The following is a 230,686-nucleotide window of genomic DNA, read 5'->3' as shown; positions in this document are numbered from 1 at the left end:
TGGTGGTGGCGGTCTTGCCGTACTTCAAGCCTGGCTCCAGCAACTGCTGAGCCTCGTAGCCCTTCTTCGCAAGCGTTTCAGAAGCGGCGTGGGTAGAAACTGCAGAGTCAAACAGCGCGGAGAGCCCGCCCTTGATGCTCACGAACACGAGCACCGTCATGATGCCGACGCAGAGAATCAGCAGCACGGCTTTGATCATCTGCACGTAGGTGGTGCCCTTCATACCGCCGACCAAAACGTAGATGATCATGATCACGCCCACGATGGCTACCACGATGGATTGAGCGGTCTTGTCATGCAGGTTCAGCAGCACGGACACCAGCGAACCAGCGCCTGCCATCTGCGCAATGAGGTAGAACAAGGACACGAACAGGGTGCCGAATGCTGCGGCCACGCGCACGGGCTTTTGCTTCAGGCGGAAGGACAACACATCCGCCATGGTGAAGCGTCCGACGTTACGCAGTGGTTCTGCAACCAGCAGCAGCGCGACGAGCCATGCAACGAAGAAGCCGACGGAGTACAGGAAGCCGTCGTAGCCGTTCAAGGCGATGGCACCGACGATGCCGAGGAAGGATGCTGCCGAAAGATAGTCGCCAGCAATTGCGAGGCCATTCTGACGGCCGGAGAAGGAACCGCCGCCGGTGTAGAAGTCCGAGGCCTCCTTAGTGGACTTACCGGCGCGCAGTACCACGGCCATGGTGACCACGATGAAGGCGACGAAGACAGAGATATTGAGAATCGGGTTACCAGTTTGCGGCGCTTCTGCCGCGAGGATTGAGGTATTCATATGCAAACGCTCCTAGCCTTCCATCTGCTCGCGGATTGCGGCCGCTTTGGGCTCGATGTTCTTGTTTGCGTACTTCACGTACACCCAGGTGATCACAAAGGTGGTCAGGAACTGCAGGAGTCCGAAGATCACACCCACGTTCACGTGCCCAAATACGTTCTGCGCCATGAAGCCGGGGGCGTAAATCGCAGAGAGGACGTACACCAGGTACCAGATGAAGAAGGCAATGGACATTGGGAAAGTAAAAGACCTGTAGGTCTTTTTCAGATCAGCAAACTGCGGGCTTGCCTGCATTTCGCGAAACTCTTGCGCGCTTGGCTGCCGCCGCTGGCGCTGGGGTGCTGCACTCATGAGGGAGGAGCTCGCTTTCTTACTATCGGCTGTTCTTGCACTTCGTATTTGTTCAGCTCCGCAGCTCGGCTGTGGACGGCATCACATAAATACGTTCCCGTTGAAAGTTACATGGCTCACCCCTATATAGAAAGTAAATCCTTGGCAATACACCCTTTACAAGCTTCGCATCACCCCCGAAGATGCGTAAGCTGCGGTTTTATTGCTACCGATTCACCCCTACCTCCGCCAGATTTCAGCATTTGCAAATCTTGCTAATGCCCACTTAACAAAAAGACCCCGAGGGGCTTGGCTTATTTTGCACAAAAAAGCACCTCGGGGCTTCACATATACGATCCCCTAGCGCCCTCGGAAGCGAGGTTCCCGGCGCTCCGCCCTCGCCCTGCGAGCCTCATCCGCATCGTCACTCGCCCAGCACCTGGTGAAGAGGTCTTGCGCACGAGGATTGAGCCCATAGCTGGAATCATCGGCATTCAGCGCCGTTTTCAGCTGTTCCATTGCAAGCGGCGCGCGCTTTGTCATTGCCAAGGCAAATTCGTGAGCATCCGCGTCTGTTCCTGCATTCGCAAATCCCAAATCCTGCGCCTGCTGCTTATCCACGCGCTGCGCAGCCAGCAGCATCTGCCGGGCAACAGCACCACCGAGCAAATCTTGGGCGCGGTGGATTGTCCACGCATCAAGCGCAAATCCCAGGTTCGCCGCCGGCACCATGAACCACCCCGACTCCCCCACCACTCTTAAATCGCAGGCCAACGCCAACTGCGTTCCCGCACCCACAGCAGGACCTTGGATATTCGCGATCACCGGGATCGGCAACTGCACGATGCTTTGCAACATCTCATGGAGGCGTTCCAGAAACCCATCTCCGTACACCCCGGCCCCATCGCCGAGGTCAGCGCCAGCGCAAAAGGCCTTCCCCTCACCGCTGATGAGCACCGCCCGCACACTACAGTCCTGGCGATACGCCTTCGCGGCAGATTCCAAGGCGACGGTCATCTCTGCGCACGTCCGAGCGTCCAAAGCATTGCGCTTTTCCGGACGATTCAAACGCAGGTGCAGCAGCATGCCTTCCTGGTGAACGATCACCGAAGCACTCATGAACGCACCTCACCTGGGAATTCCAGCGGAGACTGATACAGCCGTCCACCGGAGGCGTCCAGGTCAGTAATTGCTTGCATGTGCTCGTCGCAAAGCTCAAAGCTGAAAATATCGCCGTTTTCCAGTTGACGCTTCCTGCTGGAAGATTTGGGGATCACCGAGCATCCCAACTGCACAATCCAACGCAGAATCACTTGAGCGGGAGTCTTGCCCACCTCCTCAGCGATGCCTCGGATCAACTCGTGTTCCAGCAAGTCACCGCGCCCCAGTGGCGACCACGCTTCGGTGACAATACCCATTTCGTCGTGGGCTTCTCGCAAATCCGCTTGAGAAAAACCAGGGTGCAGCTCTACCTGGTTGAGCACAGGCGCGATACCGGTGGCCTCAGTGATTTCGCGCAAGAGCTCGGGGTAGAAATTCGCCACCGCGATGCTGCGCACTTGACCCAGACCTTGGATTTTCGCAAGCGCCTCGTACGACTCCAGATACAAGCCCCGCTGCGGCCACGGCCAGTGGATCATCATGCAGTCAATGAACTCCATTTCGAGGCGCTTGAGCGACTTTTGAAATGCCTGCTGCACCTCCTGGTCGCCCTGTTCATTGTTCCAAACCTTGGAGGTAATGAAGAGCTCTTCTCGGGTCACATCCCCCGCGGAGATAGCTTCGCGCACCGCGCGACCAACGGCCTCCTCGTTTTTGTAGATGGCTGCGGTGTCAATGTGTCGATACCCCACCTCGATGGCGCTTCGCACTGCGCGGACGCAGTCTTCGCCTTCAAGGTTCCAGGTGCCGAAGCCAAGTGCTGGCATCTCGGTGCCATCGTTGAGGGTAATTGTTGGGATCTGAAGCTGGGAGTCACTCATGATTCCCATTGTTCACAATCTGCTGGCACCCCGCTAGCAAAACCTCGAAGATTCTCAGCCCTCAATGCCCGGTTTGGGGGCACCTTCACACCAAGCGCTCGGGTGTCCCCATGCATGCAATCGCCCCAAGAAAAGCACCATGAGGCTTCAATCCAATGATTAGCATGAGCGTATGACCCGCACTTCCGCCAAAAAATTGATCGCTGATGTCCTCGATCCCGGATCATTCCAATCGTGGGATCAAACACCCCAATACCGAAACATCTCCGAGGAGTATCGTGCCTCGCTGGCACGCGCACGGGAAAAGTCGGGGGTAGATGAGTCCGTAGTCACTGGCGAGGGAAGCATCGATGGGAAGCGTGTAGCGGTTGTCCTGAGCGAGTTTTCCTTCCTTGGCGGCTCCATCGGTGCCGCCACGGCGCGCCGCATCATCGACGGGATTCACCGCGCCACCGACGAAGGCTTGCCATTGCTCATCTCCCCCTCTTCAGGCGGCACCCGCATGCAGGAGGGCACCCCGGCGTTTGCGCTCATGGTCTCCATCACCACGGCAGTGTATCGCCACAAGGATGCCCACCTGCCGTTCATGGTGTACCTACGCAACCCCACTACGGGTGGGGTGATGGCGTCATGGGGTTCCGCCGGCCACATCACCTACGCGGAACCCGATGCCCTCTTGGGATTCTTAGGGCCTCGGGTGGTGGAGCTAACCACAGGTCGCAGCATTCCTGCCCATATTCAAAGCGGTGAGCATCTCAGCGAAAAGGGCGTCATCGACGGCGTGATTCCACCCGAGCAGCTTCGCGTCTCAGTATCAAAACTGATGCGAATTCTTGCTGCGCCGGGCCCCCATGAGCTCGAGGCGACCGCCGAGGTGCAGACTGTAGGCGGCGAAGCCCCCAATGCTTGGGAGTCCATCGTGCAAACCCGTAAGCACGATCGACCAGGCTTTTCACATGTGCTCGCAGCCATCGGCGAGGATAACGTTATTGAACTTTCAGGCTCCGGTGACGGCAGAACCTCCACCGCTATCCGCATCGCTTTGGCCCGCTTGCACAACAAGCCTGTGGTGCTCATCGGGCAGGATCGCCACCAACAGCCACCAATTGGCGAAGTAGAAATGGGCACCGAGGCGCTTCGGGTTGCGCGAAGGGGAATCCAGCTTGCCCACGAGCTGCAAATTCCGTTGATTTCTGTCGTGGATACTCCCGGCGCGGAACTGAGCGCGGAAGCCGAGGAACACGCGATGGCGGGGTCAATCGCGCGCACACTCAGCGAGCTGGTGTCGGTGGACGTGCCCACTGTGTCGGTCATCCTCGGTCAGGGCTGCGGTGGCGGCGCTTTGGCGATGTTGCCTGCAGATATTGTGCTGTGCGCCGAGCATGGTTGGCTCAGTCCGCTGCCGCCCGAGGGCGCCTCCGCCATCATTTATCGCGATACCGAGCACGCCCCTGCGATGATGGAAAAACAGGGGGTGCAGGCCGCACAGTTGTTGAAAGCTGGAGTGGTGGATCGGATCGTGCCGGAGCAAGATGATTTGGTGGAATCGGTTCTTGCGCATACAGAAAAAGCGCTGTGGGATTTGGAAACGGCTCCCCAGCGCGTGGGCCGCGAACAGCGAATGCGACACTATGAGCTTCTAGCAGATCGCCTGAGCTGAAAACAGTGAAAGGAAAACGCTCGGCGTCGATAAGCTTTTCAACGTCGAGCGTTGCTGTTACTTGGTGTTGAGCAAGTCGATCACGAAGACCAACGTGCGACCGGACAGCGGGTGGCCTCCACCTGCGGGACCATATGCAGCCTCCGGCGGGATGGTGAGCTGGCGACGCCCGCCAACCTTCATGCCGGGGATGCCTTCTTGCCAACCAGCGATGAGGCCGGACAGCGGGAATTCGATGCTCTGGCCACGGTCCCACGACGAGTCGAATTCCTGACCCGTTTCAAAGTCCACACCGACGTAGTGCACCTCGACGAAGCCACCGGGCTGAGCTTCTTCACCGTCACCCTCGATGAGGTCAACGATGACGATGTCTTCCGGTGCTGGGCCTTCCGGTACGTCGATCTGAGGCTTTTCCATGGACATAAGATTCAGTCTCCTAGGTAGGGGTCTGTGTGAATGCCCGAAGAATCTTTGAGTATTTTCCAACGATTTCATCAGGCTTTTCCAATTATCCTACCTACTCACCTGGCAAAACGTCACAATACGCAGGTCAGAGGGGTTAGTCTATGCACGATCGCTTATCAAATCCGCTGCCGCTGTTGCAAAAGAAAACCGCCCGGAAATCCGGGCGGTCACCACTGCTGCGGCTTAGCGCTCCTCGCGAGGAGAGACCTTACGCAGGGACTCGCCGGTGTACACCTGGCGAGGACGGTTGATCTTGGTGGTGGTGGCAAGCTGCTCGCGGTACTGAGCAATCCAGCCTGGGAGGCGACCAATGGCGAACAGCACGGTGAAGAAGTCCGTGGGGAAGCCCATGGCGCGGTAGATCAGGCCGGTGTAGAAGTCGACGTTCGGGTAGAGCTTGCGGGAGACGAAGTAATCGTCGTTCAGCGCGATCTCTTCCAGCTTCATAGCCAGATCCAGCAGATCGTCGCCACCAAGGTGCTCGAGGATCTCGTGAGCGGTTTCCTTGACAATCGCCGCACGCGGATCGTAGTTCTTGTATACGCGGTGGCCGAAGCCCATCAGGCGAACGCCCTTTTCCTTGTTCTTCACGCGATTCATGAAGTCGGTGGCGTCGCCGCCGTTCTGCTTGATCTCTTCAAGCATCTCCAGCACCGCCTGGTTTGCGCCACCGTGCAGCGGGCCGGACAGTGCGTTGATGCCACCGGCGATAGCGACGAACATGTTGGCCTGCGCAGAGCCGATCATGCGGACGGTTGAGGTGGAGCAGTTCTGCTCGTGGTCTGCGTGCAGAATCAGCAGCTTGTCCAGAGCCTTCGCTACAACCGGGTCAACCTCGTAGGGCTCGGTTGGGTAGCCGAACATCATGCGCAGGAAGTTTTCGCGCGCATTCAGGGAGTTGTCCGGGTACATGTAGGGCTGGCCCTTGGATGCGCGGTAGGCATAGGCGGCAAGCATTGGCACCTTTGCCAGCAGGCGCACGGTGGCCTTATCCAATTGCTCCTCGTCCAGCGGGTTGAGCTGATCCTGGTAGTACGTGGACAGAATGTTCAGCGAGGACGCGAGCACCGCCATTGGGTGGGAGTTGCGCGGGAAGATGTTGAACTGCGCCTTGAAATCCTCGTCCAGCAGCGTGTGGTGGCGGATTTCATCGTTGAAGTGGCGGAGTTCCTCCACAGTGGGCAGGTGCCCCTTGATCAGCAGGTAGGACACCTCGTTGAAGGTGGCGTTTTCAGCAAGATCCGCAATGTCATAGCCACGGTGGCGCAAAATGCCCTGGTCACCATCAATGTAGGTGATTTTGGATTCGCAAGAACCGGTGGAGACGTAGCCAGGATCGAAGGTGACCAAGCCGGTCTCGCTCAGCAGCTTGTCCAGGACGATGCCGTTGTTGCCCTCGGTGGCCTCGATGAGGTTCATCTCATACTCGCCACCGGGGTACTGGAGAACGGCCTTGTTGTTGTCAGTAGCCACAGCTTCCCTTTCTATTCGACCCCGCCTCGTGTGTGGACAGGCGGTGAGGTCCTGTTCATTTTTGGCGGCATCCGGCGAAGGACACCGCGCATCGTTGTCCATTTTTCCATTGACATCGCATGTGTGCGTGCAAGTTCTTGCAGCGCCTCGCTGCAATGGATCACCGCATAGTTTAGCAAAGTTTGTGATTCACCCGACATTGCAAGGCTCACAGAGACAAACACCCAGCTCTCAGACATGGATGATTCCGCATTTGCCCCATTTGCACTGCGAGCCTGCAAATATTTGGCGGCACATCTTCGCTTTTCGACGCCCTCGTTCTTCAAATTTTCACCCCTGAATGTGTGGGGGCGCGGTACGATCAGCACATCTGGTAGCGCCCACGCTGCCCGATCTTGCTGAACTGCTGCCCTCACTTGGAAAGAACATGAGCGATTTTCCCAAACTGCCCAAGGAACTGATTCCCTCCGATGCACGCTTTGGTTGTGGGCCTTCAAAGGTTCGCCCAGAGCAGCTGCAAGCTGTGGTCGACCACGGCATTGACATCATCGGCACCTCGCATCGCCAACCAGCGGTAAAAAACTTGGTGGGGTCGATCCGCGAGGGGCTCTCCAACCTTTTCTCCCTGCCCGAGGGATACGAGATTGTGCTCTCCCTCGGTGGCGCAACAGCGTTTTGGGATGCGGCGACTTTTGGCCTCATTGAGCAACGATCCGGGCACCTCGCCTTTGGTGAGTTCTCCACGAAGTTCGCCCAAGCCTCAAAGAAGGCCCCTTGGCTTGAAACCCCCAACGTCGTGACGGCGGAACCCGGGGACGCCCCTGAGCCACAGGCCATGAAAGGCTGCGATGTCATTGCTTGGGCGCACAACGAAACTTCAACCGGAGCAATGGTTCCGGTGCAGCGCCCCGAAGGCAGCGAAGGTTCCCTCGTGGCCATCGACGCCACCTCGGGCGCCGGCGGTCTCCCCGTGGACATGCAGCAGGCTGACGTCTACTACTTCTCACCTCAGAAGTGCTTCGCGTCCGACGGCGGCCTGTGGCTGGCCGCCATGAGCCCAGCCGCCTTGGAGCGGATTGAAAAGATCAACGACTCCGACCGTTTCATTCCCGCGTTCCTGAACCTGCAAACCGCAGTAGAGAATTCGCGGAAGAATCAGACCTACAACACCCCTGCGGTTGGCACCCTGCTGATGTTGGACAATCAGGTGCAGTGGATGAACGCCAATGGCGGCCTGAATGGAATGGTCGAGCGCACCAGCGCGAACGCCAAGACGCTGTATGACTGGGCAGATGCGCACGAGCACGCCAGCGCCTTTGTGCAGGATCCCGCCAAGCGTTCCCTCGTGGTTGGCACGGTCGATTTTGATGAGTCGATCGATGCCGTGGCACTCGCCAAAGCGCTGCGTTCTAATGGCATCTTGGACGTTGAACCCTATCGCAAGCTCGGACGCAATCAGCTCCGCATCGGCATGTTCCCGGCTATCGAGACTTCCGACGTGGAGACCTTGACGAAGGCCATCGACTACACCATCGAGCAGATGGCCTAACTCTCGGTTCAAGCAACCCGCGCGCATCGTGTCTTTTTTCAACGATGCCGCGGGTTGCATACGTTACAGTGGAAGGCATCTATTGCGAGAAGAAATGGAAGTGAGAGATGCGCGAACTTCGCCTCATCCCCGAAGAGTCATCCGCTACATCGTTGGTGCTTGCATCAGACGATGGACAGGAGCAATTCTTTCTCGCGGTCGACGATGCACTACGTGAGGCGCTCGTCGAAAAGCCTGAACCCGCCGAAGAAGCCGAAGTGGTTGAGGAAGTTCAGGAGGAACCCAAGCCAGCTCGGCCTCAGAAAGAAGTGGATCCGCGCCTAGCAAATCCTTTGAAAATGCGGCCGCGGGAAATCCAGGAGCGTCTGCGTCGCGGTGCCACCATCGCCGAGCTTGCCGAGGAAAACGGCGTGACCGAATCACGCATCGAGCCCTTCGCCCATCCCGTTCTCCTGGAGCGCTCCCGGATAGCCAACATGGCAAAGCAGTCCAACCCCGTGCGCGACGACGGCCCAGCGCAACTCACACTGTGGGAAATTCTGGCCACCGCATTCGCCGCTCGCGGAATGGAACTGCAGGATGCCAAGTGGGATGCGTACCGCGACACCGCCAATCAATGGGTGGTGAAGGTGTCCTGGGAATCGGGGCTCAGCGAACAGGTAGCAGAGTGGAACTTCGTGCTTCACGGCGCGGGCGCCAAAACCACCGTTGCACGTAATTCCGTGGCCGCAGACCTTATCGACCCGAATTTTTCCAAGCCCGTGCGCAGCCTCAGCGCAGTCAATGACGAGCCTGAGGAACAAGACTCCGAGCAGGTGGAGCAGGCCGAAGATAACAACACCGTTGAGGGCGATTTCCTGCAGCATCCGGAGCCTGCGCAGAAGCGGCGTAGAAAAGCTGTGACCCCCAGCTGGGAAGATGTGCTGCTCGGCGTTCGCACCAACACCAAGCGTCCGAGGTCATAAGTGGCTGCTCCAAACCATGATGCCGTTGTCACCTGCTGGTATGTCACTACGGCCGATCCCGAGGCAGTTATTTCCGCGCGCCCCAAAGCCGATCGAGGCTTTGGCAGAAAGCTACTCGCTCAGCTCAATCCCTCCTGGCCAATTACGCCAATCGGACAGTTCGCGCTGAATCGCTCCGCCCAAGCCTCAGTGAATGAGTTCTACATTGCGGGTTTTCCAGGAGTCAGCATCATCCAAACCACCCTGGAAATCACCAAACCTTCGGAGCTGCCTGAATACTTGCTCAAGGCGATTCCCGCCGCAGAAGTCTTCGTCTTTCTAAGCAACCAATCCACCGGGTACGGCGGCTTTGCCCACTTCAATGGCGGCAAGGTCAAGCGTTCTTTTGCCGCACGCCGCGCGAGAGTCTACGAGGATCTCGGACTCCCGGAGCCCTTCGAGCAGCCTTTTTGGGCAGGCGAACGCGCCGAGGCGATCGGCGGCATTGCGTTGCCCTTTGAGCCCGTGGATCTGGTCGAGGAGGCGCAGTGCGCCTGGCTCGGCTTCAATCCGGCTGAGGCAAATGACATTAACGTGGTCGCCTACGCCATCGATGGCCGCCCAGAGCCAAAAATGGCGCCGCGGCCTACCACCGTGGGACAGATTGCCCAAAGAGCATCAGCAAAACTTGGGCTTGGAGAACAACGCAGCGACTACGACGACTACGAGGAGCACGAAGAACCAGAGCGTGACCTTGAAGAAATTGTGGCGAAAGGCACCAGGACCGCGAGGGGCTGGGGCCAGAAGCTTTTCCGGAGCGCCAAGCGCATTGGCAGCAACCTCAAGGAAAAGCTGCGCCACAGCGATCGTCCCTAGCGCAAACTGCGCTGCCGCTCGTAGAAAGCAATGGCAGCAGCCGTGGCCAAATTCAGAGAATCGGTGCCTTCGGCCATCGGGATTCGTGCGCGGATATTCGTAGAGCGCATCGTGCGCTCACGCAATCCGGGGCCTTCAGCACCGATGAGCAATGCCACTTTCTCATACGGCTTGCCACTACTATCAACCAGCGCATCCGAGAGATGTTCAGCCTGGTGATCCGGGGTGAGCGACACCAGATGGAAACCGGCTTCTTGCAATAGCGCCAGTTCCTTATGCCACGTTGTACTCTTACCGCCGAAGTGAGCAAATGGGGTTCTGAGCACATGCCCCATCGACACTCGCACCACGCGACGGTACAGCGGATCGGCGCAACCGTTGCCGAACAGGATAGCGTCAACCCCCATGCCCGCAGCGTTGCGGAACATGGAACCGATATTCTCGTGGTCGCCCACTCCCTCGAGGATTGCAACGGTGCGAGCGTTGCCAATGACCTCGTCCATCGGCAGCGCCGCTGGACGGTCGGCAGAAGCCAAGAGCCCGCGATGCATATCAAATCCGGCTACCTCCGCCAGGGTTGGACGATCCAGGGAATAAACCTCGACGCCTCCCATGAGTTGCGCGATACCTGGCTGGGCAAAGAATGACTCCAATTTTGCGGGGAATCCAATAACACGCCGGACGGGAAACCGGGAGGCTAGCAGACGCTCCACCACCAGCGGACCTTCGGCAATGACTAAACCTTTACCTCCTGGGAGATCAGGACGGTTATCAGATTGATTGAGGTTGCGGAAGTCATCAAGGCGGGGATCGTTGGAATTAGCAATATGAGTAACCATTGTGCTTCATGCTAGCGCTTCTACGAACAAGCCCCGATGTCCAACCTCGTGGAGTGGGCATCGGGGCAGTGCTGATTGATATCTAGTGCAAAGCACCCAGCAGCGGATCCATCACGAAGTAGATCACGAACAAACCGGAGATCAACCACATGATCCAGTGAATCTCTTTCGCCTTACCAGCAAACAGCGTCATGAGGGTGAAGGCGATGAAGCCCACACCGATGCCATTTGCGATGGAATAGGTGAAAGGCATGACCACGATGGTCAAGAATGCGGGCAGGGCGATGTGGAATTGGGTGAAGTCAATATCGCGCACCTGGCCGATCATCAGCGCGCCCACTATCACCAGCACGGGGGCCGCTGCCTCAACCGGCACTACCTCATACAAGGGCGTGAGGAACATTGCCAAAAGGAACAGCAGGCCGGTGACCACGTTGGCAAGACCCGTGCGAGCGCCATCGGCAATGCCTGCCGCGGAATCAACGTAGACGGTGTTGGAAGAAGCCGAAGCGCCACCACCAATGATCGCGCCGGTGCCTTCAACGATCAGGGCCTTCTTCATATCGGGCAGGACGCCTTGATCGTCCACGAGCTCAGCCTGCTTGCCCAGGGCGGTCATGGTGCCCATGGCATCGAAGAAGTTCGCCAGCACGAGCGTGAATAGGAGCAGCGTGGCAGCCAGCGCACCAACGCGGGAGAAGGCACCAAAGATAGAGACGTCACCGACGATGGAGAGGTCGGGAAGTCCACCGAAGCCTTCCGGCAAGGTGGGCACAGCGAGGTTCCACCCTCCGGTCGGGTTGTCCACAGACGAGCCTGCGCCGGTGATGGCTTCGGTGATCATGGCGATGATGGTGGTGAGCAAGATGCCAATGAACAGGCCACCTCGGACGTTGCGGATCACCATGAAGCCGCAAATGATCAAACCGATAATGAACACGAATGTAGGCCAGGACGCGATGGATCCACCGCTGCCCAGGGTGACCGGAACCGTGGTGTGCGCCGCGTCCGGGATGCGGCGCACAAAGCCGGCGTCGACAAGCCCGATCAGCGAGATGAACATGCCGATGCCCACGCTCATGGCGGCAATCATTGACGCGGGAATGGCGGCGAATACGGCGGTGCGGAAGCCAGAGATTGCCAGGATTACGATGACGATACCGTCAAGAACCACCAGACCCATGGCTTCTTCCCAGCTCAAGCCTTCGGAAGAGACCATGGTGACGGCGACGAGCGTATTGATACCCAGACCCGCGGCGATACCGAAGGGATAGCGGGCGATCAAGCCAAAAGCGATGGTCATGACACCGGCGGCAAGCGCCGTAGCTGCCGCGACCTGCGGGATACCCAGCGTCTTACCGTTGACGTCTGCGCCTGTGCCCAGAATCAAGGGGTTGAGGATGATGATGTACGCCATCGCGAAGAAGGTCACAACACCCGCACGAATTTCACCGGCGACGGTGGATCCACGTTCGGAGATTTTGAAATATCGATCAAGCGCCGAATTCGGCGTCGAAGAGGCCTGTGCCTGCATGAACTACTCCATTGAAATAAGGGGGAGGCAGTGTGATCTACCGCAGACGATATTCCCACGCCGCCGCCTGCACTTTCAAAAAACCTCCCGGTGCTCCCCCATCGACTTACCCCTTCTTTATGCGACTTGTCATGAGGTGCCGAACATTCTGGAAAAGAGCCCACCGGATTTCTTTGCTTTTCGACGCCCCCGTGAGCACGAATCAGCGCACACGAAAGCTTTCCGGTTTTTCGTCGTCGAAGGCCTGTTGCTCATTACTGTGCATAGGTTGTGCGGGCGGGGTGGCTGAGTGGGCACCGCACCCGAAGTCCCCGGCAACCATGTGACCGTCAGCGGAGAATTCATTGACGCAGACACCCGCTTTCACTTCGAGCGACGAATCCAACGGCAGGTAAAACGCGCAGGTGTCGCAGTGGAACTGTGCCCGCTGGGCAAAGAGTGACTCCGGCCCAAAATCGCTATCGTTAAGCCTCTGCATCGCGGCCTTTTGTCCCTTCGCGCTCAGCTTCTTCTCGCCGTTTATCTCGCGCAGCCGAGGATCATCCTCTCGAGGAGGCAGAATGTCTCCGGGGCCAAGATCCCCGGGGCGCACACGTTCGTGATAGGGCACCCACTCAGGTGCCTTGAGCGCCTCGCCGCCTTGCACCAGTGCCACTTCGTTGATCGTCACCGCCGAGTTGCCCGGCGCCCACGCCACCACCGCGTTCCATTCCCAGCCGCTGTAGCCTTCTACCTCAGCGCGGAAACGGTGCGTGGCTGCGTGTTTGCTGACGCCTTTGACGCCGATGTGCTCACCAACTTCACCTTCATCGAGCAGCTCGAGCGCTTCTCGCGCAGCGGCGACGGCCCGCTGATCAATGAGCGGGCTGACGGTTTTTCTCCGGGATCTACGCTTGCTAGCCACCCCCCTATTATCCATCATCCTTTTACACTCGAACTTATGCCCTCGCCGATTCGTAACTCTTTTCTCATCGCAGTTCTGGCGCTGAGCGCCTGCAGCAGCCAGCCGGAGGAACCGGAGATCCTGCGCCCAACAGTGCTTGAAACTCGCCCCTTTGACGCCACCGCTTTTACCCAGGGGATTGAAGTCACCGATGACGGCTTCCTGGTGAGCACCGGCCAATACGGCGAGAGCAGCATTTTTTATCTGGACAATCTTCAACGCAAGGCGGAGCAACGCCTCGAACCGCAGTTGTTTGGCGAAGGCAGCACGAGGGTTGGCGACACGGTATGGGAACTCACGTGGCGCTCGGGCACGGCCTTCAAACGCGATGCACGCACCCTTGAGGAAATCGGCCGAACCACTTACGAGGGAGAAGGCTGGGGTCTGTGCTCTTTTGAAGACGCCATCGTGATGTCCAACGGAACCGAGGAACTACGCGTTCTCGATCCTCTCACTTTCCAGGAGCGTGAACGTATTCGCGTGGAAGGCCTTGATGGGCGATCCGCAAAGCTCAATGAGCTGGCTTGTGTTGAGCAGCAGGGGCGTCGAAAAGTTTTTGCCAACGTTTTCCTGAGCACCGACATCTATCGGATAAACCTTGATTCCGGGCACCTCGATGGGCTTATCGACGCCCAAGCGATCCCCAACAACGCCGCACCCGACCCGAACAACGTGCTCAACGGGATTGCCAACATCCCAGGCAGCGATGAATTTTGGATCACGGGCAAGCGATGGCCGCAAATGTACCGCGTTCGCTTTGATACAACTGCAGACAACACCCACTAGGATGTGTGCTTATGGTCAGCGCTCAAACCCGTAAGAAAAACCTCAAGCAGATCGGCTTTTTGGCGATCGCGGTGTTGCTGGTGCTCGCCGCAACCCTCGGTTTTCAACATTGGTGGAATCAACGCAACATGCGAGAGCCGCAAGAAGTCACCATCAATGTCAGCGCCCCAGACCAAGAACTCGAAGTTTCCCCTTACACCGTGGTTGAGCCGGGAAAGCCAGCCGAAGATCATGAGATTCCCACGATCAGACTTGGCAAGGACGACAGCCTGAAGATTGTGGTTCCCGAAGATGTCGCAGACCATGACTGGACGTTGCTCAAGATCTACGACGATCCCCAAGCCAACGATGAGCAAGCCTTTGGCCCCCACGAATCAAGCGAGGCAAGCGTTCCCGCCCAGGTGAAATCAGAGAAACTGAACGCCAATTTGGTGGTTGTGGAGGTTACCTCAGTGATGATTGGCCACGATGAACAGGGTGAGGAAACCCCCTACCGGGTGACGTGGTCGGTGCACCCTGAGGTGAAATAGTTAAGCGTCCAGATCCTTCGCCAAAGCGCGAAGGATCTTTGCAATTTGGCGTCCTTCAGCACGGTCCGGATAGCGACCCGCCGCCAGAGGCGGCATGACGCGCTGTTCCAGGGTCGTGACCAAATCAGCCACCAAGGAATTCAATTCCTCCGGCTTCCGCTTGGTACGTGGACGGTGCTCACGTACGCGCTTCGGCTCTTCTAGGACGCGGACACGCAGCGCCTGTGGGCCTCGCCTTCCAGCCGCGAAGTCGAAGTCAATGCGCTGCCCTTTGTGGAGTGCTTCTACCCCTTCGGGCAACACAGCCTTGCCCACGAACACATCGTCACTGCCGGGGTTGCTTAAGAACCCGAAACCTCGTTCCGAGTCATACCAACGAACTGTTCCAGTAGGCATAGTGCTCCTTTTTGTTCACGATCTTTTTGTTTCCGCATGGGGCTGCGGGGCGCATTCGTTCATATATAACACTGCGCACTGCTTCATTCCTTCCCCAATCGTAGCCACCCGAGAAAAATCACACCGCACCAATCAAGTGGGGAAGTTGGCGCACCAAGGAACCGCCACAGAACATTATTTTTGAAACCAGCGTCACATCCGCAACAAAATAGTGCTTAAAACGTGACACTTTCGTTATAAAGCGCTAGCATTCGAGTGGTCAGTCATCCGGAGGCGTATTGAGGTTGCAAATCTTCTGCAGCACTTGGCAGTATGGATGACTTGCAATACGCAAGAGTACAAACGATCGAGCCAATTCAAATGCTGACAACCGTGCTCGCCAATTTTTTATAACTTCCAGCCACTGCGCCCACAAGGCTCTGGGCTGGGAGATAGAACGACGAGAGGAATCCAACTCACATGGCACGACATGCCCGCAAGAGCAATCGCTCCTTCGCTAAGCTCGCTACTTCCACGGTTGCCGTCGGTGCAGCAGCCGTCATGCTCGCACCCAACGCTTCCGCAGCGTCTGACGCTGACTGGGATCGCCTGGCTCAGTGCGAATCCGGCGGCAACTGGCACATCAACACCGGCAACGGCTACTACGGTGGCCTGCAGTTCTCCCAGGGCACCTGGGAAGGCCACGGCGGCCGCGAGTTCGCCCCCCGCGCTGACCTTGCCAGCCGCGAGGAGCAGATCGTTGTAGCTGAGCGCGTGCTCGCCAGCCAGGGTTGGGGCGCATGGCCTGCCTGCTCCGCTGGCCTTGGCCTGAACTCCCCCGCTACCCCGCGCACCGCACCCAGCGCACCTGCGCGCCCCGCAGCGGCACCTTCCGCAGCGCTAGCCCCACTGGCAACCGCTGACCAAATCTTCAACCAGGTGAAGTCGCAGTTGGAGGCACTCGGTGTGCCGGTTCCCGCTCAGTTCGTGGCTTCTTACCACGCTCTTCGCGGCAATGTTGAGGCTTTCTATAACGCCAATGCCGCGCTCATCAACTCTGTGTTGGGCTTCCGCCTCTAAGCAGCACAACGCAAAAATGCCATCGCGATGCGATGGCATTTTCTTTTTGCCCTCAAGCAGGCAGAGGCATCACCATGAATGGCACGGCGATGCGAGGTGGAATTTAGCGATTAATTCGCGTGTAAGGATGAACGTAACCAACCTGCTCTGGCGGTACCGGAAGTTCGATATCGCCGAAGGGGCTATCTGCCCCCGCTACCTTTGCCACCATTTCGGTAACAGCGTGTCCATCACCGGGGACGTGCTTCGGCCAGCCCGGATCAACGTATCCCTTTTTCTCCATGTTTGCCATGTGTTCCATTCTTGCAAAAGCACACGGAAAAAGTCACCTTTCTCGCGCAGTAGAATAGGGCACATCATGCCCGAATCCACTTCCCCCCATGGCCTAGAACAGTGGCTGCGGACGCTGAACCGCGACACCATGGCAACGCTTCTTTCACACAGGCCCGATGCAATTGCCCCACCTCCACCGGGCATTTCGCCCCTCGCGGAACGTCTACGACTTCCCGCTTCGATGCGCCGAGCAACACAAAAACTCACCGCACTGGACATCGCCGTGCTGCATATAGCATCACAACTGGGGGCAGAATTCAGCCCAATTGTTGCCCCCGATCTAGTGCAAGCGATCCTACCTACGCTGCAAGGAGAGCGGCCCGACATCTCTGTCGATGATGCGCGCACTCTGGCTCAGGGCGCTTTCGAACATCTCCGCGCAATGGGAATGCTGCTTGATTTTCCTCAGGGCTACGTGATTCCCGCGGGTGTGCTCAACGTCATTCCTCCGGGTTTGGAGCCCAGCACCTACGCCCTGACACCTGCTGAACTGACCGACGCAGTCAAGCAGCTCGGCGAGAAAGAAGTTGCGATCCTTCGTACACTCGCAGAAGGTGGTGGCACCGGCACCACTAGGGACGCCGCGCCCGACGCCGATCCCACCCGACCCATTCCACGATTGATCCAATCGGGAATGCTCATTCGCGTCAACGCGCATACAGTCCGGCTACCAGCGGTACTCAAAGCCGTATTGCGAGGGACTACCCCACCGCCGCAGCGCCTACTGCCACCGGAACGCGGATCCAATATTCACAGCAGCAACGCGAGCATAGGCTCCGGGCTGGAAGCGACTCGTATGCTGCGTGTACTCGTCGAGGAGCTCGGCACTACACCCGGCGTCCTAGTGAAATCGGGCGCGCTAGCGCAAAGAACCAACCAGCATCTGCAAAAAGTATTGCAATGCGACGAGGCCACGCTCGCCATGCTCATCGGAGCAGGCATCGCAAGCGGAGTGCTGGGTACGGGCGAACCTCAGCCACTGCCCGACAACGACAATGGTGGCGATTATCTCTGCCCCTCGACGGACGCTGATCGTTGGCTGCAGTTGTCCCTTGCTGATCAATGGGCGGATGTACTTGAAGGGTGGATGTTCCACGATCAACAAGCCTTTTGGAAGGTAACCGCCGAGGCCCGGAAGATTCTCGATCCAGAAAATCACCGCTCAGAACTTCCCCAACGCCGACGAGCACTACTGAATCAGGCCCTGCGCTACGCACCCTCTGACCTCAAGGCGGGGCTTTCGTATCACCACCCGCTGCTGGCTCTACACATGTCTGAAGTGGAAATCGACGCACACATTGAAGCCGGCGTTTTCTTTGGCGTGCTCAATCAAGACGGTAGCGCCACCGAGGTGCTGCAAGGACTCAAGGATGGGACGCTACGCACAGTGTGCGAGAAGCTCACGCCAGCACCAGTGACTCATTTCATTCCCCAAGGTGATATGACGGTACTGGCGCCCGGCCCCGTTGATGCATCGGTAGCTCAGACATTGCAGCTCATAGCCGATGCGGAATCTCAAGGGCTTGCCAGCACCTATCGAATTAGCGATAGCAGCGTGCGGCGCGCTTTAGATTCCGGCCTGAGCGGTGCAGAGATACAGCAATTCCTCGAACAACACACGATCGGCGAGGTCCCCCAGGCCATCACCTTCTGCATTGACGATGCTGCCCGTCAGCACGGCACGATCAGAGGTGGCGCAGCACTGAGCTACATTCGCAGTGAAGATAAGGCACTACTCCAGGAGGCACTTCGCGCTGATACCCGACACAGCCTTGGCCTGCGTCGAATCGCCCCAACCGTCGCTGTGGCTCAAGTCCCTCTTGCGCAAGTGCTCAAGGTATTGCAGGCTGCCGGCCTCATGCCCGTCGCCGAAGATGAACAGGGATTAAGCCTTGATTTGCGTCCGGCTCCGGCACGTGTCGGCGTCGAAAAGCCAGCCCCACGCCCCTCGGAGCAACGAGAAGCCAACATTGAGGCGGCACTGGGGGCAATTTTCGCTGGTGACGCCGCAGACCAGGTGGCGCATCACGCTCAGCGCACCGCGAATCCTCAACAGGCTCTGGTGCATCTTCGTGCGGCCGTGCGGGCGGGAAAGAAGGTGGTGCTTGGATTCGTGGACAACACCGGGCGCGTCAAGCGACAAATCGTGATGCCCGTGGATGTTTCTGGTGGCAAGCTCACGGCACTTGCAGAAGATGAACTGCAGTATTTCCCGGTGCATCGGATCGCTGAGGTCGGCACGATTGATCAGTGATTAGACTTGGATCTTTAGGCTCATAATCCCTAAGGAGAACTTCAGTGGCGTTTGGCGACGGCCCCTTGATCGTGCAGTCTGACAAGACTGTGCTGCTAGAAATAGACCACAATGACGCCCAGCAAGCGCGCGCGGCGCTCGCCCCCTTTGCTGAACTCGAACGCGCACCCGAGCACGTGCACACCTACCGCATCACAGAACTTGCGCTGTGGAATGCACGTGCAGCCGGACACGACGCCGAACAACTAGTCGATGTTCTGGAGCGTTACTCGCGGTTCCCCGTGCCACAATCCCTGCTCATCGACCTCGCAGAGACAATGTCTCGCTACGGTCGCGTCCGCCTACTCCAACACCCCGCCCACGGTTTGGTGCTTGAAAGCCAAGAGCCAGCGATCCTCGCGGAGCTGCAGCGGCACAAGAAGATCAAGCCAATGCTCGGCGCGCAGATCGACGCCGAGACGATCGTGGTGCATCCTTCTGAACGTGGACGTTTGAAACAAGAACTGGTGAAGGTGCACTGGCCGGCGGAGGATCTCGCGGGCTACGTCGATGGCGAGGCGCACCCGATCGCACTGTCTCAAGCCGAGGAACAGTGGGAGCTTCGCGACTATCAGCAGATGGCCGCTGAAAGCTTCTGGGAAGGTGGCTCGGGCGTGGTCGTGCTGCCTTGTGGCGCCGGCAAGACTATGGTTGGTGCCGCCGCGATGGCCAAAGCCCAAGCAACCACGCTGATCCTTGTCACCAATACCGTGGCTGGGCGCCAGTGGCGTGATGAACTCCTGCGCCGCACCACCCTCACCGAAGACGAGATCGGCGAGTACTCGGGTGAGAAGAAGGAGATTAGGCCCGTCACCATCGCCACGTACCAAGTGGTCACCCGCAAGACAAAGGGTGAATACCGCGCCCTGGAGTTGTTCGACTCCCGCGACTGGGGATTAATCGTTTACGACGAGGTCCATCTACTACCGGCGCCGGTATTCCGCATGACTTCCGACTTGCAATCGCGCCGCCGACTCGGGCTGACCGCCACGCTGGTGCGTGAAGACGGGCACGAGTCGGATGTGTTCTCACTCATCGGCCCCAAGCGCTACGACGCGCCGTGGAAGGACCTGGAGGCTCAGGGCTACATTGCTACTGCCGAGTGCGTGGAAGTGCGCACCACCATGACCGAATCTGAGCGAATGCTCTATGCCACCGCAGAGTCGAAAGACCGCTACCGCATCGCCGCCTGCGCGGATACAAAAATGCGCTCAATAGCGACACTGCTCAAGCGCCATGAGGGCGAGCAGGTGCTCATCATCGGCGCATACATTGATCAGCTTGAAGAAATCGCCGGACGCCTTGGCGTGCCCGTCATTGAGGGCAAAACCAGCAATAAGCAGCGCGAGGAACTGTTCCAGCAGTTCAGGGAAGGCAGCTTGCGCACCTTGGTGGTGAGTAAGGTGGCAAACTTCTCCATTGATTTGCCCGAAGCTTCGGTGGCCATTCAGGTGTCGGGTACCTTCGGTTCGCGGCAGGAAGAAGCTCAGCGATTGGGGCGTTTGCTGCGCCCAAAGGCGAAGGCGAACCAGGCGCATTTCTATTCCATCGTCAGCCGCGACAGCATTGATGCCGAGTACGCGGCACATCGCCAGCGCTTCCTTGCTGAGCAAGGTTATGCATACCGGATCGTGGACGCAGACGACTTGAATTCAAATCTCCCAAGATAGGCTCAACACTATGAATTTCTCTTTCCAGGTTGATAATGAATACGCGCGGCAAAACAATGAATTGCTCAAAGACACCAGGCGACTCCAACTTTCGGCACTCATTTTTGGCATTTTGCAGTTTGCGATTGGCGCTGGATTCTACTTTTGGCTCCAAGGCGGAATGGGACTGATTATCCTATTTGTATTCGGAATTTTGGGTCTCATTAGCTTTGCCATGATCCCGATTATCCCGAAGCAGGTGGGCAAACCTCAGCAGCTTTACGACGCCTACGAGCTCGCCCCAGCCGTAATCGCCAAGGTGAATCCGCGCGACATCGTGCTGCTGGCTTTGGTGAACATGAACCAGGATGGATCCCTTCCTCCGCGCTGGGGGCTGGCCGCCCGCACCGTGACGAACTTGGAGCAACATGAGCGCACCGTTGGCGAAAAAGTGCCTTCTGTGGCGGTAACGGGTCAGCGTTCTGCACGAAACACCTCCACTTGGGATCAGATCACCCCCATGCCTATTGCTTGGGGCACGCCAGATCCCGCCGTGGTCAAGCGAGCTCAAAAGGCCATCCCGCACGATCAATGGCAGAAGTTGGAAAAGAACATGGACAAATTGGAAGCTGTGCGCAAGACGAAGTTCGATCTGATGGAGCTTCGCTAATGGTGCAGCGCCTCGAAGAATTCCAACAAACGATTTTTGCCACCATGAGTGCCAAAGCCGCACAATGCGATGCGGTGAACCTGGGGCAGGGATTTCCCGATGAAGACGGGCCCGCTTCCATGCTGCAGATTGCGCAGCGTGAGATCGCTGAGGGGAACAATCAGTACGCTCCAGGTCCTGGGATGCCTGTGCTGCGCCAAGCCATCGCCTCCCATCAACGACGTTACGACCTCGACGTCGCTGAGTCCGAGGTGCTCGTCACCGTTGGGGCTACCGAAGCTATCACTGCGACAATTATGGGTCTTGTGGAGCCCGGCCAGGAAGTAATCCTTATCGAGCCCTATTACGACGCTTATGCGGCAGCAGTTGCGCTAGCGGGCGCCACAAGAGTTGCAGTGTCGTTGCAAGCAAAGGGCGATACCTGGGAACTTGATCCCGCTGCAATTGAAGCTGCTATTACACCTAAGACAGCGATGATTGTGATTAACAATCCCCATAACCCCACCGGCAGCGTCTTCAGTTCTGAGACAATGTGCGAAATTAGCAGGATCGCCTGCGTGCATGATTTATTGGTGCTCTCAGACGAGGTGTACGAGCATTTGCTTTTCGACGCCACACGTCACCGCCCCACCTGTACCTATCCGGGAATGGCGCAAAGAACCGTTACGGTGTCTTCAGCCGCCAAGACCTTCAACGCCACCGGATGGAAGACTGGCTGGGCGATCGCTCCGCCACCGCTGCTCGAAGCTATCGCGCAGGCTAAACAATTCTTGACCTTCGTGGGTGCCACTCCGTTTCAACCGGCTGTGGCACACGCCTTGAACCACGAGCAGAGTTGGGCAGATGATTTGTCGCGATCCTTAGAAAAGAAGCGCGACAAGCTAAGTGCGGCGTTGAGGAAAGCAGGCTTCCGGGTGCATTACAGCCCCGGGACGTACTACCTGGTGGCCGACTTTGCGGCGTTGAGTAATACCACGGGTATGGATTTCTGCATGGAGCTTGTAAAAGACCGCGGTGTGGCCGCTATTCCTTTGGAGGTTTTCTGTGACCATCCGGAGCCATGGCGAAGCAAGATACGCTTCGCGTTTTGCAAGCAGGATCATGTGATTGATGAAGCCATACGGCGCCTATCCTAGAAATGCTTAAAGCCCCCTTGCGGGGGCTTTAAGCATCTTGAAGTTGTTGGTCGGCGGTGTCTTACTCTCCCACACCCTCCCGGGTGCAGTACCATCAGCGCTGTCGGGCTTAGCTTCCGGGTTCGGAATGGGTCCGGGCGTTGCCCCGATGCTATAACCACCGACACGTTCTTGTGTGTGTTGGGTGTGCATGCACAGGCGGTGTTGTGTCAGTGACTGCATAGTGGACGCGGGTGATTGTGTGTTGTTTTGCGGGGTGTGTTGTTTTTTGGGGTTTGGTTGTTTTGCGGGTTGTGTTTGGTGTGTTGTTCGGTGGATTAGTACCAGTCACCTGCATGACCTTGCGGTATGTCCAGTTCTGGCCTATCAACCCGGTGGTCTACCGGGCACCTGATATTGAAACCTCATCTTAAAACAGGCTTCCCGCTTAGATGCTTTCAGCGGTTATCCCTTCCGTACGTAGCCAACCAGCCGTGCCACTGGCGTGACAACTGGCGCACTAGAGGTACGTCCGTCCCGGTCCTCTCGTACTAGGGACAGCCTTCTGCAAGTTTCTACGCGCGCGGCGGATAGAGACCGAACTGTCTCACGACGTTCTAAACCCAGCTCGCGTGCCGCTTTAATGGGCGAACAGCCCAACCCTTGGGACCTACTCCAGCCCCAGGATGCGACGAGCCGACATCGAGGTGCCAAACCATCCCGTCGATATGGACTCTTGGGGAAGATCAGCCTGTTATCCCCGGGGTACCTTTTATCCGTTGAGCGACACCACTTCCACTCGTCGATGCCGGATCACTAGTCCCGACTTTCGTCCCTGCTTGAGTTGTCACTCTCACAGTCAAGCTCCCTTGTGCACTTACACTCACCACCTGATTGCCAACCAGGCTGAGGGAACCTTTGGGCGCCTCCGTTACTGTTTAGGAGGCAACCGCCCCAGTTAAACTACCCACCAGGCACTGTCCCTGACCCAGATCATGGGCCGAGGTTGATAGATACCCAATTCGATCAGAGTGGTATTTCACCTGTGACTGACACTCCCACTGGCGTGGTGTGCTGATAACGTCTCCCACCTATGCTACACAAACCGAACCGAATATCAATACCAAGCTATAGTGAAGGTCCCGGGGTCTTTTCGTCCTGCCGCGCGTAACGAGCATCTTTACTCGTACTGCAATTTCACCGGGCCTGTGGTTGAGACAGCAGGGAAGTCGTTACGCCATTCGTGCAGGTCGGAACTTACCCGACAAGGAATTTCGCTACCTTAGGATGGTTATAGTTACCACCGCCGTTTACTGGGGCTTAAATTCTCCGCTTCGAACCCCACAGGGGTTCTAACAGGTCCTCTTAACCTTCCAGCACCGGGCAGGCGTCAGTCCGTATACATCAACTTCCACGTTTTCGCACGGACCTGTGTTTTTAATAAACAGTCGCTTCCCTCTATTCTCTGCGACCACCAAACACCAACCAACCGCATGGGCTGGTGATCTTCGGTGGCCCCCCTTCTCCCGAAGTTACGGGGGCATTTTGCCGAGTTCCTTAACCACAGTTCACCCGTTCGCCTGAGTATACTCTACTTGACGACCTGTGTCGGTTTGGGGTACGGGCTCACAACATCCTCGCTAGAGGCTTTTCTCGACAGTCCAGGATCACCACCTTCCCCACCCATAGTGGGATTCGTATCACGCCTGACCCATGATGCCTACCGGATTTGCCTAGTAGGCGGGCTGCACGCTTACACCACGAAAACCAACCTCGTGGCGTGGCTACCAACCTGTGTCACCCCATCGCTTGACTACTACCAATGAAGGTCCCACGCACACCCAACACCACACAACCACAAGTGGTTGTTGCGGGTTGGGGTGGGTGGTTAGTACCACTGCTTCGTCATGGACGGCTGTTGTGAGGTACCAGAATATCAACTGGTTGTCCATCGACTACGCCTGTCGGCCTCGCCTTAGGTCCCGACTCACCCTGGGAAGATTAGCTTGACCCAGGAACCCTTCGTCATTCGGCGGAGCAGGTTTTCACTGCTCATTCGTTACTCATGCCTGCATTCTCACTCGCGCACACTCCACACCACGATCACTCGGATGCTTCCACGCAGTGCACGACGCTCCCTACCCAACACACCACAACAGGTGTGTTGCCGCGGTTTCGGCGGTGTACTTGAGCCCCACTACATTGTCGGCGCAGAACCACTCGACCAGTGAGCTATTACGCACTCTTTCAAGGATGGCTGCTTCTAAGCCAACCTCCTGGCTGTCTTCGCGATCCCACATCCTTTTCCACTTAGTACACCCTTAGGGGCCTTAACCGGCGATCTGGGCTGTTTCCCTTTCGACCAACGGAGCTTATCCCCCGCAGTCTCACTGCTGTACTAGCATTCACTGGCATTCGGAGTTTGGCTGACATTGCTAAGATGGTAGTCCCGCTCAACCAACCAGTCGCTCTACCTCCAGGAAGCACCATACAACGCTGCACCTAAATGCATTTCGGGGAGAACCAGCTATCACGGAGTTTGATTGGCCTTTCACCCCTACCCACAGCTCATCCCCTCAGTTTTCAACCTAAGTGGGTTCGCGCCTCCACAACCTCTTACAGCTGCTTCACACTGGCCATGGGTAGATCACTCCGCTTCGGGTCCAGGACATGCCACTAACACTCACCCTAGTTAGGATTCGCTTTCGCTACGGCTACCCACACTCATGGTTAACCTCGCGACATGCCGCTGACTCGCAGGCTCATTCTTCAAAAGGCACGCCATCACCACCCACACACCCCACAACAGGGCACGCAAGCACGGCTCTGACGGTTTGTAAGCACACGGTTTCAGGTACTCTTTCACTCCTCCCGGGTACTTTTCACCATTCCTCACGGTACTACATCCGCTATCGGTCATTTCGAGTATTTAGGCTTACCGGGTGGTCCCGGCAGATTCACAGCAGATTCCACGAGCCCGCTGCTACTCGGGGTATAACACATGGCCCAACACCACCAACACTGCATTCACGTACAGGACTCTCACCTTCTCCGGCAGGCGATTCCACACCACTTCCGCTTACAGCATCAATCATGCTCTCGTGTCATGCCACCACGAACAGCCACGCCCACAACACCACACACGCAACCCTGGCACAGGTATCACACGCATACGGTTTAGCCTCATCCACGTTCGTTCGCCACTACTAGCAGAATCACAATTGTTTTCTCTTCCTGTAGGTACTGAGATGTTTCACTTCCCTACGTCTACCCCCACTAGCGCTATGCATTCACACTAGGGTCACCACCAATCACAGTGGCCAGGTTTCCCCATTCGGACACCCTCGGATCAACGCTTGATTGACAACTCCCCGAGGCCTATCGCGGCCTTCCACGTCCTTCATCGGCTCGAAATGCCAGGCATCCACCGTGTGCCCTTCCAACACACACCAACCACCACAACGGCAGCCAGTCATGCACCGGACACAACGAATCAACCACACCTGCCACAGCAAGCGCGGTCACACACAAACAAACAAACCTTCACACACCACAACCACCACACACAGTGATGGTCATAGCACAACAAACAATACTTAATTCACAGAATAAAGAATTACTCGCGTCCACTATACAGTTCTCACACAACACCACCACACACCAACCAACCACCACACAGGCAGCCAGCACAGTGTGCCATGATCCAACAAGGACAATCGTGTTGCCCCAGACACCCAACAGCGCACCAATACCCACACACCCCAACCACACCGGCGGGACGACAAAACTTTTTGTTGCTCTACTCATACTGCTTGCCCATTGCGCACACGCTGATCCATCACCACCACATCCGTGCACATCCGGCGCACACGCGGTGATCATGCCCATGTGTGATCTCCACCCGGGGTAGCACCCACACCACCACACACCAACTACTGGCGCGCGGGGCATCAACCTGTGAGCACCACATTCAACAAAAAAGAGAAAAATAAAATACTGCTCCTTAGAAAGGAGGTGATCCAGCCGCACCTTCCGGTACGGCTACCTTGTTACGACTTCGTCCCAATCGCCGATCCCACCTTCGACCACTCCCCCCACACACGGTGGTTGGGCCATGGGCTTCGGGTGTTACCAACTTTCATGACGTGACGGGCGGTGTGTACAAGGCCCGGGAACGTATTCACCGCAGCGTTGCTGATCTGCGATTACTAGCGACTCCGACTTCATGGGGTCGAGTTGCAGACCCCAATCCGAACTGAGTCCGGCTTTCAGCGATTCGCTCACCCTCACAGGTTCGCTGCGCGTTGTACCGACCATTGTAGCATGTGTGAAGCCCTGGACATAAGGGGCATGATGATTTGACGTCATCCCCACCTTCCTCCGAGTTCACCCCGGCAGTCTCTCATGAGTCCCCACCATCACGTGCTGGCAACATAAGACAAGGGTTGCGCTCGTTGCGGGACTTAACCCAACATCTCACGACACGAGCTGACGACAACCATGCACCACCTGTACACCAACCACAAGGGAAACTACATCTCTGCAGCGATCTGGTGTATGTCAAGCCCAGGTAAGGTTCTTCGCGTTGCATCGAATTAATCCACATGCTCCGCCGCTTGTGCGGGCCCCCGTCAATTCCTTTGAGTTTTAGCCTTGCGGCCGTACTCCCCAGGCGGGGCGCTTAATGCGTTAGCTACGGCACAGAAGTCGTGGAAGACCCCTACACCTAGCGCCCACCGTTTACGGCATGGACTACCAGGGTATCTAATCCTGTTCGCTCCCCATGCTTTCGCTCCTCAGCGTCAGTTACTGCCCAGAGACCTGCCTTCGCCATCGGTGTTCCTCCTGATATCTGCGCATTCCACCGCTACACCAGGAATTCCAGTCTCCCCTACAGCACTCAAGTTATGCCCGTATCGCCTGCACGCCCGGAGTTAAGCCCCGGAATTTCACAGACGACGCGACAAACCACCTACGAGCTCTTTACGCCCAGTAATTCCGGACAACGCTCGCACCCTACGTATTACCGCGGCTGCTGGCACGTAGTTAGCCGGTGCTTCTTCTCAAGGTACCGTCACAAAACGCTTCGTCCCTTGCGAAAGAGGTTTACAACCCGAAGGCCGTCATCCCCCACGCGGCGTCGCTGCATCAGGCTTGCGCCCATTGTGCAATATTCCCCACTGCTGCCTCCCGTAGGAGTCTGGGCCGTATCTCAGTCCCAATGTGGCCGTCCACCCTCTCAGGCCGGCTACCCGTCGCCGCCTTGGTAGGCCATTACCCCACCAACAAGCTGATAGGCCGCGGGCCCATCCCACACCGAAAAAACTTTCCACCACAATCACTACATCATGGTCCTATCTGGTATTAGACCCAGTTTCCCAGGCTTATCCCAAAGTGCAGGGCAGGTCACCCACGTGTTACTCACCCGTTCGCCACTCGAGTACCTTGCAAGCAAGGCCTTTCCGTTCGACTTGCATGTGTTAAGCACGCCGCCAGCGTTCGTCCTGAGCCAGGATCAAACTCTCCACAAAAAAACAAGCACAAAACACTCGTTCCAAAGGCTCGTGAAAAGCCCAAACCTAACCAAACAAACGATGACACAACATCATCATTCAAAAAAAACAACAGGGCAATCAGTGCATCAAACGCGCAGCGGGTCTTGACGAGACAACCAACCACACACACCAACCACCCCAGCACTACCATCACGCACCACCAACAAGCAGCACCATGACACCAGCACACAACCGGCACCACACACCACCAACGATGCGCAACAAGCAGCACAACAACAAAAATAAAAGTATTGGCACACTATTGAGTTCTCACACAACACAACACCACCACCAACCAAGGCGACAGCATCACATCAAAAAAATTTCGCCAACCGCTCGTTTTCCTGACCGCCATCTCCACAACCACTGTGGGGGCGCTGTCGGTCGCGGCGACCCACATAAAGTTACACACCCCCCACCAACAACACAAACCCCCAGCTCACAACACCAAAACAACCACCACACAACACGTCGAAAAGCTAGAGGTAAGCCGCCAGGGGCCCGTGGGGTCCATCGATGACGGTGATCGGAGTTCCAAAGATGTTGCTCAAGATCTCATCGCGAACAATTTCCTGCGGTGAGCCAAATGCGAATATCTTCCCGTCCCGCATGGCGCAGATTCGATCCGCGTAGCAAGCTGCAAAGTTGATGTCATGGAGCACCACGATGATGGTCTTACCCAAATCGATGGCAGCCTGTCGGAGGTGGCGCATCATTTCAACTGAGTGTGCAATGTCGAGATTGTTGAGGGGTTCGTCAAGCAGCACATAGTCCGTGTCCTGTGCCAACACCATGGCCACGTAAGCGCGTTGACGCTGACCTCCCGAAAGCTGGTCCAGATAACGATGCTGAAGCTGCTCTAGGTTAAGAAATTCCAAGGTGTTGCTGATCGCCGCTTCATCTTCGGCGGTCAAGCGACCGCGAGAATGGGGAAATCGACCAAATGCAACTAGTTGGCGCACGGTGAGGCGGGTTACAAAGTGGTTTTCCTGGCGCAAAATAGACAAAACTTTCGCCAATTCTTTGCTATCCGCGCTCGCGACGTCGAGTCCGGCCACCTCAATTGCACCCTGATCCATGCCGAGCAGCCTCCCGATCATCGTGAGCAACGTAGACTTCCCAGCACCGTTTGGTCCAACCAGCGCGGTAATGCCACCGCGGGGAATGCTGAGATCAATTGGGCCAACCACGGTTTCCCCATAGGTTTTGGCCGCGCTTGCAATCTTGATCATAGAGATCCCTTTCTCATGAGCACCACCAAAAAGAGCAGGCCGCCGACAAGTTCGATGATGATGCCAACAACTCCTTGTGCATAGAAAACATGGTGAAGAACGAAGTAGGCACCACAGAGCACAGCGAACGCGATTCCGCCAGCAAGAGGCAGGAGAAAACGGTGATCTTCAGTGCCGGCGAGCTGGTACGTGATGGTGACGACCAAAAAGCCCAGGAAAGTCATCGGCCCCACTAGGGCGGTCGACGTGGCCATCAAAATCGATACCACGCTGAGCAGCACCAAAGCCTCGCGGCGGTAACGTAGCCCCAAATTCAACGCCGACTCTTTACCCAACGCCATGACGTTGAGCACCTGAGACTTACTCATCAAATACGCCGCGCCGAAGATCACCAACGGGATCGCAATGGGAAAATATTGGGATTGGGCGTTCGCAACGGATCCGAATAGACGCGCGCTCAGGACATCGAATTCGCTCGGGGTGAGCAAACGCTGCATAAAGGTTGCCAAACTGCCTAGGCCTCCCCCGATCACGATGCCCACCAACAGCATCGCGTGCATGTCCCTACCTATCAGCCACGTGTATAGCAGCAATGTAAAAGCCACCATCAGTACCAGTTGGAACAGGAACATCCCGAAACTGTGGCTGAGCGTGGTCACCCCAAAAGCGAACACCGTTGCGGTGTGAATGGTTCGGTATAACGCTTCGAAACCCATGATGGATGGAGTCACGATTCTGTTATTCACCACGGTTTGAAACGCCAAGGTCGCCCACGCCTGCGCCACTGCCACCACCGCAATGGCAATCAAGGCATTGAAGCGTCGCTGCGCGATAAGCCAAAAGGCCTCGCTTCCAAAGGGCATTGGATTGCCATACGCCAGTAATCCGATTGCGCTGGAAGCAGCAATCAGATACACCACTATCAGGATTAGCCAATAGCGACGCCTGCCGGCGTTGTGCCCAAACATCGAGGTGCGCGTAGGTATGCGCGTATTAGCGTTCATTGCTGCTCCTCACGATGAGGATGACAAAAAACACGGCCCCGATGATTCCGAGCACTACCGACACTGGAATTTCGAATGGAGAAATGATCGTGCGGGCAAGCAAGTCAGAGGCTGTGACGATGCCGATACCTAGAAGGCATACCCAGCTGAGATTGCTTTGAAGGTTATCGCCTCGAAAACGGGAGACAATATTTGGAACGATGAGGCCCAGAAATGGGAGATTGCCCGCTACCACCGTGACCACGCCAGTTGCCAACGCGATCAGCGCGGTGCCGAAGAACACGAGACGTTGATAGGGCACGCCAAGATTTGTTGCGATGTCTTGCCCCAATCCGACGGCAGTGAAGTAGTCAGCACCCCAAAACACTGCGATCACTACCAAGAGCACCAACCACAGCACCTCGTATTGTCCCTGATACACGGAGGTGAAACTGCCCTGAAACCACACTGCCAGACTTTGCAATGCGTCGAATTCGAGGGCCAGAAACGTGCTCAGCGCACCAACCACTGCCCCGAGCATGATGCCCATGATGGGAACCACCAGCGATTGCTTCAGGCTGACCTTTCTCAGAAAGGCGAAGAACACCATGGTTCCAATGAACGAGCACAGCACCGCCATGACCATTCTTTGCAAGACTCCAGCTTCGGGAAAGAAAATCAGGCTGATCAACAGCCCGAGCCCCGCCCATTCCGTAGTGCCGGTTGTTGTGGGCTCAACGAATCGGTTCTGCGTGAGCAACTGCATGAGCAACCCGCTCATGGCGAGTGCTGCACCGGAGAGCACCAGGGCAATGGTGCGGGGGATGCGAGTGATCATCATCATCTCCCAACCACCGGGCGAGAAAATGTTGTACTCGCCCACCATGAGAGAGGCAAAGAGCAACCCCGCCACCACCATCGTTGCCATGGCGAAGCGGGGGTTCAGGGAACGAATCACGAAAAGTTTTCCTCGTTACTTGGACTGCTCGAATGCATCGGCGATGTCGTTGAGCATTTCCGTGTAGGTAATGATGGATTCGTTAATGTAGGTATCCTGCGGTGCGTACACCAAATGCTGATCCTTGATTGCGCTGACGTTCTTGAGTGCTGGAGAGTCAGCGATGACCTTGGAAGCTTTTTGATAATCGGGCTTGTCAGCATTGATTGCTCCGTCACGGTCGAGTACGAAAATCCAGTTCGGATTGGACTCAGCGATTGCTTCGACCGAAATGTCGTCACCTTCGTGGTTGCTGCTCGCGCCTTCTACCTCCAGCGCTGGCTTGAGGTTGAGCAATTCGAAGATTTGGCCGTAGGTGCGGCCAACTTTGGGGGCGATGTAGCCGATTTCGCCGCCGGAGACGTTCACTGCCATGACGGTATCGCTGCCGTTGTAGGCCTTTTTTGCTCGCTCGGCAGCCTTGTCAAAGTCCGCGACGAGCTCTTTCGCTTCGGATTCTTTGTCAAAGATCTTGCCCATTGCCATCACTTCGCGCTTCATGTCTTCAAAGAAGTCATGATCTTTGCGAGGTTCGAAGTCCACGATCGGCACTTCCGGATTGAGCTTCTTCATGTCTTCATAGTGTTGAGAGAAACGCTGGCCAGAGATGATGAGATCCGGCTGGGCTTCAACCAGCGCTTCCAGGTTGGGTTCGCGATGCGATCCCATATCTGCAACGTCGTCGCCTTCGTAGGCGTCGATGGTATCGGGAATCAACGTCTTCGGCGCGGCAACCAGCGGGATATCCCAGTCGGCGAGAATTTCGAAGGTTCGATTGTCGGTCGAGGCTGCCCGCTCTACCGGGACGGGAATTGCGACCTGCCCGTAGTTGTCTTCCACGGTAATTTCATTGCTTTTCGACGCAGACTGCTGTTCCTCCGCGCCACAAGCGGCCAGGCCGAGGCTCATCGCGAGCATGGCTGCTGTCAAAGACTTGAGTTTCATCATTGCCTTTCTTCGATGGGGATCCCGGCTACCTAAACAAAAATTACTAGCATAGGCAAACCTTAGTTAGCGCACCCTAAATCCAAAGCTTGTGCGCAGGGGGTTCTCTACAGACCCACCCCCATCCATACCCCCTAATGTGACCCGAACTACACTACTGATATGCAGGATTGGAAAAGGGTCTCTCTGGCGATGTTCGCAATAGGTTTCGGCGCGAATCACTTTGCTCCACTCCTACCCGTTTATCGGGCAGAACTTTCACTCACCCAGTCCAAAGTGACCCTTCTTTTAGCCATCTACATTCTCGGCCTCGTACCCGCACTCGTCCTCGGCGGCACTCGTTCCGACTACCTTGGCCGCAGAGCCGTCATGCGCCCCGCAGCGGTGATTTCCCTTTTTGGCACCCTGTTGTTGATGTTCTTTCCCGAACGTTTTGAGATCGTCGTGGCTGCGGGACGTCTAGTCACCGGAATCGCAGTGGGGCTCATGCTGGCAGCCGGAGCAGCGTGGTTGAAAGAGCTCACTGCAGCTAATGGCGGATCCATAGCGTTGGGCGCAAAGCGCGCAACCGTGGCAACATCCGCTGGCTTCGGGTTAGGCCCCGCCGTCAGTGGCGCCATGGCCCAATGGTTACCCGCACCGCTATACACCCCATTAGCGGCCCACCTGCTGCTTATTATCGTCTCTGGCATGGCAGTGTGGAACGTCCCCGAGACCGCCCCTCCATGCGAAGTTTCTCCGCGAGGATGGAGCCTACCTTCCTTCAGGATTCTATTGTGGGCACCCTGGGTGTTCGGGGCAGCCACCACTGCTTTTGCAACTCTCCCCACATTCCTCAGCACCGAGGCAGACATTGCCTTTGCCGGCTTGATCGCCTCGATGACGATGCTCAGCGGGGTGGCCGTGCAACAGGCTGTGAATCGCAGGATCCTCAACACTGGGCGCGCTCCGGTAGGCGTCGGGCTTTTCTTGGCTGCCGTGGGGATGGTGCTCGGCGCCTGGATCGCACATAGCCACTCAGTTTTCGCAATGCTTCTTACCGCGCCCGTTCTGGGAGCAGCTTACGGCACCCTCATGGTGTCGGGGCTATTCCTAGTGCAGAATGCAGCGCATAAAGATGACCTGGGACAACATACGGCCATCTACTATTCCGCCACGTACCTCGGGTTTTTTGCCCCGTGGATACTATCGCTGCTGTCCCAGGTCATTGACCAGGAATGGTCATTACTGTTCGGAGCTTTCGTGGCCGTTGCTACGGCCACCGTGGCGCGTCGTTAAGCTGCAACGCCCACGCCCGTTCCAATGCATTCATACAGCTCAGGATTGCTGCGTCGCAGCATTTCGCCACGAATATAGCCAGCAACGCCGGTAAGAAGAATCACCGAGGGCATACCTACGACCAGCGGATGGAAACCCTCTTGCCCCACCATCACATCAAAGTGAATCAAGATTTCGATGAAGATCACGGCCAGGCCAATCATCGCCAGCACAGGCGCGATCACCCGCACGAAGACATTGTGCTCGCGGTCTCCCCTGAAGAACATCACAACCGCGATTGAGGTGATCAGCAGCAGGAACACAATGCCGAACGCACCAGCGTTGGTCAGCCAGGAGAACATGGTGAGAACCGGGAATTCCGGTCCCGCATTGGTGGCCTCACCGTAGGCGGCGAAACCTACAATGAACAGCAGTGCGAGTGCCGACTGCGCGAGGGAAGCATAGATCGGGGCGTGGGTTTTCGGATGAGTGCGTCCGAGCTTTTCCGGCAGAACGCCTTCACGGCCGAGCACAAGTGCGTAACGCGCCACAGCGTTATGGAATGCAAACAGCGCCGCGAGCAGCGAGGTTACAAAGATGATGCGGCCAACAGTTGCTAACCCACCGTGGCCACCTTCTTCGAGAAAAACGAAAATGAGCTCAGGACCAAGCTCACGTGCGCGGTCGACGATTTGAGAGTCGCCAACTCCTTGGCCAATAGCCCAAGCCGAGAAGGCGTAAAAGCCAGCGATCAACATCAATGCACCATACGTTGCCCGTGGCACGGAACGCTTGGGGTCTTTTGCTTCCTCTGCGTAGATCGTGGCGGATTCAAAACCCATGAATGCTGCCATGCCGAATGCCAATGCCGCACCAACGCCAGGCCCAGCAAATCCAGCGGGATCGAAAGCTTGCGCGCTCAAACCTTCCGCCGGGTTGGCCAGGCCGATGAAATCCACGAATGCAACGACCGCGAATTCCAGCAACACCAAGACTCCGATGACTTTTGCAGAAGCATCAATGTTCATCGCACCAAGAAGTGCCGTCACCAACCAACACACCAACGCCGCGATCCACCAGCTCACTTCTATTCCAAGTAGCGCCGAGAGCGTTCCAGAAATCGTCACCCCCACAATGCCGTAGAGGCCGATCTGCATGGCGTTATAACTCACCAACGCCAGCCAAGCAGCGGCGAGTCCGTGTCGCTTACCCAAGCCAGTGGCGATATAGGCATACAGGGCACCGGCATTGGTGATGTTGCTGCTCATGGCCGCGTAGCCAACAGCGAAGATCAGAAGCACGACGCCGAGCACGAGGTACCCCATCGGCACTTCCACCATGCCTGTGACTGCATAACTGGTTGGCGCACCACCGGCGACGGCGGTCAGTGGCGCTGAAGCTGCGATGATCAACATCATCAGCGATCCGGCACCCAAATGCCCCTGGAGGGCGTGTTCCTTGTCTGTTGTTGCCATGATCTCCCTAACGTCTAAGGTGTTCCAAACCACACTTCGTGGTGACTCAGACGACTCTAAGGAGAATTCTGTGTTGATCACAGACTCCAGTGATGGCTATGCGCCCGATCACAAAAGCACTGCACCTCTCGCCAAGATTTGTGATGCGGATCATGGTGAAGTGGGACACATCACCGCAACTCAAGAAGGAGCATCCCATGGCACATTCCAAAGGTTCCATCGGCATCATCGGCGCGGGTTTCGCCGGACTCATCTCTGCGCGCGAACTCGAGCGCCTCGGCTATGACGTGGAAATTTTTGAAGCACGTGACCGCATCGGCGGTCGCACCTGGACCGAAGAGCGGATGGGCTACACGCTAGAAATCGGCGGCACCTGGGTCCACTGGATGCAGCCATTCATCTGGGCAGAGATCACCCGTTACGGCTCTGAAATTGTGGCGTCCCCCGTGTGTGACGAGGCATTCTGGATCGTTGGCGACAAGGTACACCGCGGTAAGGAAGCCGATGTGGACGAAAAGCTCGCCGCTGTCCAAGCAAAGATTTTCGAGCGTTCCCGTGAGCTTTTCCCGCTACCCCACGCACCCTGGACCAACCGCGATGCCGTGGAGGCCGCAGACACCGGCACTGTGCTCGACTGCGTCCGTAATGGCGAATTCAGCGACGAGGAAGTTGCACTCGCTAACGCATACTGGAATGCCGGATACAACGGCGAATCCCGCACCGCTTCGCCAATCATGGCGGCGCACTGGGCTTCGCTTTCAGACCATCGCCTTTCGCTGCTGGATGATCAAACGCTTCGCTACAAGCTCGTCGGCGGCATGAAGCGCATCTACACCAAGATCCGCGAAGACATCCGCGGCGAGGTGCACCTGAACTCGCGCGTGACCAAGGTCGACGATCTTGACGCAGGCAAGGGCGTCGACATCACACTGGAAGACGGCACCACCCGCCACTTTGACCAGCTCGTGGTCACCCTCCCCATCGGCGCACTACGAACCATCGACTTCACCGGCGATCTGCCCAAGCACGCCAAGGAGGCCATGGTCGAAGGATGGAACTGCACCGGCCATAAAGTCTGGGTGAAGATCAAGGGACACCGCAAAGTGCTGGCCTACGCCCCCGACGGCCACCCGCTCGCCCTGCTTCGCTCCGAGTACTTCTTGGACGACGACACCACCATCTGCGTCGGCTTTGGCCCCGACCACGCTGCCATCGATCTCAACAGCGTCGAGGAAGTCCAGAAGGCACTCGATGCGTGGGAGGCTGACCTAGAAGTGGTTGACACCTTCAGCCACGATTGGGTCGAGGATGAATTCACCGGCCAGACCTGGGCCACACCTCGCACCGGCCAATTCCTCCACGGCCACCCCGAGAAGCTGCGCCACGGCAACTTGATTTTCGCCGGTTCCGACTGGGCAGCCGGTTGGAACTCCTTCGTGGATGGCGCGATTGAGACTGGCTTCCGAGCCGCTCGAGAAATCGACGAGTTACACTCCTAACCCCCAAGCCCCGCTACGGCGGGGCAATTTTTTTGCCCTTCTTTTAGGCAAGGGCGCAGCGATCGTGACTCAAGCACACATTCCAGCTATTGCCGATAACCAGCAGCAAGCTTTTCGACGCCCCACCAGACCAAACCCCTCTGCACTCTTTCTCACAATCGAGCGGCCCTGATTCACGTTTACAGCGTGGCTGCGAGACCTCAAGCATGATCAAGCGGTCACAGCATATCTTCCGAAATATGAAACGGCGGCGACTTTCCTCAAGGCGCTAGACCACTGTTGCGCACGCCGAGCTATTCAACGCATTTTCTCGGGGCTGGGCTATCCAAACCCAAGGGATCTGAAACGCATAACGACGGCACCGGGAGGTGAATCTTCCCGGTGCCGTCGTAGGGCGAGTCAGCGAATGCTTCTAGCTACCGTAGTGGAGCCAAACTGCCTTGGTTTCGGTGTAGCACTCGATGGCCTGCGGGCCCATCTCGCGGCCCCAGCCGGACTGCTTGTAGCCGCCCCAGGGTGCAGCCATGTCTGGGATCGGCAGCATGTTGACGAACACCGCGCCGGAGCGAAGGCCGTTGGCAATCTTCTGGCTTTCGGCAATGTCCTTGGTCCACACAGCAGCGGCGAGGCCATATTCGGTGTCGTTAGCGCGAGCGATGACTTCATCGAGTCCGTCTTGGCCTTCGTATTGCATGACTGAAAGCACGGGGCCGAAGATTTCTTCCTTGGCGATCGTGTTTTCGTCAGAAACACCGGTGAAGACGGTGGGCTCAACAAAGAAACCGTCGCGGTCGATGCGCTTGCCGCCCGTGACTAGCTCGGCGCCTTCCGAGCGACCCGCCTCAATGAGGTTGGTGACGTGGCCGAGGTGCTTTTCAGAAACGACCGGGGTGAGCTGCGAGTTTTCATCGGCGCCGGGGCCTACGTTCATGGAGGAGGCGGCACCAGCAAGCTTTTCGACGAACTCGTCGTGCACCTTGCTGTCCACGTAGAAACGGGTGTACGCGGCACACACCTGGCCGGAGTTCAACAGCGCGCCACCCACATTGCCCGCCACGGCAGCATCAATGTCTGCAGAAGAGGTGATGATGGAAGGAGCTTTGCCACCCAGTTCCAAGGTCAGACGCTTGAGGTTGGAATCTGCTGCTGCGTGGGTAATGGCTTTGCCTGTGGGCGTGGAGCCTGTGTAGGAGAGGTGATCCACATCCATGTGGGAACTCAACAGAGCACCGACGTTGCCGGCACCAGTGACGATATTCACGACGCCAGCGGGCACACCGGCCTGCTCGCAGATCTCCACCAACTTGATGGAGGTCAGCGGGGTAACTTCCGAAGGCTTAATCACGACGGTGTTGCCGGTGGCAAGTGCGGGAGCGAGCTTCCAGGCCAGGATCATGAGCGGGAAGTTCCACGGGGTGATCAGCGCATTGACGCCCACTGGTTCACGCTTGGTGTAGTGCAAGGTGTCGGGGAAACTGACGGGGTTTGTGGTGCCCTGAATCTTGGTCACGAACCCGGCGAAGTAGCGGAAGTGATTTGCTGCACCGGCGACGGAAACCTGGCGTGCCACACCAATTGGCTGGCCCTGATCCAGGGTCTCAAGTTGAGCGAATTCCTCAGCGTTCGCCTCAATGAGATCGGCGATCTTGAACAAGACCTCGGCGCGTTGGACTGGGAGCAGGTTTGCCCACTCCCCTGCCAGCGCAGAGCGAGCTGCGGCTACTGCCTCATTCACCTGGGCTTCATTTGCACTGGCGACGTTAGCAATCACTTCGCCGGTGGCGGGGTTGTAGGACTCGATGGCATCCGCTGCGCCATCGACCCATTGACCATTGATGTACTGCTGAGTTTGCATGCTGCATCCCTTCGTTTCGGTGATCTAGACCATGAGTGTAGGTGAGCCAGCTCACCCAATCTTGTGTTTTGGTGCGCCGAAATTAGCCAATAGTGCTCAGCGTCTCCGCGCGGCACTGGGACTCTCACCAAAGCGCTCCTTGAACGCCCGAGAAAAATACGCGGCATCCGGCATCCCACATTCGGCGGCAATCGAACTAATGGGCATGGATGCGCAGGATTGATCAACTAACATCGAATGAGCCTGATCCAACCTCCGCGCCTTAATCGTCGCGGCCACCGTGGTGGCGTGATCACTGTAGAGCGAGTGAAGGTAGCGCACAGAGATGAAGTGTGCCTGCGCAATAGTTTTCGGATTCAGATCAGGGTCACTCAGATGCGTATCGATGTATTGCTCGATATCTCGCAGCAGGCGACCCTTAGAATCCAGGCCAAAGCCGGAGTCCTCAGCCGCGGCCATCAGGACGGGCCGAATCATCGCCACCACCATTTCTGCAAGCTGCGCCCCAGCACGGGTACCCAACTCACTGAAATTATGAGCAAGTTCGCTTAGAAACGCGCTCACTGCGGAGCTCACGGCGAAACCCTTGGTCAGGGAGATGGCGGTGAGATTCGCCAGCACCTTTTCTGAGAGCCCGAAATCTTTCTTCGGCACCATCACCACCAGCAGGGTGCAATCAGAGCAAAAATCCAAAGAATAAGGACGCGTTGTGTCATAAATGACGATGTCGCCTTGGCTAAAACGCACCGAACGCCCATCTTGGCGAAGCACACCCTGGCCATCGATAATCTGACTCAACTTGATATAAGCCTCGGAAGGCCCCGCGATCAGCTCCGCGGTGCGTCGCACAGAATGGGCACTCGCCGCAATATGCACGAACGTGGTTCTCCCCACGTCGTGCCGCTGCACGGTCCCCTGGAAGGATTCCGGCGATGGGGCGTCGATAAGCAAAGGCACCACCGTGCTGTTGACCGCATTGCGAAACTCAGCGATTCCAATACTCATAGCAACCTCCTGGTGACCATTATGCGCTTCAAGGCGCCGACGGAGTCCGCCGACGCCTTGAAATGACTGGTTTAGCGCTCGATGAGCACGTCTTCAAAGACTTCGCTCAGCAGCTCGGGAGCGTCCAATGGCAGCACCGCAGCCACGTACTGATCCGGGCGCACCACCACGACCGCACCTTCGGTCGCAATTTCGCGTTCTTCAAAGATGTTGTGATCAGGCAGCAGCGAGTACACCTTCTCGTAGTTGCTCACCTTGAAAGGACCACACTTCGGGAAGAACACCTTCGGCACCTCGTTGAGATCCACCTCGGTGTGCAACGCCGGGTACACGATCTTGGTGTCGAACATTGCGTCCTCATCGCCGGGCAGCGTGTAGCGATTCTGCGGTGAAGCGGGATCATTGGCGAACCACTGCGCCCACTGTTGCGCCTTGGTGTCTTGCCCGACGCCATCAGCAAACACGTAGATGCGATAACGGCCATCGGCCTTTGCATGGTGACCCAAGTGGATGGGGTTGGCGTCCGCAACGCGGCAAACCTGGGCGGACTTGAATCGCTTGCCCACGGGGAAGCCCTTGGCCAGATCCTGATGATCTTTATTGCCAGTGAGGCTAGATTCGCGGTACTCCGTCATGAAACCTGCTGGGAATTCAGCGGTCCGAACGTAGTAGTCCTCCAGGTAGCTGGGGTTCTCCAGCTCTTCGGTTGGGGTAGCCATCAACGTGGACCACTCACGGTCAAAGTCGATGAGGTTCTTGGCAATTTCCTTGCGCTCCTCACCGTAGGTGCGCAGCAGGGTTTCGGGGCTACGTCCGTCAAGCACATAGCCCAGCTTCCAGCCGATATTGAAGCCATCTTGCATGGACACGTTCATGCCTTGACCCGCCTTAGCAGAGTGCGTGTGGCAGGCATCGCCGGTGATGAACACGCGCGGTTCGGGGCACGCATCGGAGAGGTTATCGAACTTGTTGGCCAAGCGGTGTCCCACCTCGTACACCGAGTGCCAGCACACTTCCTTCACGTCCAAGGTATAGGGGCTCAGGATGTTATTGGCCTGCTCGATGATCTCTTCAATGGTGGTGTTACGCACTTGGCCATTGTCGTTTTCATCCACCTCACCCAAGTCCACATACATGCGGAAGAGGTAGCCACCTTCGCGGGGGATATGCAGGATAGAGCCGTGCTTGGAGTTAATCGCGCACTTGAGACGGATGTCCGGGAAGTCAGTCTCTGCGATGACGTCCATGACGCCCCAGGCGTGGTTTGCCGCCTTGCCTTCGAGTCGACCGCCTATGGCCTTGCGAACGCCAGAACGAGCGCCGTCACAGCCCACCACATACTTGGTGTGCACGGTGCGCTCTTCACCCGAGTCCACGTCACGAAGCTGTACCTTCACTGGGTACTCGCCCTCGCCAACCTCCAGGCCAAGGAACTCGAAGCCGAAGTTTGGCTTCATCCGCGAAGGCGAACGATCCATGAATTCTGCGAAGTAATCCAGCACGCGAGCCTGGTTGACGATCAAGTGTGGGAATTCGGACACGCCGTGCTCATCGTCAAGAGTGCGAGCGGTGCGGTGAATTTCTTCAGGAGCGTCTGCCTTGGGCTTCCAGAAAGCCATCTCTGTGATGCGATACGCCTCGTCGGTGATTTCTTTGGCAAAGCCGAATGCCTGGAAGGTTTCTACCGAACGTGCCTGGATACCGTCCGCCTGGCCGATTTCCAGACGATGGGGGCGGCGATCGATGATGCGGGTGTGCACATTCGGGAACATCGATAGTTGCGCTGCCGTGATCATGCCTGCAGGACCTGCGCCAACGATGAGCACGTCCATTTCGTCCGGCAGCTCATCGCTACGGTCGAGTCCGAGACCCGCCGCAGGCAGAACCCGGGGATTGGTAGAAACATAGCCGTGGTGGTGGAATTGCATGACGTCTCCTAGAAGTGTCGTGTGCGTTGTAGCGAACTACACCGCAAGGGTTTGGTTATGCGGTACTCCAAACGAAGGGGCGCTCGCGCTGCTCTTCTTCGTGTAGAGGCCCAAGTGGGACGTTTGTTTTGTCGCGGAGTGCGATCGTTGCCAGCAAGCCAACGACGGTCATAAACACCAAGTAGTAGGTCACTGCTTGGGTGCCACCCGTGGCGTCGACAAGCGATTCTGCAATCGTGGGGGCGAAAGCGCCGCCCAAGATCGCGCCGATGGCATAAGAGATGGATACGCCGGAGAAGCGCACCGAAGCCGGGAAGATCTCTGCATACATGGCAGCCTGCGGGCCATAAGTGAAGCCGGTGCCGATGGTCAGCAGCGCCAGGCCAAAGAACAGCGAGATGCCACTGCCCTGGTTCACCAGCGGGAAAAGCGTGAACACGCCGCCGAGCTGCAGCAAGAAACCCAAGATGTACGTCTTCTTGCGGCCGATAAGGTCAGAAACCTTGCCCGAAAGCAGAGTGAACACCAGCCAAGATGCGGCCGAGCCGGTGACTGCCAGCAGCACAGTGTCACGAGTCAGGCCAACGGGGCCTTCGGGATTCGAAGCGTACTTCTGGATCCAGCCGCCGGTGGTCATGTACCCCACCGCATTGTTACCTGCAAAGACGAGGGCTGCAAGGAACACCAGCATGCCGTTCTTCTTCAGCAGGGAGCCGATGGGATTGCTGTTTTGTTCTTTACGCTCGGCGATTTCTTTGAACACTGGGGACTCATCCACCCCACGGCGGATGAAGTAGCCCAGGCCAATGAGCACCACGCTCACCAGGAACGGGATGCGCCAACCCCAGTCGAGGAAGGCATCGCCGGGGGCAATCAGGCTCATCAGCGCCAGCATTCCGGAAGCAAGAAGGAGTCCGAGCGGCACGCCGATCTGGGGCGAGCAGCCATACCAGCCACGCTTGTGATCTGGCGCGTGCTCCACTGCCATGAGGACCGCGCCGCCCCATTCGCCACCTGCAGAAATACCCTGCAGGACGCGAAGCAAAATGAGCAGAATCGGCGCGGCAACACCGATGGAGGCGTAGGTGGGCAGCAGACCAATGACTGCGGTAGCTGTACCCATGCCCATGAGCGTCACCATCAGTACGACGCGACGACCAAACTTATCGCCGAAGTAGCCGGCGAGGAACGCGCCGAAAGGACGGAACAGGAAGCTCAGTCCAACGGTAAGGAAGCTAACGACGGTAGCGGCCTGCGCACCGAGCCCAGCGAAGAACAGCTTGTTAAACACCAAGCCTGCTGCGCTGGCGTACAGGAAGAAGTCGTACCACTCGATGGCGGTACCCACCGTTGTAGCCAGAGCTACTCGACGCTGCTCGTTGGTGCTACGCACCTCATCGCCGGGCAGCACACCGTTTGTGTTCGAACTCATCGAACCTCCTTGAAAATATTTGATCTCATCCACGACCCCGCATTTCGACGTTGTGGTTTGAAACACTTTACGCGGTGAAGCACGTGGATTTTGCCAGTATTGCAGGTGCCTAGCGTCACAGTTTCCTGTGACCCACCAGCATACTTTTCAAATTTTGTGATCCACACTACTTGCGGGGTTAGAAGCCATCATATATGATTTGCCACAAACGTCAAGAACTCACAGAAAGGAGGCTTCATGGAGATCCTGAGCAAGTTGCCTGCTACACCGGGGAAAATCATCGCCGTGCACGTGGCGTTCGAATCACGCGCCGCGCAGCGAGGACGTCGCCCGAAGCAGCCGTCATATTTCATGAAGGCCACCAGTTCCCTTGCAGACTCCGGACAGGTCGTTCGCCCGGCCGGATGTGAGCTTTTAGCTTTTGAGGGTGAAATTGCCCTCATCATTGGACGCGAAGGCAAAAATATCCCCCTCGATCAGGCCTGGGATTACGTTACAGCCGTCACCGCCTCCAATGACCTGGGCATATACGACTACCGCGCACAGGACAAGGGCTCGAATACCCGCTCCAAGTCCCGCGATGGTTACACCCCCGTAGGCCCGGAGCTTATCGACGCCCGCGAGGTCGCCCCCGACCAACTCCGCATTCGCACCTGGGTCAATGGAGAGCTTGCTCAAGAGGGCACCACCAGCGAGGAAGACCTCATCTTCCCGCTGCCACAGTTTGTTGCCGACCTTTCTCAACACATGACGCTCTACCCCGGCGACATCATCTTGACCGGCACCCCTGCCGGCTCCACGGTGGTGCAACCCGGCGACGTCATGGAGATTGAAGTTGACGGCAATGGCCAATCCTCCGGCAAGTTGCGCACCGAGGTAGTTGAAGGCCCCGGCGATTTCGACGAGTCCGTGGGCATGCTGCCGAAGGTCGATGACAAGCAGCGTGAAGATGCATACGGTTCACGCGAAGCCGCAGGGCTCAGCGATGGTCTCTCCGAGTCCCTGAAAGCCAAGCTCGAAGCAACCCCCACTGCCGGGCTCTCCGCACAGCTTCGCAGCCGCGGACTCAACCAAGTAGTCATCGAGGGCGTTTATCCTCAAACCCCCGGTACCAAGATGGTGGGCGTGGCCAAAACACTGCGCTTTGTGCCCGGCCGCGAGGATCTATTCAAGTCCCACGGCGGTGGCTACAACACCCAAAAGCGTGCATTCGATGCGCTCAAGCCCGGCGAAGTGCTCGTGATTGAGGCACGTCAAGAACCTGGATCCGGCACCCTAGGCGACGTGCTCGCCATCCGCGCGAAGGATCTTGGCGCTGCAGGCATCGTCACCGATGGTGGGGTGCGCGACTACGCCGCAGTGCAGGAAGTTGGCCTCCCAGTGTTCACTCAAGGCGCACACCCTGCGGTGCTCGGCCGCAAGCATGTGCCTTGGGACATGGATCTGCCGATCGCTTGCGGCAACGCCACCGTGGTGCCCGGCGATGTGATCGTTGGCGATGACGACGGCGTAATCGTGATTCCTCGCGACATCGTCGAGGAAGTCGTCGACGCGGCCATTAAGAAGGAACATCAGGACGAATGGGTTGCCGAACGCGTGGCGGAAGGCAACCCCGTCGGCGGACTTTTCCCACCCACAGGCGAGTGGAAACAGCAGTGGGAGGAGTACCTCAAGCAGAACCCGGTACCGGATTATGGCAGTAGTCGAGCAGAGTAAAACTGAGCGGGCTTATGAGTGGATTAAGGAGCGGATTCACTCGCACGAATTCGCCCCGGGCCACCGGCTGGTGCTGAGCAGTATTGCCGATGAGTTATCGGTAAGCCCCGTGCCTATCCGAGAAGCCATCCGCCAGCTTGAGGCCGAGGGATTGGTAACATTCGCCCGCAACGTCGGCGCGAGGGTCACCATGATTGAACCCGAACGCTACTCAAACCTGATGGAGTCCGTGGCAGTGCTCGAAGGCGTTGCCACTGCTCTATCGGCTCCGCACCTGAGCGCCGATGCCATCACAGAAGCCCGCGAGTTAAACGCGAAGCTCGAATACTCCACCACCAATCTCGATCCGGTGGAATTCACAGAACTGAATAAACAGTTCCACCAAGTGCTGTTTAGCCAATGCCCAAATGAGCATCTCTTGAATTTGGTGTACAGCGAATGGGAACGCTTGGACTACGTCCGGGAATCCACATTCGCCTTCGTACCGATGCGCGCACTGGCCTCGGTAAGGGAACACGAACAAATCGTCGCCCTGATCGAGGCGGGCGCCGAAGGCTCATACGTAGAGAAGGTGGCCCGACAACACAGGCTCAACACTATCGAAGCGTACAAGGCCAGCGGCGGCTCGAAGCCCAACACCTAACAACAAACACCGAAAGGACCGATTCCATGGCACCGAAGAACCTGCCAGAGAAGATCCAGCATTACATCAACGGCGAATGGGTCGATTCCATCGACGGCGACACCTTCGACGTCATCAACCCAGTCACCAACGAGCCCTACATCAAAGCAGCCTCCGGCAAGGTCGAAGACATCGACCGCGCAGTCAAGGCCGCCAAGGAGGCCTTCGATAACGGCCCTTGGCCCAAGATGCTGCCCCGCGAGCGCTCCCGCATCCTGCACAAGATCGCCGACATCGTCGAATCCCGCGAGGACATCCTCGCTGAAATGGAATCCTACGACTCCGGCCTGCCCATCACCCAGGCGCTCGGCCAAGCACGTCGCGCGGCTGAAAACTTCCGATTCTTCGCTGACCTCATCGTTGCTCAGCACGATGATGCCTTTAAGGTCCCCGGCCGCCAGGCAAACTACGTGAATCGCAAGCCCATCGGCGTCGCAGGCCTAATCACCCCATGGAATACTCCCTTCATGCTGGAGTCCTGGAAGCTCGGCCCGGCGCTGGCCACCGGCAACACTGTGGTGCTCAAGCCTGCAGAATTCACCCCACTCTCAGCCTCCCTGTGGCCTGGCATCTTCGAGGAGGCCGGCCTTCCTAAGGGCGTATTCAACCTCGTCAATGGCTATGGCGAAGAAGGCTACGCGGGCGACTCCTTGGTCAAGCACCCCGACGTGCCACTCATTTCCTTCACCGGCGAGTCCCGCACCGGCCAGATCATCTTCGGCAACGCCGCGCCCTATCTCAAGGGCCTGTCCATGGAGCTCGGCGGCAAGTCTCCGGCCGTGGTCTTCGCAGATGCAGACCTGGACACCGCCATCGACGCCACCATCTTCGGTGTGTTCTCCCTCAACGGTGAGCGCTGCACCGCCGGTTCCCGCATCCTGGTTCAGCGCGAGATCTACGACGAGTTCGTGGAACGCTACGCAGCACAGGCAAAGCGCGTGAAGGTTGGCCTGCCCGAGGACCCCAAGACCGAGGTGGGCGCCCTGGTACACCCTGAGCACTTTGAAAAGGTCATGAGCTACGTGGAAATCGGCAAGGAGGAGGCTCGCCTTGTTGCTGGCGGCGGCCGCCCGGAGGGCTTCGAGGAAGGCAACTTCGTCCAGCCCACTGTCTTTGCAGACGTTTCCCCTGATGCCCGGATTTTCCAGGAGGAAATCTTCGGCCCCGTCGTTGCCATCACCCCCTTCGACACCGAAGAAGAAGCACTCGAGCTGGCCAACAACACCAAGTACGGTCTCGCTGCCTACATTTGGACCAATGATCTCAAGCGCGCCCACAACTTCGCGCAGAACGTGGAGGCCGGCATGGTCTGGCTCAACTCCAACAACGTCCGTGACCTGCGCACCCCATTCGGCGGTGTGAAGGCATCCGGCCTTGGCCATGAGGGCGGCTACCGCTCCATCGATTTCTACACCGATCAGCAGGCCGTGCACATCAACCTCGGCGAAGTGCACAACCCCGTCTTCGGCAAGCAAGAAGACTAATCCACCACCTAAGGAGCACATCATGAGCACTCAAGCACCAGACATTTTGCGTTGCGCCTACATGGAGATCGTCGTCACCGACCTCAAGGCATCCCGCGACTTCTACGTCGACGTCCTTGGCCTGGTTGTCACCGAAGAAGAGGACAACGCCATCTACCTGCGCACCTACGAGGAATTCATCCACCACAACCTTGTGCTGCGCCAGGGCCCAGAGGCGGCAGTGGCAGCCTTTTCCTTCCGCGTCCGTTCGCCGGAGGATCTGGACAAGGCAGAGGCCTTCTACAAGGAGCGCGGCTGCCGCGTGGAGCGCAAGGCAGACGGATTCGTCAAGGGCATTGGCGATTCGGTCCGCGTTGAAGACCCGCTCGGATTCCCCTATGAGTTCTTCTACGAGGTCAAGCACGAGCGTCGAATGGCTTGGGACTACCAGGCACACATCCCCGGCGCGCTGGTCCGCCTGGATCATTTCAACCAGATCACTCCGGACGTCCCGAAGGCCGTGGAGTACATGGAGGACCTGGGCTTCCGTGTCACCGAGGACATTCAGGATGACAAGGGAACGGTGTACGCGGCCTGGATGCGTCGTAAGCCTACGGTTCACGACACTGCAATGACTGGTGGCGATGGCCCACGCATGCACCACATTGCCTTCGCTACGCACGAGAAGCACAACATCATCGCGATCTGCGACAAGCTCGGTGCACTGCGCCGCTCAGACGCTATTGAGCGAGGCCCCGGTCGCCACGGCGTGTCCAATGCTTACTACCTCTACCTGCGCGATCCGGATGGTCACCGCGTGGAGATCTATACCCAGGATTACTACACGGGCGATCCAGACAACCCGCGCGTGACTTGGGATGTGCACGATAATCAGCGTCGCGATTGGTGGGGCACCCCCGTCGTTCCTTCCTGGTACACCGACGGTTCCCGAGTGCTCGACCTCGACGGCAACCTGGTTGAGCTGACCGAACGCACCGATGCCTCTGAGCTGGAAGAGACGATCGGCGCCGACGGCTTCTCTTACACCCGCCCGGGCGAGGAGATGCCGGATTACAAGAAGGGCGAGTACAAGCTGGGCCACCAGCTCTAAGCTTTTCGACGCCCCCGCGTCACATTTCCATGGCGGCGGCTTCGGCCGCCGCTTTCTTTGTTTGAAGGAGCACAACGTGCTGGATAAAGACACAATTATTCAAATCGCGGATGACCTTGCCAAGGCTGAGGCCGATCGCACCATGATCCCACTGCTAACGAAGCGCTACGAGGACATGACCGTGGAGGATTCCTACGCGGTACAAAACGAGTGGCGTCGTCGCGGTATCGAGGCGGGTCGCCGTCCGGTTGGCCGCAAGATTGGTCTGACTTCAAAGGTGATGCAGCAGGCCACCGGCATTACTGAGCCTGATTATGGCGCGATCTTCTCGGACATGGTGTTTGAGAATGGCTCGGTGATTGAGCACGCCCAGTTTTCCAACGTCCGCATTGAAACCGAGCTGGCCTTCGTGCTCAAGGAGCCACTGCAGGGCCCCAATGTCACCATCTTTGACGTGATGAAGGCTACGGACTACGTCATCCCTGCCCTGGAGATCTTGAGCTCGCGCATCGAGATGGAAGGCCGCACGATCGTGGACACCATCTCAGACAATGCGGCCATGGGCGGCATGGTGTACGGCGGCAATCCGGTCAAGCCACATGACGTTGATCTGCGCTGGGTGGCGGCGCTGCTGTATCGCAACGAGGTGATTGAGGAATCGGGTGTCGCTGCCGCGATCCTGAATCACCCGGCCACCGGTGTAGCTTGGCTTGCCAATAAGCTCGCGGCCCACGGCGATTCACTGGAGGCTGGCGAGATCATCCTCGCGGGATCCTTCACCCGCCCAATGTGGGTATATGAGGGCGACACGGTGCACGCAGACTTCGGACCACTTGGAGCGATCACATGCAAATTCGAGTAAACCTCCCCCAAACGTTTAGCGAGCACGTCCGCGATACCAGCGGTGTGGCCACCGGTTTGTGGGTGTGCTCCGGCAGCCCAGCCGCAGCGGAAATTCTTTCCCTTTCCGGCGCTGAGTGGCTGCTCATCGACGGCGAGCACTCCCCTATCGGTCTGGAGTCCATTTCCTCCCTGCTGCGCGCAGTGGCTGCGGGGCCGGCTACCCCCGTGGTGCGCGTACCAGTACTGGACACCGCTCTGATCAAGCAGTATTTGGATCTAGGTGCCCAGAACATCATGGTGCCGATGGTCCATACCGGCGAAGACGCCGCTAACGCCGTCGCAGCGATGCACTACCCACCAAAGGGTGTCCGCGGTGTGGGCAGTGCTTTGGCTCGATCCTCACGTTGGAACCGTGTGCCCGGCTACCTGGATCAGGCATCGGAGACGGTGAGCTTGACGGTGCAAATCGAATCGGAGCAGGCGGTGCACAATTGCGAGGCGATCGCCGCGACTGAGGGTGTGGATGCCGTATTTATTGGGCCTTCGGACCTTGCGGCGTCGATGGGCTTGCTTGGCCAACAGTCTCACCCTGATGTGCTCAAAAACGTGTATCACTGTATTGAGGTGGTCAAACAAGCCGGGAAACTGGTTGGTGTGAACGCCTTCAACCTAGAACAGGCTCAAGAATACGTTGACGCCGGCGTGGATTTCATCGCCATCGGTGCCGACGTGCAGATCTTGGCCTCGCAATCCCAGGTGCTCGCGGGCACCTTTGAAAAGGAGTAGCACATGAATGTCGAGCAATTACTAGCCAAGGTGCCCACCGGTGTGTATATCGGCGGACAGTGGCGCGAGACCGGCGAGACTTTCGACGTTGAAAACCCTGCAACCGGCGAGGTCATTGCCACGTTGGCGTCGGCAAGCTCCGACGATGCGCGGGCGGCTCTGGATGCGGCCTGCGATGTGCAAGAGGAATGGGCGCGCACCTCCCCGCGCGAGCGTTCCAATATTTTGCGCAAGGCCTTCGAGCTGGTCACCGAGCGCGCAGAAGAATTTGCCACGCTCATGACCCTGGAGATGGGCAAGCCGCTGAGCGAGGCTCGCGGTGAAGTGACCTACGGTGCTGAGTATCTGCGCTGGTTCTCCGAGGAAGCGGTGCGTGATTATGGCCGTTATGCCCCAAGCCCCGAGGGCAATCTGCGCATGCTCACGGTGAAAAAGCCCGTAGGCCCCTGCCTGTTGATTACCCCTTGGAACTTCCCGCTGGCGATGGCTACGCGCAAGGTTGCTCCGGCGATTGCCGCTGGCTGCACGATGGTGCTGAAGCCCGCGCGCCTTACGCCGCTGACCGCGCAGTATTTTGTGCAAACCATGATCGATGCGGGCCTGCCCGAAGGTGTGCTCAACGTGGTGGCATCGAAGTCCGCATCGGCAATTTCCGAGCCACTCATGGCGGATCGCCGCCTGCGCAAGGTGAGCTTCACCGGTTCTACCCCAGTGGGCGTGACGTTGCTCAAGGCCGCTGCCGACAATGTTCTGCGCACCTCCATGGAGTTGGGTGGCAACGCGCCATTCATCGTGTTCGCTGACGCCAACTTGGACAAGGCTGTGGAAGGCGCCATGGCTGCGAAGATGCGCAATATTGGCGAGGCTTGCACCGCGGCGAATCGCTTTATCGTGCATAAAGACGTGGCTGAGGAATTTGCGCACCGCTTCGCTGAGAAGATCGAGGCACTCAACCTTGGCAATGGCCTTGAAGAAGGCGTGACCTGCGGGCCCCTGGTGGAAAAGAAGGCGCAGGATTCCGTCGCTGAGCTGGTAGACGATGCCGTGGAAAAGGGCGCGAAGGTGCTCTGCGGGGGCAAGAAGCTAGAAGGCAATGGCTATTTCTACGCGCCTACAGTGCTTGTCGACGTCCCACGCGAAGCACGAGTGGCGCAAGAAGAAATCTTCGGCCCCGTGGCTCCCGTGATTACGTTCAGCACGGAGGACGAGGCAGTAGCCATCGCAAACGATACCGAATATGGCCTGGCATCCTACGTGTTCACGGAATCGCAGCGCCGCATGATGCGCATGAGCCACCGTCTGGAGTTCGGTCTCATGGGCGCGAACTTGGGCGTGATCTCCAATGCGGCGGCACCGTTCGGTGGAGTGAAGCAGTCCGGCATGGGCCGCGAGGGTGGTGCCGAAGGTATTGAGGAATACACCTCTATCCAGTACATCGGACTGGAAGATCCCTTCGCATCTGAGTAACCCGCTCATACGAAAGCGCGGCGCACGGGTAGCCTGAAAAAGAAAAGGAGGTTCCCGTGCGCTTTTCGCGTCTCGTCTTAGCCCTACCGCTGGCACTGTGCGCATGTTCCAGCGGCTATCAAGCACATTTGAGCGCCGCCGAGGATGTTCTGCGCATCGAGGTACAAGGAGCATCCTTCGTGGAAGAAGGCAGCCTGTTCCTCAAAGTTGGCTCCGAACAAGAAGCCCTTCCCACTGAAGCCCCGGCGAATGGTTTTGGCGGCGTGACGCACTTTGAGTACGAGCTGGAAAATGAGCACGTTGTGAAGGTGCAATCCCACAAGTCCGGCCCAACGGACCGCATGTGGCGCGGACCTTTTGGTGAATGCGTGATGCGCGAGAACCAAGCGGATTACTCGTTTGAGCACGCGGCCGAGTTGGTAGCGGTTCTCGAAGAAGCCGCGAAGCGCTGCTAGAGCTTGCCCACGCGCAGCAGCAGCGGGAAGTGCACTGTCCGGATTTCGGCCTCACCCCAGGCGGCTTCGAGCTCCGAGCGCAGGGCATCCAAGGGGTTAACGCCATGGGCATCGGTGTAATGTCGCACTGCGCTCCAGGTGCCCAGGTAGCCCATGAGGCGCTCAAAGCTCCAGGTGAGCGTGCTAGCGAACTCCGGCGTGGGCACTTCCTCAAAGGGGAATGGGATGGTGGCGTAGTGCTCATCCACATAGCGGCGCTGCGGAACCCAATAGGGGCCAATCACCTCGGTATAAAAGCGGCGGATCACGGCGTCCACGCTGGGGGTGATGCTCAACAGGGCGTAGCCCACCACCACAAGATAAGGCTCCCGGGCGAGCCACGCGGCACGCCTCGGCGTAGAAGGCATCGAAATCGAAGCAATGAATGGCTTGCGCCACCGTGATGGCGTCGAAAAGCTTGCCAGCAAAGCTGGTGTGCTCGGCTGCTTGCACGGAGTAGGCGATCTTGGGCCGCGGCGTGGCGTGCTCGATTTGCGAGCGGTTGAGGTTCGTGACGTGGACGTGTTCCGCCCAGCTACCAAGTAGGACGGCGAGCTGCCCCGTGCCGGAGCCGCAGTCCCACACTTGGGTGGGGCGTTGGTGGAGGGTCCGTAGGAAGTCAATGAATTCTGGGAGGTACGTGGGCCGGAACTGTGCGTATTGATGAGATCCGGTGCTGAACGTTTGTGCAGGCATCGCGTGGGGAATGAAGGTAGAGTGGGCAAAATGAATGACGCGACAACAAAAAGCATCGGCATCTATGTAGGTTCTATCCGCGAAGGACGCAACGCAATCGACGTTGCTCGCTGGGCAAAGGGATTAAGTGAAGGCTTGGACGCCGAGTTTGAACTCATCGACCTGGCCGATCACATCCTCCCCCACATCGCCACCCCGAAGCCGCCGGCAGCCTACGAAGGTAAGTATCCAGAAGCACAAGTGCGCGAATGGGCCGAACTCATCGATAGCTTCGATGGCTTCATCTTCGCCACCCCCGAATACAACGCGAGCGTGCCCGGCACCATGAAGAACAATTTTGACTCCATCTATGGTGAATGGGCCGATAAGCCCGTGGGTTTCGTCGCCTGGGGTGGTAATGGCGGCGAGTCCGCGGTGCGCCATTGGCACGATATTGTCCAGCGCGTAGGCATGAAGCCCGTGGGCGAGGACGTGCTCCTGCCTTTCCGCGAGGCATTCAAAGACCACAAGCTCGCCGCCACCGAGGAACAAGAAGCCGCGATGAAAGCACTGCTTGAAGCCGTGGTGAAGGAAGCCTAAGACATGATGCGCAAGTTGCTTGCCGACAGTGCGATCCTAGTGCTGGCCGGATGCAGTGCCTCTTCGGATGATTCGAGTGCGAAACCCGAGCAGTGGCAGAAAACTGCAAAGATTTTTAATCATGTGCTCGACCACGCCGATGAGTACGACTTCGACATCGAAGATGCCTCATCCACTTACGATTATTCGCTTGTCGACGCCAACGGCGACGGCCAAAAAGAATTGCTCCTGCGCAAAAGCCCCAACGCGGCGATAGGTTCTGTGCTCGTATTTTGCCGCCGACCCTGAACACAACCAGGCGATACTTGCAGATACAGCATTAAAAGACGGCGTCGCATCGGCTGGCGGTAGCCGTTATCGCATCGCGGGAACCAAAAGCGAACACGGCATTATCGCCAGCAGCGGCGAGGCCGCCAGCGGGGCGACAACCGCGGTGCTCTACACCATCGATGGAGCATCCTTGGTAGACCAAGGCCAATGGGAATACACCGCTGGCCCATCCGGCACGCCGGAAAGCCTGGAAGCAGCAGAGGCAGAACTGGACTGGGAAAATATCGCTCAGCGTCCCTTTAACGAGCAACCAGATCTGTTGCGCAGCAACCCCGGCGATCTACCAAACATTGAAGGTGAAACAGGTGGCCAGGACGCTGCAAGCGCGAAGTCAGAAGAAAAAACGAGCAATCGCAGCATCGAAGACGTAGTTGATGGTCGATCCAAAGCGGACTTCCCCACCTTCAGCGGCGATGCCAGCAGCGCCAACCCCAACTATGTTCCCAAGACCTCACCGCAGTTCGCACGCGCGGTGTATAACGCCTTTATTTTGGAGTGGATCTACAACGCCAACACCACACCCGTATTGGAAGTGGCCTCGCCGGTAACTGGGCAAACATACACGATGACCTGCGTGCAGAATACTTCGGTGACGTGCCGCGGCGGCAACGACGCGGTGGTGTATATCTACCCGCCAAGCCCCTATGCTCCACCAGACGGGGTGCAGTGGGGATAGCAATCGGCACCGGTGGCCAGGTGCCACTCCGAAGCCGGGTAAAACGCTCGGAGATTGCTTGAATCCCTATGCGATCCTCCGGGCTACCGGCGCGGGAGGCGGTGCTCGGGAAGGCCGGGGGTCGAATCCCACATGCTGGTGCTAGCCGGTTGCTAGCTGGGCCTTCCCATGAGAAAACCCGGCGCGACCGCCATGGTCGAACCGGGTTGATCTTGGGTACTACATATTGATTGAAGGATTGGGTAAATCGAGTTCTGGGAATTCATCCAGCCTGTCGGTAGCAACGTAAAATCCCAATCCACACAAAATCTCCGTGTACCTCGGCGCTTCTTCTGGGGACATGCCTTCGTCAATGAACCGTTGGACGTGCTCATCAAACGTCATCCGAATAGGGCCATCATGCACTATCATGACCTCGATCTTAGCCATTTGTTGAAGTACTCGTCATAACTGGATCTTCATATGTGAAAACCGGCGCGACCGCCAAGACCCAACCGGGTTCGCTGCAAACTAATTAGAAGTTGAATCGATCTTCTGGCACTGGCTCCCGAATGCCTGTTGGGCGCTCAAGATACTGCAGCTTGAAGTCTGTTACTTCTGGGGCAACGTCATCCCAATTGAGTCGCATTGAAAGCTCAGAGTTTTCACACATGTAGCGGAAAAGGCTATCGAGTTCGGAAAAGTGTTCATCTTCCAAGATGTAAGACCTGATGAGAAAAAGGTCTTCATCATCGAAGAACTCATAGAACAGGCGGATAGTGGCGTCTGTAGACTTACGCCACTGCTCGATGAGGCTTTCGGTAATGTCTGTGTCCGTGGTGTCTAGCACTTCGATGTACGGGTGGATCCTAATCATTGATCTGCCCTCCACACCATTGGTCGAACCTCTGTAACCACAGGAACCATTTTTCCACCATCAGCATCATCACGCACCGCTTTGCTTGATCCAGACTCAGAACTCTAGCCACTTGATCCAGACTCAGAACTCTAGCCACTTGATCCCAAACGGCCAGACCAAGGCTAGAAACGAGAAAACCCCTGCTCCTTGCTAGGAACAGGGGTCTTGATTTGTGGAGCTGCCGGGCGTTGAACCCCCTGATCGTTTTTCTAGCCCGCTGCTAGCTGGATCTTCCCATGAGAAAACCCGGCGCGACCGTCAAAGTCGAACCGGGTCCGCTGCAAACTACTTAAAAGTTGTATCGATCTTCAAGTACCGGGTGTGGCGCTCCCGATGGTCGATCAAGATAACGCATCTTGAAGTCTGTAGTTGTTTCTGGAGTATCGTCCCAGTCCAGATGTAGGGACAGATCCGAATGTTCACACATGTAGTGGAAAAGGCTATCTACTTCGGGGAAGTGATCCATGTTGACGATGGTTGCTCGAACTAAAAACAAATCTTCATCATCGAAGAACTCAAACCACAATGGCACCGTTGCGCCGGTTTCCTTTCTCCATTCCTCGATGAGCTTTTCCGTGAGCTTGGTATCCGTGGTTTCGAGCACCTCGACGTATGGGTGAATCTTCATCATCATGTGTCTGCCCTCCACACCATTGGTCGAACCTCTGTAACCGCAGGAACCATTTTTCCACCATCAGCATCATCACGCACCGCTTTGCTTGATCCAGACTCAGAACTCTAGCCATTTGATCCCAATCGGCCAGGCCAAGGCTAGAAAGAAAACCCCTGCTCCTTGCTAGGAACAGGGGTCTTGATTTGTGGAGCTGCCGGGAATTGAACCCGGGTCCTACGTCACCTTGCCAGGGCTTCTCCGTGCGCAGTTCGCGCTTGGATCTTTACTCGACTCTCCGGCTAGGACGAACACTTCCGGATGATGAGCCCAGTTAGCGGTAAGAGTCCCGTTGCACCCCGCTAACGCGATGCAACGGCAAGTCCCTTAGTCGATGCCAGACACCAGAGCAGGGACAACCCTGGGCTGACAGACACGCGGTCGCTACAAATTAGGCAGCGAGGGCGTAGTCGCGCTGAGTGTTCTCGGCGCTTATAAATTTGCTACGACGCTTACGGTGGTCTCTAGCCTGCACCGGCACGCTTCCCCTGGCGTAATGAACGCAGTCGAAACCATGTCAGCCCCTCGTGCGTTACCGGGTGCGGGAGTTGTGCTGCACTCACCCGGCAGGAAGCACAACACTACTCCTTGTGCGCCATAGGCTGCAAGGCCTTTAGGGTTCTAGTTCAAATTCCCTGGCAAACGGCTCGGCTTTTGGCGGTCGTTGATCCGTGGGGAATACGAGGTTATCTGCACTTACCAGCATGGTCTTGTGTTGGCCGTCCATGGACTCATAGGAGGCCACCTTGCCGCCGTCAATCGGATAGTCCTGAGCCATGAGAATCATAGAGATCTTTTCCTTACGGATCTTTTGCTCTTGGGGATAGAGCACATCTGCTTGCGTAGGCGTATCCAGTACGAGAACCACCACATGCTCATCATCCATGCCGGCTAAGAACTCTGGGTCTTCTTGGTGCATGGCAGCTAGTTCATCAATGTTGAGCACACGAACGGTGCCTTCAAAGCGTTGTAGCTGTGCTGCACGCTCTGCGTCGGTGCCCTGTGCTGTAGCCGACTGTTCTTCTTTGGATGCGGAAGTGCTTGCAGGGGTACTTTCGCTGCGTATCGCTGTGGATTGCTCACTCGATGTATCTGTCTGCTCGTTTCCACCGCTTCCGCAGGCTGCCAGGGGCCAAATTAAGGCCAACGCTATGAGTGTTACCTTCCGGGATTGTCGGGGCATGATCCCTCCTCATAAATCACGGTGCTCGACCATTTTTAATGGAAAATTACCACGCCTTTTGCAACAACACCACTGTTTGGTTTCACCCACTACCTGCGGGTTTTAAGTACGTGGCTCGTCTAGATGCATCGAGGCATCCGAAAATGCGCGGGTCTGTGGTGGGCCCAGTGGCTCCGTCACGTGATGCCCTCGAAAACGCGACTGCGGCCCGGGATTATCCGAGCTGAGCAAGGTGGCGTTCACAGTCTTAGAACCGAAGCCATCAGCGTTTAGCACCCACAAGCTAGTGGGCCGATCCAGCTTCAACATGGCATAGCCCTCATCACCCGTTCCAGAGGTCGCGTTGGAGATCCCCGGAAGCGAGAGCAGCTCGTCTTGGTCTTAGCAGCTTTTATGCCTTGGGTGCTGTTGCTCTGGGTGCGTCTGCGTTTTTGCGCTAGGAAAGAAAGCCGCCAGGCCACCGTTGCCATTCGCATTGATCCGCGAATATTTCAGATCCTTGCCGCTGCCGCAGGTGTCAGCGGCAAGTTCATCCGGTACTCGCACCTCAGCTCCGCGAGCCTGATCGAATACGTGATGGGCGGGGATAGTTCTGCTCGCCTGCACCTTATGAGGGCGATGAAAAGCGCAGAGCCAAAGCAACGTGTGTTTGGTTCGCAATCTAATTCAAGCAGTGCTTAAGGCCTGGATTCAGGTCTTTTGAGATTGCGCCTCCGCGCACCACTGAGCCAGTACCAGCGCGTGGTTGTGTTCTGCGTCTTTGGCCGCGTAGAGCAAGGTGGCCTCATCCAGGCTCAGCAGCCGTTCCAGATCTTCAGATTCGTTTGCGTTTAATTCTTCGCGGTAGCGCTTGCTAAATTCTTCAAACTTTTTGGGGTCGTGATCGAACCACTTGCGCAATTCGGGGGAAGGCGCGACGTTTTTCAGCCACAAAAACTCGCTGGTTTCTGCTTTCGATACCCCGCGTGGCCATAAGCGATCCACCATCACGCCGGTGCCGTCCACCGTTGCTTCGCCGTGTACAACGCTGTAGATCCTTTCGCATCTCATGCGTTGATGCCTTTAATTTTGCGGCCCACCTCGCGCACAATTTCGCGTTCGGTGGTGCGGCGTTTGATGTCTTCGCGCTTGTCGTAGTCTTGCTTGCCTTGGGCCAGCGCTAGTTCGAGCTTGACGCGGCCATCCTTGAGGTACAGCGAGAGCGGCACCAAGGTCTTATTGCCATCGCGTACTTTGCCCATAAGCGAGTCGATCTCGCGTCGGTGCAGCAGGAGTTTGCGGGTGCGATAAGGCGAGTGATTGGTCCAGGATCCGCGCGAATACACCGGAATATTCAGGTGGCGCAGCCAGACTTCGCCCTCATCAATGGTGGCGAAGGCATCGACCAACGAGACGCGACCTTCGCGCAAGGACTTAATTTCGGTGCCAAGCAGCACCACGCCACACTCGAAGGTATCGAGGATCTTGTAATCGTGGCGCGCCTTGCGGTTGGTTGCGAGCACCGGGTTTGAGTTCGCTGCCTTCTTCTTTTTCGCCATTGCTCCAAGATAGCGCTTCTACTTGCGCACGTACCAACGCAAGGTCACCTGGGCTGTAAGCGCTGCAAAAATGACGCCCACGATGGCAACAACGGGCAGCACTGTCCAAATATCGGCGCTGCTGACTCGGGCGATCAATTGAGATTCATAGAGACCATTGAGTGCTTTATCAATCACCCATGCCTTGCCGCCGAATAGCGCTGCGCCGGAAAGCACGGCACCGATGAGGGTGGCAATCACAGCCTCAAGCACGAATGGTGCTTGGGTGTACCAGCGCGAGGCACCCACCATGCGCATGATGGAGATTTCTTCGCGGCGGTTAAATGCTGCGATCTGCACCATGTTCACAATGAGGAAGATCGCGGCAATGGCCTGGATGGCGGCGAAGAGGAAAGTGGCGTTGCGGATGGAGTCGAGGTTATCGGTGGCACCTCGGAGATCATCCACCTGATCCACGATGGTATCGACCTGCTTCATGTCGCGAACGGCATCCAGGGGTTCGGTATCGAGTGGATCTTTCAAGCGCACGTGCAAGGCTGCCGGGAGCGCGTCGCGGGAGGTTTCTTCTACCAGCAGCGGGTCAGTGTCTTGGAATACCTCTACAAAGCGTTCATAGCTTTGTTCGCGGGATCGGAAGGTCACGCTTTCTACGCCATCGGAGGCTTGGAGCTTATCGCGTACTTCCTGGCAGTCTTTGGTGGAGCAGTCTTTGTCGTTGGCTGAGATCTCCTCATTGAACTGCACCATGACTTCTACGCGGTCGAGGTAGATCTCTTTGGTTCGCTCGGTCATGTTGGTAACCAAGAAACCGGTGGCCAGCAGCGCTAGGGAGATCGCGGTGGTGATCACGAGCGCGATGGTCATGGTGATGTTGCGTCCGAGGCCGCGGAATGCTTCGCGGAAGACAAATCCTTGTTTCATCGTGTTTTCGCCTTCCCTGTGTTATTTCGCTTCGCCGTACACGCCGTGGGCATCGTCGCGCACCAGCTTGCCCAGGTTGAGTTCGATCACGCGTCGGCGCATGTCGTTCACGGCCCGTGCATTGTGGGTAGACATGATGACGGTGGTGCCGGTGCGGTTGATTTGGTTGAGCAACAGCATGATCCCGTCAGAGGTTTCGGGGTCGAGGTTGCCGGTGGGCTCATCGGCAAGCAGCACCAGCGGGCGGTTGACGAAGGCGCGAGCAATTGCCACGCGCTGCTGCTCGCCGCCGGAGAGTTCTTGGGGCATGCGGTGTTCTTTGCCCGCGAGCCCCACCATTTCCAGGGTTTCTGGCACGAGGTGACGGATCTTGTCCTTGGGTGTGCCGATCACCTCGAGTGCGAAGGCCACGTTGTCGTAGACGTTCTTTTGCTGCAGTAGCCGGAAGTCTTGGAACACGTAGCCGATGCGCTGTCGCAACTGATTGATCTGCTTGCCGCGCAGTTTGTTCACATGAAAATCGCCCAGATGCAAATCACCGGAGCTCAGGTTCGTCTCACGGATCATGAGCTGCAGGAATGTGGACTTGCCGGATCCCGATGGCCCGATCAGGAAGACGAATTCCCCTTTTTCAATGTGCAGCGAAATGTCGTCCAGCGCGGGGCGCGTGGAGGTTTTATAGGACTTAGTCACATGCGAGAAGGTGATCACGCCTCCCCACCTTAGCCAAACCATTGTGACGAATGAAGCTGGAGTGACATTTGGGGTTAGAGCTTTTCGACGCTCCTGCACTTCAATTTCAGGTGAGACTCACCTCACCAACTGCTAGCCTTAGGCACCAATGTCCCCTACCTGAAAGCCCTCATGACTCAAACCAAGGAACACAAACCCACCGAGCGAGCCAGCGGCTTCCTCGGCGTGGTGGAAAGAATCGGCAATAAATTGCCTGATCCCTTCTGGCTCTTCGTCATCCTCGCCGGCGTGGTAGCCCTCACCAGCTGGATCGGCTCCACCATCGGCATGAGCGCCACTGATCCTCAAAGTGGCGAGAAGATCGAGGTGACCAACCTGCTCACTTCCGAGGGCATCACCCGCATGGTCACCGATGCCATCAAGAACTTCACCGACTTCCCACCCCTCGGCGTGATCCTCACCGTCATGCTGGGCGTGGCAGTTGCCGAACACACCGGCCTGATCAGCGCCCTCGTGCGCGCGATGGTGGCGAAAGTTGGCCCCACCACCCTGACCTTCGCAGTGGCGCTCGCGGGCGTGACGGGCTCCATCGCCTCCGATGCCGTGTACGTCATTTTGATTCCGCTTGGCGCAATGAGCTTCCGCGCCCTCGGCCGATCCCCCATCGTGGGCGCCATGGTGGCCTTCGCCGTGTCTTCCGCCGGGTTTAATGCCTCGCTCATTTTGAACATCACCGACGTCCTGCTCGGCGGCATCAGTACTTCTGCTGCCCAGCTTGTCGACGAAAACTACGAGGTCTCACCGCTGGCGAACTACTTCTTCGTGGTGGCGTCTTCCATTGTGTTGGCCTTGATCATCACCGCGGTGACTGAGCTGTTTATTAAGAACAAGGCCCGAGAACTCGTCGATCACGACGATCTGGACTACTCCGAACTCACCTTCAAAGAAAGCGCCACCGCACCCGCTGAGCAATCAGAAGAAGAGCTCAAAGAGGAAATCAAGCTCGAACCCCAAGAGGTTCGCGCCTTGTGGTTCACCCTCCTTGCAGCCGTGCTGAGTACCGCCGCCTACTTCATCTTGATGTTCTGGCCCGCCTCTCCCTTGTATTCACCAGAAGGCGCATTGGAAGGCCCGCTCATCCGATCCGTGGCCATCCCGATCGCCGGCATCTTCTTCATCCTCGGCATCGTCTATGGCGTGGTCGCGGGAACCATCACCAAAGCCGCCGACATTCCGGAGTTCATGGCCAAAGGCTTAAAAACCCTGCTGCCGATGATCGTGCTCTTTTTCGCCGTGGCGCAGTTCCTGGCGTGGTTCCAATGGTCCAACCTGGGCATCTGGACTGCTATTAAGGGCTCGGAGTTGCTCCAGCAATGGGATCTGCCCGTCTATGTCCTCTTCGCAGCATTGGTGCTGATGGTCGCACTGCTCAATATCTTCATCACCTCCGGTTCGGCCCAGTGGGCACTCATGGCCCCAGTGATCGTGCCAATGATGATGTACGTGCACGTCTCACCGGAGGTATCGCAGATGCTCTTCCGTATTGGTGATAGCCCCAGCAACATCATCACCCCGATGAGCCCCTACTTCGCCCTCGCGCTGACATTCTTGCAGCGCTACTACAAGCGAGCAGGCGTGGGCACGCTTATGTCACTGGCACTGCCCTACTCCATTGCCATGCTGGTGGGCTGGTTCCTCTTCTTCGTCATCTGGTATGCCCTCGGCATCCCGATCGGCCCAGGAACTCCCACCACCTACCCTGCCTAATGGCGACGGTGGGGCGTCGACAAGCTAAGGGCTAGGAATCCTGCGCCATGCGCCAGCGGATGCCGGCCTCGAGGAACTTGTCGATGTCCCCATCAAGGACCTTTTGAGGATCATTGACCTCATAATTTGTGCGCAGGTCCTTGACCATCTGGTAGGGATGCAGCACATAAGAACGCATCTGATTACCCCAAGAAGCATTACCACCTGCGCCGAGAGCATCCAGCTCGGCGCGTTCTTCTTGGCGCTTACGCTCTAACAGCTTCGCCTGCAGCACCCGCATGGCCGCAGCCTTATTCTGAATCTGAGACTTCTCGTTCTGGCAGGTCACCACGATGCCAGTGGGAATATGGGTCAGACGAACCGCAGAGTCGGTGGTATTGACCGACTGCCCACCAGGACCGGAAGAACGATAGACATCCACGCGGATCTCATTATCGGGAACCTCAATATGGTCGGTCTGCTCCACCACCGGCAGCACCTCTACCTCGGCAAAGGAAGTCTGGCGGCGGCCTTGATTATCAAAGGGGCTAATACGCACCAAGCGGTGCGCGCCCTGCTCAACCGAAAGCTGGCCGTACATGTATTCGCCATGCACCACGAAGGTGGCCGACTTAATGCCGGCTTCTTCTGCATAGGAAATGTCGTACACCTCAACCTTGAGGCCGTTTTTCTCAGCCCAACGGGTGTACATGCGCATGAGCATCTCTGCCCAATCGGCGGCATCCACACCACCGGCGCCTGAGCGAATATTCACCACGGCTTCGCGGGCATCGTATTCGCCGGACAGCATGGTCTTGACCTCAAGCGTTTGGATTTCTTGCTCAAGATCTTGCAGTTCTTCATCGGCCAAGGCGGTATCTTCGCCTTCTTCCTCGGCCAACTCATACATCACCGGCACATCATCGAGGCGCTGGCGCAAAGCAGTGAGCTTTTTCAGCTTGGCCTGTTGCATGGAAAGCTCTTGGGTTACCTGCTGCGCGTGCTCGGGATCATCCCACAATTGGGGGTCTGCCGCCTGTTGCTCCAACTCACGCACGCGAGTAGCAATCTCTTCAGGATCCATCACCTTCTCAATAGTGGTGAGGGTGGCATCTAAATCGCTGAGCGTTTGCTGAATATCAGGTCGCATGAGCACAAAGTCTAGCGCTTAACTCGAAGCGCTTTCGCTTGTGTTGCACAATGGTAGCCATGTCGAGCCAGAACGAAGCCCCAACCTCCGTGGCGGAAATGATCCCCGCCCTTGCCAAGACTTTCGCCGTCTCGCACGAGGGGCGCAGCGATGCACAGATCGCCCAGGCACTGGTGTTTAATGCCGGCCGCCTGGCCTGGCGCATGCGCGACCAGGGCGTGCAGGTGGAGGAAAAGACCTCCATCTCCGACGTGGTAACAGAGGCCGACCGTGCTGCCGAAACCTTCATTCACACCGCCCTCGCGCTCTTGCGCCCCGAAGACGGCGTGATCGGTGAAGAAGGCACCAACCAACAAGGCACCTCGGGCCGAACCTGGGTAGTAGACCCAGTAGACGGCACCTTCAACTTCACCACCGGTGGCGATTATTGGTGCTCGGCCCTAGCCCTAGTAAGTGGTGATCCTTCCGACCCAGAAGTACTCCACCTAGGTGCAGTCCACCGCGCAGATCTTGGCTACACCTGGCTAGGTGGCAAAGATCTACCCACCACCCGCGATGGCAAAGAACTACCAAAGCTTGACAGTGCCCCACTGGCCGATATCTCGCTGGGCACCTATATCCACCCCACCTTCCTTGCCAAAGACGAGGTGCGCGAAGCCTGGCTTAAGGTCGCAACCGCATGCGCTACCTTGCGTATGTTTGGCGCCGCCTCAGTTGATCTTGCCGGTGTTGCCGAAGGCCGCATTGGCGTATGGATGCAACACAGCGTGCATGACTGGGATTGGCTGCCGGGCCGCGCACTCGTAGAAGGTGCCGGTGGCGCCTGTGAAAAAGTCGAGGCGGGCGGAGTCACGTGGTGCATTGCCGGTAATGCGCAAGCTGTGGACGAAATGCAGGCATTACTTGCGCGCTAAAGCCAGCCATGATCGCGAGCCAGGCGTGCTGCTTCAAAGCGGTTGCTGGCCTGCGTTTTTGCGATGATGCTGGACACATGATTACGCACCGTGCCAGGGCGCATGTGCAGCGCTGCTGCAATTGCGCGCGTATCGGCACCGCTGAGCGCCTCGCGTGCGACGTCCACCTCGCGGGGTGTAAGCGGTGAATCAGCACTGAGCAGCACCTGATCGCGCATCTCGGGATCGATCACTCGCATACCAGCACGGATTTGGCGCACGGCCTCGGCCAGTTGTTCCGGTGGAGCATCTTTAAGCAAGAAGCCTTGGGCACCATTGTGCAGGGCTGTTTTTACATATCCGGCACGCCCGAAAGTCGTCACAATGAGGCAGCGGCAGGGTGACTTCGCCTCGCGAATAGCGGCGGCAACTTCCAAACCATTCAGCCCTGGCATCTCGATATCCACCAGCGCAACGTCCACCTGATGTTCTTGGATCAGTGGCAGCACCTCATTGCCGTTGCCGCATTGGGCTACCACGGTGATGTCAGGCTCAAGGTCCAACAGCGCCGCCAGCGCACCGCGCACAAGGGATTGGTCGTCGGCGATCAGTACTCGGATCATGCTTGCACCTCCACGAGGGTGCCGCCCTTCGGTCGTGCTTCAATGCTCAGACGAGCACCTGCCTCTGTGGCGCGGCGTCGTATGCCCTCGATGCCGTGGCCTTCAGGGCCGTGAACGCCTTGACCATCGTCGCTGATGCGCAGGCTCCTGGGCGTGACCTCGATCGTGCACCGCTCGGCTTGAGCATGGCGGATCACATTGGTCGCGGCCTCGCGCACAATCCACGCGAATGCTTGGGCAAGTTTTTTTTCCTCCGGCGCATGCACCGCAACGTCGCAACGCACACCGGCGCTGGCCAGCGCGTCGCGGGCGAGATCAATCTCCGTGGGCAAGTCCAAGCCCAATTGCTGCGCCACGCTCACGCGAACTTCCGCCAGGCCACGCTTGGCAATCTCCGCCACTGCCTGCATCTCTTTGCGCGCCACATCAGGGTCGCGGTCCAAGTAGCGCGCCGCTACCTCTGCTTTGAGCTTCATTACGGTAAGCGAGTGGCCGAGTAGGTCGTGGACATCAGAGGCGATTTTCTCACGCTGATTGGCAAGGTCCAGTGCGGCCTGCAGATCATTGCGCTTCCGTTCTGCCTGCGTAACCCAACTAACCACCACAACGAGCACCGGAGAAAACACGGTGAGGGAAAGAAACTCCCAAGCGCCCCCATAAAGCAACAGCACCCCGCAGCCCAAAGCGCAGATGACCGGTATCAGCCAGAGCAGGCGCGGACCGGGGTGCACAAAGGCCACCACTGCTACCAGGAAGGTAACAAAGGACACTGCGGAGGCACCGAACACGGGAACGGCACCGACCGCCAGGCCCGAGAGCAGACCGAAGAAAACCCAGAAGCGATGCCTGGCTGTCCAACCCCGTGGGAAGTATCCGATGGCACCAAAGCCGAAGCTGTAGATCAGCGCGAAGGCCAAGGTGATGGAAGCCCCTGCGGTTTTCGTGGCTGCGGGAGCATCTGAAGCGAGCAGGTACCAGAGCGGGAAGACGAGGAATCCAAGCCAAATGCTGCCGTACGCACATTCAATGAACGCAAAGCCTTTGAACGGCCGCGCAAACGCCTCGGCGTTGAACATCTTTTCGGATCACGCCCTTGCTTTGTCTCGTCGGTGCAGCAATACCACTACCAGCACGAACAGCAACGTCCACGCTAGTGCGTTGATCACAGCATAGGACAGGGGATCTGTCACCGAGTAGGGTTCAGCAGCAATTGCTTGCATCCCCTCCCCAAGTGGATAGCGGGCAAGCGCGGCAGCACCATAGGCCGGGGTGAATCGAGCAAAACTCAGGAATGATTCTGGAAGGGGCGAGAACGCATTGCCAGCAAAGGCCAAGACCACCAAGGAACTGGCTGCAATGGACACAGAACTAGGTGTGCGCAGCAACTTCGCCCAGCCAATGCCATAAATACCGAATGGCACTGACGTCAGTACGCACAACGCACCAGAAGCTATCCAATCCCCCGGCGTCATTGTTGCCCCACCGATGGCGCCGGCAATGTAGACCGCTAATACTGGCAGAGCTGCATGCACCAGCAAGGCGATGAACCGAGCTAGGGCAAGCCGGGATTGGCGTAATGGCGTCAAGGCGAGCTGCCGATTCCAACCACTATTGAGCTCCACAACGGTTGCGCCGGCGCTGCCCACCGCTCCCACTGCGCCTGCGTACCAGGCCATGCCGATCATGACGAAGGCGTTGACGTTGCCGTCGAAAAGCTGCTTGTCGCCATAGCTTTGGGTGGCGCCAAAGATGATGTAGAAGAACACCGGCAAGGCAATGGAGAAAAAGAGGAATGCTTTGTCGGACAGTGAGCGGCGCAGGCTCAGGACTAGGAATCTCATGATGGCTCCTTCATCAAGGTGCTGAATGCTTGGTCAAGACTGGAATGTTCGCGCAGGAGGTTTGTAACGGGGGCGTCCGCGACCAGCTCTCCGCAGCGCAAGACCACCGCTCGCTGGGCGAAGTGCTCGGCCTCGCGCAGGTAGTGCGTGGCAAAAAGGATCGTGGCGCCGCGCTCGGCTTCGCGCCGCATCTCCTGCCAGAAGTGCTCACGTGCGGTGGGGTCCATTCCGGCGGTCGGCTCGTCGAGGATCAGCAGTTCTGGGGAGCCCAAGAGCGCAAGGGCGAAGCGGAGGCGCTGTTGCTCACCGCCGGAACACGCCTGCACTTTGCGAGTGCGAATGTCAAGGAGGTTGGCACGGCGCAGGGCATCTTCCACGGGGGTTGGATCAGCGAAGGTGGAGGCGATCAGCTTGATCGTGTCCTGCACGCTGAGGTCTGGCAGCAGCCCGCCGCTTTGCAGCACAGCGCCGACCTTGGTGTCCAGCACCGCCTCGCGCGGGGTTGCCCCGAAGACTTGCACGTGCCCGCTGGTGGGCCTGGTGAGCCCCAGAACGATGTCAATGAGCGTGCTCTTGCCTGCGCCGTTTGAACCCAGCAGCGCCAGGATCTCGCCGCGCTGAACTTTGAGGCTCAGCCCGCGAAGTGCCTGTACCTCCTGGCTTGTGCGCCGGGTGTGAAAGCGCTTGCTGATGCCTTGCAAATCAATTGTTGTTTCCATGCCTTTGATCCAAGCGCCCACAAGCCGCTGTTACTTAGGCCATTCGTCATGAATTGTGCATGCAATTTGTCATGGGTGTTCCTCAGTAGACACACCTCGATCCGGATAGTATGGCCTGCATGAGCACCTATGCCGATGACCTAGCCCTCGCCCTTGAGCTTGCCGACGCCGCCGATAGCATCACCATGGAGCGCTTTGAGGCCACGGATCTGCGCATCGATTCCAAGCCTGACATGACCCCGGTAAGCGATGCGGACCTCGCCGTGGAGGAAAAGCTGCGCGAACTCCTCCAAGCGCAGCGCCCAGCAGATGCGGTGCTCGGGGAGGAATTCGGCGGTGATGTCTCGCTTGAGGGCCGCCAGTGGGTGATCGATCCCATCGACGGCACCAAGAACTTTGTGCGCGGCGTGCCTGTGTGGGCCACGCTGATTGCTTTGCTTGTCAACGGCCAACCGGTAGTCGGTATCGTCTCTGCCCCGGGGCTGGCTCGCCGATGGTGGGCGGCCGAAGGTACGGGTGCTTGGCGCAGCTTCGCTGCTGGCTCGCCGAAGCGGCTCGAAGTGTCCAATGTCAGTGCTTTGGAGGACGCCTCGGTTTCACTTTCCTCGCTGGAGGGGTGGGAGGAACGCGGGCTCCTGGGCAACATTGAGCAGCTTTCCCGCGAAACCTGGCGCCTGCGCGGCTTTGGAGACTTTTTCAGCTACTGCCTGGTGGCAGAAGGTGCCGTGGATATCGCAGCAGAACCGGAAGTATCCCTGTGGGATCTGGCTCCCCTGGCAATCCTTGTAGAAGAAGCCGGTGGCACCTTTAGCTCGCTTGGCGGCAAGCCTGGACCACACGGTGGCGATGCCATTGCCTCAAACGGCCTCTTGCACCAAGCAAGCCTGAAAATTGTGAACCCATAGCGAAAATGCCCTGCTAAAAGGCAGGGCATTGTTCTTTTTTGTAGAGCTTTTAGGCGGGTTGGAAACCTACGCCTGTTCCCCCGGTGTTGAGGTCACGCAGCACCGCTTCCATGTTCACCGTGGCAGTGGGCGAATGCAGCGGGCCTTGCAGCGGAGTGTTGCAGGCAGCAAGTTCGGTGGGGATGATGCCACCGGAGATGATGCCGACTACGCGGTCGCCTTCGATCAGCGGGCCGCCGGAATCACCGGGGCGTGCGCACACATGCGAGATAGCATATTCTGGATCGCTGAGCAGCACAGGGCCGCAGGAGTTGTTGCTGGCAACACCTTGCTTGCAGGCAGTGTCGAGTGCGCGCGGTTCTGCACCCACGGCGTGCACGGCAAAACCTGGATAGTATTCGCTGGTGATCTCGGTGTTGGGGCCAAGCTCAATCACTGCGTAATCAAGGTCTTGGCCCTTGCGCACGATGGTGCCAGAGGGAGCATTATTGCCAAGCTGCACCGCATCAAGGCTCTTGATGGGTTGGCCAACTTCACCGCAGTGCCCGGCGGTAATGGCGAGCTTACGACCCTGGGCATCGGTGCCAGTTACGGCAACGGTGCACATGCTTTCGTCATTGACCAGGATTGGTGTACCTGGGCCATACAAGGTGGTGCCGCGGGCGTGAGCATCGCGAGCGACCTGCGGCACATCCGGGCCGTGGAAGAAGGATCCGGTTACGCGGTGAAGCACGGGGCCAGTCTGCAGTGCCATGACCTTAGAAAAAGGATCGTTGGTCCACTCATAGAAGGGGCCGTTGGGCAAGGGCTCGAGCTCAAAGGGGGTTTCGACCGGGAATTGCTCGGCGAGGGCAGCAATTTGTTCTTCTAAGGTGGCCGAAGATCCAAGCTGGGCTTGATCCAAGGCTGCCTGTACTTGCCCTGCTACCTCGGGGTTGAGTTGAGCCAGCGGTGCCAACACTTGTTGGCTGAGCTGATCGCTGGACTGGGCCATGGCATTTGGAGCTGCCAGGGTTCCGGCCAGTGCCAGGGTGCCGCAGGCGATAGCGACGCGGCGCATCAAGCGTGAAGCCATAAGGGCAATCCTTTTCCTTTGAGCGAGAAAGTAGTCAAGGCCATGCTACGCCACCGATGTGCACTTCGATAGTCGTAGCGGGAGTGGGGCCGCTTAAAAAAGCCGCACCCTTAGGTGCGGCTTGCGTGTGGTACAAGTTGGCTTAGTCGATTTCGACCAGTGCTTGGCCACCTTGGACCGAGTCGCCTACCTCCACATGGATTGCACCCACGGTGCCACCGGAAGGTGCGGTGATCTCTGTTTCCATCTTCATGGCTTCGAGAATCAACAGGACCTGGCCAGCCTCGATGGTGTCGCCCTCATTGACCAGCACCTTGAATACGGAGCCGGCAAGCGGAGCCACCACTGCGTTGGCGGAGACACCCTGCACAGATGCGTTGGAGGGCTCGCTGTGCGTTTGGCTACCGCCGCCAAAGACGATGGCCCCGAGTTGACGCTGCTCCTCTTCGACCTCGACTTCGACAGAGTAGGCAATGCCATTGACTGTCACATTAAGTTTCATGTTCTTCCTTGTGTTGAAGTTTCGCCGATTCCGATTACAGGTTCGGAATGTGGAGCTGAACGTTTTGTCGGCCTTGCGCAGCCCACGTGCGGTGACGCGAGTACTTCACGGCCTTGATCTTGCCGCGATTGCCCAGGAAGGCGCTCACTGCCGCAGAAATTGCCAGCACCACGTCTTCGGGAATCGAGGCGTCGGAGCGCTTGCGCAGCTCGGCAATTTCTCTTTCTGCCGAGTCCAGGCGCTTGCTCAGCCCTTGCACCAGTTCGAGCAGTTGCTCGTTGCTCATTTCTGTCGCCATGGTTTATACCGGTCCCAGTCCGTGCTTCTTCGCCGGGCGAGTTACGCGCTTATTCGTGAGCACCTCGAGGGCGTTCGCGATGTGCATGCGTGTTTCGGCGGGATCGATTATGTCGTCGACAAGCCCGCGCGACGCCGCCATGTACGGGGTGGAGAAGGTCTCCTTGTACAGGCGAATGAGTTCCTCGCGCTTTGCCTCTTTATCTTCGGCGGCTTCGATTTCTTTGCGGAAGACCACATTCACGGCACCTTCGGCACCCATCACTGCGATCTCAGCGGTGGGCCAGGCGTAAACGCGATCCGCGCCGAGATCCTTGGAGCACATTGCCAGGTGAGCGCCGCCATAAGACTTACGCAGCTCAATGGTGATCTTCGGAACGGAAGCCGCAGAGTATGCGTAGAGCATCTTTGCACCGTGGCGGATGATACCGCCGTGCTCTTGGGCAACGCCGGGCATGAAGCCGGGCACGTCAACGAAGGTCACCAGCGGGATGTTGAAGGCGTTGCAGAAACGGATGAACTGGCTGCCCTTGTCGGAGGAGTTGATGTCCAGCACGCCAGACATGACATTGGGCTGATTGGCGATGATGCCAACGGTGCGGCCAACCACGCGGGCGAAGCCGACCACGAGGTTTTGGGCGTAACCTGCCTGCACTTCGAGGAAGTCGCCGCGATCCACGACGCGGGCGATGATCTCGCGAACGTCGTAGCCCCTCTTGCCCTCGACAGGAACGATGTCGCGAAGCTCCTCATCGGGCTCCACGATTGGATCGGGATTGACCACCGGCGGCTCTTCGGTGTTGTTCTGCGGCAGGAAGCTCAGCAACTTCTGGGCAATGAGTACTGCCTGCTCATCGTCCTCGGCCACGAAGTGGATGTTGCCAGCTTTGGTCATGTGTGCGTCCGCGCCTCCGAGCTGCTCGGAGGTGACGTCTTCGCCCGTGACGGACTTGATCACGCCGGGGCCAGTGATGAACATGTTGGCCTTGCGGGTCTGAATGATGAAGTCCGTCAGCGCCGGGGAGTACGCGGCGCCACCGGCGCAGGGGCCAGCGATGATGGAGATCTGAGGCACCAAGCCAGACAACAGCACGTTCTGGTAGAAGACCTTGCCGTAGCCGGAAAGTGAATCGATACCTTCCTGGACGCGGGCTCCGCCGGAATCATTGATGAAGATGAAGGGGGTGCCGGTGGTGGCGGAGGCCTCCATCATGGCGGCCACCTTGTTGGACTGGGTTTCACCTGCGGAACCACCCATGACGGTGAAGTCTTGGGACGCGATGTGCAGGGGGCGGCCGAATACGGCGCCGGAACCTGTGACCACGCCATCGGCAGGCGCATCGGCTTTGTCCATGCCGAAGTGGGTGGTGCGGTGCTTGGCAAACATGCCGGTTTCGTAGAAGGTGCCTTCGTCGACAAGCGTCTCGATGCGCTCACGGGCGGTGAGCTTGCCTTTTTCGTGCTGCTTGTCGATCTTTGCCTGGCCACCGCCGAGCTCAACCTTGTGGCGAGCCTCGGCCAGTTGCTCAAGGCGATCGGACATTGTGGGTTCGTTACTCATGTCGTGTCATATTCCTTATTCGGCTGGCTCGACCTTGACGGTCTGGCTGCGGCCACCAACGGTGACCTTGTAGGTGATGGGCTCAAGCACGGCTTCGTTCTCGCGCTTCTTTTGCTTGGACGGATCCTTGCCCACGTTCTTGGGGCCTTCGTCGCGGGTCTTGAAGAAGTTCGGTGCAACACCGGGGAACAGGGCGTTGGTGAGCACGTCCTCGTCGGAACCGTTGAAGCCTTCTAGCTTGCCAGCTTCTTCCACCAGGTGATCCCACTCGGGTTCGAGCAGGTCTGCCGGGCGGCATTCGATGGGTTCCTTCTTGGTTTGCTCCTGAGCCTGCTTGATGAGTTCAGGGTCGCGCTCGCCGATGGTCTCGCCGTAGTAGCCGAGCATGAGGTCTGCGAATTCGGCGGTCATCACCTTGTAGCGCCCCATCAGCACGTTGAACACAGCTTGGGTGCCGACGATCTGGGAGGAAGGCGTGACCAGCGGCGGGTAGCCAGCGTCCTTGCGAACGCGGGGTACTTCTTCCATCACTTCGTCGATACGGTCGCCTGCGCCTTGGGCGTTGAGCTGGCTTTCCATGTTGGAGAGCATGCCGCCGGGGATTTGGGAAAGGAAGATGTTGGTGTCCACCAGGGTCTTGGACTCAAATTCCCTGTACTTGGGGCGAACCTGCTTGAAGTGATCGCGGATGTTGATGAGGCGATCCATGTCCAGGTCAGTGGTGTAGCCGGCGCCTTCGAGCATTTCCACCAGTGATTCGGTGGGATTGTGACCGGGGCCGAGCGACATGGAAGAAATAGCGGTATCAACGACGTCCGCGCCAGCTTCAATGGCTTTCATCAGCGTCACGAGGGTCACGCCGGTGGTTGAGTGGCAGTGGACATTGATTTGAGTGTCCTCGCCGTAGGTTTCCTTGATACCGCGGATGATGTCGTAGGCGGGCTGCGGCTTGAGCAGCGCGGCCATGTCCTTCAGCGCGATGGATGATGCACCCATATCCAGCAGGCGTCCCGCTTGCTTCACGTACCCCTCAACAGTGTGCAGGGGCGAGACGGTGTAGCAGATGGTGCCTTGGGCGTGTCCGTCGACCTTGGTGACGGCGTTCATTGCGCGCTCGAGGTTGCGAGGATCGTTCAACGCGTCAAAAACGCGGAAGACGTCCATGCCGTTTTCTTTGGACTTTTCGGCGAACTTGTCCACCACCATGTCCTCATAGTGGCGGTAGCCGAGCAGGTTTTGTCCGCGAAGCAGCATCTGAAGCTTGGAATTCGGCATCAGCTTGCGGAAGGTGCGCAGACGCTCCCAGGGATCTTCGTTGAGGAAGCGAATGCAGGCGTCGAATGTGGCGCCGCCCCAGCACTCCACGGACCAGAATCCAGCGTTATCAATGTCCTCGCAAGCGTCGACCATGTCTTCCATAGCCAATCGAGTTGCGAACAGGCTCTGGTGCGCGTCGCGCAGAGCGACTTCGGTCACTCCAATATTTCTTGGGCTCATACTTTTTCAATCTAGGCTCCTGTGACGCCTCCTGCATCCCCGAGAACATGCAACTCAAATCACATTCGGTATTTCTGTGGGATTTGAATGGTGTTCAAGAATGTTGATTTATGCCCGTGAGCGCGCAAAATGCCTTTTGAACGTGACCGATTGCCAAGAATTTCGGACAGGTATGAGTTTTCTCACGCCCGTTCAAACATTCAGACGTTGAGCTTTTCGACGCACTAAGGCCACCCAAGAGCAATGCCCACGATCGTCGCCGAGGGGCGAAATTTCCCCCGCGACCCTGGTACGGAAGTTACAAAAGTGAATTTCTGTGACCAAATTTGCAATTGTTCGCTCATAACGTCTTCGAAGGATTAGCGAGATGAAGAAAACCCTCATTGCCTTGCTTTCTGCCGCGGCAATCTCCGCCGGCCCTGCGCAACCAGCAAGCGCCGCACCGGCGTTCAACTCGTCTGAAATGCCTGGCGTGAGCGTCGAAAAGCTCAAAGAACTGGCACAAACCCAATCCCCTGAAATCCAGCAGGCGGTGGCCACACTCTTGAAGCAGGCCAAACTGCCCGTTGCGCCCTACACGGAAGAAGCAGACGAATTCGCACCAGCCAAGTGGGGCGACGAATCCACCAAAGAAAAGTTCTGGGCACCCGCACCCGTGGTTGGCTGCGGCGTCGGGAATCTCAAGGTCACAGGCGCCCTCGCGACCGTGCAGCCAGGCCCCAACCACGGCGCAGGCGCACTTCTTGGCAAATCCAACCTGATCAACCCCTACATCCCTCACGGCCACGCGCTGTTTCACATCTTTGTAGGCGAAGATCAACTCGCACCACTAACCAAAGGCTCCGACGTCAAAGTGGCATGGCTGAACCTGACAACCTTCAAGGGTGGCATCGACGCACTCGATGATTCCTTCCTCAGCCTCGGCGTCCACGCCCAAACCTCCAAGGTGGTCAAGACTGGGCAGGGTTCCGTAATCGCCGCTGTTGCCGGTAAGACCGCCTACCAAAACGGCGAAGTTTGCACCGTACTTCCCGCAATTGGTTCAACGACGGTGCAGTAACGCACTCTCCGCAAAAAATCACAACATAGGTCGCCGCCTACGACGATGAAATCGATGCAGGCGGCGTCTCTACACTGATAGCCACAATCGCCCTGAGCCACCCGGACCCTGTACGCGGCGTGCCTCAGTTGGAGCTGACAATACTTTGCAATTCCCCACCATAAATCAACACTTAGGATTAAATTGTAAAGAGTATTGTTTATTTCCATCGGAAGGAACATCCATGAAACTGGGATGGCTCGCTGCACCACCCCCTCAGCAGCGAAAAACAGACTCTGAAATTCGCAGCCTGTACCCGCGGCTGCGCGTGCAAGTCTTTTTGGGCATCTTCATCGGTTACGCCGGCTTCTACCTCATCCGCAACAACATCTCACTGATCGCACCTCTGCTGCTCGACGATACGGGGATCGACAAAGTCGGCGTCGGCATCATTGCCAACGCCGTTCTGTTTGCCTACGGGTTGTCGAAATTCTTCTCGGCCATGATCTCGGACCAGGCCAATGCCCGTTACTTCATGCCGCTGGGACTCGCGCTTTCTGCGGTGATGAACCTTCTGATCGCGAACGTCCCCTACCTTTCAGCATCAGTAGGCATCTTCGCCACCGCCATGTTCCTCAACGGCTGGTTCCAAGGTATGGGCTGGCCGCCATGCGGACGTGTGCTCGTGCACTGGTACTCAACCAATGAACGCGGGTCCGTCACTTCCTTATGGAACACCGCGCACAATGTTGGTGGCGCTGCACTTCCTGCATTGGTGGGTGTTGGCCTGTACTTCTTCCACGATCAATGGCAAGTAGCTTTCTGGTTCCCCGCAGTCGTGGCACTCGTAGTGGCAGCGATCGGCTTCCTGCTCGTGCGGGACACACCCGAATCCCAAGGTCTCCCGCCGATTGAGGAATACCGCAACGACCCAGCAAAGGTTAGCGCCGCCGACGATGGTCTCACTACAGCTCAGCGAGTATACAAGCACGTGTTGACCAACAAGACCATCGTGATGCTCGCCATCGCCAACGTGTTTGTTTATGCACTGCGCTATGGCGTACTCAACTGGGTCACTGTATTCCTCAGCGAAAAGCACGACGCGGAGATCGGCAAGGGGCTCGTGGGCTTTGCAGCCTTCGAGCTCGCCGGCATCGTTGGCACGATCGCATGTGGCTTCATGTCCGACAAAATCTTCCATGGCTTCCGCTCAGGTGCCGGTATCTTGTTCACACTCGGCGCAGGAATCAGCATCGCCACCTATTGGCTGCTCCCCGTTGGTACCCCAATGTGGGTCCTCATCGTGTTTGTTGCTCTCATCGGTGGCTTCATCTACGGCCCTGTAATGTTGATCGGTCTTCAGGCCATCGACCTTTCCCCACACAATGTGGCGGGCACAGCGGCGGGCTTCACCGGTCTTTTCGGCTACCTGCTCGGCGCCACCTTGGCTTCTACCGGTGTTGGCGTAATTGTGCAGAATTTTGGCTGGAATATCACGTTCATGGTGTTCATTGCCTTCGCTTTGCTCACCATGCTGCTCTTTGCTCTCGTTGGTAAGCAGGAGCGCGCGCTGATGAGGAGTGCAAAGTGAAGCGCGCAATAGCGGCGGGACTTGCAGCGCTCGCCCTTATGAGCTGCAGCAATAATCCCGGAGATTTCGATTTGCAAGGTCACCGCGGAGCCCGCGGGGAATTCACGGAGGAATCCCGCCAGGCTTTTGAGCGGGCACTCGAAGTTGGCGTGGACACCTTGGAGCTTGATGTGGTGATGACAGCCGATCACGTCCCAGCCGTGTGGCACGATCCAATCATCGAGGCAGAGAAATGCTCAGGCGAATACGTAGGTAAACCGGTTCGCACGCTCACTTTCGAGCAGCTTCAAACGCTTGACTGCGGTAAACAACTCACTGATTTTCCGGACGCTTCTGTGGTGGAAAATAACAAGATTCTCCAGCTTGATAACGTCTTTAAACTCGCGAAAGATCACGAGGTACGTTTCAATATTGAGACGAAAATCGAAGCTGAAAAACCGGAGCTTTCCGCACCGCCACAAGAGTTCGTGGACGCCATCGTCGCCAGCGCAGACCGCTTCGGACGCCGCGACGACATCATGATCCAGAGCTTCGACTGGTCCTCGCTGGAGTTGGTACCGGAAGGTATCGAGAGGGTGGCACTGTACGATTCAACCACTTTCACCCCAAACTCTGTATGGCTCGGCAGCGCAACCTACGACGACGGCGTAGTGGCAGCAGCACAATCCGTGGGCGCAACCGTGCTGAGCCCCGACTATGAGTTGGTAGATCAGGACCTTGTCAATCAGACGCACGCAGAAGGCATGAAATTGATCCCCTGGACTGTCAATGATGTAGACACAGCGCGTTCGCTCAAAAAACTCGGCTGCGATGGCATTATTACCGACTACCCCGGCAAGATGAGCGAGGCGCTGTAATCCAAACGTCCTCGATACTTCGTAGACCTCCGCTTTATTCAGGAATGCGAAGGTCTACGGCCCATTTTCAAGCACAAGGTGAAATCTCAACACCAAACATTTCGGTGAATCACAAGCCTAGGACTCAAGTGACACTTCAAACAGAGTCTTTGAGGGCGCAGATGATCCGCCTGCAGGCTCTTGGGTGATCATGAAGGCCTTGGCCTGCGCCACACCATCAATATCGGCCTCCATGTCTGGAACTACCTCTTCCGATTCCATCACGCCAGCCGAGCTTGGTCCTGAGTCTTTCAGCAGCCACATCTGGTACGCCTGATCCGGGGGCGGAGCGGGCACGTTATGAAGCTGTACCTTTGCCTGATCAAAGCCTGGGCGATATTCCAACGTGACCGTGCCGCCAGCCACCGGCACCTCAACGGTATTCACGGCCGCCTGCGTCACTTCCGATTCCGGAGACTTCATCACCCGGGGCACTGCAATGACACCGACAATGAGCACCAGAACTGCAGCTACTGACGCCAACCACACCTGGCGTTTGCGTCGAGTAGCAATGGCCGTGACGGATGCGCCTTCAGTGCCGATGTCAGCGCGCAGGCGTTGCCACGCAGTTTCCTCGTTCGGCATCGCTACCTCGGCACTCAGACCGGCCGCAATGTCACGGAACTGGCCTTCATGGTGAGCGAATTCTTCATCGCGAAGCTCGTCCGCGGCGCGCTGCTCATCTTCGGGCAGAGCCCCCAGAGCCGAAAGCGCAGCGAGCATCTCCAGCTCCTCTCGTGATGGTTGCTGTGCATTCACGAGCTCATGCACCTCCTTAACGCTGCCATTGCGTCCCGCAGTCGGGTTTTAATTGCTGAATGAGTCGCCCCTAATTGTTCCGCTACCTGCTTGTAAGTGAATCCTTTGAAGTAAGCTAGAGATACAGCCTCGCGCTGCTTCACACTCAGCGCTTCAAAACACGCTGCAACTTCGGCGTGCTCGTCGAGGCGCAACGCCCATTCATCGGCCCCGCCGATCGCGCGTGCTTCCTGCTGTGCGAAGTCATCGTTTCTCTTGTCTTGCGAAGATCGGCTGCGCAGGAAATCTACGGCTCTTCTGTGCGTCACCGACAGAATCCAACCTTCGGCCGAGCCTTTTGTGGCATCGAAACTCTTTGCGTTGTTCCACACCGATAACCAGGCGTCATGGGCTACGTCTTCCGCGAGCGCCGGATCGACGACGATGCGCACAGCCAAGCCGTAGACACGCCTATTCAGCAGACGAAACAACTGCTCGAAAGCAGCGACGTCCCCCATTGACGTGGCTTCGAGCAGCGTAGCTGGCTGCAATTGAGTGTCTGGCACGTGCCCAACCATACACAAGAAAAAATTTTTTCTTTCGCACCCACCCACCCCACCACACGGCTCCGAACACTGTGTGAAGGCAGCAACACCGCTGCTGAAAACACTCAACGAAATGGAGCAACATGCAGCTCAAGCGACGCCCCATCTCCACGGCAGCAGCCGTGTTGGCCGCAGCCGGACTGATGCTCGGCGCATGCTCAACTGACAGCAATGAAGCAGAGAGCACATCCACCGCAGCAAGCTCTCAGACCACCACCGCCACTTCCGAAGCCGCCTCAACGAGCACCTCTGGCGCCATGGCAGCGGCAGCACCGAAGGGGCCACTGTGCCAGGCATATGCTGACGCGCACCCGGATGGCCCGGCCTCCCTCGAGGTCATCTCCGGCCAGAATGTGGTTGAGGCACTGCCGAACATTCCCGAGCTCTCCACCCTGACCGCAGCGCTCACCGGCGAACTCAACCCAGATGTGAATCTGGTGGCCACCATCAAGGATGGTCAGTGGACCATCTTCGCTCCCACGAATGCAGCGTTTGAAAAGTTGGACGCGGCAACCGTCGAAAAGCTTAAGACTGATTCCGATCTGCTGAGCAAGATCCTGACCTACCACGTGGTCGACGGCAAGGCCGACGTCAATGCAGTCGTTGGTGAACACACCACCGTGCAGGGCTCCAAGCTGAAAGTCACCGATGGCGACCCGATGAAGGTCAATGACGCCACCATCGGCTGCGGCAACGTGCCCACCGAAAACGCACAGGTCTACCTGATCGACTCCGTCCTCCTCCCCGCCGAATAATTCACCACCCCAAGGAGAAAAACCATGAACCGTTCCACCAAGATCGCCTCTACGACCCTACTGGGCGCAGCCTTCCTCGCCCCCGCCGCTGCACAAGCCGCAACTCTGCAAGACTTCATTCAGCCAACCGCACCGGGCCTCAACGTCGCAGGCGCGCTGCCCAACTGGGACATCCAGAACGGTCACGCCACCGCCAAGGCTGAAGATGCCATTGCACTGGGCGTTTCCGCACTCGGCGGTAAGGCGACCGCTCACGCTTCCAACCTCTCCGGCCCCGCAGCAATCGCCGTCGGTGAAGGCGCACACGTGGAAGCTCACGGCGTGAACCCCGGCCTCGCCATCGGCATTGCTGGCCCCGACACCATGGTGAAGATCGACGGCACCACCCCCGTAGTATGCGAAGGTCAGGCAGGCTTCGCCGGTGATTTCCAGACCCTCACCGGCTGCGTCGCCTACACCACCATCGACGGCCAGAACGTCACCGTGCCGCTTTCCCTGCGCTAATTAAGAACCCATCCTTTCAAGAGACTGCTAAAAATCCCCACCTGTTCGACTGTGCAATTAACGTCGGACTCGTGGGGATTTTTGCTTTTCGACGCTCAGGCGGTTTGTACGGGCTATTCAGTCCAGCTTTGCCTTCTAGCGCTTCTTCAATTGCGCTTTAAGCCCTTTTCCCTGGAGGTTTGGATCTGACTTCATGCGTTGCCGCAGGCCCTAGGCATAGCCAAGACACTCTGCCAAAACACCGTAACTCCAATCAAAATTTGTGCCATTAGAAACTCCTCTAACAACGGGTAGATACCCATATCCGGAAAGCGCCTTGACCCAAAGCAGTGAGTAGTGCACTGCCAGAATTAACTGCTGCCATTGCGCGCACCTGCCTCCAAGCAAATGTATGCCCACCGCTATCGAGGCCAACGATATAGGGGCAAACCTGTTCTTTCGAAACACGATCTTGCATGGACACTTGCAGTATGGCGATCTGTTCTGGGGTGGCATCGCTGAGTCGAGCTTGCAGTGATTGAGCGACATCCCCGGCGTTGATCGTTTTTAATGGAGCCATCCGGATATGTACCAGTTATCTCTCCAAAGTCACTATCAATGGTTGCGACAATGTCGCCATAACCATAAATCGACAAAGTGTGTGTAGTGAGTCCCCGAAGCTCGCCACCTAAAAACGCCAGAGCCTCCGGTGGGATGCTACTAACGGGTTACTTACCCGAAAAAATCTCACTTGGTGCGGATTGATTGGCCATCGCCGAAACTGGAACGACCGACATTGAAACAGCAACGTGCATCAGCGCCGCAGGGGTTGACATCTTTCGCATGCAATTCTCTTAACTGAAAGCTCGCGTGTCTGAGAAAACTATTTTCTTCCCCTCATTAAATGAGCGTAACAGTAATCGTTGCAATGTGACGTGAATCTCTCGCCAGAAAGCTGTCTCTTGCAATTTGAATTGGAAAGAGGTTGAGTCGCGGAATTAAGGCTCTGAAGTTCTTGACCCGGTTGAGACAACCAGAATTCTTCCTCAACGTGAAACTTTTCCAAAGACTGCACGCATCCCCTGCCTGAGCTTCTATCCCGCAGCGTGGTGAATGGATCGTGCTGAAAGGTGTAGTGTGCTGCTTCCGCAAAACGCGGGTGAACAACGAGTCAATCGAGGCTCTCCGGGCACCACTCAATCCCGAAGGGAATCAGTGATAGTCGATGAGGCCTTCATCTTCTGTTGCTTTGCGATCGTCGCATCGCTAGAGGAAACGGGATGATCAGGAGCCAGCAGGCGAGATTCTATCGCGAGTGTCGACCATACGGGCATTACTGAGGTGACCACCGCCACCAGAACCGCACACTCGACTAGCCCCCAGGAACCAGCAATGAGGTTGTCGCCCTCCACGCTGAAGAGATTGGGGCAGGCCGATTGTGCGGCATGTCCGATATCGGGCAGCGCCGGGGCGAGCTTCACCAGATGCCGCGTGCCACCTCGCGACTGGTTGAAGTAATTGTCCCACCACGGCCGCGAAAGCGCACAGGACTGCTCGCCTGGATGGAGGCTCAGTCTCACATTCGCCAGATCGAACGTGGAGAATGCGTTCCGCAAGGCAATATCGGTGGCAAGCATGATCGCTGGAAGAAACTCAACTGCGGATGGTTTCGCATGCTCGGCAGAATAAAACTCGAGGACCAGATCTTCGGGCGACCCGTCGAAAAGGAGTCCATCCTCGTTGCTTTCCCCGAGGAACCACGGAAAGAGGGGTTCCCCGGACATTAAGGACCCGACTGCGTTTATCACGCTCCATAGATCTTCTGCCTGTTCAGCTTTCCGGAGAGGCCCGTTGGGATCGATCTGCCATTTCGCACTCAACGTCAAAATCATCACAGCGCCCTTCGTTTACACTTCACCATCTGCTCCGCTTTCCGTGTTTTCCTTCACGGATTGTTCCGCGGCTTTGATGATATCGACACCAACGACGTCTTGACTCAATGCAAGAAACCCCCGGTTCACTTTCGCAAACCGAGGGTTCCGGATTAGTAGCGGGGGCAGGATTCGAACCTACGACCTCTGGGTTATGAGCCCAGCGAGCTACCGAGCTGCTCCACCCCGCGCCGTATTGCTTTGAACTTTACCGTTCTGTGCAACGAGTGATAACACTACACAGAACACCACCCCCCACGCAAACTCCCAGCTCAGACACTGGAAGTGCGTGGGGTTGGCGTCGAAAAGCTGCTTATTGCTGGCCGGCTACCTTTTGGTACTCCTCGACGGCCTTGTCTAGCTCGTCAAGGGCGCGACCATATTCCTCATTGCTGCCGCCGCGGGCTTCCTGCAAGTTCGTCAGGGCATCGTTGATCTTCTGAATTGCTTCACCTTCACTGCCGGACGCGGTCGCGGGCGCGGAAGGCTTCTGCTCAGTCTTGGTTTCTGGCTTACTTTCGCTGGAAGTGTTTTCCAACTTCTTGGCCTCGTCAAGATCCTGCGCCGCCTTAGGGTCGATGCCCACCTGGCTCAGCGCCTCAGAGATCGTCGGCGCATACCCCACCTTGCCTTGGTACGACACCAGCACACGCAACAGTTTGGGGAAGGCCGATTCCTGTCCCTTGCGCTGCGAGTACAACGGCTCCACGTAGAGGATCTCGCCCCCACCCACCGGCAGGGTGAGTAGGTTGCCGTTGTAGAGATCGTTGGTGTCCTTCCACAAGGTGCGATCAGAAGCGATCTGGTCCGAGGACATCATCGTATCCTGCGCCTGCTTCGGTCCTTGGGTGAGCGTGTTGGTGGGCAACACGCGCACGGTGATCTTGCCGTAGTTCTCAGGATCCGAGGTCACCGTCATATGGGCTGCCAAGTACTCGCGCTGCAGACCTCGGAAAGGGGTGATGAGTTGGAAAGCGGGCTTGTTCGTTTCCGGGTCGGAAGCCACCACGTAGTAGGGCGGCTGCGCCTTCTCATTCTTCCCCTCAGTTGCGGAGGGATCGTTTGGCACCGACCAGAAACGGTCATTGGTGAAGAAGTCGCGGGCATCATCCACGTGGTAGCGGGCGAGCATTTCGCGCTGCACCTTGAACATGTCCTCCGGGTAGCGCAGGTGATCCATAAGCTGCTCGGAAATGTCCGACTTCGGCTTCACCGTACCCGGGAAGATGCCCTCCCAAGCCTTGAGCACCGGGTCGTTTTCATCGAACTCGTAAAGCTCCACGGAACCGTCGTAGGAATCCACCACAGCCTTCACCGAGTTGCGGATATAGCCCACCTGATCTGTCACCAGGCGCTGCTGGCCATCGCCCACGGCCTGGGAGGAATCGTTAGTGGATTCGGTCAGCGAAGTGCGCTCTGCATAGGGCAGGCTCGACAGCGTGGTGTAGCCATCTACAACCCACTTGATTCGCCCATCGATCACCGCCGGGTACGTGGTCTTATCGGTGGTGAGCCATGGCGCAACCTTATGTACGCGCTCACGCGGATCACGGTTGTAAATGATCTTAGAGTTTTCATTCACACGATCAGACAGCACCAAGTTCAACTCCTGGTACTGCACTGCATAGGCGGCGCGATTGACAATGTTGCCAATATTCACGCCACCCTTGCCGTCGTAAGTGTAGGTTTCGGCATCGGTGTCGTATTCGACCGAGTTGCCGTCGGCTGAACCCACCACTGCATAATCAGCGCCATCGGGCGAATTGGCAATCACGGGGCCGAAGTAGGTGCGCGGCTGATCCAGCGCCAAACCAATCTTCTTGGCCTCGTCGGTTGTTTTCTGCAAATCAGACACGGTATAGACGGGGTAACCGCCACGGGCGGAACCCACGTCGCGAGCGACCTCATCCACCTGGTTCGCGGGAGCTGCCACAATGCCGTTGCCGTGCGTGTACACGGTGTGGCGGTTGATCCAGTCCTTCTGGTTTTCCTTCAGGGCCTGGGGATCCAGCTCACGGGCGGCCACCACGAAGTCACGCATCTGGCCATCGACGTTGTAACGATCAACCTGTAGCGACTTGGGGAAGCCGTAGAAGTTACGCAGTTGCTGCTGCTGAGTGAAGGTGGGCGAGATGATCTCTGGGTCGAGCAAGCGGATATTCGAAACCGTAGCCACATCCGAAGCAACTGCTTCAGCGGAAGCACCGTCGGCGCCCCAATTATCCTTGTACGTCACTTTGTCATCGGTAATGCCATAGGCGAAGCGCGTGGCCTCGATATTGCGGGAAATGTATTCCGATTCCTTCTCCGCGCGGTTGGGCTGCACCGAGAAGCGCTCCATCATCATGGGCCAAGCCGAGCCAATCACAATGGCACTCAGCACCATCAGCACGGTAGACACCGCGGGAATTCGCAGATCCTTCAGCACGATGACCGAGAAGAAAGCGAACGCCACCACTGCCGCAATCACCATGAGGATGATTTTTGCCGGCAACATCGCGTTGATATCCGTGTAACTGCCACCGGTGAAAGTGTCATGCTGGCGCTGCAGCAGGCCGTAACGATCCAGCCAGTAGTAAGCAACGCGCAGCAGCATCCAGATGCCAGCCGTGACACCTAGTTGCACACGCGCATAATTGCTCACGTGCCCCTTCATGCCTGCAGCCTGATTTCCAATGCGGATGCCACCCAGCAGGTAGTGCCCAACGAGGGCAATAAAGAAAGCTAAGGCAACGAGCACCGAAAGCGTGCCAACGATGATCCACAACATGGGCAAGGTAAAGGCGTAGAAGCCATAGTCCATGTGGAACTGCGGATCCTGCACACCGAAATCCTGGCGGTTGAGGAACAACTGCACGGTCTGCCAGTTGCGCTGCCCAAGAAATCCGGAGAGCACACCGACGATGAGCGGCAGCAGAAGCAAGAAGCGATGCACGCTTTGATCAAGAACCTTGCGGTACTCCCCCACCGGGCCGCCGATGCCGAGAATTTCTAGCTCATCGGGGCGCCCACGGTAGGTCAGCCACCCGGCAAGCCATGTGATGCCCGCACCCACGAGTGCGAAAATGAAGAAGAGTGCGATGCGGGTAATCAGCACCTTGGAAAAAACGTTGCGGAAATCTACCTCACCGAACCACAGCCAGTCGGTATAAAGACCAATGAGCAATGGAACGAGGGCAAAGAGCACCACAACTAACGCAATGATGTTGGCGATCTTTCGCGAAGGCCGCTTTGCTGAGGTTGGTCTGGTTTGCCTTGGGGCCAACTCCAACTCCTTGAGGTTGTTATGGGCGCAAGCATCGGTGCGAGGAACAATCTCGACCCCGCAGCTCATGAAACGCACTCATAATGGAACAATTGGATAGTGGTGCCCCAGTCTACGGGACGAACAGTGCCAGGCAACCTTTTGGTTGAAAACGAATAGCCGATGGCGTCATCCGAGCACAGCCACGTTGTAGCACCGCAGTGCCGAGCCGTTAATGCAAGAACTCACATAAGGAACGATCATGAACGCAGCCGCTTATCCTCAGCAAGCGTTGAATAAGGCCATGCTTGAGGCCGTGGACTTCATTCACGCCGAGGGCTGGGATGCACCCCCGACGCTGTTTGCACTGGTACCGGCGGAATTCTTGGGATCCATCATCGACGATGCTGACGATGCGCCTCTGGCGTTGGTGGTGCAGGAAAATCTGCCAGAGCACATCCAACCTGGTTCCGAGGAGCTGGGCGAATACATCACGCGCATCGAATGGCCAGAAGGGGTCATCGGCGCGGTGTTGGCCCAGGAAATCATGTTCCGCGACGCCTCCGCTCCCGAACAGCCGGCCCGTCCGGCGAGGCTCTTTTCTGGGGTGCTGAGCGAACACCACAACAGCGAAGGTTTCAGCTTGACGCTTCTGCAACTTCGTCCCACGGAGGAAGAGCTGGCAAAACGAGGCGCGTTTGCCGAAGATGAAGTAGAGCTGCGCGGAGGCCCGGGCGTTGCCCCAGGCGTGATAGCTGCCTTGGAGGCATCCTTCGAACAGCACTAAGGTGTGGGGCATAAATTCCCTGGTGAGCACCGAGCTTTTCGACGTTGGGGCGTCGAAAAGCATCCAAGGCCTCGTATAAACTTGATCCCAATTGACCCCAGCGAAGTTTTCCCAAAAGGAGAATCCAACAGTGAAGTCCCTCCCCCGCCCCTTGCTGGCCCTTTGCGTGGCTGCAGCATTGCCGCTGGCCGCTTGTTCTCAGGAAGCTCAGCAAAGCGAAGCAACCATCACCGCCGACGAAGAACAGACCACCACGGCAAGCGCGAGCAATGAGGCAAAAGAAGACGAAGGTGTCAGCGAAGCACGCGAAACCTTTGGCTCGCTCGTCCCAGCAAGCGTCTTCGATGATTTCGATTCCTGCAAGCCCGCTGGCGTGAAGAACTCCATGGATTGCTCCGGGCCGAAGGTTGGCCAATTCCAGTTCTCAAAATCTGAGAGCAAAGCAGCATCGATGACCCAACTGCTCACTGAGCTACGCAGTGCCCGCGTTGTCAAAGACACTGGGCGGGCTGTCGTGGGGTGGAACACCTTGGGCAACACTGCCGTCATCACCGTGGTGGACAACGATGAGGGAACGGTGGCGCAGCAAATGACCTCCATGGATCAAGACGATCCAGAAGATCGCATCAAGGAACTCAACCTGCTTGAGGCTCCAGCGGTACTGGAAAGCGAGAAAGAATCCGAGTCCGCAGCACCCAGCTCCGAGGCATCGGCCTCCGAAGCGTCTGAGGCGAACAGCGAGCCCACTTCCAGCGAAGAGGCCTCCTAACTTCCCTGCCCTGCCGTCACCTAAAGGCAGGGTTTATTCGCAAGTGGCGACCGTTTGACCGCGCTGAAAACCCTCCAGCGCCTCCACTGCTTCTTCCAACGTGCTCACCTTGGCAACCACGATGTGTTCTGGATGCATCGCATTGACCTCGGCGCAATTGCCAGCAGGGGCAAGGAAAATCTCTGCACCGGCCTCCTCGGAGGCGCGAATCTTATGGGTGATGCCCCCGATGGGGCCAACATTGCCCTCGCCGTCGATGGTGCCGGTGCCTGCGACGAACTTCCCGCCACTGATGTCGCGATCATCCAGCTTGTCAACGACAGCTAATGCGAAGATCAGTCCGGCAGAAGGGCCTCCGATGTCCTCCAGGTTGTAGGTCACCTCAATGCCTTCGGCGGAGGTTTCCTGCATCGTGATCCCAAGAAATGCCGTAGGCGTCTTAGCGTGCGGGCGCTCGCCAAGAGTGACCTTTTGAGTGGTTTCCCGTTCCCCACGTTTCACCGTCACATCCACCTCATCGCCGGGAGCGAACTCCTCGATGATCGATTTGACGGCCTCCGGGCTATCGACCTTCTTGCCGTCAACCTTGAGCACCACATCCCCCGCCTCGAGCTTGTTTTGCGCGGGGCCTTCATCCAGCACCTGCGCCACCTGAACCTCCATCGGACGGTCCAAGTAGTGGAGCGCCGCAGTGGTAGCGGAAGCTTCGGAGGCTGCGAAGTCAGCGTCGTTGACCTCTTGCTGTTCTTCCCTAGAAATGTTCTGAGGAAAAATCTGCTCAATGGGGACTAGTGAATTTTCGGACCATAGCCCCTCGGCGATGGCCTGCGGCAGTGTAATACCACTGGTAACGGCCACCGTGGTCATGTTCAAATTGCCGTGAGTTTGATCCGTCGGGACGCCGCTGACTCTCACCACTTCTTTGCCATCAACGCTGCCCAAAGTATTAAACGTGGGACCGGGAGATTCAATGGCATAAGGCACCGTAAATTGCACATCAGTACCCGGGATTTCTGGCATGAGCAGCAAAGAGCTGAGCGCCACCATGGGCAACGCGCCTAGCAGCAATGTTCGCGAACGACGTTTCACGGGTTCACAGCGTACCCGCTCGCCACCCATCGGAGGTTTTCAGGCTTGGCATGTGCCGCGTATGGGCTTGTTCGCTCTCAGCATTGCCACAGCCTGCGCAGAAGCCGGTAGCCTAAAAGCCATGAACAACAATGGCTTTGGTTTCTCCTTCAACATCGGCGACAACGATGATGACCGTAACCAGAACAATCCTTTCGGTGGCCTCGGTGACATGCTCAACCAGTTTGGACAAATGCTCTCGGGCATGGGTTCCACCATGAACTCCCCGGAAGGCCAAGGTGCTGTCAATTACGCGCTGGCTGAAAGAATCGCTCGCCAGCAAATTGGTCACGTTAAGCCCCTTGCTGAGGGCGATTCCAAGGCTGTTGAAGAAGCGGTACGCCTAGCCGAGCTGTGGTTAGACGGCGCTACTATCCTGCCGGCTTCAGGCAACACGGTGGAGGCCTGGGATGCCTTCATGTGGCTCGAGCGCACGCTGCCAATGTGGAAGCGCCTGGTTACACCCGTTGCGGAGCAGATGAATGAGGCACAACTCGCCTCCATGCCCGAAGAGGCGCGCGAGATGGTCGGCCCCATGCTGCAGATGATGAACCAAATGTCCTCAATGAACTTTGGCATGCAACTGGGCAATGCCTTAGGCGACCTTGCCACGCAAACTCTCGCTGGTTCCGATTTCGCCCTGCCTGTGGCGCCTGCAGGCACGAGCGCTATTTTGCCGAAGAACTTGAGCGAGCTCACTGCGTCTTTGAGCCAGAAGCCTCAGGACGTTCTGGTGTTCCTCAGCACGCGCGAAGCCGCACGCCAAAGGCTTTTCCGCCACGTTCCTTGGCTGGTAGAACAGCTCGTCTCCAGCGTGCAAGAATACGCTGCCGGACTCACCATCGATACCTCGCATATTGAAGAAACCGTGCGGGAACTCAACCTTGACTCAGGTGATCCGGAAGCCATCCAGGACGCGATGGCACAGTTGCAGGGCATGGACCTCAGCCCACGAATCACTTCAAGCAACCAGGCGGCTACGGCCCGTTTGGAAACGCTGCTGGCATTGATCGAGGGCTGGGTCGATCACGTTACCCTCGCTGCTTTGGATGAGCGCCTGCCCTCAGCGGCTGCTTTGCAGGAGGCCTGGCGCCGGCGACGTGCCACCGGCGGCTCTGCGGATCACGTGCTGTCCAAGGTGGTCAGCATTGATATCGCTGCACCGAAGGTGTCGCAGGCTGCTGAACTCTGGCGTCGGGTGCAAGTTGCGGTTGGCATTGAGCGCCGCGATCACATCTGGGATCACCCCGACTTGCTGCCCGATGCAGAGGATCTTGAACGCTCTGCTGAGTTCATCGACGGCCTCCTCGGCGATGACTTCGACCCGATTGCTGAGATCAACGAGCTGGAAAAGATGCTCGAAGCCGAAAGTGAATCAGGCGCAACAGACAATGAGGCAGCCGAGGCTCCTGAGGATCCGGAAGATGGAGACAAGGAGTAGCGCTAGCCCTTGAGCTGAGGAAAAGCCCGCACGTATTCCATGGCCTCTAAGAATCCTTTAGCACGTTCTGACTGAGGGGCACGATCCGCTAACTCCCAAAAAGCTGGGCTGTGATTCGGCTCGATGGTATGCGCGAGTTCGTGGAGAATCACCGCGTCCACCACATATTGCGGCAGCCCAACCAGCCGATCAGAAATGCGGATCTCCCCCGAGCGCGGCGAACACGAACCCCATCGGTGCCGCTGATTGCTCACCCACCGAATGCTCTGAACCTTCGCACGCCCCTCCAAGAACGTGGTGTTGAGGTACCGGGCGCGCTGGGCTAGCTCGCCATCATCACTGCGCTGCCTCCTGGTGATCTTCTGCTTCAACTCCTCGATCGCCACGGCTTCAGCTTCCTGCGACATTCCAGCCGGCAGGCGGATTTCGATGCGCCCATCGACAATCCGCGCGGACATTGTCTTTTTCCTGCGTACCGAACGAATGACGTGCACTTCCATATCCACTGCGCAGCTACCTCAAAACAACTAGAGTGTTCATCATGACTTCGGGGGGAGCATCAATGAAGCAACATGCCTTGCAATTTTGCCCAAGCGCACACACCATCACGCGCAATGGTCACCAACTGCAATTCGGCCTCGACGCAAGCACCGCCGGTATTGTGCAGACTTTACCCGGGCGCGCCAGGGAACTCGGGGACGTGATCCGCACCAGCAGCACCCAGGCGAAACTGCACCGGCAATTGCAAAACGTCGGATTCAGCAGCAGTGAGGCTTTCGGGCTGATCGACGACCTCATCGTCCACGGTATCCTGCGCAAACGCGCCGCTTGCCGCGATGTTTTGGTGCTGGGCTCGCTCCAGGGCATCGAAACCACGGTGCTGGAGACGCTCGGTGCGAGGGCGCACCGCGTGAAGGATGGCGAATCCCCCTTGCGTGCCCTTCGTCGCCTGGCTGTTGATGGCGTGGTCGTGGTGTTCTCACCACACGAGCATCCCCACTGCGCACCGCTGTTAGCGAGGCAGCAGTACGTGATTCCGGTGCAGGCGATTGATGGCAAAGCCGTGGTCGGTCCTATTCGCATGGCGGGCGAAGGCCCGTGTCCACTGTGCGCAGACTTGCACCGCTGCGAAGTTGATCCACTCTGGGCCTCGATTCGAGCACAAGAAGGCATGAGCTTTTTGGAAGCACCCGCCCGGCACGCGGCTGCTGGAGCCGTGCTTGGCATGATCCGTGCCCTGGATGTGCCACACCTTGGGCCGGGAGGCAGTACTCACACCGCACGGCCGGGTTTGCGTCTGCGTCTGGATGGCATGAGTGCCACTGCCGATGCGATCAAAGCACACCAGCTCTGCCCCTTGTGTTGGGCGCGCGACGCTTGACCTGCGCCTAGCTTCCAAATTGTTCGATAATGCTGAGCAGCTCCGAACCGAAGCGTTCGAGCTTCACCTCTCCAACCCCCGAGATGCTTGCTAAGGCGGTGGCATCCTGCGGTTCTTTTTCCGCGATTGCGCGTAAGGTTGCATCGGAGAAAATGACGAAAGCAGGCTTTTGAATCTCAGCCGCTACCTCCCGGCGCCAAGTGCGCAAAGCTTCAAAAAGTGCCTCGTTGCCGCCGGGGCAGTCCTCGCACCTGCCAAGGATGATCGCTTGCGCACTCAGGAGCACGCTCCCGCATTCTTTACACGTTTTTCTGCGTTGCGAACGCGGCGGAACACTTGCGGTGGTGGGCGCGGCAATGCCGTCGAGGAAACGGGTACGCTTTCTGCTTGCTTTGCCGCCTTCCTGGCGCGCCAATGTCCACGAGCAGTACAGGCGTTCACGGGCGCGCGTTACGCCCACGTAGAACAGTCGGCGTTCTTCTTCGATAGCTTCTTCACCGGCTGCAATTGCTTGGCGGATGGGCATCATGCCCTCATATAACCCGACGAGGAACACCACGTCCCATTCCAGACCCTTCGCAGAGTGCAGCGAGGTCAAGGTGACTCGGTTACTGGCGGGAGGATGTTGGGCATCGGCGCGCTCTTTGAGTTTGTGCAGCAATCCTTGGAGGTCTAGACCCGGTGTGGCACGCGAGAGTTCTTCGGCGAGCTCAAACAGTGCCTTGAGCGATTGCCAACGCTCGCGGGCTTGGGCACCGGTTGGTTCTTCGTCAACAAGCCCTACACCTCGAAGGAGGTGGCGCAACAATGGTCCGAGTGGTTCGTCACTGACCTCGGGACGTTGGGCAGCCTTCGCCAACACCGAGAGGGCTTCTTTGATTTCTCGGCGGTGGAAGAAGGAGGTGCCGCCGCGCACTTCATAGCTGATGCCGGCGTCGTGGAATGCTTGCTCAAATTGTTCGGAGAGCGCATTGATGCGATACAGTACCGCAATTTCTTTGGCGGGCACCCCCTCGTTAATCAGTTCACGCACCTTGGCAGCCACTGCACGCGCTTCGGCAGGGGCGTCGGGATATTCTTCGAACGTGGGGCGATGCTCAATACTCGGCCTCATGCCACGCAGTTCCAGGCGCGTTCCAGCAGCGCGGCCTTTCGCCCTGGAGATCACATCGTTGGCAAGGTCGGTGATTTCCTTGGTGGAGCGGTAGTCGCGCTGCAGCTTCACCACCACCGCGTCGCGGTATTTGCGGGAGAAATCAAGCAAGTATTCCGGGGTCGCACCGGTAAAGGAGTAAATGGTCTGATTGGCGTCGCCCACTACCGTCAAATCATCACGATCCCCCAGCCAGGCATCGAGCAGGCGCTGCTGCAAGGGGGTGACGTCTTGGTATTCGTCTACTACGAAGGTGCGGTACTGGCTGCGGAACTCTTCGGCAATCGCCGGGGAGTGCTCAATGGCGCCGGTTGCCTGGATGATGAGGTCATCGAAGTCCAGGAGCATTCCTTCCGACGTGGCCTTGCTTTGCTCATAGCGCCGGTACACCTCGGCGATCTTCTCTTTGGCCACGGGCGTTTCGCGCGTTGCAGCGGCCTCAACGTAGCGCTGGGGTGTGACGAGGGCAGACTTCGCCCATTCCACCTCACTGAGCACATCGCGCACCATTTCAGTACTACTGTCCACGCCCACGGTGCGCATGGCACGCGCGACAAGGGGGAACTTATTGTCCAGCAGCTTCCACGGCATACTGCCAGCAACCTGGGGCCAGAAGTAACCCACTTGTTTCATCGCTGCGGAGTGGAAAGTGCGGGTTTGCACTCCCCCAATGCCCATGAGGGCAAGGCGATGCCGCATTTCATTGGCAGCGCGGTTGGTAAACGTTACTGCCATGGTCCTCTGCGGGGTGGTCAGCCCCTGATCGCACATATGGGCAATGCGATAGGTAATCGTTCTGGTTTTACCCGTGCCTGCGCCAGCAAGGATCGCGACGGGTCCACGTGGGGCTTCGGCAGCGGTGCGTTGGTCTGGGTCGAGCTGGGATAAGTCAATCATTGGCACCACTCCTGGATGAGACGCAGGGCAATTGAACCTTTGGCGGGCAATGCGATTTCCCCGGAGCGCAGCGTTTTTTTGCTGCACCAGCGAGTTTCAATCAACTCGCCATCAGTGCTGGCCACTGGGTGTTCGTCGTGGGTGACCGCGTGCATGCCCACCATAATGGAGGAGCTGAATGGCCATGGTTGACTGCAAAGGTACTGCACCTGCTGGATACGCCTGCCGGCTTCCTCCATCACTTCCCTGGTAAACGCGGCTTCAAAGGTTTCCCCAAGATCGACGTATCCGGCGATCAAGGAGAAGTAGCTGCTTCTTTGAGCATTTCTTCCCAACAGAATCTTGTCCGTTCCGGCGAGCTGTACTCGCCCAATAACCGCAGGATCAATGCGGGGGAAGTAGAGCTGACCGTCTGCGCTTCGTGCCACACCTGGTTTATCCGGGTGCGCGCTAAGCCTTTGGCCGCTGCCGGGGTGAAAACGCTGCTGTTCTTGGGCATTAAGGAGCGCCACGATCTTCAGTGACTGCGGATCAAAACACCGCGCGGCACTACCAGTGACTGCCAGTACTTCCTCGCTGCTGGCACGGCGGATCCCGTTGCCTTCATCGAGAGCTACCGGTTGTCCTTTACTATCGATGGGCAGCTCACCCAACGGGCCTACGAGCCAGGTGCTCATGGGTTGGGCACGTCATCGCTGAACACGCGGCGCACGTACAGCAGGCGATCGCCGGGTTCCACCGTTTCGGCTTCCGGCGAATCGATGCGGTACAGCTCGCTTGAGCGGACCACGCCGAGCACAATGTCGGCCAAGTGCCGGGGGTTGGCGCCCACTTCATCTTCTCCCACGGGCCGTTCGGCCACCGAGAAGCCCTCGCCCGGGGAGAGCAAATCTTCCATCATCTCCACCACCGATGGGGTGACCGTGGCGAGTCCAAGCATCCGGCCGGCTGTTTCAGAGGAGATCACCACGGAGTCTGCGCCGGATTGTTCCAGGAGGTGCTGGTTTTCGGATTCGCGCACGCTGGCCACAATCCAGCCATGCGGAGAGAGCTCGCGAACCGTCAGCGTTACCAGCACTGCGGTGTCGTCGGAACTTGGTGCTACCACGACAGCTTTCGCCTTTGGCACGCCCGCGAGTTTTAACACTTCCGACTTCGTGGCGGAACCGTTCACACTCACCAGGCCGGCGTTGCTCGCCATTTCTAGCGCGGTGGGGTCCGTATCAACGACTACGATTTCGTTGGGGGACACGCCGTCGGCAAGCAAGGCTGCGACAGCGGAACGTCCCTTGGTGCCGTAGCCGATGACCACGGTGTGATTGCGCATCTTCTTCCTCCAACGCTGGATCCGCCAAGCTTTGCGGGATTCCTCTGTGAGCACGGAAATTGTGGTGCCCACCAAGAGGATCACGAATGCCAAACGAATTGGGGTGACGATAATGATATTGATGAGTCGAGCAACCTGGGTGACAGGCGTGATGTCGCCATAACCAGTGGTTGAAAGCGAAACTGCCGAATAGTACAGCGCGTCGACGAAGGTGAGATGCTCCGAGTAGCCATCCTTGTCGAAGTACACCACCAACGCCACCATAATGATGAGCCCGAGGGCATAACCGAAACGACGAGCGATCAGTCGCACCGGGCTCATCGGCTCGTTTTCTGGCATGCGAATCACGTTGAGCAGCGTGTGTTCTGGCAGCTCATTGAGTTCGACTTCGGTGCGGAAGCGCTCTGGATCTGACTTGCTCATGATGCTTTTCGACGCTCCCCTGTCCTCATTGCTTCCTGCCTCCGCCAAAGACTACCGTGTTGCATTCTGCCCATCCAAGAGCTTTCTCAATGCCTGTTCATCGGGCAAGTCGGTTGGCTGCACCAGCCTGTGAGCCACGACGTAATAGAACGCCGCCTGGACTTTTTCCACCGGCACGCCGCGCAGTTTCGCCCACGCGAGCCGATACACAGCGAGCTGCATTTCCACCGCTGGCATTTCTGCGGGTGTCGGCGGCTGGCCGGTTTTCCAGTCCACCACCATGAATCCGTCTTCTTGTTCAAACACTGCATCGATGCGGCCGCGAAGCATGTGTTTGCCCAGTGCCAGTTCGAAGCCTTGCTCCACAGCAATTGGTGTGCGCTGGTACCACTCGGAATCCATAAAGTGCTGTTTGAGTTCCTCGAGGTTTTCTTCAGCGAACTCCTCGAAACCTGGGAGTTCATCTGCGTCCAGGAACGCCACAGCTCCGAATTGCTTCTCAATCCATTCGTGGAACGCGGTGCCACGCTTCGCATATGCATTGGGTTTAAAGGGCACCGGACGGCGCTTGCGGCGTGCAAATCGTTCGGGATTCTGGCGCAACGCGACCAGGTCGGTGGCGGTGAGCTCACGCGGCAAGGTGACCTCGATAGCGGGATTGCTCAGCGCCTCGTGTTCCTCGATGATGGCGGTGACGTCTTGTTCCCATGTGTCGAAGAGATCACCGTCGGCTCGCAGCTCAGGCAACTGCTCGATGGCGGCCATGACAAGGTCAGCCCCTCGCGGCTCCTCAATGTGTGGAAAGAACGCCTGTTCTGGTTGCGGATCCTGCTGATCTCTCTTTTCGGGAATGTCCCAGTTGAGCACCGCATCTTCCGGCACAAGCTCTTTGAGTGCAACAAAGCTGGCGAAGGGGGGATGCTTGGAGCTGGAAACGCTCAATGATCGCTCGGCGCGAGTGAGCGCCACGTAGAACAACCGAATGGCCTCGGCAGCATTTTTGGCTTTGAAGGCTTCGCCATGAGCTTTCAGGCTCTTGGCGAACCTGGCTGCTGTTTCGGTGTCGAGTTCCTCGAGCACTGGGGAGCCAAAAGCGCTGTTCCCGCCGGTGTCAGCATCGCCAAGCAAGGCCGATGGGATGCGTTGTACTTGGGTGAGCCAGGCATCCGCCTTGGCTTTGTACGTCTCCTGGTCGCAGTGCATGACAGCGACGTGTTGCCACTCCAATCCCTTGGCTTTGTGCACCGTGAGGATTTGAACGCGATCCGAGTGCACCTCTATGCTGCCCGGCTCGAGCCCCTTATCGTTGGCAATGGCGAGCTGCGTATAGCGGAGGAACGCACCCAGGCTAGCCCCGCGAATACGCGAGAATTCCTCCACGACTTCCGCAAAACGGTCCAAATGGGCGGTACCAACGTTGTGCCCTTCGGCGTCTTTTCTTTGCAGCACCTCTGTGCGGATCTGGAACACGCCTTCAATGGCTGAAAAGAGATCCGGCAGAGATTGTTGCACCGCGTTGCTGCGCAGGTAGCGCAGCTTGCTCGCAAGATCTCGCAGCCGGGCCTCGGCTTCAGCGCTCATTCCGAGGTGCTGGGGTTCTCCGAGATCCGCCACGGCGTCGCAGAGTCCGGCGGTCCGTTCCATATCGGGCTGTTGCACTTGGGAAATCGTGGTGCGGAGCTTCTCCAGAGGATCACTGATTGCCTCGATATCCAGCGGATTTTGGGTAGGTGTGGCCGATAGCTCAGATGCTCGCTGCGCTAGTGCGCGCAGATCTGCGGCTCCCAGCCCGACAGCGGGCCCGCATAGAATCCGCAACGACGCCTCATTGTCTTCTGGGTGGATCAGCATGGTGGCAATGGCCAGCATGTCCGCTACTTCTGCAACCGTAAGCAGCCCTGAAAGCCCCACTACTTCTACCGGCACACCTCGTTCCTGCAAGGCATGCTCCATCGCGGCGAATTGGGACTGTTTTCGCATCAGCACGGCAGCAGTAAAAGGCTCGTTCCCCCTGGACTGATACTTGCGTGCCAGGTTGTCAGCTACTGCTTCAACTTCTTCTTCCGTGGCCTTAAAGGCCCCAATGGTGACCTCGCCGGCTTCCTGATCTGGCAGGGGTTCCAGGGGCTGCACAAGGCGATCGCTCCTGTTTGGCGAACCCAGAATCTCTGTGGCCACCTCGTTGGCAAGGCGCAACACGGCGGGGGGATTACGGAAACTTTGAGTAAGTTCGAATTTCCGTGCTGGCACCATAGCTGTTTCATCGTCGCTTTTGCGAACATTTGGGAAATCATCGGGAAACGCCTCCAGGTTCGAAGCGGTTCCGCCACGCCAGCCGTAGATGGACTGCATCGGATCCCCAACGGCAGTGACGGCGCACTGGGAAAAGAGGCTGCTTAGCAGTACTCGCTGTGCATAGCTGGTGTCCTGATATTCATCGAGGAGCACCACATCGAATCGCGATCGCAACGTCGCTCCTACCTGGGGGTGTTCCTTCGCCAGGGTTGCTGCTGTCGCCATCTGTTGGTTGAAGGTCATGAGGCGTTCCTCGCGTAAGTGGCGTCGAAAAGCTTCAACCACTGGCAGCAGTTGCAGGCGCAACTCTTGTTTAGCCAGGATCTTCTTTGTGTCATTGTTCAACTTCTCGCGTCCGCCTGGCACGGAGTCCGCCTCCAGCAGCAGGGCGTGCGTTTCAGCCTCAATTGCTTGGGCGTCTACGAGGTTGCTTTCCATCTCTGCGCTCAACTCCACCAGGTGGCTGGCGATGGTGGCGGGCTGCAGCGTTGTGTCGATCTGCCCGCGGTAATCCTGCAGGACGCGATCAGCGATCATGAACAACTCGGTGTTTTGGATGATCCTCGCGGAAGGCTCAACCGGCATGAGCAGGCCGAATTCACGCACGATGCTGCCGGCGAATGAATCGTAAGTAGCGCAGGTGGGCGCGATGACTTCCAGCATGCGCCGCAGAGGTTCCGTTTTTGGCACGAGCGCATCAATATCATCGAGCTGCGCAGAAGCTTTGAGCGCCCCCAACCTGGTGGAGATGCGCTGCCCGAGTTGTTGCGCAGCCTTGTTGGTGAACGTCAGCCCAAGCACGCGTTCCGGACGCACCAGCCCGTTGGCCACCAACCACACCACGCGCGCAGCCATAGTCTCCGTTTTGCCTGCACCGGCACCAGCCACCACCAGGGAGGATTCAAGGGGGGCACCGATGACCGCTGCCTGTTGTGCAGTTGGAGGGAATTTCTGTCCGAGGAGTGCCGAGAGTGTTGTGGGATCAATCATTGGTTCGTCATCCTTCCACGCTCTTGAGCTGGGCACACACTGATCAAAGAGCAGTTCTTACACATCTCATTGGCCGTCGCGCGCAGAGATGGGCCGCGAAGTTCCTCAAGCACGAGCGGTAATTGCGCTGCCATGTGGTCGAGGACCTCATCGGTCTTTTTGGACTGTTCTCGGGTGGTAGCGCCCTTGGTTCCCTGCTTCGGAAACACCAGCACCGCGCCCTCAACTTCAATGCCCGCATCACCGGAAGCCGTGCGAATTTCCCCGTCTCGGAATTCTCCGTGGCGCAGCGCGAGCTGGTACGCCACCATCTGTGGTAGTTCCTCCACTTTGGCTTTGGCGTAGGCCTGCTTTGTCAGCTTCAGGTCAACGATATTGATGGCCTCACCTGCTTGTTCGAGCCTGTCGATTTTGCCACGAATGCGCACACCATTGGGCAGAGTCACGTCTACGGGCACCTCCACGCCCAGCAGCGTATCGCCAGCATTGTGAACGCTTAACCACTGCTCCAAGCGGTCCAGCGTTTCCCCGAAATCAGCCATGATCCCCGGTATCGCCCAGCTCGGCGCGTGCTGCATCGCCTCAACAGCCTCGGTGATCAACGTGCGGGCTTCGTTCACCGGCGCGCCCGTTGATATGGCTTCGGCATACGCGTGCACCAGGGTTCCTATGCTCATCGCGGAGGAGTCACCTGCCAAATTCCCAAGCTGTGCATTCAAGGGACAGCGCAACGCCGATTCAACTTTCGAAGGCGAGATCGATTGGACCGGCAGTGCGCTTTTCGACGTCTCCGCGCCAATCCCCCACCACTGCCCAGGATGAGCCCCCGGCACACCGGCGTTGGCAAGCCGCGCAAGCTGCCGCGCTGCCTGTTCTTTTCTGCGCTGCGGGGCAGTTTCGTCACTGAGCACGCGACGAAGCTCAGCTACGAGGGCAGCAACGCTGAGCAATCGAGTGCCATCACCCAGGCTTGCTGCAGTCTCGGGCTCTGCGGCATCGCCTTCTGCGCGGAACAGTGGCGCTTCGTAGCCTTCAAAGAATTGCGATGGCTGACCATGTGGATCTTCCGGATCCTCTACAGCGGTGATGAGGAGTTGCTCGGTGGCTCTGGTGCATGCGAGGTGGAAGAGTCGGTGTTCTTCGTCGAGCTGCTCTTTGAGTCGGGAGGTAGGCAGGTTCGGATCGATGTCACGATCGAGCAAGTCAACGAATGCTGCTTGTCGGAAGGCGGTGTCGCCTGCATCTAGTGCCGGCCAAATACTTTCTTGTACGCCGGCGACGATGACCGTTTTCCATTCTTTCGCCGCGGCGCCGTGCGCAGTGAGCACCTGCACCACATCGGGATCTTCGATGCGCCGGTCGCGCACTCCCGTGGGCAGCATCTGTTCTTCAATATGGCGGATGAAGCCTTGCACACTGCCGTTTGGTCGGCGCTCTACCCAGTCGCCTGCGGCGTCGAACAACGCCAGCATGGCGTCGAGATCGCGGTCTGCTTGTGCACCCGTGGCACCGCCGCGCAGGCTTTGAGCCGCGAGATGTTCGCTCAAACCGGTAGCTTCCCACACACTCCACAAGGTGCCCTCTACCCCCTCGGCCTTGGCCCCGGCGCTCAGCACGCCACGGATGCGCTCGAGGATTCCTTGTTCTCGAGGCCCAAGCAGCTTCGCTAATGCTTCGTCGAATATCTGCTCGGCTTCTTCAGAGGGCCGAATCAGTTTGCCAAGAATTTCCAGCGCCCTGCGCGTTCCGCCCTGCGCCAATTCTGCTCGGCGCAGTGCGCGGAGCAGCCTGCGCATGGTGATAGCGTCAGCACCACCGATGGGCCCCAGGACCAGTGCTTCAACGTCTGGCAACGGCAGTGGACGATCAAGCGCCTTCAGCGCGAGGAGCATCGATGACACGATGTGCTGCTCGGAGAGCACCACATCAGTAGCGTCTACGGCGGCGGGTACCCCTGCTGCCAATAATGCACGGCGCAGAGATGCTACCTGCTGCGAGGATCGCACGATCACCGCAATGTCTTTCCAAGATTGACCATCGATGAGGTGGGCTCTTCTCACGATATTGGCGATGGCAAGGTGTTCCCTCGCCCCGCTAGAGGCCAGCATTTTCTGCGCCTTCGGTTGGCGGTAGACGTGATCCAAGTAGAGATCATGGTCTACCTTGGCATTCTCGAGCCAGGCGACGCTTGCGCCACGAAAACTCAACACATGCTGTTCTGGGTCACCGGCTATAATTGCCGTGTCAGCATGCTGCATGATGGTCTCCACCAATTGCGCAGACTTCGGATCAAAATGTTGGGCATCGTCAACCACCACAATCCGCCAACCTTGATCTTCAATTGGATGCTCCAGAACCCTGGAGACAAGTTCTGAGGCACTGTAATTGTGCGGCGATCCCAGACTCATCACTTGCTCGTATTCTTCCAAGAAGTCTCCCGCCGCGGACCACATGGGAATATGCTCGCGCCTTCCGAGTTCGCGTAGTTCATCGGGACTCGCGCCACGCTCTGCTGCGCGCAATAAGAAGTCACGCAGGGATCGGGCGAAGCCCACAAAGCCAATAGCATCGCGGTACTGTTCTGGCCACATCGCCAACGCAGCGGGTCCAGCATCCAGCTGCCCCTGCAACAAATCGCGAATCACGCCGTCCTGCTCCGCGCCGGTGATCAGACGGATATCAGCGCTTGTGCATTGGCGGAGCAACGCGAATGCTAGCGAATGCACCGATCGAACCATCGTGTTATCGGCAACGAAGTCCGCGTCATCAACTCCGGCTAGGCGGTCTGCAATGCCCGCGCGCAGGCGCGCGGCTGCTTCTTTTGAGGCTGCCACCACCAAGATTTCATTGGCAGGTACCCCTTGGGCGAGTTGGTGCGCCACAAAATCCATCAGTACGGTACTCAGCCCTGCGCCCGCGTGCGCGCGGATGCGCCACCGCCCCTTGGTCTGGGAAAACAATGGAAGATCGTGCTCAATCAGCGGCGCCGAGAAGCCGCTGGGCCGCAGACTGATCTTCGGATTTTCAGGTACTCGAAAAGCTGCCGAGGCCTGACTACGTAAAGATAATGCAGGCGAGGGGTTTGTTTCGCGTTCTAAGGCTTTGGCCATGCGACTATTGTGGCAAAGCACCCCGGAGAGCAGCCTCAGCCGCCTGTTCCAATTTCGAACTGCTGTTCGTTTTGGCCTCCGCCAAGGTACCGTGCAACATCAAGCGATACGTGGCGGCACGCAACACCAATTGATCAAAATTCGGAATGTGCATATACCGCCGCAGAATTCCCTCATCCACGCTTTGCAGCACCAGCGCATCGAATGCAGCGATCGCGGCACTGTACCCGAAGGGCCGCACCACCGGGACAACGTCGCTGAGCGCGGGCACCTGTGTGCCACTGAACAGGGTGGTACCGAAGGCATCTGCGTGACACACCTGGACATCGGCATCTACATGCTCGAGCCGCGGGGCGATGCTGTGGATCATTCGCATAGCCAAAGCCCTACGAGTACGCGCTTGAACTGCCTCAAAGCCATCAAGTCCACTATCACGTTGGAACAAACCCGTGGCCACGGCAACCGGATCTTCGGACCACGCCGCACGATCAGCCACTGAAAAAGCATCACCCGCATCCACCTCGCGCAAAGGCTCAGGCGTTTCAAGCTGCGACAGTGCGGTATCCAAGCGCACCGCTGCGGACACCACTTCGTCTGCGCGCGCGGCAGGTTCACCTTCAATGAAAACGTTAGCGCGCCAGCCAGCATTCATGAATCGACTATCAGTACTCCGCACAGGCTGGGATACACGAAGTTGCTCTACCTGGAGTTTTTCCCTCAGACGTGCAGACCATACTGCACGGTTTGGGCTGAGCACTGTGGAAAACACAACGTTGCCCACTTTCCAGCCATAATCCCACGCAACCCCAAGTCGCTGGCTTTCACCCTCGGAGGCGTGAAACGCCTGGCGAATGTACTCAGGCAACGCAGCACGCGCGTCCATTGTCACTGTTTATGCCTCCTTGCCGATTCCTTAGCCGTTCTTGCGAGCTTAGGCGCGCGGATACGGCCAGGCATTATAAGCACACACGGCACCGTCGTCTTTATACACTTCCGCGCTGTTAATCTTGGACAACTCGGTATTCGACAGGCTCAGCGTTTGTTGCATCATAATTGGCGCCAAATCCCCATTGCCGGTGCAAGGAACGTGATTAGCGAAGCCGATACCGTGACCAACCTCGTGGTTGATGAGGTATTGACGATACGCCCCCAGATCTCCCTGGAATGGTGTGGCACCGCGGATCCATCGTGACTCGTTGATCATCACTCGGTTGCCGTCTGAGTAGAAACAGCTCGTCTCCATAGCGATATCGTGGCCGCATACCTCATGCGTAGTTCCGACGCTGGAGAGCTGAATCCTCAAATCTGGCGTTTGGCCATCATCAGCGTCGATGTGCTCAAAGCCGAATTCCTTGTCGTGCGTCCAACCTTTCGGGTTGGTCAGGGTGGCATCCACCATGGCAGCAAAAGCGTCATCGCCGCCATACACCGATGCGTCGAGGCCTTCTTCCACCTCAACGACATAACGGAAGACCTTCTTGTGATCCGTACCTGCCTTTGCGCCCGGCTTGCCGACGGTGCGATAGGTCCCCTTACCTTGCTCCGTGTACGGCGCCCCGGAAGGCAATTCGGTGTTCGGGATTTCTTTCATATCCGAATCCGCCGGTCGTGGCCCCGTCATCGTCGCCTCAGTCGCCCCCTGTGCCGATATCGACCCTGGTTTGGGCGATTCGGGTTCGGGACGGAAGACGTCGACAAGCACCCAAACGGTGAGCACGATTAACACCGGAATAGCATAGGCGCGCCACCCGTAATTTCGAGCGAAGCGCACCAGCGCACCTTCCTGAGCGCTGCGACGTCCACTCTCACCGCGTGGTGCACGCGGTTTCCGGGATTGATGAGAACCCAAGACTAGGCTCCGATGAAGCCGACGGGACGAGCGCTCGTCGTACCAACCTCGACGTAGGCAATACATGCGTTGCGCACCAGCACCCGGCGCCCATGCTCATCCGTGAGTTCCAACACGCCCAATTCTTGCCCAAGCGCTTCGGAGACACGACGGACAACGGTTTCTTGGTCTTCTTTCGAAGAGACCACGAGTTCACGGGGCGAATCGCCAAAACCAATCTTGATATCCATGCAGTGGTTCCTCTCAAACTGTTCACAATCGCACCCCACCTTGAGGCGCAGGACGTACCCAGTGTAATCCCTAACGCAATAAAGCCCGATAGTATCGGAAGGGTGACTGCCGAAAGCCAACAACCGACGTTTGAAGAACTCGGTGTCGCAGCAGAATTGTGCGATGCCCTAGCAGCGGAAGGCATTACAAGAACTTTCGCCATCCAGGAGCTCACCCTGCCCATCGCGCTTGACGGGCGCGATCTCATCGGCCAAGCACGAACAGGCATGGGCAAAACCTTCGGCTTTGGCATCCCGCTGCTGGATCGAGTGTTTGACGCCGCGGATGTCGCCGAACTCGACGGCACTCCCCGCGCCCTCGTCGTAGCACCCACCAGGGAGCTCGCATCACAGGTATCCGATGATCTCCGACGCGCCGCAGCCTTCACACCTGTTCGTGTATGCACCATCTATGGTGGTCGCCCCTTCGAAGAGCAAATCAAGGCACTCGATAATGGGGTGGACGTGGTGGTCGGCACTCCCGGCAGGTTGCTCGATCTGCACAAACGCGGCAACTTGGATCTCAGCCAAGTAGCGATCCTCGTGTTAGACGAGGCCGACGAAATGCTGGACCTGGGGTTCTTTCCAGACATTGAGAAGCTCCTTGCCGCGCTCACCCACCAGCATCAAACCATGCTCTTTTCCGCCACCATGCCGGGGCCGGTACTTACGCTTGCCCGCACCTTCTTAAATAAGCCGGTACACATCCGAGCTGAAGAAGTCGGAGCCGCACAGACGCACAGCTCCACCAAACAGGTGATTTTGCAGGCACATCGCATGAACAAAGACGACATCACCGCCCGCATCCTGCAGGCCAAGAAGCGCGGCAAGACCATTATTTTCAGCCGAACAAAGCGCTCCGCCGCCCAACTCGCGGACAATTTGTCTCGCCGAGGCTTCCACGTCGCCGGCGTGCACGGTGACTTGGGGCAAGGCGCTCGCGAAAAATCTCTGCGCGCCTTCCGCGAGGGCAAGGTAGACATCTTGGTTGCTACCGACGTTGCCGCCCGCGGCATCGATATCGACGACGTCACCCACGTCATCAACTACCAAACCCCGGACGATCCAATGACCTATGTTCACCGCATCGGGCGCACGGGGCGCGCCGGGAACAGCGGTACTGCTGTCACGCTCGTGGGTTACGACGAGCTGCTGAAATGGCAAGCGATTAACGATGAACTCGGGCTCGACATCCCCGAGCCACCTCAATGGTTCTCCACTTCACCCGAGCTCTTTGAGGCTCTCGACATCCCAGAGTCGGCCCAGGATTCTGTTGGACCGGCTACCTCTCCAGTCGGCGGCGGTGCCGAAGCCATGCGGGGCAACGGGCGTAACGCTGCGGGTGATCGAGGAAAACGGCGCGGAAGTCGCGGCAAGGGCAAAGCGGAGCATGATGAGCGTTCATCCCGCGGGCCACGCAGCGGGCGCGGCGGGCGCGGCAACACAAGCGGCGGGCGCAGGGGCCGCCGCTCATGAAACCGTTGCGCAAGCGCCGCGGTGATCTCATTGCTACCGTCGGGATTGGAGCACTTACAGCGGCTCTTGTTGCTGGCACCTGGGCTTTAGCGCCCATTCGTCACTCAGAGCTGGTTGTAGAGGATTCGCTACAGTCCGACGCGAAACAGGTCAATGCCTTAACCCTGCCGAATGAACTTCATGAACGTTGGACGGCGCAGGCTCCTCCAGGCTGGCAGGTGCCGTTGATTGCCGCTGGCTACCCGGTTGCCTTCGATGCACAACAGCGGCGCCTCAGCTCTCTCGATCCGACGAGTGGAAGCGTGCGGTGGGGCTACGAGCGCGACGTGCCCTTGTGCGCTGTGAGTACAGCTTGGAATGCAGTGGTTGCCGACTATCAAACCGGCCGGGGCTGCGGCGATGTGGTGAGTATCAACGCTGCAGAGGGAAGCTATAAGGCCACCCGTAGCGCCCACGCGAGCCAGCAGGTCGCGCCTATTGCCTCCAATGATCGAGTGGGCATCGTCTCACCGGAGCGCGTCGAATTGTGGCGCTCCGATTTGGTGCGCACAGTGGTGTACGGCGAGGTGGATATCAAGCAAGAGCCTGGTCAACAACCCCATCCCGAGTGCACAATCAGCTCTGCGCTCACACGTGGCACGCTTCTTGCTGTTGCCGAACAGTGCGAAAACAACACATTTGTGCGCCTCCAAACCCCCGATCCTGAGGAGTCTTCTACCCCCGAGGTGCAGGCTTCTATCAAGCTCAAGGCGGGTAGCCAGGTGGTAGCCATCAACGCTTCGCGGGTGGCCATTTATGAGCCTGGGAGCACTGCACATTTGTATGTTTTTGACGCGCAAGGCAAGCAGGTTTCTGCCCGCGCGATCCCAGAATCTGCGGATATTCAGTCTCTGCAGCAAGGGATTTACACGCCTCATAACGCTCAGGCCGGGCGTTTTTTGCAGTGGTTCGACGGAGATCGCCTCTACGTCCTCGACGCCAAAACGCTGGATACAGTCAGGGTGTTCGAGCAGGCAATCGGCACCGGAACCATGGTTGGGCTTGATTTGGTTCTCCCAACTCGCGAAGGCGCCGAGCAGTATCCAACGCGTGGCACTGAGCTTTTCGACGCCGCGAAGTCCATCCCCATCGACCGCAATGGCAGCAGCGAGCGCGTTTCCTTAGCGTTTAGCGCTCAAACGCTCATTGAACAGCGTGGCGAGCAGTTAGTTGGGCTGAATTAGTTGCGGAAGCGCTCAGAGGCCCATGCAACGGCCGGGGCGGAAAAGAGCATCGCCAGCCCCATCAGGGCGGAAATCCCGGTGAGAGCCCCCAACATCCAAGCACCGGCTTTGAACATGTAGATGGTGATGGGAACGAGCAGAAGTTCCAGCATCATCACTGGTCCACGCCCCCAACGATGGCCTTGGCTCATGCGCCAGGCACCAAGGATCACGGCACCGAACACGAGGATGAAGAAAATCGCGGTGCCAAACCCTACCGCCGTATTTGCATCGTCTGACTGATACACAATGGCGGCATCACGGTAGCCAAGCATGCCCCGCACGATGAGCACCACTGCATAGCCGAGCCCGATGAAGGATTGAGCGGCGGCAATTACGGCGGCGCTGCGCACCTGAGCTGGGACAGTGGGCTTGGGATTGTGGGGTGAATTTGCTGCAGTCACAATCGTCCAGTCTAGCGCGACACCTATCTCCCACCGACCACACTTCCCCACCCCAGGATCACCCCTGATTTGACCCCTATAAAACAACGTGCCTCTTATTTCTTCAACAAAAGCACAGTTCATACGGGCGCCCACGGGTGAGGGTCGAGAAAATCCGACAAAGCGTCGCACAACATCCCTGAAAGTTTCTGTGAGGTTACACACTTTTTGGCGCTAGCTCTAGTCAAGCGCCATCTGACATGTCATGCTTTCTGGGTACTTGAGGCGAGCCCACCTACTACTCTCGCCCCGAAACTCTAGGGCAACCTGCGGCTTCGCCGCTTTTTTGTGCCCACAGGCAGGTGCCAGAAGCGCCGCTCCACACCCGGAGCCCACCTAGAGTGCACAACACTGCTATCACCCAAGGAGAAATTCACATGGATTGGCGCCACGAAGCCGTTTGCCGCGACGAAGACCCAGAGCTCTTCTTCCCCGTAGGCAATTCCGGTCCCGCACTCGCACAGGTTGCTGCCGCAAAGGTTGTTTGCAACCGCTGCCCCGTCACCTCACAGTGCCTGGCATGGGCTCTGGAAACGGGCCAAGATGCTGGCGTGTGGGGCGGGATGAGCGAAGATGAGCGCCGCGCACTCAAGCGCCGCAAGAACCGCGGGCGACGCGCTCGTGTGAGCGCTTAGGCTCTCTGCATCACATCCATCCACCGCCTTGCTTCAAGTAGCAGTGGATTTTGCAATTTCTGCACCGACTACAACAAGCGCTAGACTGGGGAGCTGTTACTTTTTACCGCAGGACAACGCAAAGGATGTGCACCATGAGCAAGCGTGGACGCAAGCGCAAGGATCGTCGCAAGAAGGGCGCTAACCACGGAAAGCGCCCAAACGCTTAGGCACCGCCTGACAGCGATAAGCGCGGCATATGCCCCCGGCGAGTCATCACTCGAGATGAACTCTCACCGGGGGCATTGCGCTGTCTCGTACGCTAAAAGTTACGGCGCTCCACTCGAATGGAGTAGGTGATCTTCTGGCGCAGATGCTGAGGTGCCGGCCCACAGCAGCACCGACGCAACAGTGCCCTGAGCTCCGTTTCAGCGGCCACACGCTCGGCGCAGCGCGGGCATCGCTCCAGGTGCATCCGGAGGCGCTGGCAATCCACCTCATCGAGTTCGTTATCTACCAGCGCGAACATTGAGGCGTGAATGTCTGCGCAATTGCAGTCTTTGTGCATGCCGTCCATTTACTTCGCTCCCTTTTCCTGCGCGCCGGTCATTCCAATGCCGTGTTCTGCGGCTACGTCCTTCAACGCTTCACGCAGTTGTTTTCTTCCCCGGTGCAATCGGCTCATGACGGTTCCCAGTGGTGTACCCATGATTTCGGCGATTTCCTTATACGCCAGCCCTTCCACGTCTGCGTAATACACCACCATCCGATATTCCTCCGAAAGGTCATTCATCGCCTCGGCGATTTGCTTATTCGGAAGATTCTTCAACGCCGCGAGCTCTGCTGATTCAAGGCCAGTGGAGTCATGGGAGGACGTGGCGAAGATTTGATGATCGCTCATATCGTCGGTGGAAGATTGCACAGGCTGCCGCTGCTTCTTGCGGTAGGAGTTGATGTAAGTGTTCGTCATGATGCGGTACAGCCACGCCTTGAGGTTGGTGCCAGGCTTGAAACTGTCAAAAGCCTGGAACGCCTTAATGTACGTCTCTTGCACCAAGTCCTCCGCATCGGCCGGATTCCGGGTCATGCGAAGCGCACCACCATAGAGTTGGTCAAGCAGTGGCAGCGCTTCTGCTTCAAAGCGCTGCTGGAGCTCATTGCCGTGTTCCGCCACAGTTCTCCCTTACGTGTTCGCGTTGCCCCAAGTGTAGGTGCTTAGCTAAACCTATGACCAAACAGCAGGCAGCTCCCACACCGGCGATTCAGGCTTTGAAGGACGTCGGGGTCAATTTCCGTGTACATACGTTTGAGCCGGGAGAAGACCACTTCGGAAAACACGCAGCAGAGGCGCTTCAGGTGCCCTCGGAGCAAGTATTCAAAACCCTGGTCATGCAACTTGCCACGCGGCAGGGTTCACAACTTGCCGTGGCTTGTGTTCCGGTTTCTGCGAAGCTCAATCTCAAGGCCGCAGCGAAGGCACTGGGTGCAAAGAAGGCTGAGATGGCCGATCCGCATCACGCGAGCGTGAGTACCGGTTATGTTCCTGGAGGCATTTCCCCTCTAGGGCAGAAGCGTAAGCTCAACACGGTCATTGACGCCAGCGCTTTTGAACATCAGCAGATTTTTGTCTCAGGTGGGCGTCGGGGGCTCGACATCGCGCTTTCTCCCACTGATCTTCAGGCGCTGCTGGACGCCCGCGTTGCTGATATCCAGGCTTAGAACAGCGAGGCTGAGGAAATCAGCTCTGGGTAGTCATTGCGGACATTACCGACGGCCGGATCAGCCGGTGTGATTTGGAATCCTTCCGTGCTTCCCGGTGCGAGCAACTCGGCGGCTTCCTCCGCCGTCCCCATCAGCCACTGAGAGATTTCTTCGCTTTGCAGAAAGCGCGGCATCCGGTGATGGACTTGATCCAGCGGGGCTTGCGCACCGGTGGTGATCATGGTGGCACTGAGCATGTCAAGGCCGGTATCCCACAATCCAGCTACCCAGATCAGCGATCCAGTGCGAATCCACTGCGGTTGCTTCTGATGCCACTCGTAGTACCCATCCATGGGGATAGCGCAGCGCTGCGTCTTGAAGGCGCTGCGGAAACTGGGCTTTTCGGACACGGTTTCCGCACGAGCATTGAACAGTGGCGGACCGGAATCATCGCGCTTCCAGTGTGGAAACAGCCCCCACCGTGCGGGTGCAATGCTGGCTTCGGTGGCGTCGATCGCCCGGAGTATCGGAATGGGGGTGGTGGGCGCAATGTTATATCGGGCGCGCGGCAGCCCCGCCGGAGCCTGCACCTTGGCAAAGTCGGTGGTATCTAGGGTGGCCTCAATCAGGGCGTCCTCGGTGGTGAAGAGTACAAAGCGTCCACACATAGCCTTTATTATGGAACAATGCCGAAGTTTTGGAGCGCACCGAACGTCGAAAAGCCCATACACGCCACAGTAGAAGTGCCAGGATCAAAGTCGATCACCAACCGGGCACTCGTGCTTGCCGCCTTGGCCGATGGGCCGTCGACGATCCGTGGTGCTTTGCGCAGTCGCGATTCTGACCTCATGGCAGCGGCTTTATCTTCGATGGGCACCAGCATCACGCTCGGTGATCACATTCGTGTGGAGCCAGCACCTTTTCGCGCCGCGGCAGTGGATTGTGGCCTGGCTGGGACTGTGATGCGCTTCGTTCCGCCCGTGGCAGCGCTGGCTCAGGGCGAGGTGCTTTTCGACGGCGACGAGCAAGCACATGCCCGCCCGATGAACACCATGCTGGACGCTCTGCGTGCCTTGGGCGTGGACGTCGAAGGCGATCGACTCCCCTTCCGTGTGCGCGGTGCGGGGGCTCCGCGTGGCGGCAAGGTTGAGATTGATGCCTCGGCCTCCTCGCAATTCGTCTCGGGCCTGTTGCTCTCCGCCGCGCGTTTTTCTGAAGGCATCCACATTCGCCACACCGGTGCCACCCTGCCGAGTACGCCACACATCGATATGACCCTAGATATGCTGCGCACCGCCGGTGTGGCGGTCGCTCAGCCATCGGAACATGAGTGGGTAGTGGAGCCCGGCCCAATTCACGCTATAGATTGGGACATCGAACCCGATCTCTCTAATGCCACGCCCTTTATGGCGGCGGCTGCGGTGTGCGGCGGCGAAGTCCGCATCCCCCGCTGGCCAGCCAACACCACCCAGCCCGGAAACCAGATCCTTCCCATCTTAGAATCCATGGGCTGCGAAGTAGGAAGAGACGACGATGCCGTGACGGTGCGTGGCCCCGAAAACGGACAATTGCAAGGCGTGGATTGGGACATGGGTGACATCGGCGAGCTCACCCCCACCGTCGCAGCCCTCGCCGCCTTGGCACACACTCCAAGCCGCCTGCACAACATCGCACACCTTCGAGGCCACGAAACCGACCGCCTCGCTGCCCTTGCCACTGAAATTCAGCGACTCGGAGGCCAGTGCGAAGAGCTTGCCGACGCCCTGCTCATCTCCCCCGCGCCACTTCACGGCGGCACCTGGCACTCATACGCAGACCACCGCATGGCCACCGCTGGTGCCATCATCGGGCTGCGCGTGCCCGACGTTGAGGTGGAAAATATTGAGACGACCTCCAAAACGCTTCCGAATTTTGATGCCATGTGGCAAGACATGATCAGCGGTGGTGAGCGCTAAGTGGCACGCCGATGGGATGAAAGTGACGTCAGGGTACGTCCCGGCAAGGGGTCCAGGCCGCGCACTAAAGATCGTCCGCAACACAAAGACGCAGAGTTCGGCATGGTGGTGACCAAAGATCGCGGCCGTTGGGGCGTAGTACTCGACGGCCAGCATCAGCCGGTGGTGTGTATGAGAGCGCGGGAAATGGGCCGCACCCCCGTTGAAGTGGGTGATCGCGTAGGTATCGTGGGCGATACTTCGGGGCGTCCCGGATCGCTGGCGCGAATTGTAAAACTCGCCGAGCGCACATCCGTACTCAGACGCACCGCCGATGACACGGATCCGTATGAGCGCATCGTGGTGGCCAATGCGCAACAACTGCTCATCATTTCAGCCGTGGCAGACCCAGAGCCGCGCGCGGGCTTCATTGAGCGCGCGCTCGTGGCAGCGTTCGTGGGGAACCTGCAGCCGATTATCGGATTAACGAAATCGGATCTTGCGGATCCTTCTGCCTTCGCTGCGGAATTCGAAGCGCTCAACGTGCCGGTATTGCTCTGCGGCGTCGACGATCCACTCGAACCAGTCCTGGAACGGACCCGCGGCAGCATCACCGCGCTGATCGGACATTCTGGCGTGGGCAAATCCACGCTTGTGAATCGCCTGATCCCCGATGCACAACGCGAAACGGGAGAAGTGTCCGGTGTTGGCAAGGGCCGTCACACCTCCACCCAGGCAGTCGCGCTGGAGTTGGAGCAAGGCGGTTGGATTGTCGATACCCCCGGCATCCGCTCCTTCGGTCTTGCCCATGTTGACGCCGATACTGTCGTAGAGGTTTTCGACGACCTGCGCGAAGCCGTCGAAGGGTGCCCTCGTGGCTGCACCCACATCGGGCCTCCCGCCGATCCGCAATGCGCCCTCGACGCGTTTGAACCCGACTCCCCCACGGGGCGCCGGGTCCAGGCGGTTCGAAAGTTACTAGAAGCACTGCGCTCCAATGACACCTACTAGTGGTGCCTGCGTAGTTCCTTCAGCAGCTTGAGCCCTGTGCGTAAGCCTTTGCGCACACCGTGCTTGGCGCCAATCCACAGTTGATGCTCGATAGGTTCAAATGCGCGATTGGAGCGCACCTCGGGGGCGTTGTCAGGGCTAGAGCGGAGATACTTATTTGGCAGGGTGAGCTTAAGCAAGGTGCGTTGCACTTTCGCCAACTGCCGCGGGAAGCTGTCAACGTTGTAGGGCAAGTCGAACTCAGTACACAACGCCTGCACCTTGCGCCCGACCTCGGCGAGGCGATTCGAGGGCATGTCGGGGAAAAGGTGGTGCTCAATCTGGTAATTGAGATTGCCGGAAAGCACGGTGAGGATCTTGCCGCCAGAGAAGTTTGCAGAGCCCAGCATTTGGCGCAGGTACCACTGGTTATGATCTTCGTTCTTGAATTGCTCTTTGGTGAACGTTTCCGCTTCGTCTGGGAAGTGTCCACAGAAAATTACGGCATAGGCCCAGAGGGAACGCACAAAGTTCGCGGTGGCGTTGGCGCTGAGCGTATGCAGGAAATTGGGGCCCGAAAGCGCGGGGAACAGCAGGTAATCCCTACCAGTTTGACGGCCGGCTTTCTTGGTGGTTTCCCAGAACTTCTCTTGTGTTTCCTCCCAGGACTTCCGGCCGGCAAAGAATTTGCCCAACTCTACGTCATAGTATCCCACTGCCCACTGAAACAGGCTGGCGAGCACCGTGTTCACCGCAGGCTGGAAGGCATGCAAGGGAGTCCAGGTGCGATCGCGAGTCACGCGCAGGATGCCGTATCCCACATCATGATCCATGCCCAGGACGTTGGTGTAGGTGTGGTGAATGTAATTGTGCGAGTGCATCCACTGCGAGGAGGGGCACACCAGATCCCACTCCCAGGTGGTGGAGTGAATCACTGGATCGTTCATCCAATCCCATTGACCATGCAGAACATTGTGGCCGATCTCTAGGTTCTCCAGGATCTTTGACAGTGACAGCAGCGCTGTTCCAGCAAGCCAGGCCGGTTTCTTGCCACTAAAAAGCAGCACGCCTCTGCCCGCAACTTCGAGGGTGCGCTGAAAGCGAATGAGGTTGCGAATGTAGTTTGCGTCTTTTTCGCCCAGATCCTCCATCACTTCGGACTTGATCGCGTCGAGCCTGCGCCCAATTTCCTGAATGTCTTCGTCGCTGAGGTGGGAATATGCTTGAATATTGTCAATTGCCACGGTGGGGCTCCTTGGGGTGAAAATTCGGTGGGTATTTAGGACTCGATGTGGATGTCGCCCTTGGGTACGGACACGCAGGTGCGGATTCTTTCGCCGGATTCATGCGTTTCTCCGGTGGCCAAGTCCACGACCTCCCCGGCGCCGAGCTGGCGCACGCAGGTGTGGCAGATTCCCATTCGGCACCCAAATGGCATGGGTGCACCGGCCTTCTCCCCTGCCTCGAGAATGGTGGTGCCGCCATCAACCTCGATGCTTTGACCGGTGGAAAACTCAATGCGCCCGCCCTCCGCATCGCTGCTGCGGTCGAGCGAAAAAGCTTCAGTGTGCAACTCCACGTTCTCACCGGCCCACTGCTGCCACTGCTCAAGCATGGAGGCAGGGCCGCAGGCGTACACCGCACGCTGGGCAAGATCGGGGACGAGTGCCTCAATATCTTCGGTACTGGCCCTGCCTTCGGTGCCGGTTTGGCGCAGGATAATGCGTAGATCTTCGGAGAACGCGTCGAGCACCTCTGCGAAGACGTGATCGTCGAGCGTGCGTACTGAATGGTGCAGGACAACGTCGCTGCGCTGGAAGTCACCGCGTTCCTTCATGCCGCGCAACATGCCGATTACGGGGGTGATACCAGTTCCGGCGGTGATGAATGCCAAGCGCGGCGGTACCGGATCGCTGAGGTGAAAGTCGCCCGCGGGGGCCGCGATGCGGATTGGGGTGCCAGCAGCCGCATTGCCAACGAGGTGATTGGAGAGCTTGCCTTTCTCCACAGCCTTCACTGCGATGGAAAAGCGTCCGCGCTCGGAGGTTGGGGCGTTGGTGAGTGAGTAGCTTCTCCACACGAATCGCCCGTCAATCTCGACACCGATGCCCAGGTACTGTCCGGGGCGGAAGTCGGTGGGTACTCCCCAGCCCGGTGTGATGTCGATGAGTACCACGTCGCCGTGGCGCCGGACTTCGGAGATGCTGCCCCGCAGCTCGCGTGTGGACCACAGTGGGTTCAGGACTGCCGAATAGTCATCCGGCAGCAAAGGGGTGGTAAAGCGCTTGAGTAGGCCGCGTACCCTTTTGAGTTTGTCTGGGGTGTGTGCTGCAGACACTCGATCAACACCTTTGCTTTGCAAGCGAAATTATTACTTGCCCGTAACTTACGCTCGCGTAACAAAGATGTCAATGACTTTTAGAGCAATTCCACCAAGGCTGAGAGTTCACTGGGGTCATACCAGGCCATGAACTGATCCAGAGCGTCCCCCACGCACAGCTCAGCATCTTCCTGACCCAGATCAGCCTCATCGATCACCTCGATGGCCTTGGCGGTGTATTCCTCGTTCGCCTCGGTATCGACATGAATCGCGGCCACCTGATCGAAACGAATCAGCGCCGGATCGAGTTTCAGCACAGACTCCCCCATCTCCGGCTGCAGATCCACGACAGCGTCATCCACGTCTACGGACACCACCACGCGACGGTGCGGAAATTGCTCCTCGCCAATCGCCAGCAGGCGAATCGAAGCCAGCGCGGCGTCCTCGAAAGCAGAATGAGCAATCTCTTCTTCATCACCCGCTGTATAAAACTCACGCAGAGCAGGAGTAACAGCGAAACCATAGCCAGAACGCACTGGCATCTCGCCATCGACTGCAAGCGCTTTCAACATCGAGAACGTCGCTGGAAGGTAAACCCGCACTAGAACTCTCCCTGGATGCCAAACAGCCCAGCGATTTCCACCACAGCGCGGTCAAACTGCTGGTAATACACGCCCACCAAACCGTTTTCCACGGCTGCTCGGACGTTCAAGATGGAATCATCCACCATCACGCAGTCACGCATCGGCAGCTCGATGGCGGAGGCAGCAAATTCGAATGCGCCCTGCGCCGGCTTTTCCACACCGATCTCACCTGAGAGCACGACGGCGTCGACAAGCCCCTGATCCTTAAACGACCGGATGGGCGCTGCACCGGGTCCGCCGGGGTCATTGGACAAAATAGCGATGCCAATGCCGGCGTCTTTCAACGCACTGAGCAGTTGTTGCCAGCGGCGCTGTGACTCGTCCGAGCCATCGAGCACACCAACATAATCAACGATGAGTCCTCGCATCGAATGTCATCACACCTTGGAATAGATAGTCAGAAGTTTTGTGGTTATTCTTGCACACATCACCAAGATCTAGCGCCCGCCCACGCGCCGGATATCGGATTCGTTGCCGAAGCTCATGTACCCTGCCCAAACGAGGTTTTGATCACATGCTGGTAGCGATCCCTGGAAGAAACATTCTGCAATCCTGGCAACCTGACGCCCCCGAGCCAATTGCGCGCCTGGAAATCACCGTGCCACCCCACGTCCGCCGCGACGCCACAAGGCTCCTCCTTACCGCCATGGCCGTCTCAGCAGGCTTCAAACCGGTGGCCTCACTCAAAGATCGTCACTTCAGCGATCAGGTACGCCGCCACATCAACGCCCGAATCTTGGGCGGTAACAAGTTTTCCGGCCGCCCCCAGCTCGAGTCTCTACATCTTCGCCCGAAAGGCCAGCTTATCGACGCCGTCGGCAGCGTCTCCACCCCAGACAAGAGCTTCGGATATTTGGCACAATTCGAGCCTTCACACAACAGCACCCTCAGCCTTCGGATGCGAAGCCTGAGGGTGCTCTAGGAACTGCTATTCAGCCGAGGTGGGCTGTGCCTGCTGTTCAAACTGCTTCCGCACCATGAACAACTGGCGCACAGTTTCTTCCTTGATGCCGTCCTTCATGGCATTGAACATATCGCCACCCTCCTTCTGGTATTCCACCAGCGGGTCGCGCTGCGCCATAGCGCGCAGGCCGATGCCTTCTTTGAGGTAGTCCATCTCGTAGAGGTGCTCGCGCCATTTCTGGTCGATCACCGGCAGAATCACCATGCGTTCCAGGTTTCGCATCTGCGAGTCTCCACCAACAGAGCTCACCACTGTTTCCAGCTCTTTGTATTGCGCGTGGGCGTCGTCAAGCAAAGCCTCGCGCAAATCTTCAGCGGAAAGCTCCCCTGCTGCCCCGTACTCGCTGCCGTTGACCAGCTCCTCCGGGCGCTTGCTTGGCCCGTAGAGGGAGTCGAGCGCATGCCACAGTGAATCGAGATCCCAGTCCTCCACATAGCCGTTGGCGGTGGCACCGTCCACGTAGGCATTGATCGTGTCGTCGATCATGTGCTGGACGTTATCGGCGATATCGGCGGATTCGAGGATCTCGCGGCGCTCACGGTAGATGACCTTGCGCTGCTCATTCATCACCTCGTCGTACTTGAGCACGTTCTTACGCATCTCAAAGTTCTGGTTCTCCACCTGAGTCTGCGCACCCTTGATGGAGTTGGTAACCATCTTGGCCTCAATCGGCACATTGTCTGGCACGTTGAGGCGGTTCATCATGTTTTCCATGGTCTGACCAACAAATCGAACCATGAGGTCATCGCGCATAGAGAGGTAAAAGCGGGTAGTTCCCGGGTCGCCCTGACGGGCGGCACGACCGCGCAACTGATTATCGATGCGTCGGGATTCGTGACGCTCAGTACCAAGCACGTAGAGGCCACCTGCGGCACGGACTTCGTCGGCAAGTTTCTCACCGCGGGCTTTCACCCTGGCGAGCTCTTCATCCCACGCCGCCTCGTATTCCTCAGGGGTCTCCACAGGATCGAGCCCACGCTCGCGCAAGTTGAGGTCCGCGAGGATATCCGGGTTGCCACCCAACACGATGTCGGTACCACGGCCGGCCATGTTGGTTGCCACCGTGACGGCCCCAGGCAGACCGGCTTGGGCAACAATCTGTGCTTCTTGTTCGTGGAACTTTGCGTTCAGCACATTGTGCTTGATGCCACGCTGCTGCAGCAGCTTGGACAGGTACTCGGAACGCTCCACGGAGGTGGTGCCCACCAGCACCGGCTGGCCTTTGGCCACACGCTCGGCAATATCGTCCACCACGGCCTCAAACTTGGCCTCCTGGGTCTTGTACACCAGGTCAGTCATGTCCTCGCGCTGATTCGGACGGTTGGTGGGAATGGCGATGACATTGAGTTTGTAAATCTGGTGCAGCTCGCTTGCCTCAGTCTCAGCGGTACCGGTCATGCCGGCGAGCTTGTCGTAGAGGCGGAAGTAGTTCTGCAGGGTGATCGTGGCCAGAGTCTGGTTTTCGTTTTTGATCTCCACCGACTCTTTGGCCTCAATCGCCTGGTGCATGCCCTCGTTATAGCGACGCCCAGCCAGCACACGGCCGGTGAAGTCATCCACGATGAGCACCTCGCCCTTGCGCACGATGTAATCCTTATCGCGGGTGAACAACTCCTTGGCCTTCAAAGAGTTATTCAGATAGCTCACCAATTGGGAGTGCTCGGGGGCGTAAAGGTTATCGATGCCAAGCTGGTCTTCTACAAAACCAACGCCTTCTTCTTTAATGCCAATGGTGCGCTTGCGCTCATCCACTTCATAGTGAATGTCCTTCTTCATCAGCGGAGCAAGCTGCGCAAATACCGAGTACCACTGCGAGGAGCCGTCCACCGGGCCGGAGATAATCAGCGGGGTACGTGCCTCGTCGATCAGGATCGAGTCGACCTCATCCACGATGGCGTAGTGGTGACCGCGCTGCACCAGATCGTCCAGCGAGCGGACCATGTTATCGCGCAGGTAGTCGAAGCCCAGCTCGTTGTTGGTGCCGTAGGTGATATCGGCGTTATACGCTTGTCGACGTTCCTCCGGGCGCATCTCAGACAAAATGACACCCACCTCCAGGCCGAGCCAACGGTGCACACGACCCATCCACTCTGCGTCACGCTTGGCGAGGTAATCATTCACCGTCACCACGTGCACGCCCTTGCCCTCTAGGGCATTGAGGTAGGCGGGCAGCACACAGGTCAAGGTCTTGCCCTCACCGGTGCGCATCTCGGCTACGTTGCCAAAGTGCAAGGCGGCACCACCCATCACCTGCACCAAATAGTGCTTCTGGCCAAGCACGCGGTAGGAGGCTTCGCGGGCAGTGGCGAAGGCTTCAAGCAGCAAATCATCCAGGGATTCGCCTTCTTGAATGCGGCGCTGGAACTCAGGAGTTTTGGCCTTGAGTTCCTCATCGCTCAAAGCCGAATACTCTTCGTCGAGCTCGAGCACGCTTTCGGCGATCTTTTTCAGGCGCTTTACCGCACGCCCTTCACCGACGCGAAGCATTTTAGAAAGTCCAAGCACGTGCACAGTTCCTTTAACTATTGGCTATCTTTTGCAAGGTAATTGCGATCAACGTAGGTATTGTACGTTTTGGGTCTGTGAAAAGCACGAACACCCGGATACCTCTGAGCATCTTTTGACTCAGAAAAGTAATCCGGGTGTGGCTTCAAAGCAAGCGTCAGATGACCTTATGCCTTGTCGTCGCTCAAAGAGATCAAGCCATAGTCATAGGCGTGACGACGGTACACCACCGAAGGCTGACCAGTCTCTTCATTCACAAAGAGGTAGAAGTCGTGACCCACGAGCTCCATCTCAGATAGCGCATCATCCACGCTCATCGGGGTGGCGGAGTGTTCCTTGGTGCGCACGATCTGACCGGGCAACACATCTTCGACGGAATCAGCATAGGGATCTTCATCGTATTGATCCTTGGCGCGAGCCTGCTCGGCCTCACGCACCAACTCCGCGGCTGCCTCACCGGTGCTCTTCGGAGCGCGGTGGCCGGAAAGGGAGATGGAGCGACGAGCCTTGACCTTACGCAGCGAACGCTCCATACGAGACAGCGCGGTTTCCAGCGCGGCGTAGAAGCTGTCTTCCTTCGCCTCAGAGCGCGCGATGTGTCCCTTGCCGGTGGCGGTAATCTGGATGCGATCCGAGCTGTCGGAACGACGCGGGTTCGGCTCGTGCTGGAGCTCGACGTGGAAGAACGTCAAGGTTGGATCCAGGCGGGCGATCTTTGCCAGCTTGCTATTGACTCGTTCCGCGAAATGCTCCGGAACCTCGACGTTGCGGCCGGTGATTGACACCTTGACGTCCGGGCTCAACACTTCGTTGGAGCCATCAGGCGTGGTCATAATCACGTACCTCCCTCTCTCGTCCGCCCCGGGAACACTCGTGCAGCCTCCCCGGAGACGGGGTGAACTTTCCCCTCTGAGAATACCCGCGTGATGGTCTGCCTCGCCATAGAATTCTGTTCGCTATGAGCGTTGCCATAACACTGATAACCAATCCCGATCTTGGCTATGCACAACGGCAACCGCACACCCCTTGAGCCTAAGCATGAGAAAAGCCCAGCGCAGCGACCACATTCATTCCTGCGCTCTGCAATACCGCAACCGAGGCGGCAAGTGTAGCTCCTGTGGTGATGACGTCGTCGACAAGCACGATTGGCCCATCGATCATCCCGAGCAATTCGATGGAACCAGAAATATTCATTTTCCGCTCCGCCGCGCTCAAATCCGCCGAATCACGCGCGGCGGCACTCGTTCGAAGAATCTGTGCACTAGGAATTCCGCTGGCCTCGCACGCAAGGTGCACGGGATCACCGCCACGGAGGCGTTCGTTGCGCCTAGTTGTTGGCGCTGGCACCAGCGCGATTGCTTCAGGTACGTGTCCGTGGAACTGCATGTTCACAATCGCCGCCCGCAAGACAGCACCCACGTGCTGAGTAAGATCCAAACGCCCCCGCTCTTTCATGGAGAGGATCGTCTTGGCCCGTGCTCCCCCATACGCCCCCAGGGAATACACCGGGATGTGCTGCTGAATGCGGGTGCTCACTCTTTGCGGCGGTGCCTCCCAGACCTGCCGGCACTTTCGGCACAGGCGTGAGCCGGCCTCTCCGCAACCGCCGCATTCGATGGGAAGTATCAGTTCAATGAAACCTTGGGCAATACTTTGCAGTTTCATCACAAGCTCCCCAGCATTTCCTATGTTCTAGTTGGGCACCACCACGGGTGCGCGAACACCCTCGAGGCCCGGAACCTCACGCCAGAAGGTGGCTTCCTGAAGATCTCTTCGAATTTCCATTGTGGCGCGGGCATCTGTAGCAAAGATGGTGGTGCTATTCGACGTCACCGAAACCACAGGGGCATCTAGGTTCGCGCCCGGTAACGGAGTCGCCGAGGAACCGTCGGGCGCCACTACCCACACCGGAGCTTCAGGATTCGACGTGCCCACCAGCAACGTGCCGTCGGATTGCCAGTCAATGGAAATGACGGCGTCTTCAAGCGAGGGCATCAACTCAATAACGTTGGCCAGTTCTCGCTCGCCAACATTGGGCCGAGAGACCACACCGATGTAGACCTTGCCGTCCATCACCAACGCCGCTCGTGACCCCGCATGCGATAGCTGCAGCATGGAAATGTCTCCATGGTCACCCAGAGACGTGGTATCAACTTCTGTTTGAACGATTTCACCACTGTCATTCGAGCGTGAGATTCGGGCTATCTTTTTTCCGTCCACTACCGTCCACAGCGATGACGCCGTGGGCTCAAAGGTGGGTTTACTTAACGTCTTAGACTTAATTTTGCTTTGCATTTCGGTGTTCATGGAACCGATCAGCAGTTCCGACTCCCGCTGCTCACCTTCACCACTGCTACGCACCGCAGCAACCGCATCAGTTTTAGCGGAGATGCTCAGGGACTCAACATTGACCAACTGGCCGATAGGCCGTGGAACGGGAACCACTTTATTATCGGAGATATTGACGAGCTGCCCGCCAACCAGAGCGTAGGAGGTATCGAAACTATTGCCGGTGGCTTGAGGGTTGTATTCGGCGAAATTGTCCACGGTGAGGTCCATGTCCTCGGTTTCGCGAGCGCGCACCGGGTTGCCGTCAAAACTCAAGTGGTATGGCCCGCCGATGTCTGCCATTCCCAAGGTCCACACGATGCAAGCCGCTAAGCGCTTCATCGCATCGGAATCGAGATTTGTTAAGCCTGTGAAAGCGTAGACACCCTCTTGACGGCCGGCGAAGGTGGCCTGTTGAGGCAGCTCGTCCATGACACCAGGAGCTAACCACTGCGAGGGGCCGTCGATAAGCAAAGAAAGCAGAGCCGAATCTAATGAACCCGCACGGTTATAGATCCAGCGCTGATCGGCCACCAAGCGGCTGCCCGTAGGATCAAAAAAGTACACGTTGCGCATGCTGTAGTGATTGCGGAACTCATTTCGCTCCACCACAATTTGGTCCGGCAAATCGGCGATGCGCCACTGCCCGTCCACCGACACCATGCGCACTTTCGCCTTGTAGGGCTCCTGGCGTGGCTGATACGCCCCAGACTTGCTCACCTCACCGACGAGCGTGCCACTAACCTCATAGCCACGGCCGGGCTCATCTTCACCCAGGGTTGCGGAATTCACGTCGATTCTATCTAGCACCAAAATCTCTGGACGGGGAGACCAGGACTCGGCCTTCTCTTTGGCCAAGTAGTTGCGCGCAGGTTGATACTGCTGATCAGGAAGTGCATTTGCTGTATAAAAATCGCGAAGCAACAGGTCTGGGTCCTGATCCTCCTTCGGTTCCTGCAAGATGCTCGGCTGCTCTCCTTCAAAACTGCGAATGGCCTGAGGATCGCTCTCCCCCGGTACCGAAATGCAGGACGTCAACGTGAGCACGCACAACCCACTAAGCAGAAGTTTTTGCACCTTGGTCATTCCTGACCTCCATCGATCTTGGACTCCGGGGCAGCAAGCGGCAGCGGAATCTCTTCAATTTTGGCACCCGGGGTACGAGGCAGCACCACGCGGAAAGTAGACCCCACGCCCAGATTGCCTTTCGCCTGAATTTCTCCGCCGTGCAGATGCGCATCCTCCTGGGCGATAGCAAGACCCAAACCGGTGCCGCCCGAATGGCGCTCGCGGGAAGGATCTGCACGCCAGAAGCGTTCGAACACCAATTCCTCTTGCTCCGGCTTCAGCCCCACACCGTGGTCCGTCACCGTGACTGCCACCGCATCGGCGCTCATCGCAGCACGGATTTCAACAGGATTGCCTTCCGAGTGATCCACGGCGTTGGCAAAAAGGTTCCGCAATATGCGCTCAATACGACGAGCATCGCCCACCATTGGCAGGGGTTCATCCTCGGGAACGAAAGTCACCTTCACATCCAGTTCCTTCGCCAGCGCTCGCACCTGATCCCAAGCCGCATGGATACTATCGCGAACGTCCATCTGAGTTGCCGAAAGCTCGGTAGCCCCGGCATCGTAACGCGAAATTTCCAGCAAATCGTTCAGCAGATCTTCAAAGAGATCCAACTGCTGGACCAGCAACTGCGAGGCACGCTTAGTGTGCGGAGCGAAGTCTTCATTGTCCGCGTTGATCATATCGGCGGCCAAGCGCACGGTCGTGAGCGGAGTGCGAAGCTCATGAGACACGTCCGAAGTAAATTGCCGTTGGAAATTGCCGTACTCCTCCAACTGCTGGATCTTTTTCGACAGCGAATCGGCCATGGAATTAAAGCTGATGGCCAAGCGCGCAATCTCATCACGGCCCTCAACCACCATGCGCTCACGCAAATGGCCGTCGGCGAAGCGCGCCGCAATGCGACTGGCGGAACGCACCGGAACGATGAGCTGGTTCATCGCCACCCAAACAATGATGACGAATAGCACGATGAGCAAAATTGCAGCACCAGCGAAAGCACCCCGAAGCATGGCCAGCGTCGCCTCATCGCTTTCCATTGACATCACCAGGTACACCTGCAAACCGGGAACTTCTGCGTCGGTGGGTGTCCCGATCATCAGCGCCTTATAGCTCGACCCGTCTGCGCGCTGGATCGTGGCAAATTGCGAAGCCACCTGCCCCTGCGAAACGAAGTCCCTCAAGCGATCCGGAATTCGATAATTCTCGGGTGCCGTAATCACGCTGCCATCGGGTTCTGTTACCAGAATGACCGGCTCGTATACCGCTTGTTCTTGATCCTCTGCAGCTCTACTGACAATCGCGGCCCTGGCTGTTTTCAAACGAACATCAAGCGGGCTGGATGCACCCGTCGCAGCAATCTGTTCTTCAACAGCGACGCGCGCGCGTTCAATCTCTTGGCTAGCAATCTCTTCCTTTGCCGCCATAAAACGACCAACCAGAAAGTTGGTCACAAACATTGCCAGCACCAGCAGCACGATCGCCGATGCAACAATGATGGTTCCAAGCACCCTGTACTGGACACTTGTTTGCCAGCGCTCAATGAGCAAAAACCGCAAACGATGATATTTGCGGCCGAGTCCCAAGCTACGTTTAGCCAATCTTGTAGCCAACTCCACGAATAGTCAGCACGATCTGCGGATTATCCGGATCGCGTTCGATCTTTGAGCGCAGGCGCTGCACGTGCACATTGACCAAGCGGGTATCGGCGGGGTTTCGATAGCCCCACACCTTTTGCAGCAATTCTTCGCGGCTAAACACCTGGCCGGGCTTCGAAGCCAATTCCACCAGGAGTTGGAACTCCAAAGGAGTGAGCTGAATTTCCTCACCGTTGCGGGTAACTTCGTGGCCCGGCACGTCGATGCGCAAGTCCCCGGCCTCCAGCACGTCGTGGTGTTCATCTTCGCTTCGGCGCAGGCGTGCGCGCATGCGAGCAATGAGTTCTTTATGCTTGAAGGGCTTGGAGATATAGTCGTCCGCACCCGATTCCAAACCGAGCACCACATCAACCGTGTCGGTTTTCGCTGTGAGCATGACAATAGGCACGGAAGATTCGCGGCGGATCAGGCGGCAAATGTCAATGCCGTTCATGCCTGGCAGCATCAAATCTAGAAGCACAAGGTCGGGTTGCTCCCGCTGGAATACCGGCACTGCCTCGGCTCCATCGGACACTGTGACGGTTTGATACCCCTCGGCTTCAAGGACCAAGGTGAGCATCTCGGAGATGCCAGGATCGTCGTCTACCACGAGAATTTTGTGCGGCATGGCGATAAAGGCCACCCTTTCTTGACTACTGCGTTGCTCAAATCTTCTTCAGCCTACCGCGAGGGGGCGAAGAAGAAACAGTCTGGGCACAAGATTTTTCTCGCGACGACGATCCCTATGCTCGCGGACCTCACCGCCAAGTTCCAGGTCCAATACCGTCAATTCTGGCACTCGGCGAGCGTGCGTAGGCGGCGCACAATGTCGGCTGCCACGGTACGAACATCTGCATCGGTCGAAACAACTACCCAAGGTGATGCCCACTGTTGTTTCGCGAGCTCCCGGTATGCCGCAGCAGTTCTAGCTTGCAACCCGGCGTCTGACTCGTATTGATCACGGGTGCGGTGTGCTTCCTGCGTCTCCCGGTGTGCAGCGCGCTGGGCCGCTAGTTCCACGTCGGTATCCAGCAACACTTGCAACGTCGGCCGTGGCAGCGCGAATTGCTCAAACTCCAAATCCGCCACCCAACCGGCAAGGGCTTCGTCATGCGCCCTCGCTGAGGAATAGGCGGCATTGGAGGCAACATACCGATCCAATAAGAGCACCTCTTCGCTGACAGAAGCCGCACGCAAGCGTTCCGCTGCCCCGCGTCGATCCAGCGCGAACAGTGTGGCCATGCCGTAAATGGATTCGCTCAGATCCCCCATGCGCCCGTACAAGGCTTCTTGGGCTAGCTTGGCGTGAACTGAATCTTCGTAGCGAGGAAACGCCAGGTAGTCGGCGCGGATTTCCTGTTGCAGGGCGCGGACAAGAGTATTCTTCCCCGCGCCGTCGATGCCTTCAATCGCGACGATCATTAGTAGCGGTAGTGCTCCGGCTTGTAGGGGCCTGCAACATCCACGCCAATGTATTCCGCTTGTTCCTTGCTTAGCTCGGTGATGGTACCGCCGAGCGCTTCAACGTGGATGCGCGCCACCAGCTCATCGAGCACCTTGGGCAGGCGGTACACCTCGTTGGTGTAAGTGCCGTCGTTATTGAAAAGCTCGATTTGGGCCAAGGTCTGGTCAGCGAATGAGGTGGACATGACGAAGCTTGGATGCCCGGTGGCGTTGCCCAAGTTCAGCAGGCGCCCTTCTGACAAGACGATGATGCTTCGTCCATTCGGCAACGTGAATTCGTCTACCTGCGGCTTGATGGTCACACGCTGTACATCATCGCGGTGCATGAGTGAAGCCATGTCGATCTCATTGTCGAAGTGCCCAATGTTGCCCAGGATCGCGTGATCTTTCATCTTCAGCATTTGCTCGAAGGAGATGATGTCACGGTTACCGGTGGCGGTAATGACAATGTCAGCGTCCGCGATGGCGTCATTCACGTGCACCACGGGGAAACCGTCCATCAGTGCCTGCAGCGCGTTAATCGGATCAGCCTCGGTCACTTTCACGCGTGCGCCTTGGCCGTCCATGGCTTCGGCGCAGCCCTTACCGACGTCTCCGTAGCCACAAATGAGCACGCTCTTGCCGCCCATGAGGGCATCAGTGGCGCGGTTGATGCCGTCGAGAAGCGAGTGGCGGGTGCCATACTTGTTGTCGAACTTGGACTTTGTCACCGCGTCATTGACGTTCATCGCGGGGAAAGGCAGTTCGCCAGCTTCAGCGAAGTGGTAGAGGCGGTGCACGCCGGTGGTGGTTTCCTCGGTCACGCCCTTGACGGACTCCGCGATCTTGCCCCACTTGCCGGGCTCAGCTTCAAGCACGCGGCGAAGCATTGCTTTGAACGCTTTTGCCTCATCTGAATCGTGCTCATCATCTGGCGGCACCACGCCTGCCTGCTCAAATTCGCGGCCTTTAATCACGGCCATGGTGGCATCGCCCCCGTCATCGAGGATCATGTTGGGCAGTTGATCACCCCAAGAGAAAATCTCGTTGACACAATCCCAGTACTCCTCCAGGGTTTCTCCCTTCCATGCGAACACCGGCACGCCCTGGGGATTCTCCGGGGTACCTTTGCCCACCACCACGGCAGCAGCGGCTTCGTCTTGGGTAGAAAAGATGTTGCAGGACGTCCAGCGAACCTCAGCACCGAGCGCCACCAGGGTCTCAATGAGCACCGCAGTCTGCACGGTCATGTGAATGGAGCCAGCGATTCGCGCGCCCTTGAGGGGTTGTTCCTGGGCGTACATCTTGCGCAGTTCCATCAACCCTGGCATCTCGTGCTCGGCTAGTCGGATTTGGTGGCGTCCTGCCTCTGCCAGGTTGATATCGCGGATGCGGTAGTCAGTCATGGGCGCGTGAAATTCCTTACTCGTATTCCTGAGGGAGTGTTGCAAACAGCTACTAGCTTAGAGCTTCAATGTAGGGGTCGAGGTCTTCGTCGCTTTCAACGGCTTCAAGCAGCGCAGCGGCAGCCTCGCGAGTGTCTTCATCACCTTTGCCGCGCAGGCTCAGAATAAATGGATAGTCCTGAGCCAGTTCACTGTCGCTAAAAGGAGCACCGGCCCAAATTGCAAGCAAGGTGGCGGCCAGCAGGGCGTTGTCCTGCTCATCACCTTCGGCGCCTTGTTTTGTCGCGATAGTGACCAAATCGCTGACCTCTGCAACGATGCTGCTTGCATCAAGATCTGCCAGCTCGTCGAGCAGATCAATATTGTTATCGATTCCGAAGATTGCGTCTTCCCATCCGCTCACATTCATCACCTTTTCCAACTTTTCGACGCCTCAGCGCGCCACTACCTTCCATTCATACTGCATTGCGCTGCTCGCATGCAGAAATGATCGCTTTGCAGGTACTCCGAACCGTGATAACCTCTGTGATCAAATCGTTATCAAACCTTTATACGAAAAGTGGCACCACCATGAAGCACACCACGCGCACCGTGATTGGCGCGTTCGGCGCGGGTGCCTTGTTGGCGGCGGGGGTTGGCGTTGGGGTGTGGAAACTCGACCCCGCGTGGAGCAGCTCGAAACCCAAGGCCACGGCGGGAATCTCGACCGCTTCGTCGACAAGCAAAACAGTGCCAAGTACATCGAGCACACGAGCTACGCCAACCGTGGTGAGCTCTGCCGACGTGGAACCAGTGATCACGGATCACTCGGCGGGAGTGATGCGTCAGGACGACCCACTTCTGCCTCCGAATGCTTTCATCCCGGAGGAGCCAGTGGCTCCGGAGAGCACCACCACGCCCACAACGACTGAAACAACCACCCCCAGCGCCCCCGTCCCTGAGTCTGAGGTACCGCTGATCTCAGAAGCACCGAGCGTGGAGTTGGATCTGACCGAAAAACCCTCGACACCGCCCGAAGGGATTTTGGACTCCTGGAATTCCTGGGCTCAGGCAATGGGTCTGACGGGCTAAACCGCGCCGACCGAAGCGATGAAGAGCTTGCCCTCACCGTGAACCTCAATCGCCGGGTCATCCGCAGAAATCCACAGCGCTTCGGTCGGGTTCAGCGTTTCTACACCGGCATGTATCGATCCCTCGGTACACAGCACAATCGCTGGTCCCGCATGTTCTACGCGCACTTCGCCCTGCACATCAAGGGTACGGAGAGAGAACTCGCGGGCGGGTACTTGATACACACCGTTCTGTGGCTGCACCACGGGATCCTCGAGCGTTGAAAAGCGCAACACATGAACCAGTTCCGGTATATCCACATACTTCGGGGTGAGACCACCGCGCAGGACATTGTCCGAGTTCGCCATGATTTCCACGCCAAGCCCCGACACGTACGCGTGGAGATTGCCAGCATCGAGGTAAATCGCTTCTCCTGGCTGCAGCGCAATGTGATTCAGCAACAGTGCACCAAGTACTCCAATGTCACCGGGGTGACGATCCTGGAGATCGATCACCTGGCGCAGCACCTGCTGCATCCAAGGCTCCACGCTTTCTTGGACGCGCTTTGCAGCAGCCACTACTGCCTCAATCAAGGTGGTGCGAGCTGTGCTTGGGATTGTGATCCAAGTAGTAAAGAGCGCGCGAAGATCCCCCTCCTCCGCGCCCTTTGTGCCCTCTAGATGCTCCGGAATCAGATTCGCGTAGTGCTCAAGCTCTGGGCAGTCGAGGGCCCGGAATAAGGCGCGGGTGCGCTCAAGAGGGCGAAAACCGGCCATCGCATGAAACTCGGTTATCGCGACCATCAGCTCAGGCTTGTGATTATCATCGCGATAATTACGTTCTCGCGCATCGAGGGCGATTCCCTCGTCGTTCTCGCGCGCGAAGCCTTCCCGCGCTTGCTCCAACGACGGATGCGCTTGCAGTGATAGTGGCTGTTCTGCGGCGAGAAGTTTGAGCAGGAACGGAAGGCGCTCCGAATATTGCTCCACAACGCTTCCCCCGAGTTCACGCACTGGGTTCTTGGCGATCACCTCCGTGAGGGCTTCACCATCGACGCTCGACGGCGCTGCTGGATGCGCCCCATACCAGAGCTCAGCAAGCGGGGTGTTAGATGGTTGCTCACCACGAAGCTGCTGGATGAGCGTCCTTGAGCCCCAAGAATATGCTTGGGCACTCGGAATCAGCTTCTGCATGGACTTGAACAACCTTTCCAAAATCTTTTAAAAAATTTAAGTGCTCGACACTTAAGTCATTGTGTACATCGTAGCCGCGAAGCCTCGCGCGATGAGGGCGCACAAAGCCGTGGCGTAATCACCCTCGGCGTGAGCCAACTCCCCCACACTCCAACGAATCACGGCCGCCGGAATAGGTGCGGGACCTTGCTCAATTGGATCGTAAAAAGGATCAACCGGAGGCTGCCGTTGCTGGAATAGCCCGAGCAACGCTGCATCGAGATGGGCGCTGGCCCTGCCCGCTTGTGTCCAAAGGTAAGCCACCAGCGCTACCAGATCCTTCGATTCCGCATCCGCAGCTACATGCAGCGGGGTGCCTGATCGCTGGGCAATGTCTTTGGCGGGATTGAGTTCCTCGTGATCGGGAGCGCAGCGGATGAGCTCCTCGTCTACCCGATCCGCCAGCGAAAGCAGCCGCTTGGGCACGGATTCGGCAGTCCTGGCACCACGAAACAACACAGCGAGCACGGTAGCTACCGCGCGTAGGGGCGAAGGCCCCTCGTGCATTGGCAGCATCGGAATGATGTGGGTACTCGCCGGCAAGTCACGCACCAGGGGCCCCTCGCCCACTGCAGCGATGCTGAGCACCGATCGAGCGTGGCACACGCTAGCCGCCTGCGCGAGAGCGTCGTGCGATCCGCGTTCGCTCAACAGAATCACAACATCGAGGGGTCCTACGTAGCTCGGCAGCTCGCGGCAAATAGTGACAGGTGCTGACCAAGGGGCGCTGATGTTCACCGCAGCCCGAGCCGCATGCAGGCAGAGCTCATCGCCCGCGAGCACCACAATGCTTCGAGGGCGTTCAATCGGAAGCTGATCCCAGGGCAGCGCATCGGCAACAGCACGAATTTGTGCGCCTTCGTGCGCGATATCAAAATACGCTTGAGCGTGATCGATACTTACTGCCATATTGTCTCGCTTAGGCGCGGATGATCGCGAGGATCTCGCTCACCAGAGCATCCACTTCGTCTTGGGTGGGAGCCTCAACATTGAGGCGCAGGAGCGGCTCGGTGTTCGATGCGCGCACGTTGAACCATGCTGGAGTGCCCTTCAGCTCCACGGTAAAACCGTCGAGCTCATCGACGCTTTCAGCACGATCGGCAAAAGCGTCAAGCACCGCTTGGGCGCGTTCTGCTTGCGCCTCGGCGGAATCGAGCTTGGAGTTAATTTCACCGGAGGCTGCGTAACGGGTGTATTCCGCCATGAGTTCAGACAGAGGCTTGTCCTGGCCGCCCAGCGCGGCAAGCACGTGCATGGCCGCGAGGATGCCGGAATCGGCGTTGAAGAACTCCTGGAAATAGTAGTGAGCTGAGTGCTCACCACCGAATACCGCACCGTGCTCCGCCATTTGAGCCTTGATAAAGGAGTGCCCAACTCGGGTGCGCACCGGGGTGCCACCGTGTTCACGAATGATATCCGGCACGGTTTTGGAGGTGATCAAGTTGTGGATGATCGTAGAGCCAGGCTTGCGCTCAAGATAACGCTGCGCAACGATCGCACAGATAGCTGACGGGCTCACGGGTTGGCCGAGTTCGTCTACCACGAAGCAACGGTCTGCATCACCGTCGAAGGCCAAGCCGATGTCTGCGCCCACCTCTGGGGTGAAGGCTTGGAGATCCACCAGGTTCTTGGGATCGAGAGGGTTGGCCTCGTGGTTGGGGAAGGTGCCATCGAGTTCGAAGTAGAGGTCTTCAATGTCGAGGTTCAGCCCTTTGAACACTTCCGGCACCGTGTAACCTGCCATGCCGTTGGCGGCATCCACGGCAACTTTGAGGTGGCGGATACTGCTCAGATCAACCAGATTGCGCAGGTACTGCCCGTAAGCTTCGAGGGTTGCTCTTTCACTGATGGCGCCCGCTTCCCCTTCGTAGGCAGGTACTCCCTCAACCAACATGTCGATGATGTCTGCGAGCCCGGTTGCTTGGCCCACGGGACGCGCACCTGAGCGGCAGAGCTTGATGCCGTTGTATTCAGCAGGGTTGTGGGAGGCGGTGAACATGGCACCGGGGCAATCCAGCTCGCCGGATGCGAAGTACAGCTGGTCTGTTGAACTCAGGCCGATCATGACGGCGTTGACGCCCTGGCTTGTCACGCCTTCGGCGAATGCCCGTGCCAGCTCGGGTGAGGAGGGGCGCATGTCATGCCCGATCACGACCTGCTCGGCACTTTCATTGCGCATGAGTCGTCCGAAGGCGGCACCGACGTCACGGATGAAATCCGCGTCGATATCCTCACCGACGACGCCACGGACGTCGTATGCCTTAATAACGTTGCTCACTGCTTCTCGAGAACGCATGGGTTTCCTTTCGGACTCTCATCGGCGCGCGCCAGGTGAGCGCTTGCCTGAAGTTACCCGAAATACCCTACTCCCCCGCAGGTGTGAGGCTGTAGCTACAGACGATTATTGCTGCTTATCAGCGTCGTGAACCACCTGGAGGTGTGCGCGTCGCGTCGCCTTTCTCCGTGCTTTATGCACAGGGTGGTTTTGGCCGACGTGTTCGCTTTGCCCCAACGTTGGCTGCTCAATGCTCGACCGCCCCGCTTGACGCACTGCCTCAGCGAGAGCCGTGAGGTCTTCGTCGTCTTCTTCCAGGGCATCAACGCGCAGCAATTCCCAGCCCAGCGGCGCCGTGATCTTGGATGCGTGGTGTTCACAAAGGTCCCAGCTATGCGGGTCACTGCTGGTGGCCAGGGGACCTACCACGGCGGTGGACTGCGCATAGGCGTAGGTCAACGTTGCTACGGCTGGTTTGCCGCATCCGGGGCGAGAGCATCGTCGATAGTGATTCACGTCCACAGAGTCTAGACCTCCACTTGAGGTTTTTGAAGCGCACCACACCCGAGCGGCGAGCCAACACCTCTCAACACCGAACGCAGATTAGGATTTTTCCTCATGACGCGCACCCGTACTGATCGCCACGGCCGAGGGCTGCGTGGCCCGCTTTTCCCCCGGGCGGTTCCCCGATTCCGTTCTCACAGCCAGCTTTTCGACGCCGCCGTCCTCCAAGCCTACGAGCCCCTTCATCGCCGTTTCCGTGACGAATTGAGCCAGCTCGATATAGCGATCGACACAATTCCCCGTATGCGTTTTCATGCTGATCCAGCATTGATGCCGGATGAAATCACAGCGGATGGCGCCGTTCCCCTCGGGCGCGTTATCCCTGCGGGCATTGATCAACGTGGCAATCCCACCCGGGCGAGAATTGTCATATTCCGTATGCCGATCGAGCAACGCTCGGCCGATGCGCAAGAGCGGGCAGAGCTATTAAAGACGGTGCTGGTGTCACTGGTGGCGACGTATCTGAACATGGCGCCGACGGATATTGACCCCGACTTCATAGATTAAATCCCCAGCCCGTGGACGGGGCTGGGGATTTTGTTAAGCAATCTGATTTTTCAAGCGGCGGCGCTCGCGTTCGGAGAGGCCACCCCAGATGCCAAAGCGCTCATCGTGTTCTAGTGCGAACTCAAGGCATTCATCACGCACACTGCAAGCGTTGCAGATGCGCTTTGCCTCGCGGGTAGAGCCACCCTTTTCAGGGAAGAATGCCTCAGGATCAGTTTGCGCGCACAGCGCTTGCTCCTGCCATTCCTGCTCGACTGCGCCGAAGAGTTCGTCGAGCGTGAGATCCACTGCCGTTCGAGAGCGAGGTGCGGCGTTATCAGCCATGGTATCCACGCCACCTTCCTCTGGTTGCTCCAGGCTTTTCTACAACTCACATCGTTTCTACGATGAATTACACACCTGCGATTCAACACGCCGACACAAGATATCGTCAACTTTTCAGCGGAACTTTTTTTGGCCAAAAAGCAATTCCCCTGGCAGTTAACCACAATCGTCACACCAGTCACAGATTGCACTGCCAGGGGGTAATACTCGGGGGCACTATATCTAGTGGCGTCACCGATCAGGACTCACAAGGGCCATTTAAGCGTCGGAAGAAAAACGGATACCCGAGTCCGGAATTTCCACTCCCGGCCATACGCGAGCGCCGTCGAGGAGCTCACAACGAGCGCCAATCACTGCACCTTCACCAATGACAGCCCCACGGATACGAGCGTTTGCGCCGATTCGGGCACCCGCAGCGATGATGGAATCCTCGATTACTGCACCAGGCTCAATGGTCACCCCATCGAACACCACAACATCATCGAGCCTGCAGCCAGCGCCGATTTCGGTGCCACGGCCAATCACAGTGCCTCCCAGCAGAAGCGCCCCATCACGAACCCCGGCGGATTCGTCGACAAGCGCCTCGCCCGTCTTCCCTTCAAGCAGTGGCGAAGGCGCGATGCCGCGAACCAGGTCAGAAGAACCGCGAACGAAATCACCAGGCGTACCCATGTCCCGCCAGTAGGCGTTGTCCACGTGTCCAAACACCCTACGGCCTTCCTCCAAGAGCTTGGGGAAGGTCTCGCGCTCCACACTCACCACGCGGCGCGCTGGAATTTCTTCAATCACAGAACGGCGGAAGACGTAACAGCCCGCGTTGATCTGGTCGGTCGGCGGATCTTCAGTCTTTTCCAAAAACTCCAACACGCGACCATCGGCATCAGTAGGTACGCAACCAAAAGCACGCGCGTCAGGCACGCGCACCAGGTGCAGGGTCGCATCCGCGTCGTTACGATGATGAGCCTCTAGGATCGGCCCTAGCTCTGCGCCGCCGAGCACGTCGCCGTTAAACACCATCACCGTGTCCGCACGCAGCTTGCTAGCAACATTACGGATGCCACCACCAGTGCCAAGTGGCTGATCTTCCACGACGTACTCAATCTCGAGCCCCATGTCCTCACCATTGCCGAAGTATTCCTCGAATACCTCAGCCTTGAAGGAAGTACCAAGCACAACGTGCTGGATACCCGCAGCCTGAATACGCGCCAGCAGGTGCTTGAGAAAAGGCACGCCTGCGGTCGGCAGCATCGGCTTCGGCGTATTCACCGTCAGGGGACGCAAGCGGGTGCCCTTGCCACCCACCAGAATTACGGCGTCAGTAGAGCCTGCGATGTCGCTTCGACTCTGCGTTGTCATGTAAACCTCAATCGTTCTCGTGCCTCATAGTGAGGCAACAAACCGTTCACACAACCGTAACCCGAAGCCACCAGAATCCTGCGCAGGGCGTGCCGAAGAAAAGCGTATTCAGTTTTTCTTACGCTTAGCGCACTGCACCGCAAGAATCCCACGCACACGCAAGCCAGCCTTCAATACCGCACGGACCGGCCACTGCCACCAATGCGGATGCCGGTCAGCCTGGAAGCGATACGCAGATTCGTGGTGAGCGTGCAGCATTGCTTCTGGGCGCTTACCCGCCGCATGGCCAACCGCGTGGGTGATCTGGGCGTTTGGGCAAAACACATTGTCAAAACCCGCACGGCCCAGGCGGTCGCCCAAATCAACGTCCTCCATATACATGAAGTAGCGCTCGTCAAAACCGCCAATGCGCTCAAACGCATCCCACTTCAACAACAGGCAAGAGCCGGAAAGCCAGCCAGCGAGGCGTTCCTCATCCATGCGTTCGCCATCGCGATAGGCACGGCTGTAGGGATTGCTTGGCCAAATCGTGCCAAGCAGCGCATGCCCAATACCGTTGCGAAGATTTGGCACTGTGCGCGCAGATGGATATGCACTGCCGTCATCTTGGCGAATATACGGCCCCACCGCGCCCGCTTCCCTCCACCGTTGAGCGCAAGCGATCATCGCGTCGATGCCGCCCGGATCGAAGACGACGTCGGGATTGGCGATAACAAAAAAGTCGGGATCGATCAGCCCCTGTTCGCGCATTGGTTTGAGAAATTCCACGCCAGCATTCATTCCGGCGCCATATCCCACGTTGCCGCCGGTGGATAAGAAGAAAACACGCACACCGTCGGCCGCTGCTTCCGGCACGCCATCGGTTGAGCCATTATCGGCAAGCACCACCATGGTTGGCTGTGCACTCGCGCTACGCACGGACTCCAAAAAAGGAGCAAGGTGCTCCCCCGGGGAGTACGTAACAGTAATGACTGGGATGGCTGGAGTATTCACAGATCCATAGCCTACAAGCTGTGAGCTTCAGCGCGCTGCCGGGCGAGGGTTATGAAAAACCATGGCGCTCTGCCTTAGACTGCTTGGGAATCCGGCCGAGATCATTCGGCCAAACACTGCAGCGGAATCAAGGATCGGCATGACCAACAAAATGCGCCGCACTCGCAATATCCAGGCGGCACCGCAATTTGAGGCCACCAGCCAACAAAAGGGGCCTCGAGCATTGCGTACTTTTTTAGCAGTGTTGAGCGTGTTGGTACTCGTACTTTCCGGGGCTGGGTACTTCACCGTAGGCAAGCTGGGCAATACCCTGGCTTCTGCCGGAAACTTGTCGCTCGGTGAGGCTAAGGGCGTGAAAGAGGCAGCCGACGGCGCCACGGACATCTTGTTGGTTGGTTCCGATTCCCGTACCGATGCCCAGGGCAATCCGCTCACTTCCGAAGAAATTGAGATGCTCCACGCGGGCGATGAGCAAAATGACAATACCGATACGATCATGCTGATCCGTGTGCCCAACGACGGCAGCTCAGCCACCGCCATTTCCATCCCCCGCGACACCTATATTCATGAAGACGCTTTCGGCGACATGAAGATCAACGGCGTGTACAAAGCCTTCAAAGATCAGAAGCGCCAGGAATTGCTGGATCAAGGCGTCAGTGATCAGAAGACCGTTGAACAGCGCGCTACGGAAGCTGGGCGTCAGGGATTGATCGCCGAGGTCTCTGACCTTTCCGGGGTCACCATCGACCACTACGCTGAGGTTGGTCTGCTGGGCTTTGTTTTGCTTACCGACGCCGTGGGTGGCGTCGAAGTCTGCCTAAACGAGGCCACCAGTGATGAATTCTCCGGCGCGGACTTCCCCGCCGGTGTGCAGACCTTGAACGGCTCGCAGGCGCTCGCTTTTGTTCGCCAACGCCACGGCCTTCCGCGCGGCGACCTCGATCGAATTGTGCGCCAGCAGGCGTTCATGGCGTCGCTGGTGAACAAGGTGCTTTCCACGGGCACGCTCACCAACCCCCAAGCCCTGAATGACATGGCAAATGCGGTGGAGCGTTCTGTGGTGATTGATAAGGACTGGGACATCATGAGTTTTGCCACTCAGTTGCAGAACCTCGCCGGTGGCAACGTCAAATTCAATACTATCCCTGTGACCTCTATTGACGGCACCGGCACCTATGGCGAATCGGTGGTGACCATCGATCAGGAACAGGTTCGCGCGTTCTTCGATTCATTGCTCGGAAATGCCAACTCTTCCGAAGCACAGGCACCGAAGTCCAAGGTGAACGTCTACAACGCCACCACTACCGAGGGGCTCGCCTCCACTGTTGCCACGTTCATTCGCACGCAAGGGCTCAGCATTGGTGAAACGGGCAATGAAAGCGAAAGAACCGAATCGGTGATTTTGGCTCACGATAAAGACAATGAGGCCGCACAACAGCTCGCCAGCGCGCTGAACCTGCCCATCAAGGAAAACAAAGACCTACCGAAGGATGAGGTATCGGTCATCGTCGGCTTTGATTACGCAGGACCTCAGCTAGACGCCCCGAGCGAAACCACGGACCAGGATTCTTCGACTGAGGCGACCACTACCGTGGGCGAACCCGGTGCAGACGCCGGTGAAGCCATCGTTGGGCCCGAAATCGACGCCGGTGGCGAAGGGCCTCGCTGCGTGAACTAGCATCGCGACTATGCGCCTGCTCCAAGACCTCCTACGCCAAGACCCCGCGACACCGCGGGTCACCATCTACGAAGAAGACGCCGGCAACCGCCTGGACTTTTCGGCACAAACCCTAGACAACTGGGCCGCCAAGGTTGCCAACATGCTCCGCGAGGAGCTCGAGCTGGAACCGGGCGATCCCGTCAGCGTGGACCTGCCCGTGAGCTGGCAGTCAATCGCCATCAGTTTGGGATGCGTGGCAGCCGAACTTGATCTTCGATTCGACCACAGCGCCGAGGTTCTTTTCTGCGACTCGAAGCCAGAAAACTATGACGGCGAGGTCGTGCTAGTGAGCTCTGATCCTTTCGGCCGCGGCATCAGCGAACTCGGGAAAGCGCTGCCTGACGATTGCATCGACTTCGGCCCCACCGTGCGATTTTTCGGCGACCACTTCCCCGAGGAAGGCCCGAGTCTTGCCGCTTGGGCGCCACCGCGTGAAGCACGACGCCACCTCAGCACCGGCTGGAATTCGCTTGATCAGATGCGCGAACTGCTGGGGCATCTTTCCGCCGGAGGCTCATTGGTGATCGTTCGTGGCCCAGCCTCGCCGGAGAGGATTGCGGAAATCGCCCGAGCAGAACGGGCAGAATAGGGCGCGCTGGTGCCCGTCGAAAAGCATGAAACCACCCCCAGATAAGGGTGTCTTGTTTCATATTGCCCCCGAAATGGGTTGCGCATCACTACCTTAAACTGAGAACTCAAGGAAAGGTTTGAAGCGACATGAAACACTTCACCCGAACCGGCGCCACCCTCGCCGCACTCGCACTCTTCGGCGGCGCAGCATTGGCCGGATGCTCCTCGGACTCCTCCAGCCCGCAAAGCAGCAGCGAGGCCTCCAGCAGTGGAAACGAGCGCGGCCCCATCACCTTCGCCATGGGCAAGAACGATACCGACAAGCTCACCCCCATCATCGACGCCTGGAACAAGGACCACCCCGACGAGCAAGTAACACTCAAAGAACTCGCGGGTGAAGCCGACCAGCAGCGTGACACCCTCGTGCAATCCCTTCAAGCCGGCAACTCGGACTATGACGTGATGGCGCTCGATCTTCCCTGGACGGCGGAATTCGCCGCACAGCAATGGATCATCCCCCTTGAAGGCGACTACGCCGTGGACACCTCCAAGCTGCTGCAATCAACCGTGGAATCCGCAACCTACAACGGCAAGCTCTACGCACTGCCACAAAACACCAACGGCCAATTGCTTTACCGCAACACCGAGATCATTCCCGAAGCCCCAACAAATTGGACCGAACTCGTCGAGGGCTGCAAGAAGGCTGAAGAAGCCAAGCAGGACTGCCTCACCCTTCAACTAAGCCAATACGAAGGCCTCGCAGTAAATACCATTGACTTCATTCACGGCTGGGGCGGCGAGGTTATCGACGGCAACGAACCCGCCGTGGACTCTCCTGAAGCACGAGAAGGCATGAGCGCGATGGTTGAAGCCTACAAGGATGGCGTGATCTCCAAGAACTCCATCTCTGCCACTGAAGAAGAAACAAACCAGGCCTTCGTCGGCGGCGAAACCGCCATGGCAGTTAACTGGCCCTACATGTACACCACCGCGGACGCCGATAATTCCGCGGTCAAAGGCAAGTACAAGGTATCCCCCTTGGTTGGCAAAGATGGCACTGGCGTATCCACCCTGGGCGGATACAACAACGGCATTAACGTGAACTCCAAGCACAAGGCCACGGCACTGGACTTCATGAAGTTCATCATCAACGAAGACAACCAGAAGTCCTTCGCTGACGCATCCTTCCCGCCCGTGCTCGCCTCTGTTTACGATGATGCAGCCTACGTGGAGAAGTACCCCTACCTCCCGGCGCTGAAGGTGTCGCTTGAAAACGCCAAGCCGCGGCCCGTGAGCCCCTTCTACCCTGCAATTTCCAAGGCCATCCAGGACAACGCCACCGCGGCATTGAAGGGCGATACGTCTGTCGATGACGCCGCCTCTGAGATGAAGGCCGCGATCAGCAACGCCTCCAAGTAACAATCGGTTCCACCTAAGCACCTGCTCTCAGCGAGCAGGTGCTTATGTTTGGCAGCACCGCGCGCCCTGACTCCTCCCTCCCAACATCCAAGGACTTTTCTATGGCAAACACCAAGCGCAACCGCGCCGCAGTGTGGCTGATCGCCCCCGCTCTCGTGGTGTTGGCGGTGGTGATTGGCTACCCCATCATTCGCGCGATCTATTTGTCATTCCAAGCTGACAAGGGCTTGGATCCCACAACTGGGCTCTTTACAGACGGCGGCTTTGCCGGCTTGCAGCACTATCAGTACTGGCTCCTGCAGCAATGTACAGCGGCCACGGGCACCAGCCGATGCCCCGACGGCGTCATCGCCACCGACTTCTGGCCCGCAATCGGCAACACGCTCTTTTTCACCTTGGTGACCGTAAGCCTGGAGATCGTGCTGGGCATGGCCATGGCGTTGGTGATGCACCGAGAGTTCGCGGGGCGTGGCCTACTACGTGCCGCTGTGCTGATCCCCTGGGCTATCCCAACAGCAGTGACGGCGAAATTGTGGCAGTTCATCTTCGCTGATCGTGGCATCATCAACGCGATCCTCAATGAACCGGTGCAGTGGACCACTGATCCTTGGGCCGCTCGCACTGCGGTGATTATCGCCGATGTGTGGAAGACCACCCCATTCATGGCATTGCTGATCTTGGCTGGCCTGCAGATGATTCCCAAGGACGTCTACGAGGCTGCGATGGTGGACGGGGCGAACGCTTGGCAGCGCTTCACGCGCATCACCCTGCCGCTGGTTCGCCCGGCGCTTATGGTGGCGGTGCTCTTCCGCACCCTCGACGCACTGCGTATGTATGACTTGCCGGTGATTATGATTTCGCCTTCCTCCAACTCTCCCGCCGCCACTATTTCCCAATTGGTGGTCGAGGACATGCGCCAGGGGCATTTCAATTCGGCTTCCGCGCTGTCCACCCTGATCTTCCTGTTGATATTCGCGGTGGCTTTCATCATGATCCGCTTCCTCGGCGCGGACATTTCAGGATCCCGTGAGCAGCGCCAATTGCGCAAGACCGACGCCGCAGTAGCTGCACGCCGAAAGGAGCAGGTGGCATGAAGAAATCCTTGATCGGACATTATCTTGGCGTGTTGCTCATCATGCTGTGGGGCATGGCGCCGTTTTATTGGATGGTGGTGACGGCCCTGCGCGATCCCGCATACACCTTCGACACCACGCCTTGGCCCACGCACGTGACGCTGCAAAACTTCCGCGATGCGCTCGCGACGGACAAGGGCAATGATTTCCTCCAGGCGATTTGGAACTCGCTGTTGATTAGCTTGTCGACGACCGCGCTTGCCGTCATCGTTGGCGTGTTCACGGCCTACGCTCTGGCGCGCTTCGAGTTTCGCGCCAAGGGGCTGGTTACCGGGATCATCCTCGCCGCCTCAATGTTTCCCGGCATTGCGCTGGTGACGCCACTGTTCCAGCTCTTTGGCGATTTGGGGTGGATCGGGACGTATCGGGCGCTCATCATCCCGAACATATCCTTCGCGCTGCCGCTGACGATTTACACGCTGGTGAGTTTCTTTCGCCAGCTGCCCTGGGAACTGGAGGAGGCCGCCCGAGTTGATGGTGCCACCCGCGCTCAGGCCTTCCGCTACATTCTGCTGCCCCTGGCGGCACCGGCGCTGTTTACCACGGCAATCCTGGCGTTCATCGCCACGTGGAATGAGTTCATGCTGGCAAAACAGCTCTCCACCAATGCCACTGAGCCCGTGACCGTGGCCATTGCACGTTTCTCGGGCCCCAGCGCCTTCGAATTCCCCTATACCTCCATCATGGCTGCGGGCGCGCTGGTCACCGTCCCGCTCATCATCATGGTGCTGGTGTTCCAACGCCGAATCGTCTCCGGCCTGACTGCCGGTGGAGTGAAAGCGTAAACTCATTGCCCATGAGCAACACCCCAGAAAGCCGTAAAGCACTGCTATATGATGCCTTGCTTGGTTTTCTGGGGTTCTTTTCGTTCTTAGCGTTTATCCAGGCAGTGGTGAATCTCTTTCAGCCAGAGCCGCTGGTGTGGCCCGCTGTTTTGGCACTGGTCTTGGTTGTTAGCACCGTGGTGGTATGGCGAGCACGTGGCCGCTGGCGACAGTAACTATTCACCCATAAGCTTGCGCCGCAAAGCGGCGTCTTTTTCTTCCACCTTCTGGCGCAAACCCTCTTGGTAGTCCGCCATCTTCTGGATTAATTCTTCATCCCCTGCGCCCAGGATTCGTACAGCCAGCAAACCGGCATTCTGGGCACCGCCGATAGAAACGGTAGCGACGGGAACACCCGCAGGCATCTGGACGATGGAGAGCAATGAGTCCATCCCATCAAGATCCTTGAGCGCGCGTGGCACGCCGATCACTGGCAGCGGCGTTGCGGCGGCAACCATGCCGGGCAAGTGAGCTGCACCGCCGGCGCAGGCAATGATCACCTTGATGCCTCGAGTGTGAGCCTGCTTGGCATAAGCCAACATCTTTTCCGGCGTGCGGTGCGCAGACACCACCCCCACCTCGAAAGGAATGCCGAATTCCGCCAGTACCTCAGCGGCTGGTTCAACGGTGGGCCAGTCTGAATCCGAGCCCATGATGAGTCCAACGAGTGCTTGCATGTTCTCTCCTAAGAATTACAGGGATTCCGGCGCAAAACCTTCTGGCCACTGCGCATGGCGCAGAAAGTGCGCCGCTGCTTGTGCCCGTCGGCGAACGCTCTCTAGATCTTCGCCGCACGCATTGACGTGGCCAATCTTCCTGCCCGGGCGGTGCTGCTTGCCATAGAGGTGAATCTTGGCGTCTGGCACGACGTGCATAACTTTGGCTACACGATCGGCCATGGGCATAGATGGATCCCGCTCAGCACCAAGTACATTTGCCATCACAGTGTAGGGCGCCGTGGTGTTCGTGGCCCCCAGCGGGAGATCCAAAACTGCGCGGATATGCTGTTCAAATTGACTGGTTATGCAGCCGTCCTGGGTCCAGTGTCCGGTGTTGTGCGGGCGCATGGCTAACTCATTGATACTGATATCCGCTTGGCCATTTTCGTCCTCACTCAGGAACAGTTCGACTGCGAGCACGCCGGTAACCCCGAGCTCTCGGGCAATATCTATCGAAAGTGTCTCCGCTCGGCGTCTCAGTTCGGCATCGATGCCTGGCGCGGGCGCGGTGGCCTGGGCGCACACTCCGTTTTCTTGGACTGATGCCACTACAGGCCACGGCTGGGTTGCTCCCGAGGGCGTGCGAGCCACCATCGCCGATAGCTCACCGCGCAACGCAACTTTCTTTTCAGCCATCAGCGGGGTGCCGGCTTCGAGCAATGAACTCACCAGCTCCCGCAGCTCCTCGCGCTGGCCGGGGAACCATACCCCCTTGCCGTCATAGCCACCCCGGCGCGCCTTCAAGCAGACCTGGCCTTCGACGGCGTCCCAGAACGCCAGCCCATCATCTACCGATTCGATCGCGGCAAAGGGCGGAACGGGTGCGCCGACCTCGCGCAGCTTCTTGCGCATGAGCAGCTTGTCTTGGGCAAAAATGAGGGCCTCGGGCTGAGGTTGCACATTGAAGCCCTCGGCGATCAGCTCATCCAGGTGTTCGTTTGGCACGTGCTCATGATCGAAGGTGATCGCGTCGCTTCCCGCAGCCGCTTCACGTACACTTGCAAGGTTGCGGAAATCCCCCAGCAGTACGTCTGCACACACCTGAGCCGCACTGGCATCTCGTGAACCAGCGAGCAGACGTAGCGAACATCCCAGTTCGATCGCTGCCGTTTGCATCATTCGTGCGAGCTGCCCATCACCGATCACAGTCACGATGGGAGCACCTGGGGCGTGGGCGGGGTGTTCTACCTCATTCACGCCGCTCACTATACGCAGTGCCTTTCACCCTCCCGAAGACGCTCCCCCAAAATGGCGCTAGAAGACCACCGGTTGCGTGATGCCCTCTTCGATTCTCAAAGCTACCAACTTCGCCTTTGGTACTGATTCCAGCAACACCAGGTGGTCGAGCCCTGCCACAGATAACGTAATGTCCTTTCGCTTACGCCCAACGTGGCGAATGGAGGAAAGATAAATGGCATCGACACGAGAACCAAGCCCAGCATCGCGGGCGATGATGCGCTGATTTGTCACAATGATGCGCCGACGGCGTGCAGCCACCACTGGTAGGACGAAACGAAGCAACACCAGCACGAACCACAGCGCCACGACACCATTGCGCATGAGCGATCCTGGATCAAGGAAGGTTTGGTCACGATCCATCCAGCCGATTGCCATCCAGCACACCCCGGTGATCACGATGAGTTCCAGCACTGGATAGAGCAAAGCTCCGAAGCCGGCTGTGATGTCCGCGCGAATTTCTTCATCTGGCGAAATGCGAATCATCTTGTTCCTCCCTCAGTTGCTGTGTAGCCGCCGGATTGGGCACGAAGGTGAAAGACGTCCCCCGCGCTCAACTCCTGTACCTCATCGCCAGTGTCTACCAACAATTGTCCCCCGTCGCTCACGCCAACTGCAGTGCCAAGCAGCTCGCGATCGCCCGGAAGGATCACCCGGACCTCCGTTCCGATGGTGGCACAGTGGGCGCGATAATCATCCAGCATGGAGGGATCGTTGTCCTGCCATTGGTGCAGGCGATGGTGCAGCGCTTTGAGCACCTTGGCCGCGAGATCATTGCGCTCATATTCGATCCCCTCAAGCTCAAGACTCGTTGCGTGGGGCACTGGGAGTTCCTCACGGCGAAGCGAAGTATTCAGCCCCAAGCCAATGACCACTGCGGGGTCACTGAGGCTGACGGCTTCTGCCAGGATGCCGCACAGCTTCCGGGACTCAATGATGAGATCGTTGGGCCACTTCACGGCAACGCCCGAATCGGCAGGCAGGGCGTCGACAAGCGCTAAACCTGTCGCCAACGGCATGAGTCCCAGGCGTTGCACCGCTTCCTGCGGCGGGCGCAATAATAACGACAAGGTGAGTTGGGCTCCGGTGGGCGCCTCGTAACGACGACCCATGCGGCCACGACCCTGAGTTTGGTGTTCGGCCAGCAGGACCGTCCACGCCGGTGCACCTTGCTGGGCCATTGCTACGAGGTCTGAATTGGTACTACCGGTTGTTTCAACGTGTTCGACTCGCGCATACAAGCCGTCGAGCGCTCTCCTCAGCGCGGTAACGTTCAGCGGTGTGCGTGGATCCTGGCTCATGCCAATTCATCCTAATTGGCTGTAAGCGATTCGGTCTTGCCGATCCTCAACCCATGCCGAAGCACCCAGGGGAAATATTTTCACCCCAGAAAGTGCAGGTCAGGTGATTTAGTGCCGATAATCACATTCCTAAATGTTATTTGGTTATGGAAACGACAGCTCTTGAAGCATAAGATCCTAAAACATGACTATTTCCTCACCTTTTGTTGACGTTGAGGCGCTGAAGGATCTCACCACCACCGCCGGAAAGATCGCCGACTTCAAAAATCGCCGACGCGAAGCAGCCGAGCCCATGGGTGAGGCCGCGCTTGAGCGGGTGCGCAAGGCAAACCGACTCACCGCCCGCGAACGCCTTGACTATCTGCTCGATGAAGGCTCCTTCATCGAAACGGACCAACTCTCCCGCCACCGCACCTTCGCCTTCGGCATGCAAAGCCGACGCCCAGTAACCGACGGCATCGTCACCGGTTGGGGCACCATCGATGGCCGGGAAGTGTGCATCTTCAGCCAGGACGGCACCGTGTTTGGCGGGGCGCTTGGCGAAGTCTACGGCGAGAAGATGATCAAGATCATGGAGTTAGCCGTCACCACCGGCCGCCCGCTGATCGGCCTCTACGAAGGCGCGGGCGCGCGCATCCAAGACGGCGCGGTTTCACTCGACCTCATCGCGCAAACTTTCTACCAAAACATCAAGGCATCTGGCGTGGTGCCCCAAATCTCCGTGATCATGGGCGCCTGCGCGGGCGGCAACGCCTATTCCCCCGCGCTAACGGATTTCGTGGTTATGGTCGACGAGACCTCCAAGATGTTCGTCACCGGGCCCGACGTCATCAAGACCGTGACTGGCGAAATGATCACCCAGGAGGAACTCGGCGGCGCCAGTGTGCATCTGGAACAAGCCGGCAACTCGCATTACACGGCCGCCAGCGATGAAGATGCGCTCGACTTCGTCTCCGATTTGGTGAGCTTTCTCCCCTCCAACAATCGCACCACGGCTCCACGCGAAAATTATGAACATGAAGAGGGCAGCATCGAGGCGAATCTCAACCCCGACGATCTCGCACTCGATCACATTATCCCGGACTCCCCAACCGTTCCCTACGATGTCCGCGACGTGATCAGCTGCCTGACCGACGATGGCGATTATTTGGAAATTCAAGAAGGACGCGCTGACAACGTGGTGACTGCCTTCGGACGCATCGAGGGCGAATCCATCGGCTTTGTGGCAAACCAACCCACCCAATTTGCCGGCTGCCTGGACATCAACGCATCCGAAAAGGCCGCCCGCTTCATCCGGACCTGCGATGCATTCAACATCCCGATTGTCATGCTTGTCGACGTCCCCGGTTTCCTCCCCGGCGCTGGTCAGGAACATGACGGCATCCTGCGCCGTGGTGCCAAGCTGCTCTACGCCTATGGCGAGGCCACCGTTCCCAAAATCACCGTCACCATGCGCAAGGCCTATGGCGGCGCTTATTGCGTGATGGGGTCTAAGGGCTTGGGCGCCGACGTCAACCTGGCCTGGCCAACCGCCCAAATCGCCGTGATGGGCGCCGCAGGGGCAGTGGGCTTCCTGTACCGCAAGGAACTGCTACGAGCAGCGGAAGACGGCGTTGACATTGTTGAGCTCTCCGCCGCATTCGAGCGCGAATATGAAGATCACATGCTCAATCCCTATCTGGCGGCCGAACGCGGCCTCATCGACGCGGTCATCCTCCCCAGCGAAACCCGCGGCCAGATTAGCCGAAACCTTCGTTTACTGCGCAATAAGCACGTGCAGCGCCCTGCCCGCAAGCACGGGAATATCCCGCTATAAGGAACATCACTGCTAAAATGTGACGGAAAAGACTCCGAACACAAAGCAAAGGAACCCATGACGAACCCCTATCAGCCGAATCCCGAAGAACAGCCACAGGGCTATGACGCATACAATACCGGCTACGCTGGTGCGCCCATGACGCAGCCAAAGACGTATCTGGTGTGGAACATTTTGATCACGTTGTTCTGCTGCCTCCCCTTCGGCATTGCGGGTATCGTGTTCTCCTCTAAGTCTGGCAGCGCATGGAACGCCGGTGACTATGCAGGCGCGGAGCAAAACTCCGAGCGGGCAAAGAAGATGATGCTCATTGGCCTCATCGGCGGCCTGATCGTTGGTGGTATCTACATCGCGTTGGCGTATACGGGATACCTGTCCGAGTAAAGCCATCCCCTACCTTCACCCCCAAGTGAGCACTACACTTGGGGGCTATTATTTTGCCCGACAGATCACCCAGATACACAGAGGTCACTGTTCTTGAAAGCATCAAAGCTTGAACGCATCATCCCTGGCTACTTTTTCTTCACCGCATTTGCTGTAGTGGCGTTTAACCTTTTTGGTGAGGCTCAGTGGGTGCAGCGCTTGAGCGCCGTGCTCGATTTCATCTTCCCGATTTCAGGTTCAAGCTTGCTCGGTGCCCTCTTCCTGCTGATCAGTGGCCATGCACTGGTTCGTCACAAGCGCATTGGTTATTGGTTCGCGTTTCTCTTTTTCACCGTTGAGATCATCAGCGCAGCAATCGTGTTGTTCGCAGCCGCGGTGATCTTTGAAGATATCCGGAGCTTCGTCACGGTCGAGGACCTCATCCAAATCAGTGTCCTCACTGCCGTTCTTCTGACGTTGTTTATCGCGTTGATTCGTGCACGCAAGCGCTACCAAGCCCCGCTCGCGGAGCGTTCGTTGCGCCGGGCTCTTCTCACAGCGACACTCGGAATGTTGCTGACGGCCACTATCGCGCTGTGCACCGCGATGGTGATGAACAACGTGGGCCATAACCGCCTGCACTTTGGCAAGCTGATTCGCCAGCTCACTCTCCCCGCCGACGATTTCGTTCCTGAGGTGCAAGCAGTGCTCGCAGGTGGCACGTTGATCACCATCATTGTCACTGCGGTGATGTTGTTGTGGTCAAGGGGTAAGACCGATGTTCAGGATCTCGCTGCCGAGCTCAAGCTTCGCACCCTTCTTCGTGAGCAAAGCGAACAGGAAGCCGATTCCCTGGGATATTTTGCTACCCGCAGGGACAAGGGCGTGATCTTTGCCAAATCCGACAAGGCGGCTGTTGCTTACCGCAACGTCATGGATTCTTGCCTGGCTGCGGGGGATCCGATCGGTCCGAAGGATCACTGGGATGCAGCGATCCGCGCCTTCGTCGAGCACGCAAATCAGAAAGGCCTCGCCCCCGCCGTTGTGGGCACCTGCGCTGAGGCAGCACGCGCGTATGCACGAGCAGGATTTAAGGTTCGCGCGCTTGGCGATGAGTCGGTCATCCATACCAAGAATTTCAACCTCAACGATTCCAAGCTTATCGACGTTCGCCATGCCCATCAGAAGCTGATTGAACAGGGGTATAGCGCGCGGATTCGCCGCCACAAAGACATCAGCAACTCAGAAATGCAGCGCCTGATTTCCTTTGCCGATCGCTGGCGCCAACACGGGGACGAGCGTGGCTTCTCTATGGCGCTGGGCCGTCTGGGGGATCCCCTGGATGGTGACTGCGTATTCGTTGAGGCACTGGACAACGAGGGGGAAACTCGAGGTTTGCTCTCCTTCGTCCCCTGGGGCAACGCTGGGCTATCCCTGGACGTCATGCGCCGCGACCTCGAAAATGCAGGTAGTGGCGTCACCGAATTTATGGTGGCATCGCTACTTTTGCAGGCCAGGGAAGTAGGCGTACAGCGAGTTTCTTTGAATTTCGCCTTCTTACGCGAAACCATCGAGGCTGGTGAGGATGTCGGTGCCACTATGACTCAGCGCATCAACCGCGCGGTGGTGGGCTTCATGTCCCAAAAGTTCCAGATCGAGCAGCTGTACCGCTCCAACATGAAGTATCAACCAACGTGGCAGACCCGCTATCTGTGTTGGCGCGATTCCAGCGACATTGCCACCATTGGCCTGGCCGTTGCCATCGCCGAGGGGCAAATTTCTCTACCCTTTATCCGCGAAGGCGCCTCCCAGCAACCGCGCTATGATGCCGACAATCCCGCGATTCTAGCCTTCCTCGAGGACACAACACCGGCACTGCCTGCGGTGAAGTATCCGCAACAAGTACAGCAGAAGTTACACCAGCGCCAGCGGATGCTCGACAGAGGCGTTGAAGCCTATCCCACTGATTTTCTTCGGCAGTGCGATCTTGGAGCGGCAGCACATGCCAGCGAAGGCACTGCGTTGAGCACCGCTGGCCGTGTTATCACGATTCGTGATCACGGTGGTGTGCAGTTTTATAAGCTGCGGGATTGGAACTCGGAACTGCAAATCCTGATCGAGGCTGATCACGTTGGCAAACAGTCACTACGGGAACTTCGCCGTCAGGTTTCTGTTGGCGACCATGTCGGCGTCGAAGGTGTTATTGGGCGCTCGAGAAATGGCACTCGCAGCGTGGTGGCCAACTCGATCCGTGTCACATCCAAAGCTTTGCGCCCCATTCCGAGAGGCACGCTTGCGGACGAAGAAGTCAAGGTGCGCCGCCGCTACCTTGACCTCATCACAAATCCGGAGGCACGGCACGTGCTGCAGGCTCGAAGCGCGGTGATCCAAGCAATCCGCAACACGCTGTTGGAGCAGCGATTCTTAGAAGTTGAAACGCCAATCCTGCAAACCGTCCACGGTGGTGCGAATGCGCGCCCATTCATCACGCATATCAATGCGTATAACCTCGACCTTTACCTGCGCATCGCACCTGAGCTGTACCTCAAGCGCCTGATGGTCGGCGGAGTGGATCGCGTGTTTGAGATCGGGCGAAACTTCCGTAATGAGGGTGCCGACGCCACCCACAATCCGGAGTTCACCATGCTAGAGGCGTACCAGGCCTACGGCGATTACAACTCGATGCGCGAACTCACCAGGCGAATCATCATCAATGCTGCCCTGGCGGCCAATGGGAGCACCATTATCCGGGGTGAAGACGCACAGGGTGTGCTTCATGAGGTGGATTTAGCCAAGCCGTGGCGAGTGATCAGTGTGCATGAGGGTATTGCGGAGGCAACTGGCCAGCCAGTGACGCCTGATACTCCGATTGAGGAGCTCAAAGAACTGGCACGCGCCCACGGCGTGCACGTTGAGGACAATGTCACCCGAGGTGCGCTCATCATCGAACTCCACGAAGCCCTTGCCGAAAGCCGCGCGGTCGCGCCTACCTTCTTCATTGACTTCCCCACGGAGGTTTCTCCCCTTACCCGTCAACATCGCCACGATCCGCGAGTCGCTGAGAAATGGGATTTGATCTGCTTCGGAGCAGAAGTGGCGACCGCCTATTCCGAGTTGATTGATCCAGTGATTCAGCGAGAACGCTTAGTGGCGCAATCCCTGCTCGCGGCAGGTGGAGACCCTGAGGCGATGGAGGTCGACGAAGATTTCCTCGAGGCACTGGAGTACGCCATGCCACCATCTGGCGGCATGGGCATGGGCGTCGATAGGCTCGTGATGATGCTCTGTGAAAAGAACATTCGACAAACCATCGCTTTCCCTCTGGTGAAACCGAACCGACGCGAGCGGAACACATAATTGTCTAGCAAGATTCAAAGCCTTAGCGGCCCTCTGTTCGTGGGCGCTCTCGGCCTGGCAGTCATAGGATTCGTGCATTTCGCCGATCCAACTACCCCTGGCGGCGTCATGCCCACCTGTCCTTCCAAAACACTCTTTGGCGTTTGTTGCCCAGGATGCGGAACCTCGCGCATGCTGTATTCATTAACGCAAGGCGATCTCCAGGCGGCGCTGCACTTCAATGCACTCGCAGTATTAGCAATTCCGCTATTGCTGTGGAGCTACGTTGCCTGGAGCGCGCGAAGGCTCGGCTATTCATGGCGAAGTTGGGAGCAGTGGACATTGGCGCCATCCGTGGCACTGGGGGCGCTCTGCACATGGTTCGTGATTAGAAATATCCCGGTAGCACCCTTTGCAGCGCTGTGGGTGTAGGCGGAGGTGCCGTCGAAAAGCTACCCCCAACCCTTACCCCCGAAATGCAGAACTTTTGCTTTCGCGGGGTTGATTTTTTTCGAACCTTTCACAATTTGCGGTGGCGCTCCCTAAAATTAGGAACCATGACCGCCGCTATGAAGACTGAAGACTCTGGCCAAGCTCCGGACCTCACCACCACTGCAGGAAAACTCGCCGATCTCCGCGCACGTATCGCTGAGACTGAAGCACCCATGGGCCCCAAGTCCATTGAGCGAGTTCACGACGCAGGCAAGAAAACAGCCCGTGAGCGTATCGAATACCTCCTCGATGAGGGCTCCTTTGTCGAAGTTGACGCCCTAGCCCGCCACCGTTCCAAGAACTTCGGCCTGGATGCAAAACGCCCCGTCACCGACGGTGTGGTTACTGGCTACGGCACCATCGACGGCCGGAAAGTCTGCGTCTTCTCTCAAGACGGCGCGGTGTTTGGTGGCGCGCTCGGCGAAGTGTACGGCGAGAAGATCGTCAAGATCATGGACATGGCCATCAAGACCGGCGTTCCGCTCATCGGCATTAATGAAGGTGCGGGTGCACGCATCCAAGAAGGCGTGGTCTCCCTCGGCCTGTACTCGCAGATCTTCTACCGCAACACCCAAGCATCCGGCGTGATCCCGCAGATCTCGCTGATCATGGGCGCCTGCGCAGGTGGCCACGTCTACTCCCCGGCCCTCACCGACTTCATCATCATGGTGGACAAGACCTCCAAGATGTTCATCACCGGCCCCAACGTAATCAAGACCGTCACCGGCGAGGAAGTGACTCAGGAAGAACTCGGTGGCGCCCACACCCACATGAGCACCTCCGGCACATCCCACTACACCGCCTCCGACGATGCCGACGCCTTGGATTGGGTGCGCGACTTGGTCGGCTTCCTGCCTTCCAACAACCGCGCCGAAGCTCCTCGCGAGCCCGCCGACATTATGGTGGGATCCATCAAGGACAACATCAACGACATTGACCTCGAACTGGACACCTTGATCCCGGACTCCCCGAACCAGCCCTATGACATGAAGGACGTCATCACCCGCGTGCTGGACGACGGCGACTTCTTCGAGATCCAGGAAGGCTACGCCGGCAACATCCTCATCGGCTTCGGCCGCGTGGAAGGCCGCAGCGTGGGTGTGGTTGCAAACCAGCCCACCGAGTACGCGGGCTGCTTGGACATCAAGGCATCCGAGAAGGCCGCCCGCTTCGTGCGCACCTGCGACGCCTTCAACATCCCGATCATCGAGTTCGTGGACGTTCCCGGCTTCCTGCCCGGCACCTCTGAGGAATACGACGGCATCATTCGACGCGGCGCCAAGCTCCTCTACGCCTACTCCGAGGCCACGGTTGGCAAGATCACCGTGATCACCCGCAAGTCTTACGGTGGCGCGTACTGCGTGATGGGCTCCAAGGACATGGGCGCTGACCTGGTGCTGGCATGGCCGACTGCGCAGATCGCCGTAATGGGCGCATCTGGCGCCGTTGGTTTCATCTACCGCAAGGAGCTCAAGGCAGCCGCTGCCGAGGGCAAGGACGTGGCGGCGCTGGCAAAGGAGTACGAGAAGGAATACGAGCAAACGCTGGTGAACCCCTACATGGCCGCGGAGCGCGGCTTCGTCGACGCCGTGATCCCGCCAAGCGAAACCCGTGGCCAAATCATCGAGGGCCTGCGCCTGCTCGACCGCAAGGTCGTGAACGTGCCCGCGAAGAAGCACGGTAATATTCCTCTGTAAAACCATTTCCCGCGCTCTTCGCGGGAAATGCCCACAGAATTCCAGCAAGAAAAAGAAGGTACCGCATGGCTGACAATGCTGACACCAAGGCCGAGAACGCCGAAACCACCGGGGCAGCGGATGCAGAGAAGCCAGCACGCCCTTTCCTGAAGGTCATCAAAGGCAACCCTGATCCGTCACAAGTTGCCACGCTCACCACGCTCTTTGCTGTGATGGCGGATCAGGCCGCTGGCGCTCAGGATCAGCAGCGCGAGCGCAACATGTGGGGCAATATCGACGAGCAGCTTTCTCGCCCGAACACCTTTAACCCCACTGCCTTCCGGAATGTGCATTTCTACTAGACGCATATCCTCAAGCCCGCTCATGCCCCTGTCCAAGCGACGGGGGCATGAGCCATTTCCACGCAAGAAAATTGCAACTCTCGCATGAACGGGGGTGAATCGCCCCAAAAAGGCAGGAGTTTCGATGAAACCCAAGGTTAGACTATTGAGCACACGGTGTTTGTAGAAATCCCCACCCGAAACGAGGCCTCTTATGCAAGCAAATCGAGCCAAGCGTAAAACGCCTGTCACACTCCGGGACATTGCCGCGGAAACTGGGCTTTCCGTGAGCACGATTTCACGCGCCCTGGCAAACAATCCCGCCATCGCCGAAGCCACCCGCGAGCATGTGCAACAAACGGCAAAGGACATGCGTTACCGCCCGAATTGGCAAGCGGCATCCCTGCGAAGCCGAAAAAGCAACATCATCGGCGTTGCGGTACCGGACATTGAGAATCCATTCTTTGCAGCACTCGCAACGGCGATTCAGCGGGCAGCGCACGCCAAAAGATGCTCTGTGATGTTGTGCATCACAGATGATGATCCCGAGATGCTCAGCGAAGCGGTGGAAATGTTCGCCGGTCACCGTGTTGACGGGATGGTCGTGGTGCCACATGAAAGCGCCACGGATCTCTTTGCCACACCTTTGGAGGAAGGCATTCCGGTGGTGGCAGTGGATCGTCGCAGTAATTCCCCCGACGTCCCCAGCGTCGTAAGTGACCCACGCCCCGGTTTAGAAGCGGGAATACGCGCGCTGATGGAAAACGATGACATCACCATCGGTTACTTGTCTGGCTCCTTGGACACCTCCACCGGCCGAGAGCGCCTTCAGGTGATTGAAGAACTGGGGGCCGAATTGAAAGTGGACATCTCGGTGTATCAGGGCACCTTCGATCAGCGTGATGGCTACGAAGGCACTATGTCATTGCTCGCCAAGGACGTGAATGCCATCATCGCTGGAGACTCGACGCTCACAATGGGTGCCATGCAGGCGTTCTGCGAACAACAACTGGAAATTTCTCAGGAAATCGCACTACTCGGTTTCGACGAAATTCCCATATTCCGCTATCACAATCCCCCGCTCAGCACGGTGGATCAACAGGTGCAGCGCTTGGGTGAAGAAGCATTCGAGTTGCTCATCGGTGAAGATAAACTGTCGGGTGCCCACCCCATCGTGATCCCGACGGTGCTGCATGATCGAGAATCTACCTACTTGCGTTAGCAAATAGGTAGCGTATTGGAGGAATACGTCTTTCACTGATCACTCCAAGGAGCACAAGGTGCCAAACATCGCCGTCGTTGGTTCCATCAATGCCGATCTCACCGTGCAGGTGGATCGCCATCCAAAACCAGGTGAAACACTGTTGGGGGCCGGTGGCGGCGTCGCACCCGGAGGTAAGGGGGCGAATCAGGCGGTGGCTGCAGCGCTTCGTGGCGCAGACGTTCACGTTGTGGGCGCTGTGGGCGATGACAGCTATGCTGACCCAGCGCTTGCGCTGCTCAAAGCCGCAGGTGTTCATCTAGAGGAGGTAGAGACAGTGCCGGGCAGCACTGGCCTGGCAGTGATCACCGTTGCCGCCGATGGCGAAAACTCAATCGTGGTAGTTCCCGGCGCCAACGCTTCAGTTGATGCCACCTTTGTTCAACGACACGCCCGAACAATCCGCGAGGCTGATGTGTTGCTTTTGCAGGGCGAGATTCCAGCCTCTGGTATCGAAGCTGCCGTCGCATTGTCACAGGGCCGAGTGATCATCAACCTCGCGCCCGTTGTGAAGGTCGCCCCCGAAACCTTGCTGCACGCTGATCCGATCATGGCGAATGAGCACGAGGCTGGCCTGATTCTGGAGCAACTTGGGCGCACGGGCGACGGTTCGCCTGAAGCACTTGCCCGAGAACTGCTGCGCGCTGGCTTCCCTTCCGCAGTCCTCACCCTAGGCGCCAAGGGCGCTTTGGTGGCTGATCAAAGCGGACTGGAGTTGGTGCAATCGCCACGCGTGAAAGCTGTGGACACCACGGGCGCAGGCGATGCCTTTGCGGGCGCGTTTTGCGCGGCCGTGCTTGGTGGAGCCGGCTTGCGAGAGGCGGCTCAGGAGAGCGTGCGCGTTGCAGCGTTCTCGGTCACCGGTTACGGCGCGCAGACCTCTTATCCGCAGCCTGATCAGGAGCTTCCCCAGTAATGCGATTTGTTTTAGCTTCTAGCTCACCGTCTCGCCTACAGATCCTTCGCTCTGCTGGAGTTGAACCAGTGATCGATCCCGCCGGGGTGGATGAGGACGCCATCATTGCGACATTGGATCGTCGCGGAGCTGCCCCCGGGGACGTAGTTCAGGCACTGGCGCGGGCGAAGGCCGAGGAAGTAGCGCAACGCTGGCCTGCAGACGTGGTTTTGGGTGGAGATTCCATGTTGCTTATCGAAGGCACACTGCAGGGAAAGCCCAAGACGGTGGAGGCAACTATCGAACGTTGGCAGCATCAGCAGGGCAAGGTGGGCGAGTTGCTCAGCGGCCATCACCTTGTCACTCCTTCGGGGACTCAGACCTTCCTGAGCACCACAAAGGTTTGGTTTGCTCAGGCCAACGACGCAGACATTCGCGCCTATGCAACAACTGGCGAGCCGCTGCAGTGTGCTGGTGCGTTCACGTTGGAAGCAATCGGTGGGTGGTTTATTGACAGGATCGAAGGCGACCCCTCCAGCGTCATCGGTCTTTCCCTCCCAGGGCTGCGCAAAGCACTGTATTCCCTGGGCTTTGAAGTCAGCGAGTTTTGGAATCGCTCCCTCGTGTAAGAATGGGGAGCATGACTGAGTTCAACGATATGCTCGCTCCCCCGCCGATGCATCTACCCGAGGATCAGCCTGCTAGCACCGATCCGTCGATGGCTTTGAAACACCCCGCTTCACCGGCGATCTGGGCGTCGCTGGCTGTTGAGGCAATTGACCATGCGAGTACCGACATGGAGCGCGTGCATGCCTATGCTCTTGCTCGAACGGGCTATCACCGCAGCCTGGATCGCTTGCGGGCCGCCGGCTGGAAGGGCTGGGGGCCGATCCCCTTTGAGCACGAGCCGAACCAGGGCGTGCTCAAAAGCATCGCCTGTCTTGCGTTGGCCTCGAAGATGATTGGCGATGACGCCGAATACGAGCGCTGCCGTCAAATGCTCAGCGATGCCGACCCTCAGTGTGTCGCAATCTTGTTGGAGTCCGAATAGTGGCATTCGACCTTTTAGCCATGACATTCGGTGAGCTCTACCCCACCTACCTGCAAAAGATTGAGCGCAAGGGGCGCAAAGAGTCAGAACTGCAAGAGGTGCTGGCCTGGCTCTTTGCCATGCCACGCGACGAGCTTGCCAGCCTCAACGATGCTAGCTTGGGTGAAATTTTTTCTACCCGCGAGCTCAACGAAGCCGCCGACAAGATCACCGGCTCCGTGTGTGGGGTCAAGGTGCACCTCATCGAAGATCCCGTGATGCGTGGGATCCGTTATGCCGACAAGCTTGTCGACGAGCTCGCGAAGGGCAAAGCCGTGGAGAAGATTAAGCGAGATTGAGTTCTTTCATCAGTGGCGCCATTGCCTCCCAGAGCAGTGGCGCTGCTGAACGCACGTAATCGTCAGAGAGGTGGTTGCCATCTCGATAGACGTAGATATTGCCGATGACTGGTGGGCAGAAGCCGTCCTCGCACAACCACTGTGAAGTATCGATGTTGATTTGATTGTCGTTCACCAGATACTCGTCGGCGGGATTGTCCGCAGCATAGAACTCGTTTTCTGGCTTGCCGCATTCAATCATGTCTCCCGTCTTGTCATAGCACTGAGACACTTTCTTACCCTTGCCGCCGGGCAAGATGAACCAAGGGTTGTCCCGCAGACCCACGAATGGGATATCCAACCGCTCTAAGTATTCCCAGAATGTTGGGTAGCTAGCGGGTACTTCGTCGATGAACCTGTTGAGCTCCAGCAGTGGGCGGGTGGAATTGGAGACAACGAAATCAGGCTGATCCTCCGCGATCCTTTCCATAACCACCGAGTTGAATTGCTGGCAACTTTGGCTGAACACACCATCGAGTTCCTCCACAAACGCGGGGCAGGACTGCCGCACGAATGGGATCACCTTGAAGTGGTGTTCCTTACCCAAAGTATCGAGTGCCGCCATCCACTGTTCGGCGTGCGAGCCACCAACCAGATAGGCGGTCACCTCAGCGTCTTTGTCGCCGAAAGTGCAGTCCTTCGGCTTCTTGTCATAGGGCAGCTCATTGGGGTTTTGATTTGCCCAGCTCATACAGCCTTTCGTCCAGGCAAGCCCAACGGTTTCGGCAAGAAGATACGGATCTGGCTTCGGTTCAGCCTGCGGAACGCGGGCACCTTCCAACGCCATGGCACCAGGATATACTCGCGGATCAAGGCGATAGTTCGATAGCGCCTCCACTTCTTTGGCCCATTCCTGCGGAATCAAGAATGCCGTGGAACATAACGTGGCGATGATGATGGCGGCCAGGCCCCGCAAGGATCCCGTGGTGCTGAAGATGGAGCGGAAACCTTGGCGGATACGCTTATCCCCTACCGCGGGTCGCCGCGCGTGCTGTTGGAAAGGCACTTCAATCCAGATGTGGGTGATGTGCGCGAGCGCCAGGGAGGCGATGATGACCACGATGCCAAGCCACACCTCGGGGCGTTCCTGATTGAGGTACGCGGTGAGGACGATCAGCATGGGCCAGTGCCACAGGTAGAGCGGGTAGGCGATTCGACCGAGGTAACGCATTGGTGCCGACCCGAGCCACCCCTTGCCATTGCCGCCGAGGATGATCAAAGCGGCACCGCCGAGCGGATACAGGGCGGCAGGGCCTGGGAACTGCGTGGCGCCGTCGAAAAGCAAGCCGGTGCTCAGCACCATAATGAGCCCGAGAATCACGATGGTATGCCGAAGCCAAGTGGGCAACCGCAAGTTCGAGCAGAACAATAGCAGCACAGCGCCGAGGGTGAGTTCCCACATACGCGACCACGTTGAGTAGTAATTCACGTGTGAGTCGCTGGCAGTGAAGGCATAGAACATTGACGCAGCAGTGGCGATCACGAGCGGAATGCCGGCGACGATGCGGACATTGTGGGTGCGCTTGCGGTTCAACAATGCAATCAACAGCGCAAACACGATCGCCATGATGTAGAACTGTCCTTGCACCGACATGGACCACAAATGCTGCAGTGGGCTAATCGACGCCGAAGCCGCCCCGTAGCTCTGTCCTTGCCAAATCAATTCCCAGTTTTGGAAATAGCCCAGTGAGGCAAGCAATTGATCCCCGATGTCGGATTGTTTCAACTCGGGTGTGAGCAAGGAGATAGCAATGACGGTGCTCAGCAGCACCACGATGAGCGCGGGCACTAATCGACGAATCGTGCGCCACAGTGGCCACCAAGGGTTGAGCAGTGCACCCGGATTGTAGGCGTAGCGAAGTTGCGACCCTAGGAAGAAGTAGCCAGAGAGCAGCAAAAAGACGTCTACGCCGCCGGAAACTTTGCCAACGAACACATGAAATATCACCACAAAGGCGATAGCGATACCACGCAAACCGTCGAGGTCGTGGCGGTATTTCACTGGTTCTGGCATGTGTGGCGCTTTCTTCGCTGTATATGAGCGACTGGGATTCGCTAGCTCTTATGTTTTAGCAGATCGAGGACAATTGTCAGAGTTTATGGCTTTTCTCTGCCATCGTGCAGTGTATCCGTCCCATGAGGCAACAACGGCAACGAGGCCAAGCGGGCCGCTGACGAAGAAAAATCCCTTCCCCGAGAATCTCGGTGGAAGGGATTCGTTTACGCCCTTAGGGCTTTATGCGTTCTTTGCCTCGACACGCTCGATTGCTTCCTTGGCCACCATTTCCTGGATGCCCATGTCCAGTTCGGACGTGAAGCCGACGCAGGAGCAGTTGATCTCGCCGAGCACATAAGTGTCGGAGCCGTCTTCTGCGTCAGCGAGCATGAAGTCGGCGGTCCAGATCAGCGGGATGTTGTCGCCACCGAGCTTCTCAGCGATAACCGGGCGGGCGTCGGCGAACATGTCCACAAGGTCCTGCCAAGCCTCGGGCTTGTCGTAGGTGTACTTTGCACCGGAGAACAGGGTTGCGGAGAAGTTGTCGCCGCCAGCAGCGGGCTTCTTGTGCACCACGAATACCGGGTGGGGACCAACGAGGAGGATACGGATTTCGCCTTCCACGATGCGTGGCATGAAGCGCATATCCACCAACATGCCGTTGTCGCCAACGATGTACTGGTCGCAGAAGTCCATGAACTCGCCGAGCTCACGAACCTCGGTGTGGTTGTCTACAGCCTCAGTGCACTTGAGCTTGGTGTCCAGCGGCAGCTCCGTGCCTGGCTCAACCTTCGCTGCAAGTTCCTTGTCCTCGAGCTGCACACGCCAGATGCCCGAACCGGTGGAGCCGCGGTTTTGCTTCAGCACGCGCTCACCGTAGGAAAGAGAGGAGGGGAAGGTCTTGTGAAATTCCTCCACCTCGTAATATGCGTGAGTGTCTTCGGGAACCAGGTCGGTCTGGTTAAGCTTCACCAGCGCGTCCTTGGCACCGTAGGCCATCATTTCCTCCGGAGTGGACATGCCAACGAGGCCGGCCTCGGAAAGCTTGGTCAGCAGTTCGAAGTAGCCCTTCTCACCACCGGGGATGTTGCCGGGATTCACACGGGAGATATAAGCGTCGAAGTTCTTCGAGACGTACTCGAACAGCGCCTCGGACCATTCGGGGCGGTAATACACAACCTCGGAGTGCCAGCCTTTCTCCTTGATTGCGTCGACAATCGGCATGGTGTCCTTGCGGTGGCCGTCGAAGTACTTGTCGGAGCCGCCTTCAACCTCGAAAACAACAATGCTCTTGTGCATACGTGTGAACCTTTCCTCACAACAATTTGGTGTACATCACGCAGTGAAGACCGACTTGGGATCCAGTCAGCTCCTCGCCTGGGTGCAACTACGCCCGTATCTTTTGGGGGTAACCGGGAGGCGGCAACGCTGCCCGTGGTTTTGCCTGTGTCGCAATGATCACAGGGCTTTGCAACCTCCAACACTCATGGTATTTCAGGCCCAAGTGACATGCCGTGCGCCAAAGCGAAATAGTTAGGAATGACACATCAGCCAGTGGCTGTTAACGGAGATACATGCAGTTCGTGGCGTCGAAAAGCTTCACCTACAGCCCCGTATGGGTGTGCCAGCTCCTCCTACAGGAGGGACCCTGACCGCAGGGGCAGCATCTTGGATATAAGGAAAAACCTCATATTCGCGCTTCACAGATCAGACAAAACCATTACACTTTGGCAAGTAGTAGCAAACATGGCGAAGTTCATGCGCTGTCATCATCACGTGCCATCTTCAAGTCTGAAAGGCCACCCATGCCGCTCCCCCTAGATCCAAACCCGCAATTTGAGCAATACGCACACCCTGAGCGTCTCGTTTCCGCATCGTGGCTTTCCGCTCGCCTTGGCACGCCCGGGCTTCGAGTTGTGGAGTCCGATGAAGATTCCCTGCTCTACGACATCGGACACATTCCGGGGGCCGTCCGCATTGACTGGGCAAAGGATCTCAACGACCCGCAAATCCGCGATTACATCGACGCGGAGGCCTTTTCAGAGCTCATGAGTCGCAAGGGTATTGCCCGCGATGACACGGTGGTGGTCTACGGCGATAAGTCCAATTGGTGGGCGGCTTTTACCTTGTGGATTTTCGAGCTTTTCGGGCACGAGGACGTGCGCATTCTCGACGGTGGCCGCGATGCCTGGATGGCTGAGGAACGCGATACGTCTTTCGCCGTGCCGGAGTACGGCCCAACCGCCTACGAGGTTGCCAAGCGGGAAGACACCCCCTCGCGCATCTTCGTCCAAGAAATCTGCGAGCGCCGCAACGACCTGCAGCTTATCGACGTTCGCAGCGCCGAGGAATACGCGGGGCTTCCCAACCGCGAGTACCCTTCTGCTCCTGTGAGCAGGTTTGGCCACATCCCCGGGGCTCGCAACATTTCCTGGGAGTACTCAACCCATGCCAATGGTCGTTTCCGCTCCATTGAAGAACTGAAGGCCACCTTCGCTGACATCTCTCAAGACGACGACATCGTGGTGTACTGCCAGGTTGGCGAACGCGCTGCCCACTCCTGGTTTGTACTGAAGTACCTTCTGGGTTACCCCACGGTCCGCAGCTACGATGGCGGCTGGGTTGAATGGGGCAATATGGTTCGCATGCCAGTGGCTATCGGGGTAGAGGAATCTTCCTCCTAGCCCTCATTAAGGTATTATTTCCCCTGCAAAAGGGTGGCCATTCTCTTGCCTCACGCTGATCCTCGGAGCTGCGGGTGGGCAATGCAGTATGGTTACCCCCGATATGGCGGTAAGTGCCAAGTTTTCAGGCTCAATTATGCCCGAAGCGACCCCCATGCAAGCTACGCTTGTATGCGTACTACCGCCACCGACGAGCCCATGCTTGGCACGTTGGAGAAAAATTATCTAGGAGAGCTTGAGTGTCTGTGGAGAACCGAAAGATTACAAAGGTCCTCGTCGCTAACCGCGGCGAGATTGCCATCCGCGTGATTCGCGCAGCTCGCGACGCAGGCATTGCAAGCGTCGCTGTTTACGCGGAGCCGGATGCCGATGCACCCTTCGTAGCAATGGCAGATGAGGCTTTCGCACTGGGTGGCCAAACCTCCGCCGAGTCCTACCTCGTGTTTGACAAGATCCTCGACGCCGCAAAGAAGTCCGGCGCGGACGCCATTCACCCCGGCTACGGCTTCCTCTCTGAGAATGGCGATTTCGCCGAGGCCGTCATTGACGCCGGCCTGATCTGGATTGGCCCCTCGCCGCAGTCCATCCGCGACCTAGGCGACAAGGTCACCGCACGTTCCATCGCGCTGCGTGCCGAGGCTCCCATGGCGCCCGGCACCAAGGATCCGGTAAAGGACGCCGACGAGGTTGTGGCCTTTGCCGAGGAGCACGGGCTCCCCATCGCCATTAAGGCAGCCTTCGGCGGCGGCGGCCGTGGCATGAAGGTTGCGTACAAGATGGAAGAGGTGGCCGACCTCTACGAGTCCGCCACGCGCGAGGCCGTTGCCGCTTTCGGCCGCGGCGAGTGTTTCGTGGAACGCTACCTTGACAAGGCTCGCCACGTGGAGTGCCAGGTGGTTGCCGATATGCACGGCAATGTTGTGGTTGCCGGCACCCGCGACTGCTCTTTGCAGCGCCGCTTCCAGAAGCTCGTGGAGGAGGCCCCGGCTCCCTTCCTCACCGACGATCAGCGTAAGGAACTGCACGAGTCAGCAAAGCGCATTTGTAAGGAAGCCGGTTACTACGGTGCTGGCACCGTCGAGTACCTGGTGAGCTCCGACGGTCTTATCTCCTTCCTCGAAGTCAACACACGCCTCCAGGTGGAACACCCCGTCACTGAGGCCACCACCGGCTTGGATCTGGTGCGCGAGCAGTTCCGTATCGCTGAGGGCAAGGAGTTGCACCTTAAGGAGGACCCCAAGCCCCGTGGCCACGCCTTCGAGTTCCGCATTAATGGCGAGGACGCAGGCTCCAACTTCATGCCGGCTCCCGGCAAGATCACCAAGTACATCGAGCCCTCGGGCCCCGGCGTGCGCATGGACTCCGGCATTGTGGAAGGCTCCGTGATCGGCGGCCAGTTCGACTCCATGCTGGCCAAGCTCATCGTCTTCGGCGAGACCCGTGAGGAAGCGCTTGAGCGTTCCCGCCGCGCTCTGTCTGAGTACGTAATCGAAGGCATGCCTACCGTGCTCCCCTTCCACGCACACATCGTGGAGAACCCCGCTTTCGTGGGCGATGGCGAGAAGTTCGACGTTTACACCAAGTGGATCGAGGAAGAATGGGAGAACCCCATCGAGCCTTATGTCGATCCCGAGGACGTGGACGAGGAAGAGTCCGTGCCTTCGCAGAAGGTGGTCGTGGAAATCGACGGCCGCCGCGTCGAGGTGGCACTGCCTGGCGACCTCGCCCTGGGTGGCGGCAACGGCGCAGCGAAGAAGAAGGCCAAGAAGCGTCGTTCCGGTGGCTCGAAGGCTGCGGTGTCCGGCGATGCCGTGGCCGCCCCGATGCAGGGCACCGTGATTAAGGTGAACGTCGAGGAAGGTGCCGAGGTCAACGAGGGCGACACCGTGGTGGTGCTCGAAGCCATGAAGATGGAAAACCCCGTGAAGGCTCATAAGTCCGGCGTAGTAGCTGACCTGGCCGTCGCTTCCGGCGAAGGCGTTACCAAGGGTCAAGTGCTCCTGGAAATCAAGGACGCCTAAACCAACACTTGGCATGGAGAACCCGCTTCTGGCGGGTTCTTTTTTGCTTTTCGACGCTACGCTGTTCACCATGCCCGTTGAAATATTTGAGCACGCCCCTTTTACCTTCGTGGGACCCCGCGAGCGCATCACCTTTGAAGGCATCCGTGACTACTACCATCGCGCCTTCAGCGCCGCGTATGGCGCCATCAACGCCGCGGGAGCTCAGCCCGCAGGTGCGGCCATCGGATTCTACTTCCAACCGCCGGGCACGGAGTTCGATCTGGCAGCGGCGTTCCCAGTAGCAGATGCCCGGAATGTCGACCCGGCCCTCGTGCACCACTTCCCCGGCGCTCGGGTGGCGAAGACCGTACACCAAGGCTCCTATGATGGCTTGCCCCAGGCGTGGGAGCGGTTTGTAGCCGACCTAACTCAACGCGGCGAGACGCCGGGCAATATGTCATGGGAAGAATACGTGACCATGCCCCAGCCCGGCGGTGATCCTGAGGCGTTAATCACGCATCTATTTTGCACGCTGAGCTAGGGGCTTTGCCTGAACAAAATGTCCTGTTGCTCTTAGTGCGGGGTGGCTGTGCGCGCGAGTTCGTCGTCTGCCCGGAGCCGGCGAATCTGGCGTTCCTCACCCAGTGCGACGATCACCATGATGGCGATGCCGATTACCAGAGAGGCGTAGAGCACGGTGAACATTGCGCCCCATCCGTGGAGGAGATGGCCGAAGATTTCGAGCCCGTCACGCTCGGGATCCGCCACCATTGCAAGGCCAACCTTGGCAATCGAATCACCAAAGAGGTAGCCAAAGGTGCCGGTCATGCCGTTGGCTACCGAGATCGCTTTCTTGGGCACGAAGCCCACTAGCGAAATACCGATGAGAAGCTGCGGACCAAAAATCAATGCGCCAAGGATGAATAGTGATGAGTTCACTTGCAGAGTTGATTCGGCGGACTGATAGAACCCGATGGCTAGGAACAGTCCCAGCATCGCGATGACTGCGACGAGTGCACGGCGACCACCAGCTAGATCGGAGATGTATCCCCAGCTCATGGAGGCGAAGAAGGCGCCGATCTCGAAGAAGAAGATGGTATTGACTGCGGCTTCGGTGCTGAAGTTGAGGGTTTCTGTGACGTAGAGAGGCGCCCAGTTATCGATGCCGATTCGGATGATGTAGGTAAAGACATTGGCAACGCACAGCAGCCAGATCCACGGGTTGAGCATGATGTATTTCTTGAAAATGGCGAACTTGCTCATATCCGCCGACGCAACGTTGCGTACCTCGACGGGCTCACCAAAGATTTCCTCTGAAGTGTTCCAACCGAGCTCTTGGGAATCGTTCTTTCCGATGAACATGCCTGCTACGCCGATGGCGATACCGATGAGCGCTGGAAATACGAACATGCCAATAACGTTGCCGCCGAAGAACATGTTCGCACCCCAGAGTGCGATGACGCCTGCGAGCGCTCCGCCGATGTTATGTGAGGCATTCCAGAATCCGAGGTAGCGGCCGCGCTGTTCACGAGGGGTCCAAGAGGTAATCGTGGAGTAGGAACCCGGGCCGCCTGCAGATTGGAATAGACCGTTGAGGCCCCAGAGCGCTACGAATATGCCCACATGCGATCCGAAAACGCTCAGCGTGATGCCCAGGCCAAGAACAGTAAGCGACGCGAGCACCAGCAAAAAGGAGATGATTTTCTTGGTGTTTCTACCGTCGATCAGGTAGCCCAGGAGCGTTTTACCGATGCCGTAGGTGATTGAGAAAGCCAGTCCGATGTAGCCAAGTTCTAGTGTGCTCAGTCCATATTGTTCTTTGAGTAGGGGCTGCGCGGCCTTGAAGTTGTTGCGTACAAGATACATGCACAGATAGACCACGAATACAACAAAGAAGGACTTGAGAAACTGCCCTAGCCATCGGCGCCGTTGTTCATCCAGACTCAAACCCGAGTGTGGGGGTCGCTGAAGGGAAAAGAAGGGGGTCATGGGGTGTTGTTCCTCCCCTCGAGATACAGCCTGGGATTAGAAAGTATTGTGAACTCTTTCCCATTAACTGTGGGGACGAGAAAAGAATACTCCCGGATTTCTCAGTAAGTAGAACGTTTGCATCCCTTTTTTAGTGCTGCATCTCACTGAACAAACACTCCGATTGCACAGTGTTCAATTTCGCATCCACGCAGAGCATTTGCACACCTAAAATTGGGCGATATGACCCCGATGGAAATCAACGGCGGACGCTTCTACGTCCGCCCACTGCACGACGACAACCGCATCGACGACCGCCCCGCCCTCGAGCAGATTGATCTGCCAGAGGCACTTGCTGGGCTCACCCCCGCCAGCGCGCGTAAATCTTGGGAAGCGGACACTCGCTACATCTGGGCGGCGTGCGAGCAAACTTCAGTGCACATGGTGGCACTGGTGGTGTTAAATCTTGAAGCTTCCCCCGCAAGCATCCAAGCATTTTGTGTGGGTGACCCGGATCGTGTGCTGCCGAACGATCCGGTACTGGTGCCCAAGACAGTGGCCGACGGCGCCCATGAGGGTGCCGCCACTGTTGAGCGTTGGGCCAAGGGGTTCCTCGGCCTAGAGGAGCTCGAAAACCAGGCCTAGCCTAAACGGACCGCCGTGCCGGTGGCAGTGACCATCAGCATGTCATTCGCCTGGCCAAGCGAGGAATAATCCAACTCCACGCCCACCACGGCATCGGCACCGAGTTCCATGGCTCGATTGACCAATTCGGCCAGCGCATTTTCTCGCGCCTGGATCAGCTCGCCCTCATAGGAGCCAGCGCGGCCGCCCACGAGGTTGCGTAGACCGGCGCCGATGTCTTTGAACATGTTGATGCCGGCAACGGTCTCACCTGCGATCACGCGTAAATATTCGGTGATCTGTCGGCCTTCAACACTGTGGGTAGTGGTAACAATCATGTCCTGCTTCTTTCTGTTGTTGTGGGTGGCGGGGGCGTCGAAAAGCTCTTAAGCAATCACGATGAGCAAGTCGCCGCCCTCAACCTTGGTGGGCTGGCCGAGCACAACGCGCTCAACCTTGCCGTCCTTGGTGGCGGAGATGGTGGCTTCCATCTTCATCGCTTCGATGATGGCCACCGGGTCGCCAGCCTTGACTTCGTCGCCCTCGTTGACGCTCACCGTCACAACGCCGGCGAATGGTGCGGCCACGTGGCCCGGGTTGGAGGTATCGGCCTTTTCCGCAGAGGCCGTGACGGACTCCACGCTGCGGTCGCGCACGTAGATCGGACGGATCTGGCCATTGACGTTGCACACCACGTTGCGCATGCCCTTTTCATCGGGCTCGCCCACCGCATCCAGGCGCACGATCATTGGCACGCTGGAAGCTGCGGTACGGATGACCGTCTCCTTGCCCTCAGGCAGCCCGTAGAGGAACTCGGCATCGCCGAGCGTGGTGGTGTCGCCGAAGAGGTGGCGGTGCTCCTCATACTCCTGGGCAGGCTTGGGGAAGAGCAAGCGATCCAACGTGCCGCGCACTCGCTCCTTGTCCTGCAGCGCCTCTTCTGTCTCCTCCGGGAGCGCTGCCAGGGTATCGGGTGTTTCCTTGCGCCCGGCCAGTGCCTTTTCGCGCAGCTCCTCAGGCCAGCCACCGGGAGGCGTACCGAGCTCGCCGCGCAGGAAGGCGATCACAGAATCAGGAATGTCATACTTTTGAGGATCGGCGGCGAAGTCCTTTGGATCCACGCCAGCGCCAACCAAGTAGAGGGCAAGATCGCCCACCACCTTCGAAGATGGGGTGACCTTGGTGGGACGCCCCAGCATCTCATTCACCGCGGCGTAGGTGTCCTCGATGAGCTCGAAGCGATCCGCCAAACCCAGCGCGGTGGCCTGCGCGCGCAGATTCGAAAGCTGGCCACCTGGAATTTCGTGGTTGTACACGCGCCCAGTAGGGCCGGGGGTGCCTGATTCGAAGGGCGCGTAGAGTTTGCGCACTGCTTCCCAGTAGGGCTCAAGCGCGCCAACGTTTTCCAAGGACAATCCGGTATCGCGATACGTGTTGGCAAAAGCGGCAACGATCGCGGACAAGGACGGCTGGGACGTGGTGCCGGACAACGGCGCTGCCGCGCCATCCACAGCATCAGCACCAGCGTTGGCAGCAGCCCAGTAGGTGGCTAGCTGCCCACCAGCGGTATCGTGCGTGTGCACGTGAACGGGCAAATCAAAGTTACGGCGCAGCTCCCCGACCAGCTTGGACGCAGCGGCAGGCTTGAGCAACCCGGCCATGTCCTTGATAGCGAGGACGTGGGCGCCCGTTTCGACGATTTCTTCGGCCAGCTTGAGGTAGTAATCCAGGGTGTAGAGCTTCTCATTCGGATCGGTCAGATCACCCGAGTACGCCATTGCCACTTCTGCCACCGTGGTGTTGGTTTCCAGAACGGCGTCGATGGCGGGGCGCATCTGCGAGACGTCGTTGAGGGCGTCAAAAATGCGGAAGATGTCTACGCCAGAGCGCGCGGCCTCCTTCACGAAGGCGCGGCACACTGAATCCGGATATGGGGTGTAGCCAACGGTATTGCGGCCACGCAGCAACATTTGGATGTTGATGTTCGGCATCGCCTCACGCAACTGATCCAGGCGCGCCCACGGATCCTCGTGCAGGAATCGCATGGCAACGTCATAGGTGGCACCGCCCCATGCCTCAACAGAGAGCAGCTCCGGGGTCAAACGCGCAACGTGTTTTGCCACGTCCACCAGGGTGTTAGAACGAACGCGCGTGGCCAGCAGCGACTGGTGAGCGTCACGGAACGTGGTGTCGGTGACCGCGAGGGCGTCTTGGCTTCGTAGCGTGCGTGCGAATTCCTGAGGGCCAAGCTGCAGCAGGCGGTCGCGAGAGCCGCGAGGCAGGGTGCCGTCTTGGCTCTTCGGTAGTTTCTCTACCGGATTGACCACCACTGGGCGCTCACCGTGGGGCTTATTCACCGTGGTGTCGGCGAGGTAGTGCAGGATGCGGCCTTGCTCATCGTCGGCGGGCGGCGCCTGCAGCAGCCATGGGTGATCGGCGATGAAGCCGGTGGCGATGCGCTTGTGCTGGAAGTCTTCTTCGCGCAGCAATGCACGCAGGAAGCCGATGTTGGTGGCAACGCCAGAGACCACGAATTCCGCGAGTGCTCGCTGGGCACGAGCCACAGCCGTGGCAAAATCCGCACCGCGGCAGGTCATCTTTACCAGCATGGAATCGAAGTTCGGGGTGATCTCACCGCCGAGCATCGCAGCGCCATCGAGGCGCACACCAGCGCCACCAGGTGAACGGTACGCATTGATTGTGCCGGTGTCGGGGCGGAATCCGTTGGAGGGATCCTCGGTAGTGATGCGGCACTGCAGGGCCGCGCCCTCGGTGTGAATGTCCTCTTGACGCAGGCCGAGTTCCTCAAGGGAGGCGCCTGCCGCAATTTGGATCTGCGACTTCACCAGGTCCACCTGCGTCACTTCCTCGGTGACGGTGTGTTCCACCTGGATGCGCGGGTTCATCTCAATGAAGACATGGTTGCCTGCTTCATCGACGAGGAACTCCACGGTGCCTGCGCCCTGGTAGCCGATGTGCTGGCAGAACTTCACTGCGTCGGCGCAAATCTGTTCGCGCAATGCAGGATCCAGGTGTTGCGCCGGGGCAATTTCCACGACTTTTTGGTGGCGGCGCTGCAAGGAGCAGTCGCGCTCGTAGAGGTGAATGATGTTGCCGTGGGCATCGCCGAGGATCTGCACCTCAATGTGCTGAGGGTTGATCACCGCACGTTCCACGTACACGCGCCCGTCGCCAAAAGCAGCCTCCGCCTCGCGAGATGCCTCTGCGGCGAGTTTTTGCAGCATTTCAGGCTTTTCGACGAAGCGCATACCACGCCCACCGCCGCCTGCGACAGCCTTGACGAAGACCGGGAAGGTCTGATCCTTCGCAAGCTCAGCGAGTTCCTTGGGGTCCTTCGTGGCCTTTGTTTCCGTCAGGGTGGGCAGGCCAGCCTCACGAGCTGCCGCCACCGCGGCCGCTTTGTCGCCGGTGAGTTCCAAAACCTCCGGGGGCGGGCCGATGAAGGTGAGGCCATTTTCGGCGAGCTCGCGGGCAAATTGCGCGTTCTCGGAGAGGAAACCGTAGCCGGGGTATACGGCGTCGGCACCAGTTTCCTTGGCGGCGCGAATGATCTCGTCAATGTCCAGGTACGCCTTGACAGCAGAACCGCCCTCGCCAATCAGCACCGCTTCAGAGGCGAAGGAGCGGTGGAAAGAGTTGCGGTCTTCCGTGGGATACACCGCCACCGTGGATGCACCCGTTTCAAAGGCGGCGCGGAACGCTCGCACTGCAATCTCGCCGCGGTTCGCTACGAGGATCTTGGAAAATGTGTTGGGAGTTGTTGAGCGACTCACGCTTGCCGTCCTTCGGGGGTTTCACATCTCAATGGCGCCACTGTTGTGATGGCGCTAACTGATCACGCACAGTGTACCCGCCTGCGGCTGAAAGAAACATAGGCGCAAAACACAAGCACCACTGGCTTGTATCTCGCGCCTTGACGTTTCGACTATTGCCGAGTATCACTCCAGGTCATCGTGTGCAACGAGCTGGCGGGCTGCCTCGGTGATGGACCCCGAAAGTGAGGGGTACACGGAGAAGGTACGAGCCAAATCGTTCACGGTGAGCTGATTGCTCACCGCAACGGCGATGGGCAAGATGAGCTCGGAGGCGGTGGGGGCAACGATTACGCCGCCGATAATGATGCCGGAATTCTTGCGGCAGAAGATCTTGACAAAGCCGTGGCGCAGCGAACGCATCTTGGCGCGCGGATTGGTCTTCAGCGGCAAGACGATGGTTCGGGCGGCAACTTCGCCGGATTCGATCTGCGCCTGGGTCACGCCAACGGCCGCGATTTCGGGGCGGGTGAACACGGCGGTCGCCACCGTCTTCAGACGAATCGGCGATACACCTTCACCCAATGCGTGATACATGGCAACGCGGCCTTGCATCGCGGCAACGGACGCCAACGGGAAGAGGTCAGTGCAGTCGCCACCAGCGTAGACGCCGGAGACAGAGGTGCGCGAGACGCGATCGACCTTGATGTGGCCAGAGGGCGTGGTTTCCACACCAATCTTTTCCAAACCAAGATCCTTGGTATTCGGCACGGAACCTACCGTCATGAGGGCGTGAGAGCCGGCGATCTCACGGCCATCGGAGGTGCGAACCACCACACCGTCACCAGTGTTGGTCACCGAATCCACGCGGGCGAACTTCTCCAGGGTCACGCCACGTTCCGCCAGCACGGTTTCCAGCACGTCAGCAGCGTCGGCATCGTCGTGGGGCAGGATGCGGTCGCGCGAGGCCACCATAGTCACCTTCACGCCGAGCTCAGCGAAAGCGGACACGAACTCAGCGCCGGTCACACCGGAACCGACCACCACGAGGTGTTCGGGCAGTTCGTGCAGGTTGTAGACCTGGCGCCAGGTGAGGATGCGCTCGCCGTCAGGCTGTGCGTTGGGCAAGATTCGCGGCGAAGCACCAGTCGCCACCAACACGAGGTCACATTCGATGGTCTCGGTGGTGCCGTCGGCAAGCTCTGCCTTGATGTAGTGGAGGGTTTGCTTGGCGTTGTAATCGTCAAAGCTGCCGCGGCCTTCAAGCACGCGCACGCCCGCCTTCTTCATGTTTTCCAGAATGTCCGCAGACTGCTCGGTGGCGAGCGCCTGCACACGAGCGTTGAGGGCGTCAAGCATGAGGTGGGCCTCACCGATGCCCTTGTTCAGCCCCATGTCGTCGGCACGACGCAGGTCAGTCTTAATGTTCGCGCCAGCGATGAAGGACTTGGAGGGCACGCAGTCATTAATCACCGCTGCGCCACCGAGGCCGCGGTCTTCGATTAACGTAATCTCTGCGCCGTACTTGGCGCCTGCCAGAGCTGCTTCATAGCCAGCGGGACCGCCGCCGATGATGACGATGCGTGTACTCAACATTCCTCCGAGGGGTTTTCGTTTCAGGCGTACTTCAGGCTCTAGTGTAACGCCTAGGTATTTACGTGCTTCATCGCTTCAGGGTCACAGAGCCTATCGACGATCCCCGCAAACAATTGAATGCCCACCGGAATGCAGCGCTCGTCCGGCATCAGACCTGCGCGGTGCAAATCCTGCGGCTCACCCTTGCCATCCCAGCATCCCAAGCGAGCCATGGAACCCGGCACGTGCTCGAGGTACCAGGAGAAATCTTCGCCACCCGATGATTGCGGTGCCTGCACCACGGCCTGTGGGCCAAGGGTACGTGCGGCGTCGGCAAGCACTGCCGTAGCCACATCGTCGTTCATCACCGGCGGAACGCCCACGGTGTAGTTAATTTCGAAATCGCAGCCGGTTGGTGCAAGCACCTGAGCCACCAGCTCACGGAGGAGCTTTTCAATGGAGCGCCACACCACAATGTCGCCGGTGCGGATCGTGCCAGTCACGCTCCCCGATTCCGGGATGGCATTCGCCGCATAACCCGCATTGATAGCGCCGAACACCAACACCGTGCCCGTGCGTGGATCCACCCGGCGCGAAAGAAGCCCGGGCAAGTCAATCACCAGCTTGGATAGTCCATAGACCACATCCGCGCTCAGATGCGGGCGCGAGCTGTGGCCGCCGGGGCCTTTCACCTTGATCTCAATGATGTCGCCGGCAGAAGTGATAGCGCCGGTACGAACTCCAATTTTGCCCACCTTCAATTTGGGTTCGGCGTGCAGCGCAAAAATGGAGCTCACGCCTTCCAGCGCGCCATAGGAAATGACCTCGGGTGCGCCGCCGTCCATCACTTCCTCGGCGGGCTGGAAAATGATGCGCACGCCCGATTGCAACGGTGCGTTCTTGAGCGCGCAAGCAAAACCCAGGGCAATGGCAGTGTGAATGTCGTGGCCACAAGCGTGCATCACGCCGACGTTCTTTGATGCCCCCTCATGCTCATGCTCGGTGATGGGCAGCGCGTCAATGTCTGCACGGAACGCAATGCGTTCAGGTGTGTCCGGGCCGATGTCCACCATGAGCCCGGTATTGGGGAAGCGCTGCGGATTCAGCCCCTTGGCGCGAAGCTGCATGGCAATGAACTCGGTGGTGGCGAACTCCATGTGCGAAAGCTCAGGGTGCTGGTGCAGGTGCCTGCGCCAGTCCAGCACGGTGTACTGGTTTTTTCTCAGCCAATCAACGACGTATGACTCGATCTCCCCGCGCGTTTCAAGCATCCGCTGGCAACCTCTTCCTAATTTCTCTTCCACATCCACTTCCGCAGGGTGACTTCCACCCCGCCCCGCGAGGAATTTCCCGGCAGCGCTCCTTTCGCAAGTACACAACGAAAATGAACACAACGAACATTGAGCAACTGTCTACTACCCTTAGAGATTACTACCCTATCGCGAACGAACATTTGATTGGATCGAGCCGATGAGCTTAACGTTTGGCACTGCTGGCATGCGAGCACCGGTAGGCCCCGCAGACCATCAGATGAATGTTCGTCAGGTAACTCGCATTTCTGCGGCAGTGGCCGCTTGGATCGCTGAAGACGCAAGCCGCAAACCGCACACGCAGCACCAGCGACTTCCCGATGACCAACTGCCTCCCGGCGGAATCGGAGACATTGGCAGGGTGCTCGACCAAGACGATCTTGCACTGCGGATTGTGGTGGGATACGACGCGCGCTACGGCTCCCACGCCTTTGCCACTACCGCCGCCGAGGTGTTCGCTGGCTTCGGTTTTGAGGTGACGCTCTTCCCCACCCCGACCCCCACCCAATTGGTGCCGTGGCTAGTACGCAAGTGGGGCCTCGATGGTGGCGTGCAGATCACCGCCTCGCACAATCCTTCCGGCGACAATGGCTACAAGGTCTACACCGCGAATGGCCGGCAGTTGCGCGACGGCGCGCAAATTATTGAGGAGCAAATCGCCCAGATCGATCCTGAGCAAGTGCCGCGAGTGACGGTGCGCCCATGCAATGACATGGTTCGCCGCTACATCGACGACGTCGTGGATTTCATTCACCCAGGCCAGGCTGATTTGCTGCGTGCTAACTCCGATCGCGCTAATTTGCGCGTTGCCTTTAGCGCGATGCACGGGGTGGGCGGGCGAACCTTGGCATCTTCCTTGCAGGCCGCGGGCTTTGCCCAGGTGTACCCGGTGATGAGCCAACACTATCCCGATCCCACCTTCCCCACCGTCGATTTTCCCAATCCAGAAGAACCGGCGGCAGTGGCGCAACTCCTAGCGCACGGGGAAGAAGTGCAAGCAGACGTGCTCATTGCCCTTGATCCAGATGCTGACCGCTGCGCCGTTGGAGTTCGTGATCGCGGCGAGCTTCGGATGCTTCGCGGGGACGAGACCGGCCCACTGCTCGCCACCCGCTTGCTGCACCGACGCGATGATGCCGTGGTTGCCTCCACGATGGTCAGCTCACGGCTGCTCTCCACCATCGCCGCAGACCGCGGCTGGCGCTACCTGGAAACCCCAACCGGGTTCAAAAATATTTGCGCCGCCGCAGGGGACGCCACGCTGGATTACGCATACGAGGAAGCAGTTGGCATCGCACCGGCTCCGTGGCTCGTAGACGACAAAGACGGCATCGCCACCGCCCTCGCCGTGTGCGCCTGGGCAGCAGAACTCAAAGGCCAGGGCCTTACGCTTATCGACGAGCTCCGCGCGCTGCACAGGAAATACGGCTTCTTCATCGGCCAGCAGGTGGCCGTTCGCACCACGGATCCGGCCGCGCTGGTGGAACTCTGGAACGCCAATCCGCCAAGCTCCATTGCAGGTATCCCAATGCACCACAGCGACCACGGACTCATCGGCGAGCACCAAGGCGGAACCGTGCGAGTGATGATTCGGGCTTCCGGCACCGAACCGAAAGTGAAAGCTTACGTGGAGCTGCAGGGCATCGAGCAAGAGTCCGTGTTGCATCAGGCTCTGAAGGATGTGGAAGAGCAACTACACAGCATGTAGGTCTGCTGAACTCAGGGTTCATCGGAGAGCCGCTTTCCCCTGTGGCCCTCATATGCCGCTAAAAGTGACACCATTGGAAATTTTGCGAGTCAGTGTTAGACACATCAGTAGCGCGGCAACGATGTAGCCGACTACCCGTTGGTCATGATGGCGTTCACGGCCCCTTAAGGGCACCCTACGTCACAATCATCCGCACGGGGACAAGTCACTGCTGGACGATTTCCTCATCGGCCAGCCATTCCCCACATGCCCCTACCCCTCCTGGGCTTCTTCGCCCGGGCCGATAGCGAAGCTGGGCTCGTCGCCTGGCAAGGCAAAGAAGATATGGTCCACCCCAAACGCAAGGGTGTCCGTGGGCGCGCTGGGCCACACCACTTCCACCGCCAGTGATGCATGCTCGGGGCAGATTTCTTGCACCTGCCCACCAGCATTCGGCAACAACACTGCTGGCGGAACGTGCAGAGCACGCGCCAGGCGATACACCGTGGAAAGGCTGGGATCTGCGGGCGATTTGCCGTTGTTATCGTTTCGCTCCAGATTAGAGATCTGGTTACGGCTCACGTGCGCAAGCTCTGCCAAGCGATCTTGGCTCAGCCCGCGCATAGTTCTGAGACGCAGCAAGCGTTGGCCGAACACGTATCCGTAGCTCGACCACTGACTCCGCTCTGCTGCCATGCGCGCGAGTTTGCCCAACACATTGGGCGTGCACCGCCAAATGTATTGGGCAAGCGGAGATCTAGCCTCTCACGTTTTAGAGGTCGATATTGCGTGGCCCGTACAAGCGGTCACCGGCATCGCCAAGACCAGGAACGATATAGGCGTCCTCGTTGAGCTCGGGGTCAATGGTGGCGGTGACCAAACGGACAGGCAGGCCAGAGTCGGCCAAAGCATCCACGCCCGGCTGTGCGGAAACCATGCACACTGCGGTGATGTCGGTGGCGCCACGGTCCGCGAGCAAGCGAATCGCGTGCAGCAGCGAGCCTCCAGTGGCCAGCATCGGATCCACGCAGAACACGGTACGGCCGGTGAGATCCTCAGGAAGTGCCTCAAGATACGGCACGGGCTCGTGTGTTTTTTCATTGCGCGCTAAGCCAATGAAGCCAACTTGGGCGTCGGGGATCATGGAAAGGGCTGGGTCCACCATGCCCAATCCAGCGCGGATCACCGGAACAATGATGGGCGGGTCTTCCAGGCGGGTGCCGGAAGTCTGAGCAACGGGGGTTTTGAGGGGGAATTGTTCCACTGCGAGGTCGCGTGAGGCCTCATAGATCAGCATGGCGCCGAGGTCTGCCAAAGCCGCGCGGAAGGCCGCATTATTGGTGCGCTCATCGCGCATGATGGTCAGGCGCGAGGCAGCAAGCGGATGGTCGACGATTGTGATGTCCATGCCCAACATCCTAAACCTGCGGAACCGATGGCTCATGGATTACGTCAAACATAAGTATGGAACTTCATCTCGCAGAGACCCAGGCCCACATTCATCGGATGGAAGCAGATGCACTCAGCGCTTTGCACCAACACCCCGCCCCTCCCCTGCCGGGCACTGAATGCCCCGGCACAGGGGCTTTCTTAGCGGCACTGAACGCCGCCACCAGCTCCCTGTTTCATCGCATGCACCAACAAGGCGAGCACGCCCAACACATTGCTGAACATCAGCAACGCTTCCTCACTTCCGTCATTGATACCGACGACTCCCTCGCCCACACTTTGTCGGGGAAGGCCAAGCCATGATCCCTTTCAGTGCAGGCATTACGATGCTGAAAGCGCTCACCCCGCAAATGGGTGGAGTCCATCTGCCTTCCCCGGTTGCCTTCAGTTCCGCCCAACCGCTGGCATCAATCGTGGGGCAGGTAGCAACGCTACCCCAGCAGGCGCAGTTGCTTGGGGCAGACATCAGGACGGTAGAGCGCATCGTAGAGCGAGCCAAGCCAGAATTCGAGTCGATTGCCCAAGACATCGCCGGGCTGGCACAGCAGTTTCTGCAAGAGGCTGCCGTGTACCTTCCAAAGGTCTTCAGTCCTAACCCAGCCGTAGCGCTACGCGCCAGTACACACCTCGCTTCCCTTCCGGGCATTTATGTTGAGGCAGCCTACCGGCGCCTCGAAGAGGCACAACACACGCTCGAAAGCGATACCGCCACCTTGCAGGCAATCGCAGCGGGCACAGAACCAGAACACAGTGGCGACTACGCGGCCACCATCATCAGCGGAGAAGGCGAGGCCACCCCCGAGGAACGTGCGAGAGGACAGCGGGCGCTCGCAGCGGCGAAATCGCAGCTCGGCACACCATACGTCTGGGGCGGCACGCAGCCAGGCGGATTCGATTGCTCCGGCTTTACCTCCTATTCCTGGCGCCAAGCTGGCGTGGAGTTGCCGAGGCTTGCGGAACATCAGAACGTCGGCAAGCAAATCAGCCAAGACCAGTTGATCGAAGGTGACCTCTTAGTGTGGGATGGGCACGTGGCAATGTACGCGGGCAACGGGCAGATCATTGAGGCGGGCGACCCGGTACAGATGTCTCCACTGCGAACCACGAACATGGGCATGCCGTTCAAGGGTTACTATCGGCCACAAGCCTAAAACCGCTAGGATCATGTGCCATGGCAAAGAATGGCATTGTTCCTGTGCAACTATCGCTCACTGAGGGCGACTTCTTCACGCTGTGGGCGCCTTCCTGGCGCGAACACGGCACCGAATACCAGGCGTTTTTGGGCAAAGGCGACCGAATCTTCGTGTTCGCTAGCCGCGCGGAACTGCTTGCATTCGTAGAACAAGAGCCACGCCACGATTTGAGCAGCCACCCCCAGTGGGCGACATTCGCTGAACACGCAGCAGCCCGGATTACCCCAAGCGAACGCCACCACTACGACCTCGTAGGGATGCCAGCAGCACTCGCAGATCGCCCTTCGCACCACAATGTTGGGGTCGTCGGCCGCAATCTGCATATGGCACGCAGTCTCGCCAACGTTGCCGGGGCCGAGCCCGTGCAGAAGTTCTTTGCGCACCACATGGTGCTCAGCAACGTGGAGCGGGGCGGGGAGCACTTCCAAAACGATCTTCCGCTCTGGACCACCATCGGGCGAGTGGTCTTGGACAATTGGGATGACGTGATCGACGCCCTCGATTCATCGGTGCAACTTCAACACGTCAACGCCGGGGATGCAGAATCGCGCATCGAATCCGCGATTGCTGCCCGTGAGGCCGCCAAGGCGGAGGAACAAGCCAAGCGCGAACGCATTGAAGAAGAAGCCGACCCCTACGATCTCACCGCCTGGGCGGCGGCGGGTATTGATCCCATCAAGATCGCCATCGACGGCAAGCAGGTGTACACGCTGCGCACCTATGTTGCGGGGCAGCCAGTATTCTTGGGCCGCTTCGGTGAAATCAACACCTTTACATCTTCAAAGGCAATGCTTCGATGGCTGGCCGAGCACAATGAGCATGACCTCGCCAACGTTTCCACCTGGGAAGACCTCATGCTGCGCATCAATGCAGGTGAACTTGAGGTCAAGGTGCATGACGATAACACCTACTCCTTCAACGGCATCGCACGCGACATCGAAACCGGTGTGGACGCCGTAGACACCGAGCAAATGGGGCGCGCCTATGAACTCATGGCAGACGCCGCCGACTGGGCGCAAGACGATTCCCTGAACTCTTTCTTCCTCGCCAACCCCCGCATGCAGGATTATCTCTCTTACATGCTGGGCAAGAATCGCATCTCCGGCTACACGCCCACCCCGCCATTCCAGGAACATGCTCAGGGATGGCAGGAGCTAGAGCAGATGCTCACCCGACGAATGACGAAGTAGCCACCCCCATCAAGGGCAAAGGCGACGGACGCTCAATTTTCACCCCGCGTGGCACGATGCCTCGCGGGGTGAGTTATTGCACCATTAGAACCTATGAAGCGAAGCTGCGCAGCCCTAGTCTTAGCCTTTGGCACGATCACCACCACCGCAACCGCCACCACGGCAACAACGATGCTCGCTTCAATCGCGGCGCCACCTCAAGCGCATGCGGTAGATCCCACACCGCGCAGCGAGGCGCCCAACACCGATGACTGCCCCAATAAAATCCGTCCACCAAAGGCGGAGACCACCTCGGAGGTAGTGGCGCCAGGTTCAACCTCGCCCACTGCCCTGCCCACCGTGGAAAACGAGTACGGCTCCTGTGGTGTGACGAAGGCGAAGGGCTTTTCGGTGCCCGATAACACCGCGGCGGCTTGGATGGTATTCAACCTCGACAATGGCGATGTGATTGCCACCAAGGATCCCCATGGCCGGTATCGCCCGGCGAGCGTGATCAAGGTGATGCTCACGATGGTCGCGCTCAAGGAGCTCAACCTCAAGGACACCTATACCGCCACGGAATCGGACACTGCCATGGAGGGCTCAGCGGTGGGGTTGGTGCCGGGGGTGAAGTACACCAATGAGCAGTTGCTCTACGGCGTGCTCTTGTCTTCCGGCAACGATGCTTCCCACGCCATTGCGCAGCAATTGGGTGGGGACGAAAAGACGTTGAAGAAGGTAAACGAGCTTGCCCAGCAGTGGGGAATGAAAGACACCTACATTGCTGATTACACCGGTTTGGATAAGCCCGGTATGTCCACTTCCGCTAGAGACATTGCAGTGGCCTACTACCAGGCGTGGCAAAACGCTACGTTTGCCAAGATGGTGAATACCGACCACGTTGCCTTCCCCGCCGGCGAAGGCACCACCTTTGAAGTGTGGAGCGATAATGGCTTGCTGCTCAACGATGAAAACGGAATCGGTGGCAAGACTGGCTACACCGATGATGCGCACCACACCTTCGTTGGCGCGAAGAAAGAGGACGGCACCCGCATCGCCGCGGTGCTGCTTGATACCACTATCGATACGGGCCGTGGATGGGAGCAGGCGCAGCAACTCATCGATGCCGGCTACGAGGCGCAAGGCACGGTGGGGTCGCTGGAGCAGGACAACGACGACGAAGCGACGAAGGCCACATCCTCTGCCAACAACGACAGTGAGAATGTGGCCGAGCCTACGTCGAAAAGCTATGGCAGCGCCCCCATTTTTGCTGGTGCCGGGGTGCTCGCCCTGTTCACGCTGGGCGCCATTACCTGGCGTTTGGGCCGCCAGGAAGATTAGGCGCGTTTAGCGCTTGCCCAAAAAGCCGCGAATCGAATCTCGCACACCGAAGATAGCGGCTTTGCCCACGGTGAGCGCACCGGTATCGGGCTTCACCACTTCGCGCACGCGGATCACGGCGGGGCCAGGGGCGTCGAGCTTGGCTATCGCCAGCGCTTCCTCGGTGGTTGCGGCCCAAGCGCAGCAGTACAGCAGGATGCGCCACACGAAGTACAGCAACACCATCACGCCGATGATCGGACCGAAGGTGGCGCCGGCTGGATTGTCTAGGGCCTTGGAGAAGAACAACGAGCCGATCTGCTTGAAAATCTCGAAGGCAACCGCACCAATCACGGCGGCCTTCGCAGCTACCTTCATGGGCACCTCACCGCGGGGCAGGTACTTGAGCAGCCACAGGAACACCAGGTAGTTGGCAATAAGGCCAACCAGGAGGGTTACTGCGAAAGTCAGCCAACCGATGCCTGGGATTTCGTCGAGGTGCAACCACTCCAGGACCGTTGTGGTGAGGCCAGAGGAACCAATCGCGGTAACGCCGAAGGCGACGATGAGGGCGAGCATGAGACCAATCAGCCCCAGGAGATCGCGCAGCTTGTTCATCACGAAGTTGCCACCGGCTACGGGGTACTGCCACATCTTGGACGCGCCGTAGCGCAGGTGATTCATCCAGGAAAGGCCGGACCACAGTGCCGTCAGACCACCGATGCCGAAGATGACGTTGCGCTGTTCAATGGCAGTGTCGATGATTTCATTCACTGTGTCGCCCATCGTGCCACTGAGGGCTTGGGCAATTTGGTTCTGCAGCTTCTCCAGCAGTTCCGGCTGGCTCACCAACACCATGGCGGCTATAGCGAAGCCAAGCATGAGGATGGGGAACATCGACAGCACAGAAAAGTACGTAATACCCGCGGCATACTGGTTGCCGCCGTTTTTGCCGTAGCGTTCCTGCATCCGCATGAGGTGGTCGAACCAGCCCCACTTCTCGCGGTACTTGTCAATGAATCCTGGGTCGTCGGCATGGGCGCGCTCAATACCGAACTCGTCGGTGCGCTGCTCGTTTTGCTTCGTTGAGGTAGCCATCGTTTCTTTCTGTGAGGGGTTTACTCTTGGGCGCGAGGTTGCTTTTCGACGCCCACGCCTTCGCTATGAGGTGCGGGGCAGTTGGGTGCGCGGCAGGAACCCAACGTTCTTGTACACCTGCTCCAAGGTTGGTCCTGCCACTTCACGAGCTTTCTGTGCACCCTTGGCCAACACGCGTTCGAGCTCGGCTTGGTCGCTCATATACATATCAAACTTTTCGCGCAGCGGAGAAACGAATGCCTCGAGCGCTTCGGCGGTATCCACCTTGAGCGCGCCATAGCCTGCGCCCTCGTAGCCTGCGACGATCTCATCGATGCTGCGGCCGGTCAACGCCGACTGGATCACCAGCAGGTTTGAGACGCCGGGCTTATTTTCTTTGTCGTAGCGGATCTCATTGTCCGCATCTGTCACAGCGGAGCGGATTCGCTTGGCGGATATCTTTGGTTCGTCGAGCAGGTTGATGAGCCCCTTGGGGTTCTCGCCGGACTTGCTCATTTTCGACGTCGGATCTTGGAGGTCATAGATCTTCGCTGCACCTTCGGGGATGAAGCCTTCGGGCACGATGAAGGTTTCATCGAAGCGGTTATTGAAGCGCTCCGCCAGGTTACGGGTGAGCTCCAGGTGCTGGCGCTGATCTTCGCCCACCGGCACCAATTGTGGCTTGTACAAAAGGATGTCCGCCGCCATGAGCATGGGATAGGTGAACAACCCGGCGGAGGTACGATCAGCTCCACGCTTTGCGGACTTGTCCTTGAATTGCGTCATGCGGCTAGCCTCGCCGAATCCGGTGAGGCAGGTGAGCACCCAACCCAGCTCGGCGTGCTCTGGCACATGAGACTGCACAAAGAGCGTGGAGCGTTCGGGATCAATGCCGAGGGCAAGAAGTTGCGCTGCACCGGCAATGGTTCGTTGACGCAGCTCAGCGGGATCTTGATCTACGGTGATCGCGTGCAGATCGGGGATGAAATAAAACGCATCGTAGGAGTCCTGCAGGTTAATCCACTGCTTGAGGGCACCCAGGAAGTTGCCCAGGTGATAGGAATCTGCGGTGGGCTGGATACCAGATAAGACGCGTTGCATACTCATAAGCAGTCATCTTAGCGGGCAGGTGCCTAATTCTTCCCGCTGGGTGGTTCTTTTGCGCAGGTAGCAGCACAAAGCCCCTCAAGCCAAGCTGTTCAAGCTCCGCCGAAGGGGCGAGTGTTCTTTGGCGTTTACTACTGCATCTTTGGCTTCTTGCCCAGCAGGAACGACAGCGATGCAACGACAGAGGCCGCGCCAATACCCATCAGTAGTGCGCCCAACATCGCCTCGATGTTGTGAGCGCCTAGCAGCAGGAATGACAGGGCGAAGAGGACGACGCCAAGAACCAGAAGAACGATGCCTTTTGCACGCATGAGAATGCTCCTTAGTAGGGGGTGACTATATCTAACCTAAATCATCATTATTTCATGTCATAGACGACGTTGAGCGGCGAATGGTCCGACCAGCGCAGATCATAGGCCTCTGCTTTGTCCACCCAACAGCGTTGCGCCCGCTCAAGCATGGTTTTTGTTGCCGCTTGGTAGTCGATGCGCCACCCCGCGTCGGTGTCGAAGGCCTTACCCCTGTACGTCCACCAGGTGTAGGCGGTGGTGTTGGGAGCTAGTCGACGCGCCACGTCGAACCACTTGGGATCCGCCGCCGCCTCGCGGGCAGTGCCCTGATACTCCACGGCACCCGCCCAGTTGCCTGCCCCCTCCACCAACGAGGCATCTTCGGGGAAGGTGCCAAAGATTGCGTCCATGAAGGCACGCTCATCGGGCAAGAAGCCGGACTTTTTCTTATTGGCCTTGTCGTTTTTCAGGTCATCGGGGCGATGGCAAATGTTCCAGTCGCCGCCAATGACCATGTGCTTGTTGTCTTCTGCAGCCTGCTCAAGGTAGGGGTGGAAGCTGTCCAGGAAGCGGTACTTCTCATCCTGCTTTTCTGTGTCTGCTGAACCGGAAGGCAGATAGAGCGAAGCCACGGTCACATCACCGAGTTTGCCCTGAATATAGCGGCCCGAATCTTCAAAGCCCTCAATGCCGATGCGCACATCCTCCAAGGGCTGCTTGCTTAAAATGCCCACACCTGCACGCCCCTTGGCTGCTGCCGGCGCACCAACGTAGTGCCAGGTTTCCAGGAGGGGCTCAAGTGCTTTGAGCGTTTCTTTTTCGCTGGCGCGCACTTCCTGCAGCAGCACCACATCACTGCCGGATTGCTCAAGCCAGGGAATAAAACCAAGGTTGGTTTCGCTGCGCTGCTTTACTGCGGCACGGATGCCATTGACGTTCACGGTGGTGATGTGGAGTGTGCTCATGGGGCACCACTTTAGCCGGAGCCTCCGAGGTGCTTGCAGTGTGGATAGCGTTGCTCGCGTTCAGGCCTCACACTGCCCTTTGCACTAGATAAGTCTTGACGGCGGTGGCAAGATGAGCCAAAAGCCACCACGACACCGAAGGACGCCTTGTTATGGAGAAGTTACCACTGGATTCCCCTCCCTATGCCGTGCTGCCCAGCGCCTATGATGCCATCTGGTCTTCACTCTGGATTGTGTGGATGGTACTGCTGGTTGTAGCCACCATCTCCTTGGCTAAGCATTATCGCGAGTACCAACGCTGGTGGATCTTGGCGCTTATCATTTGGTTTCTCCCACTCATTGGCCCGGCCATGTATCTTGGGCACCGCTTGATAGTGCGCAGAAGGCCTAAGTCTTAAACAACAAAACCCGAAACCCCTTGCTCGCATACCCGCGAGCAAGGGGTTTCTTAATAGCTAGGGCGAGGCTTAGGCCATGTTGCGGCCCATATAACGGCGCACACCCCAGAGCATCGAGAGCAGCGTGTACATGGCAGCGTGGTTGATTGCTGCCATGAAGATCGACATAACCAGGCGGCCAGCGGAGTACGCCGAGTCAAACGCAGCTTCAAGGGACTCAGCACCGCTGCTGAACTGCACCACCAGAATATTGAAGCCGACGATGATCCAGCCAAGCAGGATCACACCCCAGCCGATGGTCCACATCAGCGAGTCTTCCTTCTTGCGCTGTGCCGACACAGGGAATTTTGCCGCATTCACCTGAAGGTTATAGGTGCGGTTGAGCGGGTGCGCCTGCTCCGACCAACCCTGCTGGGAAGCATGCGATTGGGTTTGCATTGCGGCGATTTCTCGAAGTCGAGCGATGTCGATGGTGGGCGCGGAGGCGTCGTCAAGCTGGGCATCGTAGACACTGCGACGCTGCGCATCGCCGAGGATCCTCTGGGCGGTTTGGAGCTTGTCGCGCTCAGCGTTCGCACCAGGGGCGAGCTGCTGAATGCGCACCTGCAGCTCATTGGCTAGTTCCGCGGCTGACTTGGAGCGCTCGAGGCTTAAGTCTTGATAAAGGTCATAGTGAGCCATGGGGCTTCCTTTCGGTTTATTCACAAGGGTCGCTGAAATCAGCGGAATTGTTGAGGGTTCTGCCATTGCCGCCGATTTCTGCTTTTCGTTGGCACATCGCCGAGGCATCCCGGCCAAAGTCGTAGTAGACGGGATACACCTTGCCACCTTCTGCTTCAGCGCGCAGCGATGAGCACTGGCCGGGGTTGGTGAACTTAGCCCCGATGTGTCGCCCAAGTGCCTGAGCGATTTCCTTGTCGGCATCGTCGCCTGGGTGAATGATCACGGATTCAACGATCAACACATTTCGGCCATCACAGGAGGGCTGCTCGGGAATGAAAGTACTAGGCAAGGATCGCGGTTTACACTCACTTACCTGCTGCACGATCTCTTCTGGGGCGCCGTCTGCCCGCATCTGGTCGAGGTTGTAGCAGTCGAACCCCGTGAACGTTTCGCCATGCGGCTTGTACCACTGCCACTTTTGGCCGTCCCATTGATAGATGCTCACGGCATCGGTTTGGGGTATGCCGCCGTACATCCAGCCGTCGAGGCATTCACTGGATTGAAAGCGGCCTTCGGAAAGCGCTTGGGCGTTGATCACCCCGGGGCTGCATGGGTCAACGCTTACTTCCTCGGTTTGCGTCACGGTGGTGGTTTGCCGCGTTTCCTGGGTGCTGGATTCCGCGCTGGGCGCTGTGCTTTGCTTGCTTTTCGACGCCTCCGCCTGCGGTTGCTCCGGGGATTGCCTCAACCCGAGCGCGACGACGATCACCACCAACACGACGGCGAGTGCCAGCAATCCCCACAGAAGCGGCCGCTTTGATTTCGGCGCCGGAGCTGAAGGTGCAGGAGTTGGTGGAGGGACACTTCCCCATTCGTTATTGCTCATCGCCGCGTTGCCGCCTTTCCGCCTCGCATCTCACTGCCACTGATTGCGCCCGAATGAGCCAGGCACACCCTTATTATCGCGAGCCGCGCAGGTGTGCTTAAACGAGCACCCCCGGATTTGGGCGTGCGGTGGCTAGGAGGAGAGCTGGCGCTTGCGCAGCCAGTGCGTGGGAATCCACAGCAGCACCGCAGCCAAGCCCAGCCCGGCGCCCGCCAATGCCGGGGTGTTGTAGCCGTAGCCTGCGGCGATCACGGCACCGCCAAGGGAGGCTCCGAGGGCGTTGGCGATGTTGAGGGCCGAGTGATTGAGGGAGGCCGCGAGTGTTTGGGCTCGGCCTGCCACGTCCATGAGCCGGATCTGCAGCGATGGGATGAGCGTGGAGCCGGACATGCCCACCAGCCCGAAGGCGATGATGCCGGTGATGGGCCACGCGCTGAGGAAGTAGAAGCCCACCAGGGCCGTGACGATGGCGATGAGCGCGCACAGGATGCCTTTGTCTACGTTCCAGTCGGAGAGCCTGCCGCCGATCCAGTTACCGCAGACCATGCCAATGCCGTAAAGCATGAGCACCAGCCACATCCATTCTGGATTCAAGCCCGCATGTTTGGTCATCGTCCAAGATATATAGGTATAGACGGCGAACATGCCGCCAAAGCCCACGGCTCCGATGGCCAGCGTGAGCCACACCTGGCCGCGCAGCAACGCGCCAAGTTCCGTGAGCGGGCTCGTGGGTGCCATCTCCGACATGTGGGGCATAACGAACCAGAGCGCCACTAAGGTTGCCACGCCAATGGCTGTGACCAGCACGTACGCCCACTGCCACCCGAACGCGAAGCCTAAAGCCTGGGCAACTGGCACACCGATCACACTGGCAACTGGCAGACCCATACCGACGAATGCCAACGCCCTGCCTCGCTGCCCTTTCGGCGCCATGGATGCCACGGCCAAGCCGGATACCGAGAAATAAGCGCCGTGGGGAATTCCGGCGAGCACGCGGGCGACGATGAGCATGCCTAGGCTCGTTGAGAATGCGGTGAGAAGGTTGCCTGCGGTAAAGGCAGCCATGAGGATAAGCAGGAGCCGGCGGCGCGGCAGCATACCCGTGGATGCAGCGATGACGGGCGCGCCGATCACCACACCCATGGCGTAGGCGCTGATCACTGCGCCCGCGGTGTTTTCGGTGACGTCGAAGGAAGTGGCTATTTCTTTCAGCAACCCCATTGTCACGAATTCTGTGACGCCGATGCCAAAGCCGCCGAGGGCAAGCGCCACCATCGCGATGATGCGTTTGCGGTTCGAGATTTCAGTTTGGCGCGGTATGGTTCGACGTTCTAGCACGAGCGACCACCTTAGTAAGGAACTGCCGGGAAACCATTGCCACGAGAGTCAAACGTGATACGTCAGACAATGGCGGTTACGTTGTGGTGGGGTACGTGGGGCGTCGAAAAGCAAAATGCTTACCCCCGGCGAGGCGCACATCCGGGGGTAGAACCTGTATTCTGAGTGGTTGTAACTCAACGCTTGGAAATCATAGGAGACCCATGGCAACGATCATTTACACCCGCACCGACGAAGCCCCGCTGCTCGCGACCTATTCGCTGAAGCCAGTGGTGGAGGCGTTCGCTGCAACCGCCGGAATCAATGTGGAAACCCGCGATATTTCGCTGGCTGGCCGCATTCTGGCGCAATTCCCCGATTACCTAAGCGATGAGCAGAAGGTAGATGACGCGCTGGCGGAGCTTGGCGAGCTTGCCAAGACCCCCGAGGCGAACATCATCAAGCTGCCGAATATCTCTGCATCTGTGCCGCAGATGAAGGCCGCTATTGCCGAGCTGCAGGCGCAGGGCTTCAAGCTTCCCGATTACCCAGATACCCCTTCCACTGATGAGGAAAAGGACATCCGCAACCGCTACGACGCAGTCAAGGGCTCCGCTGTGAACCCGGTGCTGCGCGAGGGCAACTCGGATCGTCGTGCACCTCAGGCGGTGAAGAACTTTGCCAAGAAGCACCCGCACCGCATGGGCGAGTGGTCCAAGGACTCCAAGACCAACGTAGCCACCATGGCCGATAACGACTTCCGCCACAACGAGAAGTCTGTGATCATGCCCGCCGACGACGTACTCACCATCCGCATCGGCGATACCGTACTCAAAGAGAGCCTGAAGGTGCTCAAGGGCGAGGTCATCGACGGCACCTTCCTCTCCGCGAAGGCGCTCGACGCGTTCCTGACCGAGCAGGTCAAGCGAGCCAAAGAAGAAGGCGTGCTGTTCTCCACCCATCTCAAGGCCACCATGATGAAGGTGTCCGATCCGATCATCTTCGGCCACGTGGTGCGCGCATACTTCGCTGACGTGTACGAGCAGTACGGCGAGGAACTGCTGGCCGCCGGCCTCAACGGCGAAAACGGCCTGGCTGCCATCTACTCCGGTTTGGAAAAGCTGGACAACGGCGCTGAGATCAAGGCCGCCTTTGACAAGGCCCTGGAAGAAGGCCCCGCACTGGCGATGGTGAACTCCCACAAGGGCATCACCAACCTGCACGTTCCTTCCGATGTGATCGTGGATGCTTCCATGCCTGCCATGATCCGCACCTCCGGCCACATGTGGAACGCCGACGACCAGGAGCAGGACACCCTCGCAGTAATTCCCGACTCCTCCTACGCTGGCGTGTACCAGGCCGTGATCGAGGACTGCAAGGAAAACGGCGCCTTCGATCCCACCACCATGGGCACCGTGCCAAACGTTGGCCTGATGGCTCAGAAGGCTGAGGAGTACGGCTCCCACGACAAGACCTTCAAGATCGAGCAGGACGGCACCGTGGAGGTTGTGAACTCCGCAGGTGAGGTGCTGATGTCCCACGAGGTCAAGGCCGGCGATATTTGGCGCGCATGCCAGACCAAGGACGCCCCAATCCAGGACTGGGTCAAGCTGGCCGTGACTCGTTCTCGTCTTTCCGGCATGCCCGCCATCTTCTGGCTGGATCCCGAGCGCGCTCACGACCGTAACCTCATCGAGCTGGTGAAGAAGTACCTGGGCGATCACGACACCGAGGGCCTGGACATCACCATCGCTTCCCCGGTTGAGGCCACCAAGACCTCCATCGAGCGCATCCGTCGTGGTGAGGACACCATCTCTGTGACCGGCAACGTGCTGCGTGACTACAACACCGACCTCTTCCCCATCCTTGAGCTGGGCACTTCTGCAAAGATGCTCTCCGTGGTGCCGCTGATGGCTGGCGGTGGCCTCTTCGAAACCGGCGCTGGCGGTTCCGCACCGAAACACGTGCAGCAGCTCCAGGAAGAAAACCACCTGCGTTGGGATTCTTTGGGCGAGTTCCTGGCTTTGGCTGAGTCCCTGCGCCACATCTCCAACAACGGTGGCACCAAGAAGGCCGCTGTGTTGGCGGACGCGCTGGACAAGGCCACCGAGCGCCTGCTCAACGATGGTAAGTCTCCTTCCCGCAAGGTGGGCGAGATTGATAACCGCGGCTCCCACTTCTACCTGACCAAGTTCTGGGCAGAGGAACTGGCCGCACAGTCTGAGGACGCAGAGCTGGCCGAGACCTTCGCTCCTGTTGCCAAGGCTTTGGATGAGAACGCCGCGGACATTGATGCAGCCCTCGTCGAAGTACAGGGCAAGGAAGTGGATCTGGGCGGCTACTACTACCCCAACGACGCTAAGACCTCCGAGGTCATGCGTCCGGTTGCAACCTTCAACGAGGTTATTGATTCGCTGAAATAGCAGCTAGCTTTTCGACGGCCCCCGCCTCCCAACCACAGCGTTGCCGCGGGGGCTTTCGCGTGCGTTGGGTCGGCGGCATTTGCTTGGGCGTTTGCGGGGATTTGGCGTTGGGGTTGGAGCTCCCTGCGGATGTGCATACCTAAGCCGAAATGTGCAAATGATGCCGGGCTAGCCCAACGGCAAACTGCGTCACGCTGGCTGAAGAACTTGAGCGAGGCAGGCGTCCCGCAGGAGGAGCGGAGTGCCAAAGCACTTGAGTTCAAAAACCACCGCCTCCTGGACACATCGTTCTCCATGGACACCCCCCAGTAAGCCCCACGGGCCCTAAGGGGAACCCCAATCCGAACCCACGTACCCATATTTTTATTCACGTTCTACCTGCGATTTTCATGCTTTTCTAGACCAAGCGGTTTATTTATTCACCTTCCTTGTTCTAGCGTGGGGAATCACAGAAAGGACGTGATTTCACCCATGAAGTACAGCAACGAAAACGCCGGCGAGTGGGGCTTTGATACCCGCGCCATCCACGCAGGCCAGCCCACCTACACCCCGGCGCGCAATCTGCCGATTTACCTCACCTCCTCTTTCGTCTTCGACGATGCCGAGCACGCTCGCCAGCGCTTTAGCTTGGAGGATCCAGGCCCGATTTACTCGCGCCTGACCAACCCCACGGTGGATGCCGTGGAGCAGCGCCTTGCTTCGCTTGAGGGCGGCACCAACGCTGTGCTTTTCGCCTCCGGCATGGCTGCAGAGACTGCGGCGATTTTGAACCTGGCCACTTCCGGTTCGCACATTGTGAGCTCGCCGCGCATCTATGGCGGCACCGAGACGCTATTTAGTGTCACGCTCGGGCGCCTGGGCATCGACGTGACCTATGTGGAAAACCCCGATGATCCCCAAAGCTGGGCAGATGCAGCCAATGAGCGTACGGTGGCGTTTTTCGGTGAAACCTTTGCCAATCCACAGGCGGACGTGCTGGATATCCCAGCCGTGGCCGAGGTGGCACACGCCCATAAGGTGCCACTGATCGTGGATAACACCTTGGCTACCGCAGCGCTGGTTCGCCCGCTTGAGCTCGGCGCCGACGTGGTGGTGGCATCGCTGACGAAGTTCTATACCGGCAACGGCTCCGGCTTAGGTGGCGTGCTGGTAGACGGCGGCAAGTTCGATTGGTCGGTTGAGCGCGACGGCAAGCCGGTGTTCCCGGAATTTGTTAACCCCGATCCCGCCTATCACGGCTTGAAGTATGTGGATTTGGGCGAGGTGGCCTTTGGCATTAAGGCTCGCGCTGGCCTCCTGCGCGATACCGGCGCTGCGCCTTCTCCCTTTAATGCATGGGTGACGGCCCAGGGCCTAGACACGCTTTCTTTGCGCCTTGAGCGCCACAACACCAATGCCAAGGCCGTGGCTGAATTCCTTGAAGGCCACGAGAAGGTAGCGAAGGTCAATTACGCAGGCCTTGAGAGCTCGCCATGGTTTGAGGTGAAGCAGAAGCTGGGTTATAAGCACACCGGCTCGGTGCTGTCCTTCGATATCAAGGGCGGCAAGGACGAGGCATGGCGCTTTATCGACGCCCTCCAACTGCATTCCAACCTGGCCAACGTGGGCGATGTGCGCTCGCTGGTGGTTCACCCTGCCACCACCACGCACTCGCAGTCGGATGAGAAATCTCTGCAGCGGGCGGGCATTAGCCCTGCCACCGTACGCCTCTCAGTTGGCATTGAGGCCATTGATGACATCTTGGCGGACCTGAAGCGAGGCCTTGACGCCGTCTAACGATCATCCCTTCAGGGGGCAGGTTTCACGCCTGCCCCCTTCTTTCATGCCCACTGGACTTCGCGCACGGATCTAGCACCATTCCCGGAACAAAGCGCTAAGCATGAGAAGCATACTTCATTCTTTAGCGCGACTCTCAGGATCTTCTAAAATTGGCGCATCACCCCCAAATGGCCCTTAACTGGACTTTTGGCCGCATTGGAGTGAAAATTGTGCATTAGTGTGACGAAACTTTTTCGATCGGCTAGCAAATCGTGACCAATTCGTTGTAAATTTACTGATCGTCAGTAAAACAAGATAGGAAGCTTGCAATATGAAGAAGCCATTCTCCAAGGCGATCCGCTCTGCGGCCGTTGCTGCCCTCGCAACCCTGAGCCTCGGCATGGGTGCCGGCATGGCCAACGCTCAGCCAGTGCTCCCCGAGATCCCCAACCTCCCCATCCCTTCTCCGGTGCCTCACGGTAGTGGCCCGAAGCAAATGGTTGTTTTCGGTGATTCCTTCACCGCCAACGCAGGCAAGGGCGGTCCCCGCGGTTTGGCACCTGCCGTTGCGCCTTGGCTGCCCAACTGCGCCAACGACATGGAGAACTGGCCCAAGATTGCCGCAGGCGAACTGAACAAGTCCCTCGGCGACTGGTCTTGCAACGGCACCGGTGGCGCACCGGTAGTTCAGTTGCTCGCCTACGTTGAGTCCGCAATCGCTTACGGCGACATCGGACCGGGCACCGAGAAGGTTGTGCTCATGTACGGCGGTATGGATGCTTTCCAGTGGGTTGACGTTGCTGGCGAGATGAGGCTCGTCCCTGGCGAAGCCGCTGATCCTTCCGTTTACAAGGACACCATCCGCCACGTTGCCGACCGCGTCCGCGCAGTTGCTCCCGGTGCTGAGCTCGTGCTTGCTTCCTACCCCGAGTTCGCTACCAACGATCAGCTCTGCTTGGTGAACTTCCCCGGCCAGGTAAACCCCATCCCGACTCCCGGCGCAACCGACGTCCAGCGCGCATTCCGCGACAGCATCAAGAATGCCGCCGACTACAGTGGCGCTAAGTTCGTGGACGTGTACGAGGCAACCCTCGGCCACGGCACCTGCGCTCCTCGCGATGAGGATCGTTACGTAGTTGGCATGGTTGACCCGGTTATGGGCCCCATGCCGAACCACCCCACCGTCCACGGTGAGCACGTAATGGGTCATATCATCGCTGATGCCCTGCGCTAAATAACGCGTTGCTCTCAACGCCACCCGCCGTTTGGCCGGTGGCGTTTTGCTTTTTGGGTAACGATTTTTATTCATCCATCTGGCGTGACTGTGGCGTGCGTGCGCCCGCCAAGTAGCATGTGTGCAAACACGAAAGGACGCGGATGCTGGACACCACCGGAGAATTGCAGCTTATCGACGTAGGCGAGTACACCACCGAAGCCGGCGTGACCCTTCCTATCAGCATCGCCTACCAAGCCTGGGGCGAATTCCGCGGCGATAACGTGATCCTCGTCGAGCATGCACTCACCGGCGACTCCGACGCCGCCACCTGGTGGGAAGGACTCGTCGGCTCCGGCAAGGCGCTTGATACTGATCGCTATTGCGTCATCTGCACCAACGCCTTGGGCGGCTGCATGGGCAGCACCGGGCCGTCGAGCGCTCGCACCAATGGCGTATGGGGCTCGCAATTTCCCGCCCTTTCCATCCGCGACCTCGTCCACGCTGAGGCGAAGGCGCTGAGCATCCTCGGTGTGGATCGTGTGCACGCGGTGGTTGGTGGTTCCATGGGCGGAGCGCGGGCCTTGGAGTGGGCGGCGCTCTACCCGGAGCGCGTGGGGGCGGCTGCGGTGATTGCAGTGTCAGCGCGCGCGAGTGCTTGGCAGATCGGGATTCAAACCGCGCAGATCGCCGCCATCGAACAGGATCCGGCGTGGCGCGGCGGCGATTACTACCGCTTTGCACCGCCCATCGAAGGGCTGAAGACAGCGCGACGCATTGCGCACCTGACATATCGTGGTGAGCTCGAGATCGACGAGCGCTTCGGCACAGACGCCCAAGAGAATGAAAATCCGCTTGGGCCCTACCGTGACCCCGATCAGCGCTTCGCTGTACAAAGCTACTTGGATTACCAGGGCACCAGGCTCACCGAGCGCTTTGATGCAGGTTCCTATGTCACGCTCACTGAGGCGTTGAATCGCCATGACATTGGCCGTGATCGTGGCGGGCTCAACAAAGCGCTGGCGAACATTCAGGTTCCCATCTTTGTCGTCGGCATCGACACGGACATTTTGTACCCCTATCACCAGCAAGAACATATCTCGCGTAACGTCGGCAATCTGCTGGGGATGGCGAAGGTGAGCTCACCCGTGGGGCATGACGCATTCCTGACCGAAACCCGCCAGATGGACAGAATTCTTCGTCGCTTCCTCAGCCTGCTCGATGCCTAGCGCTTGCAGGTGAACGGAGAAGCTCTAGGAGCCTAGGGACTCAACCGTGGCCGACAGGTACAGCATGAGCGCGGAGAGAGCTGCGGTGAAAGTGACGTCGAACTTGCGTGAACGTACCGCGAACACGCCCATCACCGATGAATCGCACACCAGGCGCAGCACCGAAAGCCACGCCAGCGCAACGCCCAGGGTAAATGTGGCCCGGCGCCAGTGGTTACCGTAGGAAAAAACGCCGGAGGCCACCGTCAGCGCAATAAAGAGCGCGATGCCCACCCATTGCAGTAGCACAGGGACTTTTGAGGGCGGCAGGTTGACGTCGTGGGGGTTGCGCAAGCTCGGCCGCTGCACAGGCGTCTGGCTGAAGTTCAAGCCGCGCAAACTAGGAGCGCTCCCCCGCGCCGGTTGCGGTGCCCGCGGCAAGCTCTGCGCGCTCGACCACGTTGCGGATGAGGAAGGCGCGGGTAAGTGGGCCTACTCCCCCAGGGTTGGGAGAAATGGCTCCGGCTACGTCCCAGACGTCGGGGTGGACGTCGCCAAGCAACTTGCCATCAACACGCGATACACCCACATCCAAGATGGCCGCACCAGGCTTGACCATGTCTTTGGTGAGCATGTGGCCCTTGCCGGCGGCGGCGACGATGATGTCGGCCTCGAGGGTTTCCGCAGCCAGGTCCTTGGTGCCGGTGTGGCAAAGGGTGACGGTGGCGTTTTCGCTGCGGCGAGTGAGCATCAGGCCAATGGGGCGACCAACGGTCACGCCACGGCCAATCACCACCACTTTCTTGCCTTCGATCTCTACGCCAAAGCGGCGCAGCAGGTGGATCGCACCATTGGGGGTGCACGGCAGCGGTGCTTCCTCGCCAAGGACGAGCTTGCCCAAGTTCACCGGGTGCAAGCCATCGGCGTCTTTGGAGGGATCGATGCGCTCCAAGATGGCGTTTTCATCCAGGTGCTTAGGCAGGGGCAGTTGCACGATGTAGCCGGTGCACTCGGGATCCGCATTGAGCTCGTCGATCACGCGCTCGAGTTCTTCCTGGGTGGTCTCTTCGGGCAGGTCTTTACGAATCGACTTCACGCCCACCTGCTCGCAGTCGCGGTGCTTCATCTTCACATAGGACTGGCTAGCGGGATCTGCTCCCACCAGCACGGTGGCCAGGCCTGGGGTGATGCCACGCTCCTTGAGGGCTTGAACCCTGGTGTGGAGGTCTTCGAAGATCTCGTCGCGATAGAGCTTGCCGTCAAGTGTTTGAGCCGTCATGTTTCCCAATTATTGCACGTCCTATGATTTGCACATGGCCTTTGCTCACATCATCTTTGACCAGCCCGTGATCCCCGGCAATACCGGCAACGCAATCCGCCTGTGCGCCAACACCGGCGCGCACCTGCACCTGTGCAAGCCTTTGGGATTCAACTTTGAAGATAAACACCTCAAACGCGCTGGCCTGGACTACCACGACCTTGCCGAAGTCAGCATCCACGACTCCCTCGATGCTTGCCTTTCCTCGCTTGTCGACGCCCGCGTATTCGCCTTCACCACCAAAGGGGAACTCACGCACTCAGATGTGCAGTGGCAAGAAGGCGACGCCCTGCTGTTTGGCACCGAGCCCACGGGGTTAAGTGAGCAAGCCCTAGCGCACCCACGCATCACCAGCCAGGTGCGCATCCCCATGCTGCCCAATAGACGCTCCATGAACCTCTCCAACGCCGCTGCCGTGGGTGTGTTCGAGGCGTGGCGACAGTTGGGGTATGTGGGGGCTTAGGGGGCGCTCAGCCCTTGGTTATCCGGGTTGGTACCTCGGCGACCCATCGGCCCCTCCCCTTTTTCTTGAGCCGCTGGTCTTTCACTACTGCCACCCCTCGCTCCCCAAGAATTGTTTTGTAGCAGGTTTCAGGTAGTTCTATGGACTGCCCAATAGCAGCCGATCGGTCGGGCTCAAGATTTGCTTCCATGCTTCTGCGTTGAGCATCGATGTAATCGCTTGTGAAGCCTTGCATACTTAGTCGATCCAGCGCCCGGGACCTTCCTTCCGAAATAAAAGCTTTCTGGTTCTTCCAGACGTGCAAGACAGGGTTGGCTTAGCCCTTGTTCGTCTTGGTTAAGGTTGGAAGAAATCTGAGTGACCCACACCTGCATCAAACTGCCAAGAAGCGGCAACGTTTTGACAGGCTGTCCCTCTTCTAGCAGTTTTGTTAGCGCTCTGCCTTTCGAAAAGTTCATAGGTTTCCATGGCTGGGAATCCAACGAATTCACTGCTTAAGGCCTCGAATTCTGCGGTGGTTTAACCGAGAACGTATCCACCATCACACAGCACTTGGGCAAATAAACGTACGTCTAGCGCTTAAGCTCCCCAGCCATTCATACACCTATTCTAATACGTTGACTTCGCTAATAATTCAGCTTGCTCAATCACGAGCTCTACAGCTGATTCTTGCTTGTCTGGCGGATATCCGTACTTGCGCAAGAGACGTTTGATGCTGGCGCGCATTTTTGCTCGAACGCTTTCTTTGACGTTCCAGTCGATGGTGGCAGATTTGCGAATGGTACTCACCAGTTCATGAGCGATGGTTTTAAGTGTCTCATCTCCTAGTTCCAGAATTGCCGCGTCGTTTTGGATAATCGCGTCGTACAACGCAATCTCGACTTCGCTGAGCCCGAGCTTCTCTGCACGTTCATTGTTAGAGCGCATCTCTTTGGCGAGCCGGACCAACTCAGCGATGATTTCTGCGGTAGTCAGTGTCCGGTTGGAATAGCGGGTCACTGCATCACTAAGCATTTCAGAGAATTTGCGACCTTGCACGATGTTCTTAGCCTTGATTGTTTTAACTTCATCGTTAAGCAGGCGACGTAGCAGACCAATCTGCAAGTTGGGCTGCTGGCTGTGAGCCATAGAGTCAAGAAACTCTTCGGACAACAAGGACAACTCTGGGCTATCCATACCGGCGACCTGATAGACGTCGATCACCTGATCAGCTGTTAGTGCATCATTGACCAGCTGTCCCAGGACTGTGTCCAAGTCCCCACGGCCACGAGTGGAGGTTCCGGAATCAGGGTTCAGAACCTTGAGGATAGCTGCTCGAACATCAGTAAACAGGCGCACATCATCACGGATCGCTTCAGCTTCGGGTCGCGACCCCACAAGAGCATAGGCCTTTGCTAGCGCAAGCACCTGATCATTGAAGCGCTTCGTGATTTCCTCATCGGAAAGCACGAAGTCTATGACTTGTGCGTATTGGCTGAGACGCTGAGGAGAGCTAAGAGCGGATGAAGAGTTGTACTCCACGGGGTGGAGCAGGCCACAGATGATGTCATGTTTCTCTTGCATGACAGCTATCAGCTCATCAATGGGCACACCGGCTTGCTCCCGATCGCTGGGCGAGTAGGTGCCTAGCGCTTTTTGTAGGGAGTCAAACAGGCCGATGTAGTCAACAATAAGTCCGCCGGGCTTGTCCTTGAACCGCCGGTTTACCCGGGCTATAGCCTGCATCAGGCCCGCCCCTTGCATGGGCTTGTCCACATACATGGTGTGCATAGAGGGCGCATCAAAACCGGTGAGCCACATGTCGCGCACGATAACGATCTCGAGCTCATCGTCCGGATTTTTCGCCCTAAGTTTCAGATCCCGGCGCTGATCCTTGCTGTAAATATGGGGTTGGAATTCTTGCGGGTCAGAAGCTGAACCGGTCATAACAACCTTGATCTTGCCCCCGGCGGGATCATCGGAGTGCCATTCGGGGCGTAAAGCCACTATCCGGTTATATAACTCCACTGCGATACGCCGGCTCATTGCCACGATCATGGCTTTGCCACGCATCGCCTCCCGACGCGCTTCCCAGTGGGAAACGAAGTCCTGGGCAATAACGTCTAGGCGCTGATCACTTCCCACCAATGCTTCCAGTCTGGACCATTTACCTTTAGCATCTTCGGGATTCTCTACCCCTGCTTCTGAAGCTGCCTCGGTAATAGCATCGTCCAGAAGGTCGAGCTCCTCTTCGTCCAAAGCGATCTTGGCGAGACGTGATTCGTAGAAAATTTTGACGGTAGCTCCATCTTCGACGGCCCGCGTCAGATCATAGATGTCGACGTAGTCGCCAAAGACGGCACGTGTTGAGCGATCGTTGGATTCAATAGGCGTACCGGTGAATCCTAAGAAAGTGGCGCCCGGTAGGGCGTCTCGCAGATGTTTAGCTAGGCCAGCTTTCAACCGGCCGTGAGAATCTAGGGTTTCACTAAACCCGTACTGGCTACGGTGGGCCTCATCAGCGACAACCACAACATTGCGCCGATCAGTTAGAACCGCGTTATAGTCATCGCCGTCGCCAGGCTTAAACTTCTGCAACGTGGTAAACACGATCCCGCCGGAGGCCCGGGAGAGCAATTGGCGCAAATGTTTGCGGTTCTCAGCTTGCACCGGGTTTTCAGGCAGGATGTGGGCCGGGGCGAAGACCTCACCGAAGAGTTGATCGTCTAGGTCATTACGGTCGGTGATAAACACCAAGGTGGGGTTCTCCATGCGAGGATCACGCATGATCTTTGCCGCATAAAACACCATCTCGAAGCTCTTCCCCGAGCCCTGGGTATGCCACACAACCCCACCACGCTGATCCCCCTCCGGGGAGGCTGCCTGAACTGTAGACGCTACAGCGGCGTTGACCGCCCAATACTGGTGATACTTCGCCACACGTTTAATGAGCGCCTGGCTGCGCTGTCCAGTGCGCTTGTCTGTGACTGATTCGGTGGAAAACACTACAAAGTTAGCCAGCAGGTCTAGGAAGCGCGCCGGTTCAAACACACCTTTGATGAGGACTTCCAGGGCAGGAAGGTTGGTAATGACCTCGCGCCCGTCCATGGTTTTCCAGGGGGCAAAGTGTTCAAACCCGCCGGTGAAGGAACTCATGGCCGCACTGATCCCATCAGAAATTACAGTAACCGCGTTCGGGGTGAACACAGAGGGGATCTGCTTACGGTAGGTCTGTACCTGGTTCCAAGCAGCTTTTAGTGTGGCGTTTTCATCTGCCGGGTTTTTCAGCTCAAACAATGCAACAGGCAAGCCATTGAGGAACACCAGCAAATCGGGGCGGCGCCTATGCCCATTCTCTACGATCGTGTACTGGTTAAGTACGAGCCAGTCATTCACAGCTGGGCGAGCAAAGTCAATCAGCCAAAACAACTCGGTTTTGGTGTGCCCATCTTTGCCTTGCACTTCAACCGGAACCCCCTGGGTCATGAGCATGTGCAAGCGTTGATTTTCTCGCACTGGATCTTGAGATTCAGCTCGCCGTACCCGCGATAAAACGGCGTCAACAGTAGCAGGAGCTATACCTGGATTGCAGCGTTCCACGGCTGTTCGGAGCTGTTTCCAGAGAATCACTTCACTGTAGCTCTCGCGGCCGCGGCCGACTTCGTAATCAGTGGGGGCGTAGCCGGTTCGGTAACCCAGCTCAGCGAACCAGTGTTTAGCGGCCTGTTCAACGGTCGACTCGTTTAAAACTGCGCTGGTCATTGTTCCTCCCGTTGCGCGGCTTGGAGTGCTTCAGTAGCGAATCGGTCAAAATCGCTTACGTAGGCACGATCTTGTTCGATACGGAATTGTTCGAACTGTTCAAGCGCATGGCTTTGGGCTATTTTCTGGCTGATTTTACCGGCATTATGGAGTAGTTCTCGGGAATCCAGTTTGAGTACATCGTCAAGAAAAGCTACCCATTGTTCCATGGTGGTGGGAATACCACGCCGGGCCCGTGATTCGGCTAGATCAAGATAAGCAGAGACGAGCCCCGATAAGTCAGTAAGTTCCTCCTGGTTGAGGTAATTCTTTCCGACGGTGACGTCACTCCGAAGGATTTTTCCGTCAGGGGCATTCTTCCAGGTGGTGAGCCCCATGTGCGGCTGGGTTGCGTCGGCACGTTCCTTGATAAGCTCGACAGCGGTATGCCCGTGGACGGCGTAGTGCATCTTATTTTGTACCGTTGCAAAGAATTGTTTAGTGGTGGGGGCACCCTGGTTGTAGTCGATAGCGGTGGCGTAAATGTCAGTAACTTTTTGGTAGAAGCGCCGCTCTGAGAGGCGAATCTCCCGAACTTCCTGCAAGAGCTCCTCGAAGTAGTCCTCGCCGATGTACTGGCCGGATTCCATTCGCTGACGGTCGATGACATAACCGCGGAGCGTGAAGCTACGCAAGACGTTAATCGCCCATTGTCGGAACTCGGTGGCGCGGGCAGAGTTCACCCGGAAGCCGACGGCGATGATTGCGTCTAGGTTGTAGTGTTTCACCTCCCGCGAGACCTGGCGGGATCCCTCGGTTTGAACTATCCGGAAAATCCGGATAGTTGCCTGAGTCACAAGTTCATCGGTGTCGTAGATGTTTAGGAGGTGCTCGTTGATGGTACGCACGTCGACGTCAAACAGCCCGGCCATCTGCTTTTGGGTAAGCCAGAGTGTGCCCTCCTCGTAGCGAACCTGGATACCATCACTACTGTCAGCGGCGAACTGGAGGAACTGGGCACTGCTAGTCTTTGCGATCTGCCTACTCATTCTGGACCTCCCCCATCTAGCACCTCCATCACCAGCCCTTTCGCTTCTTCCACCCGCATACGTCCAGACATGAGTTCCGGCAGTAGGGTATCGCGTAGACCTTCAAGTGTACGTTTTTCAGCCTGCAAATTCTTAATATTGTTGTCGATTAGGCCGAGTCTGTATTCGAGGGAATCGAGGGCGGTTTCTTCAACCCACGGTACTTGTATAGAAGAAAGATGACTCCGATTTATTGATCCGAAGATAGTTCCCTCGGACTGGAAGCTATCCCAAATTGGTTGTGAAGCTCGCAACGAATAGTAGATAAGGGAAGGGTATTTACTTCGTACGGCGGCGAGACCTCTACCAATGCAACAATCTTCAAATGCTGAGTTCAAAGTTCCCACAGGAGCTCTTACAGACAACAGAGCATCCCCGGAGATAGCTTTCTTCTTGGGACTTGTTGTGTAAACACGCTTTTGGGGATATCTAAAACCAAAGTCGCGAATTCCTTGATAGAAAGTCATTCCGTCGCCATCGTCGTTATAAGAGGTTCCCGGTGGTGATGCCCCCATGGTTATTTCCGCGACTTCCGACAACTTAATCTCCCGACAAGCGAAGGAACCAAAGACTGTATCGCCTAAGTCTTGTAGGATGACCGAAATTTTAGATACTGACTCGATCTTGTCGTCGAGAGCGCCTAGTAGCCCAGCAATTCTACGCTGCTCTGCAATTGGTGGTAGAGCAACAGGTAACTGGAGGATCTGCCGTTTAGTTATAGCCTTACGAGTCCCTCCCGAAGCTTGGGCTAGCATCATTGATTTCATCACCGGAGATGTCAGCCACTTTTGAAGAAAAATAGGAAGAACCGCTTCAGACGGCCTAACTATCGAAACATGTTGATTGACTCTCCCACCAATAAACTTATCTGGGAGCAGACAACACCGCAGGATTGAGTCACCAGTGATATTTAAAAGAATGTCTTTCTCCAGCAACTCAACAGACCTTAACTGCGTAGACGCATCTTCGTCTATGAACGCAAGATTGTCTTCCTTGAATGAATGGTCATGAACATTCTGAGACCTAACAAAAGGTACTCCCTTTTCAACATAGACCGATTTTCCTCCCCGTGGGGTTGCACCACTACCAACTTTTACAGTCACTTCAGCGACTAATTTTTCCTGCCAGTTGAGCGGAGGCGTGATACCAATATCTTTAAGTTTCATTTGATCCCGCCCAGTACACCTTTTATCTGATCTTCCAGCTCACGCCCACGTTCAAACTCAGCTAACAGCTCCGCGGTAAGGCGTTTGATCTTCTCTTCGGCAGGTTCACCGTCATCTTCTTGCTCAGCAATACCTACGTAACGCCCAGGAGTGAGCACATAGTCGTTGGCGGCAATCTCTTCGCGAGTAGCCACTTTGCAAAAGCCGGGGACGTCTTCGTATTCCTCATCGCCATTCCTCCAAGCATTGTAAGCGCCAGAGATCTTCGCGATGTCGTCTTCAGTGAGTTGGCGTAGTGCCCGGGTGACCATCGTGCCCATCGGTCTGGCGTCAATAAACAGCGTCTCATCTGCACGGTTGGGACGCTTGGAGAGGAACCAGAGACTCGCTGGAATACCGGTGTTAAAGAATAGTTTGTCCGGTAGTGTCACGATGCAATCAACCAGGCCCGCATCCACGAGGTTCTGGCGGATTACGCCCTCATTATTTGTCTTAGAAGACAGTGACCCGTTGGCTAAAACGAAGCCAGCCGTACCACCGGGCGCTAAGTGGTAGAGGAAATGTTGAATCCAAGCGTAGTTGGCATTGCCAGACGCAGGGGTACCGAACTGCCACCGCGGATCATCGGCTAGAGCTTCACTCCAGTAATCCGAGATATTGAACGGCGGGTTCGCTATAACAAAATCTGCCCGCAGGTCCGGGTGAAGGTCCTCGGTGAACGAGTCCGCGGAGTGTGAACCCAGGTCCGCGTCGATACCGCGCAGAGCCAGATTCATTTTGGCTAGTTTCCAGGTGGTATTCGTGAACTCCTGCCCATAGATCGACAATTGGTCGCGGCTACCACCATGGGCGGTCACAAACTTGGCACTCTGCACAAACATGCCGCCACTACCACAACAGGGATCGTAGACACGGCCTTTATAGGGTTGAAGCATCTCAACCAGGGTTTGGACCACACAGCGTGGAGTATAGAAGGCACCGCCCTCCTTACCGGTTTCTTTTCCGGCGAACTGCCCCAGGAAGTATTCGTACACTCGCCCGAGTACATCATCTGAGCCGTGATCTTGATCGGCGAAGCCAATAGTGCCAATCAGATCAACCAACTCACCCAAGCGCTTTTTATCGAGGCCTTCACGCCCATAGTTACGGGGAAGAACACCACGAAGCGTCGGGTTTTCGACTTCGATGGAGTGCATGGCACTATCAATGACCTGTCCGATATTGGGCTGTTTTGCGGCCGCCTGCAGGTCCTTCCACCGAGCTCCGTCGGGAACCCAGAACACGTTGTGGCCGGTATATTCGTCACGATCTTCCAAGATCGTGACCATCTGCTGGGGTTTGAAACCCTCAGCTGCGAGTTCAGCGGTAAGTTCCGCTTGTCGTTGTTCAAAATGGTCAGAGACGTATTTCAGGAATATTAACCCCAACACCACGTGCTTATATTCGCTGGGCTCCTGATTACCGCGCAGTTTATCTGCAGCCTCCCACAGGGTTTGCTCCAGGGGTTTCGTTTTCGTCTGTTTCTTTGCCACGTGTTGTGCCTCGATAATGCTCACAGGGTCTGGATGTTGTCGGTCACTTCGCAAAAACCCCGATCCGACGGACAAGGGCATTGCAGATGCTGGTGAGGAGGGCTGTCGTAACGTCCTCGTCTCTAGCGAGTTTGTCGATGGTAGAAGGACTAATTTTAGCTGCCTCTTGGAGACCCTTTTCCAGCCCTTGTCTCTGAGAAGTTTCCATAGCGGCTATATGACAGGCTCGCGTTTTGTTGACCTTTCAAGTCTTGGTCCACGCTCATCCGTACAGGGCTGGATAACTGTTGCCAATCTCGGTGACTTTGTTTCCATTTCATGAGTTCGTGAACTTGATTGCCCTCGTGTGGGTGCCTTCGCCTAAGGTAATGAAGATTTGCTTGCCTAGGTTGTTGAAGTCCATCTAGAACAGCAGGATCCGTTCGCACATGATCTTCCACAATCCCAGACCCATCGCGTTCAATCGTCGCAGATGAAGTTTGTTTGATCTTTTCAGATAAACGGTCAATCGCTTCCACCGAATCAAACTCACCATCAAGAATGTGACTCACCTTTTGGGAATCGAAAGATCTGGTGCCGCTGGTCATCGATAACTGAGTGGACTTGGTGAAGGCGTAATCATCACCAGTCTTCTTCTGGGTATAAGCCAACCGAGAGTTAACGACCACGCCCGGCAAGTTACGCATGCCTTCATATCGGTTTTCCCCTGGACACAAGGGGCTAAAGTGCATGGCATAGAACTCCTCGAACTCCATGTCGCCTTCCTAACTGCCATCGCCGTATCGGCGGCGGATCAGTTCTCGTATCAGCCTGCGTCAATCCGGATTCTAACTTGCATCCCATAGCCAACAGTTGCTTTGGAATACAGAGCAAGCACTCAAAGTCACTTTAGCCGGAGGTTCGCGGATGAATAGGAAACCTACCGAGACTCGCAGGCAATCCTTGCCCAATTATTCACTTCCGGCCCAATTTCCAGCATTTTAGCCCGCGCCCGTACAGCTTGTGGCAAAAGGCCGAGATCATGATCGAGCACTTTCGAGCCAACAGCGCCCACAAAATTGGCGGCAATGCGAACGCCATTCTGATTACTGGCTCCCTCCTCCACGCGGTGTGCTGATATTTTGCCTTCCGCGACTACATCGGGCCTGAGAAATACACCGATCTCGGCGTGCTCGGTACCTTTTCCTGAGTTGTTGAAGATGAGGGCACAGAGTTTACAAAGGAGCAGCTCAACGAATTCCCTGAGTCGGAGCTGCCTGAGCGTTTCGCTACGGGCGAGAACCAATTGCTATTGGTGGCCGATGAGTACCAGACCGAATTTGATCAGCCCTGTTACACACCATGTATGCGGACAAGAAATTGCAAGGGCTCAAGGCAGAGGTCGATCGCATCCTGCTTCCGCTAATCTACGAACGGCTCAATAGACTAGAATGAAATTGAACCAATCTAATCACGTGCTCAGAGGGGATCTGTGCCGATGGGACGCCAGCGTTGCCCCGGTCCTGATTGCGAGCCCCTCTCGATCACCTGATGCTCAACCTTGACAGTGGGCAGCCATTCCAGCACCTACAGTCAGATATAAACCGCCCCGCACGCCGTTAAACTGCAAGGCTGGCCGGGTACTTGCACCTTACATGAAGAACTTCGCTATAACGGTCATGGGAGTAAATACCTCGCTGGCCAGTTTGAGCTTGTCCTGCTTGCTGGCGCCTCGGCATCACTCATCGCTCGCTACTCAGTAACCTTAGGGAGTAACTGCGACACAATGCTCTTTAATCGCTTCCCACCATTGTTTTTTCCAATCAGAAGCGTTCTCATAATCCTTCGGATCGAGAAAACGCCCTTCAGCGTTTAGGTCATACTGCCTGTAGAAGGGCACTGCGCCTTCCGGGGTTTTAGCAGCTTGCGAGTTAGAATCGCCGAGAAATCCCATCAGATACTCAAGTTCGTCTAAGTTTTGCATTCCCTTGAATAACCATTCGCTCCGGTATTCGAGATAGCGTTTTAGCTGTTGCGCGGTACCTAGAATGCTTACAGCCATGATCAGGGAGTGCAAAGGAAACACTGGGAAACTCAGCTGTTGTACATTCCGCTTCAAACTCTCCGACTGCCACGGCAGCCCACCATAGCTAGAAAATGCAACAATAAACCCAAGGACAGCATCGGGGTAGTGAGTTTGTCCTAACCTCGGCCTATAACCACTGCCCCAGTGACTCACTCGAGTCGCCAATTGGTCAGCCGCCTTTTCTTTTACGACAGTTTCAAACGAAGCGCCGACACTTGAATTATTTTCCGAAAGCCTATTGGCCTTACACTCGCCTAAAAACACTGCGTCTTCAGCCACAGCGAAAATATCGACTTCGTCGCGCCCACCTTCTCTCCCGGATTTAAATATCTCTATTGAGGAATTCCAATCCATGCCAGTAGGTCCCCACTTTGAGAGCAACTTTGCGGTGATGTCTTCGAAAACCTTGCCACTGTGATGACTAGGGGATTTTCTCATCACAATCCTGATGATTGAATCATCACAATTTTGAAGCCACTCCGAAAAGCCGAGCACCCAGGTGTCTTCCTGAATCCGAACGAACGGAGTTATAGCAGGCCCGTCACCAAGCAGGGCATTTTTCAGATTTTCCTCATTAAGAACCATCGGCTTAGCAGTTAGTTCAGAGATCAGGCCCTCCGGGAGACCCCTCAAATGAATCTTGCTAATTGGCTCTTCAATCTTCCACGACTTCTGCTCTGCAGCTCGAATCAGTCTTTCACGCACACTACGGCGATTTTCTTTTGCAATCTTCATGATTCCTGCCCCAAGGGAATCTGCACAGTGCGGAAGGTTTTCATCGACCCACTCCCCCGCAGATATAGTGATCTCATCGGCGATCCAAAGCATCCGTGTCTGAATGGCTGTTAACCTGCTGAGTTCGAGTTGACTAATTTCTCGAGAACTAGACCTTTCATCTTCTAGTATCGAAACAACATCGAAAACTTCAACCTTGATCAGACGAGCGGCAGCCCACCTTACGTACTTGTTGAAATACTTTAAAGCTGCGATCTGCCCCAAAGCAGCACCTTTACCAAACACCCCAAGAATCCACGCACCGCGTGAGCAAGAAAAATAACGCATGCCCTTAGGTGGCTTAAATTCCTGTAGCTCCGTATGCCGTTCACCCCAAATCAGATGCGTTGCAGCCGACGGGTGGACCTCTTGCAATGAATGGTGTAATTCCTTGAGGCTTTCGTCTTCTGCGGATTGAGCTTTCTCCGCGGCGGCTCTCGCAAGCGAAAGATCCCGGTCATCGAATGCCTTTTCGCTTAAGCTCAACGCTTGTTTGGCCTTCTTGGAAGCGAAGCTAAAGTGACCTTCATTTGTTACATCCCTTAATTGACTTAGGTAATTAATATCGGGCATTTCCTGAACATCCTAAACTTTGCGACGAGTGGGGAACCTGGTTTTTGACACAGTTTGAGACCTGAGCTTCCGACGGATCGAATGTTTCCAATGTAATAGCAGATACCGTTAGGTTCACATACCTCAGTGAGGGAAAGTAGTCTGAGTTCTTCCCGCCGAGCTATTTACATATGGTTCCATAGCAAGACGAACAGAGGCAGATTTTACGTTTTCATCGCCTCCATATGCCTAATACCGCCTAGTCGAGCTCAGATTCGAAATAGTCTTCGTCCACCTCAAACAAGGTCAAGTGTTGTACCGGTTGCACACCAACCCTGTACTCAAGCATCAACTTGGTTAGCCGGATGCCGTCAATCAGGATGACAGTCTTGTAGTCTTCGGCCGCACGTTTCGCCTCATCGGAATAACGGGAGGTGGTAATGAAAACTCCGCGGTCTGCGCCACGGCTCGAGAGCGAGCCGTAGAACTGCTGGATTGCTGGACGTCCCACATGGTTATCGTCCGCGTACCGCTTTGCTTGGACATACACCTTGTTCAACCCAAGCGCGTCCTGCCGGATAACTCCGTCGATGCCTCCGTCTCCAGACTTACCCAGGTGCTCACGCTCCCCGTGCGGTCCGCCATAACCCATCGCCCAAAGCAGATCAACGACGGCTTTTTCAAAGAATGTAGGTGTTCCCTCTTGCAGCTTGGTGCGCAATTCAGTTTCGGTAGAGGCGTTGTGAATTCGGGCGAGTTCGATTGTCTGCTCGATCGGGTCGTAATCCGCATTTACGGGAACAGTTACTGAATCGAGGTGCTCGCTTGCTTTCCGTTCTGCGATCTCCTGTTGATATTCCTGCCAGCGTGGCCACTCAAGCAGATCCTTCTCGCTATAGGAAGTGAGGTTTCGGGCATCAACGGTACGGCCGTCTTGAGCAATTTGATACAAACCGCGCTCAGGCTTGCTAACCAGGCCAGCTTTGGACAGCGAAGAACATGCCCAATTCGTGCGGTTACGGTAGCGGAGTTGCTCACTGGAAAGGATCTCAGCCATAGCCGATTCGCTCAGCTTTAAGTATTGAGCTGCTTCTGCGCAAATTTGACTCACACTGCAAACTTGACCATCCGCCAGCACTCTGAGCACTGCCGGCCTGAACTGGTCAATCATCAATGCACCTCGACCGCTTCAAGTTTCACACAACAATTTTGTTTGCTAACTAGCTCCAAGAAAACTGCCATCGCTGCAGCACAGACGGGAAAACTCACCCATTTCATTGGCCCCCTCCGAGCGAACCTCGCAGCACCACTCCCCTCCCGCGCGGGCAGAGGGGTAGGGAGCGGTGGACGTCGAAAAGCTATAAAGCAGCACTGAACCCTTTCACCTGGGGTTTTAGATGCTCGGAGTGCTTGGAAAATCGTGCCGAATACTGCGCTGAAATCTTTGGCACGAAAGGGGGCGCAATGGGGGATGAATAAAATTACCCACGAGCTTGTCAGGAATGAATCCCGTTACTAAGGTTGCCCTTGCCTTACAAAGGTTATGCTATCAATACTTAAAGGGGATCTTGTGTTACAACACAACAAGACAGTCAGCCGACGCACCTTCCTGGCAATGCTCGGCATCGGTATGAGCGGCGCCGTACTCGCAGCCTGCTCAGACGACAGCAAGGGCGCTAACACCACCGGCACCCAAGGCTCAGGCAGCGACGCCTCCTCCAACAACGCCTCCGGCACCCGCACCTTCACCGACGATGTGGGACGAGACGTTGAAATTCCGAACCAGCCGCAACGTCTTGTTTCCACCAAGGGCATTACCTCGCTGGTGGCCCTGGGCATTACCCCGGTGGGCATTGCCAATATGGAAATCGACCTCTATCCCTACCCGGATGTGGTGAAAAAGCTCAAGGAAGATGAGGCGACGGATCTTCATGAGCGCGAGCTGAATATCGAAAAGGTTATTTCCCTACAACCGGACGTGATCGTGGCATCTACCCCACGAGACGACGACAATCGTGAAACCCTCGCAGCCATTGCACCTACCGTGGTGATCGAATCCGGCGACGAGCGCAAGCACCGCTGGGACGACACACTTCGCTTCTTTGGCCGAGTGATGAACAAAGAAGACAAGGCCGAAGAACTGCTCAGCGATTATCAAGATCGCGTAGATGAATTCAAGGAAAAGCACGGCGACTACCTCAAAGACAAAACCGTCTCCGTGCTGCGCATCCGCAACGACAACCTGATCATCTACACCAAGAGCTCCTTCGCCGGTGGTGTTCTCGATCAGGTGGGCATCAAGCGCCCCAAGAACCAAGACCTCGATCTTGCCGCCACCAAGGCAGCCACCAATGGCGAATCCATTGAGGCCTTCCCGCTTTCGCCGGAGCGCCTGAACGAAGCCGACGCCGACATCATGTTCGTTGTGGTGCAAGTCCACGACGACCCTTCCGAGCAAGACGATCAAGACAAGGCCACCTTGGCCAACGTGGAGAAGGTCAAGAACCATCCGCTGTGGAACAAGCTCAACGCGGTGAAAAATAACCAGACCTTCTTTGTCAATGCGGTGTGGAACGGTGAATCCGTCATGGAAGCAAACTCCATGCTGGATGATCTGAACAAGCACATCGGCTCGCTGAATTCATGACGGCCCGCGGCACATCCGCGGCAGGAACTGGCAGCACCACGGCTGCGGTAAAGCAGGCTGGACAGGCCGGACAGGCTGAGGTGGCCGGGCAAGCTGGGCAAGCTGGTCCGGCTGGGCAGGCTCAAGACCCAACCCCCGGCGCGGCCGCGCAAGCAAAGACCGGGCGCTTCACCATCAGCCGTGTGGCCGCACTGGTCTTGGTGGCCGCATTGGCCTGCGTGTTGGCGGTAGCTAGCGTGTCTTTGGGTTCGGTATCGGTGCCGCCGCGGCAGATCATTCAAGCGCTCACCAGTGCTGATGCCAATGGCTATAACCACACGGTGATTAGCGATATGCGCATCCCGCGCACCATCATCGCCATGCTGGTGGGAGCCACCCTCGGTGTTGCCGGTGCAGTGATGCAGGCGGTGACCCGTAATCCTTTGGCCGACCCCTTCGTGCTTGGGGTATCTTCTGGCGCCGGATTCGGCATCACTGCTGCGGTGTTCTTCTTCGGTGCCGATAGCCCCGAACAGTTCACCCTCATGGCCATCGCCGGTGCAGTATTGGCGGGTTTGTTGGTGATCTTTATTGGCCAAGGTACTCGCGGGCAATCCTCCCCGGTGCGCTTGGTGCTTGCCGGCATGATCGGCGGCACGGTGATGACGACCTGGACCTCCATCATGGTCTACAGCGATGATCACACCCGTGAAACGGTTCGCTACATCATGATCGGTGGCGTGGGCGGGCGTCGCTTGCAAGACTTCCCTCTGGCCATCGGCCTTGCCATAGCTGGCATGGTGATCTGCATATTGATGTCTCGCAGCATTGGCATGCTCGCCCTTGGAGAAGACATCGCAGCAGCCGCCGGCGTACACACCGCACGCACTAGGCTGATCGCCTCAATCGTGGTGGTGGCCATGGCCGGTGCCAGCGTGGCTATTTGTGGGCCCATAGGTTTTGTGGGCTTTGCAGTTCCCCACCTCGTTCGCCCACTGGTGCGCGGATCGGTGGAATGGGGCATCGTGCTGTCTGCCTTTGTGGGCGCATCCATGCTCACCGCCGCCGATATCCTCGGCCGCTTCGCATTATTTCCCGCCGAATTAGAGGCCAGCATCGTTATGGGGGCGATCGGTGCACCATTTTTCATACTTATTGCTCGCCAATCCTCGAAGGTGGCGTCATGACTCCAACAACCAAGCAACGCCCAAAACCGCAGGCCAAAGCGGGCGCACCGCTGGGCAAAAGCCCGTGGCGCGTGCACAGCACCTCGTGGTGGAGCTTTCGTTTCCATGGCTCGACGGCACTGCTCATCCTCATTGCCCTGGGGCTGAGCGCTGCCGTGGCGGTATTCGCCATGACCATTGGCGATGTGCCCCTAGCGGCCAAAGACGTGCTCACTGCCCTATGGTCACAAGCCGATGCCAAGACCGAGTTCGTGGTGTTTCGGCTTCGCCTGCCGCGCCTGCTGCTGGGATTTTTGGTGGGCATGGCGCTTGCTATGTCAGGCGCAATCTTTCAGGGCGTGACAAGAAATGATCTGGTTGCCCCCGATATCATCGGTGTGACCTCGGGTGCAGGCGCAGCGGGATTCATCTGGATTCTAATCACGCACAATATTGCCTTCTTGCCCGTAGTGGTCTTTATCGGCGCCGTAGCCACCACCATGGCGGTGTACTTCTTGGCAAAGCGCGGCAACTTAGATCCCGCCCGCCTAGTACTCGTAGGCATTGGTATGCAAACGCTCCTAGGCGCAGCAGAGGCCTATATGGTGCGCCGATTCCCCATCCAAGATGTGGTGTGGGCCGATAATTTGCTCATCGGTTCACTATCGCGGGCAAGTTGGTCAGACGTCAGCCTCATCGCCCTAGGCCTGGTGGTGGCACTGCCGATAGCGCTTGCTCGCATCAACGCCTTGCGCCTTATTGCATTGGGTGAAGATGTTGCAGCCACCAGTGGTATTCACGTTGAACGCACCCGCTTAGTGCTGATCTGCGTGGGCTGCTGGCTCGCTGCCATCGCCGTGAGCGTGGCCGGGCTGATCGGCTTCGTGGCACTGGTGGTGCCACATATTGTTCGCTTGATGGTAGGTCAAATTACCGCGCTTTCGTTGCTGCTCACAGGCATCGTAGGTGGGCTTTTAACCATCATCGCCGATGTTGTTGGCGCACATTTCATGCCCGTTCCCGTCCCCGTGAGCGTAGTCATCGCCGCTATCGGCGCGCCCTATTTCTTGATTGTGTTCACTCTTTTCCAAAGAAGGCGCTGATGTTTCCCAACAATCCACACAACACAACAACGCTGCAGGCAGACAAGCCTTCAACCCAGCCACCACAACCAGAACACACAGCGGCTCCTCACGGTGCTGGCACGGCTGGGGTCGGTGGAGCGTCGAAAAGCTCACGCATGATCCAGGCCGAGGGGCTGAGCGTGCGCTATTCCAAAAAGGGCGATCCGATCATCGATGGGATTGATCTGCGTATTGGTGAGGGCGTGACCGCGCTGATCGGGCCGAATGGTTGCGGGAAATCCACGCTGCTGCGCACGATGGCTCGGCTGATGCGGCCCACGCACGGCAGCGTGGTGGTCGATGGCAAGCGGCTATCGCGGATGTCGCCCAAGGCTGTGGCGAGGATGATTGCAGTCCTTGGCCAGCACGGCTCCAACACCAATGGGTTAAGTGTGCGCGATATTGTTGGCAAAGGTCGCTACCCCTACCAGGGGCTTTTCCAGCCGCACTCGAATGAGGATGTTCGAGCCGTCGATGAAGCCATCGAGCAATGCGGCATCGGTGCACTTGCCCACCAGCCGATGGAGGCGCTTTCTGGCGGGCAGCAGCAGCGCGCCTGGATTGCCATGACGCTGGCGCAAACCACACCGATTGTGTTCTTTGATGAGCCAACGAGCTATCTAGATATCGGCGGTGAGCAGCGAGTACTCGATCTGGTAACGGCCATCGCGCAGCGCGGCATCCGGGTGGTGGTTGTGCTGCATGATGTGGATGCCGCCCTTAAGATCGCCGACACGATCGTGGTGATGCGCGACGGTGCGATCGTGGCATCGGGGCCTGCGCGCGAGGTGCTCAGCCGCGAGATCCATCAGGATGTTTTTGGCCTGGACTGTAAGTTTGTTCAACACCCAAAGCGCAAGGTGCTGGTGCCTCACCTTGGTTCTGGGGTGCAGACAACCAAGCAAGACACACGCAGGCAGGAACGCAAGGAGGCGCCAATAAATGCTGTTCCTGCATGCGATCTGGCATCTGATCCCACCCCAGCTATCCGCGCAACCGGGCTTGCCACGGGCTATCAGGGCGTCAGCATATCCTCCGACCTCGATGTGCGCATTGCCAAAGGGGCTATCACCGGCGTGATCGGGCCGAATGGTTGTGGCAAATCTACGCTGGTGCGCACCCTCACCGGCATCATGGCGCCCCTGGCAGGCTCCGTGGCAGTTCACGCTGATGGTGGCGATATGGCCTTGGATGCACTCACGCCGAAGCAGCGCGGCCGGCTGATTTCGGTGCTCTCTCAAAAACCGGAACCCTTAGAGGGCTTTAGCGTCGAAGACGTCATCGTCGCAGGCAGACACCCCCACGGCAAGGGGTTGCACCGTTGGCGCACAAATGATCAGGAGGCTGTGGAAGAAGCCATGAAGCTTTGCGACGTCCACGCATTACGCCACCGACCAATCAGCCAACTTTCCGGCGGGCAACGCCAGCGCGTCTGGCTTGCTCGCGCCCTAGCCCAAGATACCGACGTGTTAGTGCTCGACGAGCCAACAACGTATCTGGATCGAGCACACCAGGTGGCCTTGATGGAGGCAGTGGCGCAAAGAAACGCCGAAGCAGGCACCACGGTGTTAATGGTGCTGCACGATATCAACTTGGCAGCCCGCTACTGCCACCACATGCTGGCCATGTGTGATGGCGAGATTGTGGCCGCAGGCAAGCCGCAGGAAGTGCTCACCCCAGAGTGCATCGGGCAGCTCTTCCAGGCTTCCGTCGACGTGATGGACGTCGACGGCTCCCCCGTCGTGGTGTCGGTATAAGCGCACTGATTCCGGTGATCAGCTCAGCGCTGAGGAGCTGGAACGGCTCTTGGGCGCAGCTGACTCATGCATTTTTTGGATACCGGGCTTAGCAAAAGCCCTCCGTGGCCGTAGCCCTACCGCCCTGCCCGCAACTGGTCCAGTAACGTCTGGGCATCTTCAGTGCGCAGATCCCTGATCTTGGCTCGCACCGGCCCATGCACTACCGCACACTCGAGGTTGCACACGCCGAGCTTATGCTGCACCGGACCGCGGCTTAACACCAGGGCTTGAATATCAGCACGGTTGAGCAACACCCTTTGAGGCGCGATCCTTCCGAAACTCAGCACCACATGCTCTTGTTCTAGCTCGACTTGCTGTTGCTTCCAGTCGATTGGAGAGATCCACTTAGCCTGCTTTGGGCTTGAGAAAGTGGCATGGATATCCATGTCCCTACCGAAGATGCGCTGGAGCACTTCCTCTACCTCCTCACGAGTACCGACGGGCAACACCGTGGTGTTTTCGGTGTAGCCGGATACCGCAAGTGTGACTTCCCACCAGCCAAAGAAGCGCCAGAGCGGATACTGCTTGATCCGCGCGGCGTGCACACGGCGCAAGGGTATGTCACTGTGCGAGCGATTAGCCAAGCCGTAGGTGAGGTTGAGGGTGTTACTAAAGCGAAGTCTCATCTGCCAGGCCTGATCAAGGTGGCGAAACAGCGGTGGCACCACACTAAAGGCAATGGCGATCAGACCAATGCTGGCCAGGTCGAGTGCCCAGAAAACAAGCAGAAGGATGAGCAAGCGCGGGGCTTGTTGCAAGCCGGCACCAAGCAGTGCTCGCGATACAGGGATGCTGACATCGGCGTCACCGGCTTGATCATCGTGGGCATGGCCTTGGGTCTTCGCATCTCTATGCCCCGGTAATTGAGCATCGGTATCTTCGGCGGCGCCTTCAATAGCATCTTCGCCAGCATGCCTTGCGTGGCTGAGGAGTTCTTTGCGCAGTTCGTGGGCTTGGGCGGGCCTGAGGTATCGAATGGCAATAACGGAATCATCGCCGCCTGCGGTTTCGATGCGCAGCTCAGCCAAGCCGAAGAGCCTTGGAAAAAATGGCTCCACTACATCCACAGCCTGGATATTTTCACGTTGAGCACTGCGGGTGGTTTTGCTGAATACGCCGTGCTCGTAGGATATTTCTTCGCCGATACTAAAGCTGGTGGCGCGCCACCAGATCCCAGAAAGCACCCACGTCACCGCGATCAAGCCTAGGAGCACCAGCAGCGCAATCCACCAGGTGCTCAAGTGATCGAGTATGAAGCTACGGAAATCTTCGCGCACCAGCAGCACCACCAACACTGCGATGCATGACTGCGCAATGCGCACCATCGGCGAGAGACGATGTACCCGCATTAGCTCAGCCTCTGAGAGAATCGTGCGCGCAGATGCTCGGCCTGTTCCAGTGGTACTCCAGGGATGGTCGAATCCACCACGGCAGCGGTGTGTACTTGCACCTCGGCGTAGCCGAGCTTGGTGGCGATTGGCCCACGCGAAATGTCCACGTACTGAATGCGCGAATATGGAATCACTACCAGCGTGTGCCACATCCTGCCCTTGCTAATGACCAGCTCTCGCTCGTCTTCGCGCCAACCAGTTGCACCTACTTGCACGGGGATCAGCCACGCCTGCCACCCGGCGTAAATCACCAGCGCAACCATGGCCAGCCAGAGCCACGGCGTCCACAGCAGCGCACCTGCGACAATAGCAATGGCGAGCACCACCAAGACGATGCCGTAGGCAATGTATCTGCCTAGGATGAGTTTTCGCGATACGGGTTGCAATTCCATGCTGTCCATACATAGCAAAATTGACACATCCTAGCTTTTCGACGCTCCACGTTGACGAACCCTCAACTGCTGCCTCACGCACCTCTTTTGCTTCGAGAACTCCGCACCATTTTCGATCCCACCACCTCATCGAAAATCCCTCGATCCGCGGCTCAATGCCTCGGCAAGCGGCAGGGGCTCAAACTTGTCTGCCACAATGCTCGCCACCCCGTTTTGGTTCTGCACAATGCCGCGCACCATCACCGCCTTCGCGGTGCGCGCCAGCATGGATCGGTGCCATAGCCCAACAGAGACCACAATGTTCATCAGTCCCGTCTCGTCTTCCATGCCTAGGAAGGTCACGCCTTGGGCGGTTTTGGGGCGCTGGCGGTGGGTGATCACCCCAGCGATGTGGATACGGGTGCCGTCTTCTGGTTTCAGCAGGTCACAAGCGCGCAGCACGCCGCGGGCATCCAACCATTCGCGCAGCATGGCGATGGGCTGCACTTCGCTCACCCCGGTAGTGGCAATATCGCTGGCCATGAGCTCAAAGGCTGTCATGCCCGGCAGGGCCGGCGCTTCCACGGCAAGCCCGGGCAGCATGCTGGCGTCTTCCACGGTGCCCGCCTGCCACAGTGTTTGGCGGCGCGATCCAAAGCGTTCCAGCGCCCCGGCCCTGGCGAGCGCCTCAATTTTGGTGCGTCCCAGGCCTGCCCGGCGCGCCAAATCACCCACGTCGCGATAGGGCGCGTGGGCAGCGACGGCGGCGGCTGCGTCCTCGCCTAGCCCTTTGACCAGGTTCAGCCCGAGCCTAATCGCGCCGTTTTCAATGCTCGCTTCTACTTGGGAGCAGTTCACATCCAGCGGCAGCGTTGTCACTGCGTGACGTTTGGCGTCGGAAAGCAAGGATTGTGGTGAGTAGAAACCCATGGGTTGGGCGCGCAGCAGCCCCACGCAGAATTCAGCCGGGTAGTGGTATTTGAACCAGGCGGAAAAATACACCAAGGAGGCAAACGACTGCGAGTGGGATTCGGGAAATCCGTAGGCGGCGAAGGCGACGATCTTGTTCCACAACTTGTGTGCCACTTCCCCGTCGATGTCATTGTGGGCCAGCCCTTCGTAGAAGCGCTGTTTCATGGCGGCCATTTTCTTTGGGGAGCGCTTGGAGCCCATGGCGCGGCGCAGCTCGTCTGCCTCTGCGCCACTAAACCCTGCGGCGTCCACGGCCATTTGCATCAGTTGTTCCTGAAACAGTGGGATGCCGAGCGTCTTTTCTAGCGCGTTGCGCAGAATGGGGTGGTCATATTCCACCGCTTCGAGCCCATTGCGGCGGCGAATATATGGGTGCACCGAACCACCCTGAATCGGCCCCGGGCGAATGAGCGCTACCTCCACCACTAGGTCAAAGAATTCGCGCGGCTTCAGCCTGGGCAGCGTTGCCATCTGCGCACGCGATTCCACCTGGAATACACCCACGGCGTCTCCGCGCGAAAGCATGGCATAAATCTCCGGCTCCGCCAGATCCAGCTCCCACAGATTGATGCGTTTGCCGTGCTGCTCCTCCACCAGGTCGATCATGTGGTGCAGCGCTTCGAGCATGCCCAGGCCAAGCATGTCGAACTTCACCAGCCCGGCGGCAGCGCAGCTCTCTTTATCCCACTGCACCACGGAGCGCCCTTCCATCCGTGCCCACTCCACCGGTACCACGTTGGCGATGGGACGATCGCAAATCACCATGCCTCCGGAATGAATGCCGAGGTGGCGTGGCTGGTCTAGGAACTGTTCGGCCAATGCCACCACCTGCTGCGGCGGTTCCTGGTGCCCTTTAGCCCAGCCATCTGCCGCACCTTGGGGGTAGCCCAGGGCGCGGGCGGCATCGCGAACAGCCCCGCGACGCCGATAGGTAATCAGGTTGGCTACCTGCGCTGCATTATCCCTGCCGTAGCGCTCGTACACGTATTGGATCGCTTCTTCGCGGCGGGTGGATTCAATATCAATGTCGATGTCCGGCGGCCCGTCACGCTCTGGGGAAAGAAAGCGCTCGAACAGCAGTCTGGCGACAATGGGATCCACATTGGTGATGCCAAGCGCAAAGCACACCACCGAGTTCGCCGCACTTCCGCGCCCCTGGCACAAAATGTTGGAGCGGTGACAAAACTGCACGATGTCGTGCACGATGAGGAAGTAGCCAGGGAATCCGAGCTGCTCAATTACGGCCAATTCATGTTCGATCTGCGCCCACACCTTCGTCATGCCCTGTGCATCCCCCTCATAGCGGGGCGCGAAGCGCTCCGCTACCCCTTCAGCCACCAGGTGGCGCAGCCAACTCATCTCCGTATAACCATCGGGCACTTCCCAGTGCGGCAGCGCGGGCGCTACCAAGTCCAAGGTGAAGGCACATTCCTCTGCCACTGCCTCGGTGTGGGCAAGCAGCTCAGCCGCGCCAGGCACGGGCCGCGCCACTTCCTCCATGCGCCGAAGCCACGCCCCGCCCGCCGGGTGCATCTTGGGGCGGAATTCACCCAGGGACTCGCGCTCGCGCAACCCCGCCTTCGCTCCGGCCAGGCGGGCATGCTGCATCTCTGCTGCGGTGGGCGAACCCGTCACGATCCCTCCGAGCCCAAAGCGTGCGGCCAGAGAGTCAAGCAGCTCAAAATGATCGCAGTCCTCCGGAAGCATGGCCGATTCATACATGAGCAACACATCCACGCCGAAGGCATCCACCACCTCCTGCACCCTCCCCTCCCACGCAGCCCCAAGCAGCACATACCATTGCCCCGCCCCCTCGCGGGCTAGCACCTGCAGGGAGGGGTAATCCACCTTCCCTTTTTCTCCGGTGCGCATCGCCGCTTGGGCAATGGTGAGGCTCAGACGACGGTATCCCTCCGGGCTCTTGCACAGCACGGGCAGTGGAGGCAGCTCCGCATCGATGCTCAGCTCAGCGCCAAAGACCGTATGCAGCCCAGAATCCTCAGCGGCTTGAGCAAACTCCATCGCTCCATAAAAGCCGTCGCGATCCATGAGACACAGCGCGCTCATGCCAAGACGCTCGGCAGCGGCCACGTATTCTTCCGGCGAGGATGCCCCCTCAAGGAAGGCAAAGCAGCTCTTAGCATGCAGTTCTGCCCCGCCGGCACGCGGACTATTTTCGCTTTTCGACGTCCCACGCAACCGCTTGGCGTGCGATGCCGGCACGAGCACCTTTTCAAAGGTGCCGTTGAGCACGCTGTTGATGTCTGCCCAGTCCAGCCCGCTGCCGCAGATCCCTAGCGTCGGTTGGTCGTTCATGCGTTCGATACTAAAACAGCGTCCCCACATCGCGCGAACATAAGTTCTAAAAGCCTGCACAAGGTGGCAAAATAGACCAAGCTGTACATTTTGAAAAAGTGCTGTTACCTTATCCAATCAAGAGCAATTCTAGACCGCTTGGTTCATAGAAACTGCACCGACAAAACCCGCAACGACAAAAGGACAGAACATGAAGAAATTCCTCAGCGCAGCCCTAGCAGCCACCCTGCTCGGCGGTGGCGTCGTCGCCTGCTCCAACGACGCGCAGGACTCCGACACCATCAAGGTAGGATCCACCGATTCCTCGCAAAAGGCCTGGAAGGTGTGGGAGGACAAGGCCAAAGAAAACGGCATCAACCTTGAAGTGGTGAACTTTGCCGATTACTCCACCCCCAACCAGGCCCTTTCCCAACACCAGATTGACGCCAACCAATTCCAGCATCTGAAGTTCCTAGCCGAATACAACGCGAACACGGGCGAACACCTCACCCCGGTTGGCTCCAGCGAGGTCGTGCCACTGGCACTGTTCTGGAAGGGGCACGACTCCCTCGACGGCATCGAGGGGCAAGACGTTGCCATCCCCAACGACCCCACCAACCAGGCGAGGGCACTCAACGTGCTCTCCGCAGCCGGCCTGGTCAAGCTCAAGAAGGACGATCTACTGAGCCCCACCCCTGCCGATGTGGATACGGGCGCGTCGAAGGTAAAGATCACCGCCGTGGATGCCGCGCAGACCCCGGCTGCCTATGGCGACGGCAAGCCCGCAATCATTAACAACAACTTCCTCGATCGCGCAGGCATCGATGCCAAGACGGCAATCTTCAAGGACGATCCCGCATCACCTGCCGCCGAGCCCTACATCAATGTGTTGGTCACCACCGAGGATCGCGCCGATGATCCGCAGTTGAAGAAGCTCGTGGAAATCTGGCACTCCCCCGAGGTACAAGAGGCTCGCAAGGAAGACACCAAGGGCACCGCGTACCCGATTCAGCGCAGCCAGGAGGACCTCAAGGAGATCCTGAACAAGCTGGAAGAAGACGCCAAGCAGAAGAACTAAGGGCGCCGCCAAACGCGCAGCAGGGGACGTCGAAAAGCTTGAAATAGACTGAGCTGTACATGCGACGTTCCCACTGCTACATTTGGGAACCACCTGAGAGCAGTAGAAAGCTCTGTCTAGAAAAACGATCAGAGGAATATCCGTGAAAAAGCAACTCGCAGCCGTGCTCGCATCGGCACTCGCCGCCACAGGTCTCGTCGCCTGCGGCAACGACGACACCAAGGCCGACGGCAACACCGTCACCGTTGGTACCACCGACTCCGCCAAGAAGGCCTGGAGCGTGTGGGAGGATAAGGCGAAGGAAAACGGCATCGATCTGAAGATCGAGAACTTCTCCGACTACAACACCCCCAACCAGGCGCTCACCCAGCACCAGATTGACGCGAACCTTTTCCAGCACCTGGACTTCTTGGCCACCTACAACGTGAAGTCCAACTCCAACCTGCGCGCCGTTGGCTCCACCGAAGTCGTGCCGCTGGCGTTGTTCTGGAAGGATCACGACTCCATCGACGGTATTGACGGCCAGGAAATCGCAATCCCCAACGACCCCACCAACCAGGCTCGCGCCATCAACGTGCTCAAGAGCAAGGATCTGGTCAAGCTCAAGAAGGGCGATGTAGCAAAGCCGACCCCGGCTGACGTGGACACTGATAAATCCAAGGTGAAGCTCACCCCTGTGGATGCAGCACAGACCTCCACCGCTTACTTCGAGGGCAAGCCCGCGATTATCAACAACACTTTCCTCGACCGCGCAGGCATCGACCCCAAGACCGCCGTGCTGCAGGACGATCCTTCCGACCCATCCACCGAGCCTTTCATCAACGTGCTGGTGACCACCGAAGACAACGTGGACAACCAGAACCTGAAGAAGCTCGTGGAACTCTGGCACACCCCCGAGGTGCAAAAGGCCGTGGAGGAAGACTCCAAGGGCACCTCTGTTGAGGTTGATCGCTCCGCTGATGACCTGAACAAGATCCTCGCCCGCCTTGAGGAGCAAGACAAGTAATGTCAGGCACCAAGGTTGAGTTCGAAGACGTCAGCAAAGTCTTCGGCAGCTCCATTACCGCGCTCGACGGTGTTACCCTCACCGTTGAGCCTGGGGAGATCATCGGCGTGATCGGCTACTCGGGCGCTGGCAAGTCCACCCTGGTGCGCATGATCAACGGACTCGACACCCCCACCTCCGGCGCGCTTCGCCTGGACGGCACCAATATCGTGGGGATGTCAGAAAAAGAACTGCGCAAGGTTCGCCGCAACATCGGCATGATTTTCCAGCAGTTCAACCTGCTTTCCTCTAAAACGGTGGCGGGCAATGTGGAATATCCGCTCAAGCTCGCAGGCGTGCCCGCCGCAGAGCGCAAGGAGCGCGTGCAGGAGCTGTTGAGCTTCGTGGGCCTGGGCGATCGTGGCAAGGCATATCCCGAGCAGCTTTCCGGTGGCCAAAAGCAGCGCGTCGGCATCGCCCGCGCGCTCGCCACAGACCCCGCGCTCCTGCTTGCCGACGAAGCCACCTCCGCCCTCGACCCGGAAACCACCGAGGAAGTGCTTGCCCTGTTACGCCGCGTCAATCGCGAACTGGGCATTACCATCGTGGTGATTACCCACGAGATGGACGTGGTGCGTTCCATCGCCGACAAGGTTGCGGTGATGGAAAAGGGCCGCGTGGTGGAATATGGCTCCGTTTACGAGGTGTTCTCGAACCCCCAGACCGGCGTTGCCCAGCGCTTCGTCGCAACCTCGCTGCGCAACACCCCGGACGAGTTTGAGTCTGAGGATCTGCTCTTCCACGAAGGCCGCCTGTTCACCATTACCCTTTCGGAAGAATCCGGCTTCTTCAGCGCAGCCGCTTCCGCGAAGGACAACGGCGCGGTGATCCACATCGTGCACGGCGGCATCACCACCTTGCAAAAGCATTCCTTTGGCAAGGTCACCGTCCGCCTGGTCGGCCCCGACAAGGTGGTGGAGCAGTTCTATCAGAGCCTCAAGTCCACCACGAACATTGAGGAGATCACCCGATGACGTTTTCTTTGCAAGCCCTCGGGGCTACAACCACTGCGATCAGCGATCACGCGAATACCGCAGTGCTCGCCGCCGACTGGGACCGCCTTGGCCCCACCTTCGGCACCGCCATCGTGGATACCCTCATCATGGTGTCGGTCACCTTGGTCGTGGGTGGCCTGCTGGGCCTGTGCCTGGGCGTGTTGCTCTACACCTCGCGCGCTGGTGGCATTTTGCAGAACAAGGCGCTGTACACCTTCCTGAACCTGCTGGTGAACTTCGTTCGCCCCATCCCCTTCATCATCATGATTACCGCGTTCGGTCCTTTGACCCTCGCGGTGGTGGGTACAACGATTGGCCGCGAGGCCGCGATGTTCATCATGTCCATCGCCGCCACCTTCGGTGTGGCCCGCATCGTGGAGCAGAACCTGGTCTCCATTGATCCCGGTGTGATCGAGGCCGCGCGTTCCATGGGGGCGAACCCTTGGCAGATCATCACCACGGTCATCATTCCCGAGGCGCTCGGCCCACTGGTGCTGGGTTACACCTTCATCTTTATCGCCATCGTGGATATGTCCGCAATGGCCGGTTACATCGGCGGCGGCGGTTTGGGTGACTTCGCAATCGTCTATGGTTATCGCGCCTATGACTGGCAGGTGACGTACGTTGCCACCTTTGCGATCATCATCATCGTCCAAGTGGCCCAGCTCTTTGGCAACTGGTTGTCCAAGAAAATTATGCGCCGCTAGCATCTACGCCCAAGGTTTTCCTTGGGCGTTTTATTTTTCTAGCTTTTGAACGCCCCTGGCCACCCAAGCCTTGCCCTGTTTCGGGGCACCGCCGCAGGAAGAGATCACGCCATCGACTTGCACGCGTTCAAGCGCGACTTCCCAGCACCGCCCATCGCGGTGCGTTACTGTGGTGCCTTCGGTGCGCAGCGCCTCCATGGGCACCTCCTCCCCGGCGTTCTGCAGCTTTGCCACCACCGCGAGTTCTGCCACTTGTTCCTGAGCGTTTAGCGTGGTGCGTCCGCGGTTACCGGGATAAAAGAACAGCCCATCGCGTGCGTGCTCAAACATGGAAGCCGCAGCCTGCTCATTGAGGCGACCGAAAGAGAAGCCCCAGGGATAAAGCAGCATGGCTGGAGCAAAGCGATGGCCTTTGGCATGGGAACATTCCCAAATGTGCGCTTCGGGGAAACGCTGCTCAAGCGCGGCAACGAGCGGGCGACCTTTCACCGCACAACACTGATCGCGCTTGGCGTGTGTGCAGGTCAGTAGCACGGGTTCATCAAGGATGCGAGCCCCGTGTTCGGCATTGCGGCCGGGCCCGGAGAAATCCAAGTTCGGCACCGTTGCCTCTGATACTTCGAGATGTTCGACGATGCCAAGGTTGGCAAAGACCAGGTACACGTTGCGGATTCGTTTGGGCTTGCGCCCCTCGCGGCCGGGTTTACGGATAAGAGTTAGGCCGGGCACGCCTCGGAAACATTCTGTGTGCGCCAGCGTTCCGCCATCGAGGATGTCGCGGCTCCACGGCCCGTGATGTTCCATGAGCACGAACATCTCGCCGGTTCGCGCTGTGCCGGGAAGTGGTTCGTGCTGTAGGTCTGAGCACCAGGTGGTCATAATGGGCAAGCATAGCGCCTCAGCCTAAACACCGCTTAGGTAAGCCTCATTTTGTGCAGTTTCGATTGCATAACGATTCACCAGAAACTCCTGACACTCTGGTCACTTTCGGCTAGCTTGGAACTATGAAAAAAACGACGTCGCTTATTGCTGTCCTCGGCCTGACCATTGGCCTCGCCGCCTGCAATGGCGACGATCCAAAGTTAGCGCCGTTGAGCTCTGACACTTCCACCACTACAAAGAAGGTCACCTCTACCGCCACCGTTGCACCCTCGCAATCTGCCGATCGCCAGAAGATGGTGCAAGAGGCAGAAAAAGAAGAGGCAGGCATTACCCCGCTTGGCGACGCCTCCACGGCCGCCAAAGACCAGCGCCCCGGCGAGGTTGGTGCCGTAGTGACTGGCGTGCGCGTTGGTCATCACGATGGATTTGATCGCATCGTCTTTGACATCGAAGGTTCCACCGACCCCGGCTGGTTTATGGATTACACCGAAACTCCAGCCCAGATGGGCTCCGGTCGGCCTTTGGACTACGACGGCAAAGTGGCGTTGGTGCTGAATATCCACGGCGTTGCTTATCCTTTTGAAACCGCCATTGAGGAGCCAGACCTTAGCCACATTGATGGCGCTGGCAATATCACCAACATCGGCGAGCACGGCATTTTCGAGGGCACCCAAATGTTCGTCGCCGGACTCGATGCCCGCCACCCCTACTCCGTGCAGGTGCTGCAGAACCCCACGCGCATCGTGGTGGACATTCTAGATCAGGTGTAACTCGCCTCTACCCTCCACTGCCCGGCCCACACCAGCAACCACGCGTGTGGGCCTTCTGCAACGATCTGTAATCTCGCGCAGGTACCTTCTCCCTTCCACCACTGATCATCCACTGGCCACGGCCCTGCCCAGCCGGTAACGCGAAACCTTTTACTCCCCCACTGAAAACCAGCAGGTGGGGCACTGAGCTCTGCCTCTACCAGGCTCACAGGCTTCCCGTTTGCGTCTACAAGATGCGCCCGCGCTGAGGGATGCGCCAAGGCAGCAGGCAATGGGGCAGGCAATGCACCCCGGAATGCCCTTTGCACCACATGAGCCTCCCCGAAGGGCACCATGTGCACGCGATCCGCCGCTCCCCTGCCACCGGCGCTATGAGGTTGTAGTACAGCGTCGGTGCCCAAGGTGGACTGCACCCGCGTGATAGCTCGTCGCGCCGCCTGATCAGTGCCTGCACCCCATAGCGCATAGTGATCCGGGCGTGAGCATTCCACGGGATCCAGCACCAACTCAGTAATGCCCACACCATCACCGTGGTGTTTGCTCAACCAACCATCGAGCTGCCAGCGAATCCGCTCCGCCACCGCTTGTTCACTCAGTGCCTCTTTGGAACGCCACGTCCTTTGGCACAGCACCTCCCCAAAGTAAGCGCGGATGCTGAGGCGATGACACACTAAGCCTTGCGCTTGGAGCCGATCGTGCAATTGCGCGGCGAGTGCACGGCCCAAAAACGCCGCCTCATGCACTCGAGTGGCGGGCTCCTCCGGTATGAGGCTCACCTGCAGGTCGCTGCGTTCCTCACGTGCCGCGACACCCCGCTCATCCCTGGCCGCGGCGATGTCGAAGCAGCGCTGCCCCGCCGCACCAAAGCGGGTGATCATCACCCGCACACCTAAATCTGCAACATCGCCCAGTGTGCGCAGACCCAATTGAAAGAGCGTGCGCACTACTTCCTCCTCACACCCAAGCGCAGGCTCCAGCAGGCTCATGGTGGGCTGGGCGGCGAGGAATTCCCGGGAGCCGCCCGCCGGAACAATAGCTTGTGTGCGCGCGGCAATCACCGCGGTGGGAATCTCATCGGCTATGCCAATGAAGCTGTCCATGCCTTCTTGCGCTGAGGCGTCGATAAGCTTCTCTGCGGCAATCGCCTCACCACCGTGATAGCGCCCGGCAGTCTCGGCGTTGACCAAGGCAAGGCCGGGACGGAGAATTTCGATGCTGGACGCCACCTGGTCAAGCGCATCGGCAATGCCTGAGAACACCGCCGCATCGCGAGTTTCCTCTGCGTCAAGCAGCGTGGCGCTTGAGATCGCTTGCGCCTCACGCGCGCGCATGCCACGGCGCACCCCCTGGGCACGCGCAGCACCATTACACACCGTGATTCGATGATGCGCGGCCAGCATGACGGGCGTGCGAGGCTGTGCCAAACCTTGCATGATGGCGGCCTGCACCGGCCAATCCGGAAACCACAAGGCCAGCGTTCTCATTGCGGCACCGCGTGGAGAGCTCGAGGCTTACCAATGCTCATCGTGGCGCGGGCACGAAAGGCTTTTGCCTCCCCACGCAATTCCAAATCCACTGCCTGGATACGCCCCTGGCCCTCACCAATGCCGCGGAAACCACGCACCTCGGCATGAACACTCGCGCGCGGTGAAACCACCTGGGTGTCCACCAACACCAGTGCGCCCACACCGGAACGCAGGCGCGCCAATAAAGGACGCGCACGCACGGGCGACAAAGTGATGGATGGCCCGCGGAAGATCACCACGTGGATGCCTTCCAGCAGCACCGCCACAGTGGATAAAGGGTCCTCGCCCGGATCTGGCACGACGACGATGCGGGAATAATCGCCGCCGGCATCCGCTACTCCCGCTAAGTTCAGCTCCGGCCAGCCCACCACCGCCACGAAATGTTCTTGGGAGCTCAGGTGCGCGATCATTTCCACAATCAAAGAGGGGGTAGCGCTACAGTGGGTGACGCAGCGCGCCGCCAAGCCACCGTCGGGCAACACCTGCGCAAGTGGGCCTGGTACCGCGAAAACCTGCGGTGACGCTAGCGCCTCCTGCTCCGGCTGCAGGGACTGTGTGCGCGCAGGAGCAGCGTTGGTCATCGCCTCTACTTTGCTGCGCAACAGCGCGATGCGTTCATGGCGGCTCAGCTCAGAGAGGTTATTCAACCCCACAGAGCCCACCATTTTTCGAACGCCCGTTTGCACCATGCGTCCATGCTAAACAGCCGAACAAATGTGCGTCAAACGCACTCAAGATGCTGGGGCACACCGAAACTTCTACCCCAAGTGCTAGCGTTTGAAGCCATGAACAGCTACACCAATATGCGCTCACATACCACCCCAATCCCCACGCCACCCGTGGTGCGATTTGGCAGCTCCGCGCTTATTGGCACAGGCGTCGCCATGCTCACCACAGGTCTGCCACGCGGCGTGCAAGTCATTGCCATGGTGATCTTCGTGGGCGTCGGCATCATGCTGATCTTCTCGCACCCCTATCGACGAGAGATTCGCGCCTTCCTCGAGGCCCGCAACCTGCACTACACCCCAAAATTTACTCAGATCCTGCCGCTTTTCATGGTGTGGTTAGCGCTCATGCTCGCCCCCATCTTGGCGCCGCTGCCGATCATCGGCAGCATCGGATGCGGTTTAGTCATTTTCGGGTGGATGTACCTGGTATTTCCCCACGTTGACGGCACTCGTGCACTGGCATTCGCCGAAAAGCAAAAGCCCTAACACAGTTCGCCTTGAAGGATTGCACACCCCCTCGATGTCAAAATCTTCCTCTAATCCCACCCCCTTTGTCGTGCCACTCGACGGCAGCGCAAGTGTGAGCACCCTCGACGCCGAGCGTTACCACCGCGAAGTCACGCGCCCACATCGCTGGATCCCGCTGCGCTCGTGGAGGCTCATCGGCCGCAGGCTCTTCGTGGAAATTTTCAACCGCAGCTTGATGGATCGCGGCGCGCTGTTGAGCTTCTACACCCTATTCACCGGCATCCCCACCCTGCTGGCGTTCTATTCCATCGCCACGCTCCTGCTGGCGCAAAACAGCAATAAAGTGCGCGAGCTCAGCGAGGACTTCATCAACCAGAACATTCCCGAAAATTATGCCGAAGAAGCCCGTAAGGTCATCGACATTTTGCTGGGCAACACACAACAATCAGTGATTACCTTGGTCATCTCGGTGGCCATTGCGCTCTTTTCATCCTCGGCATATGTGCGCGCCTTTTCCCGCAGCGCCAATGCACTCTACGGACGCCACGAAGGCCGCGGAATCTTGCGCACGTGGACGATTATGTGGGGACTGACCATCGCCATCGTGGCGGGACTCGCACTCATTTTGATTGCATTTTTCCTCCAGGCAGAATTCCTCACACCGATTTTGAACAGCATCGCGCAACCCCTCCACCTGAACAGGCTCAGCGACTTCTTCCTAGGAACCTTCCTGCCAGTATGGAAATACGTGCGCTGGCCGGTGATCTTTGGGCTCTCCATCGCCCTCATTGCCCTGCTCTACACCATCGCACCGAATGTGCAATACGGGAAAATGCGCTGGCTCACGGTTGGATCCACCTTCGCGCTCATCGCAGTGAGCCTCGTTGGTCTCGGGGTGCGGGTATATGTGAATAACTTCCTTCACATCGGCATGTACGGGGCACTGGGAGGCCTGATCGGCGGGTTCTTTGGCCTACTCATTTCCAACACCATCTTGCTGCTGGGGCTCAAATTGGATGCTGAAATCACCCGCGTGCGCGAGCTGCAAGCCGGACTGCATTCCGAAGCCCTCATCCTGGCACCGCCACGGTGCTCCAAAGGCGCGGAAGGCAACAATCACATTGACGCCCGGTTGCGCAAGAAAGCCGCCGAGTTTCGCCAGGATAACCACCCCGACGCGGCAGTGACAGCGGAGCAGCCAGCTGCAAACGGCGAAAGACGCTGAATAGAGAGAAGCGCTGCACGTAAAGAAAACACCAGATTTGAGAATCCTCTTAGGATTAGCGCTCGGTTTTTCGTAAAACGATGCCTACACCAAACCCCAGTTCAGCGAGGCAGCCCCAGACCGCCGGGGTGCGTGTGGAAGCGCTCCAAAGACTCATGCACGTGGCCCTGCATAGCAAAGTGGATGCGTCGCACTAGTCCATGTGGATCTTGTTGCATTCCGCCTGCAAGCCAGTGTGCGATATGGCCCCAAACGGCAACGGTGTAGTGCTGGATAACGAAGTCGCGATCAGCGGGCTGCACCTGCAGCTCTGGTGAAAGGGTGAGTAATTCATCGACCACTGCTGTCATCATCTGCCGCAGCGTGGCGTGAAAAAAGCGTTCGGTTCGCGACCAAGGCAAAGAATCAATGACGGCCCGGGCTTGCTCAGCATTGTCGTGCATATAAACCATGAGCTGTTCGAGCCCATCAGCCCACTGTTCATAGCTGGCGTGCTGCAAAATATGATCTGCCACTTCGCGGGCGAACACCCATGCCGCGGCGTCCACGATGTCGTTGAAGTGGTAGTAAAACGTCTGGCGATTAATCACCGCTACTCGGCACAGTTGCGCCACGGTGACTCTCCGCAAGGGTTTTTCCTTCAGCAGCAGCTTGAGCGCGCGAGCTATCGCCAACTGTGCGTCCGTTGCTTCGTGCGCGCCCATGTCTTTACTGTAGCCAGACTCCGCAGCGCAGCGCGCAATACTAGACACTTTGCTCAAGCTGTCTAGAGACAACACCAGCGGGCAACAATAGGCTCGGAAGTATAAGAACAACGGCGCTGAACAGCGTCGACACGACGTGGAGCTGCAACGACGGCAAACGCTTGGAATGTGAGACGTTGAGCGTCGAAAAGCTTCCCAAGAGCGAAGGAGAAGGACATGTTCCTCTTCGATTCGATCCCCTGGTACGCCTGGGCCGCATGGTTTGTGGTGCTTGGCGCCCTCATTGGCCTCAACGAGCTCACCCGACGCTACCGCGCCGCAGCCTGGGCCTTCTACATTGCCCTGCCCATCATCCTCACCGTCTTTGTCTGGCCCCATACGGCGGGAGCGGGCTCCTCCACCGGTACATGGTTCCACTGGGTGAAGGTCTATTCGGCTCTCGCTGGTGTCCTCGGCTTCATGCTGCTGCGCTACCACAAGAAAATTCGCGATATGCGCTGGGCACTGGTCTTCCCTGCCGCTATCTTGGCCATGAACATTCTTGAAGCCTGCATCCGCGATTTCCAGGTGGGCGCTATGCATGCCGATGGCGTTGTCGATGGTGTGTACATGGTGTCGGGATCCTGGAACTGGATGAACGGCATTGCAGGCCTGCTGAATCTGCTCACGATCTGCGGCTGGGCGGGCATCATGATCTCGCGCAAGCCCAGCCAAGACATGATCTGGCCGGACATGATGTGGTTCTGGATCATCGCCTATGACCTGTGGAACTTTGCCTACGTGTACAACTGCGTTGGCGACCACTCCTTCTACGCCGGTGCCGCGCTGCTCATCTCCTGCACCATCCCAGCATTCTTCATCTGCAAGGGAGCCTGGCTGCAACACCGCGCAAACACCCTTGCACTGTGGATGATGTTCACCATGGCTGTGCCCGGATTCGTCACGGACTCTCGCTTCGCCGTCGAAGCATCACACCGCCCAGAAGCCCTCTTCATCGTCTCCTTCATCGCCCTGCTCGCCAATGTCGCCGTCGCCGTGTGGCAGATCCGCACCATCCGTCGCCGTCACCTCAACCCGCTGCGCGATGAGCTTTACGACGACACCGCGTACTACCACGAAGTACACCAGGCCCATGTTGTCTCCGGTACTTCACCCGAGGCTCAAGAAACTCTTCGCGGCACCGCGAACGTCCGCTAGCCACGGGCAAGCACTAAAAACCCCGAAGGTAACCCAGCCCGCCCCCGGATCTAGGGCGGGCTTTGCCTTTTGCGCAAGCCAGGCTAGCTGCTTTGGAACCTCGTTAATCCAGTTTGCGCGCTTGGGCCCAACGTGTGAGCGCATGACGATTCGACTGTTGAGTTTTTCTCAGAATGTTCGAAGCATGTGTTTCTACCGTTTTCACAGAGATGAAGAGTTCACCTGCAATTTCTTTGTAGGTATAGCCACGGGCGAGCAAGCGGAGCACCTCCAATTCTCTTCGAGTGAGAGCATCTGCAACGGGGTCCCCGGCCGCATCCGCTGACGCATCACCGCGTTCAACCGCGGCATCACGCTCCGGCGCATCGACGACTCCTTTGCCTAAGGGATCAGGCTGGGCGAAAGCATCCAGCACAAAACCAGCTAGGCGTGGCGAAAATACCGCATCGCCTTCGCGCACCCGCTTGATTGCCTGAATCAGTTCTTCACCGCTGATGGTCTTGGTGACGTAACCCCTGGCACCGGCGCGGATCACCTCAATCACATCTTCTGCGGCGTCGGAGACGCTGAGCGCCAAAAATTTCGGTACATCATCGCGTTCCTGTGCAAATACCTCCCGGAGCACCTTCACTCCCCCGCCTTCCGGCATGTGCACGTCAAGCAGCACCACATCAGCGCCACTGCGAAGGATTCCCTCGATCGCTTCATCCACGGTGCCAGCTTCGCCCACGATCGAAAACGCGGAGCCGATTTCTGCCCGCACGCCGGCGCGGAACACCTGGTGGTCATCTACCAAAAAGACTGTTGTGTTGTTCATTGTGCAACTTCCTGATTCGCCTCATACATGGGCACTCGGATCGCCACTTCAGTACCTTCATCCGAACGAATGGTGACCTGTCCGCCGACATTGTGGACTCGAGACTGAATGGACCCTTTGATGCCTTGTCTGCTCGGGTCAATAGTGTTGAGATCAAATCCCGCTCCCCGATCGCGCACAAAAATGTGAAGCTCTCCGAAGCTCAGCTCTGCGTAGACATCACAACGCTGTTCGCCGGAGTGTTTGGCGGCGTTCACCATGGCTTCGCGTGCGGCGGCGACAGCTTCAGCGGCGTTAGAGGTCATTTGGGCGTCCTCACCTACTACGACAGGGGTGATGCTGATGCCGAAGTCGTCTTCGACATTGGCACATGCTTGCTCAATTGCGGCAAAAATGGAGGCGTCTTCGCGGGGAGCAAAGAGCCATTGCCGCAGCTCTCGTTCCTGGCGCCTGGCAAGTCGTTGAATTTCGGCCTCGGTGGAACGCTTTTGAATCAATGCAAGGGTTTGAAGTACCGAGTCGTGAAGCTGTTGGGCAATGCGCACGCGCTGTTCCTCGACCGCCTTGGCTTCTCGCTCTGATGCCAACTTGTCTAAAAATCCCCGGGCCACAGGCAGCGCGAGTACCCCCGCCCCGAGCAGCGTAAACAGCACCGATGTGACGGCAGCGAGTAAATAAGGACCTTGCCAAAGCTGGGTGCTGCTGAGCACACCGAGCAGCACCAGCGCGACACCCGCTGCGCTCAGCAACTTTCTACGTTGCGAGTGGTTGGTGGTCAACGCTGCCCATACCACCACGCCACCAACCAAGATCACCGCCAGCGAAATGGTGAGTTCGAGGCCGATTCCAATCCCGGCGCCGAACGTGCACCCCAGAATCGCAAGTGCTACCAGTAGCCAGTGCCAGGCGGGGACGTTCGCCTCCTGCCGCTGTTCATGCTCGGCAACGCTGCGCAGTGGCGAGAGAATCCATAATGCAAGATACAGTGCCAAGCCAACACCACCAGCAAAGCAGAGCACTGCGAATAATGCCCTCGCGGCCAGTGGGGGCATCCCAAGATGTTCCGCGAGCCCTCCAGCTACACCGCCGAGCATGCGGGAGCGGGAGCGTCGAAAAGCTGGGTAGGCGAACATGCTGATATTGTTGCACTCCTCCAGAATCAGGGACATCAGGGAATACCCTGATTGTTGAAAGATCAGGGTAGACCCCGATGCGCAGAGAAGCATCTGACCACAACAATGATCAGCATGAGTACCAATACTTTTTCTCAAATGCTCGAAACCAGGCCCGCTCGTCTGCCGCGCGCCATGGAACAATCGAGGGCAAAAATCGCCGGTGTGTGCGAGGGGCTGGGCTTCCGCTTCCAGATCGACCCTCTCCTGCTGCGGGTCATCTTCTTTGTGTCCGCGTTCACGGGGATCGGGCCACTGCTGTACATCACCTTGTGGTGGTTAATGCCTCGCTATCCTCTTGATGTCTCCCCCGCGCAAGCACTGATGCAGTACCCGAAGTCGGGCAGGCAGCGGACACAGCTTCGCCTCGGCGCTTGGGCCGGGCTTTTCTTCCTGGCGCTTGGCTGGCTCTCGGCGTTGGTGATCATTCCATTCTTCGCGATCACCGCCGTCGTGGTCACAGGAATTGTGTGGTGGCTTCTCTTTCTACGCACTCCTGAGCAGCCCGCGGAACTCGATGCGGAACTGCGCAGCCAGGCTTCGATTCCCGCGCATCGCCGACGCTGGCCCTGGGTGACTGCCGCGAGCGTGCTGGCCGTCGGCGCCATCGGTGGTGCGGTGCTTTTCAGTTCACCGTTGATGGAAAGTAACTACACCAAGGTAGAGGATCCGAAGGAGTTGCAGGCTGAGTACACCACCGATTTCGGCAGCATGAACTTGGATTTGCAGGACCTCAAACCCTTGCAAAAGCCTCAGACTGTGGAGGTGCGCTCGCGCTACGGCAATGCAGGTGTGATTTTGCCAGACACCGCATACCGCCTCGAATGTCAAGAGGATGCCGCAGGGTGCAATGACAGCGTGCATCAAGGCAAAGGCGCGCTGCTCACCATCAAGCTCAGCGCCGGACGTTTCGGTGAAGCATGGACCGAATGACGCAAGCCAAGCTTTTCGACGCCCCCACTGCCCAATCCCAACGTGAGCCCAGGGGCCGGCGTCAATCACAGGGGTGAATAAAACTCCCCCGGTGAATCGCTCGCGTGCCGCACACTGTGCTGAAATAGACAAACAACGAACTACTTATTCCTCTTGGAGTGAACTGCTTTGTCTAATTCCGTTCAATCGACGCGAGCACAGCATCGAACTTTTCTCGGGCATCCCCGCGGGTTGTTGAACCTCGCGGGGATCGAAATGTGGGAGCGCTTCAGCTACTACGGGTTACTCGCGCTGCTGGTGTATTACCTCTACCACTCCACAGCCGAGGGCGGTTTGGGGCTGGACAAACAAACCTCCGTCTCTATCGTCGGCGCCTACGGCGGCATGGTGTACCTCACCAGCGTGGCAGGTGCCTGGGTGGCGGATCGCGTACTGTCGCCACAGCGCACACTGTTGTTCTCTGCACTGATCGTGATGATCGGCCACATCAGCCTGGCCGCGTTCCACGGGCTTAGCGGCGTGATTCTTGGCCTTTCCTGCATCGCCTTGGGCGCAGGCTCTGTCAAGACCACTTCTCAAGTGGTGCTCAGCGAGCTGTATCAGCGTGGCGACGGCAAACGCGACGGTGGATTTTCCATTTACTACATGGGTATTAATATCGGCGCGTTGATTGCGCCCATCATCACTAATGCGCTGTGGGGTTGGAAAGGCTTCCACTGGGGCTTCGCCGCCGCAGCCGCATTCATGGCCATCGGTTCGCTGCAGTTCCTACTAACGCGCGCATCGACCATCGGCGAAGCTGGCCTTGAAGTACCCAATCCAATTTCGCGCGCCAAGCTGTTGCCAATTCTGGCAGGAACCCTGCTGGTCCTCGCAGCTTTTGCGTCACTCTTCATCTTTGGAGTTCTGCCGCTTGCTCGCCTGGCCAATGTGGTGGTGCTCGTCCCCGCCGCCATCGCCGCGGTGCTGTGGGTGCAGATGTATCGCTCCCCCTTGGTCAGCGCCGAGGAGCGCTCACGCCTGCTCGGTTTTGTGCCCATGTTCTTTGCAGCCGTAGCATTTTGGTCCATCTTCAATCAGCAGTCCACGGTCCTTGCGGTGTACTCGGATGAACGGCTCAACCGAACTATCTTCGGGCACGAACTGCCACCGGGCGTTATCAAATCCATCAACCCACTGTTCATCATCTGCTTCTCTGCTGTCTTTGCCGCGATCTGGACCAAACTGGGCAGACGGCAACCGAGTTACGCCACCAAATTCTCAATGTCTTTGGCGCTCATCGCCATCGCCGTGCTCATCTTCCTTCCCTTTGCTGGCAGTGGGGCAAACTCAACACCATTCCTGGTGATCGTGGGCATCCTGTTCATCTTCACGCTTGCTGAACTCATGCTCTCCCCCGTGGGCAACTCGATGGCCACACAGCTCGCACCCAAGGCGTTCCCCACGCGCATGTTTGCGCTGTGGATCATCAGCATGAGCTTGGGCACCGCGCTCTCGGGATCTTTCGCCCAGTTCTATGACCCCACCAATGCGCAGGCAGAACGAACCTATTTCCTGGTGATGTTCGGCATCACCGCAACGCTGGCACTCGTTGTGTTTGCGCTTCGCAAGTGGGTGGAACGCAAGTTCATCGACGTGCACTAGAATCCACCCAGTGCCATCGCACGCAAAAACCCCTACTCCTTGGTAGGAGTAGGGGTTGTAGTCTGTGGAGCTAACGGGATTCGAACCCGTGACCCCCACACTGCCAGTGTGGTGCGCTACCAGCTGCGCCATAGCCCCGTGCTTGTGCACTCCCGATATCATACGCAAGCCCCCCACCATTGCACAAAACTGCTGGTGGGGGCTCACTTTTAGCCAGGGAATACCGGGCCTAAAAAGGTGATTATTTAGATCTGGTTCACCCATTCAGCGGGGTTGCCCTCAACGTGCTTGCCGTCAATGAAGACCTGCGGGGAGGAAACCTTGCCCAGTTTGTCCTCGAGTTCCTGAGCATTCGCCTCAGCGTGCTGCACCAGCTCGTCCTGGTAGGCGTAGTCCTTGATCTTCGCCACTGCATCATCGGATGCGCCGAGCTGCTTGGCGGCGTTGGCGAAGTCTTCAGCCTTCCACTTGTTGTAGATATTGGCCTGCTCGGTGTAGAGCAGATCGCGGTATGCCCAGTAGGTCTTGGCGTCGCCATCCTTAGCAATCGCTAGAGCCGATGCGCCGGCGAGCGTGGAATTGCCGTCCTTTGCAGGCTCGTTGTCGGTGCCGTCCTTATCGTCGAGGAAGTTGAGGTCGTGGATCTTGACAATCACTTTGCCTTGATCCAGCAACTCACGCGTCTTCTCATCTGTTTCTTTAGCCAGATCGCCGCAGTGGGGGCAGGAGTAGTCCTCGTAGATGTCAACCACCTTGGCATCCTTGCCAGCCTTATCAGACTTCAACGTGATGGAGTTGTCTTCCACCGCTGCGCTGAAGGCAACGTCATTGACAGGGTGATCGGCAAAGGCGTTATCCTTCTTCTCCTTACCCTGCATCACGATGAAACCAACCACGGCCACCACGACAACAACGAGGACCACGAGTGCCCAAATGAAGCTCTTGGACTGCTCATTCGGGTTCTGGATCTTGCTCTTTTTGTTATTCAAAGCTTTCGTCTCTTTTCCAAAAAGGTTTGACACAGCGAGCAAAGTGTCAGAGTCGCTGTGAGCATTCAACAGGGCGGATTCTACCCCGCCTTGGAGTTGAAGGCGAAGTATTAAACGTGCAACGCGAAGCGTCGATAAGGCCAATACACGCACATCATGGACATCGCGATGAAGACAACATCGCGCAAGATGGTGAGCAGATAATCCATGTGCGCTTCACTCGGCGCGGCGGCACCAAAGCAACCGCAATCAATATTCAGGCCCCTGGCCCACGCTTGTGCGATGCCGATGATGAAAAGCACCAGCACCACGGCAGAGATTTTGCCTGCTTGACGCAGGAAGATGCCCGCCAGTAACATCACGCCGCCAATCAACTCCAGCGGCCCGATGACCGTGGCGATCCAGTCAACCCAGGTGGGGCTAAAAATGTCGTACCCTTCGATCGACTGCATCGTGTCCAGGCGATCGCTGATCTTGCTGATGCCTGCGGAGATCCAGACGAACGCGAGTGCAAAACGCGAAATCAAGCTCAGCGCGTCTAACACTTTGTCTTTGCGCATAGAAGTCTGCGCCCCGCCTTGAGCAGCACGGTCTTCACCTAGAGACTGGTTTGTTGATTGGTACACCACCAAGACTTTAGCCCCTGGCACAGCCGCATAAAAGCCCACCCGGCGCTTTCTTAGAAAACTGCCAGGTGGGCACAGCGTGGCGGCGATGGGCCCGCGTA

Annotated in this window: 209 protein-coding genes, 2 tRNA genes, 3 rRNA genes, 1 other RNA gene and 1 pseudogene (1 of these 216 cut by a window edge); 92 read left to right on the top strand and 124 right to left on the bottom strand. The window is 57.9% G+C overall.

The window, feature by feature from the left end:
* The 4 genes from CGERO_RS03255 to CGERO_RS03240 form a co-directional block, all read right to left on the bottom strand.
* On the bottom strand, window positions 1–787 hold the 5' portion of the coding sequence (locus CGERO_RS03255; RefSeq protein WP_123933453.1) for a solute symporter family protein. 860 nt of this gene lie to the left of the window's left edge; the window shows 787 of its 1,647 coding nt (coding positions 1–787); the start codon lies at window positions 785–787; the stop codon falls past the left edge of the window.
* A 12-nt stretch (window positions 788–799) separates the two neighbouring features.
* Window positions 800–1,138: a DUF485 domain-containing protein gene (locus CGERO_RS03250; RefSeq protein ID WP_123933452.1), complete on the bottom strand. Its 339-nt coding sequence runs from the start codon at window positions 1,136–1,138 to the stop codon at window positions 800–802.
* 339 nt (window positions 1,139–1,477) lie between these two features.
* A complete protein-coding gene (locus CGERO_RS03245; RefSeq protein ID WP_123933451.1) occupies window positions 1,478–2,236 on the bottom strand; it encodes an enoyl-CoA hydratase in 759 nt (252 codons plus the stop codon).
* Window positions 2,233–3,108 (bottom strand): aldo/keto reductase, encoded by an 876-nt coding sequence (locus CGERO_RS03240; RefSeq protein WP_377017906.1) that lies wholly within the window; start codon window positions 3,106–3,108, stop codon window positions 2,233–2,235. Before CGERO_RS03240 ends, CGERO_RS03245 begins: the two co-directional genes overlap by 4 nt.
* Window positions 3,109–3,271: 163 nt before the next feature.
* On the opposite strand from CGERO_RS03240, the gene CGERO_RS03235 reads away from it, so the two are divergent.
* Window positions 3,272–4,759 (top strand): carboxyl transferase domain-containing protein, encoded by a 1,488-nt coding sequence (locus tag CGERO_RS03235; protein WP_123933449.1) that lies wholly within the window; start codon window positions 3,272–3,274, stop codon window positions 4,757–4,759.
* Window positions 4,760–4,816: 57 nt separating this feature from the next.
* Here CGERO_RS03235 and fkpA read toward each other — a convergent pair whose 3' ends face one another.
* Together fkpA and CGERO_RS03225 are read right to left on the bottom strand one after the other, a co-directional pair.
* A complete protein-coding gene (fkpA, locus tag CGERO_RS03230; RefSeq protein WP_123935896.1) occupies window positions 4,817–5,176 on the bottom strand; it encodes an FKBP-type peptidyl-prolyl cis-trans isomerase FkpA in 360 nt (119 codons plus the stop codon).
* 231 nt (window positions 5,177–5,407) lie between these two features.
* Complete coding sequence (locus CGERO_RS03225) at window positions 5,408–6,697, bottom strand: citrate synthase (protein WP_164470250.1); 1,290 nt, start codon at window positions 6,695–6,697, stop codon at window positions 5,408–5,410.
* Window positions 6,698–7,124: 427 nt separating this feature from the next.
* Here CGERO_RS03225 and serC point away from each other — a divergent pair, with 427 nt between their 5' ends.
* The 3 genes from serC to CGERO_RS03210 all read left to right on the top strand — a co-directional run bounded on the left by serC (window position 7,125) and on the right by CGERO_RS03210 (window position 10,066).
* On the top strand, window positions 7,125–8,246 hold the full coding sequence (serC, locus tag CGERO_RS03220; RefSeq protein ID WP_123933448.1) for a phosphoserine transaminase: 1,122 nt from the start codon (window positions 7,125–7,127) through the stop codon (window positions 8,244–8,246).
* Window positions 8,247–8,353: 107 nt separating this feature from the next.
* A complete protein-coding gene (sepH, locus tag CGERO_RS03215; RefSeq protein ID WP_123933447.1) occupies window positions 8,354–9,211 on the top strand; it encodes a septation protein SepH in 858 nt (285 codons plus the stop codon).
* Window positions 9,212–10,066: a DUF6928 family protein gene (locus CGERO_RS03210; protein WP_123933446.1), complete on the top strand. Its 855-nt coding sequence runs from the start codon at window positions 9,212–9,214 to the stop codon at window positions 10,064–10,066.
* On the opposite strand, the gene CGERO_RS03205 is transcribed toward CGERO_RS03210, so the two are convergent.
* The 3 genes from CGERO_RS03205 to CGERO_RS03195 form a co-directional block, all read right to left on the bottom strand.
* Window positions 10,063–10,905 carry a TrmH family RNA methyltransferase gene (locus tag CGERO_RS03205; protein WP_123933445.1) on the bottom strand — a complete coding sequence of 281 codons (843 nt, stop codon included), beginning with the start codon at window positions 10,903–10,905 and terminating at the stop codon, window positions 10,063–10,065. The two genes, CGERO_RS03210 and CGERO_RS03205, sit on opposite strands and share 4 nt — an antisense overlap.
* Window positions 10,906–10,987: 82 nt before the next feature.
* The gene (locus CGERO_RS03200; protein WP_123933444.1) at window positions 10,988–12,439 is read right to left on the bottom strand and encodes an NCS2 family permease; all 1,452 of its coding nucleotides are present in this window, start codon (window positions 12,437–12,439) and stop codon (window positions 10,988–10,990) included.
* Window positions 12,440–12,641: 202 nt separating this feature from the next.
* Window positions 12,642–13,361, bottom strand: coding sequence for a DUF3027 domain-containing protein (locus tag CGERO_RS03195; protein ID WP_123933443.1), 720 nt, complete (start codon window positions 13,359–13,361; stop codon window positions 12,642–12,644).
* A gap of 18 nt (window positions 13,362–13,379) precedes the next feature.
* Between CGERO_RS03195 and CGERO_RS03190 the strand changes: the two genes are divergently transcribed.
* Window positions 13,380–14,168, top strand: coding sequence for a glutaminyl-peptide cyclotransferase (locus CGERO_RS03190; RefSeq protein ID WP_123933442.1), 789 nt, complete (start codon window positions 13,380–13,382; stop codon window positions 14,166–14,168).
* Between the two features lie 11 nt (window positions 14,169–14,179).
* Complete coding sequence (locus CGERO_RS03185; RefSeq protein ID WP_123933441.1) at window positions 14,180–14,698, top strand: DUF2771 domain-containing protein; 519 nt, start codon at window positions 14,180–14,182, stop codon at window positions 14,696–14,698.
* On the opposite strand, the gene CGERO_RS03180 is transcribed toward CGERO_RS03185, so the two are convergent.
* Entirely contained in the window at window positions 14,699–15,094 is a 396-nt protein-coding gene (locus tag CGERO_RS03180; protein ID WP_123933440.1) for a cold-shock protein, read from the bottom strand.
* Between the two features lie 459 nt (window positions 15,095–15,553).
* Between CGERO_RS03180 and CGERO_RS03175 the strand changes: the two genes are divergently transcribed.
* Window positions 15,554–16,153 carry a resuscitation-promoting factor Rpf1 domain-containing protein gene (locus CGERO_RS03175; RefSeq protein ID WP_123933439.1) on the top strand — a complete coding sequence of 200 codons (600 nt, stop codon included), beginning with the start codon at window positions 15,554–15,556 and terminating at the stop codon, window positions 16,151–16,153.
* A 103-nt stretch (window positions 16,154–16,256) separates the two neighbouring features.
* On the opposite strand, the gene CGERO_RS03170 is transcribed toward CGERO_RS03175, so the two are convergent.
* Window positions 16,257–16,445 carry a hypothetical protein gene (locus tag CGERO_RS03170; protein WP_123933438.1) on the bottom strand — a complete coding sequence of 63 codons (189 nt, stop codon included), beginning with the start codon at window positions 16,443–16,445 and terminating at the stop codon, window positions 16,257–16,259.
* A gap of 222 nt (window positions 16,446–16,667) precedes the next feature.
* Between CGERO_RS03170 and CGERO_RS03165 the strand changes: the two genes are divergently transcribed.
* Genes CGERO_RS03165 through CGERO_RS03150 form a run of 4 tightly spaced genes read left to right on the top strand, consistent with a single transcriptional unit; the run spans window position 16,668 to window position 22,234 of the window.
* Window positions 16,668–18,740 carry a helicase-associated domain-containing protein gene (locus tag CGERO_RS03165; RefSeq protein WP_206423914.1) on the top strand — a complete coding sequence of 691 codons (2,073 nt, stop codon included), beginning with the start codon at window positions 16,668–16,670 and terminating at the stop codon, window positions 18,738–18,740.
* A gap of 44 nt (window positions 18,741–18,784) precedes the next feature.
* The gene (locus CGERO_RS03160; RefSeq protein WP_123933436.1) at window positions 18,785–20,449 is read left to right on the top strand and encodes a DNA repair helicase XPB; all 1,665 of its coding nucleotides are present in this window, start codon (window positions 18,785–18,787) and stop codon (window positions 20,447–20,449) included.
* Between the two features lie 10 nt (window positions 20,450–20,459).
* Entirely contained in the window at window positions 20,460–21,098 is a 639-nt protein-coding gene (locus CGERO_RS03155; RefSeq protein ID WP_123933435.1) for a DUF3239 domain-containing protein, read from the top strand.
* Window positions 21,098–22,234, top strand: coding sequence for a pyridoxal phosphate-dependent aminotransferase (locus CGERO_RS03150; protein ID WP_123933434.1), 1,137 nt, complete (start codon window positions 21,098–21,100; stop codon window positions 22,232–22,234). Before CGERO_RS03155 ends, CGERO_RS03150 begins: the two co-directional genes overlap by 1 nt.
* Window positions 22,235–22,282: 48 nt before the next feature.
* Here CGERO_RS03150 and rrf read toward each other — a convergent pair.
* The 7 genes from rrf to CGERO_RS03110 form a co-directional block, all read right to left on the bottom strand.
* A 5S ribosomal RNA gene (gene rrf, locus CGERO_RS03145) occupies window positions 22,283–22,399 on the bottom strand.
* Between the two features lie 131 nt (window positions 22,400–22,530).
* Window positions 22,531–25,665: ribosomal RNA gene (locus CGERO_RS03140) — 23S ribosomal RNA — on the bottom strand.
* A gap of 555 nt (window positions 25,666–26,220) precedes the next feature.
* A 16S ribosomal RNA gene (locus CGERO_RS03130) occupies window positions 26,221–27,744 on the bottom strand.
* The 16S, 23S and 5S rRNA genes sit together here, the layout of an rRNA operon.
* A gap of 503 nt (window positions 27,745–28,247) precedes the next feature.
* Window positions 28,248–29,000 carry an iron ABC transporter ATP-binding protein gene (locus tag CGERO_RS03125; RefSeq protein WP_123933433.1) on the bottom strand — a complete coding sequence of 251 codons (753 nt, stop codon included), beginning with the start codon at window positions 28,998–29,000 and terminating at the stop codon, window positions 28,248–28,250.
* Window positions 28,997–30,004 carry an iron chelate uptake ABC transporter family permease subunit gene (locus CGERO_RS03120; protein ID WP_123933432.1) on the bottom strand — a complete coding sequence of 336 codons (1,008 nt, stop codon included), beginning with the start codon at window positions 30,002–30,004 and terminating at the stop codon, window positions 28,997–28,999. Before CGERO_RS03120 ends, CGERO_RS03125 begins: the two co-directional genes overlap by 4 nt.
* Complete coding sequence (locus CGERO_RS03115; protein WP_123935892.1) at window positions 29,994–30,911, bottom strand: ABC transporter permease; 918 nt, start codon at window positions 30,909–30,911, stop codon at window positions 29,994–29,996. The genes CGERO_RS03120 and CGERO_RS03115 overlap by 11 nt, the downstream gene beginning before the upstream one ends.
* A gap of 45 nt (window positions 30,912–30,956) precedes the next feature.
* Window positions 30,957–31,928 carry a siderophore ABC transporter substrate-binding protein gene (locus CGERO_RS03110; RefSeq protein ID WP_123933431.1) on the bottom strand — a complete coding sequence of 324 codons (972 nt, stop codon included), beginning with the start codon at window positions 31,926–31,928 and terminating at the stop codon, window positions 30,957–30,959.
* Window positions 31,929–32,087: 159 nt separating this feature from the next.
* Here CGERO_RS03110 and CGERO_RS03105 point away from each other — a divergent pair, with 159 nt between their 5' ends.
* Window positions 32,088–33,203, top strand: a complete 1,116-nt coding sequence (locus CGERO_RS03105; RefSeq protein WP_123933430.1) for an MFS transporter — start codon at window positions 32,088–32,090, stop codon at window positions 33,201–33,203.
* On the opposite strand, the gene CGERO_RS03100 is transcribed toward CGERO_RS03105, so the two are convergent.
* Complete coding sequence (locus tag CGERO_RS03100) at window positions 33,200–34,657, bottom strand: APC family permease (protein ID WP_123933429.1); 1,458 nt, start codon at window positions 34,655–34,657, stop codon at window positions 33,200–33,202. The two genes, CGERO_RS03105 and CGERO_RS03100, sit on opposite strands and share 4 nt — an antisense overlap.
* A gap of 197 nt (window positions 34,658–34,854) precedes the next feature.
* Between CGERO_RS03100 and CGERO_RS03095 the strand changes: the two genes are divergently transcribed.
* Window positions 34,855–36,156: a flavin monoamine oxidase family protein gene (locus CGERO_RS03095; protein WP_123933428.1), complete on the top strand. Its 1,302-nt coding sequence runs from the start codon at window positions 34,855–34,857 to the stop codon at window positions 36,154–36,156.
* A 412-nt stretch (window positions 36,157–36,568) separates the two neighbouring features.
* On the opposite strand, the gene CGERO_RS03090 is transcribed toward CGERO_RS03095, so the two are convergent.
* From CGERO_RS03090 to CGERO_RS03075, 4 genes are all read right to left on the bottom strand, one after another.
* Complete coding sequence (locus CGERO_RS03090) at window positions 36,569–38,011, bottom strand: aldehyde dehydrogenase family protein (RefSeq protein WP_123933427.1); 1,443 nt, start codon at window positions 38,009–38,011, stop codon at window positions 36,569–36,571.
* Window positions 38,012–38,107: 96 nt separating this feature from the next.
* The gene (locus CGERO_RS03085; protein WP_123933426.1) at window positions 38,108–39,016 is read right to left on the bottom strand and encodes an AraC-like ligand-binding domain-containing protein; all 909 of its coding nucleotides are present in this window, start codon (window positions 39,014–39,016) and stop codon (window positions 38,108–38,110) included.
* A gap of 71 nt (window positions 39,017–39,087) precedes the next feature.
* Window positions 39,088–40,944 (bottom strand): FAD-binding monooxygenase, encoded by a 1,857-nt coding sequence (locus tag CGERO_RS03080; protein ID WP_123933425.1) that lies wholly within the window; start codon window positions 40,942–40,944, stop codon window positions 39,088–39,090.
* Between the two features lie 55 nt (window positions 40,945–40,999).
* On the bottom strand, window positions 41,000–42,376 hold the full coding sequence (locus CGERO_RS03075; RefSeq protein ID WP_123933424.1) for an MFS transporter: 1,377 nt from the start codon (window positions 42,374–42,376) through the stop codon (window positions 41,000–41,002).
* Between the two features lie 237 nt (window positions 42,377–42,613).
* Here CGERO_RS03075 and CGERO_RS03070 point away from each other — a divergent pair, with 237 nt between their 5' ends.
* From CGERO_RS03070 to CGERO_RS03035, 8 genes are all read left to right on the top strand, one after another.
* Window positions 42,614–44,092, top strand: coding sequence for a fumarylacetoacetate hydrolase family protein (locus CGERO_RS03070; protein WP_123933423.1), 1,479 nt, complete (start codon window positions 42,614–42,616; stop codon window positions 44,090–44,092).
* Window positions 44,070–44,735 carry a GntR family transcriptional regulator gene (locus CGERO_RS03065; protein ID WP_123933422.1) on the top strand — a complete coding sequence of 222 codons (666 nt, stop codon included), beginning with the start codon at window positions 44,070–44,072 and terminating at the stop codon, window positions 44,733–44,735. The genes CGERO_RS03070 and CGERO_RS03065 overlap by 23 nt, the downstream gene beginning before the upstream one ends.
* A 26-nt stretch (window positions 44,736–44,761) precedes the next feature.
* Window positions 44,762–46,258: a 5-carboxymethyl-2-hydroxymuconate semialdehyde dehydrogenase gene (gene hpaE, locus CGERO_RS03060; protein ID WP_123933421.1), complete on the top strand. Its 1,497-nt coding sequence runs from the start codon at window positions 44,762–44,764 to the stop codon at window positions 46,256–46,258.
* A 22-nt stretch (window positions 46,259–46,280) separates the two neighbouring features.
* Complete coding sequence (gene hpaD / locus CGERO_RS03055; RefSeq protein ID WP_123933420.1) at window positions 46,281–47,348, top strand: 3,4-dihydroxyphenylacetate 2,3-dioxygenase; 1,068 nt, start codon at window positions 46,281–46,283, stop codon at window positions 47,346–47,348.
* 76 nt (window positions 47,349–47,424) lie between these two features.
* Window positions 47,425–48,210, top strand: coding sequence for a 2-oxo-hept-4-ene-1,7-dioate hydratase (gene hpaH / locus CGERO_RS03050; protein ID WP_123933419.1), 786 nt, complete (start codon window positions 47,425–47,427; stop codon window positions 48,208–48,210).
* Entirely contained in the window at window positions 48,195–48,977 is a 783-nt protein-coding gene (locus CGERO_RS03045; protein ID WP_123933418.1) for an HpcH/HpaI aldolase family protein, read from the top strand. Before hpaH ends, CGERO_RS03045 begins: the two co-directional genes overlap by 16 nt.
* A gap of 3 nt (window positions 48,978–48,980) precedes the next feature.
* Complete coding sequence (locus CGERO_RS03040) at window positions 48,981–50,444, top strand: NAD-dependent succinate-semialdehyde dehydrogenase (protein ID WP_123933417.1); 1,464 nt, start codon at window positions 48,981–48,983, stop codon at window positions 50,442–50,444.
* 56 nt (window positions 50,445–50,500) lie between these two features.
* Entirely contained in the window at window positions 50,501–50,899 is a 399-nt protein-coding gene (locus tag CGERO_RS03035; protein ID WP_123933416.1) for a hypothetical protein, read from the top strand.
* On the opposite strand, the gene CGERO_RS03030 is transcribed toward CGERO_RS03035, so the two are convergent.
* Window positions 50,896–51,306 carry a hypothetical protein gene (locus tag CGERO_RS03030; protein ID WP_245998873.1) on the bottom strand — a complete coding sequence of 137 codons (411 nt, stop codon included), beginning with the start codon at window positions 51,304–51,306 and terminating at the stop codon, window positions 50,896–50,898. The genes CGERO_RS03035 and CGERO_RS03030 overlap by 4 nt on opposite strands.
* Before the next feature lie 16 nt (window positions 51,307–51,322).
* A pseudogene (locus CGERO_RS10875) lies at window positions 51,323–51,634 on the bottom strand (class I SAM-dependent methyltransferase); the annotation flags it as partial.
* A 30-nt stretch (window positions 51,635–51,664) separates the two neighbouring features.
* Between CGERO_RS10875 and CGERO_RS03020 the strand changes: the two are divergent.
* The 3 genes from CGERO_RS03020 (at window position 51,665) to CGERO_RS03010 (ending at window position 53,219) form a co-directional block, all read left to right on the top strand.
* The gene (locus tag CGERO_RS03020; protein ID WP_164470249.1) at window positions 51,665–52,213 is read left to right on the top strand and encodes an NADPH-dependent FMN reductase; all 549 of its coding nucleotides are present in this window, start codon (window positions 51,665–51,667) and stop codon (window positions 52,211–52,213) included.
* 3 nt (window positions 52,214–52,216) lie between these two features.
* Window positions 52,217–52,501: a hypothetical protein gene (locus CGERO_RS03015; protein WP_123933412.1), complete on the top strand. Its 285-nt coding sequence runs from the start codon at window positions 52,217–52,219 to the stop codon at window positions 52,499–52,501.
* Window positions 52,502–52,646: 145 nt separating this feature from the next.
* Window positions 52,647–53,219, top strand: coding sequence for a hypothetical protein (locus tag CGERO_RS03010; RefSeq protein ID WP_123933411.1), 573 nt, complete (start codon window positions 52,647–52,649; stop codon window positions 53,217–53,219).
* A gap of 219 nt (window positions 53,220–53,438) precedes the next feature.
* Here the strand turns inward: CGERO_RS03010 and CGERO_RS10715 are convergent, their stop codons facing one another.
* From CGERO_RS10715 to ftsE, 9 genes are all read right to left on the bottom strand, one after another.
* Complete coding sequence (locus CGERO_RS10715) at window positions 53,439–53,648, bottom strand: hypothetical protein (RefSeq protein ID WP_206423913.1); 210 nt, start codon at window positions 53,646–53,648, stop codon at window positions 53,439–53,441.
* 85 nt (window positions 53,649–53,733) lie between these two features.
* Window positions 53,734–54,075: a hypothetical protein gene (locus CGERO_RS03005; protein ID WP_123933410.1), complete on the bottom strand. Its 342-nt coding sequence runs from the start codon at window positions 54,073–54,075 to the stop codon at window positions 53,734–53,736.
* A gap of 331 nt (window positions 54,076–54,406) precedes the next feature.
* Window positions 54,407–54,751, bottom strand: coding sequence for a hypothetical protein (locus tag CGERO_RS03000; protein WP_123933409.1), 345 nt, complete (start codon window positions 54,749–54,751; stop codon window positions 54,407–54,409).
* Between the two features lie 182 nt (window positions 54,752–54,933).
* Window positions 54,934–55,312, bottom strand: a transfer-messenger RNA (tmRNA) gene (gene ssrA / locus CGERO_RS02995).
* 88 nt (window positions 55,313–55,400) lie between these two features.
* On the bottom strand, window positions 55,401–55,970 hold the full coding sequence (locus tag CGERO_RS02990; protein ID WP_123933408.1) for a hypothetical protein: 570 nt from the start codon (window positions 55,968–55,970) through the stop codon (window positions 55,401–55,403).
* Window positions 55,971–56,660: 690 nt separating this feature from the next.
* Window positions 56,661–57,020, bottom strand: a complete 360-nt coding sequence (locus tag CGERO_RS02985) for a DUF488 domain-containing protein (RefSeq protein WP_123933407.1) — start codon at window positions 57,018–57,020, stop codon at window positions 56,661–56,663.
* Window positions 57,017–57,508, bottom strand: coding sequence for an SsrA-binding protein SmpB (gene smpB, locus CGERO_RS02980; protein ID WP_123933406.1), 492 nt, complete (start codon window positions 57,506–57,508; stop codon window positions 57,017–57,019). The genes CGERO_RS02985 and smpB overlap by 4 nt, the downstream gene beginning before the upstream one ends.
* A gap of 18 nt (window positions 57,509–57,526) precedes the next feature.
* Complete coding sequence (ftsX, locus tag CGERO_RS02975; protein ID WP_123933405.1) at window positions 57,527–58,429, bottom strand: permease-like cell division protein FtsX; 903 nt, start codon at window positions 58,427–58,429, stop codon at window positions 57,527–57,529.
* Window positions 58,430–58,450: 21 nt separating this feature from the next.
* Entirely contained in the window at window positions 58,451–59,140 is a 690-nt protein-coding gene (gene ftsE, locus CGERO_RS02970) for a cell division ATP-binding protein FtsE (RefSeq protein ID WP_123933404.1), read from the bottom strand.
* A gap of 153 nt (window positions 59,141–59,293) precedes the next feature.
* Here ftsE and CGERO_RS02965 point away from each other — a divergent pair, with 153 nt between their 5' ends.
* Entirely contained in the window at window positions 59,294–60,889 is a 1,596-nt protein-coding gene (locus CGERO_RS02965) for an AbgT family transporter (protein WP_123933403.1), read from the top strand.
* Between the two features lie 31 nt (window positions 60,890–60,920).
* Here CGERO_RS02965 and prfB read toward each other — a convergent pair whose 3' ends face one another.
* The gene (gene prfB, locus CGERO_RS02960) at window positions 60,921–62,018 is read right to left on the bottom strand and encodes a peptide chain release factor 2 (protein ID WP_123933402.1); all 1,098 of its coding nucleotides are present in this window, start codon (window positions 62,016–62,018) and stop codon (window positions 60,921–60,923) included.
* A gap of 59 nt (window positions 62,019–62,077) precedes the next feature.
* Here prfB and CGERO_RS02955 point away from each other — a divergent pair, with 59 nt between their 5' ends.
* On the top strand, window positions 62,078–62,932 hold the full coding sequence (locus CGERO_RS02955) for an inositol monophosphatase family protein (protein WP_123933401.1): 855 nt from the start codon (window positions 62,078–62,080) through the stop codon (window positions 62,930–62,932).
* On the opposite strand, the gene CGERO_RS02950 is transcribed toward CGERO_RS02955, so the two are convergent.
* Genes CGERO_RS02950 through CGERO_RS02935 form a run of 4 tightly spaced genes read right to left on the bottom strand, consistent with a single transcriptional unit; the run spans window position 62,929 to window position 66,094 of the window.
* Window positions 62,929–63,534 (bottom strand): response regulator transcription factor, encoded by a 606-nt coding sequence (locus CGERO_RS02950; RefSeq protein ID WP_123933400.1) that lies wholly within the window; start codon window positions 63,532–63,534, stop codon window positions 62,929–62,931. The two genes, CGERO_RS02955 and CGERO_RS02950, sit on opposite strands and share 4 nt — an antisense overlap.
* On the bottom strand, window positions 63,531–64,610 hold the full coding sequence (locus CGERO_RS02945; protein WP_123933399.1) for a sensor histidine kinase: 1,080 nt from the start codon (window positions 64,608–64,610) through the stop codon (window positions 63,531–63,533). The genes CGERO_RS02950 and CGERO_RS02945 overlap by 4 nt, the downstream gene beginning before the upstream one ends.
* A 9-nt stretch (window positions 64,611–64,619) precedes the next feature.
* Window positions 64,620–65,375: an ABC transporter permease gene (locus tag CGERO_RS02940; protein ID WP_123933398.1), complete on the bottom strand. Its 756-nt coding sequence runs from the start codon at window positions 65,373–65,375 to the stop codon at window positions 64,620–64,622.
* Window positions 65,372–66,094, bottom strand: coding sequence for an ABC transporter ATP-binding protein (locus tag CGERO_RS02935; protein ID WP_123933397.1), 723 nt, complete (start codon window positions 66,092–66,094; stop codon window positions 65,372–65,374). The genes CGERO_RS02940 and CGERO_RS02935 overlap by 4 nt, the downstream gene beginning before the upstream one ends.
* 119 nt (window positions 66,095–66,213) lie before the next feature.
* Between CGERO_RS02935 and hisN the strand changes: the two genes are divergently transcribed.
* Window positions 66,214–66,999 (top strand): histidinol-phosphatase, encoded by a 786-nt coding sequence (gene hisN, locus CGERO_RS02930; RefSeq protein ID WP_123933396.1) that lies wholly within the window; start codon window positions 66,214–66,216, stop codon window positions 66,997–66,999.
* A gap of 49 nt (window positions 67,000–67,048) precedes the next feature.
* Here hisN and CGERO_RS02925 read toward each other — a convergent pair whose 3' ends face one another.
* From CGERO_RS02925 to CGERO_RS02905, 5 genes are all read right to left on the bottom strand, one after another.
* Window positions 67,049–68,074, bottom strand: coding sequence for a S1 family peptidase (locus tag CGERO_RS02925; protein ID WP_245998871.1), 1,026 nt, complete (start codon window positions 68,072–68,074; stop codon window positions 67,049–67,051).
* Window positions 68,075–68,216: 142 nt separating this feature from the next.
* A complete protein-coding gene (locus CGERO_RS02920; protein ID WP_123933395.1) occupies window positions 68,217–68,576 on the bottom strand; it encodes a biotin/lipoyl-containing protein in 360 nt (119 codons plus the stop codon).
* A 34-nt stretch (window positions 68,577–68,610) separates the two neighbouring features.
* Complete coding sequence (locus CGERO_RS02915; RefSeq protein WP_123933394.1) at window positions 68,611–68,862, bottom strand: hypothetical protein; 252 nt, start codon at window positions 68,860–68,862, stop codon at window positions 68,611–68,613.
* A gap of 15 nt (window positions 68,863–68,877) precedes the next feature.
* On the bottom strand, window positions 68,878–70,434 hold the full coding sequence (locus CGERO_RS02910; protein WP_123933393.1) for an acyl-CoA carboxylase subunit beta: 1,557 nt from the start codon (window positions 70,432–70,434) through the stop codon (window positions 68,878–68,880).
* A 15-nt stretch (window positions 70,435–70,449) separates the two neighbouring features.
* Complete coding sequence (locus CGERO_RS02905; RefSeq protein WP_123933392.1) at window positions 70,450–71,931, bottom strand: methylmalonyl-CoA carboxytransferase subunit 5S; 1,482 nt, start codon at window positions 71,929–71,931, stop codon at window positions 70,450–70,452.
* A gap of 367 nt (window positions 71,932–72,298) precedes the next feature.
* Between CGERO_RS02905 and CGERO_RS02900 the strand changes: the two genes are divergently transcribed.
* The 3 genes from CGERO_RS02900 (at window position 72,299) to CGERO_RS02890 (ending at window position 75,418) form a co-directional block, all read left to right on the top strand.
* Window positions 72,299–72,991, top strand: coding sequence for a hypothetical protein (locus CGERO_RS02900; RefSeq protein ID WP_123933391.1), 693 nt, complete (start codon window positions 72,299–72,301; stop codon window positions 72,989–72,991).
* A gap of 223 nt (window positions 72,992–73,214) precedes the next feature.
* Window positions 73,215–74,561 carry an MFS transporter gene (locus CGERO_RS02895; RefSeq protein ID WP_123933390.1) on the top strand — a complete coding sequence of 449 codons (1,347 nt, stop codon included), beginning with the start codon at window positions 73,215–73,217 and terminating at the stop codon, window positions 74,559–74,561.
* On the top strand, window positions 74,558–75,418 hold the full coding sequence (locus tag CGERO_RS02890; RefSeq protein WP_245998870.1) for a glycerophosphodiester phosphodiesterase family protein: 861 nt from the start codon (window positions 74,558–74,560) through the stop codon (window positions 75,416–75,418). The genes CGERO_RS02895 and CGERO_RS02890 overlap by 4 nt, the downstream gene beginning before the upstream one ends.
* A 117-nt stretch (window positions 75,419–75,535) precedes the next feature.
* Here the strand turns inward: CGERO_RS02890 and CGERO_RS02885 are convergent, their stop codons facing one another.
* Window positions 75,536–76,216 carry an anti-sigma factor gene (locus tag CGERO_RS02885; protein ID WP_123933389.1) on the bottom strand — a complete coding sequence of 227 codons (681 nt, stop codon included), beginning with the start codon at window positions 76,214–76,216 and terminating at the stop codon, window positions 75,536–75,538.
* Window positions 76,213–76,761 carry a sigma-70 family RNA polymerase sigma factor gene (locus CGERO_RS02880; RefSeq protein ID WP_164470246.1) on the bottom strand — a complete coding sequence of 183 codons (549 nt, stop codon included), beginning with the start codon at window positions 76,759–76,761 and terminating at the stop codon, window positions 76,213–76,215. Before CGERO_RS02880 ends, CGERO_RS02885 begins: the two co-directional genes overlap by 4 nt.
* A gap of 122 nt (window positions 76,762–76,883) precedes the next feature.
* Here CGERO_RS02880 and CGERO_RS02875 point away from each other — a divergent pair, with 122 nt between their 5' ends.
* Complete coding sequence (locus CGERO_RS02875; protein WP_123933387.1) at window positions 76,884–77,555, top strand: fasciclin domain-containing protein; 672 nt, start codon at window positions 76,884–76,886, stop codon at window positions 77,553–77,555.
* A 24-nt stretch (window positions 77,556–77,579) separates the two neighbouring features.
* Window positions 77,580–78,059: a hypothetical protein gene (locus CGERO_RS02870; RefSeq protein ID WP_123933386.1), complete on the top strand. Its 480-nt coding sequence runs from the start codon at window positions 77,580–77,582 to the stop codon at window positions 78,057–78,059.
* Window positions 78,060–79,234: 1,175 nt separating this feature from the next.
* Here CGERO_RS02870 and CGERO_RS02865 read toward each other — a convergent pair.
* The 3 genes from CGERO_RS02865 to CGERO_RS02855 form a co-directional block, all read right to left on the bottom strand.
* Window positions 79,235–79,930: a hypothetical protein gene (locus tag CGERO_RS02865; protein WP_123933385.1), complete on the bottom strand. Its 696-nt coding sequence runs from the start codon at window positions 79,928–79,930 to the stop codon at window positions 79,235–79,237.
* A 156-nt stretch (window positions 79,931–80,086) separates the two neighbouring features.
* A tRNA-Met gene (locus tag CGERO_RS02860) sits at window positions 80,087–80,160 on the bottom strand.
* Between the two features lie 122 nt (window positions 80,161–80,282).
* The gene (locus CGERO_RS02855) at window positions 80,283–83,234 is read right to left on the bottom strand and encodes a UPF0182 family protein (protein ID WP_206423927.1); all 2,952 of its coding nucleotides are present in this window, start codon (window positions 83,232–83,234) and stop codon (window positions 80,283–80,285) included.
* Between the two features lie 241 nt (window positions 83,235–83,475).
* On the opposite strand from CGERO_RS02855, the gene CGERO_RS02850 reads away from it, so the two are divergent.
* Entirely contained in the window at window positions 83,476–84,000 is a 525-nt protein-coding gene (locus tag CGERO_RS02850) for a PPA1309 family protein (protein WP_123933383.1), read from the top strand.
* 130 nt (window positions 84,001–84,130) lie between these two features.
* Window positions 84,131–84,769, top strand: coding sequence for a hypothetical protein (locus tag CGERO_RS02845; protein ID WP_123933382.1), 639 nt, complete (start codon window positions 84,131–84,133; stop codon window positions 84,767–84,769).
* A 33-nt stretch (window positions 84,770–84,802) separates the two neighbouring features.
* Here the strand turns inward: CGERO_RS02845 and CGERO_RS02840 are convergent, their stop codons facing one another.
* Window positions 84,803–85,858, bottom strand: a complete 1,056-nt coding sequence (locus tag CGERO_RS02840; RefSeq protein ID WP_206423911.1) for a YlbL family protein — start codon at window positions 85,856–85,858, stop codon at window positions 84,803–84,805.
* A 121-nt stretch (window positions 85,859–85,979) separates the two neighbouring features.
* Between CGERO_RS02840 and CGERO_RS02835 the strand changes: the two genes are divergently transcribed.
* Window positions 85,980–87,338: a zinc-dependent metalloprotease gene (locus tag CGERO_RS02835; RefSeq protein WP_123933380.1), complete on the top strand. Its 1,359-nt coding sequence runs from the start codon at window positions 85,980–85,982 to the stop codon at window positions 87,336–87,338.
* A gap of 2 nt (window positions 87,339–87,340) precedes the next feature.
* Here CGERO_RS02835 and CGERO_RS02830 read toward each other — a convergent pair whose 3' ends face one another.
* Window positions 87,341–87,838, bottom strand: coding sequence for a M48 family metallopeptidase (locus CGERO_RS02830; protein WP_123935887.1), 498 nt, complete (start codon window positions 87,836–87,838; stop codon window positions 87,341–87,343).
* A gap of 62 nt (window positions 87,839–87,900) precedes the next feature.
* On the opposite strand from CGERO_RS02830, the gene CGERO_RS02825 reads away from it, so the two are divergent.
* Window positions 87,901–88,719, top strand: a complete 819-nt coding sequence (locus CGERO_RS02825) for a type 1 periplasmic-binding domain-containing protein (RefSeq protein WP_123933379.1) — start codon at window positions 87,901–87,903, stop codon at window positions 88,717–88,719.
* Window positions 88,720–88,726: 7 nt separating this feature from the next.
* On the opposite strand, the gene CGERO_RS02820 is transcribed toward CGERO_RS02825, so the two are convergent.
* The 8 genes from CGERO_RS02820 to CGERO_RS02785 form a co-directional block, all read right to left on the bottom strand.
* On the bottom strand, window positions 88,727–90,769 hold the full coding sequence (locus CGERO_RS02820) for an ATP-dependent DNA helicase UvrD2 (RefSeq protein ID WP_123933378.1): 2,043 nt from the start codon (window positions 90,767–90,769) through the stop codon (window positions 88,727–88,729).
* On the bottom strand, window positions 90,766–91,446 hold the full coding sequence (locus CGERO_RS02815) for an NAD(+) diphosphatase (protein WP_123933377.1): 681 nt from the start codon (window positions 91,444–91,446) through the stop codon (window positions 90,766–90,768). The genes CGERO_RS02820 and CGERO_RS02815 overlap by 4 nt, the downstream gene beginning before the upstream one ends.
* On the bottom strand, window positions 91,443–92,519 hold the full coding sequence (locus CGERO_RS02810) for a potassium channel family protein (RefSeq protein WP_123933376.1): 1,077 nt from the start codon (window positions 92,517–92,519) through the stop codon (window positions 91,443–91,445). Before CGERO_RS02810 ends, CGERO_RS02815 begins: the two co-directional genes overlap by 4 nt.
* Window positions 92,520–92,570: 51 nt before the next feature.
* Window positions 92,571–95,804 (bottom strand): ATP-dependent helicase, encoded by a 3,234-nt coding sequence (locus CGERO_RS02805; RefSeq protein ID WP_123933375.1) that lies wholly within the window; start codon window positions 95,802–95,804, stop codon window positions 92,571–92,573.
* Window positions 95,801–98,914: an ATP-dependent DNA helicase gene (locus CGERO_RS02800; protein ID WP_123933374.1), complete on the bottom strand. Its 3,114-nt coding sequence runs from the start codon at window positions 98,912–98,914 to the stop codon at window positions 95,801–95,803. Before CGERO_RS02800 ends, CGERO_RS02805 begins: the two co-directional genes overlap by 4 nt.
* A 4-nt stretch (window positions 98,915–98,918) precedes the next feature.
* Entirely contained in the window at window positions 98,919–99,797 is an 879-nt protein-coding gene (locus CGERO_RS02795; protein WP_245998896.1) for a TIGR02569 family protein, read from the bottom strand.
* Window positions 99,798–99,845: 48 nt separating this feature from the next.
* A complete protein-coding gene (locus CGERO_RS02790) occupies window positions 99,846–100,685 on the bottom strand; it encodes a DUF3152 domain-containing protein (protein WP_245998869.1) in 840 nt (279 codons plus the stop codon).
* An 80-nt stretch (window positions 100,686–100,765) separates the two neighbouring features.
* The gene (locus CGERO_RS02785; protein WP_123933371.1) at window positions 100,766–100,993 is read right to left on the bottom strand and encodes a DUF3107 domain-containing protein; all 228 of its coding nucleotides are present in this window, start codon (window positions 100,991–100,993) and stop codon (window positions 100,766–100,768) included.
* Window positions 100,994–101,095: 102 nt separating this feature from the next.
* Between CGERO_RS02785 and CGERO_RS02780 the strand changes: the two genes are divergently transcribed.
* Together CGERO_RS02780 and CGERO_RS02775 are read left to right on the top strand one after the other, a co-directional pair.
* Window positions 101,096–102,508 (top strand): DEAD/DEAH box helicase, encoded by a 1,413-nt coding sequence (locus CGERO_RS02780; RefSeq protein ID WP_123933370.1) that lies wholly within the window; start codon window positions 101,096–101,098, stop codon window positions 102,506–102,508.
* Complete coding sequence (locus CGERO_RS02775; RefSeq protein ID WP_123933369.1) at window positions 102,505–103,731, top strand: Rv3212 family protein; 1,227 nt, start codon at window positions 102,505–102,507, stop codon at window positions 103,729–103,731. The genes CGERO_RS02780 and CGERO_RS02775 overlap by 4 nt, the downstream gene beginning before the upstream one ends.
* On the opposite strand, the gene CGERO_RS02770 is transcribed toward CGERO_RS02775, so the two are convergent.
* Window positions 103,728–104,174 carry a hypothetical protein gene (locus tag CGERO_RS02770; RefSeq protein ID WP_377018116.1) on the bottom strand — a complete coding sequence of 149 codons (447 nt, stop codon included), beginning with the start codon at window positions 104,172–104,174 and terminating at the stop codon, window positions 103,728–103,730. The two genes, CGERO_RS02775 and CGERO_RS02770, sit on opposite strands and share 4 nt — an antisense overlap.
* A gap of 416 nt (window positions 104,175–104,590) precedes the next feature.
* Here CGERO_RS02770 and CGERO_RS02765 point away from each other — a divergent pair, with 416 nt between their 5' ends.
* Both CGERO_RS02765 and CGERO_RS10870 read left to right on the top strand, forming a co-directional pair.
* Window positions 104,591–104,848 carry a WhiB family transcriptional regulator gene (locus CGERO_RS02765; protein WP_123933368.1) on the top strand — a complete coding sequence of 86 codons (258 nt, stop codon included), beginning with the start codon at window positions 104,591–104,593 and terminating at the stop codon, window positions 104,846–104,848.
* A gap of 134 nt (window positions 104,849–104,982) precedes the next feature.
* The gene (locus CGERO_RS10870) at window positions 104,983–105,057 is read left to right on the top strand and encodes a 50S ribosomal protein bL37 (protein ID WP_370513275.1); all 75 of its coding nucleotides are present in this window, start codon (window positions 104,983–104,985) and stop codon (window positions 105,055–105,057) included.
* A gap of 92 nt (window positions 105,058–105,149) precedes the next feature.
* Here the strand turns inward: CGERO_RS10870 and rsrA are convergent, their stop codons facing one another.
* Together rsrA and CGERO_RS02755 are read right to left on the bottom strand one after the other, a co-directional pair.
* Complete coding sequence (gene rsrA, locus CGERO_RS02760; RefSeq protein ID WP_123933367.1) at window positions 105,150–105,404, bottom strand: mycothiol system anti-sigma-R factor; 255 nt, start codon at window positions 105,402–105,404, stop codon at window positions 105,150–105,152.
* On the bottom strand, window positions 105,405–106,001 hold the full coding sequence (locus CGERO_RS02755) for a sigma-70 family RNA polymerase sigma factor (RefSeq protein WP_123933366.1): 597 nt from the start codon (window positions 105,999–106,001) through the stop codon (window positions 105,405–105,407).
* A gap of 53 nt (window positions 106,002–106,054) precedes the next feature.
* On the opposite strand from CGERO_RS02755, the gene ybaK reads away from it, so the two are divergent.
* A complete protein-coding gene (gene ybaK / locus CGERO_RS02750) occupies window positions 106,055–106,546 on the top strand; it encodes a Cys-tRNA(Pro) deacylase (protein WP_123933365.1) in 492 nt (163 codons plus the stop codon).
* Here ybaK and CGERO_RS02745 read toward each other — a convergent pair.
* Window positions 106,543–107,196: an SOS response-associated peptidase gene (locus CGERO_RS02745; protein ID WP_123933364.1), complete on the bottom strand. Its 654-nt coding sequence runs from the start codon at window positions 107,194–107,196 to the stop codon at window positions 106,543–106,545. The genes ybaK and CGERO_RS02745 overlap by 4 nt on opposite strands.
* 18 nt (window positions 107,197–107,214) lie before the next feature.
* On the opposite strand from CGERO_RS02745, the gene aroA reads away from it, so the two are divergent.
* Both aroA and rsgA read left to right on the top strand, forming a co-directional pair.
* Window positions 107,215–108,483 carry a 3-phosphoshikimate 1-carboxyvinyltransferase gene (gene aroA, locus CGERO_RS02740; protein WP_123933363.1) on the top strand — a complete coding sequence of 423 codons (1,269 nt, stop codon included), beginning with the start codon at window positions 107,215–107,217 and terminating at the stop codon, window positions 108,481–108,483.
* Entirely contained in the window at window positions 108,484–109,473 is a 990-nt protein-coding gene (rsgA, locus tag CGERO_RS02735; RefSeq protein WP_123933362.1) for a ribosome small subunit-dependent GTPase A, read from the top strand.
* Here the strand turns inward: rsgA and CGERO_RS02730 are convergent.
* The 4 genes from CGERO_RS02730 to CGERO_RS02715 all read right to left on the bottom strand — a co-directional run bounded on the left by CGERO_RS02730 (window position 109,470) and on the right by CGERO_RS02715 (window position 112,784).
* Complete coding sequence (locus tag CGERO_RS02730) at window positions 109,470–110,696, bottom strand: fatty acid desaturase family protein (protein ID WP_123933361.1); 1,227 nt, start codon at window positions 110,694–110,696, stop codon at window positions 109,470–109,472. The genes rsgA and CGERO_RS02730 overlap by 4 nt on opposite strands.
* 35 nt (window positions 110,697–110,731) lie before the next feature.
* Window positions 110,732–111,790 (bottom strand): ferredoxin reductase, encoded by a 1,059-nt coding sequence (locus CGERO_RS02725; protein WP_123933360.1) that lies wholly within the window; start codon window positions 111,788–111,790, stop codon window positions 110,732–110,734.
* An 80-nt stretch (window positions 111,791–111,870) separates the two neighbouring features.
* On the bottom strand, window positions 111,871–112,374 hold the full coding sequence (locus tag CGERO_RS02720) for a DUF6912 family protein (RefSeq protein WP_123933359.1): 504 nt from the start codon (window positions 112,372–112,374) through the stop codon (window positions 111,871–111,873).
* The gene (locus CGERO_RS02715) at window positions 112,374–112,784 is read right to left on the bottom strand and encodes an HAD family hydrolase (protein WP_123933358.1); all 411 of its coding nucleotides are present in this window, start codon (window positions 112,782–112,784) and stop codon (window positions 112,374–112,376) included. The genes CGERO_RS02720 and CGERO_RS02715 overlap by 1 nt, the downstream gene beginning before the upstream one ends.
* A 146-nt stretch (window positions 112,785–112,930) precedes the next feature.
* On the opposite strand from CGERO_RS02715, the gene CGERO_RS02710 reads away from it, so the two are divergent.
* Complete coding sequence (locus CGERO_RS02710) at window positions 112,931–113,338, top strand: hypothetical protein (RefSeq protein ID WP_123933357.1); 408 nt, start codon at window positions 112,931–112,933, stop codon at window positions 113,336–113,338.
* 6 nt (window positions 113,339–113,344) lie between these two features.
* Here CGERO_RS02710 and secA read toward each other — a convergent pair whose 3' ends face one another.
* The 9 genes from secA to CGERO_RS02665 all read right to left on the bottom strand — a co-directional run bounded on the left by secA (window position 113,345) and on the right by CGERO_RS02665 (window position 124,179).
* A complete protein-coding gene (gene secA, locus CGERO_RS02705) occupies window positions 113,345–115,885 on the bottom strand; it encodes a preprotein translocase subunit SecA (RefSeq protein WP_123933356.1) in 2,541 nt (846 codons plus the stop codon).
* A gap of 167 nt (window positions 115,886–116,052) precedes the next feature.
* Entirely contained in the window at window positions 116,053–116,718 is a 666-nt protein-coding gene (gene hpf / locus CGERO_RS02700; RefSeq protein WP_123933355.1) for a ribosome hibernation-promoting factor, HPF/YfiA family, read from the bottom strand.
* 199 nt (window positions 116,719–116,917) lie between these two features.
* Window positions 116,918–117,421 carry a ComF family protein gene (locus CGERO_RS02695; RefSeq protein WP_123933354.1) on the bottom strand — a complete coding sequence of 168 codons (504 nt, stop codon included), beginning with the start codon at window positions 117,419–117,421 and terminating at the stop codon, window positions 116,918–116,920.
* 156 nt (window positions 117,422–117,577) lie between these two features.
* Window positions 117,578–119,299 (bottom strand): MtrAB system accessory lipoprotein LpqB, encoded by a 1,722-nt coding sequence (lpqB, locus tag CGERO_RS02690; RefSeq protein WP_123933353.1) that lies wholly within the window; start codon window positions 119,297–119,299, stop codon window positions 117,578–117,580.
* Window positions 119,296–120,843: an MtrAB system histidine kinase MtrB gene (gene mtrB / locus CGERO_RS02685; protein ID WP_245998895.1), complete on the bottom strand. Its 1,548-nt coding sequence runs from the start codon at window positions 120,841–120,843 to the stop codon at window positions 119,296–119,298. Before mtrB ends, lpqB begins: the two co-directional genes overlap by 4 nt.
* A 34-nt stretch (window positions 120,844–120,877) precedes the next feature.
* Window positions 120,878–121,549, bottom strand: coding sequence for an MtrAB system response regulator MtrA (gene mtrA, locus CGERO_RS02680; protein WP_123933352.1), 672 nt, complete (start codon window positions 121,547–121,549; stop codon window positions 120,878–120,880).
* Window positions 121,550–121,707: 158 nt separating this feature from the next.
* Window positions 121,708–122,343: a dTMP kinase gene (locus CGERO_RS02675; RefSeq protein ID WP_123933351.1), complete on the bottom strand. Its 636-nt coding sequence runs from the start codon at window positions 122,341–122,343 to the stop codon at window positions 121,708–121,710.
* The gene (gene ahcY, locus CGERO_RS02670) at window positions 122,343–123,770 is read right to left on the bottom strand and encodes an adenosylhomocysteinase (protein WP_123933350.1); all 1,428 of its coding nucleotides are present in this window, start codon (window positions 123,768–123,770) and stop codon (window positions 122,343–122,345) included. Before ahcY ends, CGERO_RS02675 begins: the two co-directional genes overlap by 1 nt.
* 52 nt (window positions 123,771–123,822) lie before the next feature.
* Complete coding sequence (locus CGERO_RS02665; protein ID WP_425455491.1) at window positions 123,823–124,179, bottom strand: DUF4259 domain-containing protein; 357 nt, start codon at window positions 124,177–124,179, stop codon at window positions 123,823–123,825.
* A 161-nt stretch (window positions 124,180–124,340) separates the two neighbouring features.
* Here CGERO_RS02665 and CGERO_RS02660 point away from each other — a divergent pair, with 161 nt between their 5' ends.
* On the top strand, window positions 124,341–124,841 hold the full coding sequence (locus tag CGERO_RS02660; protein WP_123933348.1) for a hypothetical protein: 501 nt from the start codon (window positions 124,341–124,343) through the stop codon (window positions 124,839–124,841).
* On the opposite strand, the gene manA is transcribed toward CGERO_RS02660, so the two are convergent.
* The 4 genes from manA to CGERO_RS02640 form a co-directional block, all read right to left on the bottom strand.
* Complete coding sequence (manA, locus tag CGERO_RS02655) at window positions 124,838–126,013, bottom strand: mannose-6-phosphate isomerase, class I (protein WP_123933347.1); 1,176 nt, start codon at window positions 126,011–126,013, stop codon at window positions 124,838–124,840. The two genes, CGERO_RS02660 and manA, sit on opposite strands and share 4 nt — an antisense overlap.
* 51 nt (window positions 126,014–126,064) lie before the next feature.
* Window positions 126,065–126,961, bottom strand: a complete 897-nt coding sequence (locus tag CGERO_RS02650) for a hypothetical protein (protein ID WP_123933346.1) — start codon at window positions 126,959–126,961, stop codon at window positions 126,065–126,067.
* Window positions 126,962–126,971: 10 nt separating this feature from the next.
* Window positions 126,972–128,348, bottom strand: a complete 1,377-nt coding sequence (locus CGERO_RS02645; RefSeq protein WP_123933345.1) for a phosphomannomutase/phosphoglucomutase — start codon at window positions 128,346–128,348, stop codon at window positions 126,972–126,974.
* A 105-nt stretch (window positions 128,349–128,453) separates the two neighbouring features.
* Complete coding sequence (locus CGERO_RS02640) at window positions 128,454–128,843, bottom strand: DUF3499 domain-containing protein (RefSeq protein ID WP_164470243.1); 390 nt, start codon at window positions 128,841–128,843, stop codon at window positions 128,454–128,456.
* Between the two features lie 102 nt (window positions 128,844–128,945).
* On the opposite strand from CGERO_RS02640, the gene CGERO_RS02635 reads away from it, so the two are divergent.
* Entirely contained in the window at window positions 128,946–129,398 is a 453-nt protein-coding gene (locus tag CGERO_RS02635; protein ID WP_123933343.1) for a metallopeptidase family protein, read from the top strand.
* A 33-nt stretch (window positions 129,399–129,431) separates the two neighbouring features.
* Here CGERO_RS02635 and CGERO_RS02630 read toward each other — a convergent pair whose 3' ends face one another.
* The 3 genes from CGERO_RS02630 to CGERO_RS02620 all read right to left on the bottom strand — a co-directional run bounded on the left by CGERO_RS02630 (window position 129,432) and on the right by CGERO_RS02620 (window position 132,071).
* Entirely contained in the window at window positions 129,432–129,722 is a 291-nt protein-coding gene (locus tag CGERO_RS02630; protein ID WP_123933342.1) for a WhiB family transcriptional regulator, read from the bottom strand.
* 258 nt (window positions 129,723–129,980) lie between these two features.
* Window positions 129,981–131,078 carry a mannose-1-phosphate guanylyltransferase gene (manB, locus tag CGERO_RS02625; RefSeq protein ID WP_123933341.1) on the bottom strand — a complete coding sequence of 366 codons (1,098 nt, stop codon included), beginning with the start codon at window positions 131,076–131,078 and terminating at the stop codon, window positions 129,981–129,983.
* 108 nt (window positions 131,079–131,186) lie between these two features.
* Entirely contained in the window at window positions 131,187–132,071 is an 885-nt protein-coding gene (locus CGERO_RS02620; RefSeq protein ID WP_123933340.1) for a glycosyltransferase family 2 protein, read from the bottom strand.
* Between the two features lie 139 nt (window positions 132,072–132,210).
* Between CGERO_RS02620 and CGERO_RS02615 the strand changes: the two genes are divergently transcribed.
* From CGERO_RS02615 to CGERO_RS02590, 6 genes are all read left to right on the top strand, one after another.
* Window positions 132,211–133,749, top strand: a complete 1,539-nt coding sequence (locus CGERO_RS02615) for an LCP family protein (protein WP_123933339.1) — start codon at window positions 132,211–132,213, stop codon at window positions 133,747–133,749.
* A 10-nt stretch (window positions 133,750–133,759) separates the two neighbouring features.
* Window positions 133,760–134,380, top strand: a complete 621-nt coding sequence (locus CGERO_RS02610) for a TIGR03089 family protein (protein WP_123933338.1) — start codon at window positions 133,760–133,762, stop codon at window positions 134,378–134,380.
* Between the two features lie 128 nt (window positions 134,381–134,508).
* On the top strand, window positions 134,509–135,780 hold the full coding sequence (locus CGERO_RS02605; RefSeq protein ID WP_123933337.1) for an ABC transporter substrate-binding protein: 1,272 nt from the start codon (window positions 134,509–134,511) through the stop codon (window positions 135,778–135,780).
* Between the two features lie 101 nt (window positions 135,781–135,881).
* A complete protein-coding gene (locus CGERO_RS02600) occupies window positions 135,882–136,874 on the top strand; it encodes a carbohydrate ABC transporter permease (protein ID WP_123933336.1) in 993 nt (330 codons plus the stop codon).
* Window positions 136,871–137,698, top strand: a complete 828-nt coding sequence (locus CGERO_RS02595) for a carbohydrate ABC transporter permease (protein ID WP_123933335.1) — start codon at window positions 136,871–136,873, stop codon at window positions 137,696–137,698. The genes CGERO_RS02600 and CGERO_RS02595 overlap by 4 nt, the downstream gene beginning before the upstream one ends.
* 11 nt (window positions 137,699–137,709) lie before the next feature.
* Window positions 137,710–137,913: a hypothetical protein gene (locus CGERO_RS02590; RefSeq protein WP_123933334.1), complete on the top strand. Its 204-nt coding sequence runs from the start codon at window positions 137,710–137,712 to the stop codon at window positions 137,911–137,913.
* On the opposite strand, the gene purE is transcribed toward CGERO_RS02590, so the two are convergent.
* The 4 genes from purE to CGERO_RS02570 are packed head-to-tail and all read right to left on the bottom strand — an operon-like array spanning window position 137,914 to window position 140,993.
* A complete protein-coding gene (gene purE / locus CGERO_RS02585; RefSeq protein WP_123933333.1) occupies window positions 137,914–138,414 on the bottom strand; it encodes a 5-(carboxyamino)imidazole ribonucleotide mutase in 501 nt (166 codons plus the stop codon).
* A gap of 15 nt (window positions 138,415–138,429) precedes the next feature.
* Window positions 138,430–139,653, bottom strand: coding sequence for a 5-(carboxyamino)imidazole ribonucleotide synthase (locus CGERO_RS02580; RefSeq protein WP_123933332.1), 1,224 nt, complete (start codon window positions 139,651–139,653; stop codon window positions 138,430–138,432).
* A gap of 57 nt (window positions 139,654–139,710) precedes the next feature.
* Window positions 139,711–140,178, bottom strand: a complete 468-nt coding sequence (locus CGERO_RS02575) for a hypothetical protein (RefSeq protein WP_123933331.1) — start codon at window positions 140,176–140,178, stop codon at window positions 139,711–139,713.
* Window positions 140,175–140,993 (bottom strand): biotin--[acetyl-CoA-carboxylase] ligase, encoded by an 819-nt coding sequence (locus CGERO_RS02570; RefSeq protein WP_123933330.1) that lies wholly within the window; start codon window positions 140,991–140,993, stop codon window positions 140,175–140,177. Before CGERO_RS02570 ends, CGERO_RS02575 begins: the two co-directional genes overlap by 4 nt.
* 184 nt (window positions 140,994–141,177) lie before the next feature.
* On the opposite strand from CGERO_RS02570, the gene CGERO_RS02565 reads away from it, so the two are divergent.
* The 11 genes from CGERO_RS02565 (at window position 141,178) to CGERO_RS02515 (ending at window position 152,562) form a co-directional block, all read left to right on the top strand.
* Complete coding sequence (locus CGERO_RS02565; RefSeq protein WP_123933329.1) at window positions 141,178–142,809, top strand: acyl-CoA carboxylase subunit beta; 1,632 nt, start codon at window positions 141,178–141,180, stop codon at window positions 142,807–142,809.
* A 57-nt stretch (window positions 142,810–142,866) separates the two neighbouring features.
* Window positions 142,867–143,193, top strand: coding sequence for a CD225/dispanin family protein (locus CGERO_RS02560; protein ID WP_123933328.1), 327 nt, complete (start codon window positions 142,867–142,869; stop codon window positions 143,191–143,193).
* Window positions 143,194–143,286: 93 nt separating this feature from the next.
* A complete protein-coding gene (gene lysX, locus CGERO_RS02555; RefSeq protein ID WP_164470240.1) occupies window positions 143,287–146,529 on the top strand; it encodes a bifunctional lysylphosphatidylglycerol synthetase/lysine--tRNA ligase LysX in 3,243 nt (1,080 codons plus the stop codon).
* 108 nt (window positions 146,530–146,637) lie between these two features.
* Entirely contained in the window at window positions 146,638–146,940 is a 303-nt protein-coding gene (locus CGERO_RS02550; RefSeq protein WP_123935880.1) for a DUF2752 domain-containing protein, read from the top strand.
* A gap of 125 nt (window positions 146,941–147,065) precedes the next feature.
* Window positions 147,066–148,697 carry an acyl-CoA carboxylase subunit beta gene (locus tag CGERO_RS02545; protein ID WP_164470238.1) on the top strand — a complete coding sequence of 544 codons (1,632 nt, stop codon included), beginning with the start codon at window positions 147,066–147,068 and terminating at the stop codon, window positions 148,695–148,697.
* 65 nt (window positions 148,698–148,762) lie between these two features.
* Window positions 148,763–149,038 carry an acyl-CoA carboxylase subunit epsilon gene (locus CGERO_RS02540; protein WP_123933326.1) on the top strand — a complete coding sequence of 92 codons (276 nt, stop codon included), beginning with the start codon at window positions 148,763–148,765 and terminating at the stop codon, window positions 149,036–149,038.
* A gap of 193 nt (window positions 149,039–149,231) precedes the next feature.
* Window positions 149,232–150,239, top strand: coding sequence for a LacI family DNA-binding transcriptional regulator (locus tag CGERO_RS02535; RefSeq protein WP_123933325.1), 1,008 nt, complete (start codon window positions 149,232–149,234; stop codon window positions 150,237–150,239).
* A 58-nt stretch (window positions 150,240–150,297) separates the two neighbouring features.
* Entirely contained in the window at window positions 150,298–151,194 is an 897-nt protein-coding gene (locus tag CGERO_RS02530) for a ribokinase (RefSeq protein WP_123933324.1), read from the top strand.
* Window positions 151,194–151,802, top strand: a complete 609-nt coding sequence (locus CGERO_RS02525) for a Maf family protein (RefSeq protein WP_123933323.1) — start codon at window positions 151,194–151,196, stop codon at window positions 151,800–151,802. The genes CGERO_RS02530 and CGERO_RS02525 overlap by 1 nt, the downstream gene beginning before the upstream one ends.
* Window positions 151,803–151,813: 11 nt before the next feature.
* Window positions 151,814–152,224: a DUF3151 domain-containing protein gene (locus tag CGERO_RS02520; RefSeq protein ID WP_123933322.1), complete on the top strand. Its 411-nt coding sequence runs from the start codon at window positions 151,814–151,816 to the stop codon at window positions 152,222–152,224.
* Window positions 152,225–152,244: 20 nt separating this feature from the next.
* A complete protein-coding gene (locus tag CGERO_RS02515; protein WP_123935876.1) occupies window positions 152,245–152,562 on the top strand; it encodes a DUF2200 family protein in 318 nt (105 codons plus the stop codon).
* Here the strand turns inward: CGERO_RS02515 and CGERO_RS02510 are convergent.
* Together CGERO_RS02510 and CGERO_RS02505 are read right to left on the bottom strand one after the other, a co-directional pair.
* Entirely contained in the window at window positions 152,549–154,615 is a 2,067-nt protein-coding gene (locus tag CGERO_RS02510) for an acyltransferase family protein (protein ID WP_123933321.1), read from the bottom strand. The two genes, CGERO_RS02515 and CGERO_RS02510, sit on opposite strands and share 14 nt — an antisense overlap.
* A gap of 222 nt (window positions 154,616–154,837) precedes the next feature.
* Window positions 154,838–155,896, bottom strand: coding sequence for a Cj0069 family protein (locus CGERO_RS02505; RefSeq protein WP_123933320.1), 1,059 nt, complete (start codon window positions 155,894–155,896; stop codon window positions 154,838–154,840).
* Window positions 155,897–156,402: 506 nt separating this feature from the next.
* Here CGERO_RS02505 and CGERO_RS02500 point away from each other — a divergent pair.
* The 3 genes from CGERO_RS02500 to CGERO_RS02490 all read left to right on the top strand — a co-directional run bounded on the left by CGERO_RS02500 (window position 156,403) and on the right by CGERO_RS02490 (window position 159,825).
* Window positions 156,403–157,281 (top strand): sulfurtransferase, encoded by an 879-nt coding sequence (locus CGERO_RS02500; RefSeq protein WP_123933319.1) that lies wholly within the window; start codon window positions 156,403–156,405, stop codon window positions 157,279–157,281.
* 239 nt (window positions 157,282–157,520) lie between these two features.
* Window positions 157,521–159,302: an acetyl/propionyl/methylcrotonyl-CoA carboxylase subunit alpha gene (locus CGERO_RS02495; protein WP_123933318.1), complete on the top strand. Its 1,782-nt coding sequence runs from the start codon at window positions 157,521–157,523 to the stop codon at window positions 159,300–159,302.
* A 13-nt stretch (window positions 159,303–159,315) separates the two neighbouring features.
* Window positions 159,316–159,825 carry a GyrI-like domain-containing protein gene (locus CGERO_RS02490; RefSeq protein ID WP_123933317.1) on the top strand — a complete coding sequence of 170 codons (510 nt, stop codon included), beginning with the start codon at window positions 159,316–159,318 and terminating at the stop codon, window positions 159,823–159,825.
* A gap of 32 nt (window positions 159,826–159,857) precedes the next feature.
* Here the strand turns inward: CGERO_RS02490 and uhpT are convergent, their stop codons facing one another.
* A complete protein-coding gene (uhpT, locus tag CGERO_RS02485; protein WP_123933316.1) occupies window positions 159,858–161,273 on the bottom strand; it encodes a hexose-6-phosphate:phosphate antiporter UhpT in 1,416 nt (471 codons plus the stop codon).
* 222 nt (window positions 161,274–161,495) lie between these two features.
* Between uhpT and CGERO_RS02480 the strand changes: the two genes are divergently transcribed.
* Window positions 161,496–161,897 (top strand): hypothetical protein, encoded by a 402-nt coding sequence (locus CGERO_RS02480; protein WP_123933315.1) that lies wholly within the window; start codon window positions 161,496–161,498, stop codon window positions 161,895–161,897.
* Here the strand turns inward: CGERO_RS02480 and CGERO_RS02475 are convergent.
* The 4 genes from CGERO_RS02475 to CGERO_RS02460 all read right to left on the bottom strand — a co-directional run bounded on the left by CGERO_RS02475 (window position 161,894) and on the right by CGERO_RS02460 (window position 168,495).
* Window positions 161,894–162,214 (bottom strand): YbjQ family protein, encoded by a 321-nt coding sequence (locus CGERO_RS02475; RefSeq protein ID WP_123933314.1) that lies wholly within the window; start codon window positions 162,212–162,214, stop codon window positions 161,894–161,896. The two genes, CGERO_RS02480 and CGERO_RS02475, sit on opposite strands and share 4 nt — an antisense overlap.
* A gap of 48 nt (window positions 162,215–162,262) precedes the next feature.
* Window positions 162,263–165,670 (bottom strand): pyruvate carboxylase, encoded by a 3,408-nt coding sequence (locus CGERO_RS02470; RefSeq protein ID WP_123933313.1) that lies wholly within the window; start codon window positions 165,668–165,670, stop codon window positions 162,263–162,265.
* Between the two features lie 165 nt (window positions 165,671–165,835).
* The gene (locus CGERO_RS02465) at window positions 165,836–167,245 is read right to left on the bottom strand and encodes an NAD(P)H-quinone dehydrogenase (RefSeq protein ID WP_164470236.1); all 1,410 of its coding nucleotides are present in this window, start codon (window positions 167,243–167,245) and stop codon (window positions 165,836–165,838) included.
* Between the two features lie 50 nt (window positions 167,246–167,295).
* Complete coding sequence (locus CGERO_RS02460) at window positions 167,296–168,495, bottom strand: amidohydrolase (protein WP_123933312.1); 1,200 nt, start codon at window positions 168,493–168,495, stop codon at window positions 167,296–167,298.
* Window positions 168,496–168,694: 199 nt separating this feature from the next.
* On the opposite strand from CGERO_RS02460, the gene CGERO_RS02455 reads away from it, so the two are divergent.
* The gene (locus CGERO_RS02455) at window positions 168,695–170,242 is read left to right on the top strand and encodes a phospho-sugar mutase (protein WP_123933311.1); all 1,548 of its coding nucleotides are present in this window, start codon (window positions 168,695–168,697) and stop codon (window positions 170,240–170,242) included.
* Between the two features lie 252 nt (window positions 170,243–170,494).
* On the opposite strand, the gene CGERO_RS02450 is transcribed toward CGERO_RS02455, so the two are convergent.
* Together CGERO_RS02450 and upp are read right to left on the bottom strand one after the other, a co-directional pair.
* Entirely contained in the window at window positions 170,495–170,917 is a 423-nt protein-coding gene (locus CGERO_RS02450; protein ID WP_123933310.1) for a helix-turn-helix domain-containing protein, read from the bottom strand.
* Window positions 170,918–170,993: 76 nt separating this feature from the next.
* Entirely contained in the window at window positions 170,994–171,629 is a 636-nt protein-coding gene (gene upp, locus CGERO_RS02445; RefSeq protein WP_123933309.1) for a uracil phosphoribosyltransferase, read from the bottom strand.
* Window positions 171,630–171,727: 98 nt separating this feature from the next.
* On the opposite strand from upp, the gene CGERO_RS02440 reads away from it, so the two are divergent.
* The 4 genes from CGERO_RS02440 (at window position 171,728) to CGERO_RS02425 (ending at window position 175,373) form a co-directional block, all read left to right on the top strand.
* Entirely contained in the window at window positions 171,728–171,973 is a 246-nt protein-coding gene (locus CGERO_RS02440) for a hypothetical protein (protein WP_123933308.1), read from the top strand.
* The gene (locus CGERO_RS02435) at window positions 171,970–172,821 is read left to right on the top strand and encodes a C40 family peptidase (protein ID WP_123933307.1); all 852 of its coding nucleotides are present in this window, start codon (window positions 171,970–171,972) and stop codon (window positions 172,819–172,821) included. Before CGERO_RS02440 ends, CGERO_RS02435 begins: the two co-directional genes overlap by 4 nt.
* A gap of 20 nt (window positions 172,822–172,841) precedes the next feature.
* On the top strand, window positions 172,842–174,053 hold the full coding sequence (locus CGERO_RS02430; RefSeq protein ID WP_123933306.1) for a hypothetical protein: 1,212 nt from the start codon (window positions 172,842–172,844) through the stop codon (window positions 174,051–174,053).
* Window positions 174,054–174,146: 93 nt separating this feature from the next.
* Window positions 174,147–175,373, top strand: a complete 1,227-nt coding sequence (locus tag CGERO_RS02425; protein WP_123933305.1) for a D-alanyl-D-alanine carboxypeptidase family protein — start codon at window positions 174,147–174,149, stop codon at window positions 175,371–175,373.
* 6 nt (window positions 175,374–175,379) lie between these two features.
* On the opposite strand, the gene CGERO_RS02420 is transcribed toward CGERO_RS02425, so the two are convergent.
* The 4 genes from CGERO_RS02420 to CGERO_RS02405 form a co-directional block, all read right to left on the bottom strand.
* Entirely contained in the window at window positions 175,380–176,450 is a 1,071-nt protein-coding gene (locus CGERO_RS02420) for a YhjD/YihY/BrkB family envelope integrity protein (protein ID WP_123933304.1), read from the bottom strand.
* A 63-nt stretch (window positions 176,451–176,513) separates the two neighbouring features.
* A complete protein-coding gene (gene trpS, locus CGERO_RS02415) occupies window positions 176,514–177,536 on the bottom strand; it encodes a tryptophan--tRNA ligase (protein ID WP_123933303.1) in 1,023 nt (340 codons plus the stop codon).
* 131 nt (window positions 177,537–177,667) lie between these two features.
* The gene (locus CGERO_RS02410) at window positions 177,668–177,847 is read right to left on the bottom strand and encodes a hypothetical protein (protein ID WP_245998867.1); all 180 of its coding nucleotides are present in this window, start codon (window positions 177,845–177,847) and stop codon (window positions 177,668–177,670) included.
* Window positions 177,848–177,894: 47 nt separating this feature from the next.
* Window positions 177,895–178,791 carry an exodeoxyribonuclease III gene (locus tag CGERO_RS02405; RefSeq protein WP_123933301.1) on the bottom strand — a complete coding sequence of 299 codons (897 nt, stop codon included), beginning with the start codon at window positions 178,789–178,791 and terminating at the stop codon, window positions 177,895–177,897.
* A 152-nt stretch (window positions 178,792–178,943) separates the two neighbouring features.
* Between CGERO_RS02405 and CGERO_RS02400 the strand changes: the two genes are divergently transcribed.
* A complete protein-coding gene (locus CGERO_RS02400) occupies window positions 178,944–179,189 on the top strand; it encodes a hypothetical protein (protein ID WP_123933300.1) in 246 nt (81 codons plus the stop codon).
* Between the two features lie 69 nt (window positions 179,190–179,258).
* Here CGERO_RS02400 and CGERO_RS02395 read toward each other — a convergent pair whose 3' ends face one another.
* The 3 genes from CGERO_RS02395 to CGERO_RS02385 form a co-directional block, all read right to left on the bottom strand.
* The gene (locus tag CGERO_RS02395; protein ID WP_123933299.1) at window positions 179,259–179,870 is read right to left on the bottom strand and encodes a hypothetical protein; all 612 of its coding nucleotides are present in this window, start codon (window positions 179,868–179,870) and stop codon (window positions 179,259–179,261) included.
* Between the two features lie 16 nt (window positions 179,871–179,886).
* Window positions 179,887–180,738: a hypothetical protein gene (locus CGERO_RS02390; RefSeq protein WP_123933298.1), complete on the bottom strand. Its 852-nt coding sequence runs from the start codon at window positions 180,736–180,738 to the stop codon at window positions 179,887–179,889.
* Between the two features lie 132 nt (window positions 180,739–180,870).
* Entirely contained in the window at window positions 180,871–182,076 is a 1,206-nt protein-coding gene (locus CGERO_RS02385) for an MFS transporter (protein WP_245998866.1), read from the bottom strand.
* A gap of 203 nt (window positions 182,077–182,279) precedes the next feature.
* Here CGERO_RS02385 and CGERO_RS02380 point away from each other — a divergent pair, with 203 nt between their 5' ends.
* The 4 genes from CGERO_RS02380 to metX all read left to right on the top strand — a co-directional run bounded on the left by CGERO_RS02380 (window position 182,280) and on the right by metX (window position 188,678).
* Complete coding sequence (locus CGERO_RS02380) at window positions 182,280–184,478, top strand: NADP-dependent isocitrate dehydrogenase (protein ID WP_123933297.1); 2,199 nt, start codon at window positions 182,280–182,282, stop codon at window positions 184,476–184,478.
* Window positions 184,479–184,949: 471 nt separating this feature from the next.
* On the top strand, window positions 184,950–186,254 hold the full coding sequence (locus CGERO_RS02375; protein ID WP_123933296.1) for an O-acetylhomoserine/O-acetylserine sulfhydrylase: 1,305 nt from the start codon (window positions 184,950–184,952) through the stop codon (window positions 186,252–186,254).
* Between the two features lie 313 nt (window positions 186,255–186,567).
* The gene (locus tag CGERO_RS02370) at window positions 186,568–187,470 is read left to right on the top strand and encodes a GDSL-type esterase/lipase family protein (protein ID WP_123933295.1); all 903 of its coding nucleotides are present in this window, start codon (window positions 186,568–186,570) and stop codon (window positions 187,468–187,470) included.
* 143 nt (window positions 187,471–187,613) lie between these two features.
* A complete protein-coding gene (gene metX / locus CGERO_RS02365) occupies window positions 187,614–188,678 on the top strand; it encodes a homoserine O-acetyltransferase MetX (RefSeq protein ID WP_123933294.1) in 1,065 nt (354 codons plus the stop codon).
* Between the two features lie 24 nt (window positions 188,679–188,702).
* Here the strand turns inward: metX and CGERO_RS02360 are convergent, their stop codons facing one another.
* Both CGERO_RS02360 and CGERO_RS02355 read right to left on the bottom strand, forming a co-directional pair.
* Window positions 188,703–189,047, bottom strand: coding sequence for a DUF3017 domain-containing protein (locus tag CGERO_RS02360; RefSeq protein ID WP_245998865.1), 345 nt, complete (start codon window positions 189,045–189,047; stop codon window positions 188,703–188,705).
* Window positions 189,048–189,057: 10 nt separating this feature from the next.
* Entirely contained in the window at window positions 189,058–189,936 is an 879-nt protein-coding gene (locus tag CGERO_RS02355) for a bifunctional methylenetetrahydrofolate dehydrogenase/methenyltetrahydrofolate cyclohydrolase (protein WP_123933293.1), read from the bottom strand.
* Between the two features lie 34 nt (window positions 189,937–189,970).
* Between CGERO_RS02355 and CGERO_RS02350 the strand changes: the two genes are divergently transcribed.
* A complete protein-coding gene (locus tag CGERO_RS02350) occupies window positions 189,971–190,438 on the top strand; it encodes a tRNA (cytidine(34)-2'-O)-methyltransferase (protein WP_123933292.1) in 468 nt (155 codons plus the stop codon).
* A 609-nt stretch (window positions 190,439–191,047) separates the two neighbouring features.
* Here the strand turns inward: CGERO_RS02350 and CGERO_RS02345 are convergent.
* The 7 genes from CGERO_RS02345 to CGERO_RS02310 form a co-directional block, all read right to left on the bottom strand.
* Window positions 191,048–194,179 carry a type I restriction endonuclease subunit R gene (locus CGERO_RS02345; RefSeq protein WP_123933291.1) on the bottom strand — a complete coding sequence of 1,044 codons (3,132 nt, stop codon included), beginning with the start codon at window positions 194,177–194,179 and terminating at the stop codon, window positions 191,048–191,050.
* Window positions 194,176–195,207 (bottom strand): virulence RhuM family protein, encoded by a 1,032-nt coding sequence (locus tag CGERO_RS02340; RefSeq protein ID WP_123933290.1) that lies wholly within the window; start codon window positions 195,205–195,207, stop codon window positions 194,176–194,178. The genes CGERO_RS02345 and CGERO_RS02340 overlap by 4 nt, the downstream gene beginning before the upstream one ends.
* Complete coding sequence (locus tag CGERO_RS02335) at window positions 195,204–196,412, bottom strand: restriction endonuclease subunit S (protein ID WP_123933289.1); 1,209 nt, start codon at window positions 196,410–196,412, stop codon at window positions 195,204–195,206. Before CGERO_RS02335 ends, CGERO_RS02340 begins: the two co-directional genes overlap by 4 nt.
* A complete protein-coding gene (locus CGERO_RS02330; protein WP_245998864.1) occupies window positions 196,409–197,944 on the bottom strand; it encodes a class I SAM-dependent DNA methyltransferase in 1,536 nt (511 codons plus the stop codon). Before CGERO_RS02330 ends, CGERO_RS02335 begins: the two co-directional genes overlap by 4 nt.
* Before the next feature lie 155 nt (window positions 197,945–198,099).
* The gene (locus CGERO_RS10660; protein WP_164470234.1) at window positions 198,100–198,699 is read right to left on the bottom strand and encodes a hypothetical protein; all 600 of its coding nucleotides are present in this window, start codon (window positions 198,697–198,699) and stop codon (window positions 198,100–198,102) included.
* Between the two features lie 989 nt (window positions 198,700–199,688).
* Window positions 199,689–201,356 (bottom strand): hypothetical protein, encoded by a 1,668-nt coding sequence (locus CGERO_RS02315; protein WP_123933288.1) that lies wholly within the window; start codon window positions 201,354–201,356, stop codon window positions 199,689–199,691.
* Window positions 201,357–201,594: 238 nt separating this feature from the next.
* Window positions 201,595–202,506, bottom strand: coding sequence for a restriction endonuclease (locus CGERO_RS02310; protein WP_123933287.1), 912 nt, complete (start codon window positions 202,504–202,506; stop codon window positions 201,595–201,597).
* Window positions 202,507–202,905: 399 nt separating this feature from the next.
* On the opposite strand from CGERO_RS02310, the gene CGERO_RS02305 reads away from it, so the two are divergent.
* From CGERO_RS02305 to CGERO_RS02290, 4 genes are read left to right on the top strand one after another with little or no spacing between them, the layout of a single operon-like run.
* Window positions 202,906–203,982, top strand: a complete 1,077-nt coding sequence (locus CGERO_RS02305) for an ABC transporter substrate-binding protein (RefSeq protein ID WP_123933286.1) — start codon at window positions 202,906–202,908, stop codon at window positions 203,980–203,982.
* Window positions 203,979–205,148, top strand: coding sequence for a FecCD family ABC transporter permease (locus CGERO_RS02300; protein ID WP_123933285.1), 1,170 nt, complete (start codon window positions 203,979–203,981; stop codon window positions 205,146–205,148). Before CGERO_RS02305 ends, CGERO_RS02300 begins: the two co-directional genes overlap by 4 nt.
* Window positions 205,145–206,230 (top strand): FecCD family ABC transporter permease, encoded by a 1,086-nt coding sequence (locus CGERO_RS02295; protein ID WP_123933284.1) that lies wholly within the window; start codon window positions 205,145–205,147, stop codon window positions 206,228–206,230. The genes CGERO_RS02300 and CGERO_RS02295 overlap by 4 nt, the downstream gene beginning before the upstream one ends.
* Window positions 206,230–208,008, top strand: a complete 1,779-nt coding sequence (locus CGERO_RS02290) for an ABC transporter ATP-binding protein (RefSeq protein WP_123933283.1) — start codon at window positions 206,230–206,232, stop codon at window positions 208,006–208,008. Before CGERO_RS02295 ends, CGERO_RS02290 begins: the two co-directional genes overlap by 1 nt.
* A 116-nt stretch (window positions 208,009–208,124) precedes the next feature.
* Here the strand turns inward: CGERO_RS02290 and CGERO_RS02285 are convergent, their stop codons facing one another.
* From CGERO_RS02285 to CGERO_RS02275, 3 genes are all read right to left on the bottom strand, one after another.
* Entirely contained in the window at window positions 208,125–209,399 is a 1,275-nt protein-coding gene (locus CGERO_RS02285; protein ID WP_123933282.1) for a PH domain-containing protein, read from the bottom strand.
* Entirely contained in the window at window positions 209,399–209,833 is a 435-nt protein-coding gene (locus tag CGERO_RS02280; RefSeq protein WP_164470232.1) for a PH domain-containing protein, read from the bottom strand. Before CGERO_RS02280 ends, CGERO_RS02285 begins: the two co-directional genes overlap by 1 nt.
* 126 nt (window positions 209,834–209,959) lie before the next feature.
* On the bottom strand, window positions 209,960–213,100 hold the full coding sequence (locus tag CGERO_RS02275) for an error-prone DNA polymerase (RefSeq protein WP_123933280.1): 3,141 nt from the start codon (window positions 213,098–213,100) through the stop codon (window positions 209,960–209,962).
* Between the two features lie 190 nt (window positions 213,101–213,290).
* Between CGERO_RS02275 and CGERO_RS02270 the strand changes: the two genes are divergently transcribed.
* The 4 genes from CGERO_RS02270 (at window position 213,291) to CGERO_RS02255 (ending at window position 216,904) form a co-directional block, all read left to right on the top strand.
* Window positions 213,291–214,157, top strand: a complete 867-nt coding sequence (locus CGERO_RS02270; RefSeq protein ID WP_123933279.1) for a MetQ/NlpA family ABC transporter substrate-binding protein — start codon at window positions 213,291–213,293, stop codon at window positions 214,155–214,157.
* A gap of 136 nt (window positions 214,158–214,293) precedes the next feature.
* Window positions 214,294–215,163 (top strand): MetQ/NlpA family ABC transporter substrate-binding protein, encoded by an 870-nt coding sequence (locus CGERO_RS02265; protein ID WP_123933278.1) that lies wholly within the window; start codon window positions 214,294–214,296, stop codon window positions 215,161–215,163.
* Window positions 215,163–216,176: a methionine ABC transporter ATP-binding protein gene (locus CGERO_RS02260; protein ID WP_123933277.1), complete on the top strand. Its 1,014-nt coding sequence runs from the start codon at window positions 215,163–215,165 to the stop codon at window positions 216,174–216,176. The genes CGERO_RS02265 and CGERO_RS02260 overlap by 1 nt, the downstream gene beginning before the upstream one ends.
* Complete coding sequence (locus CGERO_RS02255; RefSeq protein ID WP_123933276.1) at window positions 216,173–216,904, top strand: methionine ABC transporter permease; 732 nt, start codon at window positions 216,173–216,175, stop codon at window positions 216,902–216,904. The genes CGERO_RS02260 and CGERO_RS02255 overlap by 4 nt, the downstream gene beginning before the upstream one ends.
* Window positions 216,905–216,934: 30 nt before the next feature.
* Here CGERO_RS02255 and CGERO_RS02250 read toward each other — a convergent pair whose 3' ends face one another.
* Window positions 216,935–217,783: a sucrase ferredoxin gene (locus CGERO_RS02250; RefSeq protein WP_123933275.1), complete on the bottom strand. Its 849-nt coding sequence runs from the start codon at window positions 217,781–217,783 to the stop codon at window positions 216,935–216,937.
* 125 nt (window positions 217,784–217,908) lie between these two features.
* Between CGERO_RS02250 and CGERO_RS02245 the strand changes: the two genes are divergently transcribed.
* Complete coding sequence (locus CGERO_RS02245; protein WP_123933274.1) at window positions 217,909–218,556, top strand: AMIN-like domain-containing (lipo)protein; 648 nt, start codon at window positions 217,909–217,911, stop codon at window positions 218,554–218,556.
* Here CGERO_RS02245 and CGERO_RS02240 read toward each other — a convergent pair.
* Both CGERO_RS02240 and CGERO_RS02235 read right to left on the bottom strand, forming a co-directional pair.
* Complete coding sequence (locus CGERO_RS02240; RefSeq protein WP_123933273.1) at window positions 218,547–220,040, bottom strand: Y-family DNA polymerase; 1,494 nt, start codon at window positions 220,038–220,040, stop codon at window positions 218,547–218,549. The two genes, CGERO_RS02245 and CGERO_RS02240, sit on opposite strands and share 10 nt — an antisense overlap.
* A complete protein-coding gene (locus CGERO_RS02235; RefSeq protein ID WP_123933272.1) occupies window positions 220,037–220,771 on the bottom strand; it encodes a hypothetical protein in 735 nt (244 codons plus the stop codon). Before CGERO_RS02235 ends, CGERO_RS02240 begins: the two co-directional genes overlap by 4 nt.
* 96 nt (window positions 220,772–220,867) lie before the next feature.
* On the opposite strand from CGERO_RS02235, the gene CGERO_RS02230 reads away from it, so the two are divergent.
* Window positions 220,868–221,296 carry a hypothetical protein gene (locus CGERO_RS02230; protein ID WP_123933271.1) on the top strand — a complete coding sequence of 143 codons (429 nt, stop codon included), beginning with the start codon at window positions 220,868–220,870 and terminating at the stop codon, window positions 221,294–221,296.
* Between the two features lie 34 nt (window positions 221,297–221,330).
* Window positions 221,331–222,503: a YihY/virulence factor BrkB family protein gene (locus tag CGERO_RS02225; protein ID WP_123933270.1), complete on the top strand. Its 1,173-nt coding sequence runs from the start codon at window positions 221,331–221,333 to the stop codon at window positions 222,501–222,503.
* A 101-nt stretch (window positions 222,504–222,604) separates the two neighbouring features.
* Here the strand turns inward: CGERO_RS02225 and CGERO_RS02220 are convergent, their stop codons facing one another.
* A complete protein-coding gene (locus CGERO_RS02220; RefSeq protein WP_206423909.1) occupies window positions 222,605–223,255 on the bottom strand; it encodes a TetR-like C-terminal domain-containing protein in 651 nt (216 codons plus the stop codon).
* A 168-nt stretch (window positions 223,256–223,423) separates the two neighbouring features.
* Between CGERO_RS02220 and CGERO_RS02215 the strand changes: the two genes are divergently transcribed.
* Entirely contained in the window at window positions 223,424–224,404 is a 981-nt protein-coding gene (locus CGERO_RS02215) for a DUF5692 family protein (protein WP_123933268.1), read from the top strand.
* 103 nt (window positions 224,405–224,507) lie between these two features.
* Here CGERO_RS02215 and CGERO_RS02210 read toward each other — a convergent pair whose 3' ends face one another.
* Both CGERO_RS02210 and CGERO_RS02205 read right to left on the bottom strand, forming a co-directional pair.
* Window positions 224,508–225,221 (bottom strand): response regulator, encoded by a 714-nt coding sequence (locus tag CGERO_RS02210; RefSeq protein WP_123933267.1) that lies wholly within the window; start codon window positions 225,219–225,221, stop codon window positions 224,508–224,510.
* Window positions 225,218–226,390 carry an ATP-binding protein gene (locus tag CGERO_RS02205; RefSeq protein WP_164470230.1) on the bottom strand — a complete coding sequence of 391 codons (1,173 nt, stop codon included), beginning with the start codon at window positions 226,388–226,390 and terminating at the stop codon, window positions 225,218–225,220. The genes CGERO_RS02210 and CGERO_RS02205 overlap by 4 nt, the downstream gene beginning before the upstream one ends.
* Before the next feature lie 78 nt (window positions 226,391–226,468).
* On the opposite strand from CGERO_RS02205, the gene CGERO_RS02200 reads away from it, so the two are divergent.
* Window positions 226,469–227,326 (top strand): PspC domain-containing protein, encoded by an 858-nt coding sequence (locus CGERO_RS02200; protein ID WP_164470229.1) that lies wholly within the window; start codon window positions 226,469–226,471, stop codon window positions 227,324–227,326.
* 168 nt (window positions 227,327–227,494) lie between these two features.
* Window positions 227,495–228,970: a peptide MFS transporter gene (locus CGERO_RS02195; RefSeq protein WP_123933264.1), complete on the top strand. Its 1,476-nt coding sequence runs from the start codon at window positions 227,495–227,497 to the stop codon at window positions 228,968–228,970.
* 65 nt (window positions 228,971–229,035) lie between these two features.
* Here CGERO_RS02195 and CGERO_RS02190 read toward each other — a convergent pair.
* From CGERO_RS02190 to CGERO_RS02180, 3 genes are all read right to left on the bottom strand, one after another.
* Window positions 229,036–229,108: transfer RNA gene (locus tag CGERO_RS02190), tRNA-Ala, on the bottom strand.
* A 107-nt stretch (window positions 229,109–229,215) separates the two neighbouring features.
* Window positions 229,216–229,959, bottom strand: coding sequence for a DsbA family protein (locus tag CGERO_RS02185; RefSeq protein WP_123933263.1), 744 nt, complete (start codon window positions 229,957–229,959; stop codon window positions 229,216–229,218).
* Window positions 229,960–230,069: 110 nt separating this feature from the next.
* Window positions 230,070–230,519 (bottom strand): DoxX family protein, encoded by a 450-nt coding sequence (locus CGERO_RS02180; protein WP_123935866.1) that lies wholly within the window; start codon window positions 230,517–230,519, stop codon window positions 230,070–230,072.
* Window positions 230,520–230,686: the final 167 nt, after the last annotated feature.

Origin of the sequence: Corynebacterium gerontici, from assembly GCF_003813985.1 — a bacterium.
In the GTDB taxonomy this organism is placed as follows: domain Bacteria; phylum Actinomycetota; class Actinomycetes; order Mycobacteriales; family Mycobacteriaceae; genus Corynebacterium; species Corynebacterium gerontici.
The sequence above is the reverse complement of the archived record's forward strand: the minus strand, read 5'-3'. Positions and strand labels throughout refer to the sequence as shown.

Excerpts from the sequence above, each read along its gene's own strand:
- aroA (WP_123933363.1), top strand. The coding sequence starts at position 107,215 with ATGCCGAAGTTTTGGAGCGCACCGAACGTCGAAAAGCCCATACACGCC.
- CGERO_RS02550 (WP_123935880.1), top strand. The coding sequence starts at position 146,638 with ATGCCCACCTGTCCTTCCAAAACACTCTTTGGCGTTTGTTGCCCAGGA.
- CGERO_RS02505 (WP_123933320.1), bottom strand. The coding sequence starts at position 155,896 with ATGCACAAGAGCATTGTTGTTTTCGAGGTTGAAGGCGGCTCCGACAAG.
- CGERO_RS02295 (WP_123933284.1), top strand. The coding sequence starts at position 205,145 with ATGACTCCAACAACCAAGCAACGCCCAAAACCGCAGGCCAAAGCGGGC.
- CGERO_RS02510 (WP_123933321.1), bottom strand. The coding sequence starts at position 154,615 with ATGCCAGAACCAGTGAAATACCGCCACGACCTCGACGGTTTGCGTGGT.
- CGERO_RS02205 (WP_164470230.1), bottom strand. The coding sequence starts at position 226,390 with ATGTCCCTGATTCTGGAGGAGTGCAACAATATCAGCATGTTCGCCTAC.
- CGERO_RS03205 (WP_123933445.1), bottom strand. The coding sequence starts at position 10,905 with ATGGTTACTCATATTGCTAATTCCAACGATCCCCGCCTTGATGACTTC.
- CGERO_RS02820 (WP_123933378.1), bottom strand. The coding sequence starts at position 90,769 with ATGATTGACTTATCCCAGCTCGACCCAGACCAACGCACCGCTGCCGAA.
- CGERO_RS02800 (WP_123933374.1), bottom strand. The coding sequence starts at position 98,914 with ATGGCCAAAGCCTTAGAACGCGAAACAAACCCCTCGCCTGCATTATCT.
- CGERO_RS02225 (WP_123933270.1), top strand. The coding sequence starts at position 221,331 with ATGTCAAAATCTTCCTCTAATCCCACCCCCTTTGTCGTGCCACTCGAC.
- CGERO_RS02810 (WP_123933376.1), bottom strand. The coding sequence starts at position 92,519 with ATGAGCAAGTCAGATCCAGAGCGCTTCCGCACCGAAGTCGAACTCAAT.
- CGERO_RS02630 (WP_123933342.1), bottom strand. The coding sequence starts at position 129,722 with ATGGCTGATAACGCCGCACCTCGCTCTCGAACGGCAGTGGATCTCACG.
- CGERO_RS02905 (WP_123933392.1), bottom strand. The coding sequence starts at position 71,931 with ATGAGCCCAAGAAATATTGGAGTGACCGAAGTCGCTCTGCGCGACGCG.
- CGERO_RS02765 (WP_123933368.1), top strand. The coding sequence starts at position 104,591 with ATGGATTGGCGCCACGAAGCCGTTTGCCGCGACGAAGACCCAGAGCTC.
- CGERO_RS02405 (WP_123933301.1), bottom strand. The coding sequence starts at position 178,791 with ATGAGCACACTCCACATCACCACCGTGAACGTCAATGGCATCCGTGCC.
- CGERO_RS02240 (WP_123933273.1), bottom strand. The coding sequence starts at position 220,040 with ATGAGAACGCTGGCCTTGTGGTTTCCGGATTGGCCGGTGCAGGCCGCC.
- CGERO_RS02475 (WP_123933314.1), bottom strand. The coding sequence starts at position 162,214 with ATGATTGTTACCACTACCCACAGTGTTGAAGGCCGACAGATCACCGAA.
- prfB (WP_123933402.1), bottom strand. The coding sequence starts at position 62,018 with ATGCGACCTGATATTCAGCAAACGCTCAGCGATTTAGATGCCACCCTC.
- CGERO_RS02345 (WP_123933291.1), bottom strand. The coding sequence starts at position 194,179 with ATGACCAGCGCAGTTTTAAACGAGTCGACCGTTGAACAGGCCGCTAAA.
- rsrA (WP_123933367.1), bottom strand. The coding sequence starts at position 105,404 with ATGGACGGCATGCACAAAGACTGCAATTGCGCAGACATTCACGCCTCA.
- CGERO_RS02565 (WP_123933329.1), top strand. The coding sequence starts at position 141,178 with ATGACTATTTCCTCACCTTTTGTTGACGTTGAGGCGCTGAAGGATCTC.
- CGERO_RS02430 (WP_123933306.1), top strand. The coding sequence starts at position 172,842 with ATGGCAAAGAATGGCATTGTTCCTGTGCAACTATCGCTCACTGAGGGC.
- CGERO_RS02355 (WP_123933293.1), bottom strand. The coding sequence starts at position 189,936 with ATGACGGCTCAAACACTTGACGGCAAGCTCTATCGCGACGAGATCTTC.
- CGERO_RS02515 (WP_123935876.1), top strand. The coding sequence starts at position 152,245 with ATGACATTCGGTGAGCTCTACCCCACCTACCTGCAAAAGATTGAGCGC.
- CGERO_RS02955 (WP_123933401.1), top strand. The coding sequence starts at position 62,078 with ATGTCGAGCCAGAACGAAGCCCCAACCTCCGTGGCGGAAATGATCCCC.
- lpqB (WP_123933353.1), bottom strand. The coding sequence starts at position 119,299 with ATGACCAAGGTGCAAAAACTTCTGCTTAGTGGGTTGTGCGTGCTCACG.
- CGERO_RS02270 (WP_123933279.1), top strand. The coding sequence starts at position 213,291 with ATGAAGAAATTCCTCAGCGCAGCCCTAGCAGCCACCCTGCTCGGCGGT.
- CGERO_RS02605 (WP_123933337.1), top strand. The coding sequence starts at position 134,509 with ATGAAACACTTCACCCGAACCGGCGCCACCCTCGCCGCACTCGCACTC.
- CGERO_RS03075 (WP_123933424.1), bottom strand. The coding sequence starts at position 42,376 with ATGAGTTCGAACACAAACGGTGTGCTGCCCGGCGATGAGGTGCGTAGC.
- CGERO_RS02180 (WP_123935866.1), bottom strand. The coding sequence starts at position 230,519 with ATGCGCAAAGACAAAGTGTTAGACGCGCTGAGCTTGATTTCGCGTTTT.
- CGERO_RS02965 (WP_123933403.1), top strand. The coding sequence starts at position 59,294 with ATGACTCAAACCAAGGAACACAAACCCACCGAGCGAGCCAGCGGCTTC.
- CGERO_RS02230 (WP_123933271.1), top strand. The coding sequence starts at position 220,868 with ATGAACAGCTACACCAATATGCGCTCACATACCACCCCAATCCCCACG.
- CGERO_RS02895 (WP_123933390.1), top strand. The coding sequence starts at position 73,215 with ATGAAACTGGGATGGCTCGCTGCACCACCCCCTCAGCAGCGAAAAACA.
- ybaK (WP_123933365.1), top strand. The coding sequence starts at position 106,055 with ATGACCAAACAGCAGGCAGCTCCCACACCGGCGATTCAGGCTTTGAAG.
- CGERO_RS02425 (WP_123933305.1), top strand. The coding sequence starts at position 174,147 with ATGAAGCGAAGCTGCGCAGCCCTAGTCTTAGCCTTTGGCACGATCACC.
- CGERO_RS02805 (WP_123933375.1), bottom strand. The coding sequence starts at position 95,804 with ATGATTGATCCCACAACACTCTCGGCACTCCTCGGACAGAAATTCCCT.
- CGERO_RS03115 (WP_123935892.1), bottom strand. The coding sequence starts at position 30,911 with ATGGCAACGATGGTGGTGGCGGGGTTGCTCTTTGCCTCTCTCATGGTG.
- CGERO_RS02460 (WP_123933312.1), bottom strand. The coding sequence starts at position 168,495 with ATGCTTGAAACGCGCGGGGAGATCGAGTCATACGTCGTTGATTGGCTG.
- CGERO_RS02610 (WP_123933338.1), top strand. The coding sequence starts at position 133,760 with ATGCGCCTGCTCCAAGACCTCCTACGCCAAGACCCCGCGACACCGCGG.
- CGERO_RS02590 (WP_123933334.1), top strand. The coding sequence starts at position 137,710 with ATGAGCAACACCCCAGAAAGCCGTAAAGCACTGCTATATGATGCCTTG.
- CGERO_RS02575 (WP_123933331.1), bottom strand. The coding sequence starts at position 140,178 with ATGATTCGCATTTCGCCAGATGAAGAAATTCGCGCGGACATCACAGCC.
- sepH (WP_123933447.1), top strand. The coding sequence starts at position 8,354 with ATGCGCGAACTTCGCCTCATCCCCGAAGAGTCATCCGCTACATCGTTG.
- CGERO_RS03085 (WP_123933426.1), bottom strand. The coding sequence starts at position 39,016 with ATGAGTATTGGAATCGCTGAGTTTCGCAATGCGGTCAACAGCACGGTG.
- CGERO_RS02990 (WP_123933408.1), bottom strand. The coding sequence starts at position 55,970 with ATGCCCCGACAATCCCGGAAGGTAACACTCATAGCGTTGGCCTTAATT.
- CGERO_RS03110 (WP_123933431.1), bottom strand. The coding sequence starts at position 31,928 with ATGATGAAACTCAAGTCTTTGACAGCAGCCATGCTCGCGATGAGCCTC.
- CGERO_RS02785 (WP_123933371.1), bottom strand. The coding sequence starts at position 100,993 with ATGGATATCAAGATTGGTTTTGGCGATTCGCCCCGTGAACTCGTGGTC.
- CGERO_RS02525 (WP_123933323.1), top strand. The coding sequence starts at position 151,194 with ATGCGATTTGTTTTAGCTTCTAGCTCACCGTCTCGCCTACAGATCCTT.
- CGERO_RS02435 (WP_123933307.1), top strand. The coding sequence starts at position 171,970 with ATGATCCCTTTCAGTGCAGGCATTACGATGCTGAAAGCGCTCACCCCG.
- CGERO_RS03235 (WP_123933449.1), top strand. The coding sequence starts at position 3,272 with ATGACCCGCACTTCCGCCAAAAAATTGATCGCTGATGTCCTCGATCCC.
- CGERO_RS03150 (WP_123933434.1), top strand. The coding sequence starts at position 21,098 with ATGGTGCAGCGCCTCGAAGAATTCCAACAAACGATTTTTGCCACCATG.
- mtrA (WP_123933352.1), bottom strand. The coding sequence starts at position 121,549 with ATGCCGCACAAAATTCTCGTGGTAGACGACGATCCTGGCATCTCCGAG.
- CGERO_RS03120 (WP_123933432.1), bottom strand. The coding sequence starts at position 30,004 with ATGAACGCTAATACGCGCATACCTACGCGCACCTCGATGTTTGGGCAC.
- CGERO_RS03100 (WP_123933429.1), bottom strand. The coding sequence starts at position 34,657 with ATGGCAACAACAGACAAGGAACACGCCCTCCAGGGGCATTTGGGTGCC.
- ahcY (WP_123933350.1), bottom strand. The coding sequence starts at position 123,770 with ATGACTGACTACCGCATCCGCGATATCAACCTGGCAGAGGCAGGACGC.
- CGERO_RS02570 (WP_123933330.1), bottom strand. The coding sequence starts at position 140,993 with ATGAGCCAGGATCCACGCACACCGCTGAACGTTACCGCGCTGAGGAGA.
- CGERO_RS02560 (WP_123933328.1), top strand. The coding sequence starts at position 142,867 with ATGACGAACCCCTATCAGCCGAATCCCGAAGAACAGCCACAGGGCTAT.
- CGERO_RS02985 (WP_123933407.1), bottom strand. The coding sequence starts at position 57,020 with ATGAGATGCGAAAGGATCTACAGCGTTGTACACGGCGAAGCAACGGTG.
- CGERO_RS02535 (WP_123933325.1), top strand. The coding sequence starts at position 149,232 with ATGCAAGCAAATCGAGCCAAGCGTAAAACGCCTGTCACACTCCGGGAC.
- CGERO_RS02410 (WP_245998867.1), bottom strand. The coding sequence starts at position 177,847 with ATGCGTGCAAAAGGCATCGTTCTTCTGGTTCTTGGCGTCGTCCTCTTC.
- CGERO_RS02455 (WP_123933311.1), top strand. The coding sequence starts at position 168,695 with ATGAGCTTAACGTTTGGCACTGCTGGCATGCGAGCACCGGTAGGCCCC.
- CGERO_RS02370 (WP_123933295.1), top strand. The coding sequence starts at position 186,568 with ATGAAGAAGCCATTCTCCAAGGCGATCCGCTCTGCGGCCGTTGCTGCC.
- manA (WP_123933347.1), bottom strand. The coding sequence starts at position 126,013 with ATGCAGAAGCTGATTCCGAGTGCCCAAGCATATTCTTGGGGCTCAAGG.
- CGERO_RS03040 (WP_123933417.1), top strand. The coding sequence starts at position 48,981 with ATGAATGTCGAGCAATTACTAGCCAAGGTGCCCACCGGTGTGTATATC.
- CGERO_RS02300 (WP_123933285.1), top strand. The coding sequence starts at position 203,979 with ATGACGGCCCGCGGCACATCCGCGGCAGGAACTGGCAGCACCACGGCT.
- CGERO_RS03015 (WP_123933412.1), top strand. The coding sequence starts at position 52,217 with ATGATGCGCAAGTTGCTTGCCGACAGTGCGATCCTAGTGCTGGCCGGA.
- CGERO_RS02910 (WP_123933393.1), bottom strand. The coding sequence starts at position 70,434 with ATGAGTAACGAACCCACAATGTCCGATCGCCTTGAGCAACTGGCCGAG.
- CGERO_RS02950 (WP_123933400.1), bottom strand. The coding sequence starts at position 63,534 with ATGATCCGAGTACTGATCGCCGACGACCAATCCCTTGTGCGCGGTGCG.
- CGERO_RS03195 (WP_123933443.1), bottom strand. The coding sequence starts at position 13,361 with ATGATGGATAATAGGGGGGTGGCTAGCAAGCGTAGATCCCGGAGAAAA.
- CGERO_RS03245 (WP_123933451.1), bottom strand. The coding sequence starts at position 2,236 with ATGAGTGCTTCGGTGATCGTTCACCAGGAAGGCATGCTGCTGCACCTG.
- CGERO_RS03030 (WP_245998873.1), bottom strand. The coding sequence starts at position 51,306 with ATGCCTTCTACGCCGAGGCGTGCCGCGTGGCTCGCCCGGGAGCCTTAT.
- CGERO_RS03165 (WP_206423914.1), top strand. The coding sequence starts at position 16,668 with ATGCGCCGAGCAACACAAAAACTCACCGCACTGGACATCGCCGTGCTG.
- CGERO_RS02335 (WP_123933289.1), bottom strand. The coding sequence starts at position 196,412 with ATGAAACTTAAAGATATTGGTATCACGCCTCCGCTCAACTGGCAGGAA.
- CGERO_RS03065 (WP_123933422.1), top strand. The coding sequence starts at position 44,070 with ATGGCAGTAGTCGAGCAGAGTAAAACTGAGCGGGCTTATGAGTGGATT.
- CGERO_RS02615 (WP_123933339.1), top strand. The coding sequence starts at position 132,211 with ATGACCAACAAAATGCGCCGCACTCGCAATATCCAGGCGGCACCGCAA.
- CGERO_RS02440 (WP_123933308.1), top strand. The coding sequence starts at position 171,728 with ATGGAAGCAGATGCACTCAGCGCTTTGCACCAACACCCCGCCCCTCCC.
- CGERO_RS02480 (WP_123933315.1), top strand. The coding sequence starts at position 161,496 with ATGACCCCGATGGAAATCAACGGCGGACGCTTCTACGTCCGCCCACTG.
- CGERO_RS03185 (WP_123933441.1), top strand. The coding sequence starts at position 14,180 with ATGGTCAGCGCTCAAACCCGTAAGAAAAACCTCAAGCAGATCGGCTTT.
- CGERO_RS02795 (WP_245998896.1), bottom strand. The coding sequence starts at position 99,797 with ATGGACGCGCGTGCTGCGTTGCCTGAGTACATTCGCCAGGCGTTTCAC.
- ftsX (WP_123933405.1), bottom strand. The coding sequence starts at position 58,429 with ATGAAACAAGGATTTGTCTTCCGCGAAGCATTCCGCGGCCTCGGACGC.
- CGERO_RS02465 (WP_164470236.1), bottom strand. The coding sequence starts at position 167,245 with ATGTTGAGTACACGCATCGTCATCATCGGCGGCGGTCCCGCTGGCTAT.
- CGERO_RS02540 (WP_123933326.1), top strand. The coding sequence starts at position 148,763 with ATGGCTGACAATGCTGACACCAAGGCCGAGAACGCCGAAACCACCGGG.
- metX (WP_123933294.1), top strand. The coding sequence starts at position 187,614 with ATGCTGGACACCACCGGAGAATTGCAGCTTATCGACGTAGGCGAGTAC.
- CGERO_RS02255 (WP_123933276.1), top strand. The coding sequence starts at position 216,173 with ATGACGTTTTCTTTGCAAGCCCTCGGGGCTACAACCACTGCGATCAGC.
- CGERO_RS02675 (WP_123933351.1), bottom strand. The coding sequence starts at position 122,343 with ATGATCGTCGCGATTGAAGGCATCGACGGCGCGGGGAAGAATACTCTT.
- CGERO_RS02715 (WP_123933358.1), bottom strand. The coding sequence starts at position 112,784 with ATGCGAGGACTCATCGTTGATTATGTTGGTGTGCTCGATGGCTCGGAC.
- CGERO_RS02900 (WP_123933391.1), top strand. The coding sequence starts at position 72,299 with ATGAAGAAAACCCTCATTGCCTTGCTTTCTGCCGCGGCAATCTCCGCC.
- CGERO_RS03155 (WP_123933435.1), top strand. The coding sequence starts at position 20,460 with ATGAATTTCTCTTTCCAGGTTGATAATGAATACGCGCGGCAAAACAAT.
- fkpA (WP_123935896.1), bottom strand. The coding sequence starts at position 5,176 with ATGGAAAAGCCTCAGATCGACGTACCGGAAGGCCCAGCACCGGAAGAC.
- CGERO_RS03240 (WP_377017906.1), bottom strand. The coding sequence starts at position 3,108 with ATGGGAATCATGAGTGACTCCCAGCTTCAGATCCCAACAATTACCCTC.
- CGERO_RS02350 (WP_123933292.1), top strand. The coding sequence starts at position 189,971 with ATGGCCTTTGCTCACATCATCTTTGACCAGCCCGTGATCCCCGGCAAT.
- CGERO_RS02310 (WP_123933287.1), bottom strand. The coding sequence starts at position 202,506 with ATGATTGACCAGTTCAGGCCGGCAGTGCTCAGAGTGCTGGCGGATGGT.
- CGERO_RS02635 (WP_123933343.1), top strand. The coding sequence starts at position 128,946 with ATGACGCGCACCCGTACTGATCGCCACGGCCGAGGGCTGCGTGGCCCG.
- CGERO_RS02940 (WP_123933398.1), bottom strand. The coding sequence starts at position 65,375 with ATGAGATTCCTAGTCCTGAGCCTGCGCCGCTCACTGTCCGACAAAGCA.
- CGERO_RS02645 (WP_123933345.1), bottom strand. The coding sequence starts at position 128,348 with ATGCGTTCTCGAGAAGCAGTGAGCAACGTTATTAAGGCATACGACGTC.
- CGERO_RS03105 (WP_123933430.1), top strand. The coding sequence starts at position 32,088 with ATGCAGGATTGGAAAAGGGTCTCTCTGGCGATGTTCGCAATAGGTTTC.
- CGERO_RS03180 (WP_123933440.1), bottom strand. The coding sequence starts at position 15,094 with ATGCCTACTGGAACAGTTCGTTGGTATGACTCGGAACGAGGTTTCGGG.
- CGERO_RS02375 (WP_123933296.1), top strand. The coding sequence starts at position 184,950 with ATGAAGTACAGCAACGAAAACGCCGGCGAGTGGGGCTTTGATACCCGC.
- CGERO_RS03250 (WP_123933452.1), bottom strand. The coding sequence starts at position 1,138 with ATGAGTGCAGCACCCCAGCGCCAGCGGCGGCAGCCAAGCGCGCAAGAG.
- CGERO_RS02260 (WP_123933277.1), top strand. The coding sequence starts at position 215,163 with ATGTCAGGCACCAAGGTTGAGTTCGAAGACGTCAGCAAAGTCTTCGGC.
- hpf (WP_123933355.1), bottom strand. The coding sequence starts at position 116,718 with ATGACCACGCCTGATGGCTCCAACGAAGTGTTGAGCCCGGACGTCAAG.
- CGERO_RS02315 (WP_123933288.1), bottom strand. The coding sequence starts at position 201,356 with ATGCCCGATATTAATTACCTAAGTCAATTAAGGGATGTAACAAATGAA.
- manB (WP_123933341.1), bottom strand. The coding sequence starts at position 131,078 with ATGACAACGCAGAGTCGAAGCGACATCGCAGGCTCTACTGACGCCGTA.
- CGERO_RS03095 (WP_123933428.1), top strand. The coding sequence starts at position 34,855 with ATGGCACATTCCAAAGGTTCCATCGGCATCATCGGCGCGGGTTTCGCC.
- CGERO_RS02200 (WP_164470229.1), top strand. The coding sequence starts at position 226,469 with ATGAGTACCAATACTTTTTCTCAAATGCTCGAAACCAGGCCCGCTCGT.
- CGERO_RS02285 (WP_123933282.1), bottom strand. The coding sequence starts at position 209,399 with ATGCGGGTACATCGTCTCTCGCCGATGGTGCGCATTGCGCAGTCATGC.
- hpaD (WP_123933420.1), top strand. The coding sequence starts at position 46,281 with ATGAGCACTCAAGCACCAGACATTTTGCGTTGCGCCTACATGGAGATC.
- CGERO_RS03005 (WP_123933410.1), bottom strand. The coding sequence starts at position 54,075 with ATGATTAGGATCCACCCGTACATCGAAGTGCTAGACACCACGGACACA.
- upp (WP_123933309.1), bottom strand. The coding sequence starts at position 171,629 with ATGGACATCACAATCGTCGACCATCCGCTTGCTGCCTCGCGCCTGACC.
- CGERO_RS03090 (WP_123933427.1), bottom strand. The coding sequence starts at position 38,011 with ATGCAAACTCAGCAGTACATCAATGGTCAATGGGTCGATGGCGCAGCG.
- CGERO_RS02520 (WP_123933322.1), top strand. The coding sequence starts at position 151,814 with ATGACTGAGTTCAACGATATGCTCGCTCCCCCGCCGATGCATCTACCC.
- CGERO_RS03045 (WP_123933418.1), top strand. The coding sequence starts at position 48,195 with ATGCAAATTCGAGTAAACCTCCCCCAAACGTTTAGCGAGCACGTCCGC.
- CGERO_RS03080 (WP_123933425.1), bottom strand. The coding sequence starts at position 40,944 with ATGCAATTCCACCACCACGGCTATGTTTCTACCAATCCCCGGGTTCTG.
- CGERO_RS02380 (WP_123933297.1), top strand. The coding sequence starts at position 182,280 with ATGGCAACGATCATTTACACCCGCACCGACGAAGCCCCGCTGCTCGCG.
- smpB (WP_123933406.1), bottom strand. The coding sequence starts at position 57,508 with ATGGCGAAAAAGAAGAAGGCAGCGAACTCAAACCCGGTGCTCGCAACC.
- CGERO_RS03000 (WP_123933409.1), bottom strand. The coding sequence starts at position 54,751 with ATGATGATGAAGATTCACCCATACGTCGAGGTGCTCGAAACCACGGAT.
- CGERO_RS02390 (WP_123933298.1), bottom strand. The coding sequence starts at position 180,738 with ATGAGCAATAACGAATGGGGAAGTGTCCCTCCACCAACTCCTGCACCT.
- uhpT (WP_123933316.1), bottom strand. The coding sequence starts at position 161,273 with ATGACCCCCTTCTTTTCCCTTCAGCGACCCCCACACTCGGGTTTGAGT.
- CGERO_RS02850 (WP_123933383.1), top strand. The coding sequence starts at position 83,476 with ATGAACGCAGCCGCTTATCCTCAGCAAGCGTTGAATAAGGCCATGCTT.
- CGERO_RS02830 (WP_123935887.1), bottom strand. The coding sequence starts at position 87,838 with ATGGAAGTGCACGTCATTCGTTCGGTACGCAGGAAAAAGACAATGTCC.
- CGERO_RS03070 (WP_123933423.1), top strand. The coding sequence starts at position 42,614 with ATGGAGATCCTGAGCAAGTTGCCTGCTACACCGGGGAAAATCATCGCC.
- CGERO_RS02275 (WP_123933280.1), bottom strand. The coding sequence starts at position 213,100 with ATGAACGACCAACCGACGCTAGGGATCTGCGGCAGCGGGCTGGACTGG.
- CGERO_RS02400 (WP_123933300.1), top strand. The coding sequence starts at position 178,944 with ATGGAGAAGTTACCACTGGATTCCCCTCCCTATGCCGTGCTGCCCAGC.
- CGERO_RS10715 (WP_206423913.1), bottom strand. The coding sequence starts at position 53,648 with ATGGCTAAGATCGAGGTCATGATAGTGCATGATGGCCCTATTCGGATG.
- CGERO_RS02935 (WP_123933397.1), bottom strand. The coding sequence starts at position 66,094 with ATGGAAACAACAATTGATTTGCAAGGCATCAGCAAGCGCTTTCACACC.
- CGERO_RS02595 (WP_123933335.1), top strand. The coding sequence starts at position 136,871 with ATGAAGAAATCCTTGATCGGACATTATCTTGGCGTGTTGCTCATCATG.
- CGERO_RS02745 (WP_123933364.1), bottom strand. The coding sequence starts at position 107,196 with ATGTGTGGACGCTTTGTACTCTTCACCACCGAGGACGCCCTGATTGAG.
- CGERO_RS02290 (WP_123933283.1), top strand. The coding sequence starts at position 206,230 with ATGTTTCCCAACAATCCACACAACACAACAACGCTGCAGGCAGACAAG.
- CGERO_RS02250 (WP_123933275.1), bottom strand. The coding sequence starts at position 217,783 with ATGACCACCTGGTGCTCAGACCTACAGCACGAACCACTTCCCGGCACA.
- CGERO_RS02665 (WP_425455491.1), bottom strand. The coding sequence starts at position 124,179 with ATGAATGTGAGCGGATGGGAAGACGCAATCTTCGGAATCGATAACAAT.
- serC (WP_123933448.1), top strand. The coding sequence starts at position 7,125 with ATGAGCGATTTTCCCAAACTGCCCAAGGAACTGATTCCCTCCGATGCA.
- CGERO_RS02825 (WP_123933379.1), top strand. The coding sequence starts at position 87,901 with ATGAAGCAACATGCCTTGCAATTTTGCCCAAGCGCACACACCATCACG.
- CGERO_RS02215 (WP_123933268.1), top strand. The coding sequence starts at position 223,424 with ATGTTCCTCTTCGATTCGATCCCCTGGTACGCCTGGGCCGCATGGTTT.
- CGERO_RS02650 (WP_123933346.1), bottom strand. The coding sequence starts at position 126,961 with ATGGCAGTAAGTATCGATCACGCTCAAGCGTATTTTGATATCGCGCAC.
- CGERO_RS02945 (WP_123933399.1), bottom strand. The coding sequence starts at position 64,610 with ATGTTCAACGCCGAGGCGTTTGCGCGGCCGTTCAAAGGCTTTGCGTTC.
- hisN (WP_123933396.1), top strand. The coding sequence starts at position 66,214 with ATGAGCACCTATGCCGATGACCTAGCCCTCGCCCTTGAGCTTGCCGAC.
- CGERO_RS03175 (WP_123933439.1), top strand. The coding sequence starts at position 15,554 with ATGGCACGACATGCCCGCAAGAGCAATCGCTCCTTCGCTAAGCTCGCT.
- CGERO_RS02600 (WP_123933336.1), top strand. The coding sequence starts at position 135,882 with ATGGCAAACACCAAGCGCAACCGCGCCGCAGTGTGGCTGATCGCCCCC.
- CGERO_RS03170 (WP_123933438.1), bottom strand. The coding sequence starts at position 16,445 with ATGGCAAACATGGAGAAAAAGGGATACGTTGATCCGGGCTGGCCGAAG.
- CGERO_RS02420 (WP_123933304.1), bottom strand. The coding sequence starts at position 176,450 with ATGGCTACCTCAACGAAGCAAAACGAGCAGCGCACCGACGAGTTCGGT.
- CGERO_RS02500 (WP_123933319.1), top strand. The coding sequence starts at position 156,403 with ATGCCGCTCCCCCTAGATCCAAACCCGCAATTTGAGCAATACGCACAC.
- CGERO_RS03020 (WP_164470249.1), top strand. The coding sequence starts at position 51,665 with ATGAATGACGCGACAACAAAAAGCATCGGCATCTATGTAGGTTCTATC.
- trpS (WP_123933303.1), bottom strand. The coding sequence starts at position 177,536 with ATGAGTATGCAACGCGTCTTATCTGGTATCCAGCCCACCGCAGATTCC.
- CGERO_RS02395 (WP_123933299.1), bottom strand. The coding sequence starts at position 179,870 with ATGGCTCACTATGACCTTTATCAAGACTTAAGCCTCGAGCGCTCCAAG.
- CGERO_RS02450 (WP_123933310.1), bottom strand. The coding sequence starts at position 170,917 with ATGGCAGCAGAGCGGAGTCAGTGGTCGAGCTACGGATACGTGTTCGGC.
- purE (WP_123933333.1), bottom strand. The coding sequence starts at position 138,414 with ATGCAAGCACTCGTTGGACTCATCATGGGCTCGGATTCAGACTGGCCC.
- CGERO_RS02775 (WP_123933369.1), top strand. The coding sequence starts at position 102,505 with ATGAAACCGTTGCGCAAGCGCCGCGGTGATCTCATTGCTACCGTCGGG.
- CGERO_RS02815 (WP_123933377.1), bottom strand. The coding sequence starts at position 91,446 with ATGAGCACCTGGCTCGTAGGCCCGTTGGGTGAGCTGCCCATCGATAGT.
- CGERO_RS02340 (WP_123933290.1), bottom strand. The coding sequence starts at position 195,207 with ATGAGTAGGCAGATCGCAAAGACTAGCAGTGCCCAGTTCCTCCAGTTC.
- CGERO_RS02865 (WP_123933385.1), bottom strand. The coding sequence starts at position 79,930 with ATGATTTTGACGTTGAGTGCGAAATGGCAGATCGATCCCAACGGGCCT.
- CGERO_RS02245 (WP_123933274.1), top strand. The coding sequence starts at position 217,909 with ATGAAAAAAACGACGTCGCTTATTGCTGTCCTCGGCCTGACCATTGGC.
- CGERO_RS02710 (WP_123933357.1), top strand. The coding sequence starts at position 112,931 with ATGCTGGTAGCGATCCCTGGAAGAAACATTCTGCAATCCTGGCAACCT.
- CGERO_RS03190 (WP_123933442.1), top strand. The coding sequence starts at position 13,380 with ATGCCCTCGCCGATTCGTAACTCTTTTCTCATCGCAGTTCTGGCGCTG.
- CGERO_RS02545 (WP_164470238.1), top strand. The coding sequence starts at position 147,066 with ATGACCGCCGCTATGAAGACTGAAGACTCTGGCCAAGCTCCGGACCTC.
- CGERO_RS02280 (WP_164470232.1), bottom strand. The coding sequence starts at position 209,833 with ATGGAATTGCAACCCGTATCGCGAAAACTCATCCTAGGCAGATACATT.
- CGERO_RS02235 (WP_123933272.1), bottom strand. The coding sequence starts at position 220,771 with ATGGTGCAAACGGGCGTTCGAAAAATGGTGGGCTCTGTGGGGTTGAAT.
- CGERO_RS02875 (WP_123933387.1), top strand. The coding sequence starts at position 76,884 with ATGCAGCTCAAGCGACGCCCCATCTCCACGGCAGCAGCCGTGTTGGCC.
- CGERO_RS02925 (WP_245998871.1), bottom strand. The coding sequence starts at position 68,074 with ATGGCTTCACGCTTGATGCGCCGCGTCGCTATCGCCTGCGGCACCCTG.
- CGERO_RS02915 (WP_123933394.1), bottom strand. The coding sequence starts at position 68,862 with ATGAGCAACGAGCAACTGCTCGAACTGGTGCAAGGGCTGAGCAAGCGC.
- CGERO_RS02490 (WP_123933317.1), top strand. The coding sequence starts at position 159,316 with ATGGAGAACCCGCTTCTGGCGGGTTCTTTTTTGCTTTTCGACGCTACG.
- hpaE (WP_123933421.1), top strand. The coding sequence starts at position 44,762 with ATGGCACCGAAGAACCTGCCAGAGAAGATCCAGCATTACATCAACGGC.
- CGERO_RS03200 (WP_123933444.1), bottom strand. The coding sequence starts at position 12,439 with ATGCAGGCACAGGCCTCTTCGACGCCGAATTCGGCGCTTGATCGATAT.
- CGERO_RS02660 (WP_123933348.1), top strand. The coding sequence starts at position 124,341 with ATGAAGCACACCACGCGCACCGTGATTGGCGCGTTCGGCGCGGGTGCC.
- CGERO_RS10660 (WP_164470234.1), bottom strand. The coding sequence starts at position 198,699 with ATGGAGTTCGAGGAGTTCTATGCCATGCACTTTAGCCCCTTGTGTCCA.
- CGERO_RS02870 (WP_123933386.1), top strand. The coding sequence starts at position 77,580 with ATGAACCGTTCCACCAAGATCGCCTCTACGACCCTACTGGGCGCAGCC.
- CGERO_RS02210 (WP_123933267.1), bottom strand. The coding sequence starts at position 225,221 with ATGAACAACACAACAGTCTTTTTGGTAGATGACCACCAGGTGTTCCGC.
- CGERO_RS02920 (WP_123933395.1), bottom strand. The coding sequence starts at position 68,576 with ATGAAACTTAATGTGACAGTCAATGGCATTGCCTACTCTGTCGAAGTC.
- CGERO_RS03125 (WP_123933433.1), bottom strand. The coding sequence starts at position 29,000 with ATGATCAAGATTGCAAGCGCGGCCAAAACCTATGGGGAAACCGTGGTT.
- CGERO_RS02835 (WP_123933380.1), top strand. The coding sequence starts at position 85,980 with ATGAACAACAATGGCTTTGGTTTCTCCTTCAACATCGGCGACAACGAT.